This window comes from Streptomyces sp. NPDC041200 (assembly GCF_055591805.1).
Genome location: NZ_JBVIZF010000009.1, coordinates 1 through 224,083, shown reverse-complemented (window position 1 = coordinate 224,083; position 224,083 = coordinate 1). Strand labels below are relative to the sequence as shown.

At 71.5% G+C, this 224,083-nt stretch carries 204 protein-coding genes, 1 tRNA gene, 2 pseudogenes and 1 riboswitch (1 of these 208 cut by a window edge); of the genes and pseudogenes, 83 read left to right on the top strand and 124 right to left on the bottom strand.

The window, feature by feature from the left end:
• Together ACZ6CL_RS22095 and ACZ6CL_RS22090 are read left to right on the top strand one after the other, a co-directional pair.
• Positions 1 to 1,046, top strand: partial view of a glycoside hydrolase family 15 protein gene (locus tag ACZ6CL_RS22095; RefSeq protein ID WP_468937847.1) — the 3' portion only. The gene continues 736 nt to the left of window position 1, outside the view; 1,046 of the gene's 1,782 nt are visible here — the last part of the coding sequence; its start codon lies beyond the left edge, outside the window; the stop codon is at positions 1,044 to 1,046.
• 4 nt (positions 1,047 to 1,050) lie between these two features.
• Positions 1,051 to 1,806, top strand: coding sequence for an SDR family oxidoreductase (locus ACZ6CL_RS22090; RefSeq protein WP_468937845.1), 756 nt, complete (start codon positions 1,051 to 1,053; stop codon positions 1,804 to 1,806).
• Between the two features lie 115 nt (positions 1,807 to 1,921).
• On the opposite strand, the gene amaP is transcribed toward ACZ6CL_RS22090, so the two are convergent.
• From amaP to ACZ6CL_RS22065, 5 genes are read right to left on the bottom strand one after another with little or no spacing between them, the layout of a single operon-like run.
• Positions 1,922 to 2,467, bottom strand: coding sequence for an alkaline shock response membrane anchor protein AmaP (amaP, locus tag ACZ6CL_RS22085; RefSeq protein ID WP_468937844.1), 546 nt, complete (start codon positions 2,465 to 2,467; stop codon positions 1,922 to 1,924).
• A gap of 9 nt (positions 2,468 to 2,476) precedes the next feature.
• A complete protein-coding gene (locus tag ACZ6CL_RS22080; RefSeq protein WP_468937842.1) occupies positions 2,477 to 3,019 on the bottom strand; it encodes a DUF6286 domain-containing protein in 543 nt (180 codons plus the stop codon).
• Positions 3,016 to 3,333, bottom strand: coding sequence for an Asp23/Gls24 family envelope stress response protein (locus tag ACZ6CL_RS22075; RefSeq protein WP_468937841.1), 318 nt, complete (start codon positions 3,331 to 3,333; stop codon positions 3,016 to 3,018). The genes ACZ6CL_RS22080 and ACZ6CL_RS22075 overlap by 4 nt, the downstream gene beginning before the upstream one ends.
• Before the next feature lie 4 nt (positions 3,334 to 3,337).
• Positions 3,338 to 3,529 (bottom strand): hypothetical protein, encoded by a 192-nt coding sequence (locus ACZ6CL_RS22070; protein WP_468937840.1) that lies wholly within the window; start codon positions 3,527 to 3,529, stop codon positions 3,338 to 3,340.
• 37 nt (positions 3,530 to 3,566) lie between these two features.
• Positions 3,567 to 4,043: an Asp23/Gls24 family envelope stress response protein gene (locus ACZ6CL_RS22065; protein ID WP_468937839.1), complete on the bottom strand. Its 477-nt coding sequence runs from the start codon at positions 4,041 to 4,043 to the stop codon at positions 3,567 to 3,569.
• A gap of 111 nt (positions 4,044 to 4,154) precedes the next feature.
• On the opposite strand from ACZ6CL_RS22065, the gene ACZ6CL_RS22060 reads away from it, so the two are divergent.
• Complete coding sequence (locus tag ACZ6CL_RS22060; RefSeq protein ID WP_468937838.1) at positions 4,155 to 4,862, top strand: hypothetical protein; 708 nt, start codon at positions 4,155 to 4,157, stop codon at positions 4,860 to 4,862.
• Between the two features lie 3 nt (positions 4,863 to 4,865).
• Here ACZ6CL_RS22060 and ACZ6CL_RS22055 read toward each other — a convergent pair whose 3' ends face one another.
• Genes ACZ6CL_RS22055 through ACZ6CL_RS22040 form a run of 4 tightly spaced genes read right to left on the bottom strand, consistent with a single transcriptional unit; the run spans position 4,866 to position 8,647 of the window.
• Entirely contained in the window at positions 4,866 to 5,324 is a 459-nt protein-coding gene (locus tag ACZ6CL_RS22055; RefSeq protein ID WP_385448100.1) for a MaoC family dehydratase, read from the bottom strand.
• Between the two features lie 30 nt (positions 5,325 to 5,354).
• A complete protein-coding gene (locus tag ACZ6CL_RS22050) occupies positions 5,355 to 6,842 on the bottom strand; it encodes an acyl-CoA synthetase (RefSeq protein WP_468937837.1) in 1,488 nt (495 codons plus the stop codon).
• Between the two features lie 6 nt (positions 6,843 to 6,848).
• Complete coding sequence (locus ACZ6CL_RS22045) at positions 6,849 to 7,721, bottom strand: amidohydrolase family protein (RefSeq protein WP_468937836.1); 873 nt, start codon at positions 7,719 to 7,721, stop codon at positions 6,849 to 6,851.
• Complete coding sequence (locus ACZ6CL_RS22040; RefSeq protein ID WP_468937835.1) at positions 7,718 to 8,647, bottom strand: SDR family NAD(P)-dependent oxidoreductase; 930 nt, start codon at positions 8,645 to 8,647, stop codon at positions 7,718 to 7,720. The genes ACZ6CL_RS22045 and ACZ6CL_RS22040 overlap by 4 nt, the downstream gene beginning before the upstream one ends.
• A gap of 142 nt (positions 8,648 to 8,789) precedes the next feature.
• On the opposite strand from ACZ6CL_RS22040, the gene ACZ6CL_RS22035 reads away from it, so the two are divergent.
• Positions 8,790 to 9,278, top strand: coding sequence for a MarR family winged helix-turn-helix transcriptional regulator (locus tag ACZ6CL_RS22035; RefSeq protein WP_468937834.1), 489 nt, complete (start codon positions 8,790 to 8,792; stop codon positions 9,276 to 9,278).
• Between the two features lie 26 nt (positions 9,279 to 9,304).
• Here ACZ6CL_RS22035 and ACZ6CL_RS22030 read toward each other — a convergent pair whose 3' ends face one another.
• Together ACZ6CL_RS22030 and ACZ6CL_RS22025 are read right to left on the bottom strand one after the other, a co-directional pair.
• Positions 9,305 to 9,934 carry a response regulator gene (locus ACZ6CL_RS22030; protein ID WP_468937833.1) on the bottom strand — a complete coding sequence of 210 codons (630 nt, stop codon included), beginning with the start codon at positions 9,932 to 9,934 and terminating at the stop codon, positions 9,305 to 9,307.
• On the bottom strand, positions 9,931 to 14,217 hold the full coding sequence (locus ACZ6CL_RS22025) for a HAMP domain-containing protein (protein ID WP_468937832.1): 4,287 nt from the start codon (positions 14,215 to 14,217) through the stop codon (positions 9,931 to 9,933). Before ACZ6CL_RS22025 ends, ACZ6CL_RS22030 begins: the two co-directional genes overlap by 4 nt.
• A 49-nt stretch (positions 14,218 to 14,266) precedes the next feature.
• Here ACZ6CL_RS22025 and ACZ6CL_RS22020 point away from each other — a divergent pair, with 49 nt between their 5' ends.
• The 3 genes from ACZ6CL_RS22020 to ACZ6CL_RS22010 all read left to right on the top strand — a co-directional run bounded on the left by ACZ6CL_RS22020 (position 14,267) and on the right by ACZ6CL_RS22010 (position 18,917).
• Positions 14,267 to 16,192 carry a SpoIIE family protein phosphatase gene (locus ACZ6CL_RS22020; RefSeq protein ID WP_468937831.1) on the top strand — a complete coding sequence of 642 codons (1,926 nt, stop codon included), beginning with the start codon at positions 14,267 to 14,269 and terminating at the stop codon, positions 16,190 to 16,192.
• 118 nt (positions 16,193 to 16,310) lie between these two features.
• Entirely contained in the window at positions 16,311 to 17,771 is a 1,461-nt protein-coding gene (locus ACZ6CL_RS22015; protein WP_468937830.1) for an aldehyde dehydrogenase family protein, read from the top strand.
• A gap of 27 nt (positions 17,772 to 17,798) precedes the next feature.
• Entirely contained in the window at positions 17,799 to 18,917 is a 1,119-nt protein-coding gene (locus tag ACZ6CL_RS22010; RefSeq protein WP_468937829.1) for an NAD(P)-dependent alcohol dehydrogenase, read from the top strand.
• Here the strand turns inward: ACZ6CL_RS22010 and ACZ6CL_RS22005 are convergent, their stop codons facing one another.
• From ACZ6CL_RS22005 to ACZ6CL_RS21980, 6 genes are all read right to left on the bottom strand, one after another.
• The gene (locus ACZ6CL_RS22005) at positions 18,918 to 19,697 is read right to left on the bottom strand and encodes an enoyl-CoA hydratase/isomerase family protein (protein ID WP_468937828.1); all 780 of its coding nucleotides are present in this window, start codon (positions 19,695 to 19,697) and stop codon (positions 18,918 to 18,920) included. It abuts the gene before it with no gap.
• 128 nt (positions 19,698 to 19,825) lie between these two features.
• Positions 19,826 to 20,047: a helix-turn-helix domain-containing protein gene (locus ACZ6CL_RS22000; RefSeq protein WP_009718933.1), complete on the bottom strand. Its 222-nt coding sequence runs from the start codon at positions 20,045 to 20,047 to the stop codon at positions 19,826 to 19,828.
• A gap of 376 nt (positions 20,048 to 20,423) precedes the next feature.
• Positions 20,424 to 22,022 carry a ribosomal protection-like ABC-F family protein gene (abc-f, locus tag ACZ6CL_RS21995; protein WP_468937827.1) on the bottom strand — a complete coding sequence of 533 codons (1,599 nt, stop codon included), beginning with the start codon at positions 22,020 to 22,022 and terminating at the stop codon, positions 20,424 to 20,426.
• 196 nt (positions 22,023 to 22,218) lie between these two features.
• The gene (locus tag ACZ6CL_RS21990) at positions 22,219 to 23,568 is read right to left on the bottom strand and encodes a hypothetical protein (protein ID WP_468937949.1); all 1,350 of its coding nucleotides are present in this window, start codon (positions 23,566 to 23,568) and stop codon (positions 22,219 to 22,221) included.
• A 153-nt stretch (positions 23,569 to 23,721) separates the two neighbouring features.
• On the bottom strand, positions 23,722 to 24,849 hold the full coding sequence (locus ACZ6CL_RS21985; protein ID WP_468937826.1) for an alpha/beta hydrolase: 1,128 nt from the start codon (positions 24,847 to 24,849) through the stop codon (positions 23,722 to 23,724).
• Positions 24,850 to 24,930: 81 nt separating this feature from the next.
• The gene (locus ACZ6CL_RS21980; RefSeq protein WP_468937825.1) at positions 24,931 to 25,641 is read right to left on the bottom strand and encodes a class II aldolase/adducin family protein; all 711 of its coding nucleotides are present in this window, start codon (positions 25,639 to 25,641) and stop codon (positions 24,931 to 24,933) included.
• 236 nt (positions 25,642 to 25,877) lie between these two features.
• On the opposite strand from ACZ6CL_RS21980, the gene ACZ6CL_RS21975 reads away from it, so the two are divergent.
• The 10 genes from ACZ6CL_RS21975 to cobC all read left to right on the top strand — a co-directional run bounded on the left by ACZ6CL_RS21975 (position 25,878) and on the right by cobC (position 37,125).
• Positions 25,878 to 27,197 carry an inorganic phosphate transporter gene (locus ACZ6CL_RS21975; RefSeq protein WP_468937824.1) on the top strand — a complete coding sequence of 440 codons (1,320 nt, stop codon included), beginning with the start codon at positions 25,878 to 25,880 and terminating at the stop codon, positions 27,195 to 27,197.
• A 15-nt stretch (positions 27,198 to 27,212) separates the two neighbouring features.
• Positions 27,213 to 27,443, top strand: coding sequence for a hypothetical protein (locus ACZ6CL_RS21970; protein WP_468937823.1), 231 nt, complete (start codon positions 27,213 to 27,215; stop codon positions 27,441 to 27,443).
• Between the two features lie 169 nt (positions 27,444 to 27,612).
• Positions 27,613 to 27,750, top strand: a riboswitch (cobalamin riboswitch).
• A gap of 142 nt (positions 27,751 to 27,892) precedes the next feature.
• Positions 27,893 to 28,855, top strand: coding sequence for a cobalamin biosynthesis protein (locus tag ACZ6CL_RS21965; protein ID WP_468937822.1), 963 nt, complete (start codon positions 27,893 to 27,895; stop codon positions 28,853 to 28,855).
• Complete coding sequence (locus ACZ6CL_RS21960) at positions 28,852 to 30,384, top strand: cobyric acid synthase (protein ID WP_468937821.1); 1,533 nt, start codon at positions 28,852 to 28,854, stop codon at positions 30,382 to 30,384. Before ACZ6CL_RS21965 ends, ACZ6CL_RS21960 begins: the two co-directional genes overlap by 4 nt.
• A gap of 82 nt (positions 30,385 to 30,466) precedes the next feature.
• Positions 30,467 to 32,629 carry a putative cobaltochelatase gene (locus ACZ6CL_RS21955; protein ID WP_468937820.1) on the top strand — a complete coding sequence of 721 codons (2,163 nt, stop codon included), beginning with the start codon at positions 30,467 to 30,469 and terminating at the stop codon, positions 32,627 to 32,629.
• Complete coding sequence (gene cobO / locus ACZ6CL_RS21950; RefSeq protein WP_398300417.1) at positions 32,629 to 33,225, top strand: cob(I)yrinic acid a,c-diamide adenosyltransferase; 597 nt, start codon at positions 32,629 to 32,631, stop codon at positions 33,223 to 33,225. The genes ACZ6CL_RS21955 and cobO overlap by 1 nt, the downstream gene beginning before the upstream one ends.
• Positions 33,219 to 34,664, top strand: coding sequence for a cobyrinate a,c-diamide synthase (locus ACZ6CL_RS21945; RefSeq protein ID WP_468937819.1), 1,446 nt, complete (start codon positions 33,219 to 33,221; stop codon positions 34,662 to 34,664). Before cobO ends, ACZ6CL_RS21945 begins: the two co-directional genes overlap by 7 nt.
• A gap of 18 nt (positions 34,665 to 34,682) precedes the next feature.
• On the top strand, positions 34,683 to 35,156 hold the full coding sequence (locus ACZ6CL_RS21940) for a cobalamin biosynthesis protein (RefSeq protein WP_468937818.1): 474 nt from the start codon (positions 34,683 to 34,685) through the stop codon (positions 35,154 to 35,156).
• Positions 35,157 to 35,219: 63 nt separating this feature from the next.
• Positions 35,220 to 36,056, top strand: coding sequence for a sirohydrochlorin chelatase (locus ACZ6CL_RS21935; protein ID WP_468937817.1), 837 nt, complete (start codon positions 35,220 to 35,222; stop codon positions 36,054 to 36,056).
• Positions 36,046 to 37,125, top strand: coding sequence for an Rv2231c family pyridoxal phosphate-dependent protein CobC (gene cobC, locus ACZ6CL_RS21930; protein ID WP_468937816.1), 1,080 nt, complete (start codon positions 36,046 to 36,048; stop codon positions 37,123 to 37,125). The genes ACZ6CL_RS21935 and cobC overlap by 11 nt, the downstream gene beginning before the upstream one ends.
• A 171-nt stretch (positions 37,126 to 37,296) precedes the next feature.
• On the opposite strand, the gene ACZ6CL_RS21925 is transcribed toward cobC, so the two are convergent.
• Together ACZ6CL_RS21925 and ACZ6CL_RS21920 are read right to left on the bottom strand one after the other, a co-directional pair.
• A complete protein-coding gene (locus ACZ6CL_RS21925; protein WP_468937815.1) occupies positions 37,297 to 38,199 on the bottom strand; it encodes an SCO1860 family LAETG-anchored protein in 903 nt (300 codons plus the stop codon).
• A gap of 378 nt (positions 38,200 to 38,577) precedes the next feature.
• Positions 38,578 to 39,681 (bottom strand): amidohydrolase family protein, encoded by a 1,104-nt coding sequence (locus tag ACZ6CL_RS21920; RefSeq protein WP_468937814.1) that lies wholly within the window; start codon positions 39,679 to 39,681, stop codon positions 38,578 to 38,580.
• A gap of 136 nt (positions 39,682 to 39,817) precedes the next feature.
• Between ACZ6CL_RS21920 and ACZ6CL_RS21915 the strand changes: the two genes are divergently transcribed.
• From ACZ6CL_RS21915 to thpD, 6 genes are all read left to right on the top strand, one after another.
• Entirely contained in the window at positions 39,818 to 40,537 is a 720-nt protein-coding gene (locus ACZ6CL_RS21915; RefSeq protein ID WP_468937813.1) for a SigE family RNA polymerase sigma factor, read from the top strand.
• A complete protein-coding gene (locus tag ACZ6CL_RS21910; RefSeq protein ID WP_468937812.1) occupies positions 40,537 to 41,319 on the top strand; it encodes a hypothetical protein in 783 nt (260 codons plus the stop codon). The genes ACZ6CL_RS21915 and ACZ6CL_RS21910 overlap by 1 nt, the downstream gene beginning before the upstream one ends.
• Before the next feature lie 346 nt (positions 41,320 to 41,665).
• A complete protein-coding gene (gene ectA / locus ACZ6CL_RS21905; RefSeq protein WP_468937811.1) occupies positions 41,666 to 42,214 on the top strand; it encodes a diaminobutyrate acetyltransferase in 549 nt (182 codons plus the stop codon).
• Positions 42,215 to 42,335: 121 nt separating this feature from the next.
• Positions 42,336 to 43,598: a diaminobutyrate--2-oxoglutarate transaminase gene (ectB, locus tag ACZ6CL_RS21900; protein WP_468937810.1), complete on the top strand. Its 1,263-nt coding sequence runs from the start codon at positions 42,336 to 42,338 to the stop codon at positions 43,596 to 43,598.
• Positions 43,599 to 43,639: 41 nt separating this feature from the next.
• Positions 43,640 to 44,044: an ectoine synthase gene (locus tag ACZ6CL_RS21895; RefSeq protein WP_468937809.1), complete on the top strand. Its 405-nt coding sequence runs from the start codon at positions 43,640 to 43,642 to the stop codon at positions 44,042 to 44,044.
• Positions 44,045 to 44,048: 4 nt separating this feature from the next.
• Complete coding sequence (thpD, locus tag ACZ6CL_RS21890) at positions 44,049 to 44,936, top strand: ectoine hydroxylase (RefSeq protein ID WP_468937808.1); 888 nt, start codon at positions 44,049 to 44,051, stop codon at positions 44,934 to 44,936.
• 136 nt (positions 44,937 to 45,072) lie between these two features.
• On the opposite strand, the gene ACZ6CL_RS21885 is transcribed toward thpD, so the two are convergent.
• Positions 45,073 to 46,653, bottom strand: a complete 1,581-nt coding sequence (locus ACZ6CL_RS21885) for an aldehyde dehydrogenase (NADP(+)) (RefSeq protein WP_468937948.1) — start codon at positions 46,651 to 46,653, stop codon at positions 45,073 to 45,075.
• Between the two features lie 86 nt (positions 46,654 to 46,739).
• Between ACZ6CL_RS21885 and ACZ6CL_RS21880 the strand changes: the two genes are divergently transcribed.
• From ACZ6CL_RS21880 to ACZ6CL_RS21870, 3 genes are all read left to right on the top strand, one after another.
• Complete coding sequence (locus ACZ6CL_RS21880) at positions 46,740 to 47,510, top strand: IclR family transcriptional regulator (protein WP_468937807.1); 771 nt, start codon at positions 46,740 to 46,742, stop codon at positions 47,508 to 47,510.
• A 32-nt stretch (positions 47,511 to 47,542) separates the two neighbouring features.
• Positions 47,543 to 48,127: a helix-turn-helix transcriptional regulator gene (locus ACZ6CL_RS21875; protein ID WP_468937806.1), complete on the top strand. Its 585-nt coding sequence runs from the start codon at positions 47,543 to 47,545 to the stop codon at positions 48,125 to 48,127.
• Positions 48,128 to 48,218: 91 nt separating this feature from the next.
• The gene (locus tag ACZ6CL_RS21870) at positions 48,219 to 49,199 is read left to right on the top strand and encodes an aldo/keto reductase (protein ID WP_468937805.1); all 981 of its coding nucleotides are present in this window, start codon (positions 48,219 to 48,221) and stop codon (positions 49,197 to 49,199) included.
• Positions 49,200 to 49,286: 87 nt separating this feature from the next.
• On the opposite strand, the gene ACZ6CL_RS21865 is transcribed toward ACZ6CL_RS21870, so the two are convergent.
• From ACZ6CL_RS21865 to ACZ6CL_RS21805, 13 genes and pseudogenes are all read right to left on the bottom strand, one after another.
• Positions 49,287 to 50,507, bottom strand: a complete 1,221-nt coding sequence (locus ACZ6CL_RS21865; RefSeq protein WP_468937804.1) for a right-handed parallel beta-helix repeat-containing protein — start codon at positions 50,505 to 50,507, stop codon at positions 49,287 to 49,289.
• Positions 50,508 to 50,811: 304 nt separating this feature from the next.
• Positions 50,812 to 52,122: a pectate lyase family protein gene (locus ACZ6CL_RS21860; RefSeq protein WP_468937803.1), complete on the bottom strand. Its 1,311-nt coding sequence runs from the start codon at positions 52,120 to 52,122 to the stop codon at positions 50,812 to 50,814.
• 46 nt (positions 52,123 to 52,168) lie between these two features.
• A complete protein-coding gene (locus tag ACZ6CL_RS21855; RefSeq protein WP_468937802.1) occupies positions 52,169 to 52,984 on the bottom strand; it encodes a rhamnogalacturonan acetylesterase in 816 nt (271 codons plus the stop codon).
• Positions 52,985 to 53,076: 92 nt separating this feature from the next.
• Positions 53,077 to 54,408 (bottom strand): ABC transporter substrate-binding protein, encoded by a 1,332-nt coding sequence (locus tag ACZ6CL_RS21850; RefSeq protein ID WP_468937801.1) that lies wholly within the window; start codon positions 54,406 to 54,408, stop codon positions 53,077 to 53,079.
• Positions 54,405 to 55,337: pseudogene (locus tag ACZ6CL_RS21845) on the bottom strand (pectinesterase family protein); the annotation flags it as partial. The gene ACZ6CL_RS21850 and the pseudogene ACZ6CL_RS21845, both read right to left, overlap by 4 nt.
• 527 nt (positions 55,338 to 55,864) lie before the next feature.
• Entirely contained in the window at positions 55,865 to 57,412 is a 1,548-nt protein-coding gene (locus tag ACZ6CL_RS21840; protein ID WP_468937800.1) for a glycoside hydrolase family 43 protein, read from the bottom strand.
• Positions 57,409 to 58,230 carry a DUF6807 domain-containing protein gene (locus ACZ6CL_RS21835; RefSeq protein ID WP_468937799.1) on the bottom strand — a complete coding sequence of 274 codons (822 nt, stop codon included), beginning with the start codon at positions 58,228 to 58,230 and terminating at the stop codon, positions 57,409 to 57,411. Before ACZ6CL_RS21835 ends, ACZ6CL_RS21840 begins: the two co-directional genes overlap by 4 nt.
• Positions 58,231 to 58,250: 20 nt before the next feature.
• Positions 58,251 to 59,471 carry a Gfo/Idh/MocA family protein gene (locus ACZ6CL_RS21830; protein WP_468937798.1) on the bottom strand — a complete coding sequence of 407 codons (1,221 nt, stop codon included), beginning with the start codon at positions 59,469 to 59,471 and terminating at the stop codon, positions 58,251 to 58,253.
• Positions 59,472 to 59,541: 70 nt separating this feature from the next.
• Positions 59,542 to 60,450, bottom strand: a complete 909-nt coding sequence (locus ACZ6CL_RS21825) for a carbohydrate ABC transporter permease (protein WP_468937797.1) — start codon at positions 60,448 to 60,450, stop codon at positions 59,542 to 59,544.
• Entirely contained in the window at positions 60,447 to 61,352 is a 906-nt protein-coding gene (locus tag ACZ6CL_RS21820; protein ID WP_468937796.1) for a carbohydrate ABC transporter permease, read from the bottom strand. Before ACZ6CL_RS21820 ends, ACZ6CL_RS21825 begins: the two co-directional genes overlap by 4 nt.
• Positions 61,353 to 61,465: 113 nt before the next feature.
• Positions 61,466 to 63,238 (bottom strand): L-arabinonate dehydratase, encoded by a 1,773-nt coding sequence (gene araD / locus ACZ6CL_RS21815; protein ID WP_468937795.1) that lies wholly within the window; start codon positions 63,236 to 63,238, stop codon positions 61,466 to 61,468.
• Positions 63,235 to 64,137, bottom strand: a complete 903-nt coding sequence (locus ACZ6CL_RS21810) for a dihydrodipicolinate synthase family protein (protein ID WP_468937794.1) — start codon at positions 64,135 to 64,137, stop codon at positions 63,235 to 63,237. Before ACZ6CL_RS21810 ends, araD begins: the two co-directional genes overlap by 4 nt.
• Before the next feature lie 11 nt (positions 64,138 to 64,148).
• Complete coding sequence (locus ACZ6CL_RS21805; RefSeq protein WP_468937793.1) at positions 64,149 to 64,793, bottom strand: GntR family transcriptional regulator; 645 nt, start codon at positions 64,791 to 64,793, stop codon at positions 64,149 to 64,151.
• Between the two features lie 147 nt (positions 64,794 to 64,940).
• On the opposite strand from ACZ6CL_RS21805, the gene ACZ6CL_RS21800 reads away from it, so the two are divergent.
• Complete coding sequence (locus ACZ6CL_RS21800) at positions 64,941 to 65,474, top strand: kinase (protein WP_468937792.1); 534 nt, start codon at positions 64,941 to 64,943, stop codon at positions 65,472 to 65,474.
• 31 nt (positions 65,475 to 65,505) lie between these two features.
• Here ACZ6CL_RS21800 and bla read toward each other — a convergent pair whose 3' ends face one another.
• Positions 65,506 to 66,417, bottom strand: a complete 912-nt coding sequence (bla, locus tag ACZ6CL_RS21795) for a class A beta-lactamase (RefSeq protein WP_468937791.1) — start codon at positions 66,415 to 66,417, stop codon at positions 65,506 to 65,508.
• Between the two features lie 174 nt (positions 66,418 to 66,591).
• On the opposite strand from bla, the gene ACZ6CL_RS21790 reads away from it, so the two are divergent.
• Both ACZ6CL_RS21790 and ACZ6CL_RS21785 read left to right on the top strand, forming a co-directional pair.
• Complete coding sequence (locus ACZ6CL_RS21790) at positions 66,592 to 67,491, top strand: LysR family transcriptional regulator (RefSeq protein ID WP_468937790.1); 900 nt, start codon at positions 66,592 to 66,594, stop codon at positions 67,489 to 67,491.
• A gap of 26 nt (positions 67,492 to 67,517) precedes the next feature.
• Entirely contained in the window at positions 67,518 to 68,393 is an 876-nt protein-coding gene (locus ACZ6CL_RS21785; RefSeq protein WP_468937946.1) for a serine hydrolase, read from the top strand.
• 323 nt (positions 68,394 to 68,716) lie between these two features.
• Here the strand turns inward: ACZ6CL_RS21785 and ACZ6CL_RS21780 are convergent, their stop codons facing one another.
• Together ACZ6CL_RS21780 and ACZ6CL_RS21775 are read right to left on the bottom strand one after the other, a co-directional pair.
• A complete protein-coding gene (locus ACZ6CL_RS21780; RefSeq protein ID WP_468937789.1) occupies positions 68,717 to 70,357 on the bottom strand; it encodes a VWA domain-containing protein in 1,641 nt (546 codons plus the stop codon).
• Positions 70,354 to 71,544 carry an AAA family ATPase gene (locus ACZ6CL_RS21775; RefSeq protein ID WP_468937788.1) on the bottom strand — a complete coding sequence of 397 codons (1,191 nt, stop codon included), beginning with the start codon at positions 71,542 to 71,544 and terminating at the stop codon, positions 70,354 to 70,356. The genes ACZ6CL_RS21780 and ACZ6CL_RS21775 overlap by 4 nt, the downstream gene beginning before the upstream one ends.
• Positions 71,545 to 71,648: 104 nt before the next feature.
• On the opposite strand from ACZ6CL_RS21775, the gene ACZ6CL_RS21770 reads away from it, so the two are divergent.
• The 3 genes and pseudogenes from ACZ6CL_RS21770 to ACZ6CL_RS21760 form a co-directional block, all read left to right on the top strand.
• Positions 71,649 to 72,143: a hypothetical protein gene (locus ACZ6CL_RS21770; protein WP_468937787.1), complete on the top strand. Its 495-nt coding sequence runs from the start codon at positions 71,649 to 71,651 to the stop codon at positions 72,141 to 72,143.
• A gap of 66 nt (positions 72,144 to 72,209) precedes the next feature.
• The gene (locus tag ACZ6CL_RS21765) at positions 72,210 to 73,016 is read left to right on the top strand and encodes a nucleotidyltransferase (protein ID WP_468937786.1); all 807 of its coding nucleotides are present in this window, start codon (positions 72,210 to 72,212) and stop codon (positions 73,014 to 73,016) included.
• 35 nt (positions 73,017 to 73,051) lie between these two features.
• A pseudogene (locus tag ACZ6CL_RS21760) lies at positions 73,052 to 73,205 on the top strand (phosphotransferase); the annotation flags it as partial.
• A 9-nt stretch (positions 73,206 to 73,214) separates the two neighbouring features.
• On the opposite strand, the gene ACZ6CL_RS21755 reads toward ACZ6CL_RS21760, so the two are convergent.
• From ACZ6CL_RS21755 to ACZ6CL_RS21745, 3 genes are all read right to left on the bottom strand, one after another.
• On the bottom strand, positions 73,215 to 74,228 hold the full coding sequence (locus tag ACZ6CL_RS21755) for a helix-turn-helix transcriptional regulator (RefSeq protein WP_468937785.1): 1,014 nt from the start codon (positions 74,226 to 74,228) through the stop codon (positions 73,215 to 73,217).
• Positions 74,229 to 74,319: 91 nt separating this feature from the next.
• The gene (locus tag ACZ6CL_RS21750) at positions 74,320 to 75,483 is read right to left on the bottom strand and encodes a hypothetical protein (RefSeq protein ID WP_468937784.1); all 1,164 of its coding nucleotides are present in this window, start codon (positions 75,481 to 75,483) and stop codon (positions 74,320 to 74,322) included.
• Positions 75,480 to 76,454: a 5-dehydro-4-deoxyglucarate dehydratase gene (locus tag ACZ6CL_RS21745; protein ID WP_468937783.1), complete on the bottom strand. Its 975-nt coding sequence runs from the start codon at positions 76,452 to 76,454 to the stop codon at positions 75,480 to 75,482. Before ACZ6CL_RS21745 ends, ACZ6CL_RS21750 begins: the two co-directional genes overlap by 4 nt.
• Before the next feature lie 213 nt (positions 76,455 to 76,667).
• Here ACZ6CL_RS21745 and ACZ6CL_RS21740 point away from each other — a divergent pair, with 213 nt between their 5' ends.
• Entirely contained in the window at positions 76,668 to 77,486 is an 819-nt protein-coding gene (locus tag ACZ6CL_RS21740; RefSeq protein WP_468937782.1) for an NAD-dependent epimerase/dehydratase family protein, read from the top strand.
• 46 nt (positions 77,487 to 77,532) lie between these two features.
• Here ACZ6CL_RS21740 and ACZ6CL_RS21735 read toward each other — a convergent pair whose 3' ends face one another.
• Together ACZ6CL_RS21735 and ACZ6CL_RS21730 are read right to left on the bottom strand one after the other, a co-directional pair.
• Positions 77,533 to 78,678 (bottom strand): RNA polymerase sigma factor, encoded by a 1,146-nt coding sequence (locus ACZ6CL_RS21735; RefSeq protein WP_468937944.1) that lies wholly within the window; start codon positions 78,676 to 78,678, stop codon positions 77,533 to 77,535.
• A gap of 20 nt (positions 78,679 to 78,698) precedes the next feature.
• Positions 78,699 to 79,106, bottom strand: coding sequence for a YciI family protein (locus ACZ6CL_RS21730; RefSeq protein ID WP_468937781.1), 408 nt, complete (start codon positions 79,104 to 79,106; stop codon positions 78,699 to 78,701).
• 251 nt (positions 79,107 to 79,357) lie between these two features.
• Between ACZ6CL_RS21730 and ACZ6CL_RS21725 the strand changes: the two genes are divergently transcribed.
• Entirely contained in the window at positions 79,358 to 80,032 is a 675-nt protein-coding gene (locus tag ACZ6CL_RS21725; RefSeq protein WP_468937780.1) for a HEAT repeat domain-containing protein, read from the top strand.
• Positions 80,033 to 80,038: 6 nt separating this feature from the next.
• Positions 80,039 to 81,052, top strand: a complete 1,014-nt coding sequence (locus ACZ6CL_RS21720) for a MerR family transcriptional regulator (RefSeq protein WP_468937779.1) — start codon at positions 80,039 to 80,041, stop codon at positions 81,050 to 81,052.
• Between the two features lie 3 nt (positions 81,053 to 81,055).
• On the opposite strand, the gene ACZ6CL_RS21715 is transcribed toward ACZ6CL_RS21720, so the two are convergent.
• Positions 81,056 to 81,763: a B3/B4 domain-containing protein gene (locus ACZ6CL_RS21715; protein WP_468937778.1), complete on the bottom strand. Its 708-nt coding sequence runs from the start codon at positions 81,761 to 81,763 to the stop codon at positions 81,056 to 81,058.
• Positions 81,764 to 81,805: 42 nt separating this feature from the next.
• Positions 81,806 to 82,642, bottom strand: a complete 837-nt coding sequence (locus ACZ6CL_RS21710; protein ID WP_468937777.1) for an EamA family transporter — start codon at positions 82,640 to 82,642, stop codon at positions 81,806 to 81,808.
• Between the two features lie 111 nt (positions 82,643 to 82,753).
• On the opposite strand from ACZ6CL_RS21710, the gene ACZ6CL_RS21705 reads away from it, so the two are divergent.
• Positions 82,754 to 83,323 carry a helix-turn-helix domain-containing protein gene (locus tag ACZ6CL_RS21705; RefSeq protein ID WP_468937943.1) on the top strand — a complete coding sequence of 190 codons (570 nt, stop codon included), beginning with the start codon at positions 82,754 to 82,756 and terminating at the stop codon, positions 83,321 to 83,323.
• 176 nt (positions 83,324 to 83,499) lie between these two features.
• On the opposite strand, the gene ACZ6CL_RS21700 is transcribed toward ACZ6CL_RS21705, so the two are convergent.
• Positions 83,500 to 84,807, bottom strand: a complete 1,308-nt coding sequence (locus ACZ6CL_RS21700; RefSeq protein WP_468937776.1) for a cytochrome P450 — start codon at positions 84,805 to 84,807, stop codon at positions 83,500 to 83,502.
• Positions 84,808 to 84,910: 103 nt separating this feature from the next.
• Entirely contained in the window at positions 84,911 to 85,168 is a 258-nt protein-coding gene (locus ACZ6CL_RS21695; RefSeq protein WP_468937775.1) for a hypothetical protein, read from the bottom strand.
• A 33-nt stretch (positions 85,169 to 85,201) separates the two neighbouring features.
• On the opposite strand from ACZ6CL_RS21695, the gene ACZ6CL_RS21690 reads away from it, so the two are divergent.
• Genes ACZ6CL_RS21690 through ACZ6CL_RS21680 form a run of 3 tightly spaced genes read left to right on the top strand, consistent with a single transcriptional unit; the run spans position 85,202 to position 86,181 of the window.
• Positions 85,202 to 85,588 (top strand): LysR family transcriptional regulator, encoded by a 387-nt coding sequence (locus ACZ6CL_RS21690; RefSeq protein WP_468937774.1) that lies wholly within the window; start codon positions 85,202 to 85,204, stop codon positions 85,586 to 85,588.
• Complete coding sequence (locus ACZ6CL_RS21685; RefSeq protein ID WP_468937773.1) at positions 85,585 to 85,938, top strand: LysR substrate-binding domain-containing protein; 354 nt, start codon at positions 85,585 to 85,587, stop codon at positions 85,936 to 85,938. Before ACZ6CL_RS21690 ends, ACZ6CL_RS21685 begins: the two co-directional genes overlap by 4 nt.
• Before the next feature lie 42 nt (positions 85,939 to 85,980).
• Complete coding sequence (locus tag ACZ6CL_RS21680; RefSeq protein ID WP_468937772.1) at positions 85,981 to 86,181, top strand: SCO3870 family protein; 201 nt, start codon at positions 85,981 to 85,983, stop codon at positions 86,179 to 86,181.
• A gap of 56 nt (positions 86,182 to 86,237) precedes the next feature.
• Here ACZ6CL_RS21680 and ACZ6CL_RS21675 read toward each other — a convergent pair whose 3' ends face one another.
• The 4 genes from ACZ6CL_RS21675 to ACZ6CL_RS21660 all read right to left on the bottom strand — a co-directional run bounded on the left by ACZ6CL_RS21675 (position 86,238) and on the right by ACZ6CL_RS21660 (position 90,240).
• Positions 86,238 to 86,789 carry a cysteine hydrolase family protein gene (locus ACZ6CL_RS21675; RefSeq protein WP_468937771.1) on the bottom strand — a complete coding sequence of 184 codons (552 nt, stop codon included), beginning with the start codon at positions 86,787 to 86,789 and terminating at the stop codon, positions 86,238 to 86,240.
• A gap of 14 nt (positions 86,790 to 86,803) precedes the next feature.
• Positions 86,804 to 88,207 (bottom strand): MFS transporter, encoded by a 1,404-nt coding sequence (locus tag ACZ6CL_RS21670; RefSeq protein ID WP_468937770.1) that lies wholly within the window; start codon positions 88,205 to 88,207, stop codon positions 86,804 to 86,806.
• Positions 88,204 to 88,656, bottom strand: a complete 453-nt coding sequence (locus ACZ6CL_RS21665) for a MarR family transcriptional regulator (RefSeq protein WP_468937769.1) — start codon at positions 88,654 to 88,656, stop codon at positions 88,204 to 88,206. The genes ACZ6CL_RS21670 and ACZ6CL_RS21665 overlap by 4 nt, the downstream gene beginning before the upstream one ends.
• Before the next feature lie 90 nt (positions 88,657 to 88,746).
• Entirely contained in the window at positions 88,747 to 90,240 is a 1,494-nt protein-coding gene (locus ACZ6CL_RS21660) for an alpha/beta hydrolase (protein ID WP_468937768.1), read from the bottom strand.
• Between the two features lie 157 nt (positions 90,241 to 90,397).
• Between ACZ6CL_RS21660 and ACZ6CL_RS21655 the strand changes: the two genes are divergently transcribed.
• Positions 90,398 to 91,129 carry a MerR family transcriptional regulator gene (locus ACZ6CL_RS21655; protein WP_468937767.1) on the top strand — a complete coding sequence of 244 codons (732 nt, stop codon included), beginning with the start codon at positions 90,398 to 90,400 and terminating at the stop codon, positions 91,127 to 91,129.
• 17 nt (positions 91,130 to 91,146) lie between these two features.
• Here ACZ6CL_RS21655 and ACZ6CL_RS21650 read toward each other — a convergent pair whose 3' ends face one another.
• Positions 91,147 to 92,358: a Bcr/CflA family multidrug efflux MFS transporter gene (locus tag ACZ6CL_RS21650; RefSeq protein ID WP_468937766.1), complete on the bottom strand. Its 1,212-nt coding sequence runs from the start codon at positions 92,356 to 92,358 to the stop codon at positions 91,147 to 91,149.
• Between the two features lie 76 nt (positions 92,359 to 92,434).
• Between ACZ6CL_RS21650 and ACZ6CL_RS21645 the strand changes: the two genes are divergently transcribed.
• The gene (locus ACZ6CL_RS21645; protein WP_468937765.1) at positions 92,435 to 92,941 is read left to right on the top strand and encodes a MarR family winged helix-turn-helix transcriptional regulator; all 507 of its coding nucleotides are present in this window, start codon (positions 92,435 to 92,437) and stop codon (positions 92,939 to 92,941) included.
• A gap of 18 nt (positions 92,942 to 92,959) precedes the next feature.
• On the opposite strand, the gene ACZ6CL_RS21640 is transcribed toward ACZ6CL_RS21645, so the two are convergent.
• Positions 92,960 to 93,151 carry a DUF397 domain-containing protein gene (locus ACZ6CL_RS21640; protein ID WP_468937764.1) on the bottom strand — a complete coding sequence of 64 codons (192 nt, stop codon included), beginning with the start codon at positions 93,149 to 93,151 and terminating at the stop codon, positions 92,960 to 92,962.
• Complete coding sequence (locus ACZ6CL_RS21635) at positions 93,148 to 93,960, bottom strand: helix-turn-helix domain-containing protein (RefSeq protein ID WP_468937763.1); 813 nt, start codon at positions 93,958 to 93,960, stop codon at positions 93,148 to 93,150. The genes ACZ6CL_RS21640 and ACZ6CL_RS21635 overlap by 4 nt, the downstream gene beginning before the upstream one ends.
• On the opposite strand from ACZ6CL_RS21635, the gene ACZ6CL_RS21630 reads away from it, so the two are divergent.
• Complete coding sequence (locus tag ACZ6CL_RS21630; RefSeq protein WP_468937762.1) at positions 93,959 to 94,615, top strand: ATP-binding protein; 657 nt, start codon at positions 93,959 to 93,961, stop codon at positions 94,613 to 94,615. The two genes, ACZ6CL_RS21635 and ACZ6CL_RS21630, sit on opposite strands and share 2 nt — an antisense overlap.
• Positions 94,560 to 94,940 (top strand): effector-associated constant component EACC1, encoded by a 381-nt coding sequence (locus ACZ6CL_RS21625; RefSeq protein WP_468937761.1) that lies wholly within the window; start codon positions 94,560 to 94,562, stop codon positions 94,938 to 94,940. Before ACZ6CL_RS21630 ends, ACZ6CL_RS21625 begins: the two co-directional genes overlap by 56 nt.
• 26 nt (positions 94,941 to 94,966) lie before the next feature.
• Here ACZ6CL_RS21625 and ACZ6CL_RS21620 read toward each other — a convergent pair whose 3' ends face one another.
• Complete coding sequence (locus tag ACZ6CL_RS21620) at positions 94,967 to 95,188, bottom strand: hypothetical protein (protein WP_468937760.1); 222 nt, start codon at positions 95,186 to 95,188, stop codon at positions 94,967 to 94,969.
• 133 nt (positions 95,189 to 95,321) lie between these two features.
• On the opposite strand from ACZ6CL_RS21620, the gene ACZ6CL_RS21615 reads away from it, so the two are divergent.
• Entirely contained in the window at positions 95,322 to 95,939 is a 618-nt protein-coding gene (locus ACZ6CL_RS21615; protein WP_468937759.1) for a TetR/AcrR family transcriptional regulator, read from the top strand.
• On the opposite strand, the gene ACZ6CL_RS21610 is transcribed toward ACZ6CL_RS21615, so the two are convergent.
• From ACZ6CL_RS21610 to ACZ6CL_RS21595, 4 genes are all read right to left on the bottom strand, one after another.
• A complete protein-coding gene (locus tag ACZ6CL_RS21610; protein WP_468937758.1) occupies positions 95,888 to 96,070 on the bottom strand; it encodes a hypothetical protein in 183 nt (60 codons plus the stop codon). The genes ACZ6CL_RS21615 and ACZ6CL_RS21610 overlap by 52 nt on opposite strands.
• Positions 96,067 to 96,405: a hypothetical protein gene (locus ACZ6CL_RS21605; RefSeq protein WP_468937757.1), complete on the bottom strand. Its 339-nt coding sequence runs from the start codon at positions 96,403 to 96,405 to the stop codon at positions 96,067 to 96,069. The genes ACZ6CL_RS21610 and ACZ6CL_RS21605 overlap by 4 nt, the downstream gene beginning before the upstream one ends.
• 59 nt (positions 96,406 to 96,464) lie before the next feature.
• Positions 96,465 to 97,316, bottom strand: coding sequence for a class I SAM-dependent methyltransferase (locus tag ACZ6CL_RS21600; protein WP_468937756.1), 852 nt, complete (start codon positions 97,314 to 97,316; stop codon positions 96,465 to 96,467).
• A gap of 124 nt (positions 97,317 to 97,440) precedes the next feature.
• Positions 97,441 to 98,316, bottom strand: a complete 876-nt coding sequence (locus ACZ6CL_RS21595; RefSeq protein WP_468937755.1) for an alpha/beta fold hydrolase — start codon at positions 98,314 to 98,316, stop codon at positions 97,441 to 97,443.
• A gap of 111 nt (positions 98,317 to 98,427) precedes the next feature.
• On the opposite strand from ACZ6CL_RS21595, the gene ACZ6CL_RS21590 reads away from it, so the two are divergent.
• Positions 98,428 to 98,973, top strand: a complete 546-nt coding sequence (locus ACZ6CL_RS21590; protein WP_468937754.1) for a CGNR zinc finger domain-containing protein — start codon at positions 98,428 to 98,430, stop codon at positions 98,971 to 98,973.
• A 31-nt stretch (positions 98,974 to 99,004) separates the two neighbouring features.
• Here the strand turns inward: ACZ6CL_RS21590 and ACZ6CL_RS21585 are convergent, their stop codons facing one another.
• From ACZ6CL_RS21585 to ACZ6CL_RS21575, 3 genes are all read right to left on the bottom strand, one after another.
• Positions 99,005 to 99,691 (bottom strand): ribonuclease H family protein, encoded by a 687-nt coding sequence (locus tag ACZ6CL_RS21585; protein WP_468937753.1) that lies wholly within the window; start codon positions 99,689 to 99,691, stop codon positions 99,005 to 99,007.
• Positions 99,692 to 99,755: 64 nt separating this feature from the next.
• Complete coding sequence (locus tag ACZ6CL_RS21580; protein WP_468937752.1) at positions 99,756 to 100,649, bottom strand: methyltransferase domain-containing protein; 894 nt, start codon at positions 100,647 to 100,649, stop codon at positions 99,756 to 99,758.
• 77 nt (positions 100,650 to 100,726) lie between these two features.
• Positions 100,727 to 101,308 (bottom strand): TetR/AcrR family transcriptional regulator, encoded by a 582-nt coding sequence (locus tag ACZ6CL_RS21575; protein ID WP_468937751.1) that lies wholly within the window; start codon positions 101,306 to 101,308, stop codon positions 100,727 to 100,729.
• Between the two features lie 114 nt (positions 101,309 to 101,422).
• On the opposite strand from ACZ6CL_RS21575, the gene ACZ6CL_RS21570 reads away from it, so the two are divergent.
• Positions 101,423 to 102,379, top strand: coding sequence for a DMT family transporter (locus ACZ6CL_RS21570; RefSeq protein ID WP_468937750.1), 957 nt, complete (start codon positions 101,423 to 101,425; stop codon positions 102,377 to 102,379).
• On the opposite strand, the gene ACZ6CL_RS21565 is transcribed toward ACZ6CL_RS21570, so the two are convergent.
• From ACZ6CL_RS21565 to ACZ6CL_RS21555, 3 genes are all read right to left on the bottom strand, one after another.
• Positions 102,360 to 103,172: a YwqG family protein gene (locus tag ACZ6CL_RS21565; RefSeq protein ID WP_468937749.1), complete on the bottom strand. Its 813-nt coding sequence runs from the start codon at positions 103,170 to 103,172 to the stop codon at positions 102,360 to 102,362. The genes ACZ6CL_RS21570 and ACZ6CL_RS21565 overlap by 20 nt on opposite strands.
• A gap of 152 nt (positions 103,173 to 103,324) precedes the next feature.
• A complete protein-coding gene (locus ACZ6CL_RS21560; protein WP_468937748.1) occupies positions 103,325 to 104,368 on the bottom strand; it encodes a zinc-dependent alcohol dehydrogenase family protein in 1,044 nt (347 codons plus the stop codon).
• Between the two features lie 292 nt (positions 104,369 to 104,660).
• The gene (locus ACZ6CL_RS21555; RefSeq protein ID WP_468937747.1) at positions 104,661 to 105,902 is read right to left on the bottom strand and encodes an MFS transporter; all 1,242 of its coding nucleotides are present in this window, start codon (positions 105,900 to 105,902) and stop codon (positions 104,661 to 104,663) included.
• A 136-nt stretch (positions 105,903 to 106,038) separates the two neighbouring features.
• Here ACZ6CL_RS21555 and ACZ6CL_RS21550 point away from each other — a divergent pair, with 136 nt between their 5' ends.
• The 3 genes from ACZ6CL_RS21550 (at position 106,039) to ACZ6CL_RS21540 (ending at position 109,075) form a co-directional block, all read left to right on the top strand.
• The gene (locus ACZ6CL_RS21550; protein ID WP_468937746.1) at positions 106,039 to 106,950 is read left to right on the top strand and encodes a helix-turn-helix transcriptional regulator; all 912 of its coding nucleotides are present in this window, start codon (positions 106,039 to 106,041) and stop codon (positions 106,948 to 106,950) included.
• Positions 106,951 to 107,056: 106 nt separating this feature from the next.
• Positions 107,057 to 107,797 carry a VOC family protein gene (locus ACZ6CL_RS21545; protein ID WP_468937745.1) on the top strand — a complete coding sequence of 247 codons (741 nt, stop codon included), beginning with the start codon at positions 107,057 to 107,059 and terminating at the stop codon, positions 107,795 to 107,797.
• 66 nt (positions 107,798 to 107,863) lie between these two features.
• The gene (locus tag ACZ6CL_RS21540) at positions 107,864 to 109,075 is read left to right on the top strand and encodes a TerD family protein (protein WP_468937941.1); all 1,212 of its coding nucleotides are present in this window, start codon (positions 107,864 to 107,866) and stop codon (positions 109,073 to 109,075) included.
• Between the two features lie 60 nt (positions 109,076 to 109,135).
• On the opposite strand, the gene ACZ6CL_RS21535 is transcribed toward ACZ6CL_RS21540, so the two are convergent.
• The gene (locus tag ACZ6CL_RS21535; protein ID WP_468937744.1) at positions 109,136 to 110,263 is read right to left on the bottom strand and encodes a hypothetical protein; all 1,128 of its coding nucleotides are present in this window, start codon (positions 110,261 to 110,263) and stop codon (positions 109,136 to 109,138) included.
• Between the two features lie 103 nt (positions 110,264 to 110,366).
• Between ACZ6CL_RS21535 and ACZ6CL_RS21530 the strand changes: the two genes are divergently transcribed.
• Positions 110,367 to 111,134 carry a class I SAM-dependent DNA methyltransferase gene (locus ACZ6CL_RS21530; RefSeq protein ID WP_468937743.1) on the top strand — a complete coding sequence of 256 codons (768 nt, stop codon included), beginning with the start codon at positions 110,367 to 110,369 and terminating at the stop codon, positions 111,132 to 111,134.
• Positions 111,135 to 111,149: 15 nt separating this feature from the next.
• On the opposite strand, the gene ACZ6CL_RS21525 is transcribed toward ACZ6CL_RS21530, so the two are convergent.
• The 4 genes from ACZ6CL_RS21525 to ACZ6CL_RS21510 all read right to left on the bottom strand — a co-directional run bounded on the left by ACZ6CL_RS21525 (position 111,150) and on the right by ACZ6CL_RS21510 (position 117,704).
• A complete protein-coding gene (locus tag ACZ6CL_RS21525; protein ID WP_468937742.1) occupies positions 111,150 to 113,342 on the bottom strand; it encodes a WD40 repeat domain-containing serine/threonine protein kinase in 2,193 nt (730 codons plus the stop codon).
• A 96-nt stretch (positions 113,343 to 113,438) separates the two neighbouring features.
• Positions 113,439 to 114,473, bottom strand: a complete 1,035-nt coding sequence (locus ACZ6CL_RS21520; RefSeq protein WP_468937741.1) for an LLM class flavin-dependent oxidoreductase — start codon at positions 114,471 to 114,473, stop codon at positions 113,439 to 113,441.
• Positions 114,474 to 114,545: 72 nt separating this feature from the next.
• Entirely contained in the window at positions 114,546 to 115,988 is a 1,443-nt protein-coding gene (locus ACZ6CL_RS21515) for an alkaline phosphatase PhoX (RefSeq protein ID WP_468937740.1), read from the bottom strand.
• A 198-nt stretch (positions 115,989 to 116,186) separates the two neighbouring features.
• Positions 116,187 to 117,704, bottom strand: coding sequence for a hypothetical protein (locus tag ACZ6CL_RS21510; protein WP_468937739.1), 1,518 nt, complete (start codon positions 117,702 to 117,704; stop codon positions 116,187 to 116,189).
• Positions 117,705 to 118,007: 303 nt separating this feature from the next.
• Here ACZ6CL_RS21510 and ACZ6CL_RS21505 point away from each other — a divergent pair, with 303 nt between their 5' ends.
• Complete coding sequence (locus ACZ6CL_RS21505; RefSeq protein ID WP_468937738.1) at positions 118,008 to 119,828, top strand: endonuclease/exonuclease/phosphatase family protein; 1,821 nt, start codon at positions 118,008 to 118,010, stop codon at positions 119,826 to 119,828.
• Between the two features lie 417 nt (positions 119,829 to 120,245).
• A complete protein-coding gene (gene dapA, locus ACZ6CL_RS21500; RefSeq protein ID WP_468937737.1) occupies positions 120,246 to 121,118 on the top strand; it encodes a 4-hydroxy-tetrahydrodipicolinate synthase in 873 nt (290 codons plus the stop codon).
• A gap of 63 nt (positions 121,119 to 121,181) precedes the next feature.
• Here the strand turns inward: dapA and dapD are convergent, their stop codons facing one another.
• The 13 genes from dapD to ACZ6CL_RS21435 all read right to left on the bottom strand — a co-directional run bounded on the left by dapD (position 121,182) and on the right by ACZ6CL_RS21435 (position 131,655).
• Positions 121,182 to 122,174, bottom strand: a complete 993-nt coding sequence (gene dapD, locus ACZ6CL_RS21495; RefSeq protein ID WP_468937736.1) for a 2,3,4,5-tetrahydropyridine-2,6-dicarboxylate N-succinyltransferase — start codon at positions 122,172 to 122,174, stop codon at positions 121,182 to 121,184.
• Positions 122,175 to 122,324: 150 nt separating this feature from the next.
• Positions 122,325 to 123,299: a hypothetical protein gene (locus tag ACZ6CL_RS21490; protein WP_468937735.1), complete on the bottom strand. Its 975-nt coding sequence runs from the start codon at positions 123,297 to 123,299 to the stop codon at positions 122,325 to 122,327.
• Complete coding sequence (locus ACZ6CL_RS21485) at positions 123,292 to 123,927, bottom strand: RNA polymerase sigma factor (protein WP_468937734.1); 636 nt, start codon at positions 123,925 to 123,927, stop codon at positions 123,292 to 123,294. The genes ACZ6CL_RS21490 and ACZ6CL_RS21485 overlap by 8 nt, the downstream gene beginning before the upstream one ends.
• A gap of 102 nt (positions 123,928 to 124,029) precedes the next feature.
• Complete coding sequence (locus ACZ6CL_RS21480; protein ID WP_468937733.1) at positions 124,030 to 124,569, bottom strand: TetR/AcrR family transcriptional regulator; 540 nt, start codon at positions 124,567 to 124,569, stop codon at positions 124,030 to 124,032.
• Complete coding sequence (locus ACZ6CL_RS21475; RefSeq protein WP_468937732.1) at positions 124,569 to 124,889, bottom strand: DMT family transporter; 321 nt, start codon at positions 124,887 to 124,889, stop codon at positions 124,569 to 124,571. Before ACZ6CL_RS21475 ends, ACZ6CL_RS21480 begins: the two co-directional genes overlap by 1 nt.
• A 125-nt stretch (positions 124,890 to 125,014) precedes the next feature.
• Complete coding sequence (locus ACZ6CL_RS21470; RefSeq protein WP_468937731.1) at positions 125,015 to 125,353, bottom strand: metal-sulfur cluster assembly factor; 339 nt, start codon at positions 125,351 to 125,353, stop codon at positions 125,015 to 125,017.
• Positions 125,350 to 125,814 (bottom strand): Fe-S cluster assembly sulfur transfer protein SufU, encoded by a 465-nt coding sequence (gene sufU, locus ACZ6CL_RS21465; protein ID WP_468937730.1) that lies wholly within the window; start codon positions 125,812 to 125,814, stop codon positions 125,350 to 125,352. The genes ACZ6CL_RS21470 and sufU overlap by 4 nt, the downstream gene beginning before the upstream one ends.
• Before the next feature lie 10 nt (positions 125,815 to 125,824).
• A complete protein-coding gene (locus tag ACZ6CL_RS21460) occupies positions 125,825 to 127,081 on the bottom strand; it encodes a cysteine desulfurase (protein WP_468937729.1) in 1,257 nt (418 codons plus the stop codon).
• The gene (gene sufC / locus ACZ6CL_RS21455) at positions 127,078 to 127,842 is read right to left on the bottom strand and encodes a Fe-S cluster assembly ATPase SufC (protein ID WP_468937728.1); all 765 of its coding nucleotides are present in this window, start codon (positions 127,840 to 127,842) and stop codon (positions 127,078 to 127,080) included. Before sufC ends, ACZ6CL_RS21460 begins: the two co-directional genes overlap by 4 nt.
• A 7-nt stretch (positions 127,843 to 127,849) precedes the next feature.
• Complete coding sequence (locus ACZ6CL_RS21450) at positions 127,850 to 128,173, bottom strand: bifunctional 3-phenylpropionate/cinnamic acid dioxygenase ferredoxin subunit (protein ID WP_468937727.1); 324 nt, start codon at positions 128,171 to 128,173, stop codon at positions 127,850 to 127,852.
• Positions 128,170 to 129,339, bottom strand: coding sequence for a Fe-S cluster assembly protein SufD (gene sufD, locus ACZ6CL_RS21445; protein WP_468937726.1), 1,170 nt, complete (start codon positions 129,337 to 129,339; stop codon positions 128,170 to 128,172). Before sufD ends, ACZ6CL_RS21450 begins: the two co-directional genes overlap by 4 nt.
• A gap of 79 nt (positions 129,340 to 129,418) precedes the next feature.
• Positions 129,419 to 130,840: a Fe-S cluster assembly protein SufB gene (sufB, locus tag ACZ6CL_RS21440; RefSeq protein ID WP_468937725.1), complete on the bottom strand. Its 1,422-nt coding sequence runs from the start codon at positions 130,838 to 130,840 to the stop codon at positions 129,419 to 129,421.
• Positions 130,837 to 131,655 carry a helix-turn-helix transcriptional regulator gene (locus ACZ6CL_RS21435; protein WP_468937724.1) on the bottom strand — a complete coding sequence of 273 codons (819 nt, stop codon included), beginning with the start codon at positions 131,653 to 131,655 and terminating at the stop codon, positions 130,837 to 130,839. The genes sufB and ACZ6CL_RS21435 overlap by 4 nt, the downstream gene beginning before the upstream one ends.
• Before the next feature lie 206 nt (positions 131,656 to 131,861).
• Between ACZ6CL_RS21435 and ACZ6CL_RS21430 the strand changes: the two genes are divergently transcribed.
• The 3 genes from ACZ6CL_RS21430 to ACZ6CL_RS21420 all read left to right on the top strand — a co-directional run bounded on the left by ACZ6CL_RS21430 (position 131,862) and on the right by ACZ6CL_RS21420 (position 134,679).
• Positions 131,862 to 132,788 (top strand): ABC transporter ATP-binding protein, encoded by a 927-nt coding sequence (locus tag ACZ6CL_RS21430; protein ID WP_468937723.1) that lies wholly within the window; start codon positions 131,862 to 131,864, stop codon positions 132,786 to 132,788.
• Positions 132,785 to 133,576: an ABC transporter permease gene (locus ACZ6CL_RS21425; RefSeq protein ID WP_468937722.1), complete on the top strand. Its 792-nt coding sequence runs from the start codon at positions 132,785 to 132,787 to the stop codon at positions 133,574 to 133,576. The genes ACZ6CL_RS21430 and ACZ6CL_RS21425 overlap by 4 nt, the downstream gene beginning before the upstream one ends.
• A gap of 77 nt (positions 133,577 to 133,653) precedes the next feature.
• Positions 133,654 to 134,679, top strand: coding sequence for a COX15/CtaA family protein (locus ACZ6CL_RS21420; RefSeq protein WP_468937721.1), 1,026 nt, complete (start codon positions 133,654 to 133,656; stop codon positions 134,677 to 134,679).
• On the opposite strand, the gene ACZ6CL_RS21415 is transcribed toward ACZ6CL_RS21420, so the two are convergent.
• The 3 genes from ACZ6CL_RS21415 to ACZ6CL_RS21405 all read right to left on the bottom strand — a co-directional run bounded on the left by ACZ6CL_RS21415 (position 134,619) and on the right by ACZ6CL_RS21405 (position 137,289).
• Complete coding sequence (locus ACZ6CL_RS21415; protein ID WP_468937720.1) at positions 134,619 to 135,791, bottom strand: amidohydrolase; 1,173 nt, start codon at positions 135,789 to 135,791, stop codon at positions 134,619 to 134,621. The two genes, ACZ6CL_RS21420 and ACZ6CL_RS21415, sit on opposite strands and share 61 nt — an antisense overlap.
• A 155-nt stretch (positions 135,792 to 135,946) precedes the next feature.
• On the bottom strand, positions 135,947 to 136,282 hold the full coding sequence (locus ACZ6CL_RS21410; protein ID WP_468937719.1) for a hypothetical protein: 336 nt from the start codon (positions 136,280 to 136,282) through the stop codon (positions 135,947 to 135,949).
• A 41-nt stretch (positions 136,283 to 136,323) separates the two neighbouring features.
• The gene (locus ACZ6CL_RS21405) at positions 136,324 to 137,289 is read right to left on the bottom strand and encodes a heme o synthase (protein WP_468937718.1); all 966 of its coding nucleotides are present in this window, start codon (positions 137,287 to 137,289) and stop codon (positions 136,324 to 136,326) included.
• A gap of 371 nt (positions 137,290 to 137,660) precedes the next feature.
• Here ACZ6CL_RS21405 and tkt point away from each other — a divergent pair, with 371 nt between their 5' ends.
• From tkt to pgl, 5 genes are read left to right on the top strand one after another with little or no spacing between them, the layout of a single operon-like run.
• Positions 137,661 to 139,739 carry a transketolase gene (tkt, locus tag ACZ6CL_RS21400; RefSeq protein ID WP_468937717.1) on the top strand — a complete coding sequence of 693 codons (2,079 nt, stop codon included), beginning with the start codon at positions 137,661 to 137,663 and terminating at the stop codon, positions 139,737 to 139,739.
• Positions 139,740 to 139,786: 47 nt separating this feature from the next.
• Entirely contained in the window at positions 139,787 to 140,905 is a 1,119-nt protein-coding gene (tal, locus tag ACZ6CL_RS21395; RefSeq protein WP_468937716.1) for a transaldolase, read from the top strand.
• Between the two features lie 5 nt (positions 140,906 to 140,910).
• Positions 140,911 to 142,437, top strand: coding sequence for a glucose-6-phosphate dehydrogenase (zwf, locus tag ACZ6CL_RS21390; RefSeq protein WP_468937940.1), 1,527 nt, complete (start codon positions 140,911 to 140,913; stop codon positions 142,435 to 142,437).
• Positions 142,434 to 143,627, top strand: a complete 1,194-nt coding sequence (opcA, locus tag ACZ6CL_RS21385; RefSeq protein ID WP_468937715.1) for a glucose-6-phosphate dehydrogenase assembly protein OpcA — start codon at positions 142,434 to 142,436, stop codon at positions 143,625 to 143,627. The genes zwf and opcA overlap by 4 nt, the downstream gene beginning before the upstream one ends.
• The gene (pgl, locus tag ACZ6CL_RS21380; RefSeq protein ID WP_468937714.1) at positions 143,624 to 144,406 is read left to right on the top strand and encodes a 6-phosphogluconolactonase; all 783 of its coding nucleotides are present in this window, start codon (positions 143,624 to 143,626) and stop codon (positions 144,404 to 144,406) included. Before opcA ends, pgl begins: the two co-directional genes overlap by 4 nt.
• Positions 144,407 to 144,478: 72 nt before the next feature.
• Here the strand turns inward: pgl and pgi are convergent, their stop codons facing one another.
• From pgi to ACZ6CL_RS21315, 13 genes are all read right to left on the bottom strand, one after another.
• Positions 144,479 to 146,131, bottom strand: coding sequence for a glucose-6-phosphate isomerase (gene pgi / locus ACZ6CL_RS21375; RefSeq protein ID WP_468937938.1), 1,653 nt, complete (start codon positions 146,129 to 146,131; stop codon positions 144,479 to 144,481).
• Positions 146,132 to 146,183: 52 nt separating this feature from the next.
• A complete protein-coding gene (locus ACZ6CL_RS21370; RefSeq protein WP_468937713.1) occupies positions 146,184 to 147,410 on the bottom strand; it encodes an MFS transporter in 1,227 nt (408 codons plus the stop codon).
• A gap of 151 nt (positions 147,411 to 147,561) precedes the next feature.
• Complete coding sequence (locus tag ACZ6CL_RS21365) at positions 147,562 to 147,897, bottom strand: RNA polymerase-binding protein RbpA (protein WP_468937712.1); 336 nt, start codon at positions 147,895 to 147,897, stop codon at positions 147,562 to 147,564.
• 216 nt (positions 147,898 to 148,113) lie between these two features.
• Entirely contained in the window at positions 148,114 to 148,341 is a 228-nt protein-coding gene (gene secG / locus ACZ6CL_RS21360; protein ID WP_385445179.1) for a preprotein translocase subunit SecG, read from the bottom strand.
• A gap of 128 nt (positions 148,342 to 148,469) precedes the next feature.
• Complete coding sequence (tpiA, locus tag ACZ6CL_RS21355) at positions 148,470 to 149,246, bottom strand: triose-phosphate isomerase (RefSeq protein ID WP_468937711.1); 777 nt, start codon at positions 149,244 to 149,246, stop codon at positions 148,470 to 148,472.
• Positions 149,247 to 149,251: 5 nt separating this feature from the next.
• Positions 149,252 to 150,454: a phosphoglycerate kinase gene (locus tag ACZ6CL_RS21350; protein ID WP_468937710.1), complete on the bottom strand. Its 1,203-nt coding sequence runs from the start codon at positions 150,452 to 150,454 to the stop codon at positions 149,252 to 149,254.
• Between the two features lie 137 nt (positions 150,455 to 150,591).
• Entirely contained in the window at positions 150,592 to 151,596 is a 1,005-nt protein-coding gene (gap, locus tag ACZ6CL_RS21345) for a type I glyceraldehyde-3-phosphate dehydrogenase (RefSeq protein WP_468937709.1), read from the bottom strand.
• Positions 151,597 to 151,771: 175 nt separating this feature from the next.
• Positions 151,772 to 154,771: a M14 family metallopeptidase gene (locus ACZ6CL_RS21340; RefSeq protein WP_468937708.1), complete on the bottom strand. Its 3,000-nt coding sequence runs from the start codon at positions 154,769 to 154,771 to the stop codon at positions 151,772 to 151,774.
• Positions 154,772 to 154,965: 194 nt separating this feature from the next.
• Complete coding sequence (gene whiA / locus ACZ6CL_RS21335; RefSeq protein WP_009718797.1) at positions 154,966 to 155,955, bottom strand: DNA-binding protein WhiA; 990 nt, start codon at positions 155,953 to 155,955, stop codon at positions 154,966 to 154,968.
• Positions 155,946 to 156,959: a gluconeogenesis factor YvcK family protein gene (locus ACZ6CL_RS21330; RefSeq protein WP_468937936.1), complete on the bottom strand. Its 1,014-nt coding sequence runs from the start codon at positions 156,957 to 156,959 to the stop codon at positions 155,946 to 155,948. Before ACZ6CL_RS21330 ends, whiA begins: the two co-directional genes overlap by 10 nt.
• Positions 156,960 to 156,961: 2 nt before the next feature.
• Positions 156,962 to 157,900 (bottom strand): RNase adapter RapZ, encoded by a 939-nt coding sequence (gene rapZ / locus ACZ6CL_RS21325; protein WP_468937707.1) that lies wholly within the window; start codon positions 157,898 to 157,900, stop codon positions 156,962 to 156,964.
• Entirely contained in the window at positions 157,897 to 159,990 is a 2,094-nt protein-coding gene (gene uvrC / locus ACZ6CL_RS21320; protein ID WP_468937706.1) for an excinuclease ABC subunit UvrC, read from the bottom strand. Before uvrC ends, rapZ begins: the two co-directional genes overlap by 4 nt.
• A gap of 40 nt (positions 159,991 to 160,030) precedes the next feature.
• Positions 160,031 to 160,456, bottom strand: a complete 426-nt coding sequence (locus ACZ6CL_RS21315) for a Rieske (2Fe-2S) protein (protein ID WP_468937705.1) — start codon at positions 160,454 to 160,456, stop codon at positions 160,031 to 160,033.
• Positions 160,457 to 160,669: 213 nt separating this feature from the next.
• Here ACZ6CL_RS21315 and ACZ6CL_RS21310 point away from each other — a divergent pair, with 213 nt between their 5' ends.
• Together ACZ6CL_RS21310 and ACZ6CL_RS21305 are read left to right on the top strand one after the other, a co-directional pair.
• On the top strand, positions 160,670 to 161,749 hold the full coding sequence (locus ACZ6CL_RS21310; RefSeq protein WP_468937704.1) for a LacI family DNA-binding transcriptional regulator: 1,080 nt from the start codon (positions 160,670 to 160,672) through the stop codon (positions 161,747 to 161,749).
• Positions 161,746 to 162,711: a carbohydrate kinase family protein gene (locus tag ACZ6CL_RS21305; RefSeq protein WP_468937703.1), complete on the top strand. Its 966-nt coding sequence runs from the start codon at positions 161,746 to 161,748 to the stop codon at positions 162,709 to 162,711. Before ACZ6CL_RS21310 ends, ACZ6CL_RS21305 begins: the two co-directional genes overlap by 4 nt.
• A gap of 62 nt (positions 162,712 to 162,773) precedes the next feature.
• Here ACZ6CL_RS21305 and uvrA read toward each other — a convergent pair whose 3' ends face one another.
• The gene (gene uvrA / locus ACZ6CL_RS21300) at positions 162,774 to 165,812 is read right to left on the bottom strand and encodes an excinuclease ABC subunit UvrA (RefSeq protein ID WP_468937702.1); all 3,039 of its coding nucleotides are present in this window, start codon (positions 165,810 to 165,812) and stop codon (positions 162,774 to 162,776) included.
• A gap of 331 nt (positions 165,813 to 166,143) precedes the next feature.
• Here uvrA and ACZ6CL_RS21295 point away from each other — a divergent pair, with 331 nt between their 5' ends.
• Both ACZ6CL_RS21295 and ACZ6CL_RS21290 read left to right on the top strand, forming a co-directional pair.
• Positions 166,144 to 166,800 (top strand): MBL fold metallo-hydrolase, encoded by a 657-nt coding sequence (locus tag ACZ6CL_RS21295; RefSeq protein ID WP_468937701.1) that lies wholly within the window; start codon positions 166,144 to 166,146, stop codon positions 166,798 to 166,800.
• Positions 166,801 to 166,927: 127 nt separating this feature from the next.
• Positions 166,928 to 168,238 carry an MFS transporter gene (locus ACZ6CL_RS21290; RefSeq protein WP_468937935.1) on the top strand — a complete coding sequence of 437 codons (1,311 nt, stop codon included), beginning with the start codon at positions 166,928 to 166,930 and terminating at the stop codon, positions 168,236 to 168,238.
• A gap of 11 nt (positions 168,239 to 168,249) precedes the next feature.
• Here ACZ6CL_RS21290 and ACZ6CL_RS21285 read toward each other — a convergent pair whose 3' ends face one another.
• The 4 genes from ACZ6CL_RS21285 to uvrB form a co-directional block, all read right to left on the bottom strand.
• Positions 168,250 to 169,254, bottom strand: coding sequence for a TerC family protein (locus ACZ6CL_RS21285; RefSeq protein WP_468937700.1), 1,005 nt, complete (start codon positions 169,252 to 169,254; stop codon positions 168,250 to 168,252).
• Between the two features lie 252 nt (positions 169,255 to 169,506).
• The gene (locus ACZ6CL_RS21280; RefSeq protein WP_468937699.1) at positions 169,507 to 171,531 is read right to left on the bottom strand and encodes a TerD family protein; all 2,025 of its coding nucleotides are present in this window, start codon (positions 171,529 to 171,531) and stop codon (positions 169,507 to 169,509) included.
• A gap of 118 nt (positions 171,532 to 171,649) precedes the next feature.
• A complete protein-coding gene (locus tag ACZ6CL_RS21275; protein WP_468937698.1) occupies positions 171,650 to 172,228 on the bottom strand; it encodes a TerD family protein in 579 nt (192 codons plus the stop codon).
• 190 nt (positions 172,229 to 172,418) lie between these two features.
• Positions 172,419 to 174,569 carry an excinuclease ABC subunit UvrB gene (gene uvrB, locus ACZ6CL_RS21270; RefSeq protein ID WP_468937697.1) on the bottom strand — a complete coding sequence of 717 codons (2,151 nt, stop codon included), beginning with the start codon at positions 174,567 to 174,569 and terminating at the stop codon, positions 172,419 to 172,421.
• A 181-nt stretch (positions 174,570 to 174,750) separates the two neighbouring features.
• On the opposite strand from uvrB, the gene ACZ6CL_RS21265 reads away from it, so the two are divergent.
• The 4 genes from ACZ6CL_RS21265 to ACZ6CL_RS21250 all read left to right on the top strand — a co-directional run bounded on the left by ACZ6CL_RS21265 (position 174,751) and on the right by ACZ6CL_RS21250 (position 177,897).
• The gene (locus tag ACZ6CL_RS21265; protein ID WP_468937696.1) at positions 174,751 to 175,632 is read left to right on the top strand and encodes a glycerophosphodiester phosphodiesterase; all 882 of its coding nucleotides are present in this window, start codon (positions 174,751 to 174,753) and stop codon (positions 175,630 to 175,632) included.
• A 49-nt stretch (positions 175,633 to 175,681) separates the two neighbouring features.
• The gene (locus tag ACZ6CL_RS21260) at positions 175,682 to 176,248 is read left to right on the top strand and encodes a methylated-DNA--[protein]-cysteine S-methyltransferase (RefSeq protein WP_468937695.1); all 567 of its coding nucleotides are present in this window, start codon (positions 175,682 to 175,684) and stop codon (positions 176,246 to 176,248) included.
• 286 nt (positions 176,249 to 176,534) lie between these two features.
• Complete coding sequence (locus ACZ6CL_RS21255) at positions 176,535 to 177,176, top strand: DUF4360 domain-containing protein (protein WP_468937694.1); 642 nt, start codon at positions 176,535 to 176,537, stop codon at positions 177,174 to 177,176.
• 61 nt (positions 177,177 to 177,237) lie between these two features.
• On the top strand, positions 177,238 to 177,897 hold the full coding sequence (locus ACZ6CL_RS21250; RefSeq protein WP_468937693.1) for a DUF4360 domain-containing protein: 660 nt from the start codon (positions 177,238 to 177,240) through the stop codon (positions 177,895 to 177,897).
• A 39-nt stretch (positions 177,898 to 177,936) separates the two neighbouring features.
• Here ACZ6CL_RS21250 and ACZ6CL_RS21245 read toward each other — a convergent pair whose 3' ends face one another.
• Positions 177,937 to 178,584 carry a nucleoside/nucleotide kinase family protein gene (locus tag ACZ6CL_RS21245; protein ID WP_468937933.1) on the bottom strand — a complete coding sequence of 216 codons (648 nt, stop codon included), beginning with the start codon at positions 178,582 to 178,584 and terminating at the stop codon, positions 177,937 to 177,939.
• Positions 178,585 to 178,660: 76 nt separating this feature from the next.
• On the opposite strand from ACZ6CL_RS21245, the gene ACZ6CL_RS21240 reads away from it, so the two are divergent.
• Complete coding sequence (locus ACZ6CL_RS21240; RefSeq protein ID WP_468937692.1) at positions 178,661 to 179,203, top strand: DUF1697 domain-containing protein; 543 nt, start codon at positions 178,661 to 178,663, stop codon at positions 179,201 to 179,203.
• A 12-nt stretch (positions 179,204 to 179,215) separates the two neighbouring features.
• Here the strand turns inward: ACZ6CL_RS21240 and ACZ6CL_RS21235 are convergent, their stop codons facing one another.
• Complete coding sequence (locus ACZ6CL_RS21235; protein WP_468937691.1) at positions 179,216 to 179,677, bottom strand: type II toxin-antitoxin system PemK/MazF family toxin; 462 nt, start codon at positions 179,675 to 179,677, stop codon at positions 179,216 to 179,218.
• A gap of 78 nt (positions 179,678 to 179,755) precedes the next feature.
• Here ACZ6CL_RS21235 and ACZ6CL_RS21230 point away from each other — a divergent pair, with 78 nt between their 5' ends.
• The gene (locus tag ACZ6CL_RS21230) at positions 179,756 to 180,979 is read left to right on the top strand and encodes an FUSC family protein (RefSeq protein WP_468937690.1); all 1,224 of its coding nucleotides are present in this window, start codon (positions 179,756 to 179,758) and stop codon (positions 180,977 to 180,979) included.
• A 73-nt stretch (positions 180,980 to 181,052) separates the two neighbouring features.
• Here the strand turns inward: ACZ6CL_RS21230 and ACZ6CL_RS21225 are convergent, their stop codons facing one another.
• The 4 genes from ACZ6CL_RS21225 to ACZ6CL_RS21210 form a co-directional block, all read right to left on the bottom strand.
• A complete protein-coding gene (locus ACZ6CL_RS21225) occupies positions 181,053 to 183,617 on the bottom strand; it encodes a GmrSD restriction endonuclease domain-containing protein (RefSeq protein WP_468937689.1) in 2,565 nt (854 codons plus the stop codon).
• Positions 183,618 to 184,049: 432 nt separating this feature from the next.
• Positions 184,050 to 185,363, bottom strand: coding sequence for a ScoMcrA-related endonuclease (locus ACZ6CL_RS21220; RefSeq protein ID WP_468937688.1), 1,314 nt, complete (start codon positions 185,361 to 185,363; stop codon positions 184,050 to 184,052).
• A gap of 412 nt (positions 185,364 to 185,775) precedes the next feature.
• On the bottom strand, positions 185,776 to 186,507 hold the full coding sequence (locus tag ACZ6CL_RS21215) for a DUF7873 family protein (RefSeq protein ID WP_468937687.1): 732 nt from the start codon (positions 186,505 to 186,507) through the stop codon (positions 185,776 to 185,778).
• 54 nt (positions 186,508 to 186,561) lie between these two features.
• Positions 186,562 to 187,695 carry an ADP-ribosylglycohydrolase family protein gene (locus ACZ6CL_RS21210; RefSeq protein ID WP_468937686.1) on the bottom strand — a complete coding sequence of 378 codons (1,134 nt, stop codon included), beginning with the start codon at positions 187,693 to 187,695 and terminating at the stop codon, positions 186,562 to 186,564.
• Between the two features lie 135 nt (positions 187,696 to 187,830).
• Here ACZ6CL_RS21210 and ACZ6CL_RS21205 point away from each other — a divergent pair, with 135 nt between their 5' ends.
• Positions 187,831 to 188,112, top strand: a complete 282-nt coding sequence (locus tag ACZ6CL_RS21205) for a DUF6343 family protein (RefSeq protein WP_468937685.1) — start codon at positions 187,831 to 187,833, stop codon at positions 188,110 to 188,112.
• 29 nt (positions 188,113 to 188,141) lie between these two features.
• Here ACZ6CL_RS21205 and ACZ6CL_RS21200 read toward each other — a convergent pair whose 3' ends face one another.
• The 4 genes from ACZ6CL_RS21200 to rpsA all read right to left on the bottom strand — a co-directional run bounded on the left by ACZ6CL_RS21200 (position 188,142) and on the right by rpsA (position 192,019).
• Positions 188,142 to 188,510: a tetratricopeptide repeat protein gene (locus ACZ6CL_RS21200; protein WP_468937684.1), complete on the bottom strand. Its 369-nt coding sequence runs from the start codon at positions 188,508 to 188,510 to the stop codon at positions 188,142 to 188,144.
• Between the two features lie 214 nt (positions 188,511 to 188,724).
• A complete protein-coding gene (coaE, locus tag ACZ6CL_RS21195) occupies positions 188,725 to 189,330 on the bottom strand; it encodes a dephospho-CoA kinase (RefSeq protein WP_468937683.1) in 606 nt (201 codons plus the stop codon).
• A 26-nt stretch (positions 189,331 to 189,356) separates the two neighbouring features.
• Positions 189,357 to 190,304 carry a PAC2 family protein gene (locus ACZ6CL_RS21190; RefSeq protein ID WP_450872923.1) on the bottom strand — a complete coding sequence of 316 codons (948 nt, stop codon included), beginning with the start codon at positions 190,302 to 190,304 and terminating at the stop codon, positions 189,357 to 189,359.
• Between the two features lie 206 nt (positions 190,305 to 190,510).
• Positions 190,511 to 192,019 (bottom strand): 30S ribosomal protein S1, encoded by a 1,509-nt coding sequence (gene rpsA, locus ACZ6CL_RS21185; protein ID WP_468937682.1) that lies wholly within the window; start codon positions 192,017 to 192,019, stop codon positions 190,511 to 190,513.
• A 364-nt stretch (positions 192,020 to 192,383) separates the two neighbouring features.
• Between rpsA and ACZ6CL_RS21180 the strand changes: the two genes are divergently transcribed.
• Together ACZ6CL_RS21180 and hrpB are read left to right on the top strand one after the other, a co-directional pair.
• A complete protein-coding gene (locus ACZ6CL_RS21180) occupies positions 192,384 to 193,289 on the top strand; it encodes a class I SAM-dependent methyltransferase (RefSeq protein ID WP_468937681.1) in 906 nt (301 codons plus the stop codon).
• A 16-nt stretch (positions 193,290 to 193,305) separates the two neighbouring features.
• The gene (hrpB, locus tag ACZ6CL_RS21175; RefSeq protein ID WP_468937680.1) at positions 193,306 to 195,855 is read left to right on the top strand and encodes an ATP-dependent helicase HrpB; all 2,550 of its coding nucleotides are present in this window, start codon (positions 193,306 to 193,308) and stop codon (positions 195,853 to 195,855) included.
• A 12-nt stretch (positions 195,856 to 195,867) separates the two neighbouring features.
• Here the strand turns inward: hrpB and ACZ6CL_RS21170 are convergent, their stop codons facing one another.
• From ACZ6CL_RS21170 to polA, 6 genes are all read right to left on the bottom strand, one after another.
• Positions 195,868 to 196,242: a hypothetical protein gene (locus ACZ6CL_RS21170; protein WP_468937679.1), complete on the bottom strand. Its 375-nt coding sequence runs from the start codon at positions 196,240 to 196,242 to the stop codon at positions 195,868 to 195,870.
• Positions 196,239 to 196,457, bottom strand: coding sequence for a hypothetical protein (locus tag ACZ6CL_RS21165; RefSeq protein ID WP_234357101.1), 219 nt, complete (start codon positions 196,455 to 196,457; stop codon positions 196,239 to 196,241). The genes ACZ6CL_RS21170 and ACZ6CL_RS21165 overlap by 4 nt, the downstream gene beginning before the upstream one ends.
• Before the next feature lie 49 nt (positions 196,458 to 196,506).
• Complete coding sequence (pgfA, locus tag ACZ6CL_RS21160) at positions 196,507 to 197,517, bottom strand: cell envelope lipid trafficking protein PgfA (protein ID WP_468937678.1); 1,011 nt, start codon at positions 197,515 to 197,517, stop codon at positions 196,507 to 196,509.
• 17 nt (positions 197,518 to 197,534) lie between these two features.
• Complete coding sequence (locus ACZ6CL_RS21155; RefSeq protein ID WP_468937677.1) at positions 197,535 to 197,669, bottom strand: SPW_0924 family protein; 135 nt, start codon at positions 197,667 to 197,669, stop codon at positions 197,535 to 197,537.
• A 197-nt stretch (positions 197,670 to 197,866) separates the two neighbouring features.
• Positions 197,867 to 199,666 carry a lytic transglycosylase domain-containing protein gene (locus tag ACZ6CL_RS21150; protein WP_468937676.1) on the bottom strand — a complete coding sequence of 600 codons (1,800 nt, stop codon included), beginning with the start codon at positions 199,664 to 199,666 and terminating at the stop codon, positions 197,867 to 197,869.
• Positions 199,667 to 199,816: 150 nt separating this feature from the next.
• Positions 199,817 to 202,555, bottom strand: coding sequence for a DNA polymerase I (gene polA / locus ACZ6CL_RS21145; protein ID WP_468937675.1), 2,739 nt, complete (start codon positions 202,553 to 202,555; stop codon positions 199,817 to 199,819).
• Positions 202,556 to 202,700: 145 nt separating this feature from the next.
• Between polA and ACZ6CL_RS21140 the strand changes: the two genes are divergently transcribed.
• The 7 genes from ACZ6CL_RS21140 (at position 202,701) to ACZ6CL_RS21110 (ending at position 211,733) form a co-directional block, all read left to right on the top strand.
• Complete coding sequence (locus ACZ6CL_RS21140; RefSeq protein WP_468937674.1) at positions 202,701 to 205,019, top strand: FdhF/YdeP family oxidoreductase; 2,319 nt, start codon at positions 202,701 to 202,703, stop codon at positions 205,017 to 205,019.
• Between the two features lie 77 nt (positions 205,020 to 205,096).
• Complete coding sequence (locus tag ACZ6CL_RS21135) at positions 205,097 to 205,567, top strand: hotdog fold thioesterase (protein WP_450872909.1); 471 nt, start codon at positions 205,097 to 205,099, stop codon at positions 205,565 to 205,567.
• 533 nt (positions 205,568 to 206,100) lie between these two features.
• Positions 206,101 to 207,330: a branched-chain amino acid ABC transporter substrate-binding protein gene (locus ACZ6CL_RS21130; protein ID WP_468937673.1), complete on the top strand. Its 1,230-nt coding sequence runs from the start codon at positions 206,101 to 206,103 to the stop codon at positions 207,328 to 207,330.
• Positions 207,331 to 207,442: 112 nt separating this feature from the next.
• Positions 207,443 to 208,375 (top strand): branched-chain amino acid ABC transporter permease, encoded by a 933-nt coding sequence (locus ACZ6CL_RS21125; protein WP_468937672.1) that lies wholly within the window; start codon positions 207,443 to 207,445, stop codon positions 208,373 to 208,375.
• 12 nt (positions 208,376 to 208,387) lie between these two features.
• Positions 208,388 to 210,130: a branched-chain amino acid ABC transporter permease gene (locus tag ACZ6CL_RS21120; protein ID WP_468937671.1), complete on the top strand. Its 1,743-nt coding sequence runs from the start codon at positions 208,388 to 208,390 to the stop codon at positions 210,128 to 210,130.
• Positions 210,127 to 211,020 carry an ABC transporter ATP-binding protein gene (locus tag ACZ6CL_RS21115; protein ID WP_468937670.1) on the top strand — a complete coding sequence of 298 codons (894 nt, stop codon included), beginning with the start codon at positions 210,127 to 210,129 and terminating at the stop codon, positions 211,018 to 211,020. Before ACZ6CL_RS21120 ends, ACZ6CL_RS21115 begins: the two co-directional genes overlap by 4 nt.
• Positions 211,017 to 211,733, top strand: a complete 717-nt coding sequence (locus ACZ6CL_RS21110; RefSeq protein WP_468937669.1) for an ABC transporter ATP-binding protein — start codon at positions 211,017 to 211,019, stop codon at positions 211,731 to 211,733. The genes ACZ6CL_RS21115 and ACZ6CL_RS21110 overlap by 4 nt, the downstream gene beginning before the upstream one ends.
• Positions 211,734 to 211,807: 74 nt before the next feature.
• Here ACZ6CL_RS21110 and ACZ6CL_RS21105 read toward each other — a convergent pair whose 3' ends face one another.
• Positions 211,808 to 212,440: an ANTAR domain-containing response regulator gene (locus ACZ6CL_RS21105; RefSeq protein WP_468937668.1), complete on the bottom strand. Its 633-nt coding sequence runs from the start codon at positions 212,438 to 212,440 to the stop codon at positions 211,808 to 211,810.
• 90 nt (positions 212,441 to 212,530) lie between these two features.
• On the opposite strand from ACZ6CL_RS21105, the gene ACZ6CL_RS21100 reads away from it, so the two are divergent.
• Positions 212,531 to 212,615: transfer RNA gene (locus ACZ6CL_RS21100), tRNA-Leu, on the top strand.
• Positions 212,616 to 212,700: 85 nt separating this feature from the next.
• Positions 212,701 to 213,480: a helix-turn-helix domain-containing protein gene (locus ACZ6CL_RS21095; protein WP_468937667.1), complete on the top strand. Its 780-nt coding sequence runs from the start codon at positions 212,701 to 212,703 to the stop codon at positions 213,478 to 213,480.
• Positions 213,481 to 213,515: 35 nt separating this feature from the next.
• Here the strand turns inward: ACZ6CL_RS21095 and pyk are convergent, their stop codons facing one another.
• Positions 213,516 to 214,946 carry a pyruvate kinase gene (gene pyk, locus ACZ6CL_RS21090; RefSeq protein WP_468937666.1) on the bottom strand — a complete coding sequence of 477 codons (1,431 nt, stop codon included), beginning with the start codon at positions 214,944 to 214,946 and terminating at the stop codon, positions 213,516 to 213,518.
• Positions 214,947 to 215,092: 146 nt separating this feature from the next.
• On the bottom strand, positions 215,093 to 215,782 hold the full coding sequence (locus ACZ6CL_RS21085; RefSeq protein ID WP_468937665.1) for an SIMPL domain-containing protein: 690 nt from the start codon (positions 215,780 to 215,782) through the stop codon (positions 215,093 to 215,095).
• A 190-nt stretch (positions 215,783 to 215,972) separates the two neighbouring features.
• Here ACZ6CL_RS21085 and ACZ6CL_RS21080 point away from each other — a divergent pair, with 190 nt between their 5' ends.
• Positions 215,973 to 217,775: a bifunctional metallophosphatase/5'-nucleotidase gene (locus ACZ6CL_RS21080; protein ID WP_468937664.1), complete on the top strand. Its 1,803-nt coding sequence runs from the start codon at positions 215,973 to 215,975 to the stop codon at positions 217,773 to 217,775.
• A gap of 38 nt (positions 217,776 to 217,813) precedes the next feature.
• On the opposite strand, the gene ACZ6CL_RS21075 is transcribed toward ACZ6CL_RS21080, so the two are convergent.
• The 3 genes from ACZ6CL_RS21075 to pepN all read right to left on the bottom strand — a co-directional run bounded on the left by ACZ6CL_RS21075 (position 217,814) and on the right by pepN (position 223,920).
• Complete coding sequence (locus ACZ6CL_RS21075; RefSeq protein ID WP_468937663.1) at positions 217,814 to 219,274, bottom strand: lysine N(6)-hydroxylase/L-ornithine N(5)-oxygenase family protein; 1,461 nt, start codon at positions 219,272 to 219,274, stop codon at positions 217,814 to 217,816.
• On the bottom strand, positions 219,271 to 220,689 hold the full coding sequence (locus tag ACZ6CL_RS21070) for a pyridoxal phosphate-dependent decarboxylase family protein (protein WP_468937662.1): 1,419 nt from the start codon (positions 220,687 to 220,689) through the stop codon (positions 219,271 to 219,273). Before ACZ6CL_RS21070 ends, ACZ6CL_RS21075 begins: the two co-directional genes overlap by 4 nt.
• Positions 220,690 to 221,364: 675 nt before the next feature.
• Entirely contained in the window at positions 221,365 to 223,920 is a 2,556-nt protein-coding gene (gene pepN, locus ACZ6CL_RS21065; protein ID WP_468937661.1) for an aminopeptidase N, read from the bottom strand.
• Between the last annotated feature and the right edge of the window lie 163 nt (positions 223,921 to 224,083).

Below are 224,083 nucleotides of genomic sequence, written 5' to 3'. Positions count from 1 at the left end.
CCTCGCTGCCCGAACGGCTCGGCGGGGTGCGCAACTGGGACTACCGCTACTGCTGGCTGCGCGATTCCACGCTCACCCTGAACGCCCTCCTCTCCGCCGGATACCGCGAAGAGGCCGCCGACTGGCGCGACTGGCTGCTCCGCGCGATCGCCGGGGACCCCGCCGAACTCCAGATCATGTACGGGCTCGGCGGCGAGCGGCGCCTTCCCGAGCTGGAGCTGCCGTGGCTGGAGGGCTACGGCCACTCCGTCCCCGTCCGCGTCGGCAACGACGCCGTCAATCAGCGCCAGCTCGACGTCTACGGCGAGGTCCTCGACACGTTCCACCTCGCCCGTACCCATGGCATGGCGCCCCAGCCGCAGGCCTGGAAGATCCAGAGCGCCCTGATGGACTTCCTCGAATCCGCCTGGCAGGACCCCGACGAGGGCCTGTGGGAGGTCCGCGGGCCCCGCCGTCACTTCGTCCACTCCAAGGTCATGGCCTGGGTCGCCGCCGACCGAGCCGTCCGCACCACCGAAGCCCACCCCGAGCTGAAGGGCGACGCTGACCGGTGGCGGGCCATGCGGGAGGCGGTCCACCGCGAGGTCTGCGAGAAGGGCTACGACGCCTCCCGCAACACCTTCACCCAGTCCTACGGCTCCACCGCGCTCGACGCCGCCACCCTGCTCATCCCCCGCGTCGGCTTCCTGCCGCCCGACGACCCCCGCGTCGTCGGCACCATCGACGCCGTGCGAAGCGAGCTGAGCCACGACGGCATCATCCGCCGCTACTCGACCGACGAGACCGCCGACGGGCTCCCCGGCTCCGAGGGCGCCTTCCTCGCCTGCTCCTTCTGGCTCGCCGACGCCCTCCATCTCACCGGCCGCCGCCGGGAGGCCTCCGCCTTGTTCGAGCGGCTCCTCGCCCTGCGCAACGACGTCGGCCTCCTCGCCGAGGAGTACGACCCCGGGGCCGACCGGCTGCTCGGCAACTTCCCGCAGGCTTTCAGCCACATCGGCTTGGTGGGGACCGCCCTCACCCTCGCGGACCATTCCGAGGCAGACTGACCCCATGGATCTTGGACTGAAAGACCGCGTGTACATCGTCACCGGAGCCACCCGCGGGCTGGGCCGTGCCGCCGCGGCGGAGCTGGTCGCCGACGGCGCCAAGGCCGTCATCACGGGCCGCGACGCCGAGACCGCGGCCGCGGCCGCCGCCGGTCTGGGCCCGGATGTCGTCGGCGTCGCCGCCGACAACGCCGACCCCGACGCCGCCGAACGCCTCATCGCCACCGCCCGCGAGCGGTTCGGGCGCTTCGACGGCATCCTCATCAGCGTCGGCGGGCCGCCCGCCGGGCCCACCGCCGACATCACCGACGCCCAGTGGCAGACCGCCTTCGACTCGGTCTTCCTCGGTGCCGTACGGCTCGCCCGGGCCGCCGCCGCCGAGCTGACCCCCGGCGGTGTGATCGGCTTCGTCCTCTCCGGCTCCGTCCACGAGCCGGTCCCCGGCCTCACCGTCTCCAACGGCCTCCGGCCGGGGCTCGCGGGCTTCGCCAAGAACCTCTCGCTGGAGCTGGGCCCGCGCGGCGTCCGCGTCGTGGGTCTCCTCCCGGCGCGCATCGACACCGACCGGGTGCGTGAGCTGGACGGGCTCTCCGGGGACGCGGATGCCGCGCGGGAGCGCAACAGTGCGGCGATTCCGCTGCGGCGGTATGGCGCTCCCGAGGAGTTCGGCAAGGCCGCCGCGTTTCTCCTGTCCCCCGCGGCCTCCTATCTCACCGGGCTGATGCTTCCGGTGGACGGGGGCGCGCTCCACGGCTGGTGACGCCGGGGGCCTTCCCCACCCCGCCCCTTCCCGATACCGGGGCTCCGCCCCGGACCCCGGTGGGGGCTCCGCCCCAGACCCCGCTCCTCAAGCGCCGGAGGGGCTGGGTTTTGCACTAACGGGCTCGCTCCGCTCCGTGGTGATCGCCTCTCAGGCGGACCTCCGTCGGGAGGCGGTCCAGGCCCGCTGAGGTGCGGGCTTGGGTCAGCGTCTCCGACTCCAGGCGGCGTAGCGTCGCGGCCGGTTCCGCCCCTGGGTCGAGGCGCAGGCCTACCCGGGCCCGGGGCGCGGCACGGCGGCCGTGGAGGTGGATGTGGGCGTGGGAGACGCCGGACAGGGACTCCGCGTCGGCCCGCAGGGCGGCTTCCAGGGCGCGGCCGCGCAGCCAGGCGCCGGTCCCGTCGTCCAGGGGGACGAGGATGTCGTGCAGCCTGCGCCGCCGCAGTTGGGCCAGGGCCCACCACAGGGCGAGCAGGGCCAGCACGCTCAGTGCCGCGATGAGGCCGGGCCACCACCAGCCCTCGTCGCGCCAGCGCACCCGGTCCGCGTGGGAAAGCAGGACGGCGTGGGGGGTGCGGCGTCCGGCGAGCAGGGCCGCCGCACCCGCGCCCATCAGGGCGAGGCCCAGCAGGCCCAGCAGCACCCGGTTCGCGATGCTCATGGCGTCCGATCACCTCGCCGGTCGTCGGACGTGGACGGACAGCCCCGGCCGTCGGGCGAGGCCGAGTTGCCGGATGCCGTCCTGGAGGACGGTGAGGAGATCCGCCCGTACCTCGTCGAGGTCGCGGAAGTGCGCCTGGGCGCGGGCCCTGATGCGGCGGCGGCCGACATCGACGCGTACGGCCCGTACGCCGGGCACGGCCATCGCCCGGTCGCGCAGCACCAGACCGGCGGCGGAACGGTCGATTCCGGCCCGGGTGACGCCACCGTTTCCGTTCATCGGCAGGAGGCTACGCAGGCCCGGGGTCACGGCCAGCGCCACCATCCACAGTCCGATCACGACCAGCGCCACCGCGATCCCCACGATCCAGCCGTCGTGCAGCGGGCGGGAGGCGAGCTGGTCGGCGAGCCAGTGGCGCCACTCCATCACGGGGTGGCCGGTGCGTTCGGAGACGATGTCGTACAGGAGCAGTCCGAGCGCGCCGAACAGCACGAGGGCGGTCAGTCCGGCCGGTACGCGCCGGGCGGACCAGAAGCGGCCCAAGCCGTTCATCGGACTTTCCCCCGGTCGAGCTGCGGTGAGCGCAGCCGTTCCACGGTCACCGCCACGTCCGGCACCTCCATGCCCGTCAGTTCACCGACCCGGGTCGCCACATGGCGCCGTACCGCCCCGCACTGCGCGCCGATGTCGGACGGGTAGCCCAGCTCGATGGCGACCCGTACGCGCGCGGCGCCCGCGCGGACCGCGACGGCGGCGTGCGGGAGCCCGCCGCCGAGCGCTTCCCGCGCCGCCCATGAGGCGATCTTCGCGACGGCGCGGTCCGCGATCCTCGTCGCGCCCCGCTCCCCCGGCTCGCGTGCCCCCACCGGTTCACCGCCGCCGTTCGCCACGGTCGCGGGACCGGAAGAAGTCGCCCGCTTCCAGGTCACCGTCCAGGAACCGGCCCGCGACGAACCCGACGGCGCCCAACGCCGCCACCAGCAGAAAGGCTCCGAAGCCACCGAAGTATCCGGCGAAGCCCAGCGCCATCCCCGCGATCATCCCGATCACGGCCATGCTCATCGTGTGCTCCCCTGCTGGAGCGCACCGGAGCGGTTGCTCATTGCAGCCTGGGCTCCGGCGCTTCCTCTTCCTCGTCCGGCAACTTCACATCGCTGACCGCGATGTTGACCTCGACCACCTCAAGGCTGGTCATCCGCTCGACCGCGGTGATCACGTTCTCCCGTACGGCCCGGGCGACGTCGGCGATCGAGACGCCGTAGTCCACCACGATCTCCAGGTCGAGGGCCGTCTGCACCTCGCCCACCTCGGCCTTCACCCCGCGGGCGACCGATCGGCCGCCGCCGGGCACCCGGTCGCGGACGACCCCGAAGGTGCGGGCGATGTTGCCGCCCATGGCCTGGACACCGACCACATCGCGGGCGGCCATCCCGGCGATCTTCTCGACCACGCCGTCGGCGATGGTGGTACGCCCGCGGGCTCCCGGGTCGATGCTGCGTCCGAGCGTCTTCGGCGTAGCGGCGGACGGCTCCGTGGCGGGTGCCTGGGGCCGGTTCCGTGGCGCGGTCTCGGACATCACCAATCGCCCCTTTCCTCAGCATTTGCCCTACTTGCCACTCTAATGGTGATTAGCTGGAAAGGCTCCAGTTATGCATCATTCAGGGACTCACTCCGAAGAGGTGGCGCCGTGGTCACGGACCGGCTCGCACAGGCCGTACGGGAACAACTGCGGCTCGGCCGCCTCCTCCCCCTGGGCGGGCCGGAGGACGGCGCCTGGCTGACCGAGCGCGCGGCGGACGCCGTGCTGCGCCGGGCGGCGGACACCGTGCCCGGCGTACGGCTCGGCGCGCTCCGGATCGCCCTGGCCGACCCGGAGGCCGCCGCGCCGCCCTCGGTTCCGGCCCCGCCGAGCGCGCTGCCGCCGGGGCCGCTGCGGGTCTGGGCGGAGTGCGCGGCGACGGCGGACCGGCCGCTGCCGGAGGCGGCGGACCGGCTGCGCGAGGCCCTGCTGAGCGCGGCTGCGGACCGGCTCGGGCTGGCGGTCGGCGCGGTGGACCTGCGGGTGGCGGACGTCCTGGACGAGGTCCCGGAGGTCCAGGCCCCGCCCACCGAGCAGCCACCGGCCGGGGAGCGGCCACCGGCCGGGGAGCGGGCGGGCGCCGGCTCGGGCATCGCCGACGCGGTCACCGCCGTGCCCGGCGTGGCCCGGCTCGCCCCGGTGCTGGGCCGTGGGGCGGTACGGATCGAGGGCGCCCACGTCCGTATCGAACTGGCCGTCGCCCCGGGCCACCGCGCCCTGGACGTGGCCCGCGCGGTCCGCGCGGCGGTCGCGGCCACCGCGCCGCCCCCGGCGACGGTGGCCGTCCTCGTCACCGCCGTGGACGGCGGCGGCTGACCCTCACCAGTGGTAGCGGTGCACCGCCTGGGCGACGCAGCACGGCTTGTCGCCGCCGTCCTGCTCCACCACCAGGTCGATGACGGCCTGGGCGCCGCCGTCCCCGAGTTCGTCGACGGAGACGAGCGTCGCCCCGGCCCTGATGGTGGCGCCGACCGGCACCGGCGCCGGGAAGCGCACCTTGTTGAGGCCGTAGTTGACGGCCATCCGGACGCCGCCCAGCTCCAGGATCTCGCCCCACAGCGGGATCAGCAGGGACAGGGTGAGATAGCCGTGGGCGATGGTGCCGCCGAAGGGGCCGTCCTTGGCGCGCTCGGGGTCGACGTGGATCCACTGGTGGTCACCGGTGGCGTCGGCGAAGGTGTCGACCCGGTTCTGCTCGATCCGGTGCCACCGGCTGTGGCCGAGGTGCTGTCCGGTCAGCTGCTTCAGCTCGTCGAAGCTGTTCACGGTCGTGGGCATGCGGGGTCTCCAGTCATGGCGTGCGTATCGTCAGCGCAGGGCGGATTTGCGGATCTTTCCGCTGGCGGTGCGCGGCAGCGCGGTCCGGAACTCGACCGCCTTGGGCACCTTGTACTTCGCGAGGCGGCCCGCGAGGTGGTCGAGCAGGCATTGCGGATCGGTGGCGGCTCCCGCCCGGAGGACGACGACGGCCTTGCCGACCTCGCCCCACCGGGCGTCGGGCATGCCGATCACGGCGCATTCGACGACGTCGGGGTGGTCGTACAGCGCGTTCTCGACCTCGGCCGGATAGACGTTCTCGCCGCCCGAGATGATCATGTCCTTGACGCGGTCCACGATGGAGACGTAGCCGTCCTCGTCCCGCACCCCCACATCCCCGGAGCGGAACCACCCGCCCTCCAGGAGCGCGTCCGCGGTCGCGTCCGGCAGGCCGTAGTAGCCGCGCATGACGTGGGGGCCGTGCACCAGGATCTCGCCGGGCTCGCCGGGGCCCGCCTCCATCAGGTCCGAGCGGACCAGCCGGACGTCGGTGAAGAAGTGCGGCACGCCCGCGGAGCCCGCCTTGAGCGCGCTCATCTCACGGTCGAGCAGCAGCGTCCCGGGGGACGCCTCGGTCATGCCGTAGCCCTGGATGAAGGAGAGCCCGCGCCGCAGGTAGGTGTCGATCAGCGCCTTGGGGACGGGCGAGCCGCCGCACATCAGGGTGCGGACGGACGACAGGTCGGCGCTCTCCCAGCGCGGCGACTCCGCGACCGCCGCGAACATGGTGGGGACGCCGAACAGGCAGGTCACGCCCTGACCCTCGATCAGGTCGAGCATCCGTTCCGCGTCGAAGCCGGGCTCGATCACGACGCGCCCGCCCTTGAGCAGGGTCGGCAGACAGGTCATGTTGAGCGCGGCGGTGTGGAAGAGCGGCGCGGTGACGAGGGTGATCTCGTCCGAGGCCAGATCGGTGTCGACCAGGACGTTGAGGCTGTTCCAGGTGATGTTGGCGTGGCTGAGGACGGCACCCTTGGGCTGGCCCGTCGTACCGGACGTATACATGATCATGCACGGGTCGTCGGCGGCCATGACCTCGTCCGCCCGGTCCTCTCCGGGCCCGTCCAGCAGATCGCCGACCGCCACCGCGAGGCCCGCGCCCGCCTCCCCGGCGATTTCCGCGCAGCGCGGATCGTGGAGGAGCAGCCGCGCGCCGGAGTCGTTCAGCATGTAGGCCAGTTCGGGCGCGGCGAGCCGGGTGTTGAGCGGGACGAAGACCGCGCCCACCGCGCAGGTGGCGAAGAGCGCGTGGAGGAACGCGGGGTGGTTGGGGCCGAGGTAGGCGACGCGGTCGCCGCGCCCGATGCCGCGCGCCCGCAGCGCCCGGGCGTACCGGGTGACGGTCTCGTCCAGCTCCCGGTAGGTCTGGGTGTCGTCCCCGTGGACGACCGCGATCCGCCCGGGGGTCTTACGGGCCCGCCTGCGCGGCCACGATCCGATGCCCTCTCCGGCGCCCGGGCCGATGCCTTGCTCCAGCATCTCCGCTCACTCCTTCGTGAGACCGAGCAGCCGCGCCGCGTTGTCCTTGAGGATCAGCGGCCGAACCTCGGGCTTGATCTCGAGTTTGTCGAAGTCGGCCAGCCAGCGGTCCGGGTCGATCACCGGATAGTCGGAGCCGAACAGGACCTTGTGCTTGAGCAGCGAATTCGCGTAGCGGACCAGCTGCGGCGGAAAGTACTTCGGCGACCAGCCGGACAGGTCGATGTAGACGTTCGGCTTGTGCGTGGCGACGGCCAGCGCCTCGTCCTGCCAGGGGAACGACGGATGGGCCAGGATGATCGGCAGCTCCGGGAAGTCCACTGCGACGTCGTCGACGTCCATCGGGTTGGAGTACTTCAGCCGGATCCCGCCGCCCCCGGGCACGCCCGCGCCGATCCCGGTCTGCCCGGTGTGGAAGAGCGCGGGCACCCGAAGCTCCTCGATGGCCTCGTACAGCGGGTAGAACCGCTGGTCGTTCGGGTGGAACGCCTGGAGGGACGGGTGGAACTTGAAGCCGCGCACCCCGTGGTCCTCGACCAGCCGCCGCACCGCCCGCACCGCCGCCCGGCCCTTCCACGGGTCGACGCTGGCGAACGGGATGAGGACGTCGGCGTGCTCGGCGCAGGAGGCGGCGACCTCCTCGTTGCTGATCGGCGGATGGCCGGTGGCGGTCTCCGCGTCGACCGTGAAGACGACGGCGGCGATGCGGCGTTCGCGGTAGTGGGCGGCCAGCTCCGGGATGGTGGGCTGCCGGGCGCCATGGGTCTTGAAGTACGCGGCCGAGGCCTCGGCCAGCTCGCCGCTGAGCGAGGCGTGGCCGTCCGCCGAGACCTCGGCGTGGGTGTGGACGTCGATGGCGACGAGGTCGTCGGGGTTCACCGCCTGTCCCCCTCCCCGCTGCTCGGATCGACAGGGGCGGGGATGCCCACCCCCTCCGGGCGCCGCCCCAGCGACGTGCCCCAGACGCCCGCGATGGCGTCCGCGTCCCAGCCGCCCTCTCGGTAGACCGCCGCCTGCTCCTCGGGGTGGGTCCACAGGGTCAGCCGGTCGCCGCCGACACCGATGGCCTGCCCGGTGATGCCGTCGGCGGCGTCCGAAGCGAGGAAGACCACGAGCCCTGCGACGTCGTCGGCGGTGCCGAAGCCCTCGCCCTGCCGCAGCCAGGCGGGCAGCGGTTCGCCGCGCTCCTCGTACGCCTCGACGTGCGGCGCGAACGCGGGGATGGTCGCGGTCATGGCGGTCGCGGCGACGGGGATCACCGCGTTGACGCCGATACCGGCCTTGGCGCACTCCATCGACCAGGTGCGGGCCATGCCGACGATGCCCGCCTTGGCGGCGGAGTAGTTGGTCTGGCCGAAGTTGCCGCGCTGTCCGGCGGGCGAGCCGATGAGGATCAGGCGGCCGCCCCCGCCGCGCTCGCGCATGTGCCGGACGGCGGCGCGGGCGCAGGTGAAGGTGCCCTTGAGATGGACGCCGAGGACCGCGTCGAAGTCCTCGTCGGTCATCTTCCACAGCACCCGGTCGCGCAGGATGCCCGCGTTGGTGACGAGGACGTCCAGCCGTCCGAACGCCTCGACCGCGCGGTCCACGAGCGCGTCGGCGACCTCGCTGGTGCCGATCGCGCCGGGCGCGGCGACCGCCGTACCGCCCTCGTCGGTGATGACCTTGACCGCCTGTTCGGCGGTGGCCGCGTCGGCGTCGTTGACGACCACGCCGGCCCCCGCCCGGGCCAGGGCACGGGCGTACGCGAGGCCGAGGCCGCGCCCCGCGCCGGTGACCACGGCGGTCTTCCCCGTCAGCTCCATGGGCTTCGGTTCCTTCCGGTGTCGGAGTATCATCAGGATCCCTGATGGTGAGTGGAGCACTCCGGGAGGTCGGGTGTCAATGGGCGGTCCCCTTGACCGGTCCGTCGGTCAGCCCGGCCCGCCGGTCGGGCAAGATGGCCGAATGACCACTTCCGAGCAGTCCGACACGGCGCAGCTGGACCAGGTCGGCACGCTCTACCTGGTGAAACGGCTGGAACAGGCGATACGGGCCCATCTGGACGCGCTGCTGCGCCCCCTCGGCCTGACCACGCTGCAGTACACGGCGCTGACCGTCCTGGAGCGCCGGGACGGGCTGTCGTCGGCCCAGCTCGCCCGGCGCTCGTTCGTCAAGCCGCAGACCATGCACGAGATGGTCCAGACGCTGGAGGAGCGGGGGTTCATCGAGCGCCGCCGGGATCCGGCCAACCGCCGGGTGCTGCTCATCAGCCTCAGCGACCGGGGGCGCGAGGCGCTGCGGAGCTACGACGAGCAGGTGCGGCTGCTGGAGGAGCGGATGCTCGGCGGGCTGACCGGGGATCAGCGCGGGGAGCTGCGCCACGCGCTCATCGACTGCACCCGGGCGATGTCGGCCGCGCCGCCACGGGCGGAGGGGGACGCGGCGGCGCCGTAGGGCTGCCGTCAACGGCCCCCGCGACGTCATCGGCCCTGGAACGCCTGACGGGCCGCCCGCAGCTCCTCCACGGTGCGGGCCAGCTCGGTGACGCACTCGGTCAGCCCGGCCGTCTCCTCCGCACTGCCTCCGCCCGCGCGCAGCACCCCCGCGGTCCGGGCAAGCTGTTCGGACACCCGCTCCAGCCGCTCGTCCGAGGGGTCCGGTTCCCCGGCCAGCTGCCTGCGCAGCTGCTCGGCCTGGGCGGCGAGCTGGAGGTTCTTGCGGTGCAGGTCCAGAAAGACGTTGACCTTGGTCCGCAGCAGCCAGGGGTCGATGGGTTTGGTGAGGAAGTCGGCGGCGCCGATGGCATAGCCCCGGTAGGGGTAGTCCGAGTCGGCGTCGGTACCGGTCAGCAGGATGATCGGGACGTCCTTGGTCTGGTCGAGACGCTTCATGTTGGAGGCGGTCTCGAAGCCGTCCATCCCCGGCATCAGGACGTCGAGCAGCACGACGGCGAAGTCCTGCCGGAGCATCGCCTTCAGCGCCTCCTCGCCGGAGTGGGCGCGGACGAGACGCTGATCGAGCGGGCCCAGCACGGCTTCCAGCGCGATCAGGTTCTCTTCCATGTCGTCGACGATCAGTATTCCGGCCCGGTCGGGGGCGGCGGCGCTCATGACTCCCCCCGCCGTTGCCTCGGCGGGCGCGTCTCCGCGTCCGGTCCTGGCTCGTCCCCGGGTTCTTCACCGCCGGTGTCCTCGTCGCCGTCCCCGACCGGATCAGCCGCCGCCACCGCCTCCGCCGACTCGCCTGCCTCCACCGGCTCCGACGGCTCCGACTGGCAGCCCGCCGGGTCGAGCAGATCGCAGACCGTGGACATCAGCCGGTCGACGTCCACCGGCTTGGGGACGTAGCCGTTGGCGCCGCTTTCGAGGGCCTTCTCGCGGTCGCCGGGCATGGCCTTGGCGGTCAGGGCGATGATCGGCAGATCGGCGAGCCGGGGCGTGCCGCGGATGGCCCGGATCGTCTCGTAGCCGTCCATCTCCGGCATCATCACGTCCATCAGCACCAGGGATACGTCCGGGTTGCGGTGCAGGACGTCCAGCCCCTCGCGGCCGTTCTCGGCGTACTTCACGGTCATGCCGACCCGGCCCAGCACATGGGTGAGCGCGAAGACGTTGCGGATGTCGTCGTCGACGATGAGGATGCGACGGCCGGTCAGCACCCGGCCGGGGCGGCCGCGCTGCCACTGCTGGAGCCGGGGGGCGTCCGGCGGCGCCTCGTCCCCGTGGCCGTCGCGGTCCTGCGGGGCCAGCAGGTTCTCCAGCGAGCCGCGGTCTCCGGCCACGCCGCTCTGGTCGCTGAACACCCCGCTGGGCGCGTGGTCGGCGGTGTCCGGAAGCGATTCGTTCGTGGCGGGCAGCGCCGCCGGGACGGTGGCCCCGGTGGCCCGGGGGTCCGAGACATCGGGGGGCGGGACGACTCCGGCGTAGTGCGCGGGGACGTAGAACGTGAAGCAGGAGCCGACGCCCTGCTCGCTCTCGGCGATGATCCGGCCGCCCAGCATTCCGGCGATCTCCCGGCTGATGGACAGGCCGAGGCCGGTGCCGCCGTATTTGCGGCTGGTGGTGCCGTCGGACTGCTGGAACGCCTCGAAGATCACGGGCAGCTTCTCGGGCGCGATGCCGATGCCGGTGTCCTTGACGGAGAAGGCGACGACCGCGTCCGCGTCGCGCAGCGTCTCCTCCTGGAACTCCGCACCGACCGCCCGCTCCACCCGCAGCTTCACCCCGCCCGAGGAGGTGAACTTCAGGGCGTTGGACAGCAGATTGCGCAGGATCTGCTGGATCCGCTGCTCGTCGGAGTACAGCTCGCGCGGTACGTCCTCGCCCACGGCGATCTCGAACGACAGCCCGCGGTCGATGGCGAGCGGCCGGAACGTGGCGTGCACGTAGTCGAGCAGCTTCATCAGCGGCAGCTTCTTCGGACGGACGTCCATCCGCCCGGCCTCGATCTTCGACAGGTCGAGGATGTCGTTGATCAGCTGGAGCAGGTCGGAGCCGGAGCGGTGGATCGTGGTGGCGAACTGCACCTCCTGGGAGGACAGCCGCTGGTCGGCGTTGTCGGCGAGCAGCCGGGCCAGGATCAGCAGGGAGTTGAGCGGGGTGCGCAGCTCGTGCGACATGTTGGCCAGGAACTCGGACTTGTACTGCGAGGCCGTGGCCAGCAGCGCGGCCTTCTCCTCCAGCTCCGCGTTGGAGCGCTGCAGCTCGTTGGAGCGCTGTCGCAGCTCGGTGGTGAGCCGCTGCGATTCGGACAGCAGCGACTCGGTGCGGGCGTTGGCGATGATGGTGTTGATCGAGACGCCGATGGTGTTGACGAACTGGTCGATGAAGGCGAGGTGGACCTCGCTGAACCGGCTGAAGGAGGCCAGTTCGATGACGCCGAGCACCAGGTCCTCGTAGAGGATCGGCAGGATGACGACGCTGGTGGGAAGCGCGGCGCCGAGCCCGGAGTTGATGGTGATGTAGTCGGGCGGGACGTTGTTGATCAGAATCCGCTTCTTCTCCTGGGCGGCCTGGGTGACCAGTCCGCGGCCTCCGGCGCCGCTGGCCGGAAGCGGGACGTCGCCCTGCTCGGTGCCGTATCCGGCGATCAGTTTCATGCCCTCGGCCGGTCCGGCACCTGGCTGCCCGAGGAAGAACGCTCCGAACTGGGCGTTCACCAGCGGGGCCAGCTCGCGCAGGATCAGGTCGGCGACCTCGACCAGATCGCGGTGGCCCTGCATCAGGGAGGCGATACGGGCCAGGTTGGATTCCAGCCAGTCCTTGGCGCGGGTGGTCTCGCGCAGGTTGGCCACCATGAGGTTGACATTGTTCTTCAGCTCGGCGACCTCGCCCTGCGCCTCGACCGAGATGGACCCGGACATATCGCCCTTGGCGACGGCTGAGGCGACCTCGGCGATGGCGCGCACCTGGGTGGTGAGGTTGAGGGCGAGGTCGTTGACGCTGGTGGTCAGCCGCTTCCAGGTGCCGTAGACGCCCTCGACCCGGGCCTGGCCGCCGAGCTGGCCCTCGCTGCCGACCTCGCGGGCGACGCGGGTGACCTCGGAGGAGAACGAGGAGAGCGTGTCGACCATCGTGTTGATGGTCGTCTTCAGCTCCAGGATCTCGCCGCGCGCGTCCACGTCGATCTTCTTGGACAGATCGCCCTGGGCGACCGCGGTGGCCACCTGGGCGATGTTGCGGACCTGGCTGGTCAGGTTGGACGCCATGAAGTTGACGTTGTCCGTCAGGTCCTTCCACACCCCGGACACGCCCTGGACCTCGGCCCGGCCGCCGAGCTGGCCCTCGGTACCGACCTCGCGGGCCACCCGGGTCACCTCGTCGGCGAACGCCCGGAGCTGCTGGACCATGGTGTTGACGGTCTCCTTGACCTCCAGGATCTCGCCCCGGGCGTCCACGGTGATCTGCTTGGACAGATCGCCGTCGGCGACCGCCGTGGTCACCTGGGCGATGTTGCGGACCTGGCTGGTCAGGTTGAGCGCCATGAAGTTGACGTTCTCGGTGAGGTCCTTCCACACCCCGGACACGCCACGGACCTGCGCCTGGCCGCCAAGGTTTCCCTCGGTGCCGACCTCGCGGGCCACCCGGGTCACCTCGTCCGCGAAGGACGACAGCCGGTCCACCATCGTGTTGATCGTCGACTTCAGCTCCAGGATCTCGCCCTTGGCCTCCACACCGATCGTCTTGCTGAGGTCTCCCTCGGCGACGGCGGTGGCGACCTGGGCGATGTTGCGGACCTGGGAGGTCAGGTTGTCGGCCATGAAGTTGACGTTCTGGGTGAGGTCCTTCCACACCCCGGAGACGCCACGGACCTGAGCCCGGCCGCCGAGCCGCCCCTCGGTACCCACCTCGCTGGCCACCCGGGTCACCTCGTCCGCGAACGCGGACAGCTGGTCGACCATGGTGTTGACGGTGTTCTTGAGCTGGAGGATCTCACCCCGGGCATCGACGGTGATCTTCTGCGAGAGGTCGCCGGTGGCGACCGCCGTGGTCACCTGGGCGATGTTGCGGACCTGGCTGGTCAGGTTGGACGCCATGAAGTTGACGTTGTCCGTCAGGTCCTTCCACACCCCGGACACGCCCCGCACCTGGGCCCGGCCGCCGAGTTCGCCCTCGGTGCCGACCTCGCGGGCCACCCGGGTCACCTCGTCCGCGAACGCGCGGAGCTGGTCGACCATGGTGTTCACGGTCAGCTTCAGCTCCAGCAGCTCACCGGTGGCCTCGACGGTCACCTGCTGGGTGAGGTCGCCGCGGGCCACGGCCGTGGTCACCACGGCGATGTCGCGGACCTGGCTGGTCAGCCGGGCGGCCATGGTGTTGACGGCCTCGGTCACCTCACGCCAGTCCCCGGACAGCCCCTGGACCTTGGCCCGGCCGCCGAGCCGTCCCTCAGTGCCGACCTCGCGGGCCACCCGGGTCAGCTCGCCGGTGAACAGGGAGAGCTGGTCGACCGTGCGGTTGACGCCGCGGGCCAGTCGCCGCAGGTCGCCGCGGAGCTGGCGGTTGCCGTCGTGCAGATCGACCCGCCGGGTCAGATCGCCCTCGGCGATGGCGTCCAGGACCCGGGTGGCGTTGGACACCGGCCCGGTCAGCGCGTCCACCAGCTGATTGGCGTCGTCCACGCTGGTCGTCCACGCGCCCTGGCCGGGACTCGCGCTGATCCGCTCGTCGAGGCGCCCCTGGCGCACCACCTCGCGGCGGACCCGCTGCAGCTCCGAGGCCAGGTGGGCGTTGCGCGCCACCAGCTGGTTGAACGCTCCGGCCATTTCGCCGAGCATGCCCTCGCCCGTGCCGTCCATACGTACGGTGAAGTCGCCGTCACACAAGGCGTTCATCGCCGCCAGCAGCGACCTCAGCTCGGCGGTGCACTCCGCGGAATTCGGGTCGCGTGCCATGGCGCCGCCCCTTTAAAAGATCATTAGATATCCCTACGTCTGTCATAATATGGCACCTAGATGGCCCAATCCGCCCGAATTGCCCTGGGAGCCGCACGTGGGGGCTTTGCTTCCTCTCTCGCGCGAGTCCGTAGCCCGGACGACGCTGCCCGGAAGCGTGCGCGCGCCAGGGGCCGCGCGCACCTTCGTCCGCACCACGCTCGCGGGACAGACCGCGAAAGAAATTCTCGGACCGGACGCGATCGTCTCCCGGACCACCGAGGACGCCGTCCTGCTGGTGTCCGAACTCGTCACCAACGCCGTCCTGCACGCGGGCACCCGGGTCGAGGTCACCTGCCGCCTCCGGGCCGGGAACGGACCGGCGGGCTCCGGCGAGCCCCCCTCCGACGCCCCCGGCGACACCTCCGACGAGCCGCCGGACCGCCCGGGCATCGTCATCGAGGTCGCCGATCTGCACCCCGCCAGCGTGGTGCTGGGCGGGCCCGACACCCAGCGCCACGGCCGGGGCCGCGGCCTCCAGCTGATCGGCGCGATCGCGGAGTCCTGGGGCGTGACGTACCACCGCACCCGCAAGTCCGTGTGGTTCCGCCTGGGCACCGAGGCGGCGGCCCAGGTCGACTCCGTACCCGCCGAGGAGTCCGGCCGCGCGCCGCCCGCCCGCTCGCCCCGCACCCCCGCCCCGCCGCGCACGCGCCGCGACCGGACCGCCGAATGGGTCGACCGTGGCGGGCCGTCGTTCCTCGCCGAGGCCAGCGAGCTGCTCACCGGACAGCTGGACGAGAACATGGTCGCCGCCCTCGCCGGGCAGCTGCTGGTGCCCCGGCTGGCCGACTGGTGCGCGGTGTGGCTGAACACCGAGGGCGGGCGGCCGGAGCTGCGCCGGGTCTGGCACAACGACGAGCGCCGCATCGAGGCGCTCCGCGCCACGCTGGAGAGCGATCCCCCGCCGGCCGGACTCGACGCCCCCGGCGCCCCCTGGACCTGGCCCGCGGCCGCCGACCCCGCCGGTACGGGCGGCTCCGCGCTGGCCTTCCCGCTCATCGCCCGCGGCCGCGGCTACGGGGTGCTCCTGCTCGGCCGGGCCGGGATCGCGCAGATCCCGGAGGGCGTGGTGCGGCTCTCCGATGACGTGGCGCGGCGGATCGCCCAGGCCGTGGCCACCGCCCGGCAGTACACCCAGCAGGCCACCATCAGCCGGGCGCTGCAGCGCCGCCAGCTGCCGGTCTCGCTGGCCCACATCCCGGGCGTGGACACCGCGATCGTCTACGAGCCGCACGGCGAGGGCCAGACGGTCGGCGGCGACTTCTACGACCTGTTCCCGATGGGCGGCCGCCGCTGGTGCTTCCTGCTCGGCGACGTCTGCGGCAGCGACCCTGAGGCGATGTCGGTCACCGGCCTGGCCCGCCATCTGGTGCGGTTGCTGGCCCGCGAGGGACATGGCGTGGAATCGGTGCTCACCCGGCTCAACCAGGCCCTGGTGGAGGAGGAGGCGGAGGCCGCGGCCCTCGGCGGCGATCAGGCCCGGTCGCGTTTCCTCAGCCTGCTCTACGGGGAGCTGGAGCCGGACCCCGACTCGGGTGGCACGCACTGCGTCCTGGCCAGCGCCGGGCATCCGCTGCCGCTGCGACTGAGCACCGACGGCACGGTGGCGCCCGCGGCGCTGCCGCAGATGCTGCTGGGCATCGACGACGAACCCGACTTCCACGCCGACTCCCTGGACCTGGCGCCGGGCGAGACGCTGCTGTGCGTGACGGACGGGGTGACCGAGCGGCGGGACGGCAACCGGCAGCTGGACGACGACGACGGCCTGGCCGACATCCTGCGCGGCTGTGCCGGGCTCGGCGCCAAGGCCATCGCGGAGCGGGTGCGGCTGGCCGCCCATGACTTCGGCACCGAGCCGATCGACGACGATCTCGCGGTGCTGGTGCTGGAGGCGGTGCCCACGTCGGCGCAGGAGCTGATGCGGGCGCCGTGAGGCCCGGGGGCGCGATTCCCGGCGAGCGCAAAGTTCTTGAAATGTGTACGTCCCGGGACCTTGTCGCACCCATTCCCGAGGAGCATTATCAGGATTCCTGAGCATTGAGGAGTCCGCGATGAGCCTGCTCTCCACCGCCGACTGGGCGGACAGGATCTTCACCGGCGGCTGGGCACGCCCGGCCCGGCCCGGCACCATCGACATCACCGAGCCCGCGACCGGGCAGCACCTCGGCTCCGTCGGCCGGGCCACCGAGGCGGACGTCGCCCCCGCGGCCCGTACGGCGGTGGCCACGGGGCGTGCCTGGGCCGCGGCCCCCTTCCCCGAGCGGGCCGCGGCCCTGCGGCGCGCGGCCGACACGTTCCGCCGTCACGCCGACGAGATCGCCGAATGGATCGTGCGGGAGGCCGGATCGTCACGGGCGAAGGCCGCGCTGGAGGTGGCGGTCGCCGCCGCCGAGTGCGAGGAGGCCGCCGCGCTGCCCGCGGCGCCCACCGGCGAGCTGCTGCCCTCGGCGCAGCCGCGGCTGAGCATGGCGCGCCGGATCCCCGTCGGGGTGGTCGGCGTGATCTCACCGTTCAACTTCCCGCTGATCCTGTCCATCCGCTCGATCGCCCCGGCGCTCGCGCTCGGCAACGCCGTCCTCCTCAAGCCCGATCCGCGCACCCCGGTCTCCGGCGGGGTGGTGCTCGCCCGCGTCTTCGAGGAGGCCGGGCTGCCCGCGGGGCTGCTGCAGTGCCTGCCCGGCGGCGCGGACGTCGGCGCGGCGATCGTCCGCGACCCGGCGGTGCGGGTCGTGTCCTTCACGGGCTCCACCGCCGCGGGCCGCGCGGTGGGGGCGCTGGCCTCCGAGCATCTGACCCGGGCCCATCTGGAGCTGGGCGGCAACAGCGCCCTGATCGTGCGGGAGGACGCCGACGTCGAGGCCGCCGCGTCCTGCGGGGCCTGGGGGAACTTCCTCCATCAGGGGCAGATCTGCATGGCCGTCGGCCGCCATCTGGTCCACGCGTCGCGGTACGAGGAGTACGTCGGTCTGCTCGCCAAGAAGGCCGAGCAGCTCACCGTGGGCGACCCGTTCCGCGACGAGGTCGCCCTCGGTCCGCTCATCGACGACCGACAGCTCGGCCATGTCGTGGACCTCGTCGAGCGCAGCGTGGCCGCGGGCGCCCGGGTGGTCACCGGCGGCACCCACCGAGGGCGGTTCTACCGGCCCACGGTGCTGGCCGACTGCGGCCCGTCCGTGCCCGCGTGGGAGGAGGAGGTGTTCGGCCCGGTGGCGTGCGTACGCCCGTACCGTGACGACGACGAGGCCGCGACGCTCGCCGCCGACTCCCCGTACGGCCTGAGCCTGGGCATCCTCACCGCCGATACGGCGCGCGGGCTGGCGCTGGCCGAGCGGATTCCCAGCGGAATGGTCCACATCAACGACCAGACGGTCAACGACGATCCGAACGCGCCCTTCGGCGGTCTTGCCGCGTCCGGCTTCGGCCGGGTGGGCGGCGCCCGGGCCAATCTCGACGCCTTCACCGAGACGCAGTGGCTGACCCTGCGCGGCGACACCGCGCGCTACCCGTTCTGAGCCCATCCGATCCACGGAGTTTCCACGATGACCGAAGCCCTCGCCGCCGTGGTGAACAAGCCCGGCGCCCCCTTCTCCCTGGAGAGGATCACCCTGGACGAGCCCCGGCCGGACGAGGTCGTGGTCCGGCTGGCCGCCGCCGGGGTCTGCCACACCGATCTGACCGTGCGCGACGGCCGGCTGCCCTTCCCGCTCCCCGGCGTCCTCGGCCACGAGGGCGCGGGCGTGGTGGAGCGGGTCGGGTCCTGGGTCAGCCGGGTGCGGCCCGGTGACCACGTCGTCCTGACGTTCACCTCCTGCGGCGCGTGTGGCACCTGCCGCGGCGGTCATCCCGCCTACTGCGCCTCCTGGCTGCCGCTCAACCTCCTCGGCGGCACCCGCGGCGACGGCACGACGACCCTGCGTTCCGCCTCCGGGAGCGGCGGCCTTGGCGGGCACTTCTTCGGCCAGTCGTCCTTCGCGACCCACGCGCTGGTGGACGAGCGCAGCGTGGTCCGGGCCCCGGCGGACCTGCCGCTGACCACGCTCGCCCCCTTCGGCTGCGGCATCCAGACCGGGGTCGGCGCCGTCCTGAACGTCCTGCGGCCCCGGCCCGGCAGCACGATCGGCGTCTTCGGCACCGGTGCGGTCGGACTCGCCGCCCTGATGGCCGCCGTGCTCGGCCCGGTCCGGCAGGTGATCGCCGTCGACCGGCTCGCCCCGCGGCTGGCGCTGGCCCGGAAGCTGGGTGCGACGGCGGTCGTCAACGCCGCCGAGGAGGACCCCGCGGCGGCCCTCGTCGAGCTGACGGACGGCCTCGGCCTGGACTGCGCCCTGGAGACCACGGGCAACCCCGGTGTCCTCCGCACGGCGATCGACGCGCTCGCGCCCCGGGGCGAGGTCGCGGTCATCGGGGCGCCGCCCATGGGCACGGAGGTCGAGGTCGACGTCAACGGTCTGCTGCCGGGCCGCCGCATCACCGGCGTCACGCTCGGCGACAGCGAACCGGAGCAGCTGATCCCGCTGATGGTGAACCTCCATCAGCGGGGACGGCTGCCCGTGGACCAGCTGATCCGCACCTATCCGTTCGCCCGGATCGAGGAGGCGGCGGCGGACATGACGGCGGGCACCACGATCAAGCCGGTACTGACCTTCGACGGTGGCTGACTAATCCGCCAGACCGGCGAGGTCGCGGATGCGGCGGGCCTGGGCCGCGCGCTCGGCGGTGCGCTGCTCGTCGTACGTACGGTCCGCCGCGCCCCGCAGCAGCGCCTTGGTCTCGACCACCGCGTCACGCGGGGCGGCGAGCAGGGCGGCGGCCAGGTCCTGGACCGCGCCGTCCAGTTCGGCGGCGGGCACCACGAGGTTGGCGAGGCCGGTGCGCTCGGCCTCCTCGGCGTGGACGGAGCGGCCGGTCGCGCAGATCTCCAGCGCCCGGGCGTACCCCACGAGCCCGACCAGCGGATGGGTGCCGGTCAGGTCGGGCACCAGCCCGAGGCTGGTCTCGCGCATCGCGAACTGCGCGTCCTCCGCGCACACCCGCAGGTCACAGGCGAGGGCGAGCTGGAAGCCCGCCCCGATCGCATGGCCCCGCACCGCGGCGATGGAGACGATGTCGTTGCGCCGCCACCAGGTGAACGCGTCCTGGTACGCGGCGATGATCGCGTCCAGCTCGGCGTCCGAGCTGCGGGCCATCTCCGGGAACGACGGCTCGCCCTCGAACCCCTCGGGGGTGAAGGCCTGCCGGTCGAGACCGGCCGAGAAGGACACGCCCTCGGCGCGCAGCACGACGACCCGCACACTGCCGGGCAGCAGCGACCCCGCCTCGGCCAGCGCCCTCCACAGCGCGGGCGACTGGGCGTTGCGCTTGGCCGGATTGGTCAGGGTCACCGTGGCGACCGCGTCATCAACGGTGAGCTGAACGCCGTCCTTGTCGAGCAGGGTCACAGGAAGCCTCCGGCAATCGCAGTCAGTACAAGTGACTGCACAGTAACCACCCGGTCGAACGGACGATCAACCGGGTGGCACTGTCCACACCTGCTGCCGGTGACGAACCTCCGACGCGAGACGCGCGATCAGGCCGATGCGGCCTTCTTGCCTCGCGTCGCGCCACCGCGACCACGTAGGGACACTCCTGATTCGCTGAGCATCCGGTGGACGAATCCGTAGGAACGGCCGGTCTCCTCGGCCAGCGCCCGGATGCTCGCCCCGGAGTCGTACTTCTTCTTCAGGTCTGCCGCGAGCTTTTCGCGCGCGGCGCCGGTCACCCGGCTGCCCTTCTTCAGAGTCTCGGCCACCCGTGCCTCCTCATGGGAAGTGCGCTCTGTGACTCTCATGATCACCCCTAGGCGCCTTCCTGGCCACCCATTCGGCAAGACCTGTGGAGGAAGGATCCCGGGAAATGGCGCCTCACGAGCCTTCGGAATCCAGGATTCCGGCGGCCTCCGCCCTGTCACTCTTTGTTGATCGCCGAGGAAAGGGCAGGTCAGGACCTGTGCACAAGAGGATCGACGGAGAGCGACCGGCGCGCGGCACGTGCCGTGCGCCGGTCGTGGGCGGCACGCCGCGATACCAGCCGTTCTCACTCAGATGACGGATCACGCCTAGGCCAAATGATCTACGGGACGTGGATCAACGGCTCAGACAGGAGCAATCGGGCCGGACGTCCTCGGGTCAGGCCAGCGCGACCAGGTCCGCGTACTCCGCGCCCCACAGGTCCTCGATCCCGTCCGGCAGCAGAATGATCCGCTCCGGCTGGAGCGCGTCCACCGCGCCCTCGTCGTGGGTCACCAGGACCACCGCGCCGGTGAAGGTGCGCAGCGCGCCGAGGATCTCCTCGCGGCTGGCCGGGTCGAGGTTGTTGGTGGGCTCGTCCAGCAGCAGGACGTTGGCCGAGGAGACGACCAGGGTGGCCAGCGCGAGCCGGGTCTTCTCACCGCCGGAGAGCACTCCGGCGGGCTTGTCCACGTCGTCGCCGGAGAACAGGAACGAGCCGAGCGTCTTGCGGATCTCGACCAGGTCGAGGTCCGGGGCGGCCGAGCGCATGTTCTCCAGGACCGTGCGGTCCGGGTCGAGCGTCTCGTGCTCCTGCGCGTAGTAGCCGAGCTTCAGCCCGTGGCCGGGCTGGACCTCGCCGGTGTCCGGCTTCTCGACCCCGGCCAGCAGCCGCAGCAGGGTGGTCTTGCCCGCGCCGTTGAGGCCCAGGATGACAACCCGGGATCCCTTGTCGACCGCCAGGTCGACATCGGTGAAGATCTCCAGGGAGCCGTACGACTTCGACAGGCCCTCGGCGGTCAGCGGGGTCTTGCCGCACGGGGCCGGGTCCGGGAAGCGCAGCTTGGCGACCTTGTCGGACTGCCGCACCGCGTCCAGGCCGGACAGCAGCTTGTCGGCGCGCCGGGCCATGTTCTGCGCGGCGACCGTCTTGGTGGCCTTGGCGCGCATCTTGTCGGCCTGCGAGTTGAGCGCGGCGGCCTTCTTCTCGGCGTTGGCGCGCTCGCGCTTGCGGCGCTTCTCGTCGGCCTCGCGCTGGGCCTGGTAGAGCTTCCAGCCCATGTTGTAGATGTCGATCTGGGAGCGGTTGGCGTCCAGGTAGAAGACCTTGTTGACGACCGTCTCGACCAGGTCGACGTCATGGGAGATGACGATGAAGCCGCCGCTGTAGGTCTTCAGGTAGTCCCGCAGCCAGATGATGGAGTCGGCGTCGAGGTGGTTCGTCGGCTCGTCGAGCAGCAGGATGTCGGAGTCCGAGAACAGGATCCGGGCCAGCTCGACGCGGCGCCGCTGACCACCGGAGAGGGTGTGCAGCGGCTGGCCGAGCACCCGGTCCGGCAGGCCCAGGCTGGCCGCGATGGTCGCGGCCTCCGCCTCGGCCGCGTAGCCGCCCTTGGTCAGGAACTCCGTCTCCAGGCGCTCGTACTTCTTCATCGCGCGCTCACGGGTGGCGCCCTGGCCGTTGGCCATGCGGTCCTCGTTCTCGCGCATCTTGCGCAGCACGGAGTCGAGGTCGCGGGCGGAGAGGATGCGGTCGCGCGCGAGGACGTCGAGGTCGCCGGTGCGCGGGTCCTGCGGCAGATAGCCGACCTGGCCGGAACGGGTGATGGAACCCCCGGCCGGGGTGCCCTCGCCCGCCAGGCACTTGGTGAGCGTGGTCTTCCCGGCGCCATTGCGGCCGACGAGACCGATGCGGTCACCCTTGGCGATACGGAACGAGGCGGACTCGATCAGGACACGGGCGCCGGCACGCAGCTCGACGCCGGATGCGGTGATCACGGGGAATTACTCCTGGGCAGATGGACGGCGGACGGGACAGACCAGCGGGCGGGGCCGACGCCGTCTAATGCACGAGGAGAATTGCCATGCGGCCAGTTTAGCGGGGCGGGCAACCGGTTTTTCCCTGGGGTCCGCAGGCCTCCCCTGTCCCGCGGACGCCACCTCTCAGCGTTCAGGTCAGTGATCAGGTCAGTGATCAGACGCCGCCCGTGTGGACCTGGAAGGCCGCCCGGCGCACCGCCTTGGCGAGGGCCGGGTCGGGGTGCGCGGCGGCCAGCGCCACCAGCACCTGCACCGTACGGGGGTGGCCGACGGCCCGTACCTCCGCCAGCAGCGCGGGCACCGTGCCCTGCACCGCGGACTCCAGATGGCGCACCAGCAGCGGGCTCTCGCCGTGGTCGGAGATGGCCGCGGCGGTGTCCACCCACAGCCAGGTGGCCTCCTCGCGGGTGAGCACGTCCAGCGCGTCCTCGGGGTCGGCGCCCTCGTGCTCGGCGAGCCACAGCAGCGCGTACGGCCGCAGGCACGATTCGTCCACGACGGCCCGCACCGCGGGCTCGGCGGGCGCCCCGGCGACCCGCAGCGCCTCGAACGCGAGCCCGCGCAGCAGGGCGTCGTCGCCGCGCGCGGCGTCCAGCAGTTCGGTGATGGCGCTGCCCACCGGGCGCGCGGCGAGCCAGGCCCGGTACTCGGCGCGGGCGGGTCCGGGGGTGAGGCCCGCGCAGCCGCGCAGCATGTCGGCGGCGGGGTGCTCGATGTTCCCGGCGGGGCTCTGGGCGGCCACGCAGATCTGCTCCAGCTTGACCCACACCGCCCAGTTGCCGAGCGCGGTGAGGACGGCGTCGCCTTCGAGGACGGTGAGCGCCCCGACCGAGGCGAGGGCGTCCAGGGCCCAGCCGAGCAGGGCTTCCAGCGCGTCGTCGTCGTCGACGGCCTCCGCCCGGTCCCCGGGATCCGGGGTCTCGGTGGGGTCGGCGTCCTCCGGCGCGGCCACCCCGTACGGCACCTCGCAGCGCTCGGTGCGCAGCTCGGCGACCCGCTTGCGCAGCATGTCCAGCAGCGTGGAGATCTGCACCGGGCCCGCGGACAGCTGGAGCAGCGGAAGCAGCTGCGGTACGGCCTCGATCACCTCGGCGACGGCCGCGGGCTCGGCGGTGTCCGGGGCGGGGCTGGCCAGCGACCAGGCGTCGAGCAGGGCGACCCAGCCGCGCAGCACCGCGCTGTCGTCGCGGTCCCAGGCCTGGAGCCGCCAGCCGGGGCGGGCGGTGCCGCCGTGCAGATCGACGAGTCCGACGAGCCGGGCCCGGTCCCAGTCGGTCCGCACCTCCTCGGCGCTGCGCCCGAGCGCGGCGGCGGCGCGGGCGGCGGCCTCGTCGGTGAGGACCCCGAGGGAGTCGTCCTCGGCGGCGGCCCAGCGGGCCACCTCCACGGCCCCGACCAGCCCCGCACGGGCCTGCCGGGCCAGCTCCGGGCGGGGCGGCGTGCCCTCGGGCGGGCGTGGCGCCGGCCGGGAGCGGTTCGGCGCGGGCCGCGGGGCGGTGGCCATCGGCCGCTGGCGGACGAGTCGGAGCCGGGAGTCGCGCGGAGTACGGGACGTCACAGAAGCAGTCTCGCCGTTGACGGCCCGAAAGCCCAATCGGCACCCGTCCGGCGGTCGCCCGGGCGGGATTCCCACGGCTAGCCGTGGGCCCTGGAGCCCCTAGATGAGCGGGGTGAGGAAGCGGCGCAGGGCCTCCTCGTACCCGCGCGGGTCGGCGTTCCACATGGCGGCGTGCGGGGCGTGTCGCACCGGGTGAAGCGTCACCAGCTCGGGCCGGGCGGCGGCGAATTCACGCGACGCGTCCCAGGGCGCGAGGGTGTCGCCGGGGCCGTGCACGATGAGCGTGGGCACCCGCAGGCTCTCGGGGTCGGCCGCCTCCGCGAGCTTGCTGTCGTGGAGCCCGGTGCGCCCTTCCGCGGCCCGTACGGCGAGCGGGAGCAGGACGGCGGGGGTGCGGCGCGCCGCCGCGAGGGCACGCAGGGTGGCCCGCCAGTCGAGCACCGGGGAGTCCAGGACGATGCCGCTGAGCCGGTGCCGCAGTGCGGAGTTGGCGGCCGCGTGCAGGGCCATGGAGGCGCCGGTGGACCAGCCGTGCAGGACGACGCTCTCCGCCCCGTAGCGGACCGCGTAGCGGATGGCGGCGTCGAGGTCGCGCCACTCCGTCTCGCCGAGGTGGCCGATGCCGTCGGGCGGGCGCGGGGCGCCGGGGTCGCCGCGGTACGCGAGGTCGAGCACCGGGATCCGCAGCCGGTGCAGCAGCGGCATGACGACCATGGGGTGTTCGCGGGTGGTACCGAGGCCATGGGTGGTGATCACCCAGGTGGTGCGCTCGCCGGGCAGGAACCAGGCGGGCAGCGGCCCGAGTTCGCCGGGGACGTCGACATCGGCGTGCTCGATGCCGAGCGCGTCCCGCGGGTTGCCGAGGTACACCTGCGGGGTGAGCCGCACCCGGGTGCCCGCGTCGAGGGTGCCGTGGGTGACCCGCTCCAGGCGGCGTACGACGCAGTCGGCGGGGTGCGCGACGTCCTCGTCCACCGCCCCGACGACGGCGTGGCACCCGCGGCCGACCACGCCGTAGGTACCGGGGCGCAGCGAGGCGAGCGAACGGGTGAGGGTGATCCGGCCGTCGCCGGTGGCGTGCACGGTGAGCGGCGGCTCGTTCGGCAGCGGCCGGTCGGGCGCCGGTTTCAGCGCAGCGTCGGTGACGTACCGGCCCGCCGCCACCGCGGCCGCGCCGACACCCAGCAGAGTGGTGGCGGCAGCGACCGCCGTTGTCCGCACACGCATCCCTCCCAGTGTGGGCGGGGAGCGGCGGACCGGCCAGTGGGATGGGCTGTTTCGGGCCCCTGTCGCCGGACGGTGTCTGCGCTACCGCTGGGCGGTGTCCCCGGTGGGCTGCTGGCCGTAGCCGCTGAGCTTGGCCGCCGCGCGCTCCAGCTCGGCGGGTGGGATGAGGGTCGGGGTGCGGCCGGGAATGGCGGCCGCGGCCAGCCAGACCTGGCACATCCACTCCAGCTGGGCGGTGCGGTCGTACGCCTGGTCGAGCGTCGCTCCGTAGACGACCGTGCCGTGGTTGCGCAGCAGACAGCCGGAGCGGTCGCGCAGCGCGTGCAGCATGGTTTCGGCCAATTCATCGGTGCCGTAGAGCGCGTAGTCGGCGACCCGGACCGGTCCGCCGAGGGCGGCGGCCATGTAGTGGATCGCGGGCAGTTCATCGACGAGCGTGGAGACCGCTGTGGCGTGAACGGCATGGGTGTGGACGATGGCCGAGGCCTCGTCCGTGTGACGGTAGACGGCGAGGTGCATGGGCAGCTCACTGGTGGGCGCGAGTGTGCCCAGCACCTGTCGGCCATCGAGGTCGACGCCGACCGCGTCACGCGGGCCGAGCCGGTCGTACGGGACGCCGCTCGGGGTCACCAGGACGGTGTCGCCGACCCGCGCCGAGACGTTGCCCGAGGTGCCGACGACGAGTCCGTCGGCGGTGGTTCTGCGGGCCGTCCGCACTACATGCGTCCATGCCTGCCGCAGGGGCTGGGTCAGCCTCGGCTGTGGCCGTCGCGCCGATCGCGGCTCCGTCACGGGCCCTCACCTCCGGGCGCGATCCTTCCATAGGAACACCACTCCGGGTGGACTACAGGAGGTTGATGTATGGACTTCAAATTCCGTGTGGCACACGGGAGTACGGTCGAAAACCAGCCGTTCTCACGCCCCCGCGTTCGCGTCACCGTGAAGCCCGCCTCAGTTCATCTCCCGTTCACCCAGTTTCCCTACGTTCACCGTGCACTGACCGCCCTCCGAACTGATTGACCGGGTGTATGGAACACATCACGCTTCTCATCGGGATCGTGATCATCACGGCCTTGGTGTTCGACTTCACGAACGGCTTCCACGACACGGCCAACGCCATGGCCACCACCATCTCCACGGGAGCCCTCGGCCCCCGGGTCGCGGTGGCGATGTCGGCGGTCCTCAACCTCGTCGGCGCCTTCCTCTCCGTGGAGGTCGCCAAGACCATCTCCGGCGGAATCATCGACGAGGGCTCGGGAATCCAGCCCGAAGTGATCTTCGCGGGGCTGGTCGGCGCGATCCTCTGGAACCTGGTGACCTGGCTGGCCGGTCTCCCGTCCAGCTCCTCGCACGCCCTCTTCGGCGGCCTCATCGGCGCCACCGTGGTCTCCGTCGGTATGGACGGGGTCAACGGCGACGCGGTCGTCATGAAGGTCCTCATCCCGGCCCTGGCCGCGCCGGTCGTGGCGGGCATCGCCACGGTGGTCGCCACCCGGCTCACCTACCGGCTGGCCAACAACCGGGCCGAGGAGGACACCGCGAAGGGCTACCGCGCCGGGCAGATCGCCTCGGCCGCCCTGGTCTCCCTGGCCCACGGCACCAACGACGCGCAGAAGACGATGGGCGTCATCACCCTCGCGCTGGTCACCGGCGGCGTCATCGCACCGGACTCCGACCCGCCCATGTGGGTGATCGTCTCCGCCGGTCTCGCGATCGCGCTCGGCACCTACCTGGGTGGCTGGCGCATCATCCGCACCATGGGCAAGGGCATCACCGACATCCAGCCGCCGCAGGGCTTCGCCGCCCAAACCGGCGCCGCGACCGTCATCCTGGCCTCCTCCCACATCGGCTTCGCGCTGTCGACCACGCAGGTCTGCTCGGGCGCCGTGATGGGCGCGGGCGTCGGCCGCAAGGGTGGCGTGGTGCGCTGGTCCACCGCGGGCCGCATGGTCGTCGCGTGGGCGCTGACCCTTCCGGCCGCCGGTCTGGTGGCCGCAGCCGCGGCGCTGCTGGCCGACCAGGGCAGCTGGGGCGTCACCGCGGTCGCCGTCCTCGCGGTGCTGGGCTGCGGTGTCATCTGGGCGCTCTCGCGCCGCAAGCCGGTGGACGCCAGCAACGTCAACGAGCCGGGTGCGGAGTCCACCGAGCGGGTCGGCGTCGTCACCGCCGCCGTGCGGTCGGTGGCCCCGCCGCCCGCCGGAAAGACCGCCTCCGCCGCCTCCGCCACGTCCGCCACGTCCGCCGGGACGACCGGGTCGGCCGGGTCGGCCGGATCCGGCACCGACGGCGACGCTTCGTCCGAATCCGCACCCACCCCCGCCACCGCGGGAACCGGTTCCACCAGCTGACAGGGAGCACACGCAATGGACATCGACTGGGCGGCCCTCGGCCAGGTCTTCAGCATCAGCCTCGCGGTGACGGTCGGCGTCGTAGGGGTCTTCACCCTGGGCATCATCGGCACCTCCCGTACGGCCCAGCCGCAGCCCCAGGCGGCCGCGGGCGGCGCGTCCCCGGTTGCGCGCACCGGCGCGTACGCCTGTTTCGCGGTGTGCGCCGCGGTGGTGGCGTACGGCATCTATCTGATCGTGGCCTGAGGCCACGGAAGGCCGCGGGGCGGTGGGTGCCGATCGGCGCCCACCGCCCCGCGGTCGTTGCCGCGTGTGCGCCTGTGGGTCTCCGCACACTCTGGCATCGCAGGTCAAATGCGAGTTGACGGCCATTCGCACCCCATGGTGGACTTCCCGAGCCAAACGGCGGCAGGAGAGGAAGCCGGTGAGAATCCGGCGCGGTCCCGCCACTGTCACCGGGGAGCGCTCTCCCTCACCGCAAGGGGTCACGGCCGTCCGTCACGGAGGAGGGCTGGAAGACCGGGAGAGCCGCGGATCCGGGAGCCAGGAGACTTTCACCGCCGGTCACGTCGAGCCAGGGCGCGGACCCTGAGTGAGGACATACCGCCATGCCCGGCATCGCCACGCCGTCAGCTCCATCTGTCCATATGCTCGGCGGCGGTCCCCGCCGCAGAGGCGTGACGGCGGTCTGAAGGATGCGTGCCGACCACGCCTCGTACGCGTGCGGCGCCGCACTCGGCTTCCTCCTCGATCTCGCCGCGGGCGATCCGCGCCGCGGCCATCCGGTGGCCGCGTTCGGGCGCACCGCCGCGGCCGTCGAGCGGCGGCTGTGGCGTGACCACCGCGGTTCCGGGGCGCTGCACACCGCGCTGTGCGCGGGCGGCGCGGCCGCCGGTGCCGCGCTGCTGGCCCGTACCGTACGCACCCTCGTAAGGCCGCGCCGTACAGCCGATGTCGCGCTGACCGCCGCCGCCACCTGGTCCGTGCTGGGCGGCACCTCGCTGGTGCGGGAGGCCCGGGCCATCGGTGACGCGCTGGCCGCCGGGGACGCCGACGCCGCGCGGGAGCGGCTGCCGCATCTGTGCGGACGGGATCCGCAGGCGCTGGACGAGCAGCAGATCGCCCGGGCGGTCGTCGAGTCGGTGGCCGAGAACACCTCGGACGCGGTGGTGGGCGCGCTGGTGTGGGGGGCCGTGGCCGGAGTGCCGGGGCTCGTCGGCTTCCGCGCCGTCAACACACTGGACGCCATGGTGGGCCACAGGTCGGCCCGCTACCGCCGGTTCGGCTGGGCGTCCGCCCGGCTGGACGACGCCGCGGGCTGGCCGGGCGCCCGTCTCACGGCCGCCCTGGTCACTGTGGCCGGATCCGATCCGCGTGGCGCGTGGCGCGCCTGGCGCGAGGACGGCGGACGCCACCCGAGCCCCAACGCGGGCCCGGTGGAGGCGGCGTTCGCGGGCGCGCTGGGCGTCCGGCTGGGCGGCACGCTGGCGTACGGGGGCCGGGTCGAGCACCGGCCCGTACTGAATCCGGGCGGCCGTCCCGTGACGGCGGCCGACATCCCGCGGGCGATCAGCCTCTCGCGGCGGGTGGCGGCGCTCGCTCTGCTCATCACCGCCGCGGGCCGGTCCGCGGTCGGCCAGGAAAGGGTGAATCGATGACCCTGGGAGGCGGACTGCTCGTCGCGGGGACGACCTCGGACGCCGGTAAGAGCGTCGTCACGGCGGGCATATGCCGCTGGCTGGCGCGCAAAGGGCTCCGGGTCGCCCCGTTCAAGGCGCAGAACATGTCGCTCAACTCCTTCGTCACCCGCGACGGCGCCGAGATCGGGCGGGCCCAGGCCATGCAGGCGGCCGCCGCGCGCGCCGAACCGAGCGCCCTGATGAACCCGGTCCTGCTGAAGCCGGGCAGCGACCGCAGCAGCCAGGTGGTGCTGCTCGGCAAGCCCGTCGGGGAGATGAGCGCGCGTGGCTACCATTCCGAGCGGCGGCGCGAAGGGCTGCTGGAGACCGTCACCGAGTGCCTGAGCGAGCTGCGGCGCACCCATGACGCGGTGATCTGCGAGGGCGCGGGCAGCCCGGCCGAGATCAATCTGCGCCGTACCGACATCGTCAACCTGGGCCTGGCCCGCTCCGCCGGACTGCCGGTCGTCGTGGTCGGGGACATCGACCGCGGCGGCGTCTTCGCGTCCTTCTTCGGTACGACCGCGCTGCTGTCCCGCGAGGACCAGCGGCATATCGCCGCCTATGTGGTGAACAAGTTCCGCGGCGATGTGAGCCTGCTGGAACCCGGTCTGGACATGCTGCGCGACCTCACCGGGCGGCCGACCGTCGGCGTGCTGCCGTACGCGCACGGCCTCGGCATCGACGAGGAGGACGGGCTGCGCGTCTCGCTGCGCGGCACGGTGCGCGAGAGCGTCGTCGCACCGCCGCACGGCGCGGACGTGCTGCGGGTCGCGGTGGCGGCCGTCCCGCTGATGTCCAACTTCACCGACGTGGACGCGCTGGCCGCCGAGCCGGGCGTGATCGTGCGCTTCGTGGACCGCCCGGAGGAGCTGGCCGACGCCGACCTGGTTGTGCTGCCGGGCACCCGGGGCACCGTGAAGGCACTGGAGTGGCTGCGGACGCGCGGTCTCGCCGACGCGATCGCCCGGCGGGCCGCGGAGGGGCGGCCGGTGCTCGGCATCTGCGGCGGCTTCCAGGCGCTCGGCTCCGCGATCGAGGACGAGGTCGAGTCGAAGGCCGGGACGGTCGCGGGCCTCGGGCTGCTGCCCGTACGGGTCCGTTTCGCCACGGGGAAGACCCTGGCCCGGCCGGTGGGCGAGGCGCTGGGCGAACGGGTGGAGGGCTACGAGATCCATCACGGGGTCGCCGAGCTGCTCGACGGCGGCGACGAACCCTTCCTGGACGGCTGCCGGGTGGGCTCGGTATGGGGCACGCACTGGCACGGCTCGCTGGAGAGCGACGGCTTCCGCCGGGCCTTCCTGCGGCGGGTCGCTCAGGCGTCGGGCCGGGCGTTCGTACCCGCGCCGGACACCCGCTTCGCGGAGCTGCGCGAGGAGCAGCTGGACCGGCTGGGCGATCTGATCGAGGAGCACGCGGATACGGACGCGCTGCTGAGGCTCATCGAGGGCGGCGTACCGGACGGGCTGCCCTTCGTGCCGCCCGGGGCGCCGGGAGGGACAGATTGAGCACACCGGAACGACCGGGACGACCGGAACGACCGGCATCACCGGCACGCGACCGCGCACGCACCGTAGGAGGTACCCGAGCATGACCACCACTGCCTACCCGTTCACCGCGGTCGTCGGAATGGACGACATGCGGCTCGCCCTGCTCCTCAACGCCGTCTCACCCGCCGTGGGCGGTGTGCTGGTGCGCGGTGAGAAGGGCACGGCCAAGTCGACGGCCGTGCGCGCGCTGTCCACGCTGCTGCCGCCGGTCGACGTCGTCCCCGGGTGCCGCTTCTCGTGCGATCCGGCCGCGCCCGACCCGGACTGCCCGGACGGACCGCACGAGACCGCCACCGGGGACGCGCGCGCCGCGCGGATGGTGGAGCTGCCGGTCGGCGCCTCCGAGGACCGTCTCGTCGGGTCGCTGGACATCGAGCGGGCGCTGTCGGACGGGGTCAAGGCGTTCGAGCCGGGGCTGCTCGCCGACGCGCACCGCGGGGTGCTGTACGTCGACGAGGTCAACCTGCTGCATGACCACCTGATCGACCTCCTGCTCGACGCGGCCGCCATGGGCGCCTCCTATGTGGAGCGCGAGGGCGTCTCCGTACGGCACGCCGCGCGCTTCCTTCTGGTGGGCACCATGAACCCGGAGGAGGGTGAGCTGCGGCCGCAGCTGCTGGACCGCTTCGGGCTCACCGTCGAGGTCACGGCGTCGCGGGACACCGAGGAGCGGGTCGAGGTGGTGCGCCGCAGGCTGGCGTACGACGAGGACCCGGCCGGGTTCGCGGCGCGCTGGGCGCGCGAGGAGGGCGAGCTGCGGGACCGCATAGCCGCGGCGCGTGCCCTGCTGCCCGCCGTCCGGCTGGGCGACCGCGCGCTGCGGCAGATCGCGGCGGTGTGCGCGGCGTTCGAGGTGGACGGGATGCGCGCGGACATCGTGACGGCGCGTACGGCGACGGCGCTGGCCGCCTGGGCGGGCCGGACGGACGTACGGACCGAGGACGTGCGGCAGGCGGCGCTGCTGTCGCTCCCCCACCGGCGGCGGCGGGCGCCGTTCGACGCGCCGGGGCTGGACGAGGACAAGCTGGACGAGGTGCTGCGGCAGTTCGAGGACGAGGAGCCGGAGCCCGAGCCGGAGGCCTCTGAGCCTGATGAGGGCCCCGATGACGACCCCGACGGGCCGGGCGGACCCGGCGGCGGTTCCGGCGGCGGAGACGGCCCGGACGGGCCCGGCGGCGGCCGTCCGCAGGACGGCGGGCAGGAGCAGGCGCCGCCGCCCGGCGCGCCGGAGCCGTCCATCCCCGAGCAGCGGTCGGCCGAACCCGAGGCGGCCGGAGCCGACGCCGAGCCCTCCGCGTCCGAGGAGGGCGGCGGGGCCGGTGGTGGCGGCGCCGAGCGGGCGGCCGTGGGCGCCGCGGAACCGTTCCGGACCCGGCGGCTGGACGTACCGGGGCTCGGTGAGGGCGCCGCGGGACGGCGGTCGCGCGCCCGCACCGCGCACGGCCGCACCGCCGGTGCGCGCCGCCCCCAGGGGACGCTGACATCGCTTCATCTGACGGCGACGGTACGGGCCGCCGCCCCGCATCAGCACAGCCGCGGGCGGCGCGGCCCGGGGCTGCTGGTGCGCCGGGACGATCTGCGGGAGGCGGTGCGGGAGGGCCGGGAAGGCAATCTCGTGCTGTTCGTCGTGGACGCGTCGGGGTCGATGGCCGCCCGTAAGCGCATGGGCGCGATCAAGGGCGCGGTGCTGTCGCTGCTGCTGGACGCCTACCAGCGGCGGGACAAGGTCGGTCTGATCACCTTCCGGGGGACGGGCGCGGACGTGGCACTGCCGCCCACCTCGTCGGTGGACGCGGCCGCCGCCCGGCTGGAACAGCTGCCGACCGGCGGCCGCACCCCGCTCGCGGCGGGGCTGCTGAAGGCCCGCGAGGTGTTGCGGGTGGAGCGGCTGCGGGACCCCTCGCGCCGTCCGCTGCTGGTCGTGGTGACCGACGGGCGGGCCACCGAATCGAAGAAGGCCGGGGTGTCCGACGGGTCCACGCCGGTGGAGCGGGCCGGACGCGCGGCGCGGCTGCTCGCGGGCGACGGGGTCGCCTCGGTGGTCGTCGACTGCGAGTCGGGGCCGGTGCGGCTGGGCCTGGCGGGGGTGCTCGCCCGCGATCTGCGGGGCACCCCGGTCACCCTCGACGAACTGCGCGCGGACAGCGTGACGGCGCTGGTCCGCGATGTACGGACGGTACAAACCACACGAAGGGCAGCCTGATGCCGCAAGGACAACCGACCGTCGTCCCCGACGACGGGCTGACCACCCGCCAGCGCCGCAACCGGCCGCTCGTGCTCGTGCACACGGGCGTGGGGAAGGGAAAGTCGACGGCCGCGTTCGGCCTGGCGCTGCGGGCGTGGAACCAAAACTGGCCGGTCGGTGTATTCCAATTTGTAAAGTCCGCGAAATGGCGGGTCGGCGAGGAGCGTGCGCTGCGGGTCCTCGGCGACTCGGGCGAAGGGGGGACCGTCGCATGGCACAAGATGGGCGAGGGCTGGTCGTGGGTCCAGCGCGACATGGCTTCCAGCGAGGAGGCCGCACGCGAGGGCTGGGAGCAGGTCAAGCGCGATCTCGCGGCGGAGACATACCGGCTCTATGTGCTGGACGAGTTCGCGTACCCCATGCACTGGGGCTGGGTGGATCCTGAGGAAGTGGTGTCGGTCCTGCGCGATCGGCCGGGCACGCAGCACGTCGTCATCACGGGGCGTAACGCGCCGGCGCCGCTGGTGGACTTCGCCGACCTGGTTACCGACATGTCCAAGGTCAAGCACCCGATGGACGCCGGTCAGAAGGGCCAGCGAGGCATCGAGTGGTGAGGGTTCCCCGGCTGGTCGTCGCCGCGCCCGCCTCCGGCAGCGGCAAGACGACCGTCACCGCGGGGCTGATGGCCGCCTTCGCGGAGCGCGGTCTGGATGTGTCCCCGCACAAGGTGGGCCCGGACTACATCGATCCTGGCTATCACGCGCTGGCCGTCTCGTCCGCCGGTGGCGGCCGGGCGGCTGGGGGCGGGGCCGGGCGGCCGGGCCGGAATCTGGACGCCTATCTGTGCGGTCCGGACCGGATCGCCCCGCTGTTCCTGCATGGGGCGGCGGGCTGCGATCTGGCCTTGGTCGAGGGCGTGATGGGGCTGTTCGACGGGGCAGCCGGGCAGGGCGAGCTGGCGTCGACGGCCCAGGTGGCCAAGGTGCTGCGGGCGCCGGTGGTGCTGGTGGTGGACGCGTCCTCGCAGTCGCGTTCGGTGGCGGCGCTGGTGCATGGCTTCGCCTCCTGGGACCCGGAGGTGCGGGTCGCGGGGGTGATTCTCAACAAGGTCGCGTCCGACCGGCACGAGGCGATGCTGAGGGAGGCGCTGGAAGGGGCCGGGGTGCCGGTGCTCGGCGCGCTGCGCCGGATGCGCGAGGTCGGGACGCCGAGCCGCCACCTCGGTCTGGTGCCGGTGGCCGAGCGGCGCTCGGAGGCGACGGATTCGGTGGCGGCGCTGGCCGCATGGGTGCGGGAGGGGTGCGACCTCGACGGGCTGATGGCGCTGGCGGGCAGCGCGCCTCCCCTGTCCGGACCGGTGTGGGATCCGGTGGCGGAGCTGGGCCCGGCGGCGGTGGCCGCGGCGGAGGGACCACGGGCGCAGGGCCTGCGCGCGCGGGGACCGCGGCCGGTGGTCGCCGTGGCGGGCGGGGCCGCGTTCACCTTCTCCTACGCGGAGCACACCGAGCTGCTCACCGCCGCGGGGGCGGAGGTCGTGCCGTTCGACCCGTTGCGGGACGAGCGCCTCCCCGCCGGGACCGGCGGGCTGGTGATCGGTGGTGGCTTCCCGGAGGTGTACGCGCCGGAGCTGTCCGCGAACGAGCCGTTGCGCGCCGAGGTCGCCAGACTGGCGGCGACCGGTGCGCCCATCGCCGCCGAGTGCGCCGGGCTGCTGTATCTGGCGCGCTCGCTGGACGGCCGCCCGATGTGCGGAGTGGTGGACGCCGAGGCGCATATGTCGGATCGCCTGACGCTGGGCTACCGTGAGGCCGTGGCCATTTCCGACACATCCCTCGCCGCCGCGGGGACCCGGGTGCGCGGCCATGAGTTCCACCGCACCACCGTCGAACCGGGCGCGGGCCACACGCCCGCCTGGGGGCTCGTCCATCCGCAGCGCCGCGCCGAAGGGTTCGCCCCGGGCACCGTGCATGCCTCGTATCTGCATGTGCACTGGGCCGCGGTGCCCAGTGTGGCGTCCCGGTTCGTCGCCGGATGTGTGCCCGCCGCCGGGTGACGGAGCCGGTGACCTGACGTGGACCATCCACAGGGGCCAGATCTGGTCGTCGGCGTCGGCGCGGGGCGGGGGGTGTCCGTGGGCGAGGTGACCTCTCTCGTGGCCGCGGCCCTCGCCGGGGCGGGCCTCGCGCCCGGCGCCGTCGCCGAGTTGGCGACAGTCGAGGCCAAGGCCGGGGAGCCCGGGCTGATGGCCGCGGCCGAGCGATTCGGTGTGCCGCTGCATGGGTACGGAGCGGAGATGCTGGCCGCCGTCGAGGTCCCGAACCCGTCCATGGCGGCGCTCACCGCCATGGGGACGCCCGGAGTCGCCGAGGCGGCCGCGCTGCTGGCCGCCGGGCCGGGGGCCGAACTGCTCGTCCCCAAGCGGGTGTCGGAGCCGGGCGGTGGCAGGCAGTCGAGGGCGACCTGCGCGATCGCCCGCCGTATCACCCGCCGTGGTCCGCAGGACGGCCGAAGACCTGCCGTGGCGTGTCCCGACGGAGCTCAGTAACGTCTCGGAGCACGACAGCGCTTCCCACCGTGAGACCCGCTTCACCTGCACCAAGGAGACCTCGTGACGACCCCGCCCGCGCTGCTCATCGCAGGCATCGGCACCCGAGACGAGAGGCGCGCCGCCGCCTTCCAGGACTTCGTGAGGGAGTTGGGCGCGCAGCACCCGGATCTGTCCGTGGCGGGCGGCCTCACCGGGCCGGGCGCGCCCCCGCTGTCCGACGCGGTGGCACAACTCGTCGGAGAGGGGGTGTCCCGTTCCGTCGTCGTGCCCCTCAGTCTGATCCCGGTGGAACATCCGAGAGACGGGGTCACCGCCGCGCTGGCCCAGGAAGCGGAGCGGCACGCGGACGCCTCGTTCGTCTTCGGCCGCCCGCTGGGGCCGGACCCCCGGCTGCTGCGGGTGCTGGAGCGGCGGCTGGACGAGGCGCTGGGCGGCGGTCGGCGCTCCCCCTCGGACCGGGCGCAGACGACGGTGCTGCTGGTGGGCGACGGGTCGCCGCTGCCGGAGGGCAACGCCGAGGTGCACCGGGCTGCCCGGCTGCTGTGGGAGGGGCGCGGTTTCGCGGGCGTCGAGACGGCCTTCGCCTCGCTCGCCGCGCCGGATGTGCCCTCGGGCCTCGACCGCTGTGTGCGGCTCGGGGCGCGGCGGATCGTCGTGCTGCCGTATTTCCTGTTCGGCGGGGACGCGCTGGAGCGGGTGCGACAGCAGGCGGAGGGCTGGGCGCTCGCCTATCCGGAGGCCGAGGTGGTGTCCGCCGATGTCATCGGCCCGACCGTGGAGTTGGCCGAGCTGGTCCTGGAGCGCTACGAGGAGGCGGCCGGGTTGCCCGAGCGGGAGCGGATCGACCCGGAGGCGCACGCCCACTCCCATCCGGACCTCCACGCCGATGTCCGCTGACCTGCCCGCCGGCGGGGCGGCCCCTGGGTTCGACCTGCGGCACCACGGAGACGCGGAGGTGCGGGGCGCCGACGCCGGGCTGACGGATCTCGCGGTCAACGTGCGGGCCGGTACGCCGCCGCGCTGGCTCAAGGACCGTATCGCCGCGTCCCTCGACGGGCTGGCCGCCTACCCGGACGGGCGGGCGGCGCGCGCCGCGGTGGCCGCCTGCCATGGGGTGCCCGAGGAGCGGGTGCTGCTGACGGCGGGGGCCGCGGAGGCGTTCGTGCTGATCGCCCGCGCCCTTCCGGCCCGGCGCCCGGTGGTGGTGCATCCGCAGTTCACCGAACCGGAGGCCGCGTTGCGGGACGCCGGGCACCCGGTGGAGCGGGTGCTGCTCGACGAGCGGGACGGCTTCCGGCTGGACCCGGCGGCGGTGCCGGACGCCGCCGATCTGGTGGTCGTCGGCAACCCCACCAACCCCACCTCCGTACTGCACCCGGCCGCCGCGCTCGCCGGACTGGCCCGGCCCGGGCGGACGCTGGTGGTGGACGAGGCGTTCATGGACGCCGTGCCGGGGGAGCCCGCGTCGCTCGCCTCCCGCACCGATGTGCCGGGGCTGGTGGTGCTGCGCAGCCTCACCAAGACCTGGGGGCTCGCCGGGCTGCGCGTCGGCTACGTGCTGGCGGACCCGGAGATCATCGCCGGGCTGGAGCGGGTGCGGCCGCTGTGGCCGGTGTCCTCCCCCGCCCTGGTGGCGGCGGAGGCGTGCTGCGAGCCCGCCGCGCTGGCCGAGGCGGCGCGGGCCGCCGAGCGGACCGCAGCCGACCGCGCCTATCTGACCGGCCGCCTGGGCGAGTTCGCCGAGGCCGGGCTGCGGGTGTGCGGTCCGGCGGCCGGTCCGTTCCTGCTATTCCGGCTGCCGGACGCGGCGGCGATACGGGCCCGCCTGCGCGAACTCGGCTTCGCGGTGCGCCGCGGCGACACGTTCCCGGGCCTGGGCCCGGACTGGCTGCGGCTGGCCGTCCGCGACCGCGAGACGACCGACCGCTTCGCGATCGCCCTGGCCAAGGCCCTGCACGACGTCTGAAGGACGCCTGAACGGCGCCTGAGCGGCGAAGGCTCGGGGCCTGCCCGGGCGATGGGAGACGCACCGGGCAGGCCCAGGGTGGGTCGTGCCTGATCGGCACGTCACCCCCTACGCCGGTGCCGGGGTCGGGGTGGGTCGACCGCCGGCACCGGCCGCTGGGTGGGGTCGTGCCTACGCATCACCGCGCGTTCCGGAGGCCCGTCGGCGGCGGGCCATGAACACCGCGCCGCCGCCCGCGGCGAGCAGCACGGCGCCGCCTGCCACCAGGAACGGGGTGGCCGAGCTGCCGCCGGTCTCGGCGAGGTGCTCCGGCTTGGGCTCCGGCTTGGTCTGGTTGACGACCTCCGGCTCCTCCTCCTTGGCCGGGGCGCCGGGCGCCTGGCAGGTGGCGTGGGCCAGGGTGACCTGGCCCTGGACCTCGGAGACGTTGAGCTTGAGCGGGTTCACCGAGACCTTCAGCGAGAGGGCGGTGGCCGCCGCGGTGCGCGAGGTGGTCGCGGTGCGCGACAGATCCAGGTTCACCTGGCCGAGCGAGGGCACGTCGACCTTGGTCGAGCCGCCCGCGGTCAGGGTGACCTTCTTGCCGAGCACGCTGACCGTGCCGAGCAGGTTGGAGTCGGCGGTCGGCTTCTTCCCGGCCGCGCACACGGCCTTCGAGGTGACCTGCTCCACCGTGATGAGCGGCACGCCGAGCAGCCCCGGCACGTTCACCTTGGCGTTGACGAGGTTGGAGTAGCCCTCGGACCGGGACTTGTCCGTGGCGGCGCGGGCCGTGGCCACATCGGCGCGCAGCACGCTGAAGGGACGGTCGCCGTTGACCCCGGCGACCGTCGCGCTGAGGGCGGTCTTGCTGGCGGTCTTGGGCGCCTGCACTTCGTTAAGCGAGGTCACCAGCGGTGCGGTGACGGTCTTGTTGAGGAGCGAGACGCTCAGGTCGGTACGGAGCACGGCCGCGCTCGCCTTACCGGCGGCGATGGTGTGACCGGTCCGGGCGTGCGCCGTGCCCGCGGGCAGGACACCCAGGACGGAGACGGCGGTGGCTGCGGAGACGGCCGCCAGACGGCGGGCGGGCATGCCGAAGAAGGTATTGCGTGAAAAGGACACGTGAGTTGACCCCCACAGGAGACATGGAGCCGCCGGCACCTGCCGCGGGGGACTCCACGGGCGCCGACGGCCTCGACCACGCCATATTTGCGCACCGAGGGTAAACAGGCAGACACATGAAGTCCGTTCATCCCAAAGGGTGTTGTTCGCCGAAGCGTTCGACCTCGGAGTACTCCCAAGGGGGTGTCTTGCCGATCAGGCCGGATCAGCGAGCGGCGTCTGGTGCGGTGCATCGCAAGCCGCGTGAGGAGAGCGCGGCGGCGCTGCGTGCGACGAGCGCGGGGCCGCGAGGTGCCGTGCCAGGCTTCGGGAGCCCGGCATGATCGGCAAGACACCCCCTAGCCCCGCTCAGAACACCCGGCCCCGCAGCACCACCCGGCGCGGCGCCGTCAGCACCCGTACGTCCTCCCGCGGATCGGCGTCGTACACCACCAAGTCGGCGGGGGCGCCCTCGGTGATCCCCGGCCGCCCGAGCCAGGCCCGCGCGCCCCAGGTGGCGGCCGACAGCGCGTCGCGCACCGGGATGCCCGCCGTGACCAGTTCGGCGACCTCCTGGCCGACCAGCCCGTGCGCGAGCGAACCGCCCGCGTCGGTGCCGGTGTAGACGGGGATGCCCGCGTCCCACGCGGCGCGCACCGTGTCGTAGCGCCGCGCGTGCAGCCGCCGCATGTGGTCGGCCCAGCGCGGGAACTTGGCCTCGCCGCCCTCCGCGAGCCGCGGGAAGGTGGCGATGTTGACGAGGGTCGGCACGATGGCGACACCCCGCTCGGCGAACAGCGGGATGGTGTCCTCGGTCAGCCCGGTCGCGTGCTCGATACAGTCGATCCCGGCCTCGACCAGCGGGGCCAGGGTCTCTTCGGCGAAGCAGTGCGCGGTGACCCGCGCCCCGAGCCGGTGTGCCTCGGCGATGGCCGCCTCGACCGCCCCGCGCGGCCAGCAGGCGGAGAGGTCGCCGCTGTCCCGGTCGATCCAGTCGCCGACGAGCTTGACCCAGCCGTCGCCGCGACGCGCCTCCGCCGCCACGTAGGCGACCAGGTCCTCCGGTTCGATCTCGTGCGCGTAGTTGCGGATGTAGCGCTTGGTGCGGGCGATGTGGCGGCCCGCCCGGATGATGCGGGGCAGGTCCTCGCGGTCGTCGACCCAGCGGGTGTCGGACGGCGATCCGGCGTCGCGCAGCAGGAGCGCCCCGGCGTCGCGTTCGGTGAGTGCCTGCTTCTCGCTCGTCGCGTCGTCCACCGCGCCATGGGCGTCCAGGCCGACGTGGCAGTGGGCGTCGACCAGCCCCGGCAGGACCCAGCCGTCCAGCCGCGTGACGTCCCGGATCCCGGCCGGGCGGTCGAAGGTGATCTTTCCGTCGACCACCCACAGTTCGTCCCGGACGCCACCGGCGTCCCCGTCCTCCGGGCCGACCAGGATCCGCCCCGTGATGTGCAGCACCGCGCTCTCCCTCATGTCACGCACTGTACGAGACGGGGCCAGGGCGCTGACCGGCCAATTCCCGGGCGGCGGAAGGGGACCACTCGTACAACACGGGGAGCGCTGCTACGCTCACGCAACCCACCGGACGAGGGACAGTGAGGAGGCCCGCGTGAGCGCTCCTACCGATGGCCCGACACCCGCGGCTGACTTACAGAAGACCGACTTACGCACGGCCGGCTTACCGGCCGCCGACGCGCAGGCGGAGTTCCGGGAGTTCTTCGAGCGGCACCACGCCGAGCTGGCCCGCCTCGCCCACCTGCTGCTGGGCAGTTCCGACGGGGCGGACGACCTGGCGGCCGACGCGCTGGTCGCGGTCTGGCACCGGTGGGACCGGGTGCGGGTCGCCGAGCATCCGGCCGCGTACGCCCGGGGCGTGGTCGCCAACCTGGCCCGGTCCCGGATCCGCAGCCTGGTGCGCGAGCGGCGGCGGGTGGCGCTGTTCTCGTCGGAGCGCTCGGACCGGGTGGACGACCCGGATGTGTCCGCGGTGGTGGATGTGCAGGCCGCGCTGGTGAGGCTGCCGTTCCGGAAGCGGGCGTGCGTGGTGCTGCGGCACGCCTTCGACCTCTCGGAGCGGGACACGGCCCGCACCCTCGGCATCTCGGTGGGCACGGTCAAGAGCCAGACCTCCCGTGGCATCGCCGAGCTGGAGCGGCTGCTCGGCCCGCCGGACGACGACATCGAGCGGCCCGCGGCGGGAACGCGGCCCCAGCCGCAGCCGCAGGCCCCGGCGCAGCAGTCCCGGGCACAGCCGTCGGCGCAGGAGACGGTACGGGGGCTCCGCCCCGGCCGTGTGGGCCACGCCGGGCACCCAGGAGGGAACGGTTGATGACCGACCATCGCGACGGCCGGCGCGATGTCGCGGCCGAACTGCGCGAGGCCGCCGACGCGCACCAGCCGGACCGGGCCCGGATGCTGGCCCGGGTCACCGCGGGCATGGCGGACGGTGAGCGGCGGCAGGTCCGCCGGGTCCCCGCCCGGCAGTGGACCCGGGTGGTGGGCCCGGCCGCGGGACTGGCCGCGGCGGTCGCCGCCGCCGGGATCGCGGTGGTGACGACCGACACCGCCGACGGGCCGCAGACGGTACGGACGTCGAGCGAACCGGCCGCGCCGCCCGCGGGCGAGGGCGGCGGCACGACGGGACGGCCGGGCGGCGGCACGGGGGACGAGGCTGGTCGGCACACGCCGAGCGCCTTTCCCACTACGGTCGGTCCAAACCATCTCGCCGGTCCGGCGGTGCGCTCGCGGGGGGCGATCAACCCCAATTCCAACCCGTACTGGGCGCAGAGTGACATCACGTTCACCAACAGCAAGCCACTGACGTCGCTGACCGTGGAGCTGCGGGTCGCCGAGAACGGCGGGGTGCGCACCACCGGCTCCTGGAGCACGCTGCCCACGGGGGACCTGGCCGTCTCGGTACGCTCCGAGGGCGGGGTGCTGGTCTACCGCTGGACGCTCCGGAAGGGGGCCACGGTGCCGAGCGGCCGCCATGTCTTCGCGGGGCAGTACAACCACGCCGAGGGCGGCCGGGACGCGGGGCGGGACGGTTACTCCGCCTCCGGCAACGGCCCCTCCGGCGCATTCGCCGTCCGCGGCGACTTTCGGGGCTGAGTTCCGTGCGAGAAGCCCGGCGGAATGAATTCCGGAAGACCGGAAGACAAATTCAGAGCGTTTTTCAGATAGATCTTCCTATCTCGTCTTCCCCCTCCCCCCGGCTCTAAACGCACTTTTTTTAGTGGCCCACGACACGGTAATTCGGCTCCATCACGACCCCGTTACGCATATGTGACACACTCCACACGCTGACCGTTTCGACCCAGTAACTCCCCCACAAATTACCGCTTTTCAACGATCTGCCGCGCGTACGTGCGCCCGCGCCTGTTACCACACCGACCCCCCTCTACGTAACCCCTCTCCTCGATGCATTTTTAGATCCTGCTGGGTAAATTGAATTCGCATGACCGCCGCACAAGCAGACCGAGTAGGCGCCCGTAGCGAATTTGATTTGCCAGAGGGGCTGTCCCTCGACACACCACACGTCGAGGACGGAGCCGCGATCTGGCGAATCGCCCGCGACTCCAAGACTCTGGACCTCAACTCCTCCTACAGCTACCTCCTGTGGTGCCGCGACTTCGCCGCCACCTCCGTGGTGGCGCGCGACGCCGAGGGCGGACCGGTCGGCTTCATCACCGGCTACATCCGCCCCGAGCGGCCCGAGACCCTGGTCGTCTGGCAGGTCGCCGTCGACCAGGCGTGGCGCGGCCGCGGACTGGCCGCCACACTGCTGGACGGGCTGACCGCGCGCGTCACCGCGACGGGCGTCCGGGGTATCGAGACCACGATCACCCCGGACAACACCGCGTCGAACCGGCTGTTCACGTCCTTCGCCGAGCGGCACGGCGCGCCCGTCGAGCACGAGGTGCTCTTCGACGGCGGCCTGTTCCCCGACGGAGGGCACGAGCCCGAGGTGCTCTACCGCATCGGCCCGCTCGCGGACCGCGGCTGAGCCCCGGACACCTGAGGTCATCGCCGACATCCCCGATTTCCCGCCCCCGAATTACCCGTACCCCCCGAGGGCGCATGCCCTCACCCCCTCACCCCTCGCACTCATCTCCCAGGAGAATGCTGTGACCATCACCCCGCCCGCCCTGAGCGTCTTCGAGGCCCTGGAGTCGGAGGTGCGCAGCTACTGCCGCGGTTGGCCTGCTGTCTTCGACCGCGCGCAGGGCAGCCACATGTACGACGAGGACGGCCATACCTACCTCGACTTCTTCGCCGGTGCCGGATCACTCAACTACGGCCACAACAACCCGGTGCTGAAACGGGCGCTGATCGACTACATCGAGCGTGACGGCGTCACGCACGGTCTCGACATGTCGACCACCGCCAAGCGCGCGTTCCTGGAGTCGTTCCAGAACAACATCCTGCGCCCGCGTGACCTGCCCTACAAGGTCATGTTCCCCGGCCCCACGGGCACCAACGCGGTCGAGGCCGCGCTGAAGCTGGCCCGTAAGGTCAAGGGGCGCGAGTCGATCGTCTCGTTCACCAACGCCTTCCACGGGATGTCGCTGGGCTCGCTCGCCGTCACCGGCAACGCCTTCAAGCGCGCCGGCGCCGGTATCCCGCTGGTGCACGGCACCCCGATGCCGTTCGACAACTACTTCGACGGCACGGTCGAGGACTTCCTGTGGTTCGAGCGGCTGCTCGAGGACCAGGGTTCCGGCCTCAACAAGCCCGCCGCCGTGATCGTCGAGACGGTCCAGGGCGAGGGCGGCATCAACGTCGCGCGTCCCGAGTGGCTGCGCGCCCTGTCCGAGCTGTGCGAGCGCCAGGACATGCTGCTGATCGTCGACGACATCCAGATGGGCTGCGGCCGCACGGGTGCCTTCTTCTCCTTCGAGGAGTCGGGCATCACGCCGGACATCGTCACGGTCTCCAAGTCGATCAGCGGTTACGGCCTGCCGCTGGCGCTCACCCTCTTCAAGCCCGAGCTGGACATCTGGGAGCCTGGGGAGCACAACGGAACGTTCCGCGGCAACAACCCCGCGTTCGTGACCGCCGCCGCGACCCTGGACACCTACTGGGCCGACGGCCAGATGGAGAAGCAGACGCTGGCCCGCGGTGAGCAGGTCGAGCAGGGACTGCGCGCCATCTGCGAGGAGAACTCCGGCGTCAGCCACCGCGGCCGCGGTCTGGTGTGGGGCATGGAGTTCGAGGACAAGCCGCGCGCCTCGGCCGTCTGCAAGCGCGCCTTCGAGCTCGGCCTGCTGATCGAGACCTCCGGTCCGGAGAGCGAGGTCGTCAAGCTGCTGCCGGCGCTGACGATGACTCCGGACGAGCTGGACGAGGGTCTGCGGATCCTCGCCCGGGCGGTCCGCGAGACCGCCTGAACACCCTCAGTAACGCAACTGCAGAAAGGTAGCGACTCACCGTGATCGTCCGATCCTTCAAGGACATCGAGGGCACCGAGAGGCATGTAAAGGCCAAGTCGGGCACGTGGGAGAGCAAGCGGATCGTGCTCGCGAAGGAGCGGGTCGGCTTCTCCCTGCACGAGACCACGCTCTACGCGGGCACCGAGACGTCCATGTGGTACGCCAACCACATCGAGGCGGTCCTCTGCGTCGAGGGCGAGGCCGAGCTCACCAACGACGAGAACGGTGAGAAGCACATCATCACGCCCGGCACCATGTATCTGCTGGACGGCCACGAGAAGCACACCATGCGCATCAAAAAGGACTTCCGTTGCGTTTGTGTCTTCAACCCGCCGATCACCGGACGGGAGGACCATGATGAGAATGGGGTATACCCCCTGATCACCGAGACCGAGGAGGCATGATCCGATGACCACGGTCACTGACCTGTACCCGACCCGCGGTCCCATCGAGGTGGCCACGCCCCGCGTGGACCCCGTCGTGTGGTCCGACCCCGGGGCCGAGGGTCCGATGCAACCGTCCGAGCTGAGCGATTTCGATCGCGACGGCTTTCTGGCGATCGACCAGCTGATCACTCCGGACGAGGTCGCGGTCTACCGCGCCGAGCTGGACCGGCTGATCGTCGACCCGGACGTGCGCGCCGACGAGCGCTCGATCATCGAGCCGAAGTCGCAGGACGTACGGTCGGTGTTCGAGGTGCACCGGATCAGCGAGGTCTTCGCCAACCTGGTGCGCGACCCGCGAGTGGTGGGTCGCGCCCGGCAGATCCTCGGTTCGGACGTCTACGTCCACCAGAGCCGGATCAACGTCAAGCCGGGTTTCGGGGCCTCGGGCTTTTACTGGCACTCGGACTTCGAGACCTGGCACGCCGAGGACGGGCTGCCGAACATGCGGACCGTGTCGGTCTCGGTCGCCCTGACCGAGAACTTCGACACCAACGGCGGCCTCATGATCATGCCGGGGTCGCACCGTACGTTCCTCGGCTGCGCGGGCCAGACCCCGAAGGACCACTACAAGAAGTCGCTGCAGATGCAGGACGCCGGCATTCCGTCGGACGAGGCGCTGTCCGGCTTCGCCGACAAGCACGGCATCAAGCTGTTCACCGGCAAGGCCGGTTCGGCGACGTGGTTCGACTGCAACTGCATGCACGGCTCGGGCGACAACATCACGCCCTACTCGCGCAGCAACGTCTTCATCGTGTTCAACAGCGTGGAGAACACGGCGGTGGAGCCGTTCGCGGCGCCGGTACGGCGGCCGGAGCACATCGGGGCTCGGGACTTCACCCCGGTGACGTGAGCCACCGGTCCCCGTGACCGTGGATGGCCAGGGGGAGGGCGTGTGCGCCCTCCCCCTGGCCATCTGCGTTGTGCGGAGCCATCCGCGGCCATCCCCGGCGTGCGGGGCCCCGGCGTGCGGGGCCCCGGCGTGCGGGTCAGCCGCGCTGTTCCCGGATGCCGTTCACCCGGCGGGGCAGCCCGAGCGGGTTCTCGTCGCGCAGCTCCGGCGGGAGCAGCGCGGGCGGGGTGTCCTGGTAGCTGACCGGCCGCAGCCAGCGCTCGATGGCGGTGCCGCCGACCGAGGTGGAGGTGGAGGTGGTCGCCGGGTACGGACCGCCGTGGTGCTGGGCGGGGGCGACGGCGACACCGGTCGGCCAGCCGTTGACCAGGACCCGGCCCGCGAGCGGGGTCAGCTCGGCGATCAGCTCACCGGCCCGGCCCTCGGTGCCCTCGGCCTCGGCGGCGGAGATCTGGACGGTGGCGGTCAGGTTGCCCTGGAGGCGTCCGAGGACGGCGGTGACCTCGGCGTCGCTCTCGTACCGGGCGACGATGGTCACCGGGCCGAAGCACTCCTCCAGCAGCACATCGTGCGGGCCCTGCTCGGCGAGGCGCCGGGCCGGGACGGTGAGGAAGCCGGGGCTGACGCTGTGCTCGCCGCCGGAGCCCGGGGTCACCGGGGCGTCGACGTCCGCCAGCTCGGCGCGCTCCTTGACGCCCGCGACGAAGCTGTCCCGCATGCGGTGGTCGAGCAGCACCCCGGCGTCGGTGTTGCTGACGGCCTCGGTGAGCGACTTCACCAGCGCGTCCCCGGCCGCGCCCGCGGGCGCCAGCACGAAGCCGGGCTTGGTGCAGAACTGGCCCACGCCCAGCGTCATCGAACCGCCGAGCCCGGAGCCGATCTGCTCGCCACGCTCGGCGGCGGCCGCCTCGGTGACCACGACCGGGTTGAGGCTGCCCAGCTCGCCGTGGAAGGGGATCGGCACCGGCCGGGCGGCCGCGGCGTCGTACAGGGCGCGGCCGCCGCGGATCGAGCCGGTGAAGCCCGCGGCGGCGACCAGCGGGTGCTTGATGAGGTCGATCCCCGCGTCGAAACCGTGCACCACGGAGATCACGTCGGCGGGCAGCCCGACCTGCTCGGCGGCCCGGCGCAGCGCGGAGGCGGCCACCTCGGAGGTCGCGGGGTGGTCGGGGTGCGCCTTGACGACGACCGGGCAGCCCGCGGCGAGCGCGCTCGCGGTGTCGCCGCCGGGCACGGAGAAGGCCAGCGGGAAGTTGCTGGCGGCGTAGACGGCGACGACGCCGATCGGCAGCTTGTAGCGGCGCAGATCGGGCCACGGCGGGGTCTGGGTGGCGTCGGCGTGGTCGACGTGGACGTCGAGGAAGGCACCCTCGTCCACGATGGTCGCGAAGGACCGGAGCTGATAGCTGGTACGGGCCAGCTCGCCGGTGAGCCGGGCCGGGCCGAGCGCGGTCTCCGCGTCGGCGGCCTCGACCAGCGTGTCGCGGGCCTCGTCGAGCAGATCGGCGGCGGTGCGCAGGAAAGCGGCGCGCACCGTACGGTCGGCGAGGGAGCCGCGTGCGGCGTCGGCCGCCCGCACCACCTTGTCGATCTCCTCAGCCGTGGCTTCGACCGCTACCTGCTCACGCTGCTTTCCGGTTCGGGGGTCGACGCTCCACACTGGTGCTGACACCGCGGATTCCTCCTGCTGTGTTACCGCTGCTTGCGTCCCGCACATCGACTGTTGTTCGATATGCTGAACGCTGTCCCGGTTGATGAATTCCATCGGGACTCTATGGCTGGTCGAACAGAGGGGTCAAGGCGATGACAGCTGCCGAGACGGGCGGGGCCCAGGTCAAGTCGGCGGTCCGCACGGTCGAACTGCTGGAGTTCTTCGCCGGCCGGCCCGGGATGCACAGTCTGGCATCCGTGCAGGAGGCCGTGGGCTACCCCAAGTCGAGCCTGTACATGCTGCTGCGCACCCTGGTCGAGCTGGGCTGGGTGGAGACGGACGCGACCGGCACCCGATACGGCATCGGGGTGCGGGCGCTGCTCGTCGGCACGTCGTACATCGACGGCGACGAGGTCGTGGCCGCCGCCCGCCCCTCCCTGGACCGGCTCTCGGACGACACCACCGAGACCATCCACCTCGCGCGGCTCGACGGCACCAACGTGGTGTACCTCGCCACCCGCCAGTCCCAGCACTATCTGCGCCCCTTCACCCGCGTCGGCCGCCGCCTCCCGGCCCACTCCACCTCGCTGGGCAAGGCGCTGCTGGCCACGTACACCGACGAGCAGGTGCGCAAGCTGCTGCCGGAGACGCTGAGCCCGCTCACCGAACACACGCTGACCGACCGCGAGAAGCTGATCGAGGAGCTGCACGTCATCCGCGAGCAGGGGTACGCGGTGGACCGCGAGGAGAACACCCTGGGCCTGCGCTGCTTCGGCATCGCCATCCCCTACCGCACCCCCTCCCGGGACGCCATCAGCTGCTCGGTGCCGGTGGCCCGGCTCACCGCGGCCCATGAGCAGATGATCAAGGACGCGCTGTTCGACGCCCGCGACCGCCTCACCCTCGCCACCCGCCGCCTCTGACGCTCTGGCCTTTCCGGTCTTCCGGCCTGGGGATGACGGCCGTCTCCGCCGCACGGCGGGGGCGGATCACCGGACAGGACCTCGGCGGGCCCCCGCCGGGCGACGCTCTGCCGCCGGTCGTCTCCCGCGAGGCGTACCGCATCGTGCAGGAGGGGCTGAGCAACGCCCTGCGCCACGCCGGACCGGTGCCGGTGCGGGTACGGGTGCGGATGACCAGATGCGGCGGCGAGTTGGAGATCAGGATGGAGAACCCGGTGAGCGCCCCTGCGCATCGTGCTGGCCGACGACGAGCGCTTGGTCCGCACATCGACGGCATCCGGGCCACCGAGCAGATCCTGCGGACCGTACCGGAGCCGCCGCGGATCATCGTGGTGACCACCTTCGAGAACGACGCGTACGTGTACGACGCGCTGCGCGACCGGCTCTCCGAGCGGGAGGCGGAGGTGCTGCGCCTGATGGCCACCGGCCTGTCCCACGCCGAGATCGCCGACCGGCTGACCGTGGGCCCGGCGACCGTCAAGACCCACGTGGCGGCGGTCCTCGGCAAGCTCGGCGTCCGGGACCGCACCCAGGCGGTGATCGCGGCCTACGAATGCGGTTTCGTCACCCCGGGCTGATCCAGGGCTGATCCAGGGCTGACATCCGGCGCCCGAAGTGGTCTTCTGTGGCCACTGCCGAGAGTGGCCACTGCCGAGAGAGGAGACCGCCATGGAGTACGCACGACTGGGCATGTCGGGGATCAAGGTGTCGCGGATCTGCCTGGGCATGATGAGCTACGGCGACCCCTCGTACCGGGCATGGCAGCTGGACCTCGACGCGTCCCGGCCGATCGTGCGGCGGGCGGTGGAGAGCGGGGTGACGTTCTTCGACACCGCCGACATGTACGCGGTCGGCCGGAGCGAGGAGATCACCGGCGAACTGCTGGCCGAGTGCTTTCCGCACCGCGACGACTACGTGCTGGCCACCAAGGTCTACAACCCGATGGGCCCGGGCCCCAACGACCGCGGCCTCTCCCGCAAGCACATCCTGGCCGGGATCGACGCCTCGCTGCGGCGGCTGGGCACCGACCATGTGGACCTGTACCAGATCCACCGCTACGACCACGAGACGCCGATCGAGGAGACGATGGAGGCACTGCACGACGTGGTGCGCGCCGGAAAGGCCCGCTATATCGGCGCGTCCTCGATGTACGCGTGGCAGTTCGCGAAGGCCCAGCACACGGCGGATACGCATGGCTGGACGCGGTTCGTCTCCATGCAGAACCACTACAACCTGCTGTACCGGGAGGAAGAGCGCGAGATGAACCCGCTCTGCCTCGACCAGGGCGTCGGTGTCATCCCGTGGAGCCCGCTCGCCCGCGGCCTGCTGGCCGGTACCCGCGACCGCGACCGCACCGGCCCCACGACCCGCGCTGCCAACGACCCCCTGGTCGAGCGGTGGTACGCGGACGCTGACTTCGACATCGTCGACGTGGTGCGCGAGGTCGCCGCGGAACGCGGCGTCTCCCCCGCCCAGATTGCCCTGGCCTGGCTCCTCAGCCGCCCGGCCGTGACGGCCCCCGTCGTCGGCGCCACGAAGTCGTCCCACCTGGACGACGCGGTGGCGGCGGTGGACCTGACCCTCACGGAAGACGAGATCACCCGCCTGGAATCCCCCTACCGCCCCCGCCCCATCCAGGGCCACCAATAGCCCCACGACCTTGGGCTCCGCCCCGGTGCCCCCGGCCCGCCGCCCCTCCGGGGTCGGGCCGGGGCGGGGCTCGCGCGGTGCGCGGGGTTAGTCCATCGTCGAGCCGACTTCCGTGCTTCCGGCGACCACCAGGAAACTGGTGACGGGCAGCGAGCCGTCCTGGCGGCGGGACTCGTACGCGGTTCCCGGTTCGGTCGTCACGAAGGGCGGGGTGATCGAGGCGTCCGGTTTCCAGTTGTTGCCCCGGGAGACCCCCAGCTCCCCGGTGTCGGCCTGGCCCCGGCCGTTGGCGACGGCGAGGTTCTGCTGCAGCAGGACGCGGGAGTCGGGGAAGGAGTAGCCCTGGCCCTCGTTGGCGTAGGCGGTGGTGCGCAGCAGCCGGAGGGCGCCGGTGTTGCCGCCCGCGGCGAAGCCGTTCTTGGAGTTGTTCCAGGCGGCGGACGCCCGCACGACATGGGCGGGGGCGGGCGCCGCCGCGGTGTCCGCGCCGAGCTGGAAGCCACTGCCATCGCCCTCGAAGTCGCGGATGCCCCAGCGGTTGACGCCGTTGCCCCAGGCCCAGGAGTGGTCGATGGCGACGGGGCTGGCCCACATCCACAGGTCGAGGCCGTCGTCGCTGTTGTCGAAGAGGCGCGACCCGGTGACGACGTTGCCGGAGCCGGAGCCATGGGTGATCGCGAGGCCGTCGGCCCTCTTGCCGCCGGTGGCGTCGTCGTGGTTGCCGTAGGAGTCCAGGTTCCGGATGAGGTTGTCGTCGGTGTCGTCGCCGCGGAGGGTGACCCCGGTGTCGCCGTTGCCGCGCGCCGTGAGGTTGTTGAAGACGCCGTGCGAGCAGGAGGTGCAGACCAGGCCGCCGCCGGGGGCGTTGCGCAGTTCGAGACCGGAGACGGTCCAGTAGTCGGCGCTGAGGGAGAGCAGGGAGGCGCCGCCGCGGAGCCGGGAGCCGTCGACCCTGACCTTCTCGCCCTGGTACGGCCGCAGGTGGACGCGGTCCCCCTCGGTGCCACTGACGGAGCTGCGCAGGGTCCGGGCCGGGTAGTACGTACCGCCACGGACCTCGATCGTGGTGCCGGGCTTCGCCACGGCGAAGGCCTTCTCCAGCGTGCGGTACGGAGATGCCAGCGTGCCCGTCTGGCTGTCGCTGCCGCCGGGCGCCACGTAGACGGCGGTCGGGACGGCGCTCGCGCCCTCCGGGGAGGCGGTCAGGTACACCCCGGCAACAGCCGACGCCATGATCACGGCGCCGCCGAGGGACAGCGTGCGGTCCTTGCGACGGCGATGGCGACCGCGGCTTCGCCTCACTCTCATGGCAACTCCTGTTCTGCGTCGAGAGAGCGGGCCGTGGGATCCTGAACGACCCGCTCCATGGCGTAGTTGCCGCCGATCCAGATTAGGTTGCCGCCGTCTCAAGGATTCTCAGATTACGGAATCGCGATCGTCCAGCGATAGACCATGACAACTCTTGATCATTCTGCGACCAGCATTGCTCGGTCGTCCAATTGAAGTTGACTCAAGGCGTCAGGGATGTGTGAGGGGTGCGGGAGAGGTGAAGGGGAGGCCAGGCGGGGCCAGTTGACACCAGGCCTCCCCCCGTTCGAGGGCCCGCCGGGCGTCAGAGGCGGCCCGCGCCCGCGTCCTTGCCGACGATGCCGGGCACCGCGCGCGGTGCGTCGACGCGCGGACGAAGTGTCGGGGTCCAGCCCGCGTCGCCGCCCAGCTGCTCATCGGGGACGCCCGCGTTGTGGAGGGCGAGGAGGTCGGCGGCCTTGCCGCCGAGGTGGTTGTTCTTGGCGGTCAGCGCCGTGCCCTTCCACTTCTTGATGATCGTCGCGGGGTCGACGGAGGAGGGCACCGTGAAGGCGTTGGCCTCGGCGTAGAGCTGGGACTCGACGCCGACGCCCCAGCTGTACGCGTAGCCGCTTCGGGGCGCCACGAAGTGGTTGTTGTACGCGTCGACCTTGCCGAACCGCACCCGCGGCGCGCGCTCCACGATGTTCTTGAAGAGGTTGTGGTGAAGGGTGACGCGGAGCTTGCCGCGGTCCGTGGCGCCCGCGCTGTCGCTGTTGCCGATCATCAGCGTCTTGTCGTGGTCGGCGAACACGTTCCAGGAGGCGGTGACGAGGTCGGCGCCGCGCACCACGTCCAGTTCGCCGTCGTGCTGCTGGTAGAGGCGGCCGAAGTAGCTGGGCTGGGCGCTGTCGGGGCGGCGGCCGTCGGTGAACGTGTTGTGGTCGACCCAGACGTGGGTGGCGCCGTACACCACCAGGTTGTCGTACTCGGAGTTCCAATTGCCGTCGTCACCGTCGGTGGGGTCCCAGGCGGGGAAGCAGTCGAAGGCGTCCTCGAAGGTGAGGTTGCGGACGATGACGTTGTCCACGCCCCGGATCTGCAGGCTCGCCCCCAGCAGCCGGGCGTTCCGGCCGACGCCGAGGAGGGTGGTGTTGGAGCCCACCTTCAGCTCGACGCGCTCGTACTGCCGGGCGGCGGACGCGGCGCGGGCGTCCTCCTGGGGGCCGGACGGCGCGGTCTTGCCCCAGGTGGCGGGGTCGTACGCCGCCAGGTACGCGTCCAGGGAGTAGCCATCGGTCGCGTAGTCGGCGCAGGACAGCGGCTTTCCGGCGGCGTCGGTGTTGGCGTCGATCGTTCCCTTGACGTAGATCAGCCGCGGGGTCGCGTCGCCGTCGCCGAGGGCCTTCACCAGCTCGGCCCGGTTGGTGACCGTGAAAGTGTGCGCCTTGTCGGCCTTGGCGCCGCCGGTGGTGCCGCCGTCGGCGGAGGCCCAGCCGTCACCGACCGGGAGGGCGCCCCGGGCGGCCTGTGTGGCCTGGGCGTCCTGGGCGGCGGCCGAGGGGCCCTGGGCCACGCCGAGGGCGAGTGCGGCACAGCCGAGCACGGCGGCCATGCGGGCATGACGTCTGAACATGACGGCTCCTGTGAACAAGGAAGGGAAAGGGAAGGGGTGAAGGGAACTACCAGCTGATCCAGCTGTCCGGGATCGCGGTGTCCAGCCGCCGCATGTCGCGCGGCCGCAGCACCCGCCGGGCCGCCAGCTCCCGCGCGACGAGCCGGGCCACCTCGATCGCGCCGTGCGGCTGGAAGTGGGTGTTGTCCTGGCGCCCGGCCGGGTAGTTGGGCGACTCCCCCGGCTCCAGCCAGTTGAAGTAGCCCTGGGTGGCCTCCGGCCCGATCCGCTGCCACAGCGCGATGCTGGATGCCTGGATGTCGAGCAGCGGCACGCCCTCGACGCGGGCGAGGCGGCGTACGGCGTCGGGGTACGCGCCGTGCGTGGGCAGGGCGTTGCCCGCCGCGTCGAACTTACGGCGCTCCACGGAGGTCAGCAGCACGGGGCGCGCGCCGCGCTCGCGCGCGCCGTCGAGGTAGCGCCGCAGGTACTGCGGATACGTGGTCTGCGGATCGGTACCGCGCGCCGGGTCCTCGGTCTTCTCGTCGTTGTGGCCGAACTGGACGAGGAGGAGGTCGCCGGGGCGGAGGGCGGCCAGGATGGGCGCGAGCCGCCCCTCGTCGTAGAAGCTCTTGGAACTGCGGCCGTTGACGGCGTGGTTGGCGACCGTGAAGCGGTCGTCCGCCAGGAAGAACGGCAGGGCCATGCCCCAGCCGGTCTCGGGCGCGGCGGTGGGCTGCTTGGTCGCGGCGGTGGAGTCGCCCGCGAGGTAGACGGTGATGCGGGAGCGGGGGCGGGAGTGCGCCTGGGCCGTGCCGGTGGCGGCGAGGGTGAGGGGCAGTGCGGCGAGGGAGGCGGCCGCGTGTCTTCGGGTCAGGGACATGGGCTCGGTGGATGCCTTTCGCAAGGGGCGTACGGGGCGGCCGCCGGTGCGGTGCGGCCGCCCCGTACGCCGGTTCAGGGGCCGGACCGCCGCTACTGGTGGTCCTTCCATTCGGCCTGTGCCGCGTTCAGCTCCTTCGCGACCTTGTCGCAGAAGGCCTTGGCGGTCATCTGGCCGAGCAGCACCTTCTGGAAGCTGGGCTCGTTCTCGGCCTTGCTGATGTTGTTCCAGTCCGGGAGGTAGTACGGCAGCTGGACGACCTTGGTCTGCGGGTCGTTCAGCGACTCCAGCGCGGCCTTGGTCGGCGGGGCCTTGCTGATCCAGGCGTCATCGGCGGCGCCGATGTTGGCGGGGATCGCGCCGACGTCCTCGTTCCAGAGGCTGTTCATCTCCGGGGAGGCCGCGAACTCGATGAACTTCCAGGCGGCCGCCTTGTTCTTGCTCGCCTTGAAGAGGCCGAGGCCGTCGACCGGGTTGGAGACGATCGTGCGGGCCGATCCGGCCTGGGACGGGGGCAGCGGTATGCCCGCGATCTTGTCCTTGCCGAGCTGCTTCACGTGGTCGACGTAGGAGCCGAGGTTGTGCTGCAGCATGCCGATGTCGCCCTGGTCGAACTGGGCGACCATCTTGGCGAAGTCGTTGTTCAAGTCGGCGGCGGGGGTGACCTTCTTGAAGAGGGCGATGTACTTCTCCAGCGCCGCGACGTTCTTGGGGTCGTTGAGGGTCGTCTTGTCGCCGTCCCAGAACGAGGAGATGCCGGACTGGGCGTACATCATGTCCAGCGCCTGGGCGACCGAGCCCGCGCCGCCGCGCAGGGTGAAGCCGAACTTGTTCTTGCCCTTGTCGGTCAGCTGGTCGGCGGCCTTGTAGAAGGCGTCCCAGGTCGTCGGGGCGGGCAGCTGCGCCGTCTTGAACAGGTCGGTGCGGTACCAGAGGGTGCCCTGGTTGGCGGAGGTCGGGACGGAGAACAGCTCCTTCTCGTCGCCTCCGGCCGCGCGGACGCTCTCCACCATGTTCTTGATCAGCTTGCCCTTGAGGGAGCTGTCCTCGATGCGGTCGGTGACCGGGTCCAGGGCGCCCTGGGCGGCGAGGTTCGCCAGGTACGCGGTGCCGACGCCGCCGACGTCGGGGAGGCTGTCCCCGCCGCTCGAGATAGCCGTGTCGTACTTCGACTGCACGTTGGTGATCGGGATCGGGACGTACTTGACCTTGATGTTCGGGTTCTTGTCCTCGAACTTGGCGATGATCTTCTTCCAGACCTTCGTCCGGGGGCCGCCGTTGTTGTCCCAGAACGTGATCGTGCCCTTGCCGGAGCCCTCCTCGCCGGTGGACGATCCGTCGTCGCCGCAGGCGGTGGCGGTGAGGGCGAGGGTGAGGACGGCGGCGACGGCCGCGGCGGTGCGAGTGGCTGTGGCTCTGCTCATGAAGCGCATCTCCTGGTGTGGTGTTGGGGTGCCCAGCCGTCCGCCCCGGCGAGGTAGTCGGCGACCTCGTGGTCCGCGGCGTCGGCCTCGTCCATCTGCGGCCGTGTCGCGGCGGGGTCCGGCCCCGCCGCGCCCGGTCCGGTGTTGCGGTACTCGGTGAAGCGGGCCTCCTGCCACGGGAATCCGCTCATGTCCGTCCAGGGGGCGGACTTGACCGCGGCGGGGAGGTACGTGTCGCGGATGAGCACCTGGGCGATCGCGTCCGGCTCCCCGCCGGGGTGCCACGGGCGCCCGAGGTGGAAGGTCTGATCGGGCGCGTCGCTGAGGATGCGGCTGCGGGTGATCAGGAAGCCGTACGGGTTGTTCTTCCAGGTGCTCGCGGCGGTGATGTAGCCGTTGTTGGTGTCGCTGCCGCGGGTGAGGGCCTTGATGGTGGAGCGCTCGATGACGGTGGTGGCGCGGCCGTAGATGAAGTCGACGTCGCCCTCGATGTACGCGTCGCGGATGTACACCCGGCTGTTCGTCGTCAGCTTCGGGCTCTCCGTCATGAGGGTGTCCTGATTGCCCAGGAAGGCCGTGTCCCGGAAGACGATCCGGTCGCCGGTCGTCTTCATGGCCAGCGCCTGTTCGCCCTTGAGGTCGTGAGCCGCCTCGTCGAAGTCGTTGACGAAGGTGAGGCGGCGGGCCGTGACGTCGCTCGCCGCGATGAGCACGGTGGCGCTGCCGGTGGATCCGCCGTACTCGGCGGGGGTGTCGTGGACGATGGTCGTGTCCGCGCGGTGCCGACCCGTGCCGAGGAGGGTGAGGTGGGGTTTGTCGGCGGGGATGCGGACCTGTTCGCGGTAGGTGCCGGGGGCGATGGCGAGGGTGACGGGCTTGTCGTTGCCGGACGGTACGGCGTCGATGGCGGCCTGGACGGTACGGAAGTCCCCGGTGCCGTCGGCGGCGACGCGCAGGGTTTGCCGGTGTGCGCTTGCGTTCGCGCTGGGCGCGCCGCCGAGGACCACGAGAAGGGTGGCCGCCAGGGTGAGCGCCATCGTGGCCGGTGTACGCGACCGACCCGCGGGCTGGTGGCCGCCGGTATGAGCGCCGTCGTGCCCCCGGTGCGTGGCCCGGTGCGGGCCGGGTTGTGCCCACCCGTTCCGCCCCGCAGAACGCCTGCCCACAACCTTGGCAGGCCCCGGCCCCAGCCCGCCCCGGGGCGCATCCCCGTGAGCACCTGGGGACGCGGTTCCGGCACGGCCCGGGGCGCAGGCGTGAGCGGGGTCCGGGGCGCGGCCCCGTGTAGAGTCCGCCGGGTGGGCCGGGGGCTGGGGCGCAGCACCGTGGGGGTCCGGGGCGGAGTCCCGAGGGGGGGCCGGGGGCGTAGCCCCGGCGGGGGACGGGGCGCAGCCCCGTGGGGGGCTGGGGGCGTAGCCCCCGGTTTCGGGAAGGGGCGGGGTGGGGGACATCTCCATCACTCCTGGCCAGGCGTCGCGTGGAAGTCGGTGAAGGCCGCGTGGCCCGAGGCGCCTTGGCCTGGTGGGGCCGTGGCGAAGAGGGCCAGGTGGGCGGCCACCCAGCGCCAGGGGGTGGCCGCGAAGACCGGGCCCGACGGGCGGAAGCCGTCGCCGGTGTCGGCGGAGAAGCGGCAGCGGGCGCCCGGCGACACCTCGACGCGGAGGCGGGCCCAGCCCGCCGGGGCCGGGCGGGGGTGTTCCGCGTCGCGCTCACGCTCGGCGGTGACGCTGGCGAAGCGGTGGACCAGGCGGACGCCGTCCGCCGCCCGCTCCAGGCCGATCCAGCCGAACGCGTCGCCCAGCACCGCCAGCCCGGCCCGGGCACCCACGGCCTCGCTCGTCAGGGCCAGGTCGACCGTGGTCGTGAAGGATTCGGCGGGGAGTCGTTGCACCAGGACGTTCGGCAACCCCCGCAGGTCGTCCACCGCTTCGTGGCGGTGGCAGGTGAGCCACAGGCCGGGGCCGTCGTGGGCCGTCGTCCAGCCCGGCGCCGGGTTGGCGGTCCAGGACCACTGGGGGCCGTACCGGCCATGGGGGAAGGTGTCGTCGACGGCCGGGGCACACGGCTCGGCGGCCGTGCCCTTCGGCTTGCGGTACCAGGACACCGGCTCGCCCTCGTCGCCGACCACCGGCCAGCCCGCGTCGTCCCACCCCATCGGCTGAAGGTGCACCACCCGCCCGTACGCCCCGCGCTGCTGGAAGTGCAGGAACCAGTCCTCGCCCGCCGGGGTGTCGACCCAGGCGCCCTGGTGCGGGCCGTTGACGTCGGTGCGGCCCTGGGCCAGGACCGTCCGCTCCTCGTACGGGCCGAAGAAGTCCCGCGCGCGGAACGCGCCCTGCCAGCCGGTCTCGACCCCACCCGCCGGGGCGAAGATCCAGAACCAGCCGTCGCGCCGGTAGAGCTTGGGGCCCTCCAGGGTGAACCACCCGGGGATGGCGTCGCCGTCGACGATGATCCGGCCCTCGTCGAGGAGTTCCCGCCCGTCCGGGCTCATGCGGTGCCCGGTGAGCCGGTTGTTGACGCCGGAGCGGGACTTGGCCCAGGCGTGGACGAGGAAGGCGTTGCCGTGTTCGTCCCACAGCGGGCAGGGGTCGATCAGCCCCTTGCCCGGCTTGATCAGGTGCGGGGCGCTCCACGGGCCGCGCGGGTCGCGGGCGTTGACCTGGTAGACACCCGCATCCGGATCGCCCCAGAAGATCCAGAAGCGGCCGTCGTGGTGGCGGATGCTGGGCGCCCAGACGCCGCAGTCGTGACGCGGGAGGGCGAAGGCGTCGGCGGGTTCGAGCCGGTCCAGGGCGTGGCCGAGGATGCGCCAGTTGACGAGGTCCCGGGAGTGCAGGATCGGGAGCCCGGGGGCGCGTCCGAAGCTGGAGGCGGTGAGGTAGTAGTCGTCGCCGACGCGCACGACGTCCGGGTCGGACCAGTCGGCGTTGAGGATGGGGTTGCGGTACGTACCGTCCCCGAGGTCGGCCCGCCACAGCGGCCCGCCCGTACCCCCGCTCATACGGCGGCCCCCTTGTCCGACAGCTGTCCCGCGATCCGCGCCGCCTCGTCCCGCTCCAGACAGCCGTCCGCGACCGCGGTGACGACGCGCCGCGTCACGGTGTCGGCGGGGGCGATCGTCAGGGGACGTTCGGGGGCGGCGAGGGCGGAGCCGACCCCGGGGTGGTCACCGGTGCGGACGTACCAGGGCGCGGACCGGGTCTCGCCGGTCGCCCCGGCGAAGACCAGCGTCCAGTCCTCGGCGGCGAGCGCCACCCAGTCCGCGGGCCGCCCGTGCACGGCGGCCTCGCCCTCGCGGCCCGCGCTGAAGGCCCGCGGCGGCTGCGGTCGGCGCGGCGCGCTCCAGAAGAAGCCGCCGCCGGACGCGGTGACGTCCTGCCCGGTCACATTGGTGAGCGCCGTGGTGAAGTCCAGCGCCCAGCACTCCGCCGACAGCGGCCGCACCGCGACCGTGCGCCGCTCCAGCAGGAGTTGCCGTCCGCCCGCGCTCCAGGCCAGCTCCTCCACGAAGCCGTCCGGGTCCCGCAGCAGCCAGCCCAGATGGCGCTGGCTGCCGTAGGTGGTGACGGGGCTCGGTCCGCCCCCGAAGTTCCGCCCGGCGATGTCCGGTACGGCCATGGACACACCCAGCTGGGCGGCGGGGTGGCTCCCGGTGCGCAGATCGGTGACCGTGATGCCGCCGAGGGTCCGTACCGGGTGCAGATACGGACGCGGGGCGAGCGTCCCGGCGAGCTGCGGCCGGTGGACGTACGTACCGACGGGCCGGTTCTCGTGGCGCAGCACGGTGCAGGGGGGACGGTTGGTGAAGGGTGCGTTCATGGGTGCGTTCATGGGTGCGTTCATGGGTGCGGGACCTCCGCGGGGGGTGCGGCCCAGGGGGCGCGCAGTTCGGAGTACAGAGCGAGGCGCTCGGCCCCGGCGGCGACCAGCTGGTCGATGCCGGTGACGACGCGCCGCTTCGCGGCCGAGGAGGCGCCCGCACCGGGTTCGGTGCGCCAGGCGTCCACGGGCAGCGGGACCGGTGCGGGGGCGGTACGGACCGCCTCGACGACGCGCATGAACGCGCCGGTGCGGTCCGGGGGGACGAGCAGTTCGGTGCCGTCGCGCACATGGGCCGCCAGGTTCGCCAGCAGGTCGGTGCGCTCGTAGAGGGTGGTCTCGGGGGGCGCTCCCGCGCACTCGACCCGGACCCGGTCCTGCTTGTACCAGAAGGTGATACGGCCCTGTTCGCCGTGGACGACGACGTACGGCTCGCCGGGCTCCTCCGCGCACAGGGTGACGGCGGCGGTGATCGTCGTACCCCAGCAGGTCCGCACCCGCAGGCAGGAGGTGTCGTCGGCCTCGATGTCGTTGGCCCGGTACAGCTCCAGTTCCAGGGCGGTGATGTCCTCGGCGCGGTCGGCGCCGTCGATACGCAGGGCGGTGGCGACGGCGTGGGCGAGGGGGTTGGTGAGGACGCCGTCGATGACGTCACGGCCGTCCAGGGTGCGGTGCCCGGCCCAGGGGGCGCGCGTGTAGTACGTCTCGTCGCGCGACCAGGCCCCGGCGGCGCCGATGCCCCGTACGGTCCCGATGGCGCCGTCGGCGATCAGCTTCCGGATGGCGGGCACGGCGTGGGAGCCGAGGGACTGGAAGCCGATCTGGCACGCGGCGCCGCGCTCCGCGAGCCCGTCGCGCAGCTGGGTGAACTCGGCGTACGAGGGCGTGGGCGGCTTCTCCAGCAGTACGTGCGCCCCCTGCTCGGCGGCGGTGAGGGCGAGGTCGGCGTGGGTGTGGATCGGGGTGCAGATGACGGCGATCCGGGCGCCGGTACGGGCCACCAGCGCACCGAGGTCCCCGGACTGCTCGGGCCCGGAACCGGATGCGGAACCGGCCCCGGGCGCGCCGAAGCCGTCGCCCAGCTCCTCGGCGTCGAGCGGCCGGAGTTCGCACACCCCGGCCAGCCGCACCAGCCCCTCCCCCGCCAGCCGCCGGATGTTCTCCAGGTGCCAGCGGCCGTGTCCCCGCGCGCCCGCGAGAACGACGGGCACGGGTGCGTCCCCCTGGTGCGTCGTGCGCATGCTCGGACCTCCTTGTCCTCTCGTCCGCTTGTCCGCTTGTCCGCTTGTCCGTGTAAACAGTGACCGGGGGTCAGCCCTTGACGGCGCCCGCGCTGAAGCCGGTGATCAGCCACTTCTGGATGAAGGCGAAGACGATGACCACCGGCACCGCCGCGATCACCCCGCCCGCCGCGAGGGCCCCCAGGTCGACGCTGTCGGCACCGATGAGGGTGTTGAGGCCGACCGGGATGGTCTGTGTGTCCTGCGAGCTGAGGAACATCAGCGCGAACAGGAAGTGGTTCCAGCTGTGGACGAAGGCGAAGGAGCCGACCGCGATCAGCCCCGGCCGCAGCAGCGGCAGCACCACCGCTCCGAAGGCCCGCAACCGCCCGCAGCCGTCCACCCAGGCCTGTTCCTCCAGGGAGACCGGCACGTTCCTGATGAAGCCGCTGATCAGGATGATGGACAGGGGCAGTTGGAAGACGGTCTCCGCGATGATCACGCTCCCCAGCGAGTTGATCATCTGGAGGTTCTTGAAGATCTCGAAGAGCGGTACCAGCATCAGCGCGCCCGGGATGAACTGCGAGGCGAGCAGGGCCAGCATGAAGCCCTTCTTGATGCGGAAGTCGAAGCGGGCGAGCGCGTAGCCGCCCGCGAGCGCGACCACCGTCGTCATCAGCAGCGAAGCGACGCCGACGATCATGCTGTTCTGGAAGAAGGTCCCGAAGGCGCGCTCGTTCCAGACCTTCGCGAAGTGCTCCCCGGTGACCGGCCACGGCACCAGCGAGGTGGAACCCGCCGGGCGGAGCGCGAAGAGCAGCATCCAGTAGAAGGGGATGAGGGTGAACAGCAGATACAGGCCCAGCGGCGCGTAGATCTGCCAGCGCGGTACGCCGTCGTCGATCGAGCGGCCGCGCCGCTTGCCGGGGGCGGCGGGCGAGGCGGGGGCTGCGGGGGCGGCCTCGGACCGGTGGTCCTGTTCCGCGAGTGCGGCCTTCACTTGGTGTCGCCTCCGAACTTGCTCAGGCGCAGATAGAGAATCGAACAGAAGAGGAGGATCACGAAGGCGACCGTGGTCAGCGCGGAGGCGTAGCCGAAGTCATGGCCGTTGATCCCGGTGTTGGCGACGTACAGCGGCAGCGTGGTGGTCTGCCCGGCGGGTCCGCCGCCGGTGAGGGTGTAGAGCAGGTCGACGTTGTTGAACTCCCACACCCCGCGCAGCAGGGTCGACAGCACGATGGCGTCCTTCAGGTGCGGCAGCGTGATGTGGAAGAACTGCCGGGCCCGCCCGGCGCCGTCGACCGAGGCCGCCTCGTAGAGGTCCTTGGAGATGGACTGGAGGTCGGCGAGGATGAGGATGGCGAAGAAGGGGACGCCGCGCCAGAGTTCGGCGAGGACGGCGGCCCAGAACACGGTGCCGGTGTCCGAGAGCACGGAGGTGCCGTACGTACCGATCCCGGCGTCCGCGAGATAGCGGCTGACGCCGGTCGACGGGTTGTAGAGCAGCATCCAGATGGTGGTGGTCAGCACCCCGGAGACGGCCCACGGCGAGAAGACCAGGGCGCGGGCGATGCCGCGTCCGATGAAGGTCTGGTTGACCAGCAGGGCCAGCGCGACGCCGAGGACGAGCTGCAGCAGCACCTCGGTGACGACCCATTTGCCGCTGAACGCCAGCGCGTCCCAGAACTGCGGGTCGTCGGTGAAGATGCGGGTGAAGTTGTCGAAGCCCGCGTAGCCGTTCCGCCAGGGCTTGGTGACGTTGTAGTTCTGCAGGCTGTAGTAGAGGACGCTGAGCATCGGATAGGCGATGAAGCCCAGCATCAGCAGCCCGGCGGGGGCGATCAGCAGGTACGGGAGGCGGCGTGGTGTCGCTCCCGTACGTTTCGCCACGGCGTTGGCCATGACTGCTTCTCCGTTCTCAGGGGGAAGCGCTTACTGCGGTGAGTCACCGGCCAGGAAGCGCTTTCCGTACGTTGTTCGAGATACCGTGCAAAATTTTTTGCGGGGTCTGGCCCTCAGCCCGCGTACGGTTCCGGCACCGCGCCGTCCCGGGCCAGGAAGCGGAAGTCGCAGCCGGTGTCGGCCTGGGTCATCTGCTCCTGGTAGAGCGCCCCGTAGCCGCGTTCGTAGCGGGGCGGCGGGGCCGTCCAGGCCGCCCGGCGCCGCTCCAGCTCGGCGTCGTCCACCTCCAGCCGCAGCACCCGCGCCGCCACGTCGAGCGTGATCAGGTCGCCGTCGCGGACGAGGGCGAGCGGTCCGCCGATGTACGACTCGGGCGCGATGTGCAGCGCGCAGGCGCCGTAACTGGTGCCGCTCATCCGGGCGTCGGAGATCCGCACCATGTCCCGCACCCCCTTCTTCAGCAGGTGGTCGGGGATCGGCAGCATGCCGTACTCGGGCATGCCGGGCCCGCCGAGCGGACCGGCGTTGCGCAGCACCAGCACGGTGTCCTCGGTGATGCCGAGGGCGGGGTCGTTGATGGTGGCCTGCATCGTCTTGTAGTCGTCGAAGACGACGGCGGGCCCGGTGTGCTTGAGCAGGTGCTGATCGGCGGCGATGTGCTTGATGACCGCGCCGTCCGGGCACAGGTTGCCGCGCAGCACCGCCACTCCGCCCTCCTCGGCGAGGGGATTGTCGCGCGGCCGGATGACGTCCGGGTGGTGCACGAGGGCGCCGTCGAGCTGTTCGCGCAGGGTGGTGTGGGCGGCGGTGGGCCGGTCCAGATGCAGCCGGTCGGTGAGCCGGGAGAGGAACCCGGGCAGTCCCCCGGCGAAGTGGAAGTCCTCCATCAGGTACCGGCCGCCGGGGCGGAGGTTGGCGAGGACGGGCACGGTACGGGCGATCCGGTCGAAGTCGTCGAGCGTGAGCCGCACCCCCGAGCGCCCGGCCATGGCGATCAGGTGGATGACGGCGTTGGTGGAGCCGCCGAGCGCGAGCACGGTGGTGACCGCGTCCTCGTACGCGTCCCGGGTGAGGATCTCGGAGAGCCGCAGGTCCTGCCAGACCAGCTCGACGACACGCATCCCGGAGGCCGCGGCCATCCGCTCGTGCCCGGAGTCGACGGCCGGGATGGACGAGGCGCCCGGCAGGGTCACGCCCAGCACCTCGGCGGCGGCCGTCAGCGTGGACGCGGTGCCCATGGTCATGCAGTGGCCGGGCGAGCGGGCGATGCCGCGCTCCAGTTCGGCGATCTCGCAGTCGCCGATGAGCCCGGCGCGCTTGTCGTCCCAGTACTTCCACATGTCGGTGCCCGAGCCCAGCACCTCGTTGCGCCAGTGCCCCGGCAGCATCGGCCCTGCGGGCACGAAGACGGTCGGCAGATCGGCGGTGGCGGCGCCCATGAGCAGCGCCGGGGTGGACTTGTCGCAGCCGCCGAGCAGCACGGCGCCGTCCACCGGGTACGAGCGCAGCAGCTCCTCGGTCTCCATGGACAGCAGATTCCGGTACAGCATCGGAGTCGGCTTCTGGAAGGTCTCGGAGAGGGTGGAGACCGGGAATTCGAGCGGGAATCCGCCCGCCTGCCAGACCCCGCGCTTGACCGCCTGGGCGCGGTCGCGCAGGTGGACGTGGCAGGGGTTGATGTCGCTCCAGGTGTTGAGGATCGCGATGACCGGCTTGCCGAGGTGTTCCTCGGGGAGGTAGCCGAGCTGGCGGGTGCGGGCCCGGTGGCTGAAGGTGCGTAACCCCTCGGTGCCGTACCACTGGTGGCTGCGCAGCTCCTCGGGTCTTCTGCGCGGGCGGCTCGCGGCACCGCCCGTACCTCCGCTCACCGCGCCGGCGCCGCTCATAGCGCCCATCCCTCTATCAGCGCGGCCACCTCGGCACGCTGCGGCTCCGGCAGCAGGCGGCTCGGCGGGCGGACGTCGCGGCGGCACAGGCCGAGCGCGGCCAGCGCCTCCTTCACCACGGTCACGTTGTTGGCCGACTGCCGGGCGGCCCGCAGATCCTCGAACGGCCGGATCTGCTCCCACACCTTCATCGCGGCCGCGTAGTCCCCGGCACGCAGCGCGCCCAGCATGTCCAGCGAGAGCTTCGGGGCGACGTTGACCAGGCCGGAGGTGAAGCCGGTGGCGCCGACGGACCAGTACGAGGGCGCGTACAGCTCGGCGAGCCCGGCCACCCATACGAACCTGTCGAGCCCCGCGTCCCGGGCGAACGCCGCGAAGCGGGCCGCGTCCGGGACCGCGTACTTCACCCCGATCACGTTCGGGCACGCCTCGCCGAGACCGGCCAGCGCCTCGCCCTCGATCAGCGGGTTGCGCAGATACGGCACCACGCCCAGCTCCGGGACCGCCTCGGCGATCTCGCGGTGGTAGTCGACCCAGCCGTCCTGTGACACGTACGGATGCACCGGCTGGTGCACCATCACCATCTGCGCCCCGGTCTCGCGGGCGTGCCGCGCGGCGTCCACCGCCGTCGCCACGTCCTGCCCGACCCCCACCAGCACGGCGGCCCGGCCGGCCGCCTCCTCGACGCTCAGCTCGGTGCACAGCCGCCGCTCTTCCAGGGTGAGGGCGTAGAACTCCCCGGTGTTGCCGTTCGGGGTGACGGCCCGTACGCCGCCGTCGAGAAGCCTGCGCAGCAGGACGCGGTAGGTGGTCCGGTCGACGGCGCCGGTGGCGTCGTACGGGGTCACCGGGATCGCCACGACGTCCGCGAGCGCGGTTCTCAGCGGTGTGAAGTCCATGCGGACCCTCTCTAGTGTGTGTCCGGGTCGGGGAAGGCCCGCTGGACGAAGGACGAGATGTGGTGGTGCAGCGCGCGGGCGGCGCCGTCGGCGTCCCCGTCGTGCGCGCGGGCCAGGATCTCCCGGTGCTCCCGCGCCTCCCGCTCCCAGGACGGCACCGCCTGCCAGGCGACGGCCGACACCAGCGCCGCCTGGTCGCGCAGTTCGTCGAGCATCCGGGTCAGCAGCGGGTTGCCGCAGGGGAGGTAGAGCGAGCGGTGGAAGTCCCGGTTGGCCAGCGACCGGTCGGCCTGATCGGCCGCCGCGTCCGACCGTTCCAGCGCGGCCCCCGCCGCCGCCAGGCTCGCCCGCGCGGTGACGGTCCGCCGCAGCGCCTCGGGCTCCAGCAGCAGCCGTACGTCGTATACGGCGCGCGCCATGGCCGTGTCGACGGTCCGCACCGTCGCGCCCTTGTACGCGCTCATCACCACGAGCCCCCGGCCCGCCAGGGTCTTCAGCGCCTCCCGCACCGGCGTCTTCGACACCCCGAACTGGGCCGCCAGCTCGGTCTCCACGAGCGGCTGCCCCGGTTGCAGCCGTCCCGTGAGGATGGCGTGCTTGACCGCTTCCAGCACGTACTGAGTACGGGACGGAATCGGGCTGGGGGCGATGTCCATGGGGGCTCTCAGATCTCACGTATCGCGTCTCATATATGACGTACGAAGTACGACGCGATGAAGTTAGGGCGGCTCCACGGATTCGTCAACGGTCCTGACGAAACTTCAACTTTTCGCGCGAGTAACGCGTTTGGCATGCTGGCTGGCATGACGACGGGCATGATGGCGGGCTCTTCCACGACGCGGCTGATCCTGCTGCGTGGCAACTCCGCGTCCGGCAAATCCTCCGTCGCCGCCGAACTGCGCGCCCGCTACGGGCGGGGCCTCGCCCTGGTCGCCCAGGACACGCTGCGCCGCGACGTGCTGCGCGAGCGGGACGTCCCGGACGGCGCGAACATCGGGCTCATCGACACCGTCGCGCGCTACGCCCTCGACCACGGCTACCACGTGGTGGTCGAGGGCATCCTGCACGCGGCCCGCTACGCCCCGATGCTCGATGCCCTGCGCCAGGACCACCGGGGCGCGACCCACGCGTACTACCTCGACGTCCCGTTCGCCGAAACGGTGCGCCGCCACGCCACGAAGCCGCTGGCGGCCAAGTTCGGCGAGGCGGAGCTGCGCCGCTGGTACCGCCCGCTGGACCTGCTGCCGGACGGCAGCGAAACCGTCATCCCCGCGACGAGCGGCCTTGACGACACCGTGGCCCGCGTCCTGCGGGACGCGGGCCTGGAGCCGAGCTAGGCGCTAAGCGCTAAGCGCTAAGCGCTAAGCGCTAGGACAGTGTGTCGGCCACTACCGACGCCGTCTCCGCGATCAGCTTGTCGTCGTGCTCGTCGTCCTTCCCGGAGCGGTTCGTCAGGACCGCCATGACGAGGGGCGCGGCGCCGGGGCGCCACACCACGGCGATGTCGTTGCGGGCGGCGTAGAAGAAGCCGCTCCCCGTCTTGTCACCGACCACCCAGCCCTTCGGCACCCCGGCCCTGATGAGGGCGTCCCCGGTGGTGTTGGTCTTCAGCCACGTCGTCAGCTGGGCGCGTTCGGGCTTGGGGAGGACGTCTCCGAGGGCGAAGGCGCGCAGGTCCTTGGCCAGCGCACGCGGCGTGGTGGTGTCCCGCGTCTCGCCCGGAACCCACTTGCTCAGCTCGGGCTCGACGCGCTCCAGCCGGGTGACGTCGTCGCCCACCTTCCTGATCTCGCGTTCGAGCCCCTTGGGCCCGCCGAGCGCGTCGAACATCAGGTTGGCCGCGGTGTTGTCGCTGTAGCGGACGGCGGCGTCGCACAGCTCGCGCAGGGTCATCCCGGTGTCGACGTGCTTCTTGGTGATGGGCGAGTTGTCGATCAGGTCGTCACGGGAGTACGTGATCACCTTGTTCATCTGGCTCGGGGAGTGGGTGCGCAGCACGGCCCCGGCGGCGAGCGCCTTGAACGTGGAGTGGAACCCGAAGCGCTCACCGTCCCGGTAGGCCACCTCGCGTCCGGTGCCGGTGTCGAGGGCGTAGAGGCCGAGCCGTGCGTCGAACTTCCGCTCCAGGGCCTTCAGTTCGGCGGTGTACGGCGTGCTGTGCGCGATCGGCGTCGAGGCGGCGGCGGGCGCGGGGTCGTTCCTGCCGCAGGCCACGACCGGGACGAGGAGCAGCGCGGCGAACGCGCCGAGCGCGGCGCGGCGGGCACGGGTGAACTGCATGGGCAACCTCCAAGACGGCCCCTGGGCAAGGGAAGCCAGGGGTGTGGGTGTCATGAGTGCGTGAATGCTTGAGTGCGGGAACACCTTCACCGCCGGGCACTCATGCGGTCCAATACGCTCACGCGCCGCTTCATGCGGATTCGGCATAGCCGAGCTGGCATAGAGTGGCGATTCATGGATCTTGTCGGGGCATGCCGTGCGTTCGTCAGCGTGAGCGAATGCGGCAGTTTCACCGTCGGAGCGGCCGCCGCCCGGATGTCCCAGTCGGTGGCCAGCCGTCGCGTCGCCGCCCTGGAGGAACGCTTCGGTGAGCCGCTGTTCGAGCGCACGTCGCGGCGGCCCGTCCTCACCCCGTTCGGCCGGGACATGCTGCCGACGGCCCGGCAGCTCGTCCAGGCGGCGGACGTGCTGCTGCACGAGGCCGAAGCCGTCAAGCGCAAGCCGTGGCGGCTCGCGGTGCCCGGCATCTGCTCCACGGCCGGTCTCGCCCGCCTCGTCGCCGAGGCCCGGGGGCTCGGCGTCACCCTGGATCTCCGGGTCGCGGCACCGGCGCGGCGCGGCGAACTCCTCCATGCCGAACAGGTGCGCGCGGCCCTGCTCGCGGTGGTGCCGGACGACGCGGCGTGGTCCGTGCCGCTCGGACTCGCCGGTGCCGTCGATCCCGGTGTGCGGCGCGTCTACCTGGAGACACTGCGGGTCGGACGGGCCTCCTCCGGCCCGGCCCGGCGCGTCTGGATCCAGCCGGAGGACGACGTGCCGCACATCCGCGATCCGCTGGCCCGGCTGCGCGACGCGGTCGGCCTGCGGCCCGCTCAGCTCGTCACCGCGACCGACCTGACCACGGCCGTGGCGGAGGCCCTCCGCACGCGGGACGTCCTGCTCTGCTCCCCCGCCCAGGCCGCCGAACTCGACCTGCACTGGCGGCCCGTGGGCGAGCTGGCCCTCAGCCGGGGGTACGCGCTCGCCGTCGCGGAGGGCAGTCCACAGCACATGGAAACGCGCCTGGGCGGGGCCATAGCCCGCTGCCTGGGTGCCGGAAGCGCAGGAAGCGCCGGAACGGAAGCTGGATCGTGAACAACACCGAAGCCCTGCTCCACGACATGCGGCGGCAGCTGCACGACGGCGGCCTGCGCGGCTGCCTGCTCGTACGGGACCTGCACACGGGCGAGGAGCTGGGGATCGACCCGGACACCCAGTTGCCGTCGGCCTCGCTGGTCAAGGTCCCGCTCGCGCTGGCCACGGCGGAACGCATCCGGCGGGGCGAGCTGGACGGGTCGACGCTGCTCGACGTCCACCCCGGGCGGATCACCACGCCCGGCCCCACCGGGCTGAGCCGTTTCCGCCACCCCGCGCGGGTGGCGATCGACGACCTGCTCTACCTGAGCACCTGTCTGAGCGACGGAACGGCCGCGGACGCGCTGTTCGCCCTGACCCCGCCCGCTCGGGTCGCCGATCTGTTGCACGAGTTCGGTCTGCGGGACATCACCGTCCGCCACACGATGGGTGAGCTGTCCGACACCCCCGTGGAACGCTTCGACGCCACCCAGGTCGATCTGGCCCACGCCCTCGCCATCGGCGCCGGTACGGGCGGCCGCGGACACCGAGTACCGCAGCTCGACACGACCCGCGCCAACACGGGCAGCGCGCGCTCGTACGTCGACCTGCTCCAGGCCTTGTGGACCCCGTCGAAGATTCACCCCGAGGTGGCGGAGCGGGTGCGGGCGCTCATGGCCCACAACGTCCTCCGTCACCGCCTCGCGCCGGACTTCAGCTCGGACGCCACGAGGTGGTCGTCCAAGACCGGCACCCTGCTGAACCTCCGCCACGAGGTGGGCGTGGTCGAGCACGCCGACGGCCAGACCTTCGCCATCGCGGCCCTGACGGAGTCCGAGGTCCCGGCCTCGATCCAACCCGGAGCGGAAGCGCTGATGTCCCAGGTGGCCCGAACCCTACGCGACCACTTACGCCAGCTCTGACGGTTCGCGTGCGTGTGCGGGTCCGTGGTCGGGTCGCACCCACCCGTTCTGCCCGGGGAACGATTGCCCACAACCGTGCCCTCCCGACCACCCGAGGAGCAGAGCCCACGCCCAATCCCCTCCGACGCGTGAGGAGCCGGCCCGGGCGGAGCCCCAGCGGGGGTGCGGGGGCGGAGATGCCCCACCCCCAGCCCCGCCGGCGTTTGAGGAGCGGGGGTGCGGGGGGCGGAGCCCCCGGAAGGGGGTCTGGGCCGGAGCCCCAGTGGGGGCCGGGGCGGAGCCCCGGGTTCGGGTAGGGGCGGGGTGGGGGAAACGCCCCCGGCCTAGATCACCCGAAACAGATCCGCCGCCGCATGCACATCCCCAAGGTCCTCGACAGAGCGAAGGTTGTCGCACAACGCCTCCAGAACCGACCCCGCCTCAACGACCCGCGGCACCCCCACCGCCACCCCGAACACCCGAAACCCCAACACCCCCTTGGCGGCATTCCAGCCCCGCATCCACTCCTCCGAGACCCCACACTCATCATCGGTGATCATCACAATGTCCCCCCGTCTGCGCGCGGCATCGTTGAACTCCTCCCCCAGCAGCTCACCAGCCACCGACAGCGGCGCCTGATAACTCGTACCGCCCCCCAGAAAGGTCTCGGCGAAGTCGAGCACCCGGTCGACCCGGTCGATCCCCGCAGCCTTCCCAGCGGCCGCCGGAAAGCGAAAGACCCGGATCTTGTCGGCGGCGGAGAACAAGATCCCCACGAAGTCACGCCCCGCCGCACGGGCCTGATCCAGCAGCGCCAGGGCGCACGCCTTGGCCCACGCCTCCCGCGTCACCCCACCCGGCCCGGCCTCGTACATGGAGTGCGAGGTGTCGACGCACGCGATGATGGCCCCCTGCCCGGTGGTCTGCTCGCCCTGGCTGTCGTACAGCATCAGCTCCCCGGCGGCGTAGCGCGCGGCGAACACCGCGCGCAGCTCCGGCAGGCCGAGGTTGGCCAGCTCGGAGGGGATGACGCGGGAGAGGTCGTCGCCGAGCGTGACGCCGACCAGCTCCCCGGCGGCGTTCTCCACCTTGCGGGCGCGCTCGCCGTCGGCCATCTGCCGGAAGCGGCCGATCAGTTCGGCCCACTGTGCGAGTCGGCTGGTCCGCAGCCGCTCGGCGAGCCGGGCGCGCTGCTCGAACGGCAGCCGTTCCAGCTCACCACCGCCAACCCCCCACGCCCGCATCAGCGCGGTCTCCTCCCGGGCGGCCTCGGCGGCCCGCGCCGCCGCGTTCCTCGCGGCGGCGCGGAGGCCGGGGGCCGCCGCCGCGAGGGCCTGCGCGGCACCCTCGGCGGCCCGCCGCGCGGCACCCTCCGCCGCCTCTGCGGCCTCAATCGCCCGGCCCACCGCATCGGCGGCAGGCCCCGGCACAGCACCGTCCTCCCCGTCCCCCTCCCCGGCCCCGTCCACGGCTCGCTGAAGCGCCTCCCCCACCGCGACCGCCGCGCCGTCAGCCTCCCGCTGCGCCCGCCCCGCCCGCTCCCCCCGCTCCTGAGCCCCCCGGGACCGCTCCAGCATCCCCCGCAGCGCGCCGGCCTGGGCGAGTACGGCCATGGCGGCGGCGTACGGGTCACCGGCCGTCTCCCGGCGCAGCTCGGCGAACTCCCGTGACTCCACCAGCGCGGTGATGATCTGGTGGTTCACCAGCCGCGAGGGGTCCATCTCCGCCAGCTCCCGCACCCGCGGGGCGACCTTGTACGCGGCGAGGAACGCATCGGCCACCAGGTCGGTGGCGTACGCGTACGCGTAGCGCGCGCTCAGCTCCTCCGCCACCTCCCGCAGCCCGGCCGACTGCTCGTACGTATCGCGCCACGTGACGCGGTCGAACCGGTCCGCGACCACCGCCGCGGTGTGCCGCCGGGGCACGGCGGCGGACCGGGCCAGCCACTTCCCGCCCCGGCTTGCCAGCTCGTCGAGGGTGCTCACAGCTGGGCCTGCACCATGTTCGCGTCCATGCCCAGAGCCTCGGTGAGCACGCGGGCACGGACGGCGCGCTGACGCCCCGTCACGCGGTCGATCGCGGCGGTGGAACGGCCCGCGCTCGCCGCGTCCTGGCGCAGCTTCTCCAGCCGCTTGCCCGTCATGGCGAGCTGGTTGTGGGCCTTCTTGATGACCCACTCGCTCAGCGCCTCACGCGACCGCCCGGCCATGGCGTCGAGCTGCGCCTCCACCTCCTCGATGGCATCGGCCAGGTCGAGCGCCTCCTTGGCGTCGGGGTTGACCAGGTGCAGCACCTCGCGCTCGACGGTCGGGCGCTGCGCGGGCGAGTCCCACAGCACATGGGTCAGCACCGACAGATCGGCCTCGCCGACCTCCGCGCGGCCGTCGAGGTACGCGGACGCCTGCAGCAGCCCCACCGCCTGCCGCCAGCGGCGGTCGGAGGCGACGAGTTCCTTGCGCCGCAGGGCGGCCCGCAGCGTACACACCGCGTCCACGATCTCGTCGGGGACCTCCACCGCCGGAACGGCCTCGCCCACGGCGTGCTGCAACGCGGCCAGCTCCACCGTCGTCCGCTCCGGCGCCGCCGGACGGCTGACGGCGGACCGCACGAGCGCGGCGAAGTTGGACGGGTCCGCCAGGTACCCGACCTCGATCCGCACCAGCAGCCGGTCGTAGATCGCGGCCGTATCCTCCCCGCTGGGCAGCTCGTTGCTGGCCGTAATGGCCCCGATCAGCGGGCACCGGATCGGCTCGCCGCCGCTCTCGGGGTGGTAGATCCGCTCGTTGAGGAAGCCCAGCGTCTCGTTCAGCGCCGCCGTGGAGCACTTGAAGATCTCGTCGATGAACGCGACATGCGCGGTCGTGGCGCGGCCGTCGTACACCTGCCGGTACTCGCCCCGGGCCAGCGCGGCCACGTCGATGGGACCGAACATCCTGGTCGGCGCGGTGAACTTGGACAGCAGGATCTCCCAGTACGCCGCCCCCTCGACCCGCCCCGTCAGCTCCCGCGCCATCTCGGACTTCGCCGTCCCCGGCGGCCCGAGCACCAGTGAGTGCTGCCCGGCCAGCAACGTCACGATCAGCGTCCGCACCACGTCGTCCCGCTCGTAGAACCGCTCCGCCAGCTCATCACCGATCGCCCGCAGCCGCTTGGCCGTGTCCTGCGCGTCCATACTCAACTCCTCGCCCACGGCGCCCCCTTGGACTGACGCCCTTCGCCCTGAACCTACGACGGCGGACCTTTACCGCTGATCCGGGGCACCGTACGGTCGGGTCCATGGACTGGTTGGGGCCGGTGAACACGCTGATGGGTGCGGGGATCGGAGTCGGAGCGACTCTCCTCGCCGACCGCCTTCGCTGGCGCCGGGAACGCGAAGCGCTCCGCCAGGACACGCGTCGGCAGGCGTACGCGTCGTTCATGGCCGCCCTCTCGGAGGCGTACACGCGCCTGCACGTGATCGCCCGCGGGGGAGGCCCGGCGGACGAAGCGGGACGGGCGGCCCACGAGGCGTTCGCGTCCAGCAAGGCGTATCCGCTGCGCTACGAGCTGGCGCTGATCGCTCCGTGGGAGGTGATGGAGCCGACCAACCAGGCCTTCTGGAAGGTCCGCGACCTCCGAGACCTGGTGGCGACCGGCGCCACCGCCGAAGACCCCGCCTTCGGCCAGTACATCCGCGCCTACCTGGCGGCGGCCGAGGCCGCCCAAACGGCCATGCGCCAGGACCTCGGCACGTCCTGGCCCCAACGGGACACGCCCCCGCACACCACCTGAGGCGCCACTTCCGGCGCCACGGAAAATCGCTCGGCGGCAGACGAAGGCACGAGGCACAGTGTCCCCATGAGCGGAAGAGGGCTGGAGCCGGACGGGACGATCGCGCGTGAAGGTGCGCTGAACCGCGTGCCTGAAGCCTTCGCCCCCGTCATCGATGCCGCCCGCGCCCAGATCACCGCATTGTTCGACAGCACCCGGCTGCACAGCGCCTATCTCTACGGCAGCATCCCCCGCGGCGCCGCCGTTCCGGGTGTATCCGACCTTGACCTGCTTCTCGCTCTCCATCACGAGCCCACGGAGACAGACCGATCGGACGCCAAGACGATCGAGGCCGCTCTCGATCATTCCTTCGTCCAGATCAACGGCGTCGGGATCCTTCTGTCCAGCGCGCGCGAGCTGCTCAGTGAACGCGAACGTCATGACGGCGGTTTCTTTGTCGCTTGCCTGTGCACGCCACTGCTGGGCAGCGACCTCGCCGAACAGCTCCCCCGCTACCGCCCCACAGCCCTGCTCGCCCGCGAGACGAACGGTGACCTCGGGCTGGCCCTCCCCCGCTGGCGCGAGCGAGCCGCTGAGGCAGCGACGGACGCGGACCGCAAGGCCCTCAGCCGCCTCGCCGCGCGCAAGGTCGTGCGCACCGGCTTCACCCTGATCATGCCTCGCTGGGGCGGCTGGACCAGCGACCTCGCCGAGTCCGCCGAACTCTTCGGTCGTTACTACCCCGAGCGCGCCGAGCAGATGCGCGTGGCCGCGGCCACGGGCCGCGCCCCCTCCGCGGATCCGGCGGTACTCGGCATGCTCATCGACGACCTGGGGCCGTGGCTCGCGGCCGAATACACGGCCGTGCACGGTGACAGAGCACCCCGCCCCTGAACGGGCAGTGAACGGGCTGACGACAGGAGCCGCACTTGGTGACCGGGAGGACGGCGGATCCCCGCCCCGCTATCGATGCCGCGCTGGCCAGACGGCTGGTCGACGCGCAGTTCCCGCAGTGGGCCGGGGCTGCCTCTCACGCTGTTCGACCCCGCTGGCTCGGATCATGTGATCTACCGGCTGGGCGAGAACAGGGCGTCAGCGCCCAGTCCCCGGGCCCTTGACGGAGGGTCCGCTCGGTCCGGACATCCACAAACCGCGGTAGTCCCTGGGCGATACGCCATACGCCGCGCGGAAGGCGCGGGTGAAGTTGGCGGCGCTGGTAAAGCCCCAGCGGGTGGCGATGGTGTGGATGGGGACGGCGCACAGCGCGGGGTCGGAGAGGTTGTTGCGGGCGTGTTCCAGGCGTTGCTGGCGGATCCAGGCGGTGACGGTGGTGCCTTGGCCCTGGAAGAGGCGGTGCAGGTAGCTGCGGGAGATGGAGTGGGCGGAGGCGATGACACCGGGAGTGAGTTCAGGGTCGTGCACATGCTGCTGGATGAACGCCTGGATGCGTGAAGTCAGGGCCTGTCGGTGGGTCTCGGGCGAAAGGGCGCGGTCGGCGTCCAGTTCGTGGGCGAGCAGCGCGGCCAGCAGGTCGGCCACGGCTCTCCCGATCCGGGGCCCGTCAGCTTGCCGGTAGGTGCTCGCGTCCGCGGCGATGCGGCCGACCGTGTGGGCGAGCAGAGCGCCCATGCCCTCGCGGGCGGAGATGCGGCAGTGGGCCAGCGCGTTCACCCGGTGTGAGGGGAAGGGCATCAGCGCCTTCGGTACCAGGATCGCAGTCCCCCGGTACGCGCTGTGACCGGGTTCGGCGGTCATGCGATTGGTCCCGGGGATCGAGGTGTCCTGGATGACCACCTCCTGCGCGGTGTGGCTGCTCTCGTGGTCGGACCACATGACGTCCAGCCTCCCGCTCTGGGGAAACGCCACCTGGTACAGCTCCGGATCGCATTGCCGGACCATGCTCGGTGGCCGGTGCCAGCGCATCGACGGCATGCGCAGCCTGATCAGCTGGACGGGGCCCAGAGAAAGGGCGCGCGCGGACACTTGGAGCGCGGCGGTGTCGTCGATGGAGACGCCCGCCGGCAGCACCTGCGAAACGTGCTGCGGCCAACAGTCGACGCGGTCCGCCGGTCCCGGGTCTTCGCTCCCGAACATGGTCTCGTGCAAGGCTTCCTCCGCTCTCCGTTCCTGTCACCAGTGGACCAGAGAGCCATCATCAGCCGATGAACGCGCTGGTGTCGCAGGAAAGAGAGCCAGCTCACCCCAGGTGGGTCAGGGCCTTGCGGACCTCCGCCAGATCCCCGTCCGACGCCAACCCCGCATGGTAGAGGCGGATTTCGTCGGCGCCCAGTTCGGCCGCGTGCACAGCGTCGTCCACGAGCGAGGACGGCCGGCCCCCCATCCCCGCCACCACCGTGAAGTTCGCGGCGAGCACCGTCCCCTCCCGCCGGTGCGGGACGAACGGCGGGAGCACCGCGGAGCGGGCGGCCGCGTCACCCGTGCAGGGCAGCACGACCCCGTCCGCGTGCGCGAGGACGTCCGCCGGGTCGACGCCCACGTTGGCGCCCACCCGCCGCCGGTCAGGCAGCGCGTGCAGCAGCACCTGGAAACCGGGGCCAGGCGCCGCGGACCGCACCGCGGACACCGCGTCCCGCTGCAGCCCGCTCGCCACCCCGTCCCGCCACGCGGCGAAGACCTTGGCGGCGTCCGCGTCCAGCGCCCCAGGAGCGGCGGCGCCGGACCACACCGGGTCCAGCGCCCGCCGCACGGCGCCCCGCAGCTCCTCCGCGGAAGCTCCCAGCCCCTCGTACCCCGCACAACAGCACTCGCAGAAGCACAGCGACATCAGGTACTGCGCCTCCTCCCCCAGCCCCACGCCACCGATCTTGTCGTGGGCGTGCAGATGGGCGAGCCCGTACCAACCGCACGACTCCAGCTCGACCCCGGAAGTCCCCGGCCGCACCGACGCCTCGACCGCCAGGTCGACCAGATACTCGCGCACCTCGGGCCGCCCGACGCACGGCGCCCACGGGTAGCGGTCCCCGTACGCATTCCGCACGGAGGTGCCGGGATGCTCGTCCCCCAGCCGGGAGTTATGGGCCAGCACGACCCACGCGTGCACCTCCAGCCCGGCCCCGGTCAGAGCGTCCGCCGCCTCCCCGAAAGGATCGGAACCGGCCACCCACGTCTGCTCGTACGGCCGCAGCGCGCGCCCGGCCCACCGCTCCGCGTCCACCGGATACAGCACCGCCGCATGCCGCGCCGTCACGATCCGGTGGTGGGGGTGCCGGGGGGTGAGGGCGCGCGTCGAGTGGTAGGCGGAGGCCAGGGTGACCTGCCGTACGCCCAGGTCGGCGATGCGTGCCGCCGCGTCCGGATCCCCGACCACATCCCACGGGTACACAAAGGCGGAGGCCTTCATCGCGCGCCGCCCTCCCCCACCAGTTCCATGCCCCGCTCGATCAGTTCGGCCAGCTCCTTGACGTGCGCCGCGCTCGGCTCGCTCAGCGGCGGCCGCACCTCGCCCACGTCCAGCCCGCGCATCCGCACGCCCGCCTTGACCAGCGATACGGCGTATCCGCGCCCCTGGTTGCGCAGTTCGACGAGCGGCCGGTAGAAGCCGTCCAGCAGCCGGTTGACGACATCGTCGTCGCCCGCCATCAACGCCCGGTGGAACGCCAGCGCGACCTCCGGCACGAAGCAGAAGACGGCGGACGAGTACAGCGTGACCCCGATCCCCCGGTACGCCAGCCCGGTCAGCTCGGCGGTGGGCAGCCCGTTGAAGTAACGGAACCCCTCCACCCCCGCCTCCCGCACCGCGCTCACGATGCGCTGCATCAGGTCCAGGTCGCCGAGCCCGTCCTTCAGCCCGATGATCCCCGGCACCCGCGCGAGCCGCGCCACGGTCTGCGGCGCGAAGACGGCGTTGTCGCGCTGGTAGACGATGATGTCCAGATCGGTGGCCCCGGCCAGCGCGGTGTAGTGCCGGACCAGCCCCTCCTGATCCGCGACCACCAGATACGGCGGCATGGCGAGCAGCCCGTCCGCGCCCGCCCGCTCCGCGAGCTTGGCGTAGTGCACGGCGAGCGCCGTCCCGTATCCGGCGCCCGCGACGACCGGCACCCGCACCCCACCGGCGGCCTCGACCGCCGCGGCCTCTTCCACCGCCACGGTGACGCAGTCGTGGAACTCCTCGGGGGTCAGCGCGTGGAACTCCCCCGTCCCGCAGCAGGCGAAGACGGCCCCGGCGCCCGCCTCGATGCCACGGCGCACATGGGTGCGGTAGACCTCGAGGTCGAGGGCGCCATCGGGCCCATAGGCGGTCACGGGGAAGAACAGCAGTCCGTCAAGGCGCTCGGCGAACGATGCCGAGGCTGAGGGGGCTGTGGTCACGGGCTCTCCCTGTCGCGTGCACGTCTCTGATCGGCATCTATATTCATGAACGCGGACACCGTATGGCAGCCGTCGCGTACGGGTCAAGGGGCGGCGCGCGCATCGATCACCCTTGACGCCTCCCCCCGCAATCCCTACGTTGTCCATGCATCTGAACAAGGTGCACATATACGCCCGGCGTCCGTGTACATACCGTCCGGAGGAGATCCGCCCATGTCCGCGCCCGCTCCCCGCACCATCCTCCTCACCGGCGCCGCCGGCGGCATGGGCACCCTGATGCGCGAACTGCTGCCCGCGTACGGCTACGAGCTGCGCCTGTTCGACGTCATCCCCATCCCCGACGCCCCGGACGCGATCATCGCCGATCTCGCCGACGAGGACGCGCTGCGCCGGGCCGTGGAGGGCGTCGACGCGATCATCCACCTCGCGGGCATCTCCCTGGAAGCCTCGTTCGAGAAGATCCTCGCGGCGAATATCCAGGGCACGTACAACCTCTACGAGGCGGCCCGCGCGGCGGGCGTCCGCCGGATCGTCTTCGCGTCCAGCAACCACGCGGTGGGCTTCACGCCCCGCCCGTCCGGCGACGACGCCCCGCTGATCCCGATCGACACCCCGCGCCGCCCGGACACCTACTACGGCATCTCCAAGTCCTTCGGCGAGGACCTGGGCTCGTACTACTGGGACAAGTACGGCATCGAGTCCGTCGCCATCCGCATCGGCTCCTGCTTCCCCGAGCCGACGAACGTCCGGATGCTGTCCATCTGGATGAGCCCGGCCGACGGCGCCCGCCTCCTGCACGCCGCGCTCACCGCCGCGGACGTCGGCTACACCGTCGTGTACGGCAGCTCGGACAACACCCGCCTGTGGTGGGACCTGTCCTCCGCCCGGGCGCTGGGCTACGAACCGCAGGACGACTCGGAGCCGTACGCCGCGAAGCTCATCGCCGCGCAGGGCGAACTGGACCCGGGCAACCCCGACCACGCCAACCTGGGCGGAGCGTTCTGCACCAACCCGCCCATCTGGCCCCGCTGACCCCGCACCCGCCGATCTGGCCGCGCTGACCCCCTCTGCGCGGCCGTCAGGGGCCACCGCGCGCGTTGAGCCGGGCGGCCTGGCGCGTCAGATGGTCGCGCTCGGCGAGGTTGGACGCCTTCTGGGCCGCCTCGGCGTACAGCCGTGCCGCCGTCGCCAGGTCGCCGTCGCGCTCGTGGAGGTACGCCGCCACCGCGGCGTGGCGGGGCAGGGAGTCGTCCAGCGCCGCGAGCGCCGCCAGGCCCGCGCGCGGTCCGTCGGCCTCGCCCACGGCCACCGCGCGGTTGAGCCGGACGACCGGACTGTCGGTCAGCCGCGCCAGTTCGTCGTACCACTCCACGATCTGTACCCAGTCCGTCTCCCCGGCGGTGGGCGCGTCGGCGTGGAGTGCCGCGATGGCGGCCTGGGCCTGGAACTCGCCCAGCCGGTCACGGGCGAGCGCCGCCTGAAGGATCTCGACGCCCTCGGCGATCGCCGTGGTGTCCCACCGGCCGCGGTCCTGCTCGGCGAGCGGCACCAGGCCGCCGTCCGGCGCGGTCCGGGCGGCGCGCCGGGCGTGGTGGAGCAGCATGAGGGCGAGCAGCCCCGCCACCTCGGGGTGGTCGATCGCGGCCGCGAGCTGCCGGGTGAGCCGGATGGCCTCGACGGCGAGGTCGACGTCGCCCGAGTAGCCCTCGTTGAAGACCAGGTAGAGAACGCGCAGCACGGTGGCGACGTCGCCGGGCTGGTCGAACCGTATGCCCGAGACGGTGCGCTTGGCCCGGCTGATGCGCTGCGCCATGGTCGCCTCGGGCACCAGATAGGCCTGGGCGATCTGGCGGGTGGTGAGGCCGCCGACGGCGCGCAGGGTGAGCGCGACCGCCGACGAGGGCGTCAGCGACGGATGGGCGCACAGGAAGTAGAGCTGGAGCGTGTCGTCCACCGTGGGCGCGGGCCCGGGTTCCGGCTCCTCGTCGACGCGGTCCTCCCGGCGGCGCCGTGCGACGTCCGCCCGGGTCGCGTCGAGGAACCGGCGCCAGGCCACGGTGACCAGCCAGCCCTTCGGGTCCCTCGGCATATCGCCCGGCCAGCTACGGACCGCCTCGACCAGCGCGTCCTGCACGGCGTCCTCGGCCGCCGCGAAGTCGGCTCCGCGGCGGACGAGGATGGCGAGCACGCTCGGGGTGAGGCTCCGGAGCAGGGCCTCGTCCATGGATGGGGTCACCGATGAGGTCACTCCGTGATGGTGGGCGGCGCGGCCAGGAACGGGCGCAGTTCCAGCCACTCGTGGATCGGCTTCCCGTCCGCGCCGGGCGCGGCCGACAGTTCCCCGGCCAGCTCGACGGCGCGCTCGTAGCTGTCGACGTCGATCACCATCCAGCCCGCGATGAGGTCCTTGGTCTCGGCGAACGGGCCGTCGGTGACCGGCGGGCGCCCCTCGCCGTCGTACCGGACCCACGTCCCCTCGGGGGCGAGCGCCTGACCGTCGACGAACTCGCCGGTCTTCTCCAGCCGGGCCGCGAAGTCGTTCATGTACTGCACGTGGGCCGTGATCTCTTCCGGCTTCCACTGGTCCATGGGCACGTCGTTGACCGCTGCCGGGGCGCCTCGGTAGTGCTTGAGCAGCAAGTACTTGGCCATCGTGGTTCTCCTCAGGTACCGGTGCGACCCATTGTCGTCGCGTTCATAGCAGGGACGGAGCCGGTTCCGGGTTCTCGACATCGCCGCCCGAAGCCGTCCGAAGTTTTTTCGCCCGCGTCGTGCGGCGAGCCGGATCGGCCATTCGGCCGATCCGCCGCACGACGGACATCACATCGCCTCGGCGCGCGGAGAACGCGCTTGACCTTGACACCGTGACAAGGACTTCACTGTGGCCCGAGGAGGTGGTCCCCATGGCCATGCCGAAAGAGGACACGAACACGAACACGACGCGCGCGCTCCAGGGGCTGGAGCACGACGACGCGTCCGTCCGGCTGCGGGCGGCGCTGGCGGTCGGCTCGGCCCCGGACCCGCGGTTCATCGGCACGCTCATCGAACGATGCGCGATCGAGCCCGAGTTCTCCGTGCGCGAGATGCTGACGTGGGCCCTCACCCGCCACTCGGCGGCCATGACGGTCCCCGGGCTCATCGGGGAACTCCGTTCGGAGCACGCGCAGGCGCGCAGCCAGGCGCTGCACACGCTGTCCAAGATCGGGGATCGGCAGGCCTGGCCGTCGATCACACGGGCGCTGCTGACCGACGCCGACGACGAGGTGGCGCGGAGCGCCTGGCGCGCGGCGGTGGTGCTCGTACCCGAAGGTGAGGAACCCGCGCTGGCCTCGGTGTTGGCGACCCAGCTCGGGCGCGGCGAGCATGAGACGCGGCTGAGCCTCAGCCGGGCGCTGATCGCGCTCGGCGAGGTGATCATGCCGGTCCTGCTCCCCGCGATGAAGGATCCCGACCCCCTGGTACGTGCGCACGCGCTCGCCACGGAACGGCTGTCGCGCGACCCGGACGCCGGATTCGAGTTCGCGATCGAGGAGGCGAAGCGCATCGTGGCTCTTGGCACAACCGGCCAGGAGGGGTGAGGGGCAGTGTTGATCGGTGAGGTGGCCCGGCGGTCCGGGGTCAGCGCCCGCATGCTCAGGCATTACGACGCGCTCGGCCTGGTGCGGCCGACGGGCCGTACCGAGGCCGGGTACCGCGAGTACTCCGGCGACGACATCCGGCGCATCTTCCACATCGAGAGCCTGCGGTCCCTGGGGCTGTCGCTGCGTGACGTCAGCCGCGCGCTCGATGATCCCGGCTTCGCGCCCTCGGAGCTGGTCGACGACCTCATCCGCCAGACGCGGGAACGCCTCGCGGCGGAGACGGAGCTGCTCACGCGCCTCCGCCGGATCGGTGCCGCGGAACCCACCGGCTGGGAGGACGTCCTGCAGACCGTCGCGCTCCTCCAGGCCTTGCGGTCACAGAGCGCCGGGACGCGCCAGCGCGCGGCCTTGTCCTCGGTCGAAGAGGTGCCGGTGGAAGCACTGGTCGAGGCGGCGCTGAGCGAGACGGACCCGAGCGTCGCCGGAGCTCTTCGATGGGCTCTGGCGCGACGGGGCGACGCCGGATTGGCGCTGCTGGCGGAGGGCCTTGGCTCACCACTGGCCGAGGTGCGGAAACGTGCCGTCCAGGCCATCGCCGAGATGCAGGACGATGAGCCGGCCGGGGAGTCGGCCGGTGAATCGACGGCGCTGCTGCGGGACGCCCTCGCCCATCCCGACCTCGTGGTCCGCCGGTATGCGGCCCTGGCGCTCGGGCCGCGTGGCGCGGCCGACGCGGTCCCGACGCTCATCGACATGATCGTCGAGGGGACGAACGACGTCGACGCGGCCGACGCGCTGGGCGCGCTGGCGAGTGATCCCGTGGTGGCGGACCGGATCGCCACCGGGCTCGTCGACCGCCTCGCCCACGCCACCGTCGCGTCATCCGCACGCCGACGGCTGACCCAGGCGCTCGCGGACGTCCCGGGCGCCACGACGTCACGTGCCCTCGCGCAGCTGTCCCATGACGAGGACCGGGCCGTCGCGCTGACAGCGGCGTACCTGCTCGGGACCCGCTGACGCTCAGGCGGTGGCCCGGGGTTGTTCCGGGCTGAGGTACCGCACGGCGGTCTGGTCGGTGTGGGGGGTGAGCAGCCCGCACAGCTCCTCGGCGGCGGCCTTGAGGAGGTGGCCGTCACGGTCGCCGTGGACGGTTTCGAGGGCGAAGACGACGCGTACGGAGTCCTCGGTGACGCGGGTGCGGTGGGCGTCGCGGTGGTTCCAGTGGCGGGTCAGGACGCCGGTGGTGTCCGCGTAGATGATCTCGCCGGGCTTGGGGTGCTCGACGGTGTCGGGCTCACCGAGCGGGGTGAACGACTCGGTGCCGTCCGCGTACCGGATGTCGATGTCCCCGGTGACGTGGTCCAGGTCGAAGGCTCCGGCAGGCAGTCCGTGGTGGACCGAGACGGCGTTGTAGGAGTCGACGGCCGGGTTGATACGCGGCAGGGTCCCCTTCTTGGCCATGCGGCGGCCGAGCGCGTCGACGCTGGGGCGGATGCGGCGGGGGTTGGTGCCGAAGGAGCGGTAGGCGGTGTGCCATGCCTCGATGCGCGGGTCGGTCTCGTCGGCGGGCTGCCAGGTGCCGTCGGCGAGCCGCTGTTCCAAGGCGTCCAGGGCGGCGGCGGTGCCGGGCCAGGGTTCGCGGCCGCGCGTGCCGGTGGCGGTGACCAGGGCGATGAGGGTGTCGGGGAAGGCGTCCGCGACGGCGGGGGTGAGGTGGAAGACGGTCATGGGTGGCTCCGTAAGTGACGTACGAGGGGGCGCTGTGGCGGATCAGGTCAGGGCGAGGAGGCTGACGGCCACGGCGGCGGTGCCCAGGCCGACGAGCTGCCCTCGGTGGACGCGTTCGGCGAGGACCCCGCGCGCGAGCAGGACCGTACCGGCTGGGTAGAGGGCGGTGATCACGGCGACGACGGCGAGGTCGCCGCTGCGGGAGGCGAGCAGGAAGAGGAGGTTCGCCAAGGAGTCGAGCACGCCCGCGGCCGCCGACATCCCGTACGCGGGCCGCTCGGGGCCCAGCCTGCGGCGCAGCAGCCCGGCCGCGGCCAGGGTGACGGTCGAGGCGACCGCGCGGCCCACGATCAGCGGGGCCACGCCGCTGTCGGACGGCGCCTGGTGGAGGCAGACCAGCTGGAGCGCGATGGCGGCGCCCGCGCCGAAGGCCAGCAGCAGGGCGTTACGGGAGGGGCGCGCCGCGCCCGCGCCGTGTCCGGCGCTGACCAGGACCACCGCCACCAGGGCGAGCGGCAGGCCCACCAGCCCGGCGGCGGCCAGCCGCTCGCCCTGCAGCAGGCCCACGGTGACCGGCAGCGCGGCGGACACCAGCGCGGTCACGGGCGACAGCACGTTCATCGGGCCGATCGCCAGGGTGCGGTAGAGCAGGGCGAACGCGGCGGCCGAGGCGACGCCCGACGCGGCGCCCCAGCCGAGGGTCGCGGAGCTGAACGAGGCGCCGAGCACCGGCCAGAGCAGCAGCTCGACCGCGAGGCTCGCCGGGGCCGCGACCAGCACGGTGCGCAGTACGTGGGCTTTACGGGCGCCGAGGCCGCCGAGGAAATCGGCGCATCCGTAGGCGAGTGAGCTGCCCAGGGCCAGCAGCAGAGCGAACACAGCACATCCCTTACCATTCAATGAAACGACCAGACCGTACATTGGATCGACCGACCTGGTCAATCAAACGACCGCACAGCACATTCCAATGGTCCGAGGATGGGTGAGCAGATGGTGGAGACGGCCGAGGCCCTGCGGACGGTCGCGCACAACGTCCGGGCGGCCCGCACCCGCGCGGGGCTGTCCCTGGAGGAGCTGAGCCGCCGCGCCCAGGTCAGCAAGGGCGCCCTGGTGGGGCTGGAGAAGGCCCAGGGCAACCCGAACCTGGCCACCCTTGTCCGGCTGGCCGACACCCTCGGCATCTCGGTGTCCGACCTGATGCAGGGGCCGCCCGAGGGCCGCGTCCGCGTCGTGGCGGCGGACGCCGTGGCTCCGCTGTGGACCGGCGAGGGGGGCGGCGAGGCCCGGCTCATGCTGACGACCTCGGGCCCGTCCCCCGTCGAGGTCTGGCGCTGGCGGCTGGCACCGGGCGAGGACTACCCCAGCCACCCCCACCAGGCCGGGGTCGTGGAGACGGTCAGCGTCACCTCCGGCCGGATGACCCTGGTCGTCGACGGCACCGAGCACCCCGTCGAGGCCGGGGAGACCGCCACGTTCGACGGCGACGCCCCGCACACGTATCGCGGCGCGGGCACCGAAATCTGCACCCTGATCATGACGGTCCACCTGCCGCCCGGCTGAGCGGTCGTCGTTCGCCTGGCCGAGGGCGAGGCCGGGACGGCACTCCACTCGACGGCAACGAGCAGGACTCCGTTAGGTGTGTGCGGGGTGCCGTCTGGTACGGCCGGTGGGCAGGGGTCGGTGGCAGGCGGTGCAGGTGCCCTACACAGACCTAACGGAGTCCTACCAGGGGCCGTTCACCGTACGGCCGTGATCGTGGCGGGCATCGGGCCCTCCGGGCGGACCGTGATCCCGAAGACGGTCGACGTCGGGATGGCGTGGAACGAGGGCACGAAGGCGGGCAGCAGGAGCCCCAGCAGCGCCGTCATCTCCCGCATCGCGAACTGCGCCCCCAGGCATGCCCGGGCCCCGAGCCCGAAGGGGTAGTACGCGCCGTGCCGGGCGGAGCCCCGGCCGTCGTCCGCGAAGCGCGAGGGGTCGAACCGCTCGGGCTCGGGCCACAGCACCGGGTCACGGTGGGTGAGGTACGGGCAGACGAAGAGGTCGGTGCCCGCCTCGACCCGGTATCCGCCGAGGGTGTCGTCCTCGGCGGCATGGCGCGGCATCAGCCAGGCCGACGGATAGAGCCGCAGGGTCTCGGAGGCGAGGGCCCGGAGGGCGTTCTCGCGCTCGGGTGAGCCCTCGGGGCCCGCGTCCAGGGCCCGGCGGCGGGCCTCGGGGTGGCGGTCGAGCAGCAGGTACAGCCAGGCCAGCGTGGTGGCCGTGGTCTCGTGCCCGGCGGTCAGCAGCGTGACCAGCTCGTCGCGGATGAGCTGGTCCGTGTATTCGGGCCGGGTCTCCCCCGCCTCCACCAGGACGCGCAGCAGACCGGGGCCGTCCGGTCCCGCCTCTCCCCGGCGAGCGGCCGCGATCGCCTGGTGGGCGACGGCGTCGATCCGCGCGAGATCCGCCGCCACGGTGGCCCGCAGCTCGTCCAGGTCAGCCGACGCGGAAGGGGTCGTCGGGAGGGCGGCCCCGACCGCCTCGACGGCGGCGAGTTCGCGGTTGGTTTCCGCGTCGAGAGGGTGCCCGGTGAGGGACCGCCAGATGGTGTCGAGGGCGAAGAAGCGCATGTCCTCGCGGACGTCGGTCGGTGTGCCGTTACGGGCGGCAGCGGCCCAGCGGTCGGCGGCGCGGCGCGCGGCGGCGTCGATGCGCTGCTCGTAGCGGCGGATGCCCGCACCGGTGAACTGGGCTTGCAGCAGACGGCGTTGGCGCTTCCACGGCTCGCCGCTGGCCGAGAGCACCCCGCCCCCGACCAGCACGCGCGCCCGGTGGGAGCGCTTGACGTAGCGGTCGGGGTGCAGGGCGAGGACGTGCCGCACCGCGTCCGGGTCGGTGACCAGCACCGTGGGGCGCGGGCCGAGCGGTACGGCGCTGACCCCGCCGAGTTCGCGCGCCTCGGTCAGCAGGTCGACCACCGCCCCAGAGGAGGCCTTCCACCGCTTGACGGCGGCCGGGTCGAGTAACGGAACGGGGACGCCCTGCGGGGACGTGGTGGCCAATGCGCTCTCCTGCTCACTCGATGGACGCACGGAACAACGACGCTCGGGACAGCAACGCTCGGGACAGCAACGCTCGGGACAACGCCCCGTACGGTACGCCGTGTCAGGCAGCGCGCGCCGCCGCGAGGTCCGCCGCCAACCGCTCCTCGACCGGGACGCTCGGGTCCGAGTACTGCCCAGACAGACAGACGGGCCCCGCGTAGCCCAGCTCCGCCAACTGCGCCATGATGAGGGACCAGTTGGACAGGCCCTCCCCTCCCGGCACGAACCACGGCTTCCAGTTCCCGCCGACCGATCCGGTCACAGGATCACTCGCGACGTAGATGGCGTTCTCCGACTGGAACGCGACCAGCACCATCATCAGCACTTCGGTCGGGCCGCCGAGCGGCTCAATATGACCCAGCCCCCGCTGACCCGGCAGATCCAGGCCCTGGAACGGTCCCTGGACGTCGTCCTCTTCGAGCGCACCGGCCGCGGCGCCCGCATCACCGCGGCGGGCACGGTCCTCCTCGAACACTGCCGACGGGTCCTCGCCCTGCTGGACGCCGCCCCGGTCGCCACCCGCCATGCCGCCGAGGGCCGCACCGGCACCCTGCGCCTCGGCTTCACCGCGATCGGCGCGTACGCGATCCTCGCCGACGTCCTCGACCTGGTGAAACGCCGCATCCCCAACGTCGCGGTCGAGCTGTCCGAGCTGGTCAGCCCGGAGCAGTTCACCGCGCTCGGCGACCTGCGGTCGCGCTGGCCGAGGGCACCGCGCCCGTCCTCCTCTCGGAGGTGACCAGCAACTACATCGGCTACAGCCCCGAAGGCTCGCGCTATCTGCACGACATCTGTGCCGCCATGATCGGCGTGGACCACTACGCGGTCAGCCAGCTGACCTCCCAGGTGCCGACGATGCTCGCCCTGGTCCGGGCGGGCCTGGGGTGCGCGCTGATCCCGCGTTCGATCATGGCCATGGGCGTGCACGGCGTCCGCTACCGCGAACTGGCCGCCGCCGACGCCCACTCCGTCACCCTGCACGCCTGCTGGAGCCCGGACAGCCCCAACCCGGCCCTCCACCGCCTGACCGACGCCCTCACCCGCGAGCGGCCGTCAACAACCAGTTCCGGCCGGGACATCGCAAGGTAGTCTCGCCATCGATCAATGTTTCGTGGCTTGGAGGAAGTACCCATGACGAAGACCCCGTTCGTTGCCATGTCCGCCGCTACGGCGTCACTGGGGACCGCGCTCGGTTTCCTCGCGTTCCAGCTGCGCACAGCGGGCTACGAGCAGTACGTCGAATCCGTCGCCACCTTCAGTGTCCTGATGTACATCACCGCGGCTCTGGTTGTGGTGACGTGGGTCCGTGACGGTCGGCCGCACACGAACTGACGCTGCTTCGCACACGATGGTGACGGCGTGTCGGCCGGCGAAGCCCCGGTCCCCGGTCAGCCGAGGGTCCCGGCCCATTCCTCGACGGTCGTCACCTCGGCCTGGCGCGGGAACACCTTCTCGGTGAGCACCCGGTGGACCTCGTCGTCGCTGTCGGCGCAGCCGTCGGCCAGCACGGTGAGCCGGTAGTCGAGGTCGGCGGCCTGGCGCAGCGTGGACAGCACGACGCCGCTGGTGGCGACGCCGGTCAGGACGAGATCGGTGATGCCCTGGGCCCGCAGGACCATCTCCAGGTCGCTCCCGGCGAAGGCGCTGATCCGCTTCTTCGTGATCACGATCTCGCCGGACCGGGGCTCGACATCCGGGTGGATGGCCGCGCCCGGGTCCTGGGGTGTGAAGACTCCCTCGGGCAGCGCGCCGAATGTCTTGTTCCGGCCGGACACCTCGGGGTGCCCGGACCGGAAACCGACCACCACATGCAGCACCGGGATCCCGGCGTTACGGGCCGCCTCCACCGCCTGAGTCAGTCGCGGCAGGTAATCGGGGGTGGCGATGCGGTCCACGATGCCGTTCTGGATGTCCATCGCGAGCAGAGCGGTGTTCGACACGGTGATCAAGCCTTTCAGTGCTGAGAAGAAGCCGAGCCGACGCGGCTCAGCGAGCGGTCCGCGACCGTGATCGCCAGGAACAGACCGGCGACGGCGAGCATGAACCACGCCAGCCCGTGGAGCCCGCCGGTGTCCGCGCGGGCGCCGAAGAAGACGCCGTTGGCGCCTGAGGCAACCATCGCGCCGAGGTAGAGGAAGGTACGCAGCAGCCCCGCCGAGGACCCCATCCGCTCCGGGTCGGCCTGGTGGTACACCGCGTTCTGCAGGGCCAGGTTGTTCAGCCCCTGCGGTACGCCCGCGACGACCGCGACGACGACCAGCAGCCACACCGGGCTGTCCGGCCGCAGCGTCAGCACCAGCAGACATACGGCGATCTGCCCGATCGCGCCCACCAGCAGCTTGCCGCGCACCTGGGCCCGCCGCCCGGTGGCCGTGGATACCGCGATCCCCGCCAGGAACAGCGGCAGTTGCGCGAGGCCCGCCTGCGTGGCGGACAGCCCCCGCCCCTCCTGGAGCCACTGGGTGTACCCGTACAGCAGGACGTACGACACGATGGCGACCAGGAGCATACGTGCGTACGTGAGCAGCAGCGGAACGTTCCCGCCGAGCACCCGCAGATCGATGAACGGCTCCGCCACCCGCAGCTCCCGCACCGCGAACCCGGCCGCCGCCACCGCCATCAGCACCGGCAGGTACCAGCGGTCGGCCCCCGGCTCCATCAGGAACAGCAGCAGCGAGACGAGCATCGCGGCGAACAGTGCCATCCCGGGCAGGTCCAGCCCGGCAGACCCCTCGCGCTCCCGGCGCGGGTGGGTCTTCGGCAGCCGGAGGAAGCCGAGGATCAGACCGGCGGCGGCCAGCGGGAGGTTGACGGCGAACGTCGTACGCCAGCCGCCCAGCCCGATCAGCACCCCGCCCAGCGACGGACCGATGACCGCCACGGTCTGATTGGCGATGGAAAGCGCGGTCAGCACCCCGGCCGGGCTCTCGTGGCCCGTACGCCGGGCCTCGCTGCGGATCAGGTACATCGACGCCGGATACCCCGCGCAGGTCCCGAAGCCGAGCACCACCCGCGCGACGATCAGCGTCGCCAGGTTCGGGGCCAGCAGGCCGATCAGTCCCGACAGTCCCGTCAGCGCGGACCCGAGCAGGAACAGGCGGCGCGGCCCGTACAGGTCGATGAGCCGTCCCACCACCGGCTGGCCTATCGCCGTCGCCAGGTAGAGCGCCGAGACCAGCCAGGCCGTCTGCGACGGCGGAGCCCCGAAGGCCGCGCCGATCGGCACCAACGACACCGAGACGATGGAGGAGTTGACCGGGTTGAGGATCGACCCCAGCATCATCGGCGCGAGCAGCCTGCGGTCGAACCCGCCGCGCGTCTGGGGCTTGGCAGTGCGTCGTATCAGCCGTGTGATCATGCGTCGCTGAGCCGGTCGAGCAGGGCCAGCGAACTGATGATGGCCTGTCGCTCGTCCTCGGTGAAGCCGGATTCCAGGGCCTGGGACAGCCATTCCTCGCCCGCCCGGCGCTTGTCCTCCAGGAAGGCGTGTCCCGCCTCGCTCACCGAGATCAACTGCCGCCGCCGGTCATCCGGATCCGGCCGTCGCTCGATGAGACCGCGCTCATCGAGCGCGCCGAGCGTCATCGCCATGGACTGCGGCCGTACGCGCTCGGCGGCGGCCAGCGCACTGGCCGAGGACGGCCCGTCCTTGCTGAGCCTGCTGAGCACGGCCGTCTGCGTCGGGGTGAGCCCTTCCGTGTCGTACGACTCCCGCAGCCGCCGCCGCAGACGGCCGACGACGACACGGATCTCGTGCGCGGCGCGCACGGAGGACGCGGACATGCCGGGTTGGGGGGTCTCAGCCATACCCCCACCGTAAATTTCTTCAGGCCAGCCTGTCCAGTATGGACTGAACAGACTGGCCTGTCATTCGCGCTTCTCCGGCCGGCCAGGGGATCAGCCTGCGCGGCAGAGCGCGTCCTTTTGGGGCATCGTGCCCTCGACGAGGTAGCGCGTGGTGGTGTTCAGCGCGCAGGCGTTGTCGCCGAGGACGTAGGCACCGTGCCCGGTGTCGTCGACGCTGAGCAGCCGGGACCGGTCGGCGAACTTCCGGCGCAGCATCTTCCCGCCGTCGTGCGGTGTCGCCGGGTCGCGCAGGTTCTGGACGAGCAGCATGTTCCGGGGTCCGTCGTCGTTGACCGCGACCGGCGGCTCGGCCGGGGCGTACGGCCAGAAGGCGCAGGGCGTGACGTTCGCGGCGGCGGCGCCGAACAGCGGGTAGCGCGCGCGATCCTTGGCGACGCCCCTCCGATAGGTGTCGACGTCCTTGGGCCACTCGACGTCGTTGCAGGTCACGGCGGCGAACACCGCCAAGGGGTTGTCGATCGAGGACGACATCTTGGACGCCTGCGGGCGGCGAGCAGCCGCGTCGCCGCCGCCCGCCAGCGCCTGCCACTGCTGCGCCAGCTTGGGGTACTGCAACTTCTTGTAGAGGAGGCCGAAGGTGTACTGCCGCAACAGGTTGCCGTCGAAGCCTGCCACCGGGGCCTTGTCGAGCCGCTCGGCGAGGGCGAAGTAGGTCGCGCGGACCTGCTCGGGAGTGCGGCCCAGGCCGTAGCTGTCGTGCCGGGCCGCCGCCCACGTCGCGAAGTCGGGGAACGCCTGTTCCATCCCGAGGGCGAAGCGGCGCATGCCGTCGCGGTCGAGGTGGGTGTCGCCGATGTTGCTGTCGAGCACGATCCGGTCGGAGCGCTCGGGGAACATCGACGCGTAGGCGGCCCCGAGTGCCGTGCCGTAGGAGTAGCCCAGGTAGCTGGTCTTCTCCTCGCCGAGCGCGGCCCGGACACGGTCCAGGTCGCGGGCGGTGTTCGCCGTGGTCAGGTGGCGTAACACCCCGTCGCGGTCATGGCGCTGGCACTGCTCGGCCGCCGCCTTGGCGACTTTCGCCTGTGCGGTGACCGCCGCGTCGTCGCCCGCGTAGGGAGGAATGTTGGTGGCGTACGGGCCGTCCTCCGTGAACCCGCACGCGACCGGCGCCGAGTGCCCGACGCCGCGCGTGTCCATGCCGATCAGGTCGTAGCGGTCAAGGACATCGGCGGGTATGCCCCGGGCCGCCAGCAGCGCGGGCTGCGCCAGTCCGGACCCGCCGGGGCCGCCCGGATTGAGCATGAGCGTGCCGCGCCGCTTGTCCGGTTTCGTGCTGGCCAGCCGGGAGATCATGACATCGATCCGGGCGGCCCCGGGGTCGGCGTAGTCCACCGGCACGGGCACGGTGGCGCACTGCAACGTGGTCGGAGCCGCCTCCTCCACGACGTCCTCGGGGCAGGTGCCCCACCGCACCTGCGGCGCTCGCGGCTCGTCCGCGACGGCTGGCACCGCCACCAGCGAGCCGCTGAGGCCGAGGACGACCGCCAGGGCCGAGGTCCGGCCGATACTGCGTTGTCGTTTCATGTCCAGTCTCCGAAAACCCGTCGGGTGGCTGTGGTCGCCGCCCATCGCACTCCGTGCCCTTGGGGCACGGTCAACACCGTCTCGCCGGTGGGCGGAGAGCCTTGACCATGCCCCGAGGGCACGGTCTTGAATGGATCGGGCAGGAAGGGGCCTCCCGATGGCATGGAGCACACGTCAGCTGGCCGACCTCGCGGGCACGACGCTGAAAACCGTCCGGCACTATCACGAGATCGGCTTGCTGGACGAGCCGGACCGAGCGGCCAACGGCTACAAGCGGTACGGCGTCCAGCACTTGGTCCGCCTGCTGCGCATCCGCAGGCTGGTCGACCTCGGCTTACCGCTGTCGGACATCCCCTCGGTCGAGGCCGCCGACGAGGGGGCCGAGGAGACCCTGCGCGTCCTGGACGCGGAACTCGCGGCGAGCATCGATCGCCAGCAGCGGATGCGACGGGAACTGGCGGCGATCCTGGACAACCAGGCCTCGATCGACCTTCCGGCGGACTTCCAGGCGCTCGCCGACGACCTGCCGGAGGCGCAACGCTCCCTCCTGCTGGCGTACTCCAGCTTTCTCAACGCCTCGGCGATGTCCGCGCTCCGGGAGCAGCTCTCAGCGCCCCGCAGCGATATCGCCGCGCAGTTCGAGGCCCTGCCCGCCGACGCGCCGGAGGAGGTGCGGCGGCACATCGCGCGACGCCTCGCGCCCGAAGTCCGCGCACAGCAGGAGGACCACCCGATCCTGCGTGACCTGACAGCCTCCTCCCGCCGGGGAGCGGCGATCACCCAGTCGGTTGTCGCGCAGGCATTGACCGAGTTCTACAACGAGGCCCACCTCGACGTCCTGCGACGCGTGCACGCGTTGCTCGCGGAGGACGACACCCCCGGGACGTGACGGCGCCGCGACAGCGGTCAGCGCCGCCGGGGCCACAGGTGCACGACGACGGCCGCCGCCGCGCACGCGGCGATCGCGAGCGCCATCGGCAGCGCCGCCCCGTTCCCGCCGAGCCCCGCCAGCGGCGCGGCGACCCCGCCCAGCGCGAACTGCAACAGCCCCAGCAGCGCGGACGCGGTCCCGGCCGCCTCCGGGTGCCCGGACATCGACAGCGCCGTGGAGTTCGGCATGATCAGCCCGATGCTGGCCACCAGCGCGAACAGCGACACCAGCACGGCGGCCACGCCGAGCCCGGCGAGTACGGACAGCAGCAGCGCGCCGCCACCCGCCGCGCACAGCGCGAGCCCGGACCGGAGCAGGGCGTGGGGCGTGCGGGTGCGCAGCAGCCGGGCGTTGCCCTGGCCGAGCAGCATGATGCCGAGCGCGTTGGACGCGAAGACGATGCTGAACTGCTGCGGGTCCAGACCGTACGTCTTCTGCAGCACGAACGAGGACGCCGAGATGTACGAGAACATCGCGGCGAACGCGAACCCGCCCGCGAGCGCGGGCCGCACGAAGTCCGCATCACGCAGCAGCGAGCCGAAGCTACGGACCGTCTGCCCCAGCCCGCCCGCGTGCCGCCGCTCGGACGGCAGGGTCTCCCCCACGACGATCACGGTGGCCGCGAGCAGCAGCGCGCCCGCGACGGCCAGGACGAGGAAGATCCCGCGCCAGGACGTGAACCGCAGCAGCTGCCCGCCAATGACGGGCGCGAGGATCGGCGCCAGGCCGTTGACCAGCATCAGGAGGGAGAAGAACCGCGCGGCGGCGGTCCCCTCGTACAGGTCGCGGACGATGGCCCGGCTGATCACGATCCCCGCCGCGCCCGCCAGCCCCTGAAGGGCGCGCAGCCCGGTCAGCGCGGTGACGTTCGGCGCGAACGCGCACAGCACGGACGCCACCATGTACCCGACGAGGCCGATGAGGAGCGGCACCCTCCGCCCAAACCGGTCGCTGAGCGGCCCGGCGATCAGCTGTCCGACTGCCAGCCCGATCAGGCAGCTGGTCAGGGTCAGCTGTACGCCCGCGTCGGGGACGCCGAAGTCCCCCGCGAGAGCGGGCAGCGCGGGCAGATACATGTCCAGCGACAGCGGCCCGAACGCCGAGAGCGCGCCCAGGACGACGAGCAGCCGCAGCGCGCGGCGGGGCGGGGCCTGTATCGGAGCGGTGGCAGCGGTGGCGGTGTCCATGAGCAGCAGCGTACCGATATCACTGACTGCTCAGCAATTGAGAAGTCAGTGACTTACGCGGCACTAGACTGCCCTCATGGGTATGGGGACCGACTCGGAGAAGCGCACGGCCGCGCAGGCGGCCAGCGGGCCACTGGTCCACGAGTTCGGCCTGCTGCTGAAGGCGGCGACCCACCTTGAGCGGCGCATCAACGCCGCCATGCGGGCGGAGACCGGGATCGGCCACGTCATGTTCGAGGTGCTGCTGCGGCTGTGCCGGGACCCGGAGGAACAGGTCTCCCAGCGCACCCTGGCCGAGGACGTCATCCTGACCAGCGGCGGGGTCACGCGCCTGGTCGACCGCATGGAGACGGCGGGCCTCGTACGCCGCGTACCGTCGCCCGACGACCGCCGGGTGACGCTGGTCGAGGCGACGGCGGAGGGCGAGCGGACGTTCGTGCACGCGGTGGAGGTCCACGCCCGCATCGTGGAGCGCTACTTCGTCGCCCCCGTGGCGCCCGGCGACCGCCGTCGCTTGGCGGCGTCGCTCGAACGGATCGCCACGGCGCTCCGGGACGACGATCCAGCCTGTCCAGAAGCCTGAACAGGCTGGACGGTCGGGTCAGTTGTTCGCGGCGAACCCCACGAACGCGTCCCACGCGGCAGCCGGGACCGTAAGGACCGGCCCGGTGATGTCCTTGCTGTCACGGACGTGGATGGCGTCGGGACATGCGGCCACCTCGACGCATTCGCCGCCCTCAGCGCCGCTGTAGCTGCTCTTGAACCAGACCAACTCGCCTATGTCCTTTGTCATAGCTCTTCCAGCACCTTCTCAATAAAGATCGACGACTCCCGTGGATTGAGAGCCTGGGCCCGGATGATCCCATGCCGGGCAGCGATGGCGTGGACCTCATCTCGGTCAGTGAGCAGAGTGCCAGCCCCTTGGTTTTCGTGATATGCGATCTGTTGGCCCCCCTTCGGCACCATCAAGGTGAAGGGGCCATCGACACCGGCGTTGTCCTCCCGATCCATGGGCATCACCTGGATCTCGACGTTGCGCTTCTCCCCGACGAGGAGTAGATGCTCCAACTGCCCGCGCAGAACCTGCTTCCCGCCATACGGCTTCCGCAGCACAGCCTCTTCGATAACGAATCCCAGGATGGGCGCAGGCCAGGCGTTGAAGATCTCCTGGCGATCCAGTCGTGCAGCGACGCGCTGCGCGACGGTTTCCTCGTCTAGCAGCGGTCGACCCATCGAGAACACCGCGTGTGCGTAGTCCTTAGTCTGAAGCAGCCCAGGCACCGCCTGGGTAGCGTAGATCTGTAGCTCAACCGCTTCCGCTTCAATCTCCGCCGCATCGCGGAAGAACGCCGGGTAGCGGGCCAGCGCGGCCTCTTCCTTCATCGCCTTGAGGAGACCCCCGGCACCCAGAACCTCATCCGCCTTGTCGATCAGGTCCGGCTTCGGGATACGGCGCCCGCACTCCACCGACGCGATCTGATCCGCGCTGTACCCGACGCGCACCCCCAGCTCCGCCTGCGTGAGCCCCGCTCGTTCCCGCAACAGCTTCAGCTGCCTGCCGAACCCCCTCAGGAACGCTGACGTCTCGTCCGTACCTGCCATGGGTCACCACCCCTGCCTCCGCGCCCTCGCGTGTCCGACAGACACTGTCCGTACAGGCGCGCTTACTGGTCAGGCTAGGCACACGACCACCACCCTCATTGCCATGACGACCGAAAATCCCCCCTCACGGGGTACGACCGAGGGCCAGCTCCCCTCCGTACCCGGCGAGTTCGCCATGCGCTTCACCTCGACACCGCGCGGTGCGCGGCTCGCGCGGCGTCTCGTATCGCACCGGCTGGCCGCGTGGGGGTATCCGTACGATTCCAGCCCCAACGAGATCACCACGCTCATCGCCAGCGAGCTGTGCGCCAATGCGGTGCGTCACGGGCGCGTTCCCGGGCGGGACTTCCACGTACGCCTGACCGCGCCGCTGGACGACTCCGGCCCGATCCGTATCGAGGTGTCGGACACCCGTGGCGAGCGGCAACCCGCGCTCACCACGGCGACACCGGAGGCGGAAACCGGGCGCGGCCTGTTCCTCGTATCGCAGTTCGCGGAGCGGTGGGCGGTTGGGCCACGGCCCAACGGTGGGCCCGGGAAGACCGTTTGGGCGGAGATCGCAACAAAATACGGGTCCTCCACGCCTATCGTTGGCGTCCATGGAACAGCGGATGCAAGCCGCCCTCCGCGTGGAGATCAGCGCGGAGGCGGATGATGGGGATCTCGCGATCCACGACCTGTACCGGTGGCTGCGGCAGGACACGGACGTCCGGGCGCATGCCGATCTGAACATGCTCCCGACCCACCCACACGGGAAGCTGGGGATCATCGACCTGGTGGTCACCCAGGGGCTCGGCGCCCTGAACCTGGGGCTGTCGTACGCCGCGTGGCGCGCCGCGCGCCCGTCCGCCCCCGCCGTCGTCATCAGCGCCAACGGCCGATCGATAACGGTGCGCGGGGAGTGCGACGCGGAGACGGTGCGCCGCTTCGTGGAGGCGATGGAGTCCGCGTCCGCCCCAGCGGCGGACGCGGACAGCTGACCGCTCATGCCCGCGTGGCGACTCCGTCAGCCGCTGCGTCCGACCGCCTTGACTGAACCGCGGGCCCAGCCCGCGACAATCGCGCCGATCACGACGGCGAAACCGTAGACGGTGATGCTGGCTGCGAAGCCGCCTGGCAGCCAGCCGAGCAGACCGGCGTTGTCGTGGTCGACGAGCTGGCGAATGGCCCCCTGCACCCCGAGGGCGAAGAGAACCACACCGAGGCCCTGAAAGATGTCGTACTTCATGTGATGCCCTCCGAATCCCAGAAACGTGCACCCCGGGGCCGCCGCCGGGACGGTTACAATGCACTTGCACTGTAATGGAGCAGGAACCCGTTTGCAATGCAGATGCATGGCAAACGGTGGGCAAGGAGTCGCCGTGCCGAAGATCGTGGATCACGAGGAACGCAGGAAGCGCCTGGTCGAGGCCGTCTGGGCCCTGGCGGTCCGTGGTGGCATTGAGCAGGTGACGCTGCGCAAGGTAGCCGACGAAGCAGGCGTCTCCATGGGGCAGGTGCAGCACTACTACTCCTCGATGCAGGACCTGATCCGCGACGCGCTCGACCGGGCCGTCCGAGCCGTGAACACCAACATCGAGACCGCCGTCAGGGCAGTCGGCGCGACGAGCCCGGAAGCCATCCTCCGCGCCTGCCTCCACGCCTTGATCAGCCCTGACGAGGAGAGCACGCGGCTCATGCGGTTCTCCCTCGCGGCGGCGGGGCGGGCCGTCTCCGACCCGACGATGGCCAGGGTCCTGGCTCCAGGCGACGACGAACTGCTCTCCCTCACCGCCGGACTCATCGCCGCGGCCCGGCAGGAACGAGGCGGCGAGCCTCGTCATGAAGAACGCGTCGACGCCGACATCTGCTGGTCACTCGCCACGAGTCTCGGAGTGGATGTCGCCCTTGGGTATCGCTCACCGGACGCCGCCGGACGCATGCTCGACTACCACATCGACCAGATCTTGGGACCGGCACAGCGCGCGGCAAAGACCTGAAGAAGGCCGATCAGCTCGCCCTCGGTGCGGATGCCCCAGCTCCACCGCGCTCGCGGGGTCTGGGCGGCCCGGGCGAGGGCCGTGCGGATCTTCTTGAACGCCCTGGCGTGTTCGACCTCCGCGCTCGTCACCCCTCCCAACCTGGAAACGGCAGCGCCGAGCAACGCTGGTCCCAGTGACGCCTTTTCTCGTGAACATCCACGAGTCCGCACGGTGTTACAGGGCAATCAGACCGGCCGTCGTCTCCTTGAAGCCGCAGGCATCGAAGTAGAACTCCGCCGTCCCAGACCACGTTGACGAAGCCGACCAGCACGCTGTCTTCCCAGGTGCAGACCCAGCCGAGACTGTGGCGCTCAAGTCGTTCTCGCCAGTCGGTCCCAGCGACCGGGTGGCCGAAGCCGTTGGCGTGCAGTGTGCTGAGGGCTGCGTTGTCGAAGTCGCCCCGCCACTCGTACTTGGTCGTCACTCCTCGATCGACTCATCAGGCCCCCTTGGAATCGATCATCTGGGGAACCGGGAGGCGCTCTACCGGCGGACCGCCGAGATCAGTCCGCCGGGCCGCTCCTCGCGCCGCGGCGGGGTGCTGATCGGGCGGCCGTAGGCGGCAGCGCGCTCGCGAAGGGTGTGGCTGTCGGCCTCCCAGCCGTGCCCGGCCAGCCAGCCAACCGGGTCGTCGGGCATCTCCGAGACCCACATGGACGCCGCCGATCCCGGCACGGCGTCCGCGCCGAAGCGCTCGATCACGCCGCGCGAGCCCAACGTCAGCCCCATCCGACTGCCCGCCGCCGACTGTGTGCTGATCCGGGCCAGCAGTAGCTCCACCGCATCCTCGGGCAGATAGATCAGTAGTCCTTCGGCGATCCACGGGGTCGGCACGGCCGGGTCGTGCCCCGCGGCGGCCAGCGCGCCTGGCCAGTCCTCACGCAGATCCACCGCGACGGTGATCCGCTCGCAGCGCGCGACGACCCCCTCGCGGCGCAGCACCGAAGCCTTGAAGTCCAGTGGGGCGGCGGTGTCGACCTCGAACAGCCGGGTGCCCTCGGGCCAGTCCATCCGGAAGGCCCGGCTGTCCATGCCGGCGCCGAGCAGCACGACCTGCCGGACCCCGGACGCGGAGGCCTGCCGCAACAGGTCGTCGAGGAACTTCGTCCTGATGACGATGGAGAACGACACGGCCAGCCGGCGGCGTCGCGCGGCCTCGTCATCGGGCAGCGGTGGCGAGGACGGCCACAGGCCGCCGGCGGCGGCGAAGGCCTGTGCCAGTGGGTCGCGGAACAGCGCGTTCTCCCGCTCGGTCTCCAGCGCCCGCACCCTGGCCACCCCCACCGCCGTGGCCCATACCCCCGACGGCTGCTCCCGCTCCTGCTCATCAGTCACCGCGCCAGCCTAGATCGATTCCTGGGGGCCTGATGAGTGGAGCTAGCTTCAGGCGCGGCCAGCCGGTGATGCGCGCACTGACCGCCAAACGCTGCCGACACCGGACGGGGCGGACCCTGGCGGTTCAGGCCGGTGGCGCGGCGGCGGTCAGGAAGCCGCGGATGTACCCGGCCACGGTGTCCAGGTGGCTTTCGAGCAGGAAGTGTCCGCCCCCGGGAACGAGGTGGATCTCCGCGTCCGGCAGGTCCCTGGCGAAGGCGCGTGCCCCGTCCGGGCCGAAGATCTCGTCGCCCGCGCCCCAGACCGCGAGGAGCGGGACCCGGCGCTCCCGGAAGTAGGTGTGGACCTGGGGGTAGAGGGGCGGATTGGTGGCGTAGTCGCGGAACAGGGCGAGCTGGACGAGGTCGTTACCCGGCCGGTTGACCTCGCGGTGGTCGGCGGCCCAGGTGTCGGGGTCGACCAGCTCGGGCCGGTCCACTCCGTGCACGTACTGCCAGCGGATGGCGTCGAGCGAGAGGGCGGCGCGGACGGCGGGTTCGGTCCCGGGGCCCGGGTTCTCGGCGTAGGCCCATACCGGCTTCCAGAAATCCGGTACGAAGCCGTCCTCGTAGGCGTTGCCGTTCTGCGTGATCACGGCGGTGATCGCGTCCGGGGTGCGGAGGGCGAGGCGCCAGCCGATGGGTGCGCCGTAGTCCTGGACGTACACGGCGTAGCGGGTGACGCCGAGCTGGGACAGCAGGGCCTCGGTGATGTCGGTCAGGGAGTCGAAGGTGTAGGTGAACGCGTCCACGGGCGGGGCGTCGGAGTTGCCGAAGCCCAGGTGGTCGGGGGCGATGACGTGGAAGCGGTCGGCCAGCGCCGGGATGAGATGGCGGAACATGCGGGAGCTGGTCGGGAACCCATGCAGGAGGACGAGCGTGGGCGCCTCGCGGGGCCCCGCCTCGCGATAGAAGACGCGGTGTCCCCGGACGGTCGCGTACTGGTGGCGGATCTCAACCATGACTAACCCCTTCGAGGTCTTTTGGTGGTTACCCTCGCGTCCAGTAGACCGCTCCTGGAGTAACCTGTCAAACCACTTGATGGAGTTAGCGGGGAAGGTGGGATCCGTGCCGTGCTGGACGACGAAGCGCTCATGGAGGCGCTGAACAGCACCCCTGTCGTGGAGGGCCGACGCCAGGACCTGTGGCGTGACGACGATGAGGTGGAGCGGTGGGCGCGGGGCCACGGGGGCGTCGGCGGCGACGAGGAGCGCCGGTGGCTGCGCACCGCCCGGGACGCGCTCCAGGCGGTGGAGTCGGACCCGTCGGGGGCGGGGGCGGCGGCCTCGGCGTCCGCGTCGACCTCGGCCTCGGCGGAGGCCCGTCTGCGCCGGGTGCTCGCGGGCGTCCGTAAGGTCCCGCGGCCCAGCGCGTCGGGCGTCGAGTGGCACGTGGAGGTGGCGCCGGAGCGCAGGCTCGCCGTGGAACTCGTCCTCGCGTGGGCGGACGTCAAAGAGCGGCTGCCCGGCCGTCTGCGGCCGTGCGGGAACCCCGAATGCCGCCTCTTCCTCCTGGACCGCAGCCGTGCGAACACCGCGCGGTGGTGCTCGATGAAGACCTGCGGAAACCGGCTCAAAGCCCGCCGTCACCAGGCGCGGACGCGGGAGACCCCGGCCTGACGCGGGAACGGCGGGCTGTGCGGGCCGCGCCCTATCCGGCCGTCTTGCAGGCGGGGTGACCCCAGCCGTCGGGGTTCTTCGTGATGGACTCGCCCTTCGCGTACGGCTGACCGCAGCGGCAGCGGCCGGGGAACTTCGCCTTGATCGAACCGCCGCCCGAGCGGGCGGTCTTCGTCCGTCCCTTGGCGCTCGCCTGGCCACGGCCCGCCGAGCGCGAAGCCGTCTGCGGCTCCGGCGGCGGCAGGGCGGAGCCGAGCGAGGTCCCGGCGGCCTCCTGCGTACGGGCCGTATGGCTGGCGGCCCGGTCCGCGGCCGCGTTGTACGGGTCGCCGTCGACCTGGTGGGCGGGGACGTAGACGAAATCGACGGTGCGGCCCGTCAGCAGCTCGTCGATACGCATCACGAGACCCTGGTTGGCCACCGGTGAGCCCGAAGCCGTCTTCCACCCCTTCCGCCGCCACCCCGGCAGCCACGTGGTGACCGCCTTCATGGCGTACTGCGAGTCCATCCGCACCTGCAGCGGCACGGCCGGGTCGGTGGCCTCCAACAGCTTCTGCAGCGCGGTCAGTTCCGCCACGTTGTTCGTCGCAGCGCCGAGCGGCCCGGCCTCCCAGCGCCCCACCTCGCCACTCGCGTCCGCGATGGCCCACGCCCAGGCCGCGGGCCCGGGATTCCCTTTGGACGCGCCGTCACACGCGGCGATGATCTGTTCATCCATACCCCGATCCTGCCAGGGCTCCCCGGTCACCCCCGCATCCGCTGGACAGCGCCTGCATCCGCACCTAACCGAGTGCCGGAGGGTGCTCGGCTGGACGGCGTCCCCAGGCCGAGATCAGCGGCGCGAGTGTCAGGTCGAGTTCACCCGCGTCGATGGCGGCCAGGTGCGCGTCGATCTCGGCGTCGTCGGCCAGGCCGGCCGCGAGCAGCTCGCCGCGCACGTGCCGGATGGTCGCCGCCTCCAGCCGGTCGCAGGCCAGCCCGCCGACCGGGAAAGAGCCCGCCGCGGCGACATCCACCAAGCCGGCCTCACGCAATGCCCGCGGCAGTGTCCGGCCGTAGCGCAGGTCCGCGCCGCGGCGCGCCAGCAGCTCACGGACCGCGTCGCGCAACCGGTTGGCCCGCCGCTGCGCAGGGCCGCTGTCGTCCAGGCATGCCAGCGGCTGCAGAGCGGTATCGGCGTCCTCGACCAGCAGCCAGCCGCCGGGCCGTAGCGCTGCCGCCATCGTGGCCAACGCGCGAGCCCGGTCGGGTACATGGACCAGCACGAGCCGGGCGTGCACCAGATCGAACGTCCCCGGCTCCGGGGGCGGATCAGCGGCGACGTCGTGCTGGCGCACCTCGTACCCGTCGCCTGCCTTCAGCCACGACGGGTCGATGTCCGTGGTCAGCACGTGCCCGGTCGGACCGACGGCCGCCGCGAGCGCCTCCGGGACACTGGGGCCACCGGCCCCCACTTCCCAGCAGCGTGAGCCGGCCCTGACCCCCAGTCGATCGAAGTGCCCGCGCGTCACACCGTCGAACAGCTCGGCCAGCCAAACGAATCGCTCGCCCGCCTCGGCGCGCGCGTTGTCCAGCAGGTACCCGCGGGCGGGAGCGGACTCTCCACCGAGCGAGGTAGTCCCGCCTATCGGATCCGGTCGGCTACCGACGTGCGGCGGGCGGGGCGAAGAGGTCATGCCTACATGGTCAACTTTCCCGGGCCACCAGCGCCACGTACCGGACGCCTTCGATCACGACGTTTTCCGGCCGGTAGTCACCCCTGGTGGACCCCGGCCCGCTCCAGGGCGCGCCGCGCCTGGCGGCGGGCCGCGTCGACGGGGTCGGGGATGACCGACAGGCCGTACAGCACGGTGGCGCCCTCGTGGAGCAGGAGCAGTTCGTCGGCCAGGGCGTCGGGGTCACGGGCGCCCGCGTCCTCGGACAGGGCGCGCAGATAGCCGCGCAGCCAGCGCTTCTGGTCACCGACCACCTGGCGGGCCGGATGGCCGTCGTCGGGCAGCTCGGCGGCGGCGTTGACGAAGCCGCAGCCGCGCGGGTTCTCGCGGCGCATCCAGACGGCGAGGGCGTCGAACGTGGCGAGGACGCGGCCCGGCGGGTCCTGCCGGGGGGACGCGTCGACTTCGGCGGTCAGCCAGGCCCGCCACCGCTCGTCGCGCTCGCGCAGATACGCGGCGACCAGCGCCTCCTTGCTGCCGAAGCGCTCGTACAGCGTCTTCTTGGTGACTCCGGCGCGCTTGGCGATCAGATCCACGCCGACCGCGTTGATCCCCTGCCCGTAGAACAGCTCGCTCGCGGCGTCCAGGACGCGGCGGGCGGCGGGGGTGAGCGTCTCCATGGGCGTGATCCCTCCCGACGTGACGACGAGACTTGACGGGTATACCGATCTGTTTAGTCTAGTACGTGAGCGACTAAACAGATCGGTATACCCGGCAGTCCGGGGAGGAGACTCATGCCCGTCACCGCGATCACGTCCGTCGGCCTCGTCGTGATGTGGAGTTCCGGCTTCATCGGCGCCGAACTCGGCACCCGCGAGGCCCCCGCCGACACGCTGCTGATGTGGCGCTTCGTCGCGGCGGCCGGGCTGCTGGGGGGCGGCTGGCTGCTCTTCCGGCGGCGCAGGATTCCGCTGCGCGCGGTGGCCGAGCAGACCGTCATCGGCGCGCTGTCGCAAGCGCTCTATCTGGGCGGGATCGTGTGGGCGGTCGGGCTCGGCGTACCGTCCGGGACCGCCGCGCTGATCGCCGCCCTGCAGCCACTGGCCGCCGGTGCGCTGTCCGGGCGGCTGCTCGGGGAGAGGGTGAGTGCCCGGCAGTGGGCCGGGCTCGCGATCGGGCTGGGCGGGGTCGCCCTCGTCGTACAGGGCGACCTGTACGGGACGTCGGCCGTGACGCCCTGGGCGTACGGGCTCCCGTTCGCGGCCATGGCGGCGCTGCTCGCGGCGAGCTTCCTGGAGCGCCGGGCGCGGGCGCCGCTCGCGCCGATGGACGCGATACCGCTGCACTGCGTCGTGAGCGCGGTGCTCTTCGCCGGGGTCGCCCTGACCGGCGGCCACGCGGCGCCGCCGTCCGGCGGGGGCTTCTGGTTCGCCGTGGCGTGGACCATCGTGCTCTCCACGGTGGGCGGTTACGGCTTCTACTGGCTGAGCGTGCGGCACAGCGGCGTCACCCGCACCTCCGCGCTGATGTACCTCACGCCGCCGACGACGTCGGTGTGGGCGTACGCGATGTTCGGCGAGACGCCGGGGGTGCTGGCGCTGGTGGGGATGGCGGTGTGCGTGCTGGGCGTGGCGGCGGCGAACGGGGCGCGGCGCCCGGCCAAAGCCCAGCGGATCGCGGGCGGTGCGGCCGCTCACGCCGACGCGGCGGGTGACGAGGTCAGCGACGAAGTCAGCAGCACTGCCAGGTGAACATGGCCCGGTCGAAACGGCCCGCGGCGAGATCCTCGGGGCGGATCAGCCAGTACAGGGCGCCGTCGTCGCCCCACATCAGGTCCGCGTCCTCGTCGGAGTCGAACTGGGCCAGCAGCACCCAGCGCCGCGCCTCCTCCTCGATCCGGGGGTCCTCCCACGCCACGCCGCCGCCCAGCGCACCGTGCGCCACCACGGTCTCCACGGCGCCCTGGACCGACTGCGCGTGGCCGCCGATCTGATGCGCGGTGCCGCTCTCGTACTCCCACAGAGCCCTCTCGAACGCGTCCGGAAGCTCGACGCCGCCGAGGACGGGAGAGTCGGTGTCGGGGGCGCTCGGTCCTATGCGCGCGGTCAGCGGCACCGCCGGATACGGGGTGAGCCCGGCCGGGGCGGGGCATTCGGGCGCGGTCGCCTCCGTGGCGGGCGGCAGATGGAGCACGCGGGCTCCGGCCCAGGTGGCGGGGTCGGCGGTGTCGACCAGGGCGTCGTCGTCCTCGTCGCCGTAGTAGAAGAAGGCCAACCGCCCCTCCGTGGGCAGCGGTACGTCCAACTCGCCCGTGGGCAGCGCGGCGCAGTCGACCGCCGCCACGAACCGCAGCGGGCCCTTGCCCTCCCACACCGGCCACGCCACGTCGTCGGGCAGCAGGGGCAGACCGCCGAGCTGCCCGACGACCGGATCGCCCGGCTCCGCCGCCCGGAGGTGGGCGGCGGGGCGCAGCAGGGCGGTCCAGCGGCGGGCCTCGTCGGCCGGGAGGTGGGCGTGAGCGAGGGCGTGCAGCGCGTTCGTCATACGGATCATCATCACGGGCCCCACCGACACCGGCCTCACGGCGCTCGCGGCGACAGCGCCACCGACGGCGGCACCGGTAGCGACGAAGGACGGCGCGACAGACTGTCAGGTGGGGGCGCTGCCTGCGCCGCCCCCCCACCTGTGTCCCGGGGTCAGGGCTTGACGAGGACCTTGAGGCTCTTGCGGTCGGCCATGTCCCGGTATCCGGCGGGAACGCCGTTGAGGCTGGTGGTGGCGTCGAAGACCTTGCCGGGCTCGATGGTGCCGTCGAGGATGTCGGGCATCAACTCCTCGATGTAGGCGCGAACCGGAGCCGGTCCGCCGGCGAGCCGGATGTTGTGGCGGAAGAGACTGCCGAAGCCGATCGGTGCCTCCTCGTACTGGGGCACGCCGACGCGGCTGATGACGCCGCCCGGTCGGACGACGCCGGTGGCCTGTTCGTAGGCGGGCATGTTGCCGACGGCTTCCAGGACCACGTGGGTGCCGTGCCCGGTGGTGAGTTCGCGGACCGCTTCGATCCCTTCTTCGCCGCGAGTGGAGACGACGTCGGTGGCGCCGAACTCGCGGCCGAGGTCGGTGCGGGCCTGGTGGCGCCCCATGAGGATGATCTGCTCGGCGCCGAGCCGCTTGGCCGACAGGACGGCCAGCAGGCCGACGGCGCCGTCACCGATCACGGTGACGCTGGTGCGCTGGTTGACGCCGCCTGCCACGGCGGCGTGGTGGCCGGTGCCGAAGACGTCCGAGAGGGTCAGCAGGGACGGGATGAGGGCGGAGTCGGCGGCGACGGGGAGCTTGACGAGGGTGCCGTCGGCGAGGGGGACGCGGACCGCTTCGGCCTGACCGCCCTCCTCGGCTTCGCCGTCCCAGAAGTTGGCCTGGGCGTGGGCGCAGGAGGTGTGCAGGCCCTCGCGGCAGAATTCGCAGGTGTTGTCGGATATGGCGAAGGGTGCGACGACCAGGTCGCCAGGCTTGACGGTGGTCACCTCCGGGCCGGTGTCCTCGACGATGCCGATGAACTCGTGGCCCATCCTCGCGGGCCCGTCTTCCGGCTTGTGCGAGCCGTAGGGCCACAGGTCGCTGCCGCAGACGCAGGCGGCGGTGATACGGACCAGGGCGTCGGTGGGGTGCTTGATGACGGAGTCGGGGACGTTCTCGACGCGGACGTCGCCGGCGCCGTACAGGAGTGTTGCGCGCATCAGAGATGCTCCATTTCCAGGTAGTGCGTGAGTGTTGTGGTGTGGATCAGGTGTCCGTCGAGAGCAGGACCTTGCCGAGGGTCTGGCGGTCTTGCAGCAGGCGGTGTGCCTCGGCGGCGTCGGCCACCGCTGGCCGCACCGAAGACCCGTCCGACGAGCGCATCGATAACGTCCGGGGGCGCCCACGTCACCTCCTGCTCCCGTGACGACGGTGACCGCGTTGTCGAAGCGCGCCATTTCGTTCCGGGATGTGCGCTGCTGCGTCCCGTGTGGCGTCGGCGTCCGTGGTGGCCTAGACCGCTGCTGCGGAGCGGCGGCGCTGGAGGAGCGCCATGGCGGTGGTGGGGATCAGGGTGAGGGCGGCGATGGCGGTGCCGACCACGGCGGGGCCGGTGGTCCCCAGCGACGAGTCGAGGGTGAGCCCGGCGATCCAGGAGCCGATGGCGGTGCCGAAGTTGAACGCCGAGACGGTCAGGGCAGAGGCCAGGACGGGTGCCTGGTGTGCGAAGCGGACGGCCAGGGCCATCAGCACCGGGTTGGCGCCGAGACCGAAGAAGCCCAGCAGGGTGACCAGGATGATGGTGGGCACGGCGTAGCCGGCCAGCAGGGAGATCGCGAGGAGCAGGAGCGTGGCTCCCGCGGCGGCCACGACGGTCACCGTGTGCGGGCGGCGGTCGCCCAGACGGCCTCCGACGAGTGAGCCGGCCAGGGCGCCGAGGCCGAAACCGGCCAGGACCAGCGGTACGGTGCCGGACGCGACTCCCGACCGATCGGTCAGCAGGGGTGAGATGTAGGAGTACGCCGCCAGGACACCGCCGGTCGTGGTGGCGCAGGCCGCCAGCACCAGCCATACACGGCCGGAGCGCAGAGCGGTCAGCTCGGACCGGATCGACACCGCCTCCTGGTCGCCACCCTCGTGAGGGACGGTACGGGCGATCAGCACCACGGCCGTCGCGGCGAGGGCCGCCAGGGCCCAGAACGGTCCGCGCCAGCCCATGACCTGCCCGGCGAACGCGCCCACCGGGACGCCGACGACGTTCGCGAGCATGGCTCCGGCCCCGACCAGCCCCAGAGCGCGGAAGCTGGCGGCAGGGCCCGCGGCGCGTGCGGCGGCCACATTGGCCACGGCCCAGAAGGCACCGGTGGCAATGGCGGTCAGGAACCGTGCGGCCAGGACCAGGGTGAAGTTCGAGCTGAGGGCGACGATGACGTGACCGGCGGCGAAGATGCCCAGGGCGAGCATCAGCGTCAGCCGCTTGGGCAACCGCAGGGTCAGCATCGCCATCAGCGGGGCGCCGATGATCATCCCGACCGCGAAGACGGTGATCATGAGGCCGGTCTGGGCGACGCTGACCTGTAGGTCGCCCGCGATCTCGGGCAGCAGGCCGGCCGCGACGAACTCGGTGGTGCCCATCAGGAACGTGCCCAGCGCGAGCACGCAGACGACGAGGGGAAGCCTGGTGCGCGGTGCCTGGTGAGGCTGCTCGGTCCGTGCTTCGGCGGGGGCGTGGAGGGTCGCTCCTCGCGTACTCAAGGTTCATCTCCGAGGGGGTCGTGATTGGGGGTACGTCTCCCAGGGAAACGGTCGCCCCACCCTTGAGGAAGGTCGCGTTTATAGGGGGGACAAGCTCAACCTCCCTGTTCGCGAGCAGGTGGCTACCGTGGAACGCATGGATGACCGAAGCGACCACCGCACCGAGATCCGGGACTTTCTTGCCAGCCGCCGCGGCAAGATCACCCCGGAGCAGGCCGGGCTGCCCACCAGCGCCCGGCGCCGGGTGCCGGGGCTGCGGCGTGAAGAGGTCGCCGTGCTCGCCGGGGTGAGTACCGAGTGGTACACGCGCCTGGAGAAGGGCCACATCAGCGGCGTGTCCGAAGATGTCCTCGCCGCGGTCGCCCAGGCCCTGCAGCTGGACGAGGACGAACGCACCTACCTGTTCGACCTGGCCCGCGCCGCCCGGCCCGCCCGCCACACGCCATCCCGCCGCAAGGACGTCGAGGTCCCGCCCCGTGTCCAGTGGCTGATCGACTCCATGACGATGTCCTCCGCGTTCGTCCGCAACGGCCGTCAGGACGTCATCGCCCACAACACCCTGGCCCGGGCCCTGCACGCCCCCATGTTCGACAGCCCCACCACGGACAAACGAGGCCGCCCCAACATCGCCCGCTACATCTTCCTCGACCCCAGTGCCCAGGACTTCTTCGTCGACTGGGAGGCCGCCACCTCCGCCACCACGGCACTGCTGCGCGCAGAGGCCGGACGCGAACCGCACGACCGGGCCCTGCGCGAGCTGATAGGCGAACTGTCCACCGTCAGCCCCGACTTCCGCAGCCAGTGGGCCGCCCACGACGTCCGCATCCGCCACGACGGCACCAAACGGCTGCGGCACCCGGAGGTGGGCCTGCTCGAACTCGCCTACCAGTCCCTGGATCTGCCCATGTCCCACCGGGCCGTGCACGATCTGACCCTGTACATGGCCGAACCGGGCAGCACCTCCGAAGAGCGCCTCAAGCTCCTCGCCAGCCTGGCAGCCACCCCCTTCCCCACCCCCGCGTCCGAGCCGACCGACCACCTGCGCTGAAACGGTCTGCTCAAGGTGTAACCGCAGGCGGTGGGTGAGCCGCTGGCGCAGGGGGCAGGCGAAAATCCGGGCGCTTCCTCATCCGCGCACGCCTATGATCGGCCGCATGGCGACGCGGCTTGTGCAAATATCGATGAAGGCTCAAGACAACTCCGCTCTCGGGCGTTTCTGGGCGGAAGCGCTCGGCTGGGAGGTCACCGGCGACAAGGGCGATGAGACCAACATCGAACCCGGGGGCATCACCTATCCCGACCCCACGGCCCTCTGCATCGACGTCATTCGCGTCCCGGAACCCAAAACGGTGAAGAACCGCGTGCACGTCGACCTCGCCACCACCTCCGCGGCGCATCAGGCGGACCTGATCAGCCGTCTCCGGGAGCTGGGCGCGACGCCCGCCGACGTGGGCCAGGGCGACGTCCCGTGGACGGTCCTCGCCGACCCGGAGGGCAACGAGTTCTGCGTGCTGGAGCCCCGGGAGATCTACCGGGACACCGGGCCGATGGCCGCCGTGGTGGTCGATTGCGCGGATGCGCGGGCCATGGCCCGGTTCTGGAGCGAGGCGATGGACTGGACGGTGCACGAGGTGACCGACGATCGCGCGCTGCTGCGCTCCGCCCAGGGTGTCGGCCCGTATGTTGAGTTCTTCCGCTCGCCGGACGCGAAGACCGTGTGGAACCGCGTCCATTTCGACCTCCGGCCGTACCCCGGAGACGATCAGGCGGCCGAGGTGGCCCGGCTGCGGGCGCTCGGCGCCACCGACCTCGACATCGGCCAGGGCGACGACGTGTCGTGGACGGTCCTCGCCGACCCGGAGGGCAACGAGTTCTGCGTCCTCACTCCGCTCTGAGCTGGGTGAGTCGGCAGGTCAAGGAACCGTAAAAGGGGGACGTTCGTTACCCCGGACATGACCGCTATGACTCCCGGCTCGAACCTCCCCCTCACCGTCGCGCGCGTGGCGGTGGACGTCACCGCGCCCGTGCGGCTCGACGTGTCGGGCCTGCTCCTCACCGCAGACGGCAAGGTGCGCTCGGACGACGACTTCGTGTTCTACAACCAGCCGACCGGGCCCGGTGTGACCCACCGCGCCGGGGCCGGGGGCGGTGGTGACGCGATCACCGTGGACACCGCCGCCGTGCCCCCCGACATCGACAAGATCGTGGTGACCGCGAGCCTGGACGCCCCCGGCGCGACCTTCGCGGGCACCGAGCCGACGGCGACCGTGCGCGGGGCCGATGACGGCGCCGTGATCGCCACGTTCACCCCGCCGCAGCTGGGGGCGGAGACCGCGCTCGTGGTGGTCGAGGTGTACCGGCGGGGCGGGGGCTGGAAGGTGCGGGCGGTGGGTCAGGGCTATGCGAATGGGCTGGCGGGCATCGCGACGGACTTCGGCGTATCGGTAGAAGAGCCCGCCGCTCCGGCCGCCCCTGCTGCCGCCCCGGCCGCCCCGGCCGCTCCCCCGGTGACCCAGGCCGCTCCCCCCACCGGCCCGGCGGCCCAGGTCCCCCCGCCGCCCATGCCGACCACTCCCCCCTCCTCTCCGTCTTCCGGAAAGATCAACCTGGACAAGGGCCGGGTGAACCTCCAGAAGAACCAGACCGTGTCCCTGGTCAAGGGCGGCCGCCCGATGCTGTCGTCGGTGAAGATGGGCCTCGGCTGGGAGCCCGCCTTCCGCGGCGCGAACATCGACCTCGACGCCTCCGTGATCGCCTTCGGCGTCGACCGCAAGAAGATCGACGCGTGCTTCTTCGGCAAGCTGGCCATCCTCAACGGCGCGATCCAGCACTCCGGCGACAACCTCACCGGTGAGGGCGGCGGCGACGACGAGACCATCACCGTCCACCTGGGCGGCCTCCCCCCGGAGGTCACGGGCCTCGTCTTCACGGTCAACTCCTTCTCCGGCCAGAAGTTCACGGACGTGGCGAAGGCCTACTGCCGCCTGGTCGACGCCCAGACGAACGAGGAGCTGGTCCGCTTCGACATCACGCATGCCGAGCCGCGGACGGGCGTGATGATGGCGAAGCTGATTCGGCAGTTCTCGGGTGAGTGGGAGATGACGGCGATGGGCGAGTACGTCGACTCGCGCACGGTCCGAGGAATGGCCAAGCCTGCGGGCAAGGCCCTCTAACCCACCCGGACCCTCGCCCCCGGCACCAGTCGATATGCGGCTCCGCCGCATATCGACAGCTCAGCCGCGCTGGGCCTGGCGGGCGCGTTCGGCCATCATCGGGGTCAGGGAATCGAGCAGGTCGGAGTCGTCGATCTTGGCGATGACCGTGACCACCGTCCCGGTGCGCGCCATCGTGATGCTGACGTCCCTGTCCATGGTCAGCCCGCTGTCGCCGAACGATTCGGTTTGGGGCGAGGAATACGCCCGGCTCTCGTCACCGGCCTGTGGCATGGTCAGGGATTTCACCTCCGCGCTCCGCCGGGGCGCCATGGCCGCGTAGCCCGCGCGCGCCTTCTCGACGCTGGGGTAGGCGACGACGTGGAACTCGATCCCGCCGCCGTCACCCGGGATGTACTTGACCCAGCCTGTGAGGGTCGAACCGTCGCCCCGGGACGAGGCACCCACCCGGGGCGCGCTCGACTGCGTCCACCCCGACGGCAGGCTCGATCCGTCGGCGTCGGGAAGGACGCTCTCGACGGCCGCCGCGTCGGCCAGCGGCACCAGCTTCTCGGCCGCCGGGGTGACCGGGGCCTGGTCGCCGGGGGGCGGGGTGTCGTCGGGGCCCGGCCCCGGCGTCCGGGTGCCGGGCCCGGCGTCCCATCCGGCCCCCGGTCCCTGCTCCCAGGTCGTCGCCCCGGGGCCGTCATCCGCCGCGATCAGCCGCACCCCGCCGTACGCCGCGAAGGCCAGCAGCACGGCCAGCACCACCGACAGGCCGGTCAGCGCCGCGCGTCCGGAGGGGGTGTTGTTGAACGTCATCGGCCCCAGCGATATCTGGGTGCGGCGCACCCGGGCGCCGCCGTCGATCATCACGCTGCCGATGACCTGCCGGGGCCGGGGCGCCGCCTCCGGAGGCGGGCCCGCCAACGCCGCGTTGAGCCGGGCCGCGAACTCCGCGTCCGCCACCATGGCGGCCCGCACCGCGTCCCTGAGCCCCGCCGCGGCCTCCGGGTCCCGGGGCTCCTCGTCCACGGCTCGCAGCGCCGCCTGCCCCTCGTCCGACCCGCCGAGCCGCTCCCGGACCAGGGCGGAGACGGTCCGCCCGACCTCGGCCCCCACGGCCGTCACCGCCCCCGTCGCCAGATCCGTGACAATCCGCACGGCTGCCGTAACTACCGACTCCATGACGCCCCCCGGTTCCGTCATCCCCCAGTCCGCACTTCGGTTGTTCCCACTCCTGGGGCGGCGTACCGGGATGGCGGAAAAATTGGGACGCGCCCGGAAGCACTACCGGAGTACGGTCCCCGCCATGAATGAAGACGACAAGAAGGATGGCGACAAGGACGGCTACTTCGGAGGGCGCGTCGCGGCGACGTACGACGAGTCCGCGGCGGAGATGTTCGAGCCGGGCACCGTGGACCCGGTGGTCGACGTACTGGCGGAGCTGGCCGGAGACGGACGGGCGCTGGAGCTGGGCATCGGGACGGGCCGCATCGCGCTGCCGCTCGCGGAGCGCGGCGTACCGGTCCACGGCATCGACCTGTCCCGGGCGATGGTGGCCCGGCTGCGCGAGAAGCCGGGCGGGGACGCGATCGGCGTGACGATCGGCGACTTCGCCACCACCCGGGTCGACGGCACGTTCTCCGTCGCCTACCTCGTGTTCAACACGATCATGAATCTGACGACACAGGACGCCCAGGTGGCCTGCTTCCGCAACGTCGCGGACCACCTCGCCCCCGGCGGCCGCTTCGTCATCGAGGTGATGATCCCGGAGCTGCGGAAGCTGCCCCCGGGACAGCACATCGTGCCGTTCCGCGTCGGCGCCACGCGCTGGGGGTTCGACACGTACGAGTTCGCCACCCAGGAGATGAGTTCGCACCACCTGTTCCTCGCGGAAGACGGCCGGGCCACGTACACCCCGATGCCCTTCCGCTACGTCTGGCCCGCGGAGCTGGACCTGATGGCCCGGCTCGCCGGAATGCGGCTGCGCGACCGGTGGGAGGGCTGGGCCCGGGAGCCGTTCACGGACGACAGCCCCCGGCACGTCTCGGTGTGGGAGAAGGTGTCGGCCTACTGAGCCATCGACCGGCGGTCACTTGGGGGTTTTCCACAGCCGTACCGTGTGGGCCCTGGCGTCGTTGCCCGCGACGAGCCGCCCGTCCGGGCTGAAGGCCACGTCCTGGATCTCGTGGTCCCCCTGTGCGCCGACCGACAGGATGACGCGTGGTTTATGGCTCGCCACGTTCCACAGCAGCACCCCATTTTTGGCGGGGACGGCGAGCGTCTTGCCGTCCGGGCTGAACGCCAGGTGCTCGACCGTGCCCTGGTAGTAGTCGCTGAGGGTGGCTGTGCGGCGGCGGGTGGCCACGTCCCACAGCCGCACATCGCCGTCGGAGCTACCGGTGGCGAGTGTCTTGCCATCCGGACTGAACGCCACGCTCAAGACCCCTTGGGGGTGGGACAGGGTCGCGCGCGGATCGTCTTGGCCATACGGCTCCGGGTCGCGGCCCGCCACGTCCCACAGCAGCGCCGCGTGCTTCGGCGTGAGATTGCTGCCGGAGTCGTCGCCCGCGGCGGCCAGCGTCCGGCCGTCCGGGCTGAAGGCCACATCTTTGACTCGCGTGCCGGGGTCGAAGTAAGCGAGTGTCTCGTCCCCACGGCCGTTGGTGTCCCACAGGTCCACGGCCTTGCTCTCATCGCCGGTGGCGAACAGCTTGCCGTCCGGGCTGAAGGCCACGCTTTCGCCGCTGCCGTAGAGGAAGCGGATCTGCCGGTGCTCGGCCACGTCCCACAGGGTCACCCAGCCGGTCGAATTGGCGGCGGCGAGGACCTTGCCGCCACGGCTGAGCGCCACGTCGCGGATCTCGAACCCCTCATTGCCCGCGCCGTCGCGTTGGGTGAAGGTGGCTTTGGCTTTGCGGCTGGCGACATCCCACAGCCGCACCTTGCCCTCGTAGCTGCCGGTGGCGAGGGTCTTGCCATCCGGACTGAACGCCATGCCTCTGGCCGCCCCGGACTTCCCGGTGGGGCCGATGGAGGCCGTGGGCGCGAACGAGCGATAGGGGAGGCTGGGGCCGCGGTCGGGGGCGGAGTCGGGGAGGTAGACGGCGATCAGGATGATGGCGAGGACGAGGATCCCGACTCCGCTGAGCACGAGGGGAAACCCCGGGGCGGGGACGGCAAGGGGGTCCGGGACCGGCGGGTTCGGGTTCGGGTTCGCCGAGGTGTCCGCGCCCGACGGAGCCCCCCGTGCCGGGGCACCCGCGGCCGGAGCAGGTGGCGGTACGGGGGCGGCGGACTCCGAGCCGCGCGGCGACCGTGCGGTGCGTGTCTCGGCGTCGGGCGAGCCGGGGGCGCTGGGTGAGCCCGGGGCGCCGGGTGTCACCGGCCCGCCCCCTGACAGCGATACGGCGGTCCGCGTGTGGGCGTCGGCGATTCCCTCCGTCGACCTCCCGCGGCACAACTCGATGACCTCGGCCGGGGTGGGCCGCTCCTCCGGGTCCTTCTCCAGGCAGCGGGCAGCGACGGCCCGGACGGGCTCGGGGCAGCCGTCGAGGTCGGGAGCCTGTTCCAGGACGCGGTAGATCACGGCGTGGTCGGCGCCGCCGCCGAAGGGGAGCCGTCCGGTGGCGGCGAAGTGCGCGACGCCCCCGAGGGCGAACACATCACCGGCTTCGGCGACGCTCTGCCCCCTGATGTATTCGGGCGCCATGTAGGCAGGCGTTCCCGTACGCATTCCGGTGGCGGTCACGGACGTGACGTCCGCGGCCCGCGCGATGCCGAAGTCGATGACCTTGGGCCCGTCACCGGTGAGGATGATGTTGGACGGCTTGAGGTCGCGGTGGATCACACCGGCCGCGTGGATGGACTGCAGGGCTTCGGCCACCCTGGCGACCAGCCCCACCACCTCGTCGGCCGGCAACGGCTCACCCTCGGCCACCGCCTGCTGCAGGGACGGACCGGGAACGTAGGCCGTGGCCAGCCACGGTTCACCGGCCCGGAGATCCGCGTCGACCACCGGCACCGTGTAGAGGCCCTGCACCCGCCGGGCGGCGGCCACCTCCTGCTCGAACCGCTTGCGGAACGTCGCGTCGCCCGCGTACTCGCGGTGCACCACCTTGACCGCCAGCGCGCTTCCGGCGGGCGTACGGCCCAGATAGACGCGGCCCATCCCACCCGCGCCGAGAACCCCCTCCAGCCGGTACGGACCGACCTCGGCGGGATCACCCGGCCCCAGTGGGCGCGGTGGCGGCGGCGCCGTCGACCGGCCAAGTTGTCGGGACATGCCGACCTCACCCCCGTTGAACTGCCGCACATCGTGCGAGCGAGCGACAGCGTAAACGAACCCGGCACCCCCGGAAAGATCTCCCCGTTCTCCGGCCTAGGCGGACACCGGGCTCCCCACCGGATCGGTCAGGCCCGCCATCCGGGCCAGCCGCCGGTACGAGCCGAGGAGGGCGCCGCGGTCGTACGTACTCGTCGTGACCAGCACCTCGTCCGCGCCGCTGCGCCCGATCAGCTCGTCCAGGGCGGCGGCCACCTCGTCCTCGGTGCCATAGAGCTGGCCGCGCAGCCCCTCCTCGTAGAAGCCGCGCTCCTTCTCGGACATCTCCAGCGCGGCGATCTCCTCCGGCGGGGTGAGCGGGGGGAAGGTGCCACGGGTGCGGGAGTGGGCCATCGCCCAGGCCTCGGGGACGAGGAGGCGGCGCGCCTCCTCCGCCGTGTCGGCGACCGCCACGTTGCCCGAGACGACGACGTACGGCGCGGACGACCACGCGGAGGGCCGGAAGCCCGCCCGGTAGCGGTCGATCGCGCGCAGCATCCGGTCCCGGCCGCGCAGATCGCCGATGACCAGCCCCAGCCCCGCCTCGGCCGCCACGTCCGCGCCCGCTCCCGTCGCCAGGACGAAGGCGGGCAGGGTCAGACCCTCCGCCGGGTGGGCGTGGACCTGGGGGTACGCATGCTGCTCACCGGTGAACCAGCCCAGCAGCTCGGCCAGTTGCGCGCCGAAGTCCCGCGCGGCGTCCTTCTCGGCGCCGAGCGCCCGGCGGATGCCGTCGGTGAAGCCGACCGAGCGGCCGAGGCCCATGTCGATCCGGCCGGGGAAGAGGGAGGCCAGCACCCCGAACTGCTCGGCCACCACCAGCGGGCGGTGGTTCGGCAGCATCACGCCGCCCGTGCCGACCCGGATGCGGTCCGTCGCCGCAGCGACGGCGGCCGCCAGCACGGTGGGCGCCGATCCGGCGACGCCGGGGACGCTGTGGTGCTCCGAGACCCAGAAGCGGTGGAAGCCGAAAGCCTCGGCCTGCCGCGCGAACCGTACGGTGTCGCGCAGCGCCTCGGACCGCTCCCGCCCCTGCCGGGTGCGGGAGCGGTCCAGGATGGAGAAGGGGACGTTACGAAGCCGCGAGGTCACCTATGCGTCAACGCGACGCCCGGCTCGCGGGATTCCCCGTCCCAGCGTCTCGGCCTCCCGCGTCTCGGCGTCTCAGGCCTGACGGCGCCAGGGGCCGGTGATCGCCAGCATGATGCCCGGGACCTGGATGTTCGCGTACAGGGTCTGCCCGTCGGGCGAGAAGACCACGCCGGTGAACTCGCTGAACTCGGGCTCCTCCGCGGAGCCGATGTTCAGGTCGTTGCGCGCGATCGGGTACGTACGGCCGTCGTCCGTCGCCCCGAACAGGTGCTGGACGCCCTCGCCGTCCTCGGCGATCACCAGACCGCCGTACGGCGAGACGGTGATGTTGTCCGGGCCGTCGAACGCGCCGTCCTTCGACGGGTCCGGGTTGACGCCCAGCAGCACCTTGAGGGTGAGGGTGCGGCGCTTGGGGTCGTAGAACCAGACCTGGCCGTCGTGCTGGACCGGGCTCTCCTCACGGGCGTACGAGGAGACGATGTACGCGCCCCCGTCGGCCCACCACATGCCCTCCAGCTTGCGCGCCCGGGTGATCTGGCCGTCGGCGAACTGCTTGCGGACGGGGACGGACTTGGCGTCGCGGTCGAGCACCGGCTCCCAGTCCACGCCGTAGACCGTGCCGGTCTTGGTGGCGCGGGAGAGGTCGTCCACGAACTTGCCGCCGGAGTCGTAGCACCGGGGCGCCTGGAGCACGCCCGCGTCGTCCTTGAGGGTACGGAGCTGGCCGCGGCCGTGCTCGAAGCCGTGCGGCGGGACCCAGCGGTAGAGGAGGCCGTTCGGGCCGGAGGCGTCCTCGGTGAGGTAGAGGTGGCCGCGCTTGGGGTCGACGACGACGGCCTCGTGCGCGTACCGGCCCAGCGCCTTGATCGGCTTGGGGTTGCGGTTCGCCTTGCGGTCGTGCGGGTCGACCTCGAACACGTAGCCGTGGTCCTTGGTCATGCCGTTCTGGCCGGCCTTGTCCTCGTTCTCCTCGCAGGTCAGCCAGGTGCCCCACGGGGTGCGCCCGCCCGCGCAGTTGGTGGAGGTGCCCGCGATGCCCACCCACTCGGAGACGTGGTCGCCGTGCTTGGCGACCTCGACCACGGTGCAGCCGCCGGACGCCGCCGGGTCGTAGACCAGGCCGTCGATCAGCGGGACGGGGTGCGGCCAGTCCTTGCGGGGGCCCTTCAGCTCGTGGTTGTTGACGAGCAGCGTCGCGCCGCGGGGGCCCTCGAAGGTGGCGGTGCCGTCGTGGTTGGACGGGGTCGACTCGCCGGACTCCAGCGTCGTCTCACCGGTGCGGGTGATGATCCGGTAGGTGAAGCCCTCGGGCAGGGCGAGGATGCCCTTGGGGTCGGCGACGAGCGGGCCGTAACCGAGCTGGGCGCCGCCGCCTCCCTGCTCCGCGGCGGTACCGGCGGTCTCCGCCGCCAGGGCGCCGGGCGCGGTGCCGAGCACACCGGCGCTCCCGACCAGGGCGAACCCCGCCCCGGTGTACGCGGAGCGCTTCGCGAAGTCTCTTCGAGTGACGGCCATCTTCATCTCCTGAGCGGCAAGGGCCTGGCTGCGGACGCCATGCTGGGGACTGCGCGCATAGATTTTCGTCCTAGACCGAACAACAGTTGAACGGAATGAGACATCGACGGACCAAACGGGCCCGTCGATGTCGCGTTATCCGCTATCTGCCGGTCTGCCGGTCGTCACGCCCGGGAACAGGCCTTTATCCGCCGGTCGTCACGCCCGCGAGCGGGCCTTGAACGCGGCCTTCCGGGCCTCCTTCGCGGCCTTCTTGTCCGGATGCAGCCGCCCCATCGCCTCCAGCACGTCGGCCGTCGCCGGGTGGTCCACCTTCCAGGCCGACTCGAAGAAGCCGCCGGACTGGTCGACCAGCCCGCGCACCAGGTCCCGCAGCTCCTCGGAGTCGTCCTCCGTGGCGAGCTGCGCGGCCAGGGTGTCCACCGTCAGCCAGAAGACCATGGTCTCCGACGGCTCCGGGATGTCCTTCGCGCCGTGCTCGGCCAGCCAGACCCGGGCCAGCCCGCCCAGGTGGCGGTCGTCCAGCACCTCGCGCAGCGCGGGCTCGGCCGCGCCGCCGACCAGCGACAGCGTCTGCTGGCAGGTGAGGCGGCGCAGCGGGGCGTCCTCGTCGTCACCGCGGGCGGCGGCCAGGAGTTCCCGGGCGGCCTCTTCGGGCGCACGGCGGCCGAGCCACAGCTCGGCCTCGGCCTGGGCGGCGGACTCGGGGTGGCCGGGGAGGGTGTCCAGCAGGACGTCCGCGCCCTTGTCGGCCAGGTCGCCGACGACCGGGGCGTCGACGCCCGCGTCGAGCATGCGGGAGCGGACCGCGTAGACGCCGAGGGGGGTGAGGCGGACCATGCCGTAGCGGGACACGTCCTCCTCGTCGTCCTGCGGCGCCTGCTGCCGCGCCGGGTCGGACTCGTGGAGGCGGACCTCGCCGTCGACCTCCTCGATCAGCGCCTCGTCCACCGGCTGGTAGTCGATCAGACCGGTCGGGGCGAGCAGCCGGAACTGGTCGTCCAGCCGCACCATCGCCTCCGACACCTCTTCGAGGATGTCGTCGGTCGGCTCGTCCATGTCGTCGGGGACGACCATGGAGGCGACGAGCGCGGGCAGCGGCACCGAGCCGACGGCCGCCTCCTCGTCCATGGCGGTGAGCAGGTAGAGGTTGCCGAGGATCCCGTCCAGGAACTCGCCCTCCTCCTCCGGGTTCCAGTCGATCGAGTCGAGGTCGATCTCGCCGCCCTCGCTGATCTGGTCCACGATATCGGCGAGGTCGGGCGCCGCGGCGTCGGCGAGGACGGTCTCGAAGCCGTCGAGCCACAGGTCGAGGACGTCCTGCGGGCTGCCGCCGGTGATCAGCTCCAGCTCTTCGCCGCTGGTCGCGGTGGCGGTGGGCTCGCTTTCGCCGTCGGCCGCGGTGTCGTCGTCGTCCGCCGCGCGGTCGCTCTCCGCGGACTCCTGGATCGCCACCAGCCCGGTGTCGACGGCCAGCTGCCACGCCTGGGCGACGTGCTCGGCCCCGTCCTCGTCCGCCGCGAGGTCCAGCAGCTCTACCGCCGCCCGCAGATCGTCAGCCGACAGCACGCCCCCCGCCGCCACCGGCTTTCCGGGCTCGGCCCAGCGGGCGAGCCGCACCGCGCGGGCGAGGAGCGGCGCGGCGAGCGCGTCCCGGGCGAGTTCCGCGTCGGTGCGGAGCCGCACGGGCGGCATGGTGGGGCGGTCTCCTGGCATAAGCGGAAGTCTCCTCGGCGGATGGCGGTACGGAGGGTACGAGGCGCGCGGCCCGACCCCCCAGCGTAGACGGAACGCGGGGGCAGTTTCGTCCCGATGTGGCCGCCCGCCGTGTTCCCCCACGCGGTGACGCGTCTGTTCATCCGGAGGTCCGGGCCCGTACACCTGACCGGTCTTGACAACTGTCGTGCGGAGACAAGAGATTGACGCGCGTAGAGGCCACCTTGCCGCTCTGTTCACCCAGCTCTGTTCACCCAGCTCCGTTCAGCCAGCTCTGTTCACTCCGCACCGGAGGCCATCACCATGTCCCCACGCGCCCGGCGCACATCTGTCGCCGTCACCGTCACCGCTGTAGCGGCGGGCCTGCTCGTAGGCCCGTCGTCCGCGTTCGCCGCCCCGACCGTAGACGCGGCCCGCATCCACGACATCCAGGGCCACACCCGGATATCCCCGCTGGCCGGGAAGCAGGTGACCGACGTCCCCGGCACGGTCACGGCGGTGCGCTCCTTCGGCTCGTCGCGCGGCTTCTGGATCCAGGACCCCCGGCCGGACGCCGACCCGGCGACCAGCGAGGCGGTCTTCGTCTTCACCGGCTCGACCACGCCGTCCGTCGCGGTCGGGGACGCGGTGCTGGTCAGCGGGACGGTGAGCGAGTACTACCCGGGCGGCGCGGCGGCCGGTCTCCAGTCCCTGACCGAGATCTCCAAGGCGAGCTGGACGGTCCAGTCGGGCGGCAACACACTCCCCGCCGCCTACCGCCTGAACCCCTCCACCGTCCCCGACCGGTATGCCCCCGGCGGCTCTCTGGAGGGCCCGGAGCTGCGGCCGCGTTCGTACGCGCTGGACCGGTACGAGTCGCTGGAGGGCATGCGGGTGTCGGTCGCCGACGCGCCCGTGGTCGGCGCGACCACTACGCACAAGGAGCTGTGGGTCACCGCCGAACCGCGCCACAAGCGCACCGCGCGCGGCGGCGCCCTCTACGACACGTACCGCGACCCGAACGCGGGCCGTCTGAAAATAGCCTCCCTCCTCCCCTACGCCGAGCACCCCTTCCCGGCGGCCGACGTCGGCGACGAGCTGACCGGGACGACGGCCGGGCCGCTGGACTACGACAACTTCGGCGGCTACACGATCGCCGCCAACGCGCTCGGGACGCTGGAGGACCACGGGCTGAAGCGGGAGCGCACCCGCGAGCAGAAGTCCGGCGAGCTGTCGGTCGCGACCTACAACGTCGAGAACCTCTCCCCCAAGACCGCCCAGTCGAAGTTCGACCGCCTCGCGTCCGGCCTGGTCGACAACCTCGCCTCGCCCGACATCGTCGCCCTGGAGGAGGTCCAGGACGACAACGGCGCCACCAACGACGGCGTCGTGAGCGCCGACGCCACCCTGAAGAAGCTCACCGACGCCATAGCGTCCGCTGGCGGCCCCTCCTACTCATGGCGGCAGATCAACCCAGCGGACGACCAGGACGGCGGCGAGCCGGGCGGCAACATCCGGGTCGCCTTCCTCTACAACCCGAAGCGGGTCTCCTTCACCGACACCCCGGGCGGCGACGCGACGACGCCGGTCACGGTCGTGCGGAAGAACGGCAGGCCCGCCCTGTCGGCCTCCCCTGGCCGCATCGAACCCGGCAGCGAGGTCTGGAACGACAGCCGCAAGCCGCTGGTCGGCCAGTTCGCCTTCCGGGGCCGCCCGGTGTTCGTGGTCGCCAACCACTTCAACTCCAAGGGCGGCGACCAGGGCCTCGACGCCCGCGTCCAGCCGCCCGTCCGCTCCTCCGAAACCCAGCGCACGGGCCAGGCGGGGGCGGTCAACACCTTCGTCAAGTCCCTGCTGGCCGCCGACCCGAAGGCGGCGGTGGTCGTCGCGGGCGACCTCAACGACTACCAGTTCTCCCCCGCCCTCTCCGCCCTGACCAAGGGCGGCGTCCTGACCGACCTGGTGACGCGCCTCCCGCGCGATGAGCGCTACGGCTACGTCTACAACGGCAACTCCCAGGTCCTGGACCACATCCTCACCAGCCGCGCCCTGCGCGCCCCGGACTACGACATCGTCCACATCAACGCGGAATTCACCGACCAATCCAGCGACCACGACCCCCAGGTGGTCCGCGTCCGCCCCTGACCCGGCTGAGTCAATTGCCCCCACCCCGCCCCTTCCCGAAACCAGGGGGACACCCCGGCCCCCGGCGAACGCACCCCGCCCAGCCCAGCAACAGCCCCAGGACGGGCCCGAGGCCGCACGGGCGCACTCCGGCGCGGGCGCGCTGGTTCCCCCGCCCCGAGGCCCCCAACTCGGCCGGGACGCACCCAGCCGCGGGCCCGGGGGCCACGTATCCACTGGCCCCCGGCGAACGCACCCCGGTACAGGCGGGACTGGGCGGCGCCACAGGCCGCTTGGTGGGGGCCGGGGGTGTCCCCCGTTTCGGGAAGGGGCGGGGTGGGGGAAGGAAACCCCCGCCCCACGACGTAGCAGCTCTACACACCCACCCCAAGCAGATTTAAGTAGACCTACGACATCCGCCCGCACGACACTTCCGTCATGCCCAGATCCCATCTCGCCTGCGCCATGGTCACCCCCTTCACCCGGGACGGTGACCTCGACCTCACCGGCGCCCAGCGCCTCGCCGTCGCCCTCGTCGATGAGGGCGACTGCGACGGGCTCGTGCTGGGCGGGACCACCGGTGAGTCACCGACCACCACCGACGCCGAGAAGACGGCGGTCGTACGGGCCGTAGTCGAGGCCGTCGGGGGCCGGGCGCAGATCGTGGCGGGGGTGGGCAGCAACGACACCCGGCACGCCGTCGCGCTCGCGCAGGCCGCCGAAAAGGCGGGCGCCCACGAGCTGTTGGTGGTCACCCCGTACTACAGCCGCCCACCCCAGGAAGCCGTCGAGGCGCACTTCCGCACGGTCGCCGAAGCGGTCGGCATCCCGCTCATGCTGTACGACATCCCCGCCCGCACCGGCGTCGCGCTCTCGTACGACACCCTGTGCCGACTCGCGGAACACCCCCGCGTGAGCGGCGTGAAGGACTGCGCGTACGACCTCATGAAGTCGGCGCGGACGATGGCCGCCACCGGGCTCGCCTACTACTCCGGCTGCGACGAACTGAACCTGCCGCTCCGGGCCATCGGCGCGGCGGGATGCGTCAGTACGGTCGCGAACGTGGCGCCGCGCGCGGTGCGGGGCGTGCTGGAGGCGTACGACGCGGGCGACCCCGAAGAGGCCGCCCGCCGCCACCTGGCACTGACCCCGCTCATCGACGCGATGATGTCCCGCCTCCCCGGCGCGGTCACCGCCAAGGCACTCCTGAGCGCGCAAGGCCACCCGGGCGGCCCGGTGCGCCCGCCCCTGCTCAAGGCGGACGCGACCGTCACAACCGAACTGGCCGCCCTCCACGCGTCAGCGACCTGACCGCCCAACGGGCGTCCCCCGGGGTCGGGTAGGGGCGGGGTGGGGGAAACCCCGCCGCCGGGGTCAGTTGTGGGTGTGCAGGGCCTCGTTCAGGCCGCCCCAGGAGCCGGTGCGGGGGAGGACCTCGACCGCGCCGGACGTGGAGTTCCGGCGGAAGAGGAGGTTCGTCGCACCCGACAGCTCCAGCGCCTTGACGATCTTGCCGTCCGGCAGGGTCACCCGCGTGCCCGCCGTCACGTACAGGCCCGCCTCGACGACGCAGTCGTCACCGAGGGAGATACCGAGGCCCGCCTCGGCACCCAGCAGGCAGCGCTCGCCGATCGTGATCGTCTGCTTGCCGCCACCCGACAGCGTGCCCATGATCGACGCGCCGCCACCGATGTCGGAGCCGTCGCCGACGACGACGCCCGCGCTGATGCGGCCCTCGACCATGGACGTGCCCAGCGTGCCCGCGTTGAAGTTGACGAAGCCCTCGTGCATGACCGTCGTCCCGGCGGCCAGGTGCGCGCCGAGCCGTACGCGGTCGGCGTCACCGATACGGACACCGGACGGAACGACGTAGTCCGTCATCCGCGGGAACTTGTCGACGCTCGTCACCGACAGGTGCAGACCCTCGGCGCGGGCGGCGAGCCGGGCGCGCTCGACCTGGTCGGCGGCGACGGGACCGAGCGAGGTCCAGGCGATGTTGGCGAGCAGGCCGAACTGGCCGTCCAGGCTCAGGCCGTGCGGCTTGACCAGCCGGTGGCTCAGCAGGTGCAGCCGCAGGTACACGTCATGCGCGTCGATCGGCTTGTCGTCGATCGAGGCGATGACCGTGCGGACGGCGACGACCTCGACGCCGCGGCGCGGGTCCGGGCCGAGCGCCTTGACGGCGGTCTCACCGAGGAGCTGCGCGGTGCGCTCGGCGTCGAGCCGTTCGGTTCCGGCCGGGCCGGGCGCGTCGGCCAGCTCGGGGGCGGGGAACCAGGTGTCCAGAACGGTGCCGTCCTCGGTGAGGGTGGCGAGCCCGGCGGCGACGGCGCCGGTGGTGCGGGTGGTGGTGGCTGCATCGGTCATGGTCAGCACGCTAACCGGAGGCGGGCCCCGGAGGCTAACCGGTCTCAGCGGACAGACGCCGGGCGGCCGCGTGCCCGGCTGCGGGGGCGTGCCCGGGCTGCGGGGCGCGCCCGGGCTGCGGGGCCGCGCCCTGCCCGCCGGGCCCCGCGGTCAGGGGCGCCGGTCCTTGCCGTCGACCAGGGCCTGGTCGACCAGCGCGTGCACGCTGAGCACATCGCCCGCTTTCCAGCCGTCCCTGTCGTAGTCGTCCGGCTCGCCGTCGTGGCCCGCGATGCTCCGCTCCCCGAGCGGGGCGAAGGTCTCCGGGTCGTAGAGCAGCTGGAATTCCGAGAAGCCCCGCTTCCCCACGGTGCCCTGCCCGACCGCGACGGCCGTCCGCCCGAGGTTGTCCTTGATCTGCGCCGCCGCGATCCCCGGAATGGTCGCCATCGCCCGGAGGACCTCGGCCCGCCCCTCGGGGTCGGCCGGGAACGCCTGGCTCAACCCGCCGAGCAGCCGGAAGTCGTACTGCGCCGGGGACTCGGAACCCGGAGAGCCAGCTTCCAGCTCCCGGACCTTCTCCTTGACCCCCTCCGGGTCCCCGGGCAGCGCCCGCAGCAGGCGGTACTCCTTCCGCGCCGCGTACGACGGATCGTCGTACGGCTCCCAGGACTCGGACGTCCGCGGCTCCGTACCGCCCTCGACCCGACCCGCGTCCACGAACCTGGTGTAGACCCACTGACCGTCCCGGGGTGCGGGAGCGGGGGTCTGTTCGACGGTGTCGGCCGCCCGCCGCAGTACGGTCGCCGCGTCGCCGAGCCGCCTCGCGTCCTTGACGGTCCCCAGCTTCGCGGTGGTGCTGCCGGGCCGCACCGGGGGGTCCGTCGCCCGCGCCCCTACGGAGCCGCCGCCCAGGAGGCCGACGGCCGCCACCACGGTGGCGGTGACGGTCGCGGCGGCGCCGGCGGCCGCGAACCGCCAGTCCGCCCGGAAGCGGCGCCGTGGGGCCGCACCGGTGGCGGCGTCCCGGACCCTCGCCCGCCCGGCGGCGAGACGGGCCCGGTCGGGCCGGGGGGCGTCGGCGCGCAGTGCGCGCACCCGGGTCAGCTCCTGCCGCAGATCATCCATAAGCCGCAGATCATCCATAACTGGCCACCTCCGTGGCATCACTGACGACGGTGGGGTCGGCGCCGAGGGCGGAGCGCACCTTGCGGCGGGCGCGGTTGAGCCGGGATCGGACCGTCCCGACCGGGATGGAGAGCGCTTCGGCCACCTCCTGGTAGCTGAGGTCCGCCCAGGCGATGAGCAGCAGGACGTGCCGGTCGCGGGCGGACAGCCCGGCCAGCGCCGCGGCCAGCGGCCGCCGGGTGGCCTCTGCCGCGACCCGGCTGTCCGCGCGCTCGACCCAGGACTCGGCGACCGGGTCGATGCCGGTGCGGGCCAGCGCGCGCAGCGCCCGGACCTCGGCGCGCCGGTGCTTGCCGATGAGGTTGGCGGCGATGCCGTACAGCCAGGGTCGGGCGGTGCTCCGCCGCTGGTCGTAGCGGGCCCGGGCGCGGAAGGCGATCAGGAAGGTTTCGGCGGTGACGTCGTCCGCGGCACCGTCGCCGAGGCGCCGGGCCACATAGCGGTGGATGTCGGGGGCGTACCGGTCGTAGAGCGTCGCGAAGATCTCGGGCAGTTCCAGCGACTGGGCCACGACCGCCGCGTCATCGTCCGGCGCGGCGGGGTGGGGCGGCGGGACGGATCGCGGCGGTGGATCGGGATCGGTCACAGGCGCTCCGTATCCGTTGCGTCGTGGTGCGGCGGTCGGTGTGTCGCCCTCTGTTCCCCGGTGGACGCGAACGGGTTCACGCCCGGACCGGTGCACGCCCCCTCAGCCGGTGACCCGCGCGAACGCCGCCCGCGCCTCCTCCCGGTCGAACTCCCGCCCGGTCAGCAGGATCTGCAACAGCATCCCGTCGAACAGGGCGTTCAGGGCGCGCGCGATGCCCGCGTCGCCGGTGCGCCGCTCCAGCAGCGCGGCCATGCGGTCGAGGAACGCGGCGGCGATCGGCCGCACCGACGCGCGCCGCAGGGCGGCGAGATACAGCTCGTACTCCAGCTCCAGCCGCTTGCGGTCGCCCGTCAGCAGCTGCTCGATCAGCCACGCCAGCTGGTCCGCGAGGGGCGCCTCGGGGGGCGCGGTGCGCTCCCAGCGCTCCATGTCGGCCAGCCATTCGGCGTTGACCTGGTCGAGCGCGGCGACGAGCAGATCATCGAGGGTGGCGAAGTGGTACGTGGTCGAGCCGAGCGGAACGTCCGCGGCGGCGGCCACGGCGCGGTGGCTGAGCGCGCCCATGCCCCGCTCCCCCACCACCGCGATCGCGGCGTCGATGATCCGCTGCCGCCGCTCGGGGTCGTACCGGCGCCCCATCAGTGGGCCCCGCCGAGGTTGAGCACGACCACCCCGGCGATCACCAGCAGCACTCCGATCACCCTCGCCGCGGTCACCGCCTCCCCGAGGAACAGCATCCCGATCGCGGCGATGAGGGCGGTCCCGGCCCCGGCCCATATGGCGTACGCGGTGCCGACGGAGACCGTTTTGAGCGTCTGGGCGAGGAGCACGAAGGCGATTCCGTAGCCAAGGGCCGTCCCCAGCGAGGGCCAGAGCTTGCTGAAGCCGTCGCTGTACTTCATCGAGGTGGTCGCGAGGACCTCGGCCAGGATGGCTCCGGAGAGCATCATGTATCCCATGTGTACGAGTGTACGCAACGATGTGTACGACCGTACACAGCCAGAGACCGGAAACCGCGAAGCGGCCCCCGCGCATCGTGCGCGGGGGCCGCTTCGAAAAGCCCAGGACGTGCCGGGCGGAGACCTCAGACGTTGAAGCCGAGGGCCCTCAGCTGCTCACGGCCGTCGTCCGTGATCTTGTCCGGGCCCCACGGCGGCATCCAGACCCAGTTGATCCGCAGCTCCTTGACGATCCCGTCGGCCGCGGACTTCGCCTGGTCCTCGATGACGTCGGTCAGCGGACACGCCGCGGACGTGAGCGTCATGTCGATGGTGGCGATGTTGCTCTCGTCGACGTGAACGCCGTAGACGAGGCCGAGGTTGACCACGTCGATGCCCAGCTCGGGGTCGACCACGTCGTAGAGGGCCTCGCGGACCTCTTCCTCGCTCGCGGGCTTGGTGGTGGTTTCCACGTTCTCAGTCATGCGGTCTTCCCTTCAGCGCCGTCGCCCAGGGCCTGAGCGGTGGCGTCCTTCCATGCCATCCAGCTCAGCAGAGCGCACTTGACCCGGGCGGGGTACTTGGAGACACCGGCGAACGCGACCGCGTCCTCCAGCACCTCTTCCATCGTGTCGTCCGGCTCCAGCTGGCCCTTGGACTGCATCAGCTCCAAGAACGTCGCCTGGATCCTGCGAGCCTCGCCCAGCTCCTTGCCCACCAGCAGGTCGTTGAGCACGGACGCGCTGGCCTGGCTGATGGAACAGCCCTGCCCCTCGTAGCTCACGTCCTCGATCGTCTCGCCGTCAAGCCGCACCCGGAGGGTGATTTCGTCACCGCAGGTCGGATTGACGTGGTGTACCTCGGCGTCGCCGTCCCTGAGCCCCCGCCCGTGGGGGTGCTTGTAGTGGTCCAGGATGACGTCCTGGTACATCGAATCCAGCTTCACGTGGCATCCCCTAGCCGAAGAAGTTCCGTACGTGCTCCAACCCGTCGACCAAGGCATCCACCTCGGCCGGCGTGGAGTACAGATAGAACGACGCTCGCGTGGTCGCAGGAATTCCGTACCGCAGGCAGACCGGGCGCGCACAGTGGTGGCCGACCCGGACGGCGATGCCCTGCTCGTCGAGGACCTGGCCCACGTCGTGCGGGTGGATGTCGCCGAGCGTGAAGGAGATCGTGGCGCCGCGCTCCTCGGCCGTGGTGGGGCCGATGATGCGCAGGTCGGGCACCTCCAGGAGCCTGCCGACCGCGTACTCGGTCAGGGCGTGCTCATGGCGGTAGATGTTGTCCATGCCGATCGAGGACAGGTAGTCCACGGCCGCGCCGAGGCCGACGGCCTGGGCGATCGGGGGCGTACCGGCCTCGAACTTGTGCGGCGCCGGAGCATAGGTGGAGGAGTTCATCGAGACGGTCTCGATCATCTCGCCGCCACCGAGGAACGGAGGCAGGTCCTCCAGCAGCTCCTGACGGCCCCACAGCACACCGATGCCGGTCGGACCGCACATCTTGTGGCCGGTGAAGGCCACGAAGTCGGCCTGCAGCGCCTGCACGTCCAGCAGCATGTGCGGGGCGGCCTGGGAGGCGTCGATGACGACGAGCGCGCCGACGTCCTGCGCGCGGCGGACGATCGCCTCGACCGGGTTGTGCGTGCCCAGGATGTTGGAGACCAGCACGAAGGAGACGACCTTGGTCTTCTCCGTGATGACCTGCTCGATCTCGGACAGGTCGAGGCGGCCGTCCTCGGTGAGGCCGAACCACTTCAGCTTCGCGCCGGTGCGCTGCGAGAGCAGCTGCCACGGCACGATGTTGGAGTGGTGCTCCATCTCCGTGATGACGATCTCGGTTTCCTGGTCCACCCGGTAGGGCTCATCGGCCCAGCCGAGCATGTTGGCGACCAGGTTCAGCGACTCCGACGCGTTCTTGGTGAAGATCACCTCGTCGCGGCTGGGAGCGTTGATGAAGGTGGCGACCTTGTCGCGGGCGCCCTCGTACAGCGCCGTGGCCTCCTCCGCGAGCACATGGACGCCACGGTGCACATTGGCGTTGGAGCGCTCGTAATAGCTGTTCAGAGCGTCCAGGACCTGGCGCGGCTTCTGCGAGGTCGCCGCGTTGTCCAGGTATACGACCTTCTTGCCGTCGTGGACCGAGCGGTCCAGGATCGGGAAGTCCTTGCGGATCGCCTCGGTGTCGAGGAGGCCCGGCAGCTGTGTCACTCGGAGACGCCTCCCTTCACGTACTCCTCGTAGCCCTCTTCCTCCAGCTTGTCGGCCAGCTCCGGGCCGCCGGACTCGGCGATCCGGCCCGCGGCGAACACGTGGACGTGGTCGGGCTTGATGTAGCGCAGGATGCGGGTGTAGTGGGTGATCAGCAGGGTGCCGACCTGGCCCGACTCGCGGACGCGGTTGACGCCCTCGGAGACCACGCGCAGCGCGTCGACGTCGAGACCGGAGTCGGTCTCGTCGAGGATCGCGATGGCCGGCTTCAGCAGCTCCAGCTGAAGGATCTCGTGGCGCTTCTTCTCACCGCCGGAGAAGCCCTCGTTGACGTTCCGCTCGGCGAAGGACGGGTCGATCGAGAGGCGCTGCATGGCCTCCTTGACCTCCTTCACCCAGGTGCGCAGCTTCGGCGCCTCGCCGCGGATCGCGGTCGCGGAGGTGCGCAGGAAGTTGGAGACGGAGACGCCGGGCACCTCGACCGGGTACTGCATGGCGAGGAAGACACCGGCGCGGGCCCGCTCGTCGACGGACATCTCCAGCACGTTCTCGCCGTCGAGGGTGACGGTGCCGCCGGTGATCGTGTACTTCGGGTGACCGGCGAGCGAGTACGCCAGGGTGGACTTGCCGGAGCCGTTCGGGCCCATGATGGCGTGCGTCTCGCCCTGCTTCACGGTCAGGTCGACGCCGCGCAGAATCTCGCGGGGGCCGCCCTCGGCCTCGACGGAGACGTGCAGGTCGTGGATCTCAAGCGTTGCCATGGGTGCCTCAGGACTCCTGGGTGACGGAGACGAGCACGTCGTCCCCTTCGATCTTTACGGGGTATACGGGGACGGGGCGCGTCGCGGGAAGGCCGGACGGCTTGCCGGTGCGCAGGTCGAAGCTGGAGCCGTGCAGCCAGCACTCGATCTGGCAGTCCTCCACCTCGCCCTCGGACAGCGAGACGTTCGCGTGCGAGCAGATGTCGTTGACCGCGAACACCTCGCCCTCGGTGCGCACCAGCGCGACCGGCACGCCCTCCAGCTCGACGCGCTTGGGAGCGTCCTCTTCGAGTTCGGTCAGCGCGCACGCGCGCACGAACGCTCCGGTCATACGGACGCCTCCAGCTCGGCCTCGATCTTGGCGATCAGGCGCTCCTCCAGCTCGGGCAGCCCGATCTGCTGGACCAGTTCGGCGAAGAAGCCGCGGACGACCAGGCGACGGGCCTCGTCGGCCGGGATGCCGCGGGCCATCAGGTAGAACAGCTGCTCGTCCTCGAAGCGGCCGGTCGCGCTCGCGTGACCGGCGCCGACGATCTCACCGGTCTCGATCTCCAGGTTCGGCACCGAGTCGACGCGGGCGCCGTCGGTGAGGACCAGGTTCCGGTTCAGCTCGTAGGTGTCCGTGCCCTCGGCCGCGGCGCGGATCAGCACATCGCCGATCCAGACGGCGTGCGCGTCCTTGCCCTGCAGCGCGCCCTTGTAGGCCACGTTGCTGCGGCAGTGCGGGGTGTCGTGGTCGATGAAGAGGCGGTGCTCCTGGTGCTGGCCGTTGTCGGTGAAGTACACGCCGTACAGCTCGGCCTCACCGCCCGGGGCGCCGTAGACGACGCGCGGGTGCAGCCGCACCAGGTCGCCGCCGAAGGTGACGACCACGGACTTGAAGGTGGCGTCCCGGCCGACCAGCGCGGTGTGCTGGCCGACGTGGACGGCCGAGTCGTCCCAGTCCTGGACGGAGACGACGGTGAGCTTGGCGCCGTCGCCGATGAGGTACTCGACGTTGGCGGCGAGCGTGGCGTCACCGGTGTGGTCGATGACGACGACTGCCTCGGCGAAGGCGCCGATCTCGATCACCTGGTGACCGAAGGCGGTGCCGCCCTCACCGTGCACGGCGATCCGCACCGGCTCGGTCAGCACCTTCTCCTTGGGCACCGAGACGACCGAGGCCTTCTCGAAGGAGCTGTACGCCTGCGCCGCCACCCGGTCCACCGGCTTGCCGGCCTTGCCCAGGCGGGCGTCGTCACGGCCCACGGTCTCGACGGTGACGCCCTCGGGGGCGGCCACCTCGACCTTGACGCCGCCGTCGGCCACGGCGGTGCCGTCGTGGAGGCCGCGCAGCCGCTCCAGCGGCGTGAACCGCCAGTCCTCCTCGCGCCCGTGCGGCACGGGGAAGTCGGCCACGTCGTACGACGCGGGGGCGCTGACCCGCGCGTCGATGGGCTGCTGCCCCACCTGGATGACGCCGTCCGTGGTGGATCCGGCCGGAATGGTTTCAGCCATGGCTGTCGTACTGCTCGCTTTCTGCCTTCTGGGGCTTACACGGGGGTGCCCCGATGGCGGGGCGGGAAGGGCGGTGGCGTCAGCCGACCGATCCCTCCATCTGCAGCTCGATCAGCCGGTTGAGCTCCAGCGCGTACTCCATGGGCAGCTCGCGCGCGATCGGCTCGACGAAGCCGCGCACGATCATCGCCATGGCCTCGTCCTCGGACAGGCCGCGGCTCATGAGGTAGAAGAGCTGGTCATCGCTGACCTTCGAGACGGTCGCCTCGTGCCCCATGGACACGTCGTCCTCGCGGACGTCCACGTACGGGTAGGTGTCCGAGCGCGAGATGGTGTCGACCAGCAGGGCGTCGCACAGCACGTTGGACTTGGAGCCCTCCGCGCCCTCGCCGATCTCGATCAGACCGCGGTAGGAGGTGCGGCCACCGCCCCGGGCCACCGACTTGGAGACGATGTTCGAGGAGGTGCGGGGCGCCATGTGGACCATCTTGGCACCGGCGTCCTGGTGCTGGCCCTCGCCCGCGAAGGCGATGGACAGCGTCTCACCCTTGGCGTGCTCGCCCATCAGGTAGACGGCCGGGTACTTCATGGTCACCTTGGAGCCGAGGTTTCCGTCGACCCACTCCATGGTCGCGCCCTCGTAGGCCACGGCGCGCTTGGTGACCAGGTTGTACACGTTGTTCGACCAGTTCTGAATGGTCGTGTAGCGGCAGCGGCCGCCCTTCTTCACGATGATCTCGACGACCGCGGAGTGCAGCGAGTCCGACTTGTAGATCGGCGCGGTGCAGCCCTCGACGTAGTGGACGTAGGCGTCCTCGTCGACGATGATCAGCGTCCGCTCGAACTGGCCCATGTTCTCGGTGTTGATCCGGAAGTACGCCTGGAGCGGGATGTCCACGTGGACGCCCTTGGGCACGTAGATGAACGAGCCGCCGGACCACACCGCCGTGTTCAGCGAGGCGAACTTGTTGTCGCCCGCCGGGATCACCGTGCCGAAGTACTCCTTGAACAGCTCCGGGTGCTCCTTGAGCGCCGTGTCGGTGTCCAGGAAGAGAACGCCCTGCTCCTCCAGGTCCTCACGGATCTGGTGGTAGACGACCTCGGACTCGTACTGGGCCGCGACACCCGCGACGAGGCGCTGCTTCTCGGCCTCCGGGATGCCCAGCTTGTCGTACGTGTTCTTGATGTCCTCGGGCAGGTCCTCCCAGGAGGCGGCCTGCTGCTCGGTGGAGCGGACGAAGTACTTGATGTTGTCGAAGTCGATGCCCGACAGGTCCGAGCCCCAGGTGGGCATGGGCTTCTTGCCGAAGAGCTTCAGGCCCTTGAGGCGGAGCTTGAGCATCCACTCCGGCTCGGACTTCTTCGCCGAGATGTCGCGTACGACGTCCTCGGAGAGGCCGCGCTTGGCGGAGGCGCCGGCGACGTCGGAGTCGGCCCAGCCGTACTCGTAGTTGCCCAGACCCTCAAGCTCGGGGTGAGCGGTCTCCGTGGGGAGAGTCATTCGGGGTTCCTCCCGGCCGTGCTGGCAGATGCTGTGGTGGTCTTGGTGGTGCGGTGGTCGGTCTTCTCGACCGCGGTGTCGGTCTGTCCGGTCTTCGGGATGAACGTCGTGCACACCCCGTCGCCATGGGCGATGGTGGCCAGACGCTGGACATGAGTCCCGAGCAGCTGGGAGAAGACCTCGGTCTCCGCCTCACACAGCTGCGGATATCGCTCGGCTGCGTGGGCGACCGGGCAGTGGTGCTGGCAGAGCTGTTCGCCGACCGGCGCGCTGCGCGCCGTAGCAGCGTACCCGTCCGCGGAGAGTGCGCCCGCGAGGGCTTCGGTACGCCGCCCGGGGGCGGCGGCCTCGACGGCGCCGCGGTATCCATCGGCCTGGGCGGCGAGCCTGGCGCGGGCGAACGCCGCGACGGCGGCCCGGCCCTTCTCGCCGCCGCCCGCGCTCTGCTCGATCCAGCGCAGGGCGTCGACGGCGAGATCGTCATAGGCCTGGTCGAAGGCGTCACGGCCGCAGTCCGTCAGGGCGAACACCTTGGCCGGGCGGCCGCGCCGCCGCGCCCCGTACACCCTCTTCTCCCGGGGCTCGACGACGCCGTCGGCGACGAGGGTGTCGAGGTGACGGCGCACGGCCGCCTGGGTCAGTTCCAGCCGCAGCGCCAGCTCGGCGGCGGTGGACGGACCGTGGTCGAGGATGGAGCGGGCAACCCGGTTCCGGGTGCCGTGCTGCTGCTCCTCGGGAGCGGGCACGGCAGGCACGCCGGACCGCGCGGCCGCCTCGGCCGCGCGTCCCTGGGGAGCCTCGCTCGCGTATTTCACAACGCCATTGTTGCGTAATTCTTCCGCAAGGTACAAGCGAGAGCGGAGGGACCTTCCGGTGGGGTGCGTCACTTAGGTCTACCTAAGTGTGACCTGCGGAAACGCCGCTCCCGCCCTCGCCGCAAGGGCACTCGCCAGCTGGTCGCGAGGGGTGCGTTCCGGCCCTGCCGCCCACGGCCCCGCCCGCCGTTCGTACACTGCCGGACATGCGAGAAGAGCCCGCGGTCGACATCGTCGGCCTGGTCAAACGGTACGGCTCCAAGACCGCCGTCGACGGGCTCGACCTGTCCGTCGGCCGCGGCACCGTGAGCGCCGTCCTCGGACCCAACGGCGCCGGAAAGACCACCACCGTCGAGACCTGCGAGGGATATCGCCGCCCCGACGCCGGGACGGTGCGCGTGCTCGGCCTCGACCCGGTCGCGGACGCCGCGGCGCTGCGGCCGCGGGTGGGCGTCATGCTCCAGTCCGGAGGCGTTTATTCCGGCGCACGCGCAGAAGAGATGCTGCGCCACACCGCCACCCTCCACGCCCATCCCCTGGACGTCGCCGCGCTCATCGAGCGGCTCGGCCTCGGCTCCTGCGGCCGTACGGCCTACCGGCGGCTCTCCGGCGGACAGCAGCAGCGGCTCGCGCTCGCCATGGCCGTCGTCGGCCGCCCCGAACTGGTCTTCCTCGACGAGCCCACCGCCGGACTCGACCCGCAGGCCCGCCGCGCCACCTGGGACCTCGTCCGCGATCTACGCCGGGACGGCGTGACCGTCGTCCTGACCACGCACTACATGGACGAGGCCGAACAGCTCGCCGACCACGTCGCGATCATCGACGGCGGCAAGGTGATCGCCCAGGGCACCCCCGAGGAGCTGTGCCGCGGCGGCGCCGAGAACACCCTGCGCTTCACCGGCCGCCCCGCGCTCGACCTGGCCTCGCTGCTCAAGGCGCTGCCCGTCGACAGCACGGCCGCCGAGCTGGTCCCCGGCGGCTACCGGGTCACCGGCAAGGTCAACCCGCAGATGCTGGCCACCGTCACCTCCTGGTGCGCGCAGAACGGCGTGATGCCCGACCGCATCTCGGTCGAGCGGCACACCCTGGAGGACGTCTTCCTGGAGCTGACCGGTAAGGAGCTGCGCGCGTGACCGCCACAGGCACCTATCTCCCCGAGCCGGGGGCGGCACCGCTGCTCCGGATGATCCGCGCGCAGGCCGCGCTGGAGACCCGGATGCTGCTGCGCAACGGCGAACAGCTGCTGCTGACCGTCGTCATCCCGTCCCTCGTCCTGGTGCTCTTCAGCAGCGTGAACATCGTTGACACAGGCGCCACGGGCGCCACCGGCGGTTCCGGGGACGCCGTCGACTTCCTCGCGCCCGGTGTGCTGGCGCTCGCCGTGCTGTCCACGGCGTTCACCGGACAGGCCATCGCGACCGGCTTCGAGCGACGGTACGGCGTGCTCAAGCGGCTCGCCGTCTCGCCGCTGCCCCGGTGGGCGCTGATGGCCGCCAAGACGTGCGCGGTGCTGATCACCGAGATCCTGCAGATCGTGCTGCTGACCGCGATCGCCTTCGCGCTGGGCTGGTCGCCGCAGGGCAACCCGCTCGCCGTGGCGCTGCTGCTGATCCTCGGCACCGCCGCGTTCTCCGGGCTCGGGCTGCTGATGGCGGGCACCCTGAAGGCCGAGGCGACGCTCGCCGCCGCCAACCTGGTCTTCCTGCTGCTGCTCGTGGGCGGCGGCGTGATCGTGTCGCTGGACAAGTTCCCGGGTGCCGTACGGGGCGTACTGGAGCTGCTGCCGATCGCGGCGCTCTCCGGCGGGCTGCGGGACGTCCTCCAGGACGGGGCCGGGGTGCCCTGGCGCGACCTCGGCATCCTGGCCGTGTGGTCGGTGCTGGGGCTCGGCGCTGCGGCGCGGTTCTTCCGCTGGGAGTGAGGAGCTTCCCGGGCCGCTCCCGCCGGTAACCGGGACCCTCGTGAAAAGCTGCACAAGCTCCGTCCTACGATGGCTCCGTGCCGAATTCGCTGAATCCGTTCGAGCTGATCGCCCGGCGCTGGCAGCCCTCCGCGCGCTTCGTGGAGCGTGCCGCGCTCGCCACCGTGGTGATGGCCGTGGTCATCGTCGTCACCGGGGGCGCGGTGCGGCTGACCGAGTCCGGGCTGGGCTGTGACACCTGGCCCAAGTGCACCTCCGGGAGCCTGACGCCCACCTCCGACATGGGCATCCACGGCGCCATCGAGTTCGGCAACCGCATGCTGACGTACGTGCTGTGCGCGTTCGTCGGGCTGCTGATCATCGCCGCCCGGGCCCGTCAGCCGGTGCGCCGCTCCATCACCCGGCTGGGCTGGGCCCAGTTCTGGCTGATCATGAGCAACGCCATCATCGGCGGCGTCATCGTCCTGACCGGCCTGAACCCGTACATCGTCAGCTCGCACTTCCTGCTGGCCACCGCGCTCCTCACGGTCGCCATGGTGGTCTGGCAGCGCTCCCGCGAGGGCGACGGGGCGCCGCGGGACCTGGTGCCCCGGCCGGTGCGCCAGCTGACCTGGCTGCTGGTCGGCGCGACGCTGACGCTGATCCTGCTCGGCACCGTGGTCACCGGCTCCGGTCCGCACGCCGGAGACGCCCGCGAGGTGCACCGGATTCCGCTGGACTGGCAGGAGATCACCCAGCTGCACGTGGACTTCGTCTACATCGTGCTGGGCCTCACCGTCGCCCTGTGGTTCGTGCTGCGCGCGGTGCGGGCCCCGGCGGCCCAGCGCCGTGCGGTGCTCGACCTGCTGGCCGTGCTGCTGCTGCAGGGCGTGATCGGGTACGTCCAGTACTTCACGGGTCTGCCCGAGGTGGTCGTCGGCATCCACATGTTCGGGTCCTGCCTGGTGTGGATCGCGGTCCTGCGGGTGTTCTTCGCACAGCGCGAGCGCCCCGCGCTCGACGCCGCCGCGGACCCTGGCCCCTCAGGCGGCCACGAGACGGTTCAGCCGGAGAGCGCGTCGACCCCGGACCCGGCGCCCGAGCCCGCCGCGTCCAGCCGGTAGACCCGGCGCGCCGTCCCGGCCGCCACCAGCCCGGCGATCCGCCGGGCCTCCGCCCCCGTACAGACGCCGTCGGCGACCCACTCGGCCGCCAGCCGGGCCATCGCCCGGCCGAACTGCCGGGCGGCGGTCACATACAGCTCGGGCAGCGCTCGGGCCCCGCTGGAGAACAGCAGCTTGCCGAACGGCGCCTCGCCCAGCGTCTCCGAGGGCCGCGGCCCCGCGTCCGCGTAGACGTGCGGGAACACCGCGGCGAGCTGGGCGGCGCGGCGGTGGTGCGGCGGGTCGGGCAGCAGGACGAGATCGGTGCCCAGCCCGGCGGTGGCGCGCAGGAAGCCGATCAGCGGCTGTGGATCGGCGCAGTGCAGCTGCACCGGCAGCCCGGTCGCCACGGCGCTCCACATCAGATGCTGGGCGAACACCGGGTCGGGCGCCCGGTTCCGCACCGGGCGCGCGGCCAGCCGCCGGGCCGCCGCGCGCCGCACCTCGCCCGGGTCGGGCGGGGTCTCGTCGCAGAAGGTGATGCCCAGCGCGAAGGCGGTGGCGTGCTGGGCGGCGGCGTAGAGCGCCTCGGCGGTGTTGCCCATGAAGGCGTCGACCGTCCCCGAGGTGTCCGCGACCTGTTCGGCCAGCGGTTCGAGCCGTACGACCTCATGGGCCCGGCCGTCAGCGGCCGCCGCCAGCTCGGCGGGCGAGGTGAGGTCGCTCGGGGTGCCCGACTCCAGCAGGAAGGTGCCGATGCCCGCGCCGCGCAGCAGCAGCCGGGCGGCGCGGTAGGCGCCCAGCTCGCGGCGGCGGGCGAGATAGCGCACGGGCGTGCAGTGCGGTTCCATGCCCAGCAGCGGCGGGCACCAGCGGCGCACGGCGAGCCCGGTCCAGCTGTCGAAGTACGTGGTCCCGGCCGGGGCCGGGCCCGATCCGGCGGCGGTGGCCAGATGCGTCTCGAACGAGCCGAGGCCCAGCTCGCCGTGGACCGTGCCGTGGCTGTGCTGATCGACCAGCGGCGGCAGCTCGACGCCCGGGCCGTCCCGGGGCACCGCGCCGGTAGCGGGCCCCAGGGTGTCCGGGGACCGCGTCGCCTCGTCCGTCACCGCCGCCTCCTCGCCCTCCGGCATCGCAGGGCTTAACGCCCGGATGCCGCGCGAGGTGTCGCCGGTCGGGGGTCCGGCGGACGAGCGGACCGGCGGACGAGCGGACTAGCGGACCGGCGGACCGGCCGTATGCGGGCGCCGCCTCATTGTGCCGGTCCGGCGGGAGGGACTCAGGCGGTTCAGGAGTTGCGGGGGCCGCCCAGTTGGATACCGGCCATCCGCGTCCATTCGTAACGGCCCGTGCGGACCTTCGCCGCGAGGTCGCCGTCGAAGTCGTCCCGGAGCGTGACCCCGGCGATCTCGACGGCGCGGCGGGCCGTCTCCTGGGAACGGGCGACGAGGGTGCCCCACTCGCCGTTGGCGCCCACCAGGGCGATCCGGACGGTGCCGCGGCCGATGTGGGCGAGCTGGCCCTCGGCGCTGCCGCCGTGGCTCTTGGCGAAGGCCGTGATCTGGTGGGCGAGTCGCTGGGCCCGCTTCTCGTCCTTCGGGGACGCCTGCGTGGTATCTGCCATACCACCGATGCTACCCGCCGGTAATTACGGCCGGAAGGGGATCACCGCAGGAAAGGGTCCACCGCGACGGCGACGAACAGCAGGGAGACATAGGTGATGGACCAGTGGAACAGCCGCATCTCCTTGAGCTTCGCGCCGGTGATCTCGGCCCGGGCGCGCGCCTGGAGTCCGTGCGCCTCCTTGAGCCAGAACGCGCCCAGCACGGTCGCCACGACCGGGTAGAACCAGCCCGTGTAGCCGAGCGGCCACAGCAGCAGCGAGACGCCGACCATGGCCCAGCTGTAGAGGACGATCTGCCGGGCGACCGCCTTGTTGCCCGCGATGACGGGCAGCATCGGCACGCTCGCCCGCTCGTAGTCCTCCTTGACCTTCATCGACAGCGGCCAGTAGTGCGGCGGCGTCCAGAAGAAGATGACCAGAAAGAGGATCACCGCGGCCCAGGAGACCTCATTGGTGACCGACGACCATCCGATGAGCACGGGCATGCAGCCCGCGATGCCGCCCCAGACGATGTTCTGCGAGGTACGCCGCTTGAGCCACATCGTGTAGACGACGACGTAGAAGACCAGCGCACCGAGTGCCAGCATCGAGGACAGCGGGTTGACGAGAAACCAGAACCAGGCCGTGGACCCGACGGCGAGCGCGAAGGCGAAGACCAGGCATTCGACCGGCGACACCATGCCGGTGACCAGTGGACGCTGCGACGTACGGTCCATCAGCGCGTCGATGTCGCGGTCGTAATACATGTTGAACGCGGCGGCGCCACCGGCGGACAGATAGCCGCCGACGCAGGTCGCGAGGACCAGCCACAGGTCCGGGACGCCCTGGGCGGCCAGGAACATGACCGGCACCGTGGTCATCAGCAGCAGTTCGATGACGCGCGGCTTGGTCAGCGTCACGAACGCCTTGACCCGGGCCCCGAGCGGACGGCGGCCTGGAAGCCGCTGCCCGAGGCTCGATTCGCTCGTTTCGAGCACCCCCGCAGGACGGGATTCGACGGCCGTCACGCACACCCCTGGTGGAAGCAAGAACCAGCAAGCACCGGAGATGAAACCCCGGTAAAGACTTGCGCGTACCACGCCACTCTAGACGTAGCGGATACGCCGCCTGCCGCCGGGGTCGCCTCGTGTTGATGCCCCTCCAGCGCCCCCCGAAGACCTGCGCGAACGGTCCGCACAACCACCGGGAGGCAGCCGGAACCCGGTATTCCATACGCCCCGGAGAGAACTCCGAGGGAATGCCACGACCTTGAGATTCGTTCCCTTAGTCGTTGAGTGGAACTCGAAAAGATGACCGTTCTTACAGGGGTAGGCTCGACCTCGCCGGTGTGCACACGGTCACCGGACAGCGACATTGTGGAGAGGAGCCCTGACTCAGGGTGAGCAACAAGCCGACTACCACAGACCTTGCATGGACCGATCTGGACCAGCGGGCCGTTGACACCGCCCGCGTCCTGGCCATGGACTCCGTACAGAAGGTCGGTAACGGCCACCCTGGCACGGCCATGAGTCTGGCGCCCGCCGCGTACCTTCTCTTCCAGAAGCTCATGCGGCACGACCCCTCCGACGCGGACTGGGCGGGCCGGGACCGGTTCGTCCTGTCCCCGGGGCACACCAGCCTGACTCTCTACGTGCAGCTCTACCTGGCGGGCTTCGGCCTGGAGCTGGAGGACCTGAAGTCCTTCCGCACCTGGGGCAGCCTCACCCCGGGCCACCCGGAGTACGGCCACACCAGGGGCGTGGAGACCACGACCGGCCCGCTCGGCCAGGGCATCGCCAACGCGGTGGGCATGGCCATGGCCGCCCGCTACGAGCGCGGTCTGTTCGACCCGGAGGCGCCCGAGGGTGCCTCCCCGTTCGACCACACCATCTGGGCGATCGTCTCCGACGGCGACCTGGAGGAGGGCATCTCCGCCGAGGCGTCCTCGCTGGCCGGTCACCAGAAGCTGGGCAACATCGTCGCCCTGTACGACGACAACCACATCTCGATCGAGGGCGACACCGCCACCGCGCTGTCCGAGGACGTACTGAAGCGGTACGAGGCGTACGGCTGGCACGTCCAGCGCATCGAGCAGGCGGCCAGCGGCGACTTCGACATCGAGCAGCTGTACGCGGCGCTCAAGGCGGCGCAGGACGAGACCGAGCGCCCCTCGATCATCGCCGCGCGCACGATCATCGCCTGGCCCGCGCCTAACGCGCAGAACACCGAGGCCTCCCACGGCTCCGCGCTCGGCGCCGACGAGGTCGCCGCCACCAAGCGCGTCCTGGGCTTCGACCCCGAGCAGCACTTCCAGGTCGACACCGAGGTCATCAACCACACCCGCGGCCTGGTCGACCGCGCCCGCGAGGCGCACGCCGCCTGGGACAAGACGCTCCAGGAGTGGCGCAACAACAACCCCGCCCGCGCCGCCGAGTTCGACCGCGTCACCGCCGGTGAGCTGCCGGAGGGCTGGGAGAGCGCGCTGCCGGTCTTCGAGGCGGGCAAGGACGTCGCCACCCGCAAGGCGTCCGGCCAGGTGCTCAAGGCGCTCGGCGGAGTGATCCCGGAGCTGTGGGGCGGCTCGGCCGACCTCGCCGGTTCCAACAACACCACCATCGACGCGTCCTCGTCCTTCCTCCCCAAGGACAACCCGCTGCCGGAGGCCGACCCGTACGGGCGGACGATCCACTTCGGCATCCGCGAGCACGCCATGGGCTCGACCATGAACGGCATCGCGCTGCACGGCAACACCCGTGTCTACGGCGGCACGTTCCTCGTCTTCTCCGACTACATGCGCCCGGCCGTCCGGCTGGCCGCGCTGATGAAGCTGCCGGTCACCTACGTGTGGACGCACGACTCCATCGGCCTCGGCGAGGACGGGCCCACCCACCAGCCGGTCGAGCACCTGTCCGCGCTGCGCGCCATCCCGGGCCTGAACATCGTGCGCCCGGCCGACGCCAACGAGACCGTCATCGCCTGGCGCGAGATCACCCGCCGCCACGGCGACAACCCGGCCCCGCACGGCCTCGCCCTCACCCGGCAGAACGTGCCGACGTACGAGGCCGACGAGGACGCCGCCAAGGGCGGTTACGTCCTGTTCGAGGCCGAGGGCGGCCAGCCGCAGGTGATCCTGATCGGCACCGGCTCCGAGGTCCAGCTCGCCGTCGAGGCGCGTGAGCAGCTGCAGGCCGCCGGAGTGCCGACCCGCGTGGTGTCGATGCCCTCGATCGAGTGGTTCGAAGAGCAGGACAAGGGGTACCGCGACAGCGTGCTGCCGCCGTCCGTGAAGGCTCGCGTGGCCGTCGAGGCCGGTATCGGCCTGACCTGGCACCGCTACGTCGGTGAGGCGGGCCGCATCGTCTCGCTGGAGCACTTCGGCGCCTCCGCCGACTACAAGGTGCTCTACCGGGAGTTCGGCCTGACGGCCGACGCCGTGGTCACGGCCGCCCGCGAGTCCCTGGACGCCGCCGGGCAGTGATGCCCGCATCCGACTTGAACAGCGACGAGCAACAGGAGACACACCCCATGACAGACGCACTCAAGCGGCTGGCCGACGAAGGCGTCGCGATCTGGCTCGACGACCTCTCGCGGAAGCGGATCACCTCCGGCAACCTCGCCGAACTGATCGACCAGCAGCACGTCGTCGGCGTCACCACCAACCCGTCGATCTTCCAGAAGGCGATCTCCGGCGGTGACGGTTACGAGCAGCAGCTCGCCGACCTCGCGGCCCGCAAGGTCACCGTCGAGGAAGCCGTCCGGATGATCACCACGGCGGACGTCCGCGACGCCGCCGACATCCTGCGCCCGGTGTACGACGCGACCGGCGGCCAGGACGGCCGGGTCTCCATCGAGGTCGACCCGCGGCTGGCCCACAACACGGCCGCCACCATCGCCGAGGCCAAGCAGCTCGCCTGGCTGGTGGACCGCCCGAACACCTTCATCAAGATCCCGGCCACCGAGGCGGGTCTTCCGGCGATCACCGAGGTGATCGGCCTGGGCATCAGCGTCAACGTCACGCTGATCTTCTCCCTGGAGCGCTACCGCGCGGTCATGGACGCCTACCTGGCCGGCCTGGAGAAGGCCAAGGCGGCCGGTCTCGACCTCTCCAAGATCCACTCGGTGGCGTCCTTCTTCGTGTCCCGCGTGGACACCGAGATCGACAAGCGCATCGACAAGTCCGGCACCGACGAGGCCAAGGCCCTGCGCGGCAAGGCCGCCCTGGCCAACGCCCGGCTCGCCTTCCAGGCGTACGAGGACGTCTTCGGCTCCGAGCGCTGGGACGTCCTGGACCGGGCAAACGCCAACAAGCAGCGCCCGCTGTGGGCCTCGACCGGCGTCAAGGACCCGGCCTACAAGGACACCATGTACGTCGACGAGCTGGTCGCCCCGGCCACCGTCAACACCATGCCGGAGGCCACCCTCGACGCGGTCGCCGACCACGGCGAGATCAAGGGCAACACCGTGGCCGGTGGCTACGAGCAGGCCAAGGCGGACATCGAGGCGCTGGCCTCCATCGGCGTCTCGTACGACGAGGTCGTCAAGCTTCTGGAGGACGAGGGCGTCGAGAAGTTCGAGGCGTCCTGGAACGACCTGCTGAAGTCCACTGAGGCGGAGCTGAACCGCCTCGCACCGTCGGAGGCGTGAACACGTTGACCACCAGCAGCAATCCGCTGCGTGACCCGAAGGACCGGCGGCTCCCGCGCATCGCGGGGCCGTCCGGCCTGGTCATCTTCGGTGTCACGGGAGACCTGTCCCGTAAGAAGCTGATGCCCGCCGTCTACGACCTGGCCAACCGCGGCCTGCTGCCGCCGGGCTTCTCGCTCGTCGGCTTCGCCCGGCGCGACTGGGAGCACGAGGACTTCGCCCAGGTCGTCCACGACGCGGTGAAGGAACACGCGCGGACCGAGTTCCGCGAAGAGGTCTGGCAGCAGCTCGCCGAGGGATTCCGCTTCGTCCCCGGGGAGTTCTCCGACGACGACGCGTTCGAGAAGCTGCGGGCGACCATAGAAGAGCTGGACAAGGCCCGCGGTACCGGCGGCAACTTCGCCTTCTACCTCTCCGTGCCGCCCAAGTTCTTCCCGAACGTGGTGCAGCAGCTCAAGAAGCACGGGCTGTCCGACGGGCAGAACCACTCCTGGCGGCGTGCCGTCATCGAGAAGCCCTTCGGCCACGACCTGAAGAGCGCCCAGGAACTGAACCAGGTCGTCCACGAGGTCTTCAAGCCCAGCGACGTCTTCCGGATCGACCACTACCTGGGCAAGGAGACGGTCCAGAACATCCTGGCGCTGCGCTTCGCCAACACCATGTTCGAGCCGCTGTGGAACCGTTCGTACGTCGACCACGTACAGATCACCATGGCCGAGGACATCGGCATCGGCGGCCGCGCGGGCTACTACGACGGCATCGGCGCCGCCCGGGACGTCATCCAGAACCACCTGCTCCAGCTGCTCGCCCTGACCGCCATGGAGGAGCCCGCCTCCTTCGACGCCAAGGCGCTGGTCACCGAGAAGCTGAAGGTCCTCACCGCCGTCAAGCTGCCGCGTGAACTGAGCAAGCACACCGTGCGCGGCCAGTACGCGCACGGCTGGCAGGGCGGCCAGGAGGTGCGCGGCTACCTCGAAGAGGACGGCATCGACTCGCAGTCGAAGACCGACACCTACGCCGCGGTCAAGCTGGAGATCGACAACCGCCGCTGGGCGGGCGTCCCCTTCTACCTGCGCACCGGCAAGCGGCTGGGGCGCCGGGTCACCGAGATCGCCGTCGTCTTCCAGCGCGCCCCGCACTCTCCGTTCGACGCCACCGACACCCAGGAGCTGGGGCAGAACGCCCTGGTGATCCGGGTGCAGCCGGACGAGGGCGTCACCATCCGGTTCGGCTCCAAGGTGCCCGGCACCTCCATGGAGATCCGCGATGTGACGATGGACTTCCAGTACGGCGAGTCCTTCACCGAGTCCAGCCCCGAGGCGTACGAGCGGCTGCTGCTCGACGTCCTGCTGGGCGACGCGAACCTCTTCCCGCGCCACCAGGAGGTGGAGGAGTCCTGGCGGATCCTCGATCCGATCGAGGAGTACTGGGACAAGCACGGGAAGCCCGAGCAGTACACGGCCGGAACCTGGGGGCCGAAGGCCGCGGACGAGATGCTCGCACGAGACGGACGGAGCTGGCGGCGGCCATGAACATCGATCTCACGGACACCACGTCCAGCCGGATCAACTCCGCTCTGGTCCAGGCGCGCCGGGCCACCGGCACCCCGGCCGTGGGCATGGTGCTCACCCTCGTCATCGTCACCGACGAGGGCAACCACTACGACGCGCTGCGGGCCGCGAGCGAGGCGTCCAAGGAGCACCCCTCGCGCATCCTGGTCGTCATCAAGCGGCCGGGCCGCTCGCCGCGCGACCGCAAGATGGCCCGGATGGACGCCGAGGTCCGGGTCGGTGGCGAGACCGGCACCGGTGAGACGGTCCTGCTGCGGCTCCACGGCGAACTCGCCAACCACGCCTACTCGGTGGTCCTGCCACTGCTGCTGCCGGACGCCCCGGTCGTGGTGTGGTGGCCCGAGGACCCGCCGGAGCACCCCGCCAAGGACCTGCTGGGGCAGCTGGCCCAGCGCCGCATCACCGACGCCCAGGCCACCGAGGACCCGGTCGGCACGCTGAGCCTGCGGGCCGAGACGTACACCCCGGGCGACACCGACCTGGCGTGGACCCGGATCACCCCGTGGCGCAGTGTGCTGGCGGCCGCGCTGGACCAGAAGCACTCGAAGATCACCTCCGCGGTCGTGGAGGGCGAGGCGTACAACCCGAGCAGCGAGCTGCTCGCGCTGTGGCTCGCCGAGCGGCTGCGGGTCCCGGTCGACCGGCAGATCACCGACGGCCCGGGGCTGACCGCGGTGCGGCTGGAGACGGCCGACGGCGTCATCTGCCTGGACCGGGCCGACGGAGCCCTCGCCGAGCTGGCCATGCCGGGCCAGCCGGACCGGCATGTCGCGCTGCAGCGGCGGGAGGTGTCGGAGCTGATCGCCGAGGAGCTGCGCCGGCTCGACCCGGACGAGATGTACGCGATCTCGGTGAAGTACGGCGTGAACAAGCTGAACGGCGGCGGTGCGGCCGGGCACGACGCGGCGCCCGCCGCGTCGGGTGGCGGCGGCACGGCCACCGCGACCGCCGAGGCGCCGCCCGCGCCCCCGGCCCCGCCGCGGCCGCCGCTGCCGACGCGGGACCCGGGCACGGCTCCGTCCCCGACGAACACCCCCGCCCCGCCCCAGGCCCCTCCGGCTCCGAAGCCCTCGGACCTGAAGCCGGGCGGCAAGACGGAGGGAAAGCCGGACGGGAAGGCAGCGGGAAACGGCGGGAAGGGCGACAAGTGACCGCCCCGCAGGTCGTCGTCCACCGCGACAAGGAGCTGATGGCCCAGGCGGCCGCGGCCCGGCTGATCACGAAGATCGTCGACGCCCAGGCCGCCCGGGGCTCCGCCTCCGTCGTCCTGACCGGCGGCCGCAACGGCAACGGCCTGCTGGCGGCCCTCGCCACGTCCCCCGCGCGCGACGCCGTGGACTGGTCGCGGCTGGACCTGTGGTGGGGCGACGAGCGCTTCCTGCCGGACGGCCACCCCGACCGCAACGTCACCCAGGCCCGGGAGGCGCTGCTGGACGCGGTGGATCTGGACCCGGCGCGGGTGCACCCGATGCCCGCGTCCGACGGTCCGCACGGCGGCGATGTGGAGGCCGCCGCGGAGGCGTACGGAATCGAGCTGGGCCGCGCGGCGCGGCCGGAGAACCACGGCGCGGCGCCGACCTTCGACGTAGCCCTGCTGGGCGTAGGCCCGGACACCCACGTGGCCTCGCTCTTCCCCGAACTGCCCGCCGTCCGGGAGACCGAGCGGACGGTGGTCGGGGTGCGCGGCGCGCCCAAGTCGCCCCCCACCCGGGTCTCGCTGACCCTGCCCGCGATCCGCGCGGCGCGGGAGGTGTGGCTGCTGGCCGCCGGTGAGGACAAGGCGAAGGCGGTGACCATCGCGCTGTCGGGCGCCGGGGAGATCCAGGCCCCGGCGGCGGGCGCGTACGGCCGCAGCCGCACCCTGTGGCTGCTGGACCGGGCCGCGGCGAGCGGTCTGCCGCGCGAGCTGTACCCCCCGGCCTCGCCGTAAGCCCCCGATACGGCCGATCCCCCGTGCGCCGGTGTGCGCACGGGGGATCGCTGTGTTTCGGGGGTGCGTGGCTCAGCGGCCGCGCAGCGAGCGGTACGTGGCGACGAGACGCGCAGTCGAGGCGTCGAGCCCCGGCACCTCGGCGCCCTCGGTCAGCGCGGGCTCGACCCGCTTGGCGAGCACCTTGCCCAGCTCGACGCCCCACTGGTCGAAGGAGTCGATGTTCCAGATGGCGCCCTGGACGAACACCTTGTGCTCGTAGAGCGCGACCAGCTGGCCGAGCACGGACGGGCTCAGCTCGGCGGCCAGGATGGTGGTCGTGGGGCGGTTGCCCTGGAAGGTCTTGTGCGGCACCAGATCCGCGGGCACGCCCTCGGCGGCGACCTCTTCCGGCGTCTTGCCGAAGGCCAGCGCCTGCCCCTGGGCGAAGAGGTTGGCCATCAGCAGATCGTGCTGGGCGACCAGCCCGGGCCGCAGGTCGTCCACCGGCTTGGCGAAGCCGATCAGATCGGCCGGGATCAGCTTGGTGCCCTGGTGGAGAAGCTGGTAGTAGGCGTGCTGGCCGTTGGTGCCGGGGGTGCCCCAGACCACCGGGCCGGTCTGCCAGTCGACCGGATCGCCCTCCCGGTCCACCGACTTGCCGTTGGACTCCATGTCCAGCTGCTGGAGGTAGGCGGTGAACTTGGACAGGTAGTGGCTGTAGGGCAGGACGGCGTGCGCCTGGGCGTCGTGGAAGTCGCCGTACCAGACGCCCAGCAGGCCGAGCAGCAGCGGTACGTTCTGCTCGGGCGGGGCGGTGGTGAAGTGCTCGTCCACCAGGTGGAACCCGGCCAGCATCTCGCGGAAGCAGTCCGGTCCGATGGCGACCATCAGGGCGAGGCCGATCGCCGAGTCGTAGGAATACCGCCCGCCGACCCAGTCCCAGAACTCGAACATGTTGTCCGTGTTGATGCCGAACTCGGCGACCTTCTCCGCGTTGGTCGACACCGCCACGAAGTGCTTCGCGACGGCCTCGTCACCGGCCCCGAGCCCGCTCAGCAGCCATTCACGGGCGGAGACGGCGTTGGTGATGGTCTCGATGGTGGTGAAGGTCTTGGAGGCGACGATGAACAGCGTCTCCGCCGGGTCCAGGTCGCGCACCGCCTCATGGAGATCGGCACCGTCCACATTGGAGACGAAGCGGAACACCAGCTCGCGGTCGGTGTAGGCGCGCAGCGCCTCGTACGCCATCGCCGGGCCCAGGTCGGAGCCGCCGATGCCGATGTTGACGATGTTCTTGATGGGCTTGCCGGTGTGGCCGTGCCAGTCGCGGGACCGGATGCGGTCGGCGAATACGCTCATCTTGGTGAGGACCGCGTGCACCTCGGGGACGACGTCCTCGCCGTCCACCCTGATGACCGCCGAGCGGGGCGCGCGCAGCGCGGTGTGGAGCACGGCGCGGTCCTCGGTGGTGTTGATCTTCTCGCCGCGGAACATCGCGTCCCGCAGCCCGGCCACTCCGGTCGCCCGCGCCAGCTCCCGCAGCAACCGCAGCGTCTCGTCCGTCACCAGGTGCTTGGAGTAGTCGACATGGAGATCGCCGACCTGGAGCGAAAGCCTGCTCGCGCGGTCCGGGTCGCCTGCGAACAGCTCGCGCAGATGCGCGTCGCCCAGCGCCTTGCGGTGCTCGGCCAGCGCGTTCCACTCCGGCAGCTGATCGAGCCTGGTGCGGCCTTCTGCGTTCATCTCGGACATCAGCCCACTTCTCATCGGTGCCTGGCCCCCGTTGCCCACCAACCTAATTGATGACGGGCCGCATTCCTGGAACGAGGGCCAGCACCCCGCCCGCGACGAGCACGGCGCACCCCAGCGCGGGCGTGTTCAGCCCCCAGGCGGCGGCCATCACCCCGCCGAGCAGCGCGCCGACCGGGGAGCCCGCGATCGACAGCGTGCGGAAGGCGGAGCTGACCCGGCCGAGCAGGTCGGCGGGGCTGCGCCGCTGGGTCATCGTCACCTCGGTGACGTTCCATATGATCCCCGCGAAGGCGAACACGCCCATGGCGGCGACGGCGGCCGCCAGGCTGCGTATCGTGGCGAGCGCGACCAGGGCAGCGGTCTGCACGGCTCCGCACAGCACCAGCGCGCGGTACTCCCCCAGCCGCTCGCCGACCCGCGCGGCGACCAGTCCCCCGGTCACACTGCCGATCCCGTACGCCGTGATGACCACCGCGTACCCGGTGTTCCCGGCGTCCAGCCAGCCGGTGACGTGCAGCACCAGGGCGGCGATGAGCGCGCCGATACCGATGTTGCACAGGGTGGTGGAGACGCACAGCCCCCGCAGCACCCGGTCCCGCCACAGCACGCCGATGCCCTCGGCGATGTCCCGGCGCAGGGAGCCGCCGGACGGGCGCGGGGCGCGGTCCGGGGCGGTCGCCCCGAGCGAGGCGACGAGCAGCGCGGCGACGAAGTAGGTGGCCGCGTCCGCCGCGTACGGCATGGCGATGCCCAGCCCCAGCAGCACGGGCACCAGCGGGGCGCCCACGAACCGGCCCATGACCTCCTGCCCGGTCATCAGCCGGGCGTTGGCCCGGCTCAGCGCCTCCCGCTCGACGACGGACGGCAGCAGGGCCGTCGCGGCGTTGTCGAAGAGGGTCTGCAAGGTGGTGAGGGCGAAGGCGAGCGCGAGCAGCAGCCCGATCGTGGCGTGGCCCAGCCAGACGGCGACCGCGAACCCGCCCATCAGCAGGGCCCGTATCCCGTCCACCACCCACATCGCCCGCCGCTGGTCCACCCGGTCGGCGATCGCCCCGCCGAGCAGACCGAACAGCAGCCAGGGCAGGAAGCCGCAGGCCGTCACGAGCGACACCAGCACCGGCGAATCGGTCAGCGACACGGCCAGCAGCGGCAGCGCCGCGCCGCGTAACGCGTCCCCGAAGCGGGAGATCACCGCGGCGGTCCACAGCCGCCCGAATCCCCCGCGCCAGGCGGGCACCGCCGCCCGCTCCCCACCCCTTCGCATCAGCATGCGACGACCGTAGACCGCGCCACTGACAACGGCCCTTGGCAGCGGCCCCACCAGCACGGACTTAACGACAACGGCCCGGCCGCGCACCCCCGTCAAGGGGTGCCGGCCGGGCCGTCGTTCGCGCGCTGTCGCTGGGTGTCCGGGCCTCGGCTCAGATCTCGCCGCGGAGCTTGGCGAGCGCCTCGGCGAGGATCGCCTCGCCATCGGCGTCGCTGCGCCGCTCGCGCACATAGGCGAGGTGGGTCTTGTACGGCTCGGTGCGGGGCGGGTCCGGCGGGTTCTCCCGGTCCTTGCCGGCCGGGAAGCCACAGCGGGGGCAGTCCCACGTGTCCGGGATCTGCGCGTCGCTGGCAAAGCTCGGCACGGTCTCATGCCCGTTCGAGCACCAGAAGGAGATGCGCAGACGCGGCGCCGATTCGCCTCGCTCGGCTTCTCCCATCGGCCCCGCTCCGACCCGACTTCCACGGATCGCGTTGCCACTTGCCACGGTCGTAACTCCCTGCGTGATGGTGCCGCGAAGCATCGAATGGCGGCCCCGCTGCCCGGCGCCCCAGACTACGTAAGGCCCAACGCGCGTCCATCGAGAGGAGTTACACCCGCCCTTGAGGACGCCACCCCATGATAGGCCGCGAATCAGCCGCACTGACGACGGTACGTCAGTTATCGGGCCGGATTCGGGCCTCGATCGCGCTTTGGTCGAACGTCAGTCGAGCTTCATCAACAGGCCGAGCACGACGATGACGACGAACCACAGCAACCCGACCACGATGGTAATGCGGTCCAGGTTGCGCTCAGCGACCGAAGAGCCACCGACGGAGGACTGCATTCCGCCACCGAACATGTCGGACAGACCCCCGCCCTTCCCCTTGTGCATGAGCACCAGCATCATCATCAAAAGGCTCAAGACGATGAGGGCGATCGAAAACCCCATGATCACAGCTGGACCAACTCTCTCGGGCTCGTTACGGACGGTTTCTTACGGGAGACGGGGGCCGGGCGGCACATTTCGCGCCACCACGACCCCCGACAGAGTACGACGAGCCCCGGCTCAGGACCTACTCACTGGTCGCGGAATCGAACGATCTTGACGAATTCGTCCGCGTCCAGCGCCGCGCCGCCGATCAGGGCGCCGTCCACATCCGGCTGCGCCATGATCGCGGCCACGTTCCCGGACTTCACCGAGCCGCCGTACTGGATCCGGACCTTGTCGGCCAGCTCCTGGCTGTACAGCTCGGCCAGCCGGCCGCGGATGGCCCCGCAGACCTCCTGGGCGTCCTCGGGGGTGGCGACCTCGCCGGTGCCGATCGCCCAGACCGGCTCGTACGCGATCACGATCGTCTCGGCCTGCTCGGCCGGGACGTCCTTGAGGGCGCCGTCCAGCTGCGCGAGGGTGTGCGCCACCTGGTTGCCCGCCTTGCGGACGTCCAGGCCCTCGCCCACGCACAGGATGGGGGTGAGGTCGTTCCGGAAGGCCGCCTTCACCTTGCCGTTGCAGATCTCGTCGGTCTCGGCGTGGTACTGACGGCGCTCCGAGTGGCCGATGGCCACATAGGTGCACTTCAGCTTGGAGAGCATCGGACCGGAGATCTCGCCGGTGTACGCGCCGGAGTCCTGCGCGGAGACGTCCTGGGCGCCGTACTTGATCTTCAGCTTGTCGCCGTCGACCAGGGTCTGCACCGACCGCAGATCGGTGAAGGGCGGCAGAACCGCGACCTCGACGGCCTCGTAGTCCTTGTCGGCGAGCGCGAAGGCGAGCTTCTGGACGTGGGCGATGGCCTCGAGGTGGTTGAGGTTCATCTTCCAGTTGCCCGCCATCAGCGGGGTGCGGTCACTCACGGTGTTCAGTCCTCCAGTGCGGCGAGGCCGGGGAGCGTCTTGCCCTCGAGGTATTCGAGGCTCGCTCCACCGCCGGTCGAGATATGGCCGAAAGCATCTTCGTCGAAGCCCAGGATGCGGACGGCCGCGGCGGAGTCGCCGCCGCCCACCACCGTGAAGGCGGGGCTGTCGAGGAGCGCCTGGGCCACGGCCTTGGTGCCGTCGGCGTAATCGGGGTGCTCGAAGACGCCCATCGGCCCGTTCCAGAAGACGGTGGCCGTGTCGGCGAGCTTCGAGGCGTACAGCTTGCGGGTGTCCGGACCGATGTCCAGACCCTCCAGGTCGGCCGGGATGGCCTCCGCGGAGACGACCTGCGGATGCGCCGGGGCCTTGGTCTTGAGGTCCGGGAACCCGTCCGCGGCGAGGACGTCGACCGGCAGGACGAACTCCACGCCCAGCTCCTCCGCCCGCCGCAGATAGCCCTGGACGACCGGAACCTGGTCCTCCTGGAGCAGCGACTTGCCGACCTCGTGGCCCTGGGCCTTGAGGAAGGTGTACGCCATGCCGCCGCCGATCAGGATGCGGTCGGCCTTCTCCAGCAGGTGCTCGATGACCCCGAGCTTGTCGGAGACCTTGGCGCCGCCGAGGACCACCGCGTACGGCCGCCGGACCTCCTCGGTGAGCTTCTTGAGGACGGAGACCTCGGTGGCGATCAGACCGCCCGCGGCGTGCGGCAGCCGCGCCGGGAGGTCGTACACGGAGGCGTGCTTGCGGTGCACCGCGCCGAAGCCGTCGCCCACGTAGAGGTCGGCGAGGGCGGCGAGCTGGTCGGCGAACGCGCCGCGCTCGGCGTCGTCCTTGGCCGTCTCACCGGCGTTGAAGCGCAGGTTCTCCAGCAGCGCGACCTCGCCCGCGGCGAGCCCCGCGACGGTGGCCCGGGCGCTGTCGTCCACGGTGTCCGCCGCGAACGCGACCTGCTTGCCGAGGAGTTCGCCGAGCCGCTTCGCGACCGGGGCGAGCGAGAACCGCGGGTCGGGCTCGCCCTTGGGGCGGCCGAGGTGCGAGGCGACGACCACCTTGGCGCCCGCGTCCAGGAGCGCGGTGATGGTCGGCACGGCGGCGCGGATCCGGCCGTCGTCGGTGATCGTCTCGCCCTCGAGCGGGACGTTCAGGTCGGCGCGGACGAAGACCCGCTTCCCCTCGACCTGGAGATCGTCAATCGTCTTCACAGAGTGACTCCTTGTTCATGGCACGGACCCATGGCACGGGGCCCACGGCACCGGGCCCCATGGCACGGGGCCTACGGCACGGGGCCCGTTACGACGTGTGCCGTAGCGGGCCCCGTTCCTGGCTCATCGCGGCAGGGTCAGAGCCGGCCGCCGACGTAGACGGTCAGGTCGACGAGGCGGTTGGAGTAGCCCCACTCGTTGTCGTACCAGCCGACGACCTTGACCTGCTTGCCCTGGACCATGGTCAGGGAGGAGTCGAAGGTGCAGGACGCCGGCCAGTTGACGATGTCCGAGGAGACGATCGGGTCCTCGGTGTACTCCAGGACGCCCTTGAGCTGACCCTCGGCGGCCTTCTGGAAGGCGGTGTTGATCTCGTCCTTGGTGACCTCGCGGTCCAGCTCCAGCACCAGGTCGGTGACCGAGCCGGTGGGGACCGGGACGCGCATCGCGATGCCGTCCAGCTTGCCCTTGAGCTGCGGCAGGACCAGCGCGGTGGCCTTGGCGGCGCCCGTGGAGGTCGGGATGATGTTCTCCGCGGCGGCGCGGGCGCGGCGCAGGTCCTTGTGCGGGAAGTCCAGGATCCGCTGGTCGTTGGTGTACGCGTGGACGGTCGTCATCATGCCCTTGACGATGCCGAAGCTCTCGTCGAGGACCTTGGCCATCGGCGCCACACAGTTGGTGGTGCAGGAGGCGTTGGAGATGACGTCGTGGTTGGCGGCGTCGTACTTGTCCTGGTTGACGCCCATCACGATCGTGATGTCCTCGTCCTTGGCGGGCGCGGAGATCAGGACCTTCTTGGCACCCGCGGCCAGGTGCTTGGCCGCGTCGTCACGCTTGGTGAAGATGCCGGTGGACTCGACGACGATGTCGGCCCCCAGCTCTCCCCACGGAAGGGCGGCCGGGTCGCGCTCGGCCATGGTCTTGAAGGTCTGGTTGCCGACCGTGATGGTGTCCTCGGTGTGGCTGACCTCGTGCTTCAGCCGTCCCAGGATCGAGTCGTACTTGAGCAGGTGCACCAGGGTGGCATTGTCGGTCAGGTCGTTGACACCGACGATCTCGATGTCCGCGCCCTGCTCCAGGAGCGCGCGGAAATAGTTGCGACCGATGCGGCCAAAGCCGTTGATGCCTACGCGGATCGTCACGAACCGATCTCCTCGTTGGTGTGCCGGTCTGGACGCCGGCGAGCTGTATGGGATGTCCCCGACCGCCTCCGACCCTACCGCTATCACGGAACGTGCGTGACATTGGCGGTCGGCGGCCCACAACCACCGGAAAGGGGCATGGGCCGCCGATTCAGTCACGTTCTGTCACGCTCTGTCAACGGCGCAGCGCACGGAGCGCACTCCGCACGAGCTGCGCCCGCTGAGCGTCGTCCCGGACGTGCTCCAGGCCGAAGCCGAGCAGCACGGTGTCCCGCGTGGTGACCGCGGCCGAGGTGCGGAACAGCTCCTTCGAGCGCGTCCAGTCCGCCGTGTTGGCGGGGCTGCCCTCCGGCGCCCCCGGCACCGACCAGGGCCCGAGCGCCGTCTCGAATCCCTCGCTGTCCCGGGTGCCGCCGCCGGTGATGAGCGCGGTGCTGTCGACGAAGGCGCCGCGCCCGGCCGCACTCGAATCGGTGACGTAGGAGAGGGCCAGTTCGACCTTCTCGCCCGCGTAGCGGCTCAGGTCCAGGGAGACCGGCGTCCAGCCGCCGGAGGAGCCCGTGAAGCTGTTCCAGGCGCCCGTGCCGCCCTGGGCGCGGCAGCCGTCGTCAGCGGCGGTCAGATAGTGCTTGAGGAACGGGTGGGTGGTCAGCAGGAAGCCCGCCTCGCACTCGGCCGGGACCCGGTCCGAGCTGGCGCCGCCCGCGTCCGGCAGCGTGGTCCAGTCGTCCTTGCCCGCGGTGTGCGCCTCGGCGATCACATGGTCGTAGCCGGGTTCGGTGTCGTAGCTGAGCCGGAAGGTCAGGCTGGGCTTGTCCTCAGCACTCACCCCGGTGAGGTCGACGGTGCGGGACAGTCGCATCCAGGCGCTGTTCCGGTGGACGGCGGCGGCCATCCACTCGCCCTCATAGGGCTGGTACGGGGTGCGCGCGCCGGTGTACGCGCCCGCGCCCGCGCTGCGGAACTGCGGGAAGTCCTTCGGCGGCAGCACATCGGAGGTGACGGTGTACGCGCCCGCGGCGTCCAGGGGGTTGCCGGGCGCGTCGCCGAGCGCCGCGGAGGCGCCGTCGAGCGCCCCGGCGCCCTCGTACGCGGTCGGCGACTTCACCGTGAGGCGGCCGTCGGCGCCCAGGTAGTACTGGCTGAAGTCATCGGTGTCGGCCGGGCCCACCACGGAGCTGCCGCCCGCCTGCTCGCCAGTGGTGATCAGCTTGCCGCCCTCGTTGAGGTAGTCGCGCACCGCGAGCAGGGTGGCGCCGCCGGGCTTCTCGGCGCCGGTGTACCAGAGCACCGTCCTGAAGTGGGCGAGCACTCCGAGCGCGGACGGCGCTCCCCGGGTCGCGACGTCCCAGACGGCCGCCTTGCGGCCGTTCGCGGCCAGCGCGCCGGTGTACGCGGCGGTGTGCCGGGCCGGGGAGCCGCCGCCCTCCTCGGCGATCACCAGGGTGTCGGCGCGGGGCCGCTCGGCGACGGTGTAGGTGAACGGCTCGCTCGCGGTCCGCTCGCCGCCCTTCGTACGGCCGGTGAACCAAACCCGCACGGTGTCGCCGGGGCCGGCGCCCCGGACCGCGGCCCGGTACTGGTCGAAGCGGATGTTGTCCTCGCCGCCGTAGGTCTCGCCGCCCTTCCAGGGCCGCAGGGACGCGGTGTGGACGCGTCCGCCGTTCACCCGGTAGGCCAGCTTCTTGCCGCGGACGCTCTTGCGCGCGGTGACGGCGACGTCCTGGGCGGCGCCGCGGGCGTAGGAGGTGGTGAACGCGTCCGGGGTGAAGTCGGGCGCGGTCATGCCGACCGAGGACGACGGCCGGTCGGGGTGCTGGGCGGTCTCGGCGACGGAGAGCGCGAACGGGATGTTCTTGGCGAACTCCTGCTGGATCAGCTTCTCGTCGTCCGGGAAGGTGAAGACGGACGCGCAGTCGCGCGGCTGCCAGGGGTCGTCGGGGTCGATGTTGGAGGCGGTCTGACAGGTCGACATCTCCGGGGTGAACAACATCATCCCGTTGACGTTGGCCGCGTGGCCGTCGGCCTCTCCGTTGGTGGTGTACAGCTCCGAGGACACCTGCGGGTGGTAGCCGGGGATCGCGGAGTGCTCGGGAGTGCCCGCGAGCGCCTTGTAGAGCACGTCGTCGGGGGTCGGGGTGGCGACCTGCCAGCCGACGCCGTAGAGCAGCAGTTCGGCGGCCGAGTGGTAGTTGATGCCGAGTTCGAAGCCGATGCGCTTCTGGAAGCGGTCCAGCGCCTTGGTCTCGGGCTCGGAGCCGGGTCCTGGGCCGCGGTAGGTCTCGTCGGCCGGGTCGGCGGACGACCCCTCGTTGTCGTAGCCCCACTTGTAGGGGAAGTTGCGGTTGGGGTCGACGCCGTCGCCCGGGGCGATCTTGCCGTCACCGTTGTTGTCCCGCAGGGTCTTGCGCCATTGGCGGTTGGCCGGGCTCTGATGCGTGTAGTCGTATCCGTCCGGGTTGGCGGAGAGCACGAACCACAGCTCGGTGCGGTCGACGATCCTGGTGACGCGGTCGTCCTTGCCGTAGTTGTCCAGGTAGTAGTGCATCAGCCGCCGGGTCATCTCCGGGGTGATCCACTCACGGGCGTGCTGGTTGGACATGTACAGCACCGACGGCTTGCTGCCGTCGCGGCTCTTCGCGGCGCCCTTGGTGAGCTTGAGCGCGAGGATGTCCTTGCCCTGGGTGGTCTTGCCGATGCTGACCACCTTGGTGAGCCCGGGATGCGTCCGGCCGGTCTCGGTGATCTCCTGCCGGAGGCCGCCGTCGCCGCTGTACGGGCGGAAGACGCCGTCGCCCGCGGCCTCGACGCGGCTCAGGGTCCGCTGGGAGAGCTTCCTCTCGGTGAGCGCTACCCCCTGGCCGCGCAGGGCGGCGGCCTGGGTGCCGGTCAGATACAGCTCGACCGGTCCGGCGCCCTTCTCGGGCACCTGGGTACCGAGTTCCGTCCCGTCCACGCCCGCCCGCCGCAGCAGCGGGATCTGGGCCCGGGTGACCTGGGCGGTCCATACGGACAGCGACTCGCCCGCGGCGTCGGCCGCCGGTCGCGCGTGGGCCGCGGGCGTGGCGGCCAGTCCGGTGAGGAGTAAGGAAGCGAGTGCCGCGATCGAGCCGATCGATCTCGCCGTGCGTCTGTGGCGCGCCGTACGTCTCCGTCCGGCTTCGCGTGACTTCATGAGCCCCCCTGACTGTCGTTCCGACGTGTGGGTGCGCAGACGCATAAGCCTCGTATCGGCCCATGACCATGTCAACAGCGGCTCGCTGACGATGATCTGATGGTGTGACCACCCGGATCCGCTGGAGTGATACCCGGACGCACCGCGCCCCCGGCACCGCGCGGGGAGCCGGGGGCGCGCGAGGCGGCGGCCGGTCAGCCGACCATGCCCTCGGCCATCTCGTCGGTCAGGGTCGACTCCGTCCCCGGGATGCCCAGGTCCTGGGCCCGCTTGTCGGCCATGGCGAGCAGCCTGCGGATACGGCCCGCGACGGCGTCCTTGGTCAGCGGCGGGTCGGCGAGCGCGCCCAGCTCCTCCAGCGAGGCCTGCTTGTGCTCCATGCGCAGCCGCCCGGCCGCGGCGAGGTGCTCGGGCACCTCATCGGCGAGGATCTCCAGCGCGCGCTGCACCCGGGCGCCCGCGGCGACGGCGGCCCGGGCCGAGCGGCGCAGGTTGGCGTCGTCGAAGTTGGCCAGCCGGTTGGCGGTGGCCCGCACCTCGCGGCGCATCCGCCGCTCCTCCCAGGCGAGCACCGACTCGTGCGCCCCCAGCCGCGTCAACAGCGCGCCGATGGCGTCACCGTCCCGGACGACCACCCGGTCCACTCCGCGCACCTCGCGCGCTTTCGCCGCGATCTGCAGTCTGCGGGCGGCGCCGACCAGCGCCAGCGCGGCCTCCGGGCCGGGGCAGGTCACCTCCAGGGAGGACGAGCGGCCGGGCTCGGTGAGCGAGCCGTGGGCGAGGAAGGCCCCGCGCCAGGCGGCCTCCGCGTCACAGGTGGCGCCGGAGACGACCTGCGGTGGCAGGCCGCGGATCGGCCGGCCGCGGCCGTCGACCAGTCCGGTCTGGCGGGCCAGCTGATCACCGCCCGCCACCACCCGCACCACGTACCGACTGCCGCGGCGCAGCCCTCCGGGGGCCATCACCACCAGATCGGAGGAGTGCCCGAAGATCTCCAGGATGTCCTTGCGGACTCTGCGGGCCGCAATGCCCGTATCCAGCTCCGCCTCGATCACGATGCGCCCGCTCACCAAGTGCAGGCCGCCCGCGAACCGCAGGATCGCCGAGACCTCCGCTTTCCGGCAGCAGGTGCGGGTGACGGGGAGCCGGGAGATTTCGTCCTTCACCGCTGCCGTCATCGCCATGGGCCGATCCTTCCATGCATCCGAAAAATACGGTCGTACGCGGCCGCCAGTAGCTCCGGGTCGTGCTTAGGGGAACCGTCGGTCGCGGCCACCGGCGCCAGCTCGACCGTGCCGCCCAGTCGCTTCGCGGCATCGCACAGACTGCTCTGGTCGGGGACGGCGGCCTCGTCGGCCAGCACCACGTCGAAGGCGAGTTTAGGGGCGTGTCGGGCCAAAACCTCCAAATGACGCTGCGGGGAGAAGCCATCGGTTTCACCGGGCTGCGGCGCGAGATTCAGCGAAAGCACCCGGCGGGCCTTGGTGTCGGTGAGGGCGCGCAGCAAATCCGGCACCAGGAGATGCGGGATGACGGAGGAAAACCAGGAGCCGGGACCCAGCACCACCCAGTCCGCGTCCATCACCGCCTCGACCGCCTCGGGGACGGCCGGCGGGTCGTTGGGCACCAGGTGGACCGACTGCACCTCGCCCGGGGTGAGGGCGACCGTGGCCTGCCCGGCGACCGTCGACACCTCGTCCGGGCGCGCCGGGTCATGGCCCTTGACGTACGCCTGCAGCTCCAGCGGCACCGCCGACATCGGCAGCACCCGGCCGTGCGCGCCCAGGAGCTTGCCGACCAGGTCGAGCGCGGCCACATGGTCGCCCAGCTGCTCCCACAGGGCGACGATCAGCACGTTGCCGACCGCGTGGCCGTGCAGCTCGCCCTCGCTGATGAAGCGGTGCTGGATGACCCGGGCCCACGTCTGGCCCCAGTCGTCGTCCCCGCACAGGGCCGCCAGCGCCTTGCGCAGGTCGCCGGGCGGCAGCACCCCCAGCTCGTCGCGGAGCCGTCCGCTGGAGCCGCCGTCGTCGGCCACCGTGACCACGGCGGTCAGATCACCGGTGATGCGGCGCAGCGCGGCGAGCGACGCCGACAGGCCCATACCGCCACCGAGCGCGACCACCTTGGGCTGGGCGCTGCGGCCCGTACGGGCCCCGACGAGCCGCCGCAGCCGCCCGTTACGCATCGTCACTCGCGCCCCATGTCACGGTGGACGATGACGGTCTCGACCCCTTCGGCGCCGAGCCGGGCGGCCAGCCGCTCGGACATCGCGACGCTGCGGTGCTTGCCGCCGGTGCAGCCGACCGCGATCGTCACATAGCGCTTGCCCTCGCGGCGGTAGCCCGCGGCGATCAGCTGGAGCAGCTCGGCGTACCGGTCCAGGAACTCCTTGGCGCCGGGCTGGTTGAAGACGTAGCCGGACACCTCCTCGTTGAGCCCGGTGAAGGGGCGCAGCTCGGGGACCCAGTGCGGATTGGGCAGGAAGCGGCAGTCCACCACCAGATCGGCGTCGACCGGCAGGCCGTACTTGTAGCCGAAGGACATGACGGTGGCGCGCAGCTCCGGCTCTTCCTCACCGGCGAACTGGGCGTCCATCTTGGCGCGCAGCTCGTGCACGTTGAGGCTGGAGGTGTCGATCACCAGATCGGCGTCACCGCGCAGCTCGCGCAGCAGGTCGCGCTCGGCCGCGATGCCGTCCACGATCCGCCCGTCGCCCTGCAGCGGGTGCGGACGGCGCACGGACTCGAAACGGCGCACCAGCGCCTCGTCGGACGCCTCCAGGAACAGCACGCGCCGCTTGACGTTCTTGGCGGCCAGGTCCGCGAGGGATTCGCGGAGGTTGTCGAAGAAACGGCGGCCCCGGACGTCCACCACCACGGCGATCCGGGCCACATTGCCCTGGGAGCGGGCGCCCAGGTCCACCATGGTGGGGATCAGCGCGGGCGGCAGATTGTCCACCACGAACCAGCCCAGGTCCTCCAGACACTTGGCCGCGGTGCTGCGGCCCGCGCCGGACATGCCAGAGATGATCACCAGCTCGGGAATGGCTGCGGCCGCCTCGGCGGACTCTCCCGTCGTGCCCGTATTCACCTGCGCTCCGTCTCCGTGGTTCTCGTGCTCGGTCATGATCTCGTCCCCCGGCTCGCGGACGGCGCCGACGATGCGGCCTCGTCCTCAATGATCTCTCCTGTGGCGGTGTTCACGGCGGGGGCGGCCGGAGCCGCTCCGGTGAGCGCCGCCGCCACCGTCTCGGCCGTCTTCCGGCCGACGCCCGGCACCTCGCAGATCTGCTCGACCGTGGCGGCGCGCAGCCGCTTGACGGAGCCGAAGTGCTTGAGCAGCGCCTGCTTACGGCTGTCGCCGAGGCCGGGGACGGCGTCCAGCGGCCCGGACTTCAGCGCCTTGGCGCGCTTGCTGCGCTGGTAGGTGATGGCGAACCGGTGCGCCTCGTCGCGGACCCGCTGGAGCAGATACAGCCCCTCGCTGCTGCGGGGCAGCACCACCGGGTCGTCCTCATCGGGCAGCCAGACCTCTTCGAGCCGCTTGGCGAGGCCGCAGACGGCCACGTCGTCGACGCCCAGCTCGTCCAGCGCCCGCTTGGCGGCGGCGACCTGCGGCTGCCCGCCGTCGACCACGACGAGCTGGGGCGGATACGCGAACCGCTTGGGCCTGCCGTCGTCGTCGAGGGGGCCGGAGATCTCCTCGGCGGGGGCCTCCTCCGCTGGGGTCTCCTGGGCGGGCCCGGCGGGCTCGCCGGTCTCCTCACCGGGGATCTCGCTCGCGGGCTCGGCGCTCTCCTCCCACTCCCCCGACTTCTGCTTCTCCTGCAGATAGCGGCGGAAGCGGCGGCCGACGACCTCGTGCATGGAGCGGACATCGTCCTGACCGGCGAAGCTTTTGATCTGGAAGCGGCGGTACTCGCCCTTCCGCGCCAGCCCGTCTTCAAAGACCACCATGGACGCCACCACGTCATCGCCCTGGAGATGGGAGATGTCGAAGCACTCGATGCGCAGCGGCGCCGAGTCCAGCCCGAGCGCCTCGGCGATCTCCTCCAGGGCCCGGGACCGGGTGGTGAGGTCGGAGGCGCGCTTGGTCTTGTGGAGCGCCAGCGACTGCTGGGCGTTCCGCTGCACGGTCGCCATCAGGTCCTTCTTGTCGCCGCGCTGCGGGATGCGCAGATCGACCCGGGAGCCGCGGCGCTCGCTGAGCCACTCGATGACCGGCTCGGCCGGGTCCGGGACGGCGGGCACCAGGACCTCCTTGGGCACCGCGTCGCCCCGCTCCTCCCCATACAGCTGCTGGAGGGCGTGCTCGACCAGGTCGGCGGTGTCGACGGCCTCGACCTTGTCGGTGACCCAGCCGCGCTGGCCGCGCACCCGGCCGCCGCGGACGTGGAAGATCTGGACGGCGGCCTCCAGCTCGTCCTCGGCGACCGCTATCAGGTCGGCGTCGGTCGCGTCGGCGAGGACGACCGCGTTCTTCTCCATGGCGCGCTTGAGCGCCCCTATGTCGTCACGCAGCCGGGCGGCCTTCTCGTACTCCATCTCCTCGGCGGCCTCTTGCATCTGCTGTTCGAGCCGGCGGATGTAGGTGCCGGTGCGGCCCGCCATGAAGTCGCAGAACTCCTCGGCGAGTCCACGGTGCTCCTCGGCGCTGACCCGGCCGACGCAGGGGGCCGAGCACTTGCCGATGTAGCCGAGCAGACAGGGGCGGCCGATCTGGGCGGAGCGCTTGAACACCCCGGCGGAGCAGGTGCGCACAGGGAACACCCGCAGCATCAGGTCGACGGTCTCGCGGATCGCCCAGGCGTGCCCGTACGGACCGAAGTAGCGCACGCCCTTCTTCTTGGGACCGCGCATGACCTGGACCCGCGGGAACTCCTCGTTGAGGGTCACGGCGAGCGACGGATAGCTCTTGTCGTCGCGGTACTTGACGTTGAACCGGGGATCGAACTCCTTGATCCACGAATATTCGAGCTGCAGCGCCTCGACCTCGGTCGAGACCATGGTCCACTCGACCGAGGCGGCCGTGGTGACCATCGTCCGGGTGCGCGGGTGAAGGTTCGCCAGGTCCTGGAAGTACGAGGAGAGCCGCGGGCGCAGGCTCTTCGCCTTTCCGACATAGATCACCCGGCCGTGCTCATCACGGAACTTGTAGACCCCCGGCGACTCGGGGATCTGTCCCGGCTTGGGGCGGTAGCTGCTCGGGTCGGCCATGGTCACCACCCTACTGGCGGGCGGTGACAGTGCAGGCGGATCAGGCCTCCGGCCCCGCGACGAGCTTTCCGCCCTTCTTCCTGACCGGCACGGACGGCAGCGGGGCGACAGCGGGTCCTTCGAGGACCTTGCCGGTGCGGGCGTCGAAGACGCTGCCGTGACAGGGGCAGCTGATCTTTCCGTCCTCGACGGCGTCCACGACGCAGCCCCGGTGGGTGCAGACCGCGCTGAAGGCCGTGTACCGGCCCTCGGCGGTCCGGGAGACGACCACCCGGTCCTCGCGGTAGATCTTCGCGCCATCGGCCGGTACGGCGTCGGCCGGGCCGAGATCGACGGGGGCGGTGGGGGTCGGGGACGCCTTCTTGCCCGAACCCTCAGGTGAGCAAGCGGCCGCCCCGAGCCCGGCGGCTCCGGCCAGCGCCGCTCCGCACAGCACGGTTCGTCGGGAGGCGGGCTGGCTGGTCATGGGGGCTCCACGGGGCAGGGCGGTACGGGATGGGGCTGACATATGACGATACCGGTACGGATCGGGCCACTCACCGGCGGCCCGGGACAGGATCCGGGCTGGAGCCGGGCGACACGTAAACGTTTGCGCAAGCGTTTACGCGCGATCGCCGATGCGATACGTTCCCCCACGTTCCCGCAGCACACCGAGGTACCGAGGAGAGGGGGCGGGCGCATGGCGACCATGGTTGACGTGGCCCGGCGCGCGGGCGTCTCGGTGGCCACCGTCTCGCATGTGGTCAACGAGACCCGCCGGGTGCGCCCGGACACCCGCCAGGCCGTCCTGGACGCCATCGACGACCTCGGCTACACCCCGAACACCCTCGCCCGCTCCCTCGTCACCGCCCGCACCCGGTCGATCGGGCTGGCCGTCTCGGCGATCAGCAATCCGTACTTCACCGAGATCCTGCAGGGCGTGGAGGCCAGCGTCCTCGAACACGGCTACAGCCTGCTGATCGCCGATCCGCACGACGACCCGGACCATGAGCGGAAGGTCGTCCAGCTGCTCCATGAGCGGCGGGTGGACGGAGTGATCGTCGCGCCGTCCGCCGAGCCCACCGAGCTGATCGGCTATCTGACCCGGCACGAGGTCCCGTGCGTCTTCCTCGACCGGCTGGTCGACGACGGTCCCGACCATCCGTACGACCAGGTGGGCGCCGAGAACGCGTTCCCGCTCGAACAGCTGGTGCGCCACCTCGCCGAGCTGGGCCACACCCGCATCGGCCTGGTCGCGGGCCTGCCGGGGCTGAGCACCACCGCCGAGCGGATTGATGGCTACCGCACCGGACTGCACGACAGCGGGCTGCCGTTCGACCCCGGGCTGCTGGCGGACGGCCACTCCGAGGCGAGCGGTGCGGAGGACGCCACCCACCGGCTGCTGGCCTTGGCCGAACCGCCCACCGCGATCGTCACCGCCAACAACGCGATGACGATCGGCGCGCTGCGCGCCCTGCGGGCGGCGGGCCGCGCCGTACCGGGCGATCTGGCGCTCGTCTGCTTCGACGACTTCTCCTGGGCCGATGTCTTCTCCCCCGGGCTCACCGCGATCTCCCAGCCCAGCCGGGAGATCGGCGGCACCGCGGTCCGGCTGCTGCTGGACCGGCTGGAGCGTCCGGAGCGACCGCCGCGTACCGTGCGCCTGCCGTGTGCGTTCGTCCACCGCACGTCCTGCGGCTGCGCACCCGAACCCGCACCCGAACCCGCTCCCCCGTCCCCCGATCGCCCGCCGCTCCCAGGAAAGGACCCCGTCTCGTGATCGTCGTCGCCGGAGAAGCCCTGATCGATCTCGTGCCCGATCGCGCGGCCCCCGCCGCGACGGGCGACGAACTGCCCGCGCTGCGTCCGGCACGCGGCGGCGGCCCCTACAACACCGCGATGGCGCTGGGGCGGCTCGGCGTGCCGACCGCCTTCTGCTCACGGGTCTCCACGGACGGCTTCGGCGAGGCGCTGCTGTCCCGGCTGCGGCAGGACGGGGTGGACACCGCGCTGGTGCAGCGCGGCCCGGAGCCCACCACCCTCGCCGTCGCGTCGATCGGCGCCGACGGATCCGCGGGCTACGGCTTCTATGTGCAGGGCACCGCGGACCGCCTTTTCGCGCTGCCCCCGGCCCTGCCCGAGGGGACCACCGCGCTGTCGCTGGGGACCTGTTCGCTGGTGCTGGAGCCGGGCGCGAGCGCGTACGAGGCGCTGCTGCGGCGCGAGGCCGGGCGCGGCGTCTTCACCGCGCTCGACCCCAACATCCGCACCGGGCTCATCCCCGACCCGGACGCCTACCGGGCCCGCTTCCGCGGCTGGCTGCCGTACGTCGGGCTGCTCAAGCTGTCGGTCGAGGACGCGCGCTGGCTGGCCGGTGCCGGGGACGCCCCTGCGGACTCCGACGCGGCGGTCGAGGCGGCGATACGGGAGTGGGCGGCGGCCGGACCCGCGGCCGTGGTCTGCACCCACGGCGGGGACGGGCTGAGCGTGCTGTGCCAGGACGGATCCCGCTGGGCCGTGCCCGGGGAGCGGGTGGAGGTCGTGGACACCATCGGCGCGGGCGACACCGTGAACGCCGCGCTGCTGCACCGGCTGGCGGCACACCGCGCGCTGTCGGCGCCCGCGGTGGCCAAGCTCGACGAGGCGGCCTGGCGGGACGTCCTGGGGTTCGCCGCCCGGGCCGCCGCGCTCACCTGCTCCCGGGCGGGCGCCGAGCCGCCGTACGCCGCCGAGCTGGCGTAAGCGCGCGTAAGCCGTGAAGCCGACGGTGCGCCGCGCCCGACCGGGTGCGGCGCCTACCGGACCTACTGGGCGGCTGTCCGCTTCGAGGCAGCCGTGGACTTGGCTGCCTTCTTCGTGACGGCCTTCTTCGTGACGGCCTTCTTCGCCCCGGTCTTGTTCGCCGCTGTCTTTTTGGCCGCCGCCTTGGCGGGGGCCTTCTTGGCGGGCGCCTTCTTGATCGTGCCGCCCGTACGGGCCGCGGGCACCGTCGCGTCGCTCACCCGGTCGCCCAGCACGTCTCGCAGGAACTTCCCGGTGTGGCTGGCCGGGACCGATGCCACCTCTTCCGGGGTGCCCTCGGCGATGACCAGACCGCCGCCACTGCCGCCCTCCGGGCCCATGTCGACGACCCAGTCCGCCGTCTTGATCACATCGAGGTTGTGTTCGATGACGATCACCGTGTTGCCCTTGTCGACCAGACCGGACAGCACATTGATCAGCTTGTTGATGTCCTCGAAGTGCAGACCGGTGGTCGGCTCGTCCAGCACATAGACCGTCCGCCCGGTGGACCGCTTCTGCAGCTCGCTCGCCAGCTTGACCCGCTGCGCCTCACCGCCGGAGAGGGTCGGCGCGGGCTGGCCGAGCCGGACGTAGCCCAGCCCGACCTCGTTGAGGGTGCGCAGATGGCGGGCGATCGTCGGCACCGCCTCGAAGAAGTCCAGCGCTTCCTCGATGGGCATGTCCAGCACCTCGGCGATGGACTTGCCCTTGTAGTGCACCTCCAGCGTCTCCCGGTTGTAGCGCGCGCCGTGGCAGACCTCGCACGGCACATACACATCCGGCAGGAAGTTCATCTCGATCTTGATGGTGCCGTCGCCGGAGCAGTTCTCGCAGCGGCCGCCCTTGACGTTGAAGGAGAAGCGCCCGGGCATGTAGCCGCGCACCTTCGCCTCCATCGTCTCGGCGAACAGCTTGCGCACATGGTCGAAGACCCCGGTGTACGTGGCCGGGTTGGACCGCGGGGTACGGCCGATGGGCGACTGGTCGACATGGACCACCTTGTCGACCAGATCGTCACCGGCGACCCGGGTGTGCCGCCCGGGGACGGTCTTCGCCCCGTTCAGCTCGCGGGCCAGATGGGTGTAGAGGATGTCGTTGACCAGCGTGGACTTCCCGGATCCGGAGACTCCGGTGACGGCGGTGAGCACGCCGAGCGGGAAGGACACGTCGATGTCCTGGAGGTTGTTCTCCCGGGCGCCGTGCACCGTCAGCTGCCGCGCCTGGTCCATCGGCCGCCGGGCCCCCGGCAGCGGGATGGCCTTCTTGCCCGACAGATAGTGGCCGGTCGCCGACTCCTCGTTGACCAGCAGCTCGCTCAGCGGCCCGCTGTGCACCACCTTGCCGCCGTGCTCACCCGCGCCCGGACCGATGTCCACCACCCAGTCCGAGGTCTTGATGGTGTCCTCGTCGTGCTCCACGACGATCAGGGTGTTGCCGAGGTCGCGCAGCCGCACCAGCGTCTCGATCAGCCGGTGGTTGTCGCGCTGGTGCAGACCGATCGACGGCTCGTCCAGCACGTACAGCACGCCCACCAGACCGGAGCCGATCTGGGTGGCCAGCCGGATGCGCTGGGCCTCACCGCCGGAGAGCGTGCCCGCCGCCCGGTTGAGCGAGAGATAGTCCAGGCCGACGTCGACCAGGAACCGCAGCCGCTCGTTGACCTCCTTGAGGACCCGCTCGGCGATGGTCTTCTCGCGGGCGGTCAGCTCCATGTTCCGCAGGAACTCGGCGCATTCACTGATCGACATCGCGGAGACGTCCGCGATGGACCGCTCCTGCACGGTGACCGCGAGGACGATCGGCTTGAGGCGGGTGCCGTCACAGGTGGGGCAGGGCACCTCGCGCATATAGCCCTCGAACCGCTCCCGGCTGGCGTCGCTCTCCGCCTCCGTGTGACGCCGCTTGACGAACGGCACCGCGCCCTCGAACGCGGTGGTGTACGCGCGCTGACGGCCGTAACGATTGCGGTAGCGGACCTCGATCTGGGTGCGGTGGCCGTTCAGCAGGGCCTTCTTGGCCCGCTGCGGCAGCCCGGCCCAGGGGATGTCCGTACGGAAGCCGAGCGCGTCGGCGAGCGCGCCGACCAGCCGTCCGAAGTAGTCCTTGGTGTGGCCGTGGGACCAGGGGTGGATCGCGCCCTCGTCCAGCGACTTCTCCTCGTCCGGAACGATCAGCTCCGGGTCGACCTCCATCCGGGTGCCGATCCCGGTGCAGTCCGGGCAGGCGCCGAACGGCGAGTTGAAGGAGAAGGAGCGCGGCTCCAGCTCCTCGAAGGACAGGTCGTCATACGGGCAGTAGAGGTGCTCGGAGAACATCCGCTCGCGCTGCGGGTCGTCCTCGTCGAGATCTACGAAGTCCAGGATGATCATGCCGCCGGAGAGGCCGAGCGCGGTCTCCACCGAGTCGGTCAGCCGCCGCTTGGCGCTGTCCTTGACGGTGAGGCGGTCCACGACCACCTCGATGGTGTGCTTCTCCTGCTTCTTCAGCGTCGGCGGGTCGGACAGCTGGATCGTCGCGCCGTCGACCCGGGCCCGGCTGTAGCCCTTGGTCTGCAGATCGGAGAAGAGGTCGACGAACTCCCCCTTGCGCTCGCGCACCAGCGGGGAGAGCACCTGGAAGCGGCTGCCCTCGGGCAGCTCCAGCACCCGGTCCACGATCGCCTGCGGCGACTGGCGGGCGATCGGGCGGGAGCATTCCGGGCAGTGCGGCTTGCCGATGCGGGCGAACAGCAGCCGGAGGTAGTCGTAGACCTCGGTGATGGTGCCGACGGTCGAGCGCGGGTTGCGCGACGTCGACTTCTGGTCGATCGAGACCGCCGGGGACAGGCCCTCGATGAAGTCCACATCGGGCTTGTCCATCTGGCCCAGGAACTGCCGGGCGTAGGAGGAGAGCGACTCGACGTAGCGGCGCTGCCCCTCGGCGAAGATCGTGTCGAACGCGAGGGACGACTTGCCCGACCCGGACAGTCCGGTGAAGACGATGAGGGAGTCGCGAGGGAGGTCGAGCGAGACGTTCTTGAGATTGTGCTCGCGAGCGCCACGGACGATGAGACGGTCGGCCACGCCGGTCGGCACCTTTCTTGAGGAGAGGTGGGTGCGCCGGGCCCGCTCCCGGTCCCTTCCCGACGGGCAGGACGGAGCGGAGCGAAGCCCCCGACCCAGGGTATGGGGGCGCCACGGCGATGTCTTAAGGATGCAGCACACCGAGCCTATAGCACGCACATTCGATTTGCCGGGCCCGCGTGCCTGGTTCACCCGATCGTGTAGCGGGTGCCCTTCGGTTGCTACGGGATAAAAGGCGCATCACGCCCCCGATATTCCCCGGCCGGGCAGCGGCCCGGCATCCCGCCCCCGACGCCACGCCGCCGGGCCGCCCGGGACTAGGCTGGAGCCCATGACCTACAGCGGAGCGGTGACGGTCGGCGGACCGGCGGACGTGCACGAACTGCCCGATCTGATGATCTCGAAGGTCGCGGTCGGCCCCATGAACAACAACGCGTATCTGCTGCGTTGCCGGGCCACCGACGAGCAGTTGCTGATCGACGCGGCCGCCGAGCCGCGGACCCTGCTCTCACTGATCGGCGAGAGCGGCATCGCCTCCGTCGTCACCACCCACCGCCACCAGGACCACTGGAACGCGCTGCGCGAGGTGGTGGACGCCACCGGCGCCCGCACCCTGGCCGGCCGGTACGACGCCGAGGGCATCCCGGTGTCCACCGATGTGCTGGTCGAGGACGGCGGGACGGTGCGGGTCGGCCGGGTCAAGCTGACCGCCCGCCATCTGGTGGGCCACACCCCGGGCAGCATCGCCCTGGTCTACGACGACCCGCACGGCCACCCGCACGTGTTCACCGGCGACTGCCTCTTCCCCGGCGGCGTCGGCAACACCTGGAAGGACCCCAAGGCGTTCGAGAGCCTGCTCCACGACGTCGAGACCAAGCTCTTCGACCGGCTCCCGGACGAGACGTGGGTCTACCCCGGCCACGGCGACGACACCACCCTCGGCGCCGAGCGCCCGCACCTCGCCGAATGGCGCGAGCGCGGCTGGTAGCGCCCCCTCCACGCCCGCACCGCGCCGCATGCCGCCGCGCGCCCCGTAACCGGTGGGCCGCGGCGGCGGTTGGCGCGGCATGCACGACGTCCCGCGCCACGACGCCCGCGCCCCGTCCGCCCCCTCCATGGCCCGCCTCGCCGCCGCGTCACTGGCCGGCACCGCCATCGAGTTCTACGACTTCTTCGTCTACGGCACGGCCGCGGCCCTCGTCCTCGGCCCGCTCTTCTTCCCCACCTTCTCCCCGCTCGCGGGCACCCTGGCGGCCTTCGGCACCTTCGCCGCCGGATTCATCTCCCGGCCGCTGGGCGCGATGCTGCTCGGGCCGCTGGGCGACCGCCACGGCCGGCGGCCGGTGCTCATCGCCTCACTGCTGCTGACCGGCCTCGCGACGGTCGCGGTCGGCTTCGTCCCGACGTACGACACGATCGGCATCGCCGCCCCCGCCCTGCTGCTCACGCTCCGCTTCCTGCAGGGGCTCGGGCTCGGCGGCGAATGGGGCGGCGCGGTGCTGCTGACCGCCGAACACGCGCCCGCCGCGCGGCGCGGCCTGTGGTCGGGCTTTCCGCAGGTCGGACCGTCCATCGGCTTCCTGCTGGCCAACGGCACGATGCTGATCCTGTCCGCCACGCTCTCCGACGCCGCGTTCCGCTCATGGGGCTGGCGGGTGCCGTTCTGGGGCGCGGGGCTGCTGGTGGCCGCCGGGCTGCTGCTGCGCACCCAGGTGACCGAGACCCCGAGGTTCCAGGAGCTGGCCGAGCGCGGTGAGCGGGCCGCCGCACCGCTGGCCGAGGTGGTGCGCGGCCACTGGCGGCTGGTGCTGCTGACCGCGGGCGGGCTCGCGGTGGGGTACGCGGTCTTCTACGCGGTGACCACCTGGTCCCTCGCCTACGGCACCGAGCGGCTCGGAGTGGACCGCACGACCATGCTCGGCTGCATCATGGCGGCCGTGGCGGTCAAGGGCGCCGTGACGCCCCTGGCGGCCCATCTCGGCGACCGCTACGGACGGCGGCCCCTGTGCCTGCTGGGCTGCGCGGCCACGGTGGTGTGGACGTTCCCGCTGATCGCGCTGTTGCGCACCGGGGAGCCGCCACTGATGTTCCTGGGCTTCCTGGGCGCGCTGCTCGCCTTCATCACCATGTTCTCCGTGACCTCGGCCTATCTCCCCGAGCTGTACGAGCCGCGGGTGCGCTGCACCGGCGCGGGGCTCGGCTACAACCTCGCGGGGGTGCTCGGCGGCGCGCTCACCCCCATCGTGGCGACCGCGCTCTCCCGCGGCGACGGCCCGCCCTGGGGCGTCGCCCTCTATCTGACCGCGATCGCCCTGCTGAGCCTGGGCTGCTTCGCCCTGCTGCCGGAGACACGCCCGACGGCCGACCGTCCGGCGGGCGGACGATCGGCCGTGCGGCCCCTGGAGGCCGGGGAGGCTACTGCCTGAGCGGACGGGCGTCAGACGTCGGCGCTGTCCTTGTCCCGGCTGCGGCCCTCCCCGGTCCCCGCCTCCGCCAGGGCCTTCTTCTTCGAGGCGTAGAGGCTGGTGATCGTCGTGACCACGAGCACCGCGCAGATCACACCCAGCGAGACCGGTATGGAGATCTGCGGGACGTGCACCCCGGACTCGTGGAGCGCGTGCAGCACCAGCTTGACGCCGATGAAGCCGAGGATGACCGACAGCCCGTACGACAGGTGGACCAGCTTCTTGAGCAGCCCGCCGATCAGGAAGTACAGCTGGCGCAGACCCATCAGCGCGAAGGCGTTGGCGGTGAACACGATGTACGGGTCCTGGGTCAGGCCGAAGATCGCGGGGATGGAGTCCAGTGCGAAGAGGACGTCCGTGGTGCCGATCGCCAGCATGACGATCAGCATCGGCGTCATCAGCCGCTTGCCGTTCTCCATGATGAACAGCTTGGTGCCGTGGTACTGGTCGGTGGAGGGGAAACGCTTCTCGACCGCCTTGAGCAGGCGGTTCTCCTCGAACTCCTCTTCCTCCTCGTCGGAGCGCGCCTCCTGGATGAGCTTCCAGGCGGTCCAGATGAGGAAGGCGCCGAAGATGTAGAAGACCCAGGCGAAGTTCGCGATGATCGCGGCGCCGGCGGCGATGAAGACCGCGCGCAGCACGAGCGCGATCAGCACACCCACCATCAGCACCCGCTGCTGGTAGATCGTCGGCACCGAGAACTTCGCCATGATCAGGACGAAGACGAAGAGGTTGTCGACGCTCAGCGACTTCTCGGTGATGAAGCCCGCGAAGAACTCGCCGGAGGGCTGGCCGCCCGCGAAGACCAGCAGGCCGAGCCCGAAGAGCCCGGCGAGGGCCATCCAGACGGCGGTCCAGATACCGGCCTCCTTGAGGGAGACCTCATGCGGTTTGCGGCCGCCTATGAAGAAGTCGACGGCGATAAGGGCACAGAGACCGACAATCGTCAGCCCCCACATGGCCACGGAAACGTCCACGGATCCTCCGGCATTCGTACGGCAATTTCAGCGTCGTCGCTGCCGGAGGTCTCTTCCGCCCGGGCTCGCGCCACGGACCGGTGCCCCGGGACCGCGCCCGACCCGACTCAAGGTGCACGGGCGCGATCCGTGGTGACGGGAACACCGCTAAGGAGTACTCCCCTCCGCGTAAAGAAGAGTACAGGAAATCCCATGAAAGAGTAAAGAAAAAGGCAAGTGCCCTGTTCAGAAGGGACTTTGAGGCAACGGACGTCAGCGTCCGTACGTCTGCCGGGCCCGCGCCACCTGCCCCAGCACCTGCTGCAGCACCTGGCTCCCGGCCGGGGCCAGCGACGGTTCGTACGTCCAGGCGTGGCCGACCCAGGGGTCGGCGAGGTGATCGTCGGCGACCGGAGTGATCCGCAGCAGCGAGCGCCACAGCGGGTCCAGCACCGGTCCGTACGCCTGCGCGTCCTCGCGGTCCGCGACCATCATCAGATGCACCCCCACCGAGGGCCCCTCGTCGGCGAGATAGCGCAGCTGGGTGACGGCCCGGTCGTCGAAGCCGTGCGGGAAGTCGTGGACGATCAGCAGCTGCTGGGCGAGGTCCAGATCGGGCGGCAGCGCGTCCGTGGCCCCGCTGCGGACCGCCATCTGCACCAGGTCGACGCGCCGGGTCAGCCCGGCGAGCACCGAGGACACCCCCGCCGCCCCGGCCACCGGCGGCTCACGCAGCGCGCCGGACGACAGCAGCGGGGCCAGCGACGCCGTGGCCGAGCCCGCCGGGTCGATCACGTGCATCGAGAACTCGTCCACCGGATACACCGCCAGCAGCCGCGCCGCGAGCGCCACCGCCGTCTCGGCGGCCAGCCCGCGCAGCTCAGTGGAGTCCAGCAGGGCGCCGCGGGTCGAGCCGGTGCGCCCCGCGTCGATCCACAGACCGCGCTCCAGCGGCAGCCGCACCAGCATCGGAATGCGCAGCTCCGTGCGCTCCGGAAGGTGCAGATCGCCCAGGCGCAGGGCCATCGGGACCTCCATCGGCACCTGATAGCCCTGCCAGACCGGGCTGTCCCAGCGGGCGTACGCGGGCGGCAGCGCGGGCTCCACGACCTCGGCCTCGGCGGCCAGCTGCGCCAGGTCGCGGTCGAGGGCGGACCGGGCCTGCTCGACCAGACCGGCCTGCTTGGCGCGGGCCTGCGCGCGGGCGGCATCGGCCGCGGGGCCGACCCGGGTGCGCGGATCGGAGAGCACCTTGTCCAGCTCCTGCTCCATCCGGGATTCGGCGAAGTCGACGGCGCTGCGATAGGCGGCGGTGGTGCGGGCCAGGTCCTCGAACATGCCCCAGACCTGGTTGTAGAGCCGCTCGTCCATGGTCCAGCCGGAGGCGTCCCCCGCGACGGGCTGGGCGGGCTGTCCGGGCGGGGCGGGCGGCACGGCCGGGGGCGGCGTGGGCGGCGCGGCGGTACGGCGGCCGGGGTGCTGGTAGTTGATCGGCCCGCCCGGGGCCGCGTCCCCCGCCGAGGACGACGGCTGAGCGCCGTTCTGGGGCTGGGGCTGGGCTCCGGCCTGGGGCTGGGTCTGCGGCTGGGCCGGGGTCTGCGGCTGGGCCGGGGTCTGCGGCTGTGCCGGGGTCTGCGGCTGGGCCGGGGTCTGGGCGTCCGGCGCGGGCCCCGCGCCCGCCGTGGCCGTGCGCACCCGGCCGTCGCCCCCGGCGGCACGCGGCGGGGGCTGGGCCACCGAGCGGGCCATGCCACGTGCCACCGCGTCGTTGATCTCGGTGGCCAGCTCGACGGCCTGGGGCAGTCCCTGGTCCCGCAGCATCTCGGCCAGCCCGCCCGCGTACCCCTGCCCCACCGCGCGCACCTTCCAGGCGTCCTGCCTGCGGTACAGCTCCAGAGCGACCACCGCGGACTCCGCGTCCAGGTCGGTGAGGGTGTAACCGGCCACCCCGGTGCCGTCGAGGCCGGTGACGGCGACGGACGGCGCGGCCATGGCGCCGAACCGGGCCGGGCCACCGGCCCCGTTCACCAGGGCGAGCAGCACATGCACCCGGTGGACCCCCTCGGGCAGCGCGTCGAGGTCGACGGCGAGCCGATGGTCGGCCGCCGCCTGTTTGGACACTTCGATGCCGGGCAGCTGGGGCGCGGCGGGGTGCGCGACCCACTCCACACCCCGCACCGTGCCCTGCTCATCGCCGAGTGTCGCCCCGGCCACGATCGGATTACCCGCCGAGATCCGGATCTCCAAACGGGTCTCGGGCAGCGGGTGGTTCTGCCCCCGGACCAGCTCGGCCGTCATCGTGCGTCCCCTCGTTGTGTTCCGTTGTGTGCGTGGTGGCGCGGTGGTGCGGCGCCGCGTGAGCGCGTCGGCCCGGTGGGCAGACGCACCACCGGGCCGACGGGAGAAACCGCTCCGCTTACAGGTGCGGCACGATGTGCGGCATCAGGTCCTGGAACGTCCGGCCGTTGGCCGGCTCGCCCACCGCCTTCATCTGCCAGGCGCTGCCCGCGCGCTGCACGATGGCCATGATCTGCGCGGTGTACTGACCGCCGCCGGTGAGCGTGTAGCGGGCCAGCTCCTCGCCGTTGGTCTCGTCGACCAGTCGGCAGAACGCGTTCTGCACCTCGGCGAAGGTCTGGCCGGTGAAGGAGTTCACCGTGAAGATGATCTGGTCGATGTGCACCGGCACCCGCTGCAGATCGACCAGGATCGCCTCGTCGTCACCGCCCTGGCCCGCGCCGCCCACCAGGTTGTCGCCGGTGTGGCGCACCGAGCCGTCGTCACTCACCAGGTGGCGGAAGAACACGACGTCGGTCGGCTGCTTGTCGGCGAAGAGCACCGCCGACGCGTCGAGGTCGATCTCACGGGTACGGGAGCCGAACAGTCCCCGGCGGGGCGCCGCCTGCCAGCCCAGTCCCATCCGCACCGCGGTCAGAGTGCCCCCGTCGGCCTTCTGCAGGCTGATGGCCTGTCCCTTGGACATGTTGACCGTCACGCGCTGTCCCTACTCTCGTCTCTCGGTTTCCCCGTGGCCACCGCGCACGGCGCGGCCGCGGCCGCGCCGCCTCGCATGGCCCTCGCGAAAACCCTATGCACGGCGACCAGGGCTCCGACCAGGCAGGCGGGCTTTTGTGTCGGTGTTGCAACACAGCGGGACCGCGGCGGTACCCCATCCGCCCCAGGGGTCAGGAGAGCCCGGCCTCCCTCATCTGCCGCAGCTCCTTCTTCAGCTCCCCGACCTCGTCCCGCAGCCGGGCCGCGACCTCGAACTGCAGCTCCGCCGCCGCGGCCCGCATCCGGTCGGTCATCTCCGCGATCAGCTCGGCCAGTTCGGCGGCCGGACGGTCGGTCAGCTCGCCGTCCTTCGCCCCCTTCCCGGCCTTGCCGCCCGCCTTGTGGGACGCAAGGGCGGGCACCGGCGCCTTCGCCTGCCCCTTGCCCGCTCCCTTGCCATGGTCCGCGGACTTGCGGTAGCCGGTTTCCAGCAGCTCCTTGGTGTCGATCTCCTCGCGCGCGAGGGTCGCCACGATGTCACCGATCTTCTTGCGGAGGGGCTGCGGGTCGATCCCGTTCTTCTCGTTGAACGCGATCTGCTTCTCGCGGCGGCGGTTGGTCTCGTCGATGGCCTTCTCCATCGCCGGGGTGACCTTGTCGGCGTACATGTGCACCTGGCCCGAGACGTTACGGGCGGCGCGCCCGATGGTCTGGATCAGCGAGGTGCCGGAGCGCAGGAAGCCCTCCTTGTCCGCGTCGAGGATGGCGACCAGCGAGACCTCGGGCAGGTCGAGGCCCTCCCGCAGCAGGTTGATGCCGACCAGGACGTCGAACTCGCCCGCGCGCAGCTCGCGCAGCAGCTCCACCCGGCGCAGGGTGTCCACGTCGCTGTGCAGATAGCGCACCTGGATGCCCAGTTCGAGCATGTAGTCCGTCAGGTCCTCGGCCATCTTCTTGGTGAGGGTGGTGACGAGGACCCGCTCGTCCTTCTCGGTGCGGGTGCGGATCTCATGGATCAGATCGTCGATCTGGCCGTCGGTGGGCTTGACCACGACCTCGGGGTCGACCAGGCCGGTCGGCCGGATGATCTGCTCCACGAAGCCGTCACCGCGGGACATCTCATACGTCCCGGGGGTCGCGGAGAGGTAGACGGTCTGGCCGATCCGCTCCTGGAACTCCTCCCACTTCAGCGGGCGGTTGTCGAGCGCGGAGGGCAGCCGGAAGCCGTGCTCGATCAGCGTGCGCTTCCGGGACGCGTCGCCCTCGTACATCGCGCCGATCTGCGGCACGGTGACATGCGACTCGTCGATGACCAGGAGGAAGTCATCCGGGAAGTAGTCGAGCAGGGTGTGCGGCGGGGAGCCGGCCTCCCGGCCGTCGATGTGCAGCGAGTAGTTCTCGATGCCGGAGCAGGTGCCGATCTGCCGCATCATCTCGATGTCGTACGTGGTGCGCATCCGCAGCCGCTGGGCCTCCAGCAGCTTGCCCTGCTTCTCCATCCGGGCGAGGGTCTGCTCCAGCTCGGACTCGATCCCGGCGATGGCCTTCTCCATGCGCTCGGGCCCGGCCACATAGTGGCTGGCCGGGAACACATACAGCTCCTGGTCGTCGCTGATCACCTCGCCGGTGAGCGGATGGAGCGTCGACAGCGCCTCGATCTCGTCGCCGAACATCTCGATCCGGACCGCCAGCTCCTCGTAGACCGGGAAGATCTCGATGGTGTCGCCGCGGACCCGGAAGGTGCCCCGGGTGAACGCCATGTCGTTGCGGGTGTACTGGATGTCCACGAAGCGGCGCAGCAGCTGGTCGCGGTCGAACTCCTCGCCGACCTTGAGCGGCACCATGCGGTCCACGTACTCCTGCGGGGTGCCCAGGCCGTAGATGCAGGAGACGGATGCCACCACGACCACATCGCGCCGGGTGAGCAGCGAATTCGTCGCGGAGTGGCGCAGCCGCTCGACCTCCTCGTTGATCGAGGAGTCCTTCTCGATGTAGGTGTCCGACTGCGGTACGTACGCCTCGGGCTGGTAGTAGTCGTAGTACGAGACGAAGTACTCGACGGCGTTGTTCGGCAGCAGCTCGCGGAACTCGTTGGCGAGCTGGGCCGCCAGCGTCTTGTTCGGCGCCATGACGAGCGTGGGCCGCTGAAGCTTCTCGATCATCCACGCGGTGGTCGCGGACTTGCCGGTGCCGGTCGCGCCGAGCAGCACGACGTCCTTCTCACCGCCGCGGACACGGCGGTCCAGGTCGGCGATGGCCGTGGGCTGGTCGCCGCTGGGCGTGTACGGGCTGACGACCTCGAAAGGCGCCACCTTGCGTTCGATCTGAGTCACGGGCCGCATGAGACCCACCGTACGACTCGCCACTGACAACGGCCGGACCTCCCGCTTTCCCGGCCGCTCTCCCCGGCACTCCGGGAGAGGTACGGGATGGATCAATGTACGGCCTTTCTGTGACTGTCCTCGGGGGCGCGCGTCTGGCACGCTTCGGCCGTCCGCGAGTCAGACGACGCGAGGAGTCCGTATGCAGATCCGCCCCGCCGCCGCGTTAACCGGCGCTCTCCTGGGTGTCTCCGCGCTCTTCCTCCCCACGGCGGCGCAGGCCGCTCCCGGCACATCGCACCACCACCACCCCACGACGGTGGCGCACCGGGGAGCCTCCGCCTACGCCCCCGAGAACACCCTGGCCGCCGTCGACGCCGCCGATGACCTGGGCGTCGACTGGGTGGAGAACGACGTGCAGCGCACCCGGGACGGCGAGCTGATCATCATGCACGACACCACACTCACCCGGACCACCGACGTCGAACAGGTCTTCCCGGACCGCGCCCCCTGGAAGATCTCCGACTTCACCCTGGACGAGATCGAGGAACTCGACGCCGGGAGCTGGTTCGGACCGAAGTTCGCGGGCGAGCCGGTGCCGACCCTGGAGGAGTACCTGGACCGGGTTTCGGACAACCACCAGAAGCTGCTCATGGAGATCAAGGCGCCGGAGCTGTACCCGGGCATCGAGCGGCAGACGCTGCGCGAGCTGCGCCGGGAGGGCTGGCTTGACCGCAAGCACCTCAAGCGGCTGATCGTGCAGAGCTTCAGCGCCGACTCCGTCCGGACGCTCCACCAGCTGCGGCGGGACGTCAAGACCGGTTTCCTGGGCACCCCGCCCGTCGCCGATCTGCCGCGGTACGCGGAGTTCGCCGACCAGATCAACCCGAACCACACGACGATCGACGCCGCGTACGTGAAGGAGATCCACGCGGTGAAGGGGGTGCACGGCCGTCCGCTGGAGGTCTACACGTGGACGGTGGACGACGGCCCGGCGGCGGTCAGGGTCGCGGGGATGGGGGTGGACGGGATCATCACCAACAAGCCCGACGTGGTGCGTGACGCCCTGGACGACGCCCGCTGACGACGGCTGACGGCGGGGCGCTGTCGGACCCCCCGCCTACGCTGAGGGTGTGACGAACGAAGAGCGGCAGCCGGAGCGGCAGGAGACCCAGGACTGGTCCTGGGCGGTGTCCGACACGCCCATCGGTCCCCTGCTGCTCGCGGCCACCGGCCAGGGGCTGGTCAACGTGGTCTTCCACGCCGACCGGAAGACGGCGGCCGGAGCCGTCGACCGGCTCACCCGCCGCCTCGGCACCGGGCCCGCGCCCGAGCCCGGCCCGCTTCTCACCGAGGCGATACGGCAGGTGGAGAGCTACTTCGCCGAGAAGACGCGGGCGTTCGCCCTGCCGCTGGACTGGTCCCTGTCCGCCGGTTTCAACCGCCGGGTGCTGCGCGAGCTGGCCGCCCACGTCCCGTACGGCACGGTCGTCGGGTACCAGGACCTCGCCCGCCGGGTCGGCGAGCCGGACGCCGCCCGCGCGGTCGGCGTGGCGATGGGCAGCAATCCGCTGCCGGTGGTGGTTCCCTGCCATCGCGTCGTGGAGAGCGACGGCGGCATAGGCGGCTTCGGCGGCGGGCTGGAGACCAAGCGGACTCTGCTGGCCCTGGAAGGGGTACTTCCGCAACCGCTCTTCTGAGTCGCCAGGGGTCTCCCGGGTCACCGGTTACCGGGTTGGGAAATATTTTGGGCGCCGGAATCCACCGCCATCTTGTCATGGACCCGTTCCGCCCTTACCTTAAGAGCGCTCGCGGGCCCCACCCGGCGAGAATGCTACGCAAGCACATTCAAGTACGCGGTGACGCTCTTCCGCTCTTCTCGTTCTTCCCGCTCTTCCCGCTCACGTGTTTAACCGCTCACGCCCGAAAGACGAGCGCGTTCCTTCACGGCTCAACCACGTCCCCCGATGATCGAATTGGAGAGCCATGTCCGGTGTTCTGCTCGCCGGCGGCGCGGCCGCGGCGTTATTCGCCTCGGCCTTTTCCGCCCAAGGTGTTTCCTCGGCGCCCGATGTACCGCCGGAAAAGATCCAGATAAGCGTCAATACCGTGAACGGCTCGGGCTGCCCCAAAGGCACCGCCGCGGTAGCCGTGGCCAGTGACAACACGGCCTTCACCGTGACCTACAGCGACTATCTCGCCCAGGTCGGCCCCAGCTCGAACCCCACCGACATCCGTAAGAACTGCCAGCTCAACCTGGGCGTTCACGTGCCGCAGGGGTTCACCTACGCCGTCGCCCAGGTCGACTACCGCGGCTACGGCTCCCTGCAAAAAGGCGCGAAAGGCACCGAGAAGGCGAGTTACTACTTCCAGGGGTCGCCGGACACCGCATCGCGCACCCATGACTTCAGCGGTCCGTACAACGACAACTGGCAGACCACCGACAGCACGGATTACAGCGCACTGGTATGGGCGCCGTGCGGCCAGGACCGAAACTTCAACATCAACACCGAACTGCGGGTCAACGCGGGCACCTCCGCGACGGGCACCACGAGCTTCATGGCCATGGACTCGACGGACGGCGGAGCCAACACCGTTTACCACCTGGCCTGGAAGGAATGCCCCTAACCCGTTCAACAGGGCGGGCCCCTCCTGCAGGGCGGGTAAATCCACCATCGAATGGAGAATCATGCCCGGTGTTCTGTACGCAGGCGGCGTGGTCGCGGCGTTATTCGCCTCGACGCTCACCTCCCAGGCATACGCGCAACCACCGTTCGACACCGTGCCACCTGACAAGATCGTGATCACCGTCGCGACCGTCAACGGATCGGGCTGTCCGGCGGGAACGGCGGCGGTGGCCGTCTCTCCCGACAACACCGCCTTCACCGTGACGTACAGCGACTACCTCGCCCAGGTGGGCAAGGGAGCCAAGCCGACCGACTTCAGGAAGAACTGCCAGCTGAATCTGGTCACGCATGTGCCGCAGGGCTTCTCCTACGCCATCGCCAGCGTCGACTACCGGGGCTACGCACACCTGGAGAAGGGCGCGTCCGCCACCGAGAAGGCCTCGTACTACTTCCAGGGGCAGTCCCAGACGACATCGGCCTCGCATGACTTCGTCGGCGCCTACGACGACAACTGGCAGGTCACCGACAAGGCCGACATCGCCACCGTGGTCTGGTCCCCCTGCGGTGAGCTGCGGAACTTCAACATCAACACCGAACTGCGGGTCAACGCCGGATCGTCGAACACCAGGGACACGACGAGCTTCATGACCATGGACTCGACGGACGGCGACGTGAGCACCACCTACCACTTCGCGTGGAAGGAGTGCCCGCAGAAGAAGTAGCGCACGAGCGCGGTCGGACGGCCCCCAGGCAGATCCCGCCTACGATTCCGGGCGGTGCCACGCCGGATGCCGGGGGTTGTCCGCCCGCACCACCACATCCGCGCTCTCGACGGGCCGCACCTCGTCCTCGTACCGCGCGAAGGCGGGCAGCGTCCAGCGCTCGTCCTCCTCGGTGCGGCGGCCGAGGGCGCCCGGCGTCAGCCACACATGCACCGACAGATCGAACGGGAACCAGTGCCCCAGCAGCAGCGCCCCGTGCAGCAGGAGCACCCCGCCCGGTGGCAGTTCGGCGTAGGGGCTGCGGGTGGCCCGGTCGGTCGCCGGGTCCCACAGGTCGGGCAGCACCCGCCCGGTGCCGCCCGGTCCCGGCTCCAGCGGGGCGAAGACCTCGCGCCACAGGGCCCCGGTGTCCAGCCAGCGGTCGTAGTACGCGTCGGCGTCCCGCTTCCCGTACTCGTAGCGCAGCGACGCGGGCCGCAGAAATCCCGCCGCCGCGACCACGAGCACCGGGCGCCCGCGGATGCGCAGCGCCTCCGCCAGGTCCCGGGCCAGTTCCCCGGGACGCGCCGCGGGGGCGCCGTCGACCGCCACCCTGAGCCAGGGTCCGCCGTCCGCCGCCGTCATCCCGGCGATGCGGTCGGCGGTCGCGTCGGTCAGCCGTTCCCAGGTGATCGCTTCCAGCCGCACGTCCCCCATGATGCCGTGCCCCTCCTGGCGCGGTGCGGGTACGCTCCCCGCAGGCGTCACGTCAGGAGAACGGCCCATGACATCCCAGATAGCGCTGCTGCGCGGCATCAACGTGGGCGGCCACAAGACGTTCCCGATGGCGCGGCAGCGCGCGCTGATGGCCGAGCTGGGGTTCGAGGACGTCACCGTCCACCTCCAGACCGGCAACATCGTCTTCGCCGACCCCGGCACCCCGCCCGACCGGACGGCCCGCACGCTCGAGGACGCCTTCTCCGCCGACCTGGGCGTCTCCGTACCGGTGATGGTGCGGACCCGGGACGAGCTGGCCGCCACCGTGGACGCCAACCCGTACCCCGCCGCCGTGGCCGAACCCAAGACCCTCCATGTGGTCTTCCTGTCGGACGTGCCCACCGACACCTCGGCGCTGGACGCGCTGGACACGGCCGCGTACGCGCCGGACGAGTTCCAGCTCGTCGGGCGCGAGATCTACCTCCACCTGCCGGGCGGACTCGGCCGTTCCAAGCTGGCCGCGAAGCTCAGCAATCCCCGGCTCGGGGTGACGGCCACCGCCCGCAACTGGAACACGGTCACCAAGCTGCTGGCGCTGGCCGACTCCTGACGCCGGTACGGCTCAGTGCCAGCCGTACCGCTGCCGCAGCCGCAGCACGACCAGGTCGAAGCGCGGCCGGTCCAGCGCACACGCCTCGCGCCGCATGCCGTCCGGGTGCACCCGCAGGACGCGGTCCAGGTTGACCCAGGAGTCGCGCCCGGCCCGGTCCCACGGCCCGGCGCCGATCCCCACCCACTCGCGGTCGTCGTCATGCCGCTTGCTCGACAGCTGGACGGCCAGCAGCGTGCCGCCGCGCTCCCGCGCGACGACCACCACAGGCCGGTCCTTGCCGCGGCCGTCGTTCTCCTCGTACGGCACCCACGTCCAGACGATCTCGCCCGGGTCGGGGTCCCCGTCCGGGTCCGGTGCGTACTCGGTGCGTACCCGCCCGACCTGGCGCGGCTCGGCTTCAACGGTGGCGGCGGGGCCGGTGCTCCCGGGCAGCGCCTCGTCGTCTTCGGTCCCCTTGAATGGCCTGATCACGCCCCACACGTTAGCCCGTCCGAGGTGGCCGGGCGGCGGCGCGGTGCCCGTAGGCGCGCAGCGGGAAGGGACAAGCATGTGCCTGATGTCCTCGACCCGGTGGCGGACCTCGTCAAGCGCCGCAAAGCCCCCGTCGTCGTCCAGACCCTGCGATCCGCGGCGGCCGCGACCATCGCGTACGTCGTCGCCCTCCAGCTGAGCACCGAAGCGGCCCCGCTCACCGCCCCGCTCACCGCGCTGCTCGTGGTGCAGGTGACCCTCTTCGCGACCCTCACCACCGGTATCCGCCGGGTGAACGCCGTGGTGGTGGGCGTCCTGCTCGCCATCGCCTTCTCCATCCTGGTCGGGCTGACCTGGTGGAGCCTGGGTCTGATCATTCTCGCGTCACTGACGGCCGGCCATTTCGCACGGGTGAGCGAATTCGTCCCCGAGGTGGCGATCAGCGCCATGCTCGTCCTCGGCGTGAGCCAGGTGACCACGACCGCCTGGTCCCGGGTGCTGGAAACCCTGATCGGGGCCGTCGTCGGGCTGGCCTTCAACTTCCTGTTCGCGCCGCCCGTCTGGGTCCGCACCGCCGGCGAGTCCATCGTGGACCTCGCCCGCCGGATGCGTCAGCTCCTGCTGCACATGGCCGAGGAGCTGGGCAGCCCCACCCCGGTCGAACGCGCCGCCGCCCGCCTCCACGAGGCCCGCCGCCTCGACCACGACATCTCCCAGGTCGACGCCGCCCTCCGGCAGGCCGAGGACAGCGTCCGCCTCAACCCCCGCGTCAAGGAGGGCCTTCTGCACCGGGTGGTGCTGCGCACCGGCCTGGACACCCTGGAGATCTGCACGGTCGTCCTGCGCGTCCTCACCCGCACCCTCACCGACCTCGCCAAGATGCGGACGGACGAACCCCTCTTCCCCCCGGACATCGCCGAGGCCCTGGAAGACCTCTTCCGCCACACCGCCGCCGCCGTCGAAAGCTTCGCCGTCCTGGTCACCAGCCCGGTCAGCGCCAGCGCCGAGGAGGCCGAAACCCGGCTGGCCACCGAGCTGTCCCGAGCCCACACCAGCCGCGACGAGGCCGCCCACCTCCTCCTTCGCCGCGTCCAGCGCCACCCGGGCCAATGGCAGCTCCAAGGCGCCCTGCTCGCCGAGATCGACCGCATCCTGGCCGAACTGGACATGGAACAGCGCTCCCGCCGCCTCATGGAAGAACTCGACCGCAGCACCCGGGAAAACCGCGACCGCTTCCCCGCCCTCCACAAACTGAACCGCCGCCTCCGCACCGGCCGCCGGGACGGCGCCGGCACGGGGTGAGCCGCGCTGCTCCGGCGCACCAGCTCATCATCCAACCCTGCCGCGCTGACCGCGGCTGGGGCGGGCAGCGTGTCTACGCGACCTGTTGCCGAAACCACTCCAGAGCTTCTTGGAATCGCTCCAGCCCGGGCCCGGCCAACGTCTCGACGGGAAAGCTCGGCCGTCTGCGGTGAAGCTCGCCATCGGCGATGCTGAGGTCTACCCCCGGGATCGCGTTCATGCGCGTCAGCAGATCCTTGAGAAGATTCGGCCGGGTGAAGGGCTCCCTGCGACTGAGGTACTCGAACACCACCTCCACCGTGCCCGAGCGGGGATAGATCGCGACCGGCCAGATCGATCCCCTGGGGCCGTGCCCCTCCCTCAGCACGGGCGAGCAACTCGTTTCGGGCGCGAAGCCGTATCCGAGCCGGCCTTCTGCCGCCTCCCACTTCTCCAGCAGTGTCAGCACACCGTCGGCGACGGACGGCTGATGCTCATGGAGCAGGGCACGGAAGTTGGCGCGGCGCTCCTCGGTCGGAGCCCGGTCACCGGCCGCTGTCTCCTCGTGGTCGGCGGGCGGCTCCATACCCGCCAGTTCGGCCAGCGCGGCAAGAAGCATCCGCTGCTCGGGGTCGGCGGTCACCTCGCGGAAGCGGACACCCTCGCGCTCCAGGGCCTCCCGCTGCGACTCGGCGCGGCCGTCGGGCCAGGCGAAGTCCGGCGACGGCGCCCCCGAAGACATCAGGACACGATGGGCGTTGGGGATGCCTCGGCGGGTGCCCAGGTACGTCCCGAGCGGACGCGGGTGAAGGCCGATGACCGCCGCCAAGTCCCCGTACGTAGTCCACGAGCCGGACGGGAGCCCGGCAAGGATCTGCCGGAGAACGATCCACTCCGTCCGTTCATCGGTCTCTGTGACGTCCACTGCCAGCGGGCCGGGCCAGAGCCGTACCGCTCGCTCGGCCAGTCGCTCGGCACGTGCGAGGATCTCCGCCTTCCCCCAGCGCTCGGTGGTGGCGATCTCGCGGTTCATGCGCAGGGCGCTCTCGTCGAGGATCTGCTGCTTGCGCTCGTACGGGTGGTTCGACAGGCGGGTGTTCTCCCCGGTCAGGGTGAGATTGCCGAGCGTGTGCACGAGGGTCTCGTGTAGTTCCTCCGGCTTGCTCCCGTCGTCGGCGTCCTCGGCGAGAACGCCGAGCCATTCATCGGTCGGTGTCTGCGGCATGATGTGCTCGACCGTGGCCCAGGAACGTGAGAAGTCCACCGGCTCGGGCCCGGCATAGCTCTCCTCGAACCGTCGCAGAACGTACGCGCGTTGCGGGTGCTTGCCGTGCCAGTAGAACGGCTGGGTACGGACCGCTTCGCGGAGTTGCGCGTCGCCGGGCCAGTAACGGCGGGGGCCGGACAGGTACCGGTGGACCGCTTCGGGGAGTGGCCTGTCCCGTTCCAGCTCGGAGGGGGCGGCGGACAGCACCCGGTTGAGGTTGTTTGTCCGTACGTAGCAGATCATGCGACGGACAAGGAAGCTCTCCAGGTAGAACAGCGCCTGGGTCGCTTCTTCCGCCGTGGCGGAGCCCCGGTCGAGGTGGTCGAGGATGTGCAGTGCGAGCGGGTAGTGCACCTCTCCGCCCCACTGCTCCAAGCGGATGAGCACCTCCCGCACCTCTGGGTGCGGCTCTCGGCTGGGTTCGATGAGGCGGAGGAGAACGCTCCCGAGTCGGCGCAGTCCGGCGACGTCCTCACGCAGCCCCTCTTCGCCTCCGGAAGCCGCGATCGCCGCCAGCCTGCGCTGCTGGCCCACGTAGACCTCGCTGACCTTGGCCCGCGTCTGTCCCCGCAACACGAGGTCGAGCCAGGCCAGAGTGACCAGGCGGTCGGGGCCGAGTTCGGTCTGCAGCGGCAGCCAGAGCTTCTCGTACACGTGCTCGCCGAGGCGGGGCAGCTGCATGAAGAGGTAGTTGCGCAGCAGGTCGGCCTGGGTGAGAGGGACGCCCGTGTTGTTCAGCGACTCGAAGATCCGGTAGACGTTGTCGCGTGGACCGGCCGTGATGGTCACGAGTGAGAGACGGCGTCGGAGGGCTTGGTCGATATGGCGCGTCGCGTCCCACTCACCTCGCGGGTCGAGCTCGGTGAGGGCTGCGCGGAAATAGCTGTAGGCCCGCCCTACGCTGTCCTCGCCGCCGGCGGACGGTAGCCCGTCGATACATGCGAGAAAGGAGGGACGGTCGGCCTGCGTCGGCAGGAGCCGGTAGGCGTCGAGTCCGGTGTAGTCCTCTTCGTTGATGAGATAGCGGCGATGGATCAGATCCGCCTTCGAGGAGTCGAAGGCGCGGACGTGATCGCGCAGCGCGCACGCGAGGAGCATCAGCGTCGTCAGACGCTGCTGTCCGTCGATGACGACCCAGCGTTGCACCGTGTCGGGGAGCGGAGGCCGGGGGGCGAGGACCACCGAGCCGAGGAAGTGCCGGACAGGGTCGTCACCGTCCATCCCGTCAGCGGGTTCGGAAGGCTGAGCCAGCGCGGCCGCCTGCTCGCCGAGGTCGGCCCACAGCCGCTCGTGATCGTCCCGCTTCCAGCTGTATGTGCGCTGGTAGAGCGGGATCTGAAACTGATTGTCCCCCTGAATCAGCTTCTCGAATGTCGTCTCTCTCGCTTCCATACCGCGAAGCAGCCCTCCCCCTCGTGCACGCGACAGACACGCCCCTCCCCGCCATCGGTACGGTGGCGGGGAGGAAGCCGGTCAGTGCTTGTCGCACGTCCACTTGGTGAAGTGGTGCAGGAGACAAGCGGCGGAAAACTCCACCGCCAGCCCCTCGATGTGCTCGAGCACGAACTGGCAGACGTCACGGAAGAACATTGGGTTCACTCCCCACAGGACACAGGAACCGCCGTCACGTTCGGCGGGCCCCGGCTCTGTCCACGCGGGGCCTCGAAGAGGTTGCGGGAACCGGCGCGGGTCGTGCCTTACGCCACGGGCGGACCTGACTGCGGGAGGGCGCACCGCATATTCAGCCGCGCCGTTGACCTTACGGCGTGGCCGTTACGGTCCGCAAGCACTCCCGCACCAGGCGCATCATTCGTCCGCGGCCCGTCACGAATCGCTCCACTCCCACAGGCCGCGCATGCGCTCGCGCGCGTCGTCGGGAGCCGGGTCACGCTCGAAGCCACCGGGTCCCGCCCGGTAGATGACGTCGATTCCGTAATGGTGCAGCAGGCTGCGCTCCTTCGGCGCGAGGGGCTCCGGGAACAGCGCCGAGAGCCGATCGACCTTGTCCGGGACGAAGCGCGCATAGTCGAGGAGTTGAGCGAGCGCTTCGCGGACGTGGCCGCGCTCCACTCGGGACTTCGCCTCGATGAGCTCGCACCTCTCGGGGGATTTCACGTAGATGTCGCAGATGCCCGCCGCGCTGGCGAACCGATTCGGCTTCGGGCCGGGAAAGGTGGCACAGAACTCGGTGACCAGCGCCGCCTCCTCCCTGTTGAAGAGGAGCTGCCGAGCCGGTCGCTCGACGGTGGTGGAGCGCGTGTGCTGCCGCTCCACGGGCATCACACGAACGGAGCCGGACGGAGTCTCGGCTCCCACTTCCTCAAGGGCCGTCTGGGTGGTGATGAGGAGACCGTCGATCCCAGCCCGCGCCATGTCTCCGGAAAACACCATCTGGCCCGGGTACTTGAAGCCGGGCTTATATCCGAGGAGGGCGTTCAACGTCTCATAGGGGACCTCTGTCGGCACGAACTGCCGCAGGCTGTAGACCGTGTGCCAGCTCTCCCCGCCCGGATTCGGTGGCCACATCGTGTCCGCGAAAGAGCTGTTCCGGAAGATTGCGCCGATCTCGCCGACGGCCAGCACATGGTTCCGTCCCGTGAACAGCACGACATCCCCTGTGGTGACGTCCGCCATCTTTCGGTCATGGCTCGCCGTCGCGCCCCAGAAACGGGCTTGGCCTTCGGGGTGCAGAGCGCTCAGGCTGCTCAACTCGGCGTCCGTCAGGTTGTCAGCGTACTTCGGCTCGGCGAAGGGCACCGTGCGGTCCAGGGTATCCCCCCAGTGCCGGCGCGACTCGGCCTTTCCGAACGCTGGCGACACCAATAGACGGGCGCCGGGAGACGGGGGTGCCGCCTCGTCGGCCTGAGGCCCGTCGACATGAAACCCGAGGCCCGTCAGCACGGGAACGACGGTGGCCGCGCCTCCGGAGAAGTCACCGGAGCCCAAAGCACGACCGTTGACATGCCGATGGGCCGCTCCGACGATGGCTTTGGAGTCGTAGCGACGGCCGTTGTGCACGAGCAGATAGCCCCGGGCCCGCCGATACCCGTAATGCGCGAGGAAGGCCTCCCCGCCGAGGGCGTCGTACTCCTCCAGCGTCTTCAGTACGTCGTCACGAGTAACTTCCCCAATGCCCATAAGTCGATCATATGACTAATCATCAGAACGCCTGTGTACTGGGGCACATCAGCCTGGAAGAGGAGCGGACCCGGGGGCGTAGCCTGCCCCCGGGTCCTGGGATGCCGCCCAGCTGCGCACGCCGGGATCGTTTAAGGGCGTGGGTCAGTCATCATGTCGTCGTGTTCTGCCTTTGAACTACCGCGCATCGGAGGGAAATAGCTGCGCGGGCCGGACTTGAACCGGCATCCGACGACGAGGGCCCAGCCCGGTCGATCCGGCGATCGGCGGCGAATGCTGAGTCTGGAGCGAGAGTCTGAGATTGATCGCGGCCTCCTCTGCGGGCTGACCGCGCCGTCACGACAAGCTTCAGCTTCAGCTTGCGCTCCTCGCGCACCCCGTCCGCGCTCGGGCGGACGGGGAGTTCATGACGCTACCCGAAGAGGTAGCCGAAGACCACGTCGCCCACCTTCTGGTCGGTGACCTCGATGCCGTTGGCCTCCTCGCGGGCGAACTTGACCGCCTGCTGGAGCTTTTCGACGCGGTCGAGCAGCTCGTTGACCCTGCGGGCTGGGAGGGCGCCGGAGAACTTGACCGTGGTCCAGTAGCCGACCGGGATGTCCTCGTAGTAGACCTCGACCTGGGCCGGGTGTTTGTCGGTGGCCTCCGCCTTGACGTGGTTGCGGGGGACCTTCTTCGTACGGACCGTACGCACCGGCTCGGTCTTCCAGGAGTCCGTGGACGGGTCCACGGACCAGGACTCGGCGGCATCCAGGACCGGCAGCTTGCGGACGAAGGCGCCCAGGTCGGCCAGTTGCTTCTCCAGGAAGAGAAGGTAGGCGACCGGGACGTCGCGCAGCAGCGTGCGGCCCTCGACCGTCACATCCGCCCTCGCCGCGCAGTTCGACCAGTCCTTGGTGGCAGTGACGTCGAAGAGGCGGGTCAGGGTGGCCGCCGTGTCCCTCAGCACGTCCTCGGACTTGACCTGGACGCGGGTGGACTCGGGCGGGAGCTGCTCGCCCTCCTCGTCCTTCGGCTGGTACGTACGGGATATCCCCGCGAGCAGGGCCGGCTTCTGCAGACCGTGGTGGGCAGCCGTCAGGTCCTGGTGGGACTTGGCCTTGACGCCCTTCTCCACGGCGATGATCTGATTGAGTTTCGCCACGTCAGGCACGGTAGCAAGAACCGGTCCGCACGCTCGAACGATTAATGGCGGCGGTCAGTTGAGCGGGTAGCGGTCCTGGGGGAAGACCGGGGCGGCGTGCGGCTCGGCGGAGGGGTGGAAGGCGAAGGCGAAGTCGTCGGCCAGCTCGGCTATCGTGCCGCGGCCCTCCACCTGGGCCAGCCAGGACGGGGGGAGGCGCAGGTCGCCGTGGTGGACGCCCAGGAGGTTGCCGCAGATCGCGCCGGTGGAGTCGCTGTCGCCCGAGTGGTTGACGGAGAGCAGCAGGGCCGCCTCGGGGCGAGGGTGCGCCAGGGCGGCGTAGACGCCGATGGCCAGCGCTTCCTCGGCGATCCAGCCGCCGCCGAGTGACTCGGCCTTCTCCGCGGTGGGGTCGCCCCCGGCCGCCAGGTCGATCGCGCGGCGCAGGGCGGTGGCGGTCTCCTCGTGGCGCGGATAGGCGCGCAGCATGTGCAGGGTGCGCAGGGCGGCGCCCTCCAGGGAGTCGCCGTCGAGGAGGTACGCGACCATCGCGGCCAGGGCACCCGCCGCGAGGTAGCCGGTCGGGTGGCCGTGGGTGATCTGGGCGCAGCGGGCGGCGAGGTCGAAGCAGTCGCGGGCGGGCTGGCCCGTGAGGCCGAACGGGGCCGACCGCATCACGGTGCCGCAGCCCTTGGAGCCGCCGTTCACCGGGCCCGGGCCGCCGTGGAGGGGGAGGTCCGAGGCGGGGGTGTGGTCTACGTGGAGGCCGGAGAGGCAGGCGTTTCCGGGCGCGCGGCGGGCGTACAGCCACGGGTGGGTGCGCAGCCAGCCGGACCGGCCGACGTGGTCTCCGGTCCGCGGGGGCGGCGGCTCGGGGTAGTTCTGGGTGTCGAGCCAGCGCAGATACGCCTGGCGGACGATGGCGATCTCGGCCCCGCCGACGCCCTCGGCCTGGGCGCGGGCGTGGGCCCGGATCAGCCCCTCGGCCGTGAACAGGGTCATCTGGGTGTCATCGGTGATCCGGCCCGTGATGCCGCTGTCGTCCGGAACGAGTCCGGTGACGCCCGCCGCGCCGTACGCCTCCCGGATCCCCGACAGGGAGCGGAACTCGATCGGGTTGCCGAGCGCGTCACCGATCGCGCCGCCGAGCAGACAGCCGCGTATGCGGGCCCGCCGGGCGGCCGATTCGTTCCATGACTGCTGGATCACGTGCGGCTCCTCTTCGTGCGCGGGTGGAGGCACAGCTCCTGTGTGCTCAGCACATGATCGCAGACCACGCCGACAGCCCTGTCGCGGTAGCGTCGAAGAAGGGAGACGCAGGGGGTGGGTGGGAGATGCGCTGTGATGTCGATGCGATTCATCCGGACGGGCGATGAGCCCGTGCATGCGCGCAGCCCGCTGCGCATGCGGCTGTGGCTCGCCATCTGGGGGCTGCTGTGGACCGTCGGCGGCGCGGTGGCGTTCGCGCTGGCGGACAGGCCGGGCTGGGCGGCCGCCTGCGCGGCACTCGCCGCCGTCACCCTGACCGACCTGGTGCTGGTCATCCGGCACATCCGGCAGGGGCCGCACTACCAGCCGGGGCGGGACGTGCCGCCGTACGCGCCGGTCAGGGGGCGACGGCGCTAGGGGGTGTCCTCCGGTGGCAGCGCCCCGGCTCAGTCCTGCTCGCCGAACCGCGCCGCCTCCACGAAGTCCGGGCGCGGATCGAGCGCCGCGGCGAGGCGGAAGTGGCGGGTGGCCTCGGCCCGGCGGGAGGCCCGCTCCAGCGTACGGGCGAGGGCGAAGTGGGCGAACGCGTTGTCCGGCTCGCGCTCCAGGACGATGTGGAATTCGAGTTCCGCGGCGCGGAGCTGCGCCGCGCCGAAGAACGCGCGGGCCCGCAGCAGCCGGGCCGCGGTGTTCTCGGGGTGGGCGGTGATGACCGAGTCGAGCAGCTTGACGGCGCCTCGCGGATCTCGGGCGGCGAGCAGCTGCTCCGCGGCGCGGTAGTCGATGACGTGGGTCTCGGGCGTGGGCTCGGGCACAGCCGCTTCCTTCCCCGGGCTTGCGTGATCATTGGCCCCGTGTGCGGTGATCCCTCGGTGGTTCCTCGGTGTCGCTCTGCGGTCCCTCGGCGGTCCCTTGGTGATGATCGTCGGTACGGGCAGCACAACAACCACCTGGTGCGCCACATTCCCCCTCGGCCCGCCCCGCAAGCCCGGCCCGTCGCCTCAGCCCATCCGGCTCAGCCCATCCGGCTCAGCCCGTGGCGGCCGCCCGCTCCGCCAGCTCCGTCCAGACCTTCCGGACCCGCGGCTCCAGCTCCTCCAGCGGGCCGTCATTGTCGATCACGACATCGGCGACGGCCAGCCGCTCCTCGCGGGTCGCCTGGGCCGCCATCCGGGACCGCGCCTCGTCCTCGGTCATGCCGCGCAGCCGGACCAGCCGGTCGAGCTGGGTTTCCGGCGTGGCGTCGACGACGAGGACCAAGTCGTACAGGGACCCCAGTCCGTTCTCGGCGAGCAGCGGGACATCGTGGACGACCACCGCCTCGGGCCCGGCGGCCGCCTGCAGCTCGGCAGAGCGGTCGCGGACCAGGGGGTGGACGATGGCGTTCAGCGCGCGCAGCCGCTCGGGGTCGTTGAAGACGATCCCGCCGAGCTTCGGCCGGTCGAGCCGACCGTCGGCGGTCAGCACCCCCGGCCCGAACTCGTCGACGACGGCGGCGAGGCCGGGGGTTCCTGGCTCGACCACCTCACGGGCGATCCGATCGGAGTCGATCAGCACCGCGCCGTAAGAGACCAAGATGCGCGAGACTTCGCTCTTGCCCGCGCCGATTCCGCCCGTGAGCCCCAGCTTCAGCATGGGGCCCACGCTATACGGACCGCCGCTCAGGCGCCGCCCTCGCCGCCTTCCCGCTCGGCGAGGAAGCGCTCGAACTCGGCGCCCAGCTCATCCGCCGACGGCAGCTCGGCCGGTTCCGCGACCAGGTTGCCGCGGCTCTCGGCCCCGGCCACCGCGTCGTACTGGTGCTCAAGGCCCCGTACGAGCGCGACCAGCTCGTCGTCCCCCTCCGAAACCTGCCGCTCGATCTCCTCCTGCGTCTTCAGCGCCTCGTTGCGCAGTGCGTGGGCGGCGCCCGGCAGCACCAGGCCGGTGGCCGCGGTGACCGCCTCCAGCGCGGTGAGCGCCGCGTCGGGATAGGCGGAACGGGCCAGATAGTGGGGGACGTGGGCGGCGACCCCGAGGACGTCGTGGCCCGCCTCGCCGAGCCGGTACTCGATCAGCGACTCGGCGCTGCCGGGCACCTGGGCCTCGTCGAAGAGGCCGCGGTGGCCGGGCATCAGATCGGTGCGGTTGCCGTGCGGGGTGAGGCCTACCGGCCGGGTGTGCGGAACGCCCATCGGGATGCCGTGGAAGTTCACGGCGAGCCGCACGCCGAGCCGCTCGATGATCTGCCGCACCGCGGCCGCGAAACGCTCCCACTCCACGTCCGGTTCGGGCCCGCAGAGCAGCAGGAAGGGTGCCGCGGTCGCGTCCCGCACCAGGTGGAGTTCGATCGCCGGGGTCTCATAGCCCGTCCAGCGGTCGCGCTGGAAGGTGAGCAGGGGTCGCCGGGCCCGGTAGTCGACGAGCCGGTCGTGGTCGAAGCGGGCGACGACCTGCCGCGGCAGTCCGTCGAGCAGCCGCTCCACGATCTGGTCGCCGGTCTCCCCCGCATCGATGTAACCGTCGAAGTGGTAGAGCAGCACCAGCCCGGCCGAATCCCGGGAGGCTATCGCGTCGACTTCCGCGAGCCCGCTCGGTTCCCACGCGTACAAATCCTGTGGATCAAGCACTGTGACCGCTCCTCCTTGTGTTCCGTACGCGAAAACACCACGCGGGGGCGGGCGCATTCCCGGTCCCCGGCCACAACTCCTGTGCGCATCATGGCCGTCCGCGACCGGAGACATGCCTGAGGACATGCGTGAGGCCCGCTCCCCCGGAGGGGAACGGGCCTCACACTCGATCAGCCGGTACCGCTAGCGGTCAGCGGCACAGCGGTTCAGCTCTGGCCACCGGCCAGCTTCTCGCGGAGCGCGGCCAGCGCCTCGTCCGACGCCAGGGCGCCGGAGTTGTCGGCCGACTCCGAGGAGTACGAACCGCCGCCGGAGGCCTGCCCGCCGCCGGGCGCCGGGGCAGCGCTGCTCGCACCCTCGGCAGCGGCCTGCTCGTCGGCCTCGCGGGACTTGATGACCTGCGCCTGGTGCTGCTCGAAGCGGGTCTGCGCGTCGGCGTACTGACGCTCCCACTCCTCGCGCTGCTTCTCGTAGCCCTCGAGCCAGTCGTTGGCCTCGGGGTCGAAGCCCTCGGGGTAGATGTAGTTGCCCTGGTCGTCGTACGACGCGGCCATGCCGTACAGGGTCGGGTCGAACTCGACCACGGACGGGTCGGCACCGAAGGCCTCGTTGGCCTGCTTCAGCGAGAGGCTGATGCGGCGGCGCTCGAGGTCGATGTCGATGACCTTGACGAAGATCTCGTCGTTGACCTGGACGACCTGCTCCGGGATCTCCACGTGGCGCTCGGCCAGCTCGGAGATGTGGACCAGACCCTCGATGCCCTCGTCCACGCGGACGAACGCACCGAACGGCACGAGCTTCGTGACCTTACCCGGGACGACCTGACCGATCTGGTGGGTCCGGGCGAACTGCTGCCACGGGTCTTCCTGGGTCGCCTTGAGCGACAGGGAGACGCGCTCGCGGTCCATGTCGACGTCGAGGACCTCGACCGTGACCTCCTGGCCGACCTCGACGACCTCGGACGGGTGGTCGATGTGCTTCCAGGACAGCTCGGAAACGTGGACCAGACCGTCGACGCCACCCAGGTCCACGAAGGCACCGAAGTTGACGATGGAGGAGACGACGCCGGAGCGCACCTGACCCTTCTGGAGGGTGGTGAGGAAGGTCTGACGGACCTCGCTCTGGGTCTGCTCCAGCCAGGCGCGGCGGGACAGGACCACGTTGTTGCGGTTCTTGTCCAGCTCGATGATCTTCGCCTCGAGCTCCTTGCCCACGTAGGGCTGGAGGTCGCGGACGCGGCGCATCTCGACCAGGGAGGCGGGGAGGAAGCCGCGGAGGCCGATGTCGAGGATGAGACCACCCTTGACGACCTCGATGACGGTACCGGTGACGATCCCGTCCTCTTCCTTGATCTTCTCGATGGTGCCCCAGGCACGCTCGTACTGGGCGCGCTTCTTCGAGAGGATCAGGCGGCCTTCCTTGTCCTCCTTCTGGAGAACCAGGGCCTCGATCTCATCGCCGACGGCCACGACCTCGTTCGGGTCGACGTCGTGCTTGATCGAAAGCTCGCGGGAAGGGATGACGCCTTCGGTCTTGTAACCAATGTCGAGCAGGACCTCGTCCCGGTCGACCTTCACGATGACGCCGTCGACGATGTCGCCGTCGTTGAAGTACTTGATCGTCTCGTCGATCGCGGCGAGGAAGGCTTCCTCGGAACCGATGTCGTTTACCGCCACCTGCGGGGTGGTGCGGGTTGCCTCGGTGCTGCTCGTCATGTGGGAAAGGGCTCCGGTACGGACATTGAGTCGTAGGTACTGCTACGCCGAGGACCCTTATCGCACTGCCGAAGCCGGACAGCCTGTGAGGCGTTGATCTTTCCGGAACGTTCCGAGAGACCGAAAACGCCTCGACAACCGAGGGGACATACAACAGATGCGAGCGCGGCCTGCTCCGTCTGAGTCGCGCAGGCCCGCAGCGCAACTTGTAGCATACGGGGGCGGCCGGGCATGGTCAATGCACGAAGAGCGCACGTGGGGCTTAACGCCCCGAACCCGGCAATTTGCAAGTCACTGCTGCGACGCGGTCCCTTGCCGTGCCCCGCAGCCACAGGTCGATACAGAGAGTACGACGACGCGCCTGATGGTCCAAGAACACAAGCCCAGCGGTGCCTTCGGGGACCCCGGCAGTGCCCCCGCCAGTGCCCTGGATGCCTTCGGGGCCCCCGAGGCCTACGAGCCCACCGCCACCCGCCGGACCGCCGACGAGACGGAGAGCAGCCGGGCCAGCCGCGGCTGGTGGGACCGCAACGCGGACGAGTACCAGGAGGAGCACGGCGCCTTCCTCGGCGACGACCGCTTCATCTGGGGCCCGGAAGGGCTGGACGAGGAGGAGGCCGGGCTACTCGGGCCCGCGGACCGGCTGAAGGGGCGCGACGTACTGGAGGTGGGCGCGGGCGCGGCGCAGTGCGCGCGGTGGCTCGCGGCGCGCGGCGCGCGCCCCGTGGCGCTCGACATCTCCCACCGGCAGCTGCGGCACGCCCAGCGGATCGACGCGGAGACCGCCGCCCCCGGCGCGTCCGCGACCGCGCTGGTCCAGGCCGACGCGACCGCGCTCCCCTTCCGGGACGGTTCGTTCGACCTGGCCTGCTCGGCGTACGGGGCGGTGCCCTTCGTGGCGGAGCCGGTACGGGTGATGCGCGAGGTGCGCCGAGTGCTGCGGCCGGGCGGCCGGTGGGTGTTCTCGGTGACACATCCGGTGCGGTGGGCGTTCCCCGACGAGCCGGGTCCCGAAGGGCTCAGCATCTCCGGCTCGTACTTCGACCGCACCCCTTATGTGGAACAGGACGACGAGGGCCGTGCCGTCTATGTGGAGCACCACCGGACCCTCGGTGACCGGGTACGGGACGTCGTGGCCGGGGGCTTCCGGCTGATCGACCTCGTGGAACCGGAATGGCCCGCCTGGAACCGTCAGGAGTGGGGCGGCTGGTCCCCGCTGCGCGGCGGCCTCATCCCGGGCACGGCCGTCTTCGTCTGCGAGCGGGACTGAGCGGGGGGCTCCGGCGATGCGTACGGACGTCCTCGAGCGTCTGCCTGTCCGCGAAGCCGTCCCCGAGCTGCTGCGCGCGCTCGACGAGCGGGGGTCGGCGGTGCTGTGCGCACCGCCCGGGACCGGTAAGACGACGCTGGTGCCGCTCGTCCTGGCGGGACTGCTGGACGGCGACGGGTCAGCGCCGGTGCGGCGGGTCCTGGTGGCCGAGCCGCGCCGGATCGCGGCGCGGGCCGCCGCGCGGCGCATGGCGTGGCTGCTCGGCGAGCGGACCGGCGAACGGGTCGGCTTCACGGTGCGCGGGGAGCGGCAGGCCGGGCCCCGCACCGTGGTCGAGGTGGTCACCACCGGTGTGCTGGTGCAGCGGCTGCAGCGGGACCAAGAGCTGGCCGGGGTCGATGCCGTCGTCCTGGACGAATGCCATGAGCGGCACCTGGACGCCGACACGGCGGCCGCCTTCCTGCTGGACGTCCAGGCCACCCTGCGCCCGGAGCTGCGGCTGATCGCCGCGTCGGCGACGACGGACGCGGAGGGGTGGGCGCGGCTGCTGGGCGGCGAAGGCGGCGAAGGCGGCGGCCCCGCTCCGGTCGTCTCGGCCCCGGGCGTGTCGCACCCCGTCGAGGTGGTGTGGGCGCCGCCCGTACGTCCCGTCCGCCCACCGCACGGCATGCGGGTGGACCCGGCCCAGCTCGACCACGTCGCGGACGTGGTGCGGCGCGCGCTGCGCGAGCGGTCCGGTGACGTCCTGTGCTTCCTCCCCGGCGTCGGCGAGATCGGCCGGGTGGCGGGGCTGCTGGGCGGCGCCGACGCGGACGTCCTCCAGGTCCACGGGCGCGCCCCCGCCGCCGTACAGGAGTCCGTGCTCGCGGGCGCGGACGGCGGGCGGCGGCGGGTGGTGCTGGCGACCTCGGTCGCCGAGTCGAGCCTGACCGTGCCGGGCGTACGGATCGTCGTCGACAGCGGCCTCGCCCGCGAGCCGCGCATGGACCACGCGCGGGGCCTGAGCGCGCTGACGACCGTCCGGGCGTCCCGGGCCGCGGCCCGGCAGCGCGCGGGCCGGGCCGGGCGCGAGGCGCCTGGCACCGTGTACCGCTGCTGGCCGGAGGCCGATGACGCCCGGCTGCCGCGCTTCCCGTCCCCGGAGATCGCCGAAGCCGACCTGACGGCCTTCGCCCTCCAGGCGGCGTGCTGGGGCGAGCCGGACGCGTCCGGCCTCGCCCTGCTCGACCCGCCGCCCGCCGGGGCCATGTCGGCCGCACGGGAGGTACTGACCGCGATCGGCGCCGTCGACGCGGCCGGACGCGCCACCGAGCGCGGCCGCCGCATGTCCCGCCTCGGCCTCCACCCCCGCCTCGCCCGCGCCCTCATCGACGGCGCCCCCGAGGTCGGCGCCCGCCGGGCGGCCGAGGTGGTGGCCCTGCTGAGCGAGGAGCCGCCCCGGGAGTACGGCGACGACCTGGCCGCCGCCTGGCACACCGCCCGCCGGGCGGGCGACCCGTACGCCACCCGCTGGCGCCAGGAGGCCCGCCGCCTGGAGCGCGCGGTGACCGGGGACGGCACCGTGGGCCCGGGTGCCGGGGGTGTGGCGCGGTCCGATGACGCCGTCGCCGGGCTGGTGGTCGCGCTCGCGTTTCCCGAGCGGGTGGCTCGGCTGCGGGGTGGGCGGAGTTATCTCATGGCCGCCGGGACCGGGGCCGAGTTGGGGGGCGGATCGCGGCTGGGCGGGGCGCCCTGGCTGGCCGTGGCGGTCGCGGACCGGCCGGTGGCCGCCGCGTCGGCGCGGGTGCGGCTCGCCGCCGTCACCGACGAGGAGACGGCCCGTACGGCGGCCGCGGTGCTGGGGTCGGACGGCGAGGAGGTGCACTGGGCCGACGGGGACGTCGTCGCCCGGCGGGTGTCCCGGCTCGGCGCGATCGAGCTGGTGGCGCGGCCGCTGGCCGCGCCCGACCCGGCGCTCGTGCACACGGCGCTGCTGGAGGGGCTGCGCCGCGAGGGGACGGGACTGCTGCGCTGGTCCGCGCAGGCCACGGCGGTACGGCAGCGGATGGCGTTCCTGCACCGGGAGCTGGGGGCGCCGTGGCCGGATGTGTCGGAGGCGGCGCTGCTGGCGGATCCGGACACGTGGCTGGGCGTGGAGCTGGGCCGGGCCCGGCGGCGGGCGGATCTGGAGCGGGTGGACGCCGGTCAGGCGCTGGCCCGGCTGCTGCCGTGGGCGACGGGCGAGGCGGCGCGGTTCGAGGAGCTGGCGCCGGAGCGGGTGGAGGTCCCGACCGGGTCGCGGATACGGATCGAGTACGGGGACGGGCAGCCGGTGCTGGCGGCGAAGCTGCAGGAGCTGTTCGGCTGGCAGGAGTCGCCGCGGATCGCGGGCGGGCGGGTGCCGCTGCTGGTGCACCTGCTGTCACCGGCGGGGCGTCCGGCCGCGGTCACGGCCGACCTGGCGTCGTTCTGGCGGGACGGCTACCGGTCCGTACGGGCCGAGCTGCGCGGCCGCTACCCCAAGCATCCGTGGCCGGAGGACCCGACCACGGCCGAGCCGACGCGGCGCACCAACAACCGCCGCTGAACCGCGCCGGGTTCATACGGCCCAGGCGCGCAGCCGCCGGGCGGTCTCGCTCAGGCGGAGCCGGTTGTCCCGTATGTCGCGGATGAGGCCCACCATGCCGCCGGACGGCGGGGCGATCGCCTCGCCGGACTCCTCCAGGTACATCTGCGCGCAGGCGGCGCCGATCACCGCGTTGTAGTCGGAGAACGGTTCCAGGATCAGCGAGGTGTGGAGGAAGGTCGCGGCGCGGGCCGCGGCCTCCTCGTAGTACGGCTCGCCCGCGAACCGTTCGTAGCGGTGCCGCTCGCTCATGCAGTGGAGCGCGCCCCAGTCCCGCACGGGGGTGTTCACCGGGGAGACGTCGACCTGAACGTTGAGCACCCAGCCGGCGTCGACATACAGGATCAACGCAGCCCTTCCGGGAACTCCCGCTCGAACTCGGCCTTGTATCCCATGGCGAACCGCACGGCACCCTCGACGAAGCGCTGCTTCTGACGCCGCCGCACGACGTCCTCGGTCAGTATGTCGTGGGCGAGGCGCTTGATGGCCACGCCCTTCTCCTTCGCCTCCGCGCGCAGCTCGGCCAGTTCCTGCTCGGTGAACTCGATCGTGATACCCGGCATGGAGCGCATGCTAGCCAGCCGACTACCGAGATCACTACCGGCGTCACTATCAGGAGGGAACGCCAGGACGGAGGTTGACGGGCCGTCGCCGTACCCCCCTCGGGGGCGGAGGCGCCCCCTCCCGGCGGCCGCGCGCCTCCAGCAGCAGCGCGAGCGCGAGCAGTCCGGCGCCCAGCACCCCGAACCCCCAGGGCACATACGCCGTGAAGGCGAGGACCAGCTGCCGCTGCGAGGTGACCATCGTGACCGTGTGGTCGATGTAGTCCTCGCGCATCTTCACGTGACCGGAGAAGACGGTCACCCGGTCGCGGCCGCCCAGCAGCGTGCCGCCCCGCAGCTCCTCGCGGTGGATCTCCTGCCCGTTGACGGGCGCGCCGGTGGTGGGCTCGACCCAGAACATCCGCTTGGTGGTGTACCAGCGGGAGGTCCCGGCCTTGCGGACGGACTCCGGGGTGATGCCGTCGACCGGCATGGTCTTGGGCAGCGGGACCTTGGTCCAGGGGATGGTCTGCTCGAAGTAGTACACCGTCAGACCGCGGAACTCGCGGGTGCCCTTGTAGTGAATGGGCGCGGAGGTGCGGGTCTGGGCGTCGAAGTAGCGGTAGTCGCGCTTCTCGGTGAGGAAGGGCCACTTGTACTCGATGCCCTCGCGGCGCACGGCGTCGCCGTCGACGTGCTCGCCACCCGCGTGCACCGGGTCCTGGGTGTGGGCGTCGAAGACGTAGCGCTCGGGGATGCGGGAGACCATCTTGCCGTCGGGGCCCTGGATGTACGAGAGGGCGTCCCAGACGACGACGTCGCGCCCGGTCTCCTTGCCGACCTTCTTCGCCGCGCCCACGTTCCCGCGCAGGGTCTGCACGATGCTGACCTTGGGGACCGTACGGGGCTTCATGGTGGCGTAGTCGAGCAGGGTGGCGGGGCGGGCCTCCAGAACCGCCGTCTGGTACTCACTGGGCGGGATCTTGGCGAGCCGGGGGAAGGCGTACCAGCGCACCAGCGGCGCGAGGGCGGCGAAGAAGACGGCGAAGGCGAGCAGCACCAGGCTGGCTTTGCGGCGCATGGCGGGGTGTCCCTCCCTCAGGGGCGCTCGGGGACGGTGGTGAGCAGCGGCTCGGGGGAGGTGGTGCCGCTGGGGGCGCCGATGGCCGTCACCGTGAAGACGAGGGCGAGGGCGGCGGCGAGTCCGATCGCGGCGGCGGCGAGGGCGCGCATGCGGGCCTCCCGTGGTTCCGGTACGAGACGGCGTGAACTGACGTGGCGTCAGGTCGGCCAGGGGCTGAGCACCGTAGCAACGGGGGGCGCAGATGAGAACACGCACGCCCGAACGCGGAAGCCCGAACACGAACGCGCCGCCCCCGGGCCCGGTGGGGGCTCGGGGGCGGCGCGCTGGGTGCCCGGGTGGCGGCCCGCTAGGAGGCGGCGGCCGCGGTGACGGTCAGCTCGACGTCCAGGACGGCGCCGTCGGCCGTGGTGAGGCGGAGCAGATAGGTGCCCGCGTGCTCGTCGGTGAGGATCTTCGGAAGCGTCAGCTGTCCGAGGGCGTTGGTCTTCAGGCCGGTCAGGGTGCGGACCGGCTTGCCCTTGGCGTCGAGGAAGTACGGGCCCTTGTCGTTCAGCTCGGGCTTCTTGGCGTCCTTGATCATGGTCGCGGTGACCGGGACGTCCGCCGCGACCTTGCCCTTGTTGGTCGCCTTGACGGTGAGGAGATCGGCGAAGGAGCCACCGGCCTCGGTCGTCAGGACGCCCTCGCCGAGGAGGGCCAGCGCGTCGGCCTGCGGTACGGGGCGGGGCTTGACGGTCCCGGCGAAGTCGGCCGGGGCCACCTTGTCGCGCCCGACGGCCGTGGCGCGCAGGGTGAACGAGCCCGCCTTCTCGCCCGCGAGCATCTTGGGGGCGGTGACGGTGCCATCGGGGCCGGTGAGCAGGGTGACGGAACGGACGAGGCCGAGGAAGCGGGCGCTCGTCTCGCCGCGGATCTCGTACTTCACGCGCGCCGCCGCCACCGGCTTGCCCTTGGCGTCCACCGCGAGGACCTTGGGGGACCTGCTGAACGTCTCACCGGCGGTGGCGGTGAGCTGCTTGGCGCCGACCGCGGTCAGCTTGGCGGTGCCGGTGGGCTTGGGGGCGGGGGTGGTGGGCGGCGTGGTCGGCGGGGTGGGGAGCTGCGGACCACCGGGCGTCTCCTTGTCGCCGCCCGGAATGGGCGAGGGGGACGTGGAGCCGCCACGGTCGTCTCCGGGCTTGGGCAGGGTGCGCGCACCGCCGTCGCCCTTGCCGGAACCGTTGCCCTTGCCCTTACTGGAACCCTTGCCGGATTCCTTCGAGCCGGACTTCGAGCCGGACTTGGAGCCGCCACCCGACGGGTCGCTCCGCTCCGAGGGCAGCACACCGGTGCCGTCCGGAACCTCATGGGTGCCGCTCTTGTAGTACTCGAACCACGACAGGACGGTGTTCAGATACTCCTGCGAGCGGTTGTAGCCGAGGATCGCGGCGTTCAGGTCCTTCTGGACGGACAGGTCACGGCCGTTGGCGCACAGGTAGTTGCCCGCGGCGAGTGCCGCGTCATAGATGTTGTTGGGGTCGCTGCGCCCGTCCCCGTTACCGTCCCGGCCCCAGCCCGCCCAGGTGGACGGGATGAACTGCATGGGGCCGACGGCCCGGTCGTGGGTGGTGTCCCCGTCGAACTCGCCGCCGTCACTGTCCTTGATCAGGGCGAAGCCGTTGCCGTTGAGGGCCGGGCCGAGGATGGGGCTGACGGTCGTCCCCTCCTGGTCCACGTTGCCGCCGCGGGCCTGGCCGGACTCGACCTTGCCGATCGCGGCCAGCAGCTGCCACGGCAGGTTGCAGCCGGGCTTGGAATCCCTGAGCGCCGCCTCCGCCTTCTTGTACGCGGCGAGCACGCTCGCGGGAATGCCCGCCTCGGCCTTGGCGCTGCTGCCCGGGAACCCCGGCAGGTCGGCCGAGGAACCCGGCTTGTCCGGCTTGGTCAGGGGCGGCAGATCGGTGTGGTACGAGCCGCCACCGTCGATGGGCGTATCGGGCGACGACTGCGCCCCACTGGCCCGGTCCCGGTCCCGGTGATCCCCGTCGCCGTAGTCCTGTGCGGCGAACCCGGGCGCCTGGGATGCGGTGAGGGCGGCCATCGCGGCCGCCGCCACCGCCGTCGTGGCCGCCCCTTTACGCAGACGTCGGCCGATAAGCGGTGCCATCCGTGTGTCCCTCCCGTCGAACACAATGCGCTCCCCCGCGCGTCAACCCTGGTGACACTACGACAACTTAGGGCCCGCGACCACCGCTGCCCACCGCCTGTCAGCGGGCATTCGAGGGCGGCGCGTTGGACGGTTCCGCCAGGCGTCGGCTCAGTGGGCGGCCGATTCCCAGTCGGCGCCGACACCCACCGACACATCCAGCGGAGCGCGCAGTTGGGCCGCGCCGGCCATCTCGCGCCGCACCAGCTCCTCCACGCGCCCCCGCTCCCCCGGCGCGATCTCCAGCACGATTTCGTCGTGCACCTGGAGCAGCATCCGCGACGAGAGTTCGCCTGCCGTCAACGCGGCGTCCACCTTCAGCATCGCGATCTTGACGATGTCGGCGGCGGTGCCCTGGATCGGGGCGTTGAGCGCCATCCGCTCGGCCATCTCGCGGCGCTGCCGGTTGTCGCTGGTGAGATCGGGGAGATAGCGGCGGCGGCCGAGCATGGTCTCCGTGTAGCCGACGGCGCGCGCCTCCTCCACGACCCGCTGCAGATAGTCGCGGACCCCGCCGAACCGCTCGAAGAAGGTGTCCATGAGGCGGCGCGCCTCGTCCGCGCCGATGCCCAGCTGCCCCGAGAGGCCGAACGCCGAGAGCCCGTACGCCAGTCCGTACGACATGGCCTTGATCTTGCGCCGCATCTCCGGGTCGACGTCGGACTTGGCCACGCCGAACACCTGGGAGGCGACCGTGGTGTGCAGATCCTCACCGGAGGTGAACGCCTCGATCAGGCCCTCATCCTCGGAGAGATGGGCCATCACGCGCAGCTCGATCTGGCTGTAGTCGGCGGTCATCAGGGATTCGAAGCCCTCGCCGACGACGAAGCCGCGCCGGATCGCCCGGCCCTCGTCCGTGCGCACCGGGATGTTCTGCAGGTTGGGGTCGGTCGACGACAGCCGGCCGGTCGCCGCCACGGTCTGGTTGAAGGTGGTGTGGATGCGGCCGCTGGGGGAGATCGTCTTGATCAGCCCCTCCACGGTGGAGCGCAGCCGGGCCTGCTCCCGGTGGCGCAGCATGATCACCGGGAGTTCGTGGTCGGTCTGCGCGGCCAGCCAGGCGAGCGCGTCGGCGTCCGTCGTGTACCCGGTCTTGGTCTTCTTGGTCTTCGGCAGGCCCAGCTCGTTGAACAGCACTTCCTGGAGCTGCTTGGGCGAGCCGAGGTTGAACTCGTGGCCCACCGCGGCGTGCGCCTCCTTCACCGCCTGCTGGACGGCGCCCGCGAACTGCTGCTCCATGCGGTCCAGCCAGCCGCGGTCGGCGGCGATACCGGAGCGCTCCAGCCGGGCCAGCAGCTCGGAGGTGGGCAGCTCCACATCGCTCAGCAGCCCGGCCGCGCCGACCTCCTCCAGCCGCCCGCGGAACGCCTCGCCGAGGTCGAGGACCGTACGCGCCTTGATCATCAGGGCGTCCTGCTCGGCCTGTTCGTCGGCGCCGAAGGCGAGCTGCCCGCTGTCCGCGGCCGCCGCCGGGGACAGCTCACGGCCCAGGTACTCGACCGACAGGGCGTCCAGCTCGAAGGAACGGCGCCCCGGCTTGACCAGGTACGCGGAGAGCGCGGTGTCCATCGAGACGCCCGCGACGGACCAGCCGTGCTCGGCGAAGACCCGCATGGTGCCCTTGGCGTTGTGCAGCACCTTCGGCCGGTCCGGGTCGGCGATCCAGGCCGCGAAGGCCCGCTCGTCGGCCTCGTCCAGCTCCGCCGGGTCGAAGCAGACCGCGGGCCCGCCCGCGGTGGCGAGCGCGATCTCGCTCACGCTGCCGCTGCCCAGCGCCCAGGCGTCCACGGTGGCCAGGCCCAGCGGCTCGGCGCCGCGGTCCGCCAGCCAGGGCGCCAGCTCGCCCGCGGCGAGCGCCACCCCGTCGACCTCGACGCCGGGGGCCGCGGCGGCGGGCTCCTCCTCGGCCGCGCCCGGGTCGACGGCCAGGATCCGGTCGCGGAAGTTCTGGTGGCGGAACTCCAGCGCGTCCAGGACCACGGACATCGCGGCGCGGTCGTACGGCACGCGCTTGAGACCGTCGGGGCCGACGCCCAGCTCCACGTCCCTGACCAGCTCGGTCAGCTGGCGGTTGAGCTTGACGGCGTCCAGGTGGTCGCGCAGCTTCTCGCCGACCTTGCCCTTGACCTCGTCGACCCGCTCCACCAGCTCCTGGAACGACCCGAACTGGTTGATCCACTTCGCGGCGGTCTTCTCGCCGACCCCCGGGATGCCGGGCAGGTTGTCCGACGGGTCGCCGCGCAGCGCCGCGAAGTCCGGGTACTGGCGCGGGGTGAGGCCGTACTTCTCCTGGACCTTCTCGGGCGTGAACCGGGTCAGCTCGGAAACGCCCTTGGTCGGGTAGAGGACCGTGACGTGGTCACTGACCAGCTGGAACGAATCGCGGTCACCGGTGACGATCAGCACCTCGAAGCCCTCGGCCTCGGCCTGGGTGGCCAGCGTGGCGATCACGTCGTCCGCCTCGAAGCCGTCCACCGCGAAGCGGGTGACGTTCATCGTGTCGAGCAGCTCGCCGATCAGCTCGACCTGCCCCTTGAACTCGTCCGGACTCTTGGAGCGGTTCGCCTTGTACTCCGTGAACTGCTCGGAGCGCCAGGTCTTGCGCGAGACGTCGAACGCCACCGCCAGGTGCGTGGGCTGCTCATCACGGAGCGTGTTCGCCAGCATCGAGGTGAAACCGTAGATCGCGTTGGTCGTCTGGCCGGAGGTCGTGCTGAAATTCTCCGCCGGCAGCGCGAAGAACGCCCGGTATGCCAGGGAATGTCCGTCCAGCAGGAGCAGGCGGGGACGGTCGTCCCCCGTGCGGTCGGGGGCGGGCGCTGCGGTCTTCTTCGATGCTTTCTCTGCCACGTCCCCGATCCTGCCACGCCCCACCGACAACGCTCCCCGCCTCCCACCCCCGGCGGCCTCCCGGGTGACCACGAAGTCGGTGACTCATGAAAGGATCGAAGGGGAACAGGCCCTGCACACGCCGAGCCAAAAAAAGGGGAGCGACATGGCAGCCAAGCCACCCGCAGGCGATCCGGTCCAGGACGCGCCCGAGGTCGTACCCCCGAAACACGCCGCCGCCGGGCTCACCGCGGTCGGCCACTCGCTGCGCATCGCCCATCAGCAGATGGGAATCCGCCGCACCGCCCTCACCCTCATGCGGGTCAACCAGAAGAAGGGCTTCGACTGCCCGGGCTGCGCCTGGCCCGAGGGCGACAAGCGGCACGCGGCCGAGTTCTGCGAGAACGGCGCGAAGGCCGTCGCCGAGGAGGCGACCCTGCGCCGGGTCACCCCCGACTTCTTCGCCGCCCACCCGGTGGCCGACCTCGCCACCCGCAGCGGCTACTGGCTCGGCCAGCAGGGGCGGCTCACCCAGCCCATGTACCTGGACGAAGGCGCCGACGCCTACGAGCCGGTGACCTGGGACCGCGCGTTCGACATCATCGCCGACGAACTGCGCGCCCTGGACTCCCCGGACGAGGCCGTCTTCTACACCTCCGGCCGCACCAGCAACGAGGCCGCCTTCCTCTACCAGCTCTTCGCCCGCGAGTTCGGCACCAACAACCTGCCGGACTGCTCCAACATGTGCCACGAGTCCTCGGGCTCCGCGCTGACCGAGACCCTGGGCGTCGGCAAGGGCAGCGTGCTGCTGGAGGATCTCCACAAGGCCGATCTGATCATCGTCGCCGGGCAGAACCCGGGCACCAACCACCCGCGCATGCTCTCCGCCCTGGAGAAGGCGAAGGGCAACGGCGCCAACATCATCTCCATCAACCCCCTGCCCGAGGCGGGTCTGGAGCGGTTCAAGAACCCGCAGAACGCCAAGGGGCTCGCGGGCGGCGGCACCTCGCTGACGGATCTCTTCCTGCAGATCCGGATCGGCGGCGACCAGGCCCTCTTCCGCCTCCTCAACAAGCTGATCCTGGAGGCATCCGACAACGCGGGTGACAACGCCTCCAGCGCAGATGACGGCGTGATCGACGAGGCCTTCATCCGCGAGCACACCCACGGCTTCGAGGAGTTCGCCGCCGCGGCCCGCGCCGCCGACTGGGACGAGACGCTGCGCGCCACCGGCCTCAGCCGGGACGACATCGAGCGCGCGCTGCGCATGGTCCTCGCCTCGAAGCGCACCATCGTCTGCTGGGCCATGGGCCTGACCCAGCACAAGCACTCGGTGCCCACCATCCGCGAGGTCGTGAACTTCCTGCTGCTGCGCGGCAACGTCGGCCGCCCCGGCGCCGGGGTGTGCCCGGTGCGCGGCCACAGCAATGTGCAGGGCGACCGCACCATGGGCATCTTCGAGCGGCCCGCCCCGGCCTTCCTGGACGCCCTGGAGAAGGAGTTCGGCTTCGCTCCCCCGCGCGAGCACGGCTTCGACGTCGTCCGCGCCATCCGCGCCCTGCGCGACGGCCAGGCCAAGGTCTTCTTCGCCATGGGCGGCAACTTCGTGGCCGCCTCCCCCGACACCGACGTCACCGAGGCCGCGATGCGCGCCGCCCGGCTGACCGTCCACGTCTCCACCAAGCTCAACCGCTCACACGTGGTCACCGGCACCCGCGCCCTGATCCTGCCCACCCTCGGCCGCTCGGACCGGGACATCCAGGACGGCGGGCCGCAGTTCGTCACCGTCGAGGACTCGATGGGCATGGTGCACGCCTCGCGCGGCAGGCTGGAGCCCGCGAGCCCGCACCTGCTCTCCGAACCGGCCATCGTCTGCCGGCTGGCCCAGCGGGTGCTCGGCGCCGAAAGCGCCACCCCCTGGGCGGAGTTCGAGCGCGACTACGCCACGGTCCGTGACCGGATCGCGGCCGTCATCCCCGGGTTCGAGGACTTCAACACCCGGGTCGCCAACCCGTCCGGCTTCGCCCTGCCGCACGCCCCGCGCGACAGCCGCAGCTTCCCGACCACCACCGGCAAGGCCAACTTCACCGCCGCCCCGGTCGAGTACCCCAAGGCCCCGGAGGGCCGGCTGCTGCTGCAGACCCTGCGCTCCCACGACCAGTACAACACCACCATCTACGGCCTCGACGACCGCTACCGCGGCATCAAGAACGGCCGCCGGGTGGTGCTCATCCACCCCGAGGACGCCCGCGAGCGGGGGCTCGCCGACGGCGCGTACGCCGACCTGGTCAGCGAGTGGACGGACGGCACCGAGCGGCGCGCCGCCGGGTTCCGGGTGGTCCACTACCCGACCACCCGCGGCTGCGCCGCCTCGTACTACCCGGAGACCAACGTCCTGGTCCCGCTGGACTCCACCGCCGACACCAGCAACACCCCGGCCAGCAAGTCCGTGGTGATCCGGCTGGAACCCACCACCCCCGTCTAAGCGTCCGCTCAGCGCGCCTGATAAGAAGCCTGTATAAGAAGGTGGACACCGCACACAACCGAACGGAGCCGGTCCCGATGGGCGAGCAGGCCAGCGTGAAGTTCCCGCAAGAGGTCATCGACGAGTACGCGGCGCTCGGCGTCGACCTCCCCGCGCTGTTCTCCGCCGGCCACCTCGGCACCCGCATGGGCGTGCAGATCCTCGAAGCCTCCGCGGAGCGGGTCGTGGGCACCATGCCCGTCGAGGGCAACACCCAGCCGTACGGCCTGCTGCACGGCGGTGCCTCCGCCGTGCTGGCCGAGACCCTCGGCTCGGTGGGCTCCATGCTGCACGGCGGCAGCGGCCGGATCGCGGTGGGCGTCGACCTCAACTGCACCCACCACCGCGGGGTGCGCTCCGGTCTGGTCACGGGGGTCGCCACGCCCGTCCACCGGGGGCGCTCGACCGCCACGTACGAGATCGTCATCAGCGACGAGCAGGACCGCCGGGTGTGCACCGCCCGGCTGACCTGCCTGCTGCGCACGGCGGAGGGCCTGCCGAAGCCGTAACGCCCCAGCTCACACCAGGCGCCACCCCCGGACCCCGGGGGTGGCGCTTTCGCGTGCGGGGCCCGCAAACCGGTCCCGCGGGCCGGTGTGAAGTAGGCCGGAATCACTCCCCCCGGTTGTAACACTCCGTAACATTTGCGCAATACAAGATCAGGCGCTCCCGTCGCCTGACGTCATCGATGATGATCTCCCCTCGCGGTCATGAACACATGACTCCATGCTTCGTTCGCGCGTTCCCCTCACTCCTTAGTGGAACTGCAGCTTCTCACTATCCGGACCTCACGGATTGACCGTAAACACCCGCTTTGTCCCTTCCGTTCCGCTACACCGACACAAGAACGTGACCTGTGTCATAACAAGACAGTCACATCATGGTCTGCACCTCTGCCACCTGCTGCGCCCCACGCCTAGAGTCACAGCCAGTCACGACCACGACGGGTGTTCGCCAGCACCCGTACGGCTGTTCAAGGTCCACCGGCGCGGACACGGCGTCCCAATCCAGAGGGACGGCCGGGCCAGGGAAAGGATTCTTCGTGCGACAGCGTTCCTTGCTCATCATGACGACCGCGATCACCGCGGGAGCCCTCACCCTCAGCGCCTGCGGTTCGCGCGGCCAGAACGACAGCGAGGACAAGGACAAGAAGACCACCGTCGTCATCGGCGTCGACGCCCCGCTCACCGGGTCGCTGTCGGCACTCGGCCAGGGCATCAAGAACGGGGTCGACCTCGCCACCAAGGTGGCCAACAAGCAGAACGAGGTCCCCGGCGTCACGTTCAAGATCAAGCCCTACGACGACCAGGCGGTGCCGTCCTCCGGCAAGCAGAACGCCACCTCGATGGTCGACGACGACGCCATCCTCGGCACGGTCGGCCCGCTGAACTCCGGCGTCGCCCAGTCCATGCAGGGCGTCTTCGCCAAGGCGGACCTGGCCGAGGTCTCCCCGGCCAACACCAACCCGGCGCTGAGCCAGGGCGACGCCTGGGCCTCGGGCAAGAAGTCCCGCCCGTTCAAGACCTACTTCCGCACCGCGACCACGGACATCATCCAGGGCCGCTTCGCCGCGCAGTACTTCTACAAGGACGCGAAGAAGCGGAAGGTCTTCGTCGTCGACGACAAGCAGACCTACGGCGCCGGACTCGCCAAGATCTTCGCCGAGGAGTTCAAGCGCCTCGGCGGCACGGTCGTCGGCACCGACCACCTCACCGTCAAGGAGACCGACTTCTCCGGCATCGCGGGCAAGGTCAGGTCCAGCGGCGCCGACTCCGTCTACTTCGGCGGCCAGTACCCCGAGGGCGGCCTGCTCTCCGACCAGATCAAGCAGGCCGGTGCCAAGGTCCCGGTCATGGGCGGCGACGGCCTCTACGACCCCGCCTTCATCAAGGCGTCCGGCACCAGCAACGACGGTGACCTCGCCACCTCCGTCGGCTACCCCGTCGAACAGCTCCCCTCCGCCAAGACCTTCGTCAAGAACTACAGCGCCGCGAAGTACAAGGACCCGTACGGCGCGTACGGCGGCTACTCCTACGACGCCGCCTGGGCCATCATCCAGGCCGTCAAGACCGTCGTCGCGGACAACGACGGCAAGGTCCCCGACGACGCCCGCGCCAAGATCACCGAAGCGCTGGGCAAGGTCTCCTTCGACGGTGTCACCGGCAAGGTCTCCTTCGACCAGTACGGCGACACCACCAACAAGCAGCTGACCGTCTACCAGGTCAAGAAGGGCGTCTGGGACGCCGTGAAGAGCGAAACCTTCAAGGACTAGCGCCTTCCCCGGGGCAAACACCCCCGCCCACCCAAGGAACGCAACCGCGCGAGGGCGCACACCAGCGCCCTCGCGCGGCGTCATATCCGACACGCTCATCGGAGGCCCTGCGGTGCACGAACTGCCGCAAACGCTGGTCAACGGCCTGACCCTCGGCGCGCTCTACGGCTTGATCGCCATCGGGTACACCATGGTCTACGGCATCGTCCAGCTCATCAACTTCGCCCACGGCGAGATCTTCATGATCGGGGGCTTCGGCGCCCTCACCGTCTATCTCTGGCTGCCGAGTGGCACCGCCCTCGCACTGGCCCTGCCGCTCATGCTCATCGGCGGCATCCTCGCCGCGGTCGCCATCGCCACGGCCGCCGAACGCTTCGCCTACCGACCCCTGCGCGGGGGCCCCCGACTGGCACCCCTGATCACCGCGATCGGCCTGTCCATCGCACTCCAGCAGGCCATCTGGGCCTTCTACCCCGACGCCAAGAAGGCCCGCAGCTTCCCGCAGTTCGAGGGCAGCTCATTCGAGATCACCAGCGATCTGCACATCCAGCGCGGCGACGCCTTCCTGCTGATAGCCGCACCGCTGTGCATGCTCGCCCTCGGACTGTTCGTCTCCAAGAGCCGGGCCGGTCGCGCCATGCAGGCCACCGCGCAGGACCCCGACACCGCCAAGCTGATGGGCATCAACACCGACCGCATCATCGTGATGGCCTTCGCCATCGGCGGCGCCTTCGCCGCCGTCGCCGCCCTCTCCCACGGCCTCAAATACGGCCAGATCAACTTCGAGATGGGCTTCATCGCCGGACTCAAGGCCTTCACCGCCGCCGTCCTCGGCGGCATCGGGAACATCTACGGCGCCATGCTCGGCGGCGTCGTCCTCGGCATCGCCGAAGCCCTGGCCATCAAATACATCCAGGACATCCCCGGGATGGACCAACTCGGCGGCGGAGCCTGGAAAGACGTCTGGGCCTTCACCCTGCTCATCGTCGTCCTGCTGGTCAGGCCCCAGGGGCTGCTCGGCGAACGCGTAGCCGACCGGGCGTAAGGGAGCGAACCGATGACCACCGACACAGCCAAGACGGCCGCCTCCGGCACCGCCCCGGCCGCGCGCACCACCCTGCTCCGGACGCTCACCGCGGCCGGCGCCCTCGCCACCGTGGCCTCCACCTTCCTCGCCTGGACCTGGACCTCCGACTTCCCCGGCGACCTCACCGTCTACGGCTACCCCGGCGGACTCCAGGTCCTCACCCTCGCCCTGGGCCTGGCCACCCTCGCGTTCGCCCTCGCCGCCCTGGACGTGCGCGGACTGCGCTGGCTCACTCCCGCCGGTTCCACCCAGGCCCTGCGGCTGCTGGCCCTCGGCACCTTCGCCACCACCTGGTTCACCCTCCTCGCCATCGCCGTCGACCAAGGCGGCCTGGTCAACCTGGAACCGGGCGGCTGGGTCGCCGCCATCGCCACCGCCGTACCCGTCGCCACCACGCTCCCGCTCCCCGACGACGCCCGGCCCATCCGCCGCCCCCGGCAACTACCCTCCTGGGCCGACATCCTCATCATCGCCGTCGTCTTCACCCTCGGCCTCTACGTCGTCAACTACGGCATCCAGACCGACGAGGACCACCCCGAGCCCTTCATCGGCTACCTGATCGCCCTCTGCTTCGCCGCCGCCGCGCTCCTCAAGGCCGGACTCATCACCCGCCTCAGCGGACTCACCAGCACCTACCGCTCCCTCACCCTGGTCGCGGCCCTGGTGACGGCCATGGTCTTCCCCTTCACCCAGGACAAGGCCAGCTACACCGAACTCGGCGTCAACATCGCCATCTTCGCGACCGTCGCCCTCGGCCTGAACATCGTCGTCGGACTCGCCGGACTCCTCGACCTCGGCTACGTCGCCTTCCTCGGCGTCGGCGCCTACACCGCCGCCCTGGTCTCCGGAACCGCCGCCTCCACCATCCACGTCCAGTTCCCGTTCTGGGCCGCGATGCTCACCGGAGCACTCGTCTCCCTCATCTTCGGCGTCGTCATCGGCGCCCCCACCCTGCGGCTGCGCGGCGACTACCTCGCCATCGTCACCCTCGGCTTCGGCGAGATCTTCCGCATCGCCGTCAGCAACCTCGACGGCACCTCAGGCCCCTCCGTCACCAACGGCCCCAACGGCGTCCCCAACATCCCGCCGCTGGAGATCTTCGGCTTCAACTTCGACGACGAGCACAGCTTCGCCGGGCTCACCCTCGACTCCAACAGCAACTACTACCTGCTGATGCTGCTCGTCACGGTCGTCGTCGTCCTCATCTTCAGCCGGGCCGGAAACTCCCGCATCGGCCGCGCCTGGGTCGCCATCCGCGAAGACGAGACCGCCGCCACCGCCATGGGCATCAACGGCTTCCGCGTCAAGCTCATCGCCTTCGCCCTCGGCGCCACCCTCGCCGGAGTCGCGGGCACCATCTGGGCCCACGTCCAGACCACTGTCGTCCCCGAGCAGTACGTCTTCGCCGGACCCGTCCCGCCCAACTCCACCTTCCTGCTCGCCGCCGTCATCCTCGGCGGCATGGGCACCATCGGCGGCCCCCTGCTCGGCGCGGCCCTGCTCTTCCTCATCCCCGAGAAGCTGGAATTCCTCCAGGACTACCAGCTCCTCGCCTTCGGCATCGCGCTCATCCTGCTGATGCGCTTCCGCCCCGAAGGGATCATCCCCAACCGGCGGCAGCAGCTCGAATACCACGAGACGGGACAGCTCGACGTGCCCGACCAGGCCGCCCTCAGCGGCAGCGCCGTCGGCGTCACCAAGGCGGAGGCATGACAGACATGACCACGACCACAGTGGCGAAGGCCGCCCCCGTACTCACCGCCACCGGCGTCACCATGCGCTTCGGCGGACTCACCGCCGTACGCTCCGTCGACCTCGACGTCCACCCCGGCGAGATCGTCGGCCTCATCGGCCCCAACGGCGCGGGCAAGACCACCTTCTTCAACTGCCTCACCGGCCTCTACGTCCCCACCGAGGGACGCGTCTCCTACCGGGGCACCGTCCTGCCGCCGAAACCCCATCTCGTCACCCAGGCCGGAGTCGCCCGCACCTTCCAGAACATCCGCCTCTTCGCCAACATGACCGTCCTGGAAAACGTCCTCGTCGGACGGCACACCCGCACCAAGGAAGGACTCTGGTCCGCCCTCCTGCGCGGCCCCGGCTTCAAACGCGCCGAAGCCGCCTCCAAGCAACGGGCCATGGAACTCCTGGAGTTCACCGGCCTCGCCGCCAAGGCCGACCACCTCTCCCGCAACCTCCCCTACGGCGAACAGCGCAAGCTGGAGATCGCCCGGGCCCTGGCCAGCGACCCCGGACTGCTGCTCCTCGACGAGCCGACAGCGGGCATGAACCCCCAGGAGACCCGGGCCACCGAAGAACTCGTCTTCGCCATCCGCGACACCGGCACCGCCGTCCTCGTCATCGAGCACGACATGCGCTTCATCTTCAACCTGTGCGACCGGGTCGCCGTGCTCGTCCAGGGCCAGAAGCTGGTCGAGGGCTCTTCCGAGGTCGTCCAGAGCGACGAACGCGTCATCGCCGCCTACCTCGGCACCCCCTTCGAAGGCGCGCCCGGAGCGGAAGAGGCCGCAGCGGTCGAGGCGGCCGAGGACCAGGCCGCCGCCCAGCACGGCACCACCGCACGTACGGAGGACGGACAGTGACCGCACTGCTCGAGGTCGAGGACCTCCGGGTCGCCTACGGCAAGATCGAGGCCGTCAAGGGCATCTCGTTCAGCGTCGAAGCAGGCCAGGTCGTCACCCTCATCGGCACCAACGGCGCGGGCAAGACGACCACCCTGCGCACCCTCTCCGGCCTGCTCACCCCGCTGGGCGGCACCATCCGCTTCAACGGCCATCCGCTGAGCGGCGTCCCCGCGCACAAGATCGTCGCCCTGGGACTGGCCCACTCCCCCGAGGGACGGCACATCTTCCCCAGGCTGACGATCGCCGAGAACCTCCAGCTCGGAGCGTTTCTCCGCAAGGACGCCGACGGAATCGCCGCGGACACCCGGAAGGTGTACGACCTCTTCCCCATCCTCGGCGAACGCCGCACCCAGGCGGCCGGCACCCTCTCCGGCGGCGAACAGCAGATGCTCGCCATGGGCCGCGCCCTGATGTGCCGCCCCAAGCTGCTGATGCTCGACGAACCCTCGATGGGGCTCTCGCCGATCATGATGCAGAAGATCATGCAGACCATCGCCGAGCTGAAGTCGCAGGGCACCACGATCCTGCTGGTCGAGCAGAACGCCCAGGCGGCGCTGTCCCTGGCCGATCAGGGCCATGTGATGGAGATCGGCAAGATCGTGCTGTCGGGGACGGGGGACGCGCTACTGCACGACGAGTCCGTGCGGAAGGCGTACCTCGGCGAGGACTGAGGGTGCTGACGAGGTGAGGGGAGGCGGCCTGTCCGGGCCGCCTCCCCTCACCCCCTTGTCCCTGCTCCTTGGCCTTACTCCTTGGCCTTCTTCTCCGCCGCGTCCTCGATGACCGCCTCGGCCACCTGCTGCATCGACAGCCGCCGGTCCATGGACGTCTTCTGGATCCAGCGGAACGCGGCGGGCTCGGTCAGCCCGTACTCCGTCTGCAGAACGCTCTTGGCCCGGTCCACCAGCTTGCGGGTCTCCAGCCGCAGGGAGAGGTCAGCGACCTCCTGCTCCAGCGTCTTCAGCTCGGTGAAGCGGGAGACGGCCATCTCGATGGCGGGTACCACGTCGCTCTTGCTGAACGGCTTCACGAGATACGCCATCGCCCCGGCGTCCCGGGCCCGGTCGACCAGTTCGCGCTGCGAGAACGCGGTGAGCATGAGGACGGGCGCGATGCGGTCGGCCGCGATGCGCTCGGCGGCGGAAATCCCGTCGAGGACCGGCATCTTCACGTCGAGGATGACGAGATCGGGCCGGTGCTCCCGCGCGAGCGCGACGGCCGTCTCACCGTCTCCCGCCTCACCGACGACGGAGTACCCCTCTTCTTCGAGCATCTCCTTCAGGTCGAGGCGGATCAGCGCCTCGTCCTCGGCGATGACGACGCGGGTCGTGTGTGGCGGGACGTGCGACTGCGCGTCGACGGGCTCGGTGTCGCTCACGGGGCTCCTCGTTCATGGCAGGTGCTGCACCTCGAGCCTACCTAGCGGCGAGCATGGTGCCGCACAGGGTACGCTTGTCCGGCGCGACCCGCCCGGTTGGTGGAACTGGTCAGACACGCGGCGCTCAAACCGCCGTGCCCTTTGGGGCATGTGGGTTCGAATCCCACACCGGGCACCTCTCACCTAAGCGGACTTTCACGTTCGCGTGGAGAAATACGAATCTCCGTACGACGCGTCCCCGCAATTGCGACGCTCGGTTCATGACCGAATACAGTCCATCCGTTCGCCATGACGCCGTCATGCTGATGCGACGCGGAGTCGCCGATCGTGAGGTGGCCGAGCTTCTCGGGGTCCCACGGGGCACCGTTGGCTGGTGGCGGCACCAAGACCGGAAACAGCGGGGCGAGGTTTTCACGAAGCCCACCGACTGCCCCAAATGCACCGGCCGCGAATTCGACCGCGCGGCGTACGCGTATCTCCTCGGCTTATACCTTGGCGACGGCCACATCATCTCCAAGCCCAAGCAGCACCATCTGTCGATCTTCTGCGCCGACGCCTGGCCCGGTTTGATCGACGAGACGGAGGCCGCCATGCGCACGGTGATGGCGCAGCCCAGCGTGAAGCGACGGCAGAAGAACGGGTGCGCCGAGGTGAAGTCGTACACGAAGCACTGGACGTGCATGTTCCCGCAGCACGGCCCCGGCAAGAAGCACGACCGCCTCATCGCCCTGGAGCCGTGGCAGCAGCAGATCGTGGACGAACACCCCTGGGAGTTCATCCGCGGGTTGTTCCACTCCGACGGCTGTCGGATCACCAACTGGACCACGCGCATCGTTGCCGGGGAACGCAAGCGCTACGAATACCCTCGCTACTTCTTCGCCAACAAGTCCGACGACATCCGCAAGCTCTGCTCCGACACCCTCACCAAGGTCGGCGTCGAGTGGACGACGCTCGCGCGCGGGAGCGATCCGTTCAACATCAGCGTCGCCCGCCGGGCCTCCGTCGCGCTCATGGATACGCACGTCGGGCCGAAGTACTGAACGCAGCACTTCGGCCCAGGAAGGCAGCGCAGCGGCTAGCGGAGGTCGTCCGCACCGATGTGGTGGACGCGGACCAGGTTGGTGGAGCCGGAGACTCCGGGCGGGGAGCCTGCCGTGATGACGACGAGGTCGCCCCGCTGGCAGCGGCCCAGCCGCAGCAGTTCCTCGTCGACCTGGCGGACCATCTCGTCCGTGGAGTCGACGGTCGGGCCGAGGAAGGTCTCGACACCCCAGGTCAGGTTGAGCTGGGAGCGGGTGTTCGGGTCCGGGGTGAAGGCCAGGAGGGGGATCGGGGAGCGGTAGCGGGAGAGGCGGCGGACGGTGTCGCCGGACTGGGTGAAGGCGACCAGGAACTTGGCGCCGAGGAAGTCGCCCATGTCGGCCGCCGCGCGGGCGACCGCGCCGCCCTGGGTGCGGGGCTTGTTGCGCTCGGTGAGCGGGGGGAGCCCCTTGGCGAGGATGTCTTCCTCGGCGGCGGTGACGATGCGGCCCATGGTCCTGACCGTGGCGATCGGGTATTTGCCGACGCTGGTCTCACCGGAGAGCATCACCGCGTCCGTGCCGTCGATGACGGCGTTGGCGACGTCGGAGGCCTCCGCGCGGGTGGGGCGGGAGTTGTCGATCATCGAGTCGAGCATCTGGGTCGCGACGATCACCGGCTTCGCGTTCCGCTTCGCCAGCTTGACCGCCCGCTTCTGGACGATCGGCACCTGCTCCAGCGGCATTTCGACGCCGAGGTCGCCACGGGCGACCATGATGCCGTCGAAGGCGTCGACGATCTTCTCCAGGTTCTCGACCGCCTGTGGCTTCTCGATCTTGGCGATGACGGGGAGGCGGCAGTCCTCCTCCTGCATCACCCGGTGCACGTCCACGACGTCGTCCCCGTTGCGGACGAAGGACAGGGCGATGACGTCGGCCCCGGTGCGCAGCGCCCAGCGCAGGTCCTCGATGTCCTTCCTGGAGAGGGCGGGGACGGAGACGGCCACGCCGGGCAGGTTGAGGCCCTTGTGGTCGGAGATCATCCCGCCTTCGATGACGATCGTGTGGACGCGGGGCCCGTCGACGTCGACGACCTCCAGGGTGACGCGGCCGTCGTCGACGAGGATGCGCTCGCCCTTGCTGACGTCGGAGGCCAACCCCTCATACGTCGTGCCACAGCGGAAACGGTCGCCTTCGATCGGCTCGACGGTGATGGTGAACTCGTCTCCGCGTTCAAGGAGTACGGGCCCCTCGCGGAAGCGGCCGAGCCGGATCTTCGGACCTTGAAGGTCGGCGAGGATGCCGACGCTGCGACCGGTTTCCAGCGAGGCCTTGCGGACTCGCCGATAACGCTCCTCGTGCTCGGCGTAGGTGCCGTGGCTGAGGTTGAAGCGGGCCACGTCCATTCCGGCTTCGACGAGCGCCTTGATCTGCTCGTACGAGTCGGTCGCGGGTCCCAAAGTACAGACGATTTTTGCTCGGCGCATGCTGCCGAGCCTATGACTTACTCACGGGTAAAGAACCGGAAAGCGGCCACTCCCCCATGGCCTTTGCATGGCAGGTAATCGACAACTAATGAAACGTGCATAGGGGTGCTCCGATGAGCGATTCGGGACCACTGCACCGGGTCGTTTCACAGCTCCGGGCGGGTGATCGTAAAGCGCGCCGTGACGTGCGCGTATACGGTCTGGCGTTCGGGTTCCAGGTCGAGCGCGGCCGCCTCCCCGGGGGCGGAGCGGGCGGAGCGGCCGCGCGGGGCCGCCACGGCCACGGGCATCGGCTGGCCCGTCTCCCCCTCCGCCGCCACGTCGGCCAGCTCGACCAGGGCGACGAGCCGGGCGCCGAGCGCGTCCGCGTACTCGCGGGCGCGCCGCACGGCCTCCCGGACGGCCTGCTGCCGGACCAGGCCGTGGACGGGTGAGCCGGGGCGCAGCCCCCACCAGGGGCCGTCGACGCGGGTGAGTTCGAGGTCGGCCAGGCGGGTGGTGAGTTCGCCGAGGGCGGTGAAGTCGGTGACGGTCACGGCGAGGTGCACCCGTCCGTGGTAGGCCCGTACCCGCTCCTCGCGGCCTCTGGCCAGCTCCGGGGTGATCGCGAAGGCGCCGGTCTCCGGCTTCTCGACCGCCTCGCCGTAGGACTTCACCAGGTCCAGCGCCCGCTGGTTGCGGCGGGTGAGGTCGTCCAGCGCGGCCCGCCGGTCGGCGCCGCGCGCGCTGACGGTGACCGAGAGGCGGGCGATCTCGGGCTCGACCTCCAGCGTCGCCTCGCCGAGCACGGCGACGCGCGGGGTGTCGGGGGTGCCGTAGGGGAGGTGCCGATCCATGGGAGGGCTCCTGTTCGGGGCTCGCGGACGGGGCGCGTGGACGTGGCTTGATCTTGCCCTCTCCGGCGGGGCAGCCGGGCGCTCGGCGTGCTCTGATCGCAACCTATCGGGGGTGTTGCGGGCGGGTGGGGCTGCGCCAGAATCTACGCGCGTTGTGCCCATTTCGCAGGTATCTCAGGGGAGTTCAGCCATGCCGCTCAACCGTCGGACGTTTCTGGGTCGCACCGCGGCCACCAGCGCGGGGGCCGCGCTCGCCTCGGCCGCGGCCGCCGCTCCGGCCGAGGCGCACGGCCACGGGCGCGGGCGCGGCCGTGAGCGGTACGAGTTCACCGTCATGGGCACCACGGATCTGCACGGCAACGTCTTCAACTGGGACTACTTCACGGACGCCGAGTTCGACGACGCGGCGCACAACGATGTCGGCCTCGCGAAGATCTCGACCCTGGTCGAGCAGGTCCGTCAGGAGAAGGGGCGGCGCAACACGCTGCTGATCGACGCGGGCGACACCATCCAGGGCACCCAGCTGTCGTACTACTACGCCAAGGTCGACCCGATCACCGGGGCGAACGGCCCGGTGCATCCGATGGCGCAGGCGATGAACCTCATCGGCTATGACGCGGCGGCGCTCGGCAACCATGAGTTCAACTACGGCATTCCGGTGCTGCGGAAGTTCGAGGAGCAGTGCGACTTTCCGCTCCTGGGCGCGAACGCGCTGGACGCGACGTCGCTGCGGCCCGCCTTTCCGCCGTACTGGATGACCCGGCTGCGTACGCCCTGCGGCCGCGGGGTGAAGGTGGCGGTGCTGGGGCTGACGAACCCGGGGATCGCGATCTGGGACAAGGCCCATGTGCAGGGGAAGATGACGTTCCCGGGGCTGGAGGAGCAGGCGGCGAAGTGGGTGCCGCGGCTGCGTTCGATGGGGGCGGACGTGGTGCTCGTCTCGGCGCATTCGGGCAGCAGCGGGACATCGAGTTACGGCGATCAGCTGCCGTACGTGGAGAACGCGGCGGCGCTGGTGGCCGAGCGGGTGGCGGGCATCGACGCGGTCCTGGTCGGCCACGCGCATGTGGAGATGGCCGAGCGCCGGGTGGTGAACAAGGAGACGGGCCGGGAGGTCGTGCTGTCGGAGCCGCTCAAGTGGGGTCAGCGGCTGACGCTCTTCGACATCGGGCTGGAGTGGGCGCGGGGCCGCTGGCAGGTGGAGTCGGTGTCGGCGAAGGTGCTGAACTCGGCCTCGGTGGCGGAGGATCCGCGGATCGTGAAGCTGCTCGGCGATGAGCACCGGAAGGTCGTCGGGTACGTCAACCAGGTCATCGGCACGTCCACGGCGGCGATGGCGGCCACGGAGGCGCCGTACAAGGACGCGCCGATCATCGACTTCATCAACCATGTGCAGACGGAGACGGTGAAGGTCGCGCTGGCGGGCACGGAGCACGCGGCGCTCCCGGTGCTGTCGCAGGCGTCGTGCTTCTCGCGCACGGCGCGCATCCCGGCCGGTGAGGTCACGATCCGGCAGGTGGCGGGGCTGTATCCGTTCGAGAACACGCTGGAGGCGCGGGTGCTGACGGGCGCCCAGATCAAGGCCTATCTGGAGTTCTCGGCGCGGTATTACGTCCAGACTCCGGCGGGCGGGGACGTGGACCCGTCGAAGCTGACGAACGCCGGTGACACCCCCGACTACAACTACGACGCGGTGAGCGGTCTGACGTACGAGATCGACATCGCCAAGCCGGTGGGTTCGCGGATCGCCGCGCTGCGCTTCGACGGCAAGCCGGTGGAGGGGTCGGCGCGGTTCGTGCTGGCGGTGAACAACTACCGGGCGAGCGGCGGGGGCAACTTCCCGCATGTGGCCGCCGCCCAGCAGGTGTGGGCCAACTCGGAGGAGATCCGCAACACGATCATCGGGTGGGTGAAGGCGAAGGGGACGATCGACGGGGCCGGGTTCGCGTCGGAGGACTGGAAGCTGACGCGCGACGGCACGCCGGTGTTCTAGGGCGGGTCTTGTCGATCGGGCCGGGTGCCGGGGCCTGGTCAGGTCCGGGCATGGGTGCGGGCGGTGCGCTGATCGGGCAGGTGCATCCGCCCGCTGGCCCGGGCGCCCGGCCCGGTCGGCTGGAGCCCGAAGGTGGTGAAGGCGGTGCGGGACGGCAGGGGGTAGACCGGTTCGGCGCTGAGCGAGTTGAGGATGACGGCGGAGCGCCAGGCGGCCAGCCCGAGGTCGGGGGTGCCCACACCGTGGGTGTGCCGCTCGGCGTTCTGGACGTGCACGGATCCCGTGATGAGGGGGTCGAGGACGAGCCGGTGCCGGTCGTCGACGCGGGGCCGTTCGGAGGAGTCACGCCGGATGTACGGGTCGAGGGCGGCGAGCAGGGTGTCGACGCGGCGTTCGCGGTAGCCGGTGGCGAGGACGACGGCCTCGGTGGTGTGGCGGGTGCGGGTGCCCTGATGGGCGTGCTCCAGGTGGAGTTCGAGCCGGGCGGCGGCGATGCGGCCCGCGGTGCGGACGGTGACGCCGGGGGTGAGGACGGCGCCCGGCCAGCCGCCGCCCTGCTGGGCGCGGCGGTACAGCTCGTGGTGGATGGCGGTGATGGTCTCCTGCGCGATGCCCTTGTAGAGCTGCCACTGTCCGGGGAGGAGCTGGTCGCGGACGGCCTCGGGGAGGGCGTGGAAGTAGCGGGTGTAGTCGGGGCTGAACTGCTCCAGGCCGAGCTTGCTGTACTCCATGGGCGCGAAGGACGGCGTACGGGCGAGCCAGTGCAGCCCCTCGGCGCCGAGCGGCCGGTTGCGCAGCAGGTCGAGGAAGACCTCGGCGCCGGACTGGCCGGAGCCGACGACGGTGATGTGGCCGGTGTGCAGCAGCCGTTCGCGGTGTTCCAGGTAGTCAGCGGAGTGGAGGACGGGGACGTTGGGGGCGTCGGCGAGGGGGCGCAGGGTTTCCGGGACGTGGGGTTCGGTGCCGACGCCGAGGACGAGGTGGCGGGCGTGGGTGCGTCCGGGGGAGGCGGCCTCGCCGTCGGGGCCGAGCCTGCTGAAGTCGATTTCGAACAGCTCGTGGTCGTGGTCCCAGCGGACGGCGTCGATCCGGTGGCCGAAGTGGAGTCCGGGGAGTTGTTCGCTGACCCAGCGGCAGTAGGCGTCGTATTCGGTGCGCTCGATGTGGAAGCGCTCGGCGACGTAGAAGGGGAAGAGCCGTTCGCGGGCCTTGAGGTAGCTGAGGAAGCTCCAGGGGCTGGCGGGGTCGGCGAGGGTGACGAGGTCGGCGAGAAAGGGGACTTGGACGGTGGCGCCGTCGATGAGCAGGCCGGGGTGCCAGTGGAAGGCGGGCCGCTGTTCGTAGAAGGCGGTGCGCAGTCCGGGGACGCCGTGGGCGAGGGCGGCGAGGGAGAGGTTGAACGGGCCGATGCCGATGCCCGCGAGGTCCAGGGGCTCGTGCGGGGTGGTGGGGTCGGCTTCGGGGGCGGGCGGTTGCGTGGGGGGTTGTGCGGTGCTCATGGGGTGTTGCCTTCCACGAGGTCGAGCAGCCGGCGCAGATCGCCGGGCTGGATGTGCGGGTTGAGGAGCGTGGCTTTGAGCCACAGCCCCTCGGGGGTGGCCGCGCGGCCGAGGACGGCGGTGCCGTGGTGCAGGAGGCGGCGGCGCAGCGCGGCGACGGCGGCGGGGCCGGCTCCCGTGGGGCGGAAGAGGACGGTCGAGAGGGTGGGGCGGGCGTACAGCTCCAGGGCGGGGCGGGCCCGGACGAGGTCGGCGAGGGCGGCGGCGTGGGCGCAGACCTGGTCGACGAGGTCGCCGAGGCCGTGGCGGCCGAGGGCGCGCAGGGTGACGGCGATCTTGAGGATGTCGGGGCGGCGGGTGGTGCGCAGGGAGCGGCCGAGCAGGTCGGGCAGGCCCGCGTCGGTGTCGTCGTGGGCGTTGAGGTAGTCGGCGCGGTGGCCGAGGGGGGCCAGGGCGGTGGTGTCGGGCACGGCGAGGAGGCCGGCGGCGGCCGGTTGCCAGCCGAGTTTGTGCAGGTCGAGGCCGACGGTGTGGGCGCGGTCGAGCCCGTCCAGCCGCTTGTTCAGGGTGTCGCTGAACAGCAGCGGTCCGCCGTAGGCGGCGTCGATGTGGAGCGTCGCGCCGTGGCCGTCGCAGAGGTCGGCGAGTTGCGGGAGCGGGTCGATGGCGCCGGTGTCGGTGGTGCCCGCGGTGGCGACGAGCAGGGTGGGGCGCGTGGGGTGTGCGGTGAGGGCGTCGTGGACCCGGGCCGGGTCGAGGACGCCGGTGGGGGTGGGGAGGGTGTGGGGCGGATCCAGGCCCAGCAGCCAGGCGGCGCGGTGGACGCTGTGGTGGGCGTTGGCACCGCAGACGATGCGGAGGGGTGCGGTGTGCGCTGCTCGGGCTGCTTGCGCGGCTTGGGCTGCTTCACGCGCCAGCAACAGGGCGAGCTGGTTGGATTCCGTGCCCCCGGTGGTGACGAGGGCGTCCGGCGCGGGACCGCGCGGGTACGCCAGTTCGGCGAGGGCGCGGCAGGTCAGCGCCTCCAGCTCGGCGGCGGCGGGGGCCTGGTCCCAGGAGTCCAGGGACGGGTTGAGCGCGGAGGCGGCGAGATCGGCGGCGGCCGCGACAGCCAGCGGCGGACAGTGGAGATGAGCGGCGCAGTGCGGGTCGGCCGGGTCGGCGGCCCCCGCGGTGAGCGCGGTGACGAGGGCGCGCAGCGCGCCGTGCGCGCCGTCCCCGTGGTCGGGGATGGACGGTACGACGGCGTCCCGTATCTGCCGCGCCACGGCGCCGGGCCCTCCGGCGGGCAGCGGCCCACCGCGGTCGGCGGCGCCGTGGGTCAGGGCTTCGAGGACGGTATCGAGCATCGGGCGAAGCGCGCCGGGCCCCTCGCTCCCCCCGGCGAGGAGGCGGGCAGTGCCGGAAGCGGGCATGGGTGTGCCCCTAGGAAGTGTGGTGGGGTCGGGCGAATGTCAGAGCTGCCCCAAGCTACTTCGCCCGCGAGCGGAGAGAAGGGGGATGGCCCGAAGTGCACCCGTACGTGGTACGGGTGCGCGCTGTGGGTTGATGGGCCGGGCGGACGCGCGCCCCGGCGGCCGTACGCCGCCCCAGCCCGCGGGGCAACTGTGCGGGGCCGCTGGTGCCGGGCACCGGCAGAGCGGCACGGAACGGCCACGGCCCGGTGGCCGTACGCATGCCCCAGCCCGCCGGGCAACCGTGCGAGGCCGCTGGCGCCGGGCACCCAGCAGAGCGGCACGGAACGGGCGCCGCCCCAGCAGCCGTAGCCCTGCCCCAGCCCGCCGGACAGTGGGCGGAGTCACTTGGTGCCGGGCACCCGGCAGAGCGGGCGCGGAACGGCCACGGCCCGGCGCCGTACGCCTGCCTCGGCCCGCCGGGCAACCGCGCGAGGCCGCTGGGGCGCCCAGCAGGTCGTACGGCCCACGGGAGTGCGCCCCCTGGTGGTCGTACGCCCGCCTCAGCCCGCCGGGCGGCTGTGCGGGGCCGCTGAGGCCGGGCACCGGGCAGAGCGGGCACGGCCCCGGGGGCCGTACGCCTGCCTCAGCCCGTCGGGCAGCCGGCAGAGCGGGCGCGGCCCGGAGGGGCGGACGCTAGTGCGCGGGGTCGGGCCTCACTCGCAGGGCGCGGCGCAGGTCGTCGAGTTGGTCTTCCAGGGGGCGGCGTAGGGCGGGGAGGAGGTTGGGGGTGGTGAGGCATTCCTCGCCGAGTCGCAGGGTGGTCGCGTCCACCGTGGTCGGGAAGCCGTAGCGGACGAGGGCTCCGGCGATGGCGGGGCCTCGTCGGGCCGCGGTGGTGGCGGCGTCGGTGAAGAAGCGCGGGACGTAGTCGGTGAGCAGGTCGTGGTGTTCGGGCTGCCAGAAGCCGGTGGCGGTCGCGGTGACGAGGTACGTGGACAGGGCGGTCTCGCCGAACACCGCGTCCCAGGCAGCCTGTTTGGTGTCCGGGTCGGGCAGGGCGGCGCGGCAGCGGGCGGCGCCCTCCTGCCCGGTGGCACTGGAGTCGCGGGCGAGTTCGGCGTTGATGTCGGCGGGGCCCACGGCGCCGAGGACGGCGAGTCGGCCGAGGATCTGCCAGCGCAGTTCGGGGTCGAGGGCGGGGCCGCCGGGGACGGTGTCGCCCTCCAGCCAGTCGGTCAGCTCGGCGGGAGCGGTGGCGCTGGCGATGTAGGTGCGTACGGCGGAGAGCCGCAGCCCGGGGCCGGAGCCGTCTTCGGTGCGGCGCAGCAGGTCGCGGCAGGTGGCGGCGATGGTGTTGAGGGCGGCGGGGCGCTGGTCGGCCGGGAGGTACCGGTCGGCGATCTGGGTGCGGGCGAAGGCGAGGACGCCTTGGACGATCGCTATGTCGGTCTCGTGCGGGAGGTGGGTGCGGGCGGCGTCGAGGTAGTCGGAGCCGGGGAGTTCGCCGTCGCGCACCATGTCACGGGCGGCGTTCCAGACGGTGGCGCGGCTGACGGCGTCGGGGAGGCCGGAGAGGGCGCGTACGGCGGCGCTCCAGGAGGCGGGGTCCAGCCGCACCTTGGCGTAGGTCAGGTCGCCGTCGTTGAGGAGGAGCAGGGCGGGGCGGGGGCCGGTGAAGGGGAGGGTGAGGGCGGGGTCGGCGCCGCTCAGTTCGGCTTCGACGCGGTCGCGCAGCACGAGGTGGTGCGGGGCGGCCGGTGCGTGGTCGTAGAGGCCGACGGCGAGGCGGTGCGGGCGCCGCGGGGCGGGGTTCGGCCCGTCGTGGCCGCCGCCGTCGTGGCGGATCTCGGCGCTCCAGCGGTCGCCGTCGCTGGTGATGGCGGGAGTGAGGGTGTCCACTCCGGTGGTGCGCAGCCAGGCGTCGGCCCAGGCGTGGACGTCGCGGTCGGTGGCGCGGGCGAGGGAGTCGAGGAAGTCGGCGAGGGTGGCGTTGCCGAAGCGGTGCCGGGTGAAGTGCTCGTTGATGCCGCTGAGGAAGTCCTTCTCGCCGAGCCAGGTGACGAGCTGGCGCAGCGCGGAGGCGCCCTTGGCGTAGGAGATGCCGTCGAAGTTGAGGCGGGCGGCGGCGGTGTCGGGGACGAGTTCGGGCGCGGGGGCGACGGGGTGGGTGGAGGGGCGCTGGTCGGCGTCGTATCCCCAGGTCTTGCGGCGGATGCCGAAGTCGGCCCAGGTGTCGGTGTAGCGGGTGGCCTCGGTGAGGATCTGGAAGCCCATGTACTCGGCGAAGGACTCGTTGAGCCAGATGTCGTCCCACCACCGCATGGTGACGAGGTCGCCGAACCACATGTGGGCCATCTCGTGGGCGATGACCATGGCGCGGGTCTGGCGCTCGGCGTCGGTGACGGCGGAGCGGTAGATGAACTCGTCGCGGAAGGTGACGAGGCCGGGGTTCTCCATGGCGCCGGAGTTGAACTCGGGGACGAACGCCTGGTCGTAGGAGTCGAAGGGGTAGGGCTCGTCGAAGATCTCGTGGTAGCGGTCGAAGCAGCGCCGGGTGATGTCGAAGAGTTCGTCGGCGTCGGCTTCGAGGTGCGGCGCGAGCGAGCGGCGGACGTGCAGTCCGAAGGGGATGCCCGCGTGCTCGGTGTGCACGGAGTGGTACGGGCCCGCGGCCAGCGCCATCAGGTAGGTGCTGATGGGCTGGGTGGGGGCGAGCGTCCAGCGGCCATCGGCGGGGGCGCCGTCGCGGGTGGCGATGCCGTTGCCGAGGACGGTCCACTGCGGCGGGGCGGTGACGCGGACGTCGAAGGCGGCCTTGAGGTCGGGCTGGTCGAAGGCCGCGAAGACGCGGGGCGCGTCGGACATGCAGCACATGGTGTAGAGGTATGTCTCACCGTCGGCGGGGTCGGTGAAGCGGTGCATGCCCTCGCCGGTGTGCGAGTACGCCATGTCCGTCTCGACGCGCAGCTCGTGCTCGCCCTCGGCGAGGCCGGTGAGCGGGAGCCGGCCGTCGGCGATGATCTCGGCGGGGTCGAGCGCGAGGGCGTGTCCGTCGAGCACCGCCCGGTGCAGGGTGGCGGGGTTCAGCTCCACGAAGGTGTCCGCCCCGGCCTCGCGGGCGCTGAAGCGGATGGTCGTGGTGGAGCCGAAGTGTGCGTCGCCGCGGGTGAGGTCGAGGTCGACCGTGTAGCGGTGGACCTCGATGAGGCGGGCTCGGATCTGCGCTTCCTCGCGCGTCAGTACGGACATGGGGACATGCTGCCCTACGCGCGGTGGGCGGGGCACCGGTGGGAAATTATCGCGGGGCGTGGGGGGGGGGGTTTTCACCCGGGGTGTTCCCCCCCCCCCCCCCCCCGCGGGGTGGGCCGGGGGGTTGGTCCGGGGAGGGCTATCTTCTCGTGGTTTCGGAGGA

What these genes read in the sequence shown, in the direction of transcription:
- ACZ6CL_RS22090 (WP_468937845.1), top strand. Translation starts at nt 1,051, where the DNA reads ATGGATCTTGGACTGAAAGACCGCGTGTACATCGTCACCGGAGCCACC.
- amaP (WP_468937844.1), bottom strand. Translation starts at nt 2,467, where the DNA reads ATGAGCATCGCGAACCGGGTGCTGCTGGGCCTGCTGGGCCTCGCCCTG.
- ACZ6CL_RS22080 (WP_468937842.1), bottom strand. Translation starts at nt 3,019, where the DNA reads ATGAACGGCTTGGGCCGCTTCTGGTCCGCCCGGCGCGTACCGGCCGGA.
- ACZ6CL_RS22070 (WP_468937840.1), bottom strand. Translation starts at nt 3,529, where the DNA reads ATGAGCATGGCCGTGATCGGGATGATCGCGGGGATGGCGCTGGGCTTC.
- ACZ6CL_RS22065 (WP_468937839.1), bottom strand. Translation starts at nt 4,043, where the DNA reads ATGTCCGAGACCGCGCCACGGAACCGGCCCCAGGCACCCGCCACGGAG.
- ACZ6CL_RS22055 (WP_385448100.1), bottom strand. Translation starts at nt 5,324, where the DNA reads ATGCCCACGACCGTGAACAGCTTCGACGAGCTGAAGCAGCTGACCGGA.
- ACZ6CL_RS22050 (WP_468937837.1), bottom strand. Translation starts at nt 6,842, where the DNA reads ATGCTGGAGCAAGGCATCGGCCCGGGCGCCGGAGAGGGCATCGGATCG.
- ACZ6CL_RS22040 (WP_468937835.1), bottom strand. Translation starts at nt 8,647, where the DNA reads ATGGAGCTGACGGGGAAGACCGCCGTGGTCACCGGCGCGGGGCGCGGC.
- ACZ6CL_RS22035 (WP_468937834.1), top strand. Translation starts at nt 8,790, where the DNA reads ATGACCACTTCCGAGCAGTCCGACACGGCGCAGCTGGACCAGGTCGGC.
- ACZ6CL_RS22030 (WP_468937833.1), bottom strand. Translation starts at nt 9,934, where the DNA reads ATGAGCGCCGCCGCCCCCGACCGGGCCGGAATACTGATCGTCGACGAC.
- ACZ6CL_RS22025 (WP_468937832.1), bottom strand. Translation starts at nt 14,217, where the DNA reads ATGGCACGCGACCCGAATTCCGCGGAGTGCACCGCCGAGCTGAGGTCG.
- ACZ6CL_RS22020 (WP_468937831.1), top strand. Translation starts at nt 14,267, where the DNA reads ATGGCACCTAGATGGCCCAATCCGCCCGAATTGCCCTGGGAGCCGCAC.
- ACZ6CL_RS22015 (WP_468937830.1), top strand. Translation starts at nt 16,311, where the DNA reads ATGAGCCTGCTCTCCACCGCCGACTGGGCGGACAGGATCTTCACCGGC.
- ACZ6CL_RS22010 (WP_468937829.1), top strand. Translation starts at nt 17,799, where the DNA reads ATGACCGAAGCCCTCGCCGCCGTGGTGAACAAGCCCGGCGCCCCCTTC.
- ACZ6CL_RS21990 (WP_468937949.1), bottom strand. Translation starts at nt 23,568, where the DNA reads ATGGCCACCGCCCCGCGGCCCGCGCCGAACCGCTCCCGGCCGGCGCCA.
- ACZ6CL_RS21985 (WP_468937826.1), bottom strand. Translation starts at nt 24,849, where the DNA reads ATGCGTGTGCGGACAACGGCGGTCGCTGCCGCCACCACTCTGCTGGGT.
- ACZ6CL_RS21975 (WP_468937824.1), top strand. Translation starts at nt 25,878, where the DNA reads ATGGAACACATCACGCTTCTCATCGGGATCGTGATCATCACGGCCTTG.
- ACZ6CL_RS21970 (WP_468937823.1), top strand. Translation starts at nt 27,213, where the DNA reads ATGGACATCGACTGGGCGGCCCTCGGCCAGGTCTTCAGCATCAGCCTC.
- ACZ6CL_RS21965 (WP_468937822.1), top strand. Translation starts at nt 27,893, where the DNA reads ATGCGTGCCGACCACGCCTCGTACGCGTGCGGCGCCGCACTCGGCTTC.
- ACZ6CL_RS21960 (WP_468937821.1), top strand. Translation starts at nt 28,852, where the DNA reads ATGACCCTGGGAGGCGGACTGCTCGTCGCGGGGACGACCTCGGACGCC.
- ACZ6CL_RS21955 (WP_468937820.1), top strand. Translation starts at nt 30,467, where the DNA reads ATGACCACCACTGCCTACCCGTTCACCGCGGTCGTCGGAATGGACGAC.
- cobO (WP_398300417.1), top strand. Translation starts at nt 32,629, where the DNA reads ATGCCGCAAGGACAACCGACCGTCGTCCCCGACGACGGGCTGACCACC.
- cobC (WP_468937816.1), top strand. Translation starts at nt 36,046, where the DNA reads ATGTCCGCTGACCTGCCCGCCGGCGGGGCGGCCCCTGGGTTCGACCTG.
- ACZ6CL_RS21925 (WP_468937815.1), bottom strand. Translation starts at nt 38,199, where the DNA reads ATGCCCGCCCGCCGTCTGGCGGCCGTCTCCGCAGCCACCGCCGTCTCC.
- ACZ6CL_RS21920 (WP_468937814.1), bottom strand. Translation starts at nt 39,681, where the DNA reads ATGAGGGAGAGCGCGGTGCTGCACATCACGGGGCGGATCCTGGTCGGC.
- ACZ6CL_RS21910 (WP_468937812.1), top strand. Translation starts at nt 40,537, where the DNA reads ATGACCGACCATCGCGACGGCCGGCGCGATGTCGCGGCCGAACTGCGC.
- ectA (WP_468937811.1), top strand. Translation starts at nt 41,666, where the DNA reads ATGACCGCCGCACAAGCAGACCGAGTAGGCGCCCGTAGCGAATTTGAT.
- thpD (WP_468937808.1), top strand. Translation starts at nt 44,049, where the DNA reads ATGACCACGGTCACTGACCTGTACCCGACCCGCGGTCCCATCGAGGTG.
- ACZ6CL_RS21885 (WP_468937948.1), bottom strand. Translation starts at nt 46,653, where the DNA reads ATGTGCGGGACGCAAGCAGCGGTAACACAGCAGGAGGAATCCGCGGTG.
- ACZ6CL_RS21880 (WP_468937807.1), top strand. Translation starts at nt 46,740, where the DNA reads ATGACAGCTGCCGAGACGGGCGGGGCCCAGGTCAAGTCGGCGGTCCGC.
- ACZ6CL_RS21875 (WP_468937806.1), top strand. Translation starts at nt 47,543, where the DNA reads ATGACGGCCGTCTCCGCCGCACGGCGGGGGCGGATCACCGGACAGGAC.
- ACZ6CL_RS21870 (WP_468937805.1), top strand. Translation starts at nt 48,219, where the DNA reads ATGGAGTACGCACGACTGGGCATGTCGGGGATCAAGGTGTCGCGGATC.
- ACZ6CL_RS21865 (WP_468937804.1), bottom strand. Translation starts at nt 50,507, where the DNA reads ATGAGAGTGAGGCGAAGCCGCGGTCGCCATCGCCGTCGCAAGGACCGC.
- ACZ6CL_RS21860 (WP_468937803.1), bottom strand. Translation starts at nt 52,122, where the DNA reads ATGTTCAGACGTCATGCCCGCATGGCCGCCGTGCTCGGCTGTGCCGCA.
- ACZ6CL_RS21855 (WP_468937802.1), bottom strand. Translation starts at nt 52,984, where the DNA reads ATGTCCCTGACCCGAAGACACGCGGCCGCCTCCCTCGCCGCACTGCCC.
- ACZ6CL_RS21850 (WP_468937801.1), bottom strand. Translation starts at nt 54,408, where the DNA reads ATGAGCAGAGCCACAGCCACTCGCACCGCCGCGGCCGTCGCCGCCGTC.
- ACZ6CL_RS21840 (WP_468937800.1), bottom strand. Translation starts at nt 57,412, where the DNA reads ATGAGCGGGGGTACGGGCGGGCCGCTGTGGCGGGCCGACCTCGGGGAC.
- ACZ6CL_RS21835 (WP_468937799.1), bottom strand. Translation starts at nt 58,230, where the DNA reads ATGAACGCACCCTTCACCAACCGTCCCCCCTGCACCGTGCTGCGCCAC.
- ACZ6CL_RS21830 (WP_468937798.1), bottom strand. Translation starts at nt 59,471, where the DNA reads ATGCGCACGACGCACCAGGGGGACGCACCCGTGCCCGTCGTTCTCGCG.
- ACZ6CL_RS21820 (WP_468937796.1), bottom strand. Translation starts at nt 61,352, where the DNA reads ATGGCCAACGCCGTGGCGAAACGTACGGGAGCGACACCACGCCGCCTC.
- araD (WP_468937795.1), bottom strand. Translation starts at nt 63,238, where the DNA reads ATGAGCGGCGCCGGCGCGGTGAGCGGAGGTACGGGCGGTGCCGCGAGC.
- ACZ6CL_RS21810 (WP_468937794.1), bottom strand. Translation starts at nt 64,137, where the DNA reads ATGGACTTCACACCGCTGAGAACCGCGCTCGCGGACGTCGTGGCGATC.
- ACZ6CL_RS21805 (WP_468937793.1), bottom strand. Translation starts at nt 64,793, where the DNA reads ATGGACATCGCCCCCAGCCCGATTCCGTCCCGTACTCAGTACGTGCTG.
- ACZ6CL_RS21800 (WP_468937792.1), top strand. Translation starts at nt 64,941, where the DNA reads ATGACGACGGGCATGATGGCGGGCTCTTCCACGACGCGGCTGATCCTG.
- bla (WP_468937791.1), bottom strand. Translation starts at nt 66,417, where the DNA reads ATGCAGTTCACCCGTGCCCGCCGCGCCGCGCTCGGCGCGTTCGCCGCG.
- ACZ6CL_RS21790 (WP_468937790.1), top strand. Translation starts at nt 66,592, where the DNA reads ATGGATCTTGTCGGGGCATGCCGTGCGTTCGTCAGCGTGAGCGAATGC.
- ACZ6CL_RS21785 (WP_468937946.1), top strand. Translation starts at nt 67,518, where the DNA reads ATGCGGCGGCAGCTGCACGACGGCGGCCTGCGCGGCTGCCTGCTCGTA.
- ACZ6CL_RS21775 (WP_468937788.1), bottom strand. Translation starts at nt 71,544, where the DNA reads ATGGACGCGCAGGACACGGCCAAGCGGCTGCGGGCGATCGGTGATGAG.
- ACZ6CL_RS21770 (WP_468937787.1), top strand. Translation starts at nt 71,649, where the DNA reads ATGGACTGGTTGGGGCCGGTGAACACGCTGATGGGTGCGGGGATCGGA.
- ACZ6CL_RS21765 (WP_468937786.1), top strand. Translation starts at nt 72,210, where the DNA reads ATGAGCGGAAGAGGGCTGGAGCCGGACGGGACGATCGCGCGTGAAGGT.
- ACZ6CL_RS21750 (WP_468937784.1), bottom strand. Translation starts at nt 75,483, where the DNA reads ATGAAGGCCTCCGCCTTTGTGTACCCGTGGGATGTGGTCGGGGATCCG.
- ACZ6CL_RS21740 (WP_468937782.1), top strand. Translation starts at nt 76,668, where the DNA reads ATGTCCGCGCCCGCTCCCCGCACCATCCTCCTCACCGGCGCCGCCGGC.
- ACZ6CL_RS21735 (WP_468937944.1), bottom strand. Translation starts at nt 78,678, where the DNA reads ATGGACGAGGCCCTGCTCCGGAGCCTCACCCCGAGCGTGCTCGCCATC.
- ACZ6CL_RS21730 (WP_468937781.1), bottom strand. Translation starts at nt 79,106, where the DNA reads ATGGCCAAGTACTTGCTGCTCAAGCACTACCGAGGCGCCCCGGCAGCG.
- ACZ6CL_RS21725 (WP_468937780.1), top strand. Translation starts at nt 79,358, where the DNA reads ATGGCCATGCCGAAAGAGGACACGAACACGAACACGACGCGCGCGCTC.
- ACZ6CL_RS21715 (WP_468937778.1), bottom strand. Translation starts at nt 81,763, where the DNA reads ATGACCGTCTTCCACCTCACCCCCGCCGTCGCGGACGCCTTCCCCGAC.
- ACZ6CL_RS21705 (WP_468937943.1), top strand. Translation starts at nt 82,754, where the DNA reads ATGGTGGAGACGGCCGAGGCCCTGCGGACGGTCGCGCACAACGTCCGG.
- ACZ6CL_RS21695 (WP_468937775.1), bottom strand. Translation starts at nt 85,168, where the DNA reads ATGATGGTGCTGGTCGCGTTCCAGTCGGAGAACGCCATCTACGTCGCG.
- ACZ6CL_RS21690 (WP_468937774.1), top strand. Translation starts at nt 85,202, where the DNA reads ATGACCCAGCCCCCGCTGACCCGGCAGATCCAGGCCCTGGAACGGTCC.
- ACZ6CL_RS21680 (WP_468937772.1), top strand. Translation starts at nt 85,981, where the DNA reads ATGACGAAGACCCCGTTCGTTGCCATGTCCGCCGCTACGGCGTCACTG.
- ACZ6CL_RS21670 (WP_468937770.1), bottom strand. Translation starts at nt 88,207, where the DNA reads ATGATCACACGGCTGATACGACGCACTGCCAAGCCCCAGACGCGCGGC.
- ACZ6CL_RS21665 (WP_468937769.1), bottom strand. Translation starts at nt 88,656, where the DNA reads ATGGCTGAGACCCCCCAACCCGGCATGTCCGCGTCCTCCGTGCGCGCC.
- ACZ6CL_RS21660 (WP_468937768.1), bottom strand. Translation starts at nt 90,240, where the DNA reads ATGAAACGACAACGCAGTATCGGCCGGACCTCGGCCCTGGCGGTCGTC.
- ACZ6CL_RS21655 (WP_468937767.1), top strand. Translation starts at nt 90,398, where the DNA reads ATGGCATGGAGCACACGTCAGCTGGCCGACCTCGCGGGCACGACGCTG.
- ACZ6CL_RS21650 (WP_468937766.1), bottom strand. Translation starts at nt 92,358, where the DNA reads ATGGACACCGCCACCGCTGCCACCGCTCCGATACAGGCCCCGCCCCGC.
- ACZ6CL_RS21645 (WP_468937765.1), top strand. Translation starts at nt 92,435, where the DNA reads ATGGGTATGGGGACCGACTCGGAGAAGCGCACGGCCGCGCAGGCGGCC.
- ACZ6CL_RS21640 (WP_468937764.1), bottom strand. Translation starts at nt 93,151, where the DNA reads ATGACAAAGGACATAGGCGAGTTGGTCTGGTTCAAGAGCAGCTACAGC.
- ACZ6CL_RS21630 (WP_468937762.1), top strand. Translation starts at nt 93,959, where the DNA reads ATGGGTCACCACCCCTGCCTCCGCGCCCTCGCGTGTCCGACAGACACT.
- ACZ6CL_RS21635 (WP_468937763.1), bottom strand. Translation starts at nt 93,960, where the DNA reads ATGGCAGGTACGGACGAGACGTCAGCGTTCCTGAGGGGGTTCGGCAGG.
- ACZ6CL_RS21625 (WP_468937761.1), top strand. Translation starts at nt 94,560, where the DNA reads ATGGAACAGCGGATGCAAGCCGCCCTCCGCGTGGAGATCAGCGCGGAG.
- ACZ6CL_RS21620 (WP_468937760.1), bottom strand. Translation starts at nt 95,188, where the DNA reads ATGAAGTACGACATCTTTCAGGGCCTCGGTGTGGTTCTCTTCGCCCTC.
- ACZ6CL_RS21595 (WP_468937755.1), bottom strand. Translation starts at nt 98,316, where the DNA reads ATGGTTGAGATCCGCCACCAGTACGCGACCGTCCGGGGACACCGCGTC.
- ACZ6CL_RS21585 (WP_468937753.1), bottom strand. Translation starts at nt 99,691, where the DNA reads ATGGATGAACAGATCATCGCCGCGTGTGACGGCGCGTCCAAAGGGAAT.
- ACZ6CL_RS21580 (WP_468937752.1), bottom strand. Translation starts at nt 100,649, where the DNA reads ATGACCTCTTCGCCCCGCCCGCCGCACGTCGGTAGCCGACCGGATCCG.
- ACZ6CL_RS21575 (WP_468937751.1), bottom strand. Translation starts at nt 101,308, where the DNA reads ATGGAGACGCTCACCCCCGCCGCCCGCCGCGTCCTGGACGCCGCGAGC.
- ACZ6CL_RS21570 (WP_468937750.1), top strand. Translation starts at nt 101,423, where the DNA reads ATGCCCGTCACCGCGATCACGTCCGTCGGCCTCGTCGTGATGTGGAGT.
- ACZ6CL_RS21565 (WP_468937749.1), bottom strand. Translation starts at nt 103,172, where the DNA reads ATGACGAACGCGCTGCACGCCCTCGCTCACGCCCACCTCCCGGCCGAC.
- ACZ6CL_RS21560 (WP_468937748.1), bottom strand. Translation starts at nt 104,368, where the DNA reads ATGCGCGCAACACTCCTGTACGGCGCCGGCGACGTCCGCGTCGAGAAC.
- ACZ6CL_RS21550 (WP_468937746.1), top strand. Translation starts at nt 106,039, where the DNA reads ATGGATGACCGAAGCGACCACCGCACCGAGATCCGGGACTTTCTTGCC.
- ACZ6CL_RS21545 (WP_468937745.1), top strand. Translation starts at nt 107,057, where the DNA reads ATGGCGACGCGGCTTGTGCAAATATCGATGAAGGCTCAAGACAACTCC.
- ACZ6CL_RS21540 (WP_468937941.1), top strand. Translation starts at nt 107,864, where the DNA reads ATGACTCCCGGCTCGAACCTCCCCCTCACCGTCGCGCGCGTGGCGGTG.
- ACZ6CL_RS21535 (WP_468937744.1), bottom strand. Translation starts at nt 110,263, where the DNA reads ATGACGGAACCGGGGGGCGTCATGGAGTCGGTAGTTACGGCAGCCGTG.
- ACZ6CL_RS21530 (WP_468937743.1), top strand. Translation starts at nt 110,367, where the DNA reads ATGAATGAAGACGACAAGAAGGATGGCGACAAGGACGGCTACTTCGGA.
- ACZ6CL_RS21525 (WP_468937742.1), bottom strand. Translation starts at nt 113,342, where the DNA reads ATGTCCCGACAACTTGGCCGGTCGACGGCGCCGCCGCCACCGCGCCCA.
- ACZ6CL_RS21515 (WP_468937740.1), bottom strand. Translation starts at nt 115,988, where the DNA reads ATGGCCGTCACTCGAAGAGACTTCGCGAAGCGCTCCGCGTACACCGGG.
- ACZ6CL_RS21510 (WP_468937739.1), bottom strand. Translation starts at nt 117,704, where the DNA reads ATGCCAGGAGACCGCCCCACCATGCCGCCCGTGCGGCTCCGCACCGAC.
- ACZ6CL_RS21505 (WP_468937738.1), top strand. Translation starts at nt 118,008, where the DNA reads ATGTCCCCACGCGCCCGGCGCACATCTGTCGCCGTCACCGTCACCGCT.
- dapA (WP_468937737.1), top strand. Translation starts at nt 120,246, where the DNA reads ATGCCCAGATCCCATCTCGCCTGCGCCATGGTCACCCCCTTCACCCGG.
- dapD (WP_468937736.1), bottom strand. Translation starts at nt 122,174, where the DNA reads ATGACCGATGCAGCCACCACCACCCGCACCACCGGCGCCGTCGCCGCC.
- ACZ6CL_RS21490 (WP_468937735.1), bottom strand. Translation starts at nt 123,299, where the DNA reads ATGGATGATCTGCGGCTTATGGATGATCTGCGGCAGGAGCTGACCCGG.
- ACZ6CL_RS21480 (WP_468937733.1), bottom strand. Translation starts at nt 124,569, where the DNA reads ATGGGGCGCCGGTACGACCCCGAGCGGCGGCAGCGGATCATCGACGCC.
- ACZ6CL_RS21475 (WP_468937732.1), bottom strand. Translation starts at nt 124,889, where the DNA reads ATGGGATACATGATGCTCTCCGGAGCCATCCTGGCCGAGGTCCTCGCG.
- ACZ6CL_RS21470 (WP_468937731.1), bottom strand. Translation starts at nt 125,353, where the DNA reads ATGACTGAGAACGTGGAAACCACCACCAAGCCCGCGAGCGAGGAAGAG.
- sufC (WP_468937728.1), bottom strand. Translation starts at nt 127,842, where the DNA reads ATGGCAACGCTTGAGATCCACGACCTGCACGTCTCCGTCGAGGCCGAG.
- ACZ6CL_RS21450 (WP_468937727.1), bottom strand. Translation starts at nt 128,173, where the DNA reads ATGACCGGAGCGTTCGTGCGCGCGTGCGCGCTGACCGAACTCGAAGAG.
- sufD (WP_468937726.1), bottom strand. Translation starts at nt 129,339, where the DNA reads ATGGCTGAAACCATTCCGGCCGGATCCACCACGGACGGCGTCATCCAG.
- sufB (WP_468937725.1), bottom strand. Translation starts at nt 130,840, where the DNA reads ATGACTCTCCCCACGGAGACCGCTCACCCCGAGCTTGAGGGTCTGGGC.
- ACZ6CL_RS21430 (WP_468937723.1), top strand. Translation starts at nt 131,862, where the DNA reads ATGCGAGAAGAGCCCGCGGTCGACATCGTCGGCCTGGTCAAACGGTAC.
- ACZ6CL_RS21415 (WP_468937720.1), bottom strand. Translation starts at nt 135,791, where the DNA reads ATGCCGGAGGGCGAGGAGGCGGCGGTGACGGACGAGGCGACGCGGTCC.
- ACZ6CL_RS21410 (WP_468937719.1), bottom strand. Translation starts at nt 136,282, where the DNA reads ATGGCAGATACCACGCAGGCGTCCCCGAAGGACGAGAAGCGGGCCCAG.
- tal (WP_468937716.1), top strand. Translation starts at nt 139,787, where the DNA reads ATGACAGACGCACTCAAGCGGCTGGCCGACGAAGGCGTCGCGATCTGG.
- opcA (WP_468937715.1), top strand. Translation starts at nt 142,434, where the DNA reads ATGAACATCGATCTCACGGACACCACGTCCAGCCGGATCAACTCCGCT.
- pgi (WP_468937938.1), bottom strand. Translation starts at nt 146,131, where the DNA reads ATGAACGCAGAAGGCCGCACCAGGCTCGATCAGCTGCCGGAGTGGAAC.
- ACZ6CL_RS21370 (WP_468937713.1), bottom strand. Translation starts at nt 147,410, where the DNA reads ATGCTGATGCGAAGGGGTGGGGAGCGGGCGGCGGTGCCCGCCTGGCGC.
- secG (WP_385445179.1), bottom strand. Translation starts at nt 148,341, where the DNA reads ATGGGGTTTTCGATCGCCCTCATCGTCTTGAGCCTTTTGATGATGATG.
- ACZ6CL_RS21340 (WP_468937708.1), bottom strand. Translation starts at nt 154,771, where the DNA reads ATGAAGTCACGCGAAGCCGGACGGAGACGTACGGCGCGCCACAGACGC.
- whiA (WP_009718797.1), bottom strand. Translation starts at nt 155,955, where the DNA reads ATGGCGATGACGGCAGCGGTGAAGGACGAAATCTCCCGGCTCCCCGTC.
- ACZ6CL_RS21330 (WP_468937936.1), bottom strand. Translation starts at nt 156,959, where the DNA reads ATGCGTAACGGGCGGCTGCGGCGGCTCGTCGGGGCCCGTACGGGCCGC.
- rapZ (WP_468937707.1), bottom strand. Translation starts at nt 157,900, where the DNA reads ATGACCGAGCACGAGAACCACGGAGACGGAGCGCAGGTGAATACGGGC.
- uvrC (WP_468937706.1), bottom strand. Translation starts at nt 159,990, where the DNA reads ATGGCCGACCCGAGCAGCTACCGCCCCAAGCCGGGACAGATCCCCGAG.
- ACZ6CL_RS21315 (WP_468937705.1), bottom strand. Translation starts at nt 160,456, where the DNA reads ATGACCAGCCAGCCCGCCTCCCGACGAACCGTGCTGTGCGGAGCGGCG.
- ACZ6CL_RS21310 (WP_468937704.1), top strand. Translation starts at nt 160,670, where the DNA reads ATGGCGACCATGGTTGACGTGGCCCGGCGCGCGGGCGTCTCGGTGGCC.
- ACZ6CL_RS21295 (WP_468937701.1), top strand. Translation starts at nt 166,144, where the DNA reads ATGACCTACAGCGGAGCGGTGACGGTCGGCGGACCGGCGGACGTGCAC.
- ACZ6CL_RS21290 (WP_468937935.1), top strand. Translation starts at nt 166,928, where the DNA reads ATGGCCCGCCTCGCCGCCGCGTCACTGGCCGGCACCGCCATCGAGTTC.
- ACZ6CL_RS21280 (WP_468937699.1), bottom strand. Translation starts at nt 171,531, where the DNA reads ATGACGGCCGAGCTGGTCCGGGGGCAGAACCACCCGCTGCCCGAGACC.
- uvrB (WP_468937697.1), bottom strand. Translation starts at nt 174,569, where the DNA reads ATGCGGCCCGTGACTCAGATCGAACGCAAGGTGGCGCCTTTCGAGGTC.
- ACZ6CL_RS21265 (WP_468937696.1), top strand. Translation starts at nt 174,751, where the DNA reads ATGCAGATCCGCCCCGCCGCCGCGTTAACCGGCGCTCTCCTGGGTGTC.
- ACZ6CL_RS21255 (WP_468937694.1), top strand. Translation starts at nt 176,535, where the DNA reads ATGTCCGGTGTTCTGCTCGCCGGCGGCGCGGCCGCGGCGTTATTCGCC.
- ACZ6CL_RS21250 (WP_468937693.1), top strand. Translation starts at nt 177,238, where the DNA reads ATGCCCGGTGTTCTGTACGCAGGCGGCGTGGTCGCGGCGTTATTCGCC.
- ACZ6CL_RS21240 (WP_468937692.1), top strand. Translation starts at nt 178,661, where the DNA reads ATGACATCCCAGATAGCGCTGCTGCGCGGCATCAACGTGGGCGGCCAC.
- ACZ6CL_RS21225 (WP_468937689.1), bottom strand. Translation starts at nt 183,617, where the DNA reads ATGGAAGCGAGAGAGACGACATTCGAGAAGCTGATTCAGGGGGACAAT.
- ACZ6CL_RS21220 (WP_468937688.1), bottom strand. Translation starts at nt 185,363, where the DNA reads ATGGGCATTGGGGAAGTTACTCGTGACGACGTACTGAAGACGCTGGAG.
- ACZ6CL_RS21205 (WP_468937685.1), top strand. Translation starts at nt 187,831, where the DNA reads ATGTCGATGCGATTCATCCGGACGGGCGATGAGCCCGTGCATGCGCGC.
- coaE (WP_468937683.1), bottom strand. Translation starts at nt 189,330, where the DNA reads ATGCTGAAGCTGGGGCTCACGGGCGGAATCGGCGCGGGCAAGAGCGAA.
- rpsA (WP_468937682.1), bottom strand. Translation starts at nt 192,019, where the DNA reads ATGACGAGCAGCACCGAGGCAACCCGCACCACCCCGCAGGTGGCGGTA.
- ACZ6CL_RS21180 (WP_468937681.1), top strand. Translation starts at nt 192,384, where the DNA reads ATGGTCCAAGAACACAAGCCCAGCGGTGCCTTCGGGGACCCCGGCAGT.
- hrpB (WP_468937680.1), top strand. Translation starts at nt 193,306, where the DNA reads ATGCGTACGGACGTCCTCGAGCGTCTGCCTGTCCGCGAAGCCGTCCCC.
- ACZ6CL_RS21165 (WP_234357101.1), bottom strand. Translation starts at nt 196,457, where the DNA reads ATGCCGGGTATCACGATCGAGTTCACCGAGCAGGAACTGGCCGAGCTG.
- pgfA (WP_468937678.1), bottom strand. Translation starts at nt 197,517, where the DNA reads ATGCGCCGCAAAGCCAGCCTGGTGCTGCTCGCCTTCGCCGTCTTCTTC.
- ACZ6CL_RS21155 (WP_468937677.1), bottom strand. Translation starts at nt 197,669, where the DNA reads ATGCGCGCCCTCGCCGCCGCCGCGATCGGACTCGCCGCCGCCCTCGCC.
- ACZ6CL_RS21150 (WP_468937676.1), bottom strand. Translation starts at nt 199,666, where the DNA reads ATGGCACCGCTTATCGGCCGACGTCTGCGTAAAGGGGCGGCCACGACG.
- ACZ6CL_RS21140 (WP_468937674.1), top strand. Translation starts at nt 202,701, where the DNA reads ATGGCAGCCAAGCCACCCGCAGGCGATCCGGTCCAGGACGCGCCCGAG.
- ACZ6CL_RS21135 (WP_450872909.1), top strand. Translation starts at nt 205,097, where the DNA reads ATGGGCGAGCAGGCCAGCGTGAAGTTCCCGCAAGAGGTCATCGACGAG.
- ACZ6CL_RS21120 (WP_468937671.1), top strand. Translation starts at nt 208,388, where the DNA reads ATGACCACCGACACAGCCAAGACGGCCGCCTCCGGCACCGCCCCGGCC.
- ACZ6CL_RS21115 (WP_468937670.1), top strand. Translation starts at nt 210,127, where the DNA reads ATGACAGACATGACCACGACCACAGTGGCGAAGGCCGCCCCCGTACTC.
- ACZ6CL_RS21095 (WP_468937667.1), top strand. Translation starts at nt 212,701, where the DNA reads ATGACCGAATACAGTCCATCCGTTCGCCATGACGCCGTCATGCTGATG.
- pyk (WP_468937666.1), bottom strand. Translation starts at nt 214,946, where the DNA reads ATGCGCCGAGCAAAAATCGTCTGTACTTTGGGACCCGCGACCGACTCG.
- ACZ6CL_RS21085 (WP_468937665.1), bottom strand. Translation starts at nt 215,782, where the DNA reads ATGGATCGGCACCTCCCCTACGGCACCCCCGACACCCCGCGCGTCGCC.
- ACZ6CL_RS21080 (WP_468937664.1), top strand. Translation starts at nt 215,973, where the DNA reads ATGCCGCTCAACCGTCGGACGTTTCTGGGTCGCACCGCGGCCACCAGC.
- ACZ6CL_RS21075 (WP_468937663.1), bottom strand. Translation starts at nt 219,274, where the DNA reads ATGAGCACCGCACAACCCCCCACGCAACCGCCCGCCCCCGAAGCCGAC.
- ACZ6CL_RS21070 (WP_468937662.1), bottom strand. Translation starts at nt 220,689, where the DNA reads ATGCCCGCTTCCGGCACTGCCCGCCTCCTCGCCGGGGGGAGCGAGGGG.
- pepN (WP_468937661.1), bottom strand. Translation starts at nt 223,920, where the DNA reads ATGTCCGTACTGACGCGCGAGGAAGCGCAGATCCGAGCCCGCCTCATC.